Below are 226812 nucleotides of genomic sequence, written 5' to 3' on the forward strand. Positions count from 1 at the left end.
CGACGTGACCGTCGTGGTCCCCACCCGGGACCGGCCCGAACTTCTGCGCCGCACCCTGCGCGCGATCCACGGGCAGGAGTACGCCGGACGGATCACCACGATCGTGGTGTACGACAACGACCAGCCCGACGCCTCCCTGGCCGACGACGACGGTGACCGCCCGGTGCGCGTGGTCACCAACACCCTGACCCCCGGGCTGGCCGGAGCCCGCAACACCGGCGTGCTGGCCGCCGACACCGACCTGGTGGCCTTCTGCGACGATGACGACACGTGGCTGCCCGACAAGCTCCGCGCCCAGGTGCTGGTCATGCTGGCCGAGCCGGACACCGAGTTGGTGTGCTGCGGCATCCGTGTGGTCTACGACCGGGTCGAGGCCGAACGGGTCCTGGACCGGGCCACCGTCACCTTCGGCGACCTGCTCGGCTCACGGCTGACCGAGCTGCACCCGTCGACCTTCCTCATCCGCCGCCGGGCGATGCTCGACGGCTGCGGGACGGTGAGCGAGGAGATCCCGGGCAGTTACGCCGAGGACTACGAACTCCTGCTGCGGCTGGCGCGCCGGCGGCCCATCCGCAACCTGCCCGAGCCGGGCGTACGCGTCCTGTGGCACCGCAAGTCGCACTTCGCCGGGCGGTGGCGGACCATCTCCACGGCGCTGCGCTGGCTGCTGGAGCGCTATCCCGAGTTCGTCCTCGTGCCGCGTGGCTACGCGCGGGTGGCGGGTCAGATCGCCTTCGCGGAGGCGGCGGCCGGACGGCGCGGTGAGGCGCTGCGCTGGATCCGGACCACCCTGAGGCACCGGCTCACCGAGGGCCGCGCCCTGGTCGCCCTGCTCGTCGTGTGCGGGGTCCCCGCCGGGTGGGTGCTGCGCGCGCTCCACCTGCGGGGCAAGGGGGTCTAGGACGAGGGGGTCCGAGGTCCGGGCGCGCGAGCGGTCCCGGCGGTTCACTCCCCGGGGTCGGGCCGGGGCCACGCGTCGCGTTCCACGAGGAACAGCACCAGCGCGGCGATGTTCCAGGCGTCGTCCTCGCCCCGGTGGTGGCGCCCCTCCAGAGGCAGGTCGGCCATGCTCAGGGCACGGGCCATCCCCGGAGCCTTCTTCCGGATGCCGTGGAACGCGCCGAACTCCCGCTTGGCATTCGTGTGGCGGCTCCCGAACGGGTACTCCGTTCCGGTGACCCGGCACTGGTGGACGAACTGGTTCCGGTCGTAGTCGCCCCAACTGGCCCACGGGCGTTCCTTGGCCCCGTGTTCCTCCACCAGCCACCGGCACGCCTCGGCGAAGTCCACGCCGGTGTCCACCTCGGCCTGGGTGAGCGTGGTCAGCTCGGTGCAGAACGCGCTGACCTCGGACCTTCGGGGGCGTACGAGCAGGCCGTGCCTGGCCACACGCCGACGCGCGTCCAGGTCGACGACGGTCAGTCCGATCTCGATGATCTCGTTGGCCTGGCCCGGTGGCGGCGCGCCCCTCCAACAGGTCGCCTCGACGTCGACCACGTTCAGCAGGTTCTGTTCCATGCCGCGACCCTAGGGACCGGCTCCGCCCGTGTCACCCGGTTTTCGTCCCCGTCGGCGCTCAGTCCCTGCTCTGGGCGTAGGCGGCCATCCGGCGGACCCGGTCCGGGAGGTTCACGTAGGGGTCCCGCCCGGCCAGTTCGAAGCCGCGCCGCGCGTACTCGTTGGCGTTGATCCGGAAGTCGCACCCGGAGACCCGGTTGTCCCAGACCTTGACCGCGCGCACCCGCTCGTACCTGCGCAGGACGTCGGGGATGTCGGCGTACCAGCGCAGGGTCTCGCGGGGGCCGATGTCGGTGGTGCCCATCTCGCCGATCATGATCGGTTTGCCGGGGTCGATGCCGTGTTCGGGCCCCTGCTCCTGGATCCACTCGTAGGCGGGTCGCAGGGCGTCCTCGAAGGAGTGCACGCCGTCCCAGTGCGGCATGAGGTCGCAGCCGGTCATGTTGTAGGCCTCGAAGCTGATCCAGTCGACGTAGTCGTTGCCCGGCCACAGGCCGGGGAGACGGTCGAGGTTGTCGCGCCAGCCGGTCACGTTCCACACCCAGATGACGTTGTCGGCGCCCTCCTCGCGGTAGAGGTCGACCACGTGCCGCCAGGAGCGCACGAACTCGTCCGGGGTACCGCGCTTCCGGTAGCGCTTGTTGGCGTCGGCCTCGTGGTCGAAGGTGACGAAGTAGGGCACGTCGAACTCCGCGATCGTGCGCGCCTGGGAGCGCAGCGAGGAGTCGAACCCACCGTCGAGGATGTCCTCGTAGGCGATGTCGGGGTGCCCGGAGCGCTCGAAACGGCGCGCCTCGATGTTGGTGTGCACGAACCGGCCCTCGGCGATCATCCGCCTCTCGCGCTCCCCCGGCACGTCCGCCTGGTCGATGCCGCGCCAGGTGTAGACGAGGTCCATGTCGCGGTCGACGGCGGACTCCAGGGAGTCGATCCGGTCGCCGTAGGGGCTGGCGCCCCACCACACCCCGCAGGAGGGTTCGAGGATCTCGGAGACCCCGCACTCGAACTCGGCCGGCGCGGGCAGGCCGAGCAGGGCGGCGGTGTGCGCCCCGGTCCGATCGACGGGCAGTGGGTGGTCGGTGGGTGGAGAGTGGTCGTCGAGCGGTTCCACGCGCCCCTCGGCGGTGGAGCCCGGCCCCGCCAGTGTCAGTGCGGTGAGCATCGCGCCCACCGCGGCCAGTCCTCGTGTCGGTCCCCTGTTCACGTCAGCGCCCCCAGAGCCAGAACTACACAGAGTTCATAGCTAATGACTTTACGTTATAATTTGGGCACGAAGCAACCCCGCCAGCGCCCTCCGCCCCGACGAACCCCACGTCAGTAGCCATAACGCCCCCGCGCGGGCGCGGTCATCGCCGAGACCAGCCCCCGGCGCCACGGCGCCAGGGAGTCCCGCCAGCCATGGTCGGGGCGCACCCCGACCGGCCCCTGCGAGAAGCGCATCGGATTGCCCGAGAGCGCGTGCGTCCGCGCCAGCGGGACGGCCTCCCCCACCACCGGCGGCACGCCCGTGTACCCGGCGAACTCGGCGATGCGGGCGAACTCGGCGACCGGATCCGCGACGAAGTCCTCGTAGCGCACCCGCAGGGTCGGGGTGCCGCGGCGGGCGAGGGCGTCGAGGGTCGTGTTCTGGGTCACCCACTGCACGGCCGCCCGGCCGGCCGAGTAGCGCGCCATCTCCGGCTCGCTACTGTCCGGGGAGGCGTCCGGGCGCGGCACGCGCTTGCCCCAGGAGTGCGCGACCGCCCGGGGGTCGCGGACCACGTGGAGCAGCCGCATCCGGGCTCCGAACCGCCAGCGCAGGCACGCGGCGAGCGAGGCGTGCTTGCTGGCGTCCACGACCACGTGCGCACCGCTGACCAGCGACACCGCCGTGTACAGGCGGTGGTAGAGATCGGTGTAGCGCTCGTTGCGCGCACCGAGGACGCCCCCGCCGGACCCGTTGAGCAGCATGGGCAGGAAGCGCGTGCGGTCGACGCCGTCCTTGAGCCGCAGCACGCCGCGCGCGTCCAGGCGGTCCCAGCCGCCGAAGGCCTCCTTGCCGACGTCCGACCAGAATCCGCAGTCGGAGAACGGGCGACCGCACCCGCAGCGCTCGTTCTCCAGGAGCCCGCGCCGCCACAGGTGCACGGCCTCCCCGACCGAGCAGAACCCGGGTAGCTCACCGAGGAGCCGCTCGATCAGGGTCGACCCGGAGCGCCCCATCCCACCGACGAACACCAGACGATAGCCATCCACCCGTCCAGGGTATGACCTGGAGTCACGGCGCGTGGCTGAAAAGTGACATTCGGGGGTCGCGCGCGGAGGGCGGGGGTCACCCCGTGGCGACGATCTCCGCCCAGGCGTGGGTGCCGTGGACGCGGTGCGGGGTCAGGCCCCAGCGGGCGGCCAGGTGGTCGACGACGAGGAGTCCGCGCCCGCACTCGGCCTCCTCGTCGCTGTGGCGGTCCACGGCGTGGAGGGCGATGCGCCCGTGGTCGTGGACGTCGAGGCGCAGGGCGGGACGGACGCCGGTCGACCAGGCCAGGTCCAGGTGCACGGGGGGACGGCCGTGCGTGACGGCGTTCGTCACGAGTTCGCTGGCGACGAGGGTCGCCGACTCGACGAGCTCGGTGCGGCCGAGACGGAACAGGAACTGCTCCACCACACGACGGGCGCTGCACGCGCTGGCCAGGACACCCGGGAGGCGGTGGGTCTCACCGGCCACGGCGGGCGTGTCCAGAGCACGCGTGTCGGGCTCCCCCGCCGCGGGGAGGGGGGACGGGTCGACCTTTGCGGTGGAGGGCATCACGCCGTTCCTTCGAACCGGACTCGGTGCCGATCCCCGGTCGGGCGTGTCACACGCCATCCGAGCCGGTGGCACCGGTCTCACCTGCACTGATGCCCCAAGGATGACCCATACGTTGGCAAATGTAAACCTTGTGGTCATTGTGACCGCTGTGAGTACGCGAAGCGCGCTGTGTCCGGTCCGCGTCCACGAGCGGAAACGGGAGCGTCACGGGGTCGCCCCCGTGACGCTCCCGTTTCCGAGAGCGGCGCCCTAGTTGTACTGACCACGGAGGTTGGTAACACCCACCCCGGTCGACGCACAACAAGAGGGCCTTCGGTATCGGTGTGGATTACCACATCTACACCAGCTCACCAGAAGGCCCTCGATGCCCCACACTACCCACGCCAACGCCCGCCTGACCCCCGCAGGACGCCTGCTCCTGGCCCAGTGCGTCGTCGAGGACGGCTGGCCGCTGCGGCGGGCCGCCGAACGCTTCCAGGTCAGTCCCACCACCGCCAAACGGTGGGCCACCCGCTACAGGGCCCTGGGCTCGGCCGGGATGACCGACGCCTCCAGCCGCCCGGCCCGCTCGCCCCGGCGCACCCCCACCCGACGCGAACGCCGCGTCATCAAGCTCCGCGTCACCCACCGGTGGGGTCCGGCCCGTATCGGCGGCCACCTGCGCATGCACGCCTCCACCGTGCACCGGATCCTGACCCGGCACCGCATGTCCCGCCTGGCGCATCTGGACCGGGCCACCGGACGGACGGTACGCCGCTACGAACGGACCCGGCCCGGCGAGTTGGTGCACGTGGACATCAAGAAACTCGGCAACATCCCCAACGGCGGCGGCCACAAAGTCCTGGGACGCCCCCAGGGCCGCAAACACCGTGCCAAGGCCGGGTACGCCTATGTGCACAACGCCGTGGACGACCACTCCCGGTTGGCCTACTCAGAGATCCTGGCCGACGAGAAGAAGGACACCGCGACCGGCTTCTGGGAACGCGCCCACGCCTACTTCGCGTCGGTGGGCATCGTGGTGGAGCGGGTGCTGACCGACAACGGGTCCTGCTACCGGTCCCACACCTGGCGGGACCTGCTCGCCGACCAGGGCGTCAAGCACAAGCGCACCCGCCCCTACCGGCCCCAGACCAACGGCAAGGTGGAACGGTTCAACCGGACCCTGACCGACGAATGGGCCTACGCCCGCCCCTACCGGTCCGAGACCGAGAAGCGGGAGGCGTTCACCGGGTGGCTGCACGGCTACAATCACCACCGGTTCCACACCGCGATCAGCGGCCCTCCCGCTTCTCGTGTACCTAACCTCTCAGGTCAATACACCTGATATGTAGAGGTTGTTTGTCAAGAGCACAGCGCTGACCAGCGGCGATAGGTGGTGATCTGTCACCGCTGATACCCGCCGTGGCGCTTCCCGGCCTTGTTCGATAGCCGCCATCCCGTCACGCTGAGCTGGAAGTCAAGGTGGAGCGCCCCGAGCTTCAGCGAGGGACGAACGACCTTGACTACCAGCGGGGGGCGTGACGACCCTGGGCGTAGCGAGAAGGCCCCGCGGGCCCGGTATGGGGGTCGGCGGGAGAGCGCAACCCGGTTCGCGTGTCATGCACGACGCGTGGTCAGACTGATATGCGCGGGTTGGATACCGCAGGACGGACTGTTCGGCGGGAACGAAACCACGGTCTAGTAGACGAGCGTGGCCGGAACCGAACCGGCTGCTCATAGGTGTTTCGTGGATTGTTCCTCACGCGGTGTCCCCGGCTGAGCGCTCCCACCGACCGGCTTGGGCGGGGCTCACTCTCGTGCCGTGGCCAGGCTCCAGCACCACCCGGCCAGCTCCCGGGCGATCGCGACCGCCGCGACCACGGGTTTCTTACCGCGCTCGTCCAAACGCCGCCAGCGCTGGTGCAGGCGGTGGTTGCCCGCGTGGGCGCGTGCGCGCACCTGCACGGGTGCCTGCTCCCAGCGGGCGCGCATGTCCCGGGTGGGTCGGCGGTAGGGGCGGCGGTGGTGCCAGGCGGCCTCGACCAGCAACCGGCGCACGTGGGTGTTGCCGGTCTTGGTGATGGGCCCCAGCCTGCGGGAGGAGCCCGAGGAGTGCTCGCTGGGGACCAGACCCACGTAGGAGGCGATGGTGGCCCCGGTGAAGCGTTCCCAGTCGCCGATCTCCACCGCGAGGCCGAACGCGGTCAGTGTCGAGATTCCGCGCAGGCAGCGCAGCCGGGCCACCATCGCCGCCCACTCCGGTTCGGTGGCCGCGGTGATGATGGCCGTGTCCAGCCGGTCACGGCGGGCCTGGGTGAGCAGGACCTGCTCGTGGGCGGCTTCGAAGGCCGCCTGCAGGGCCGGTTCGGTGAAGCGCTGGCGGCTGATCCAGTCGTGGTGGGCCCAGGTCCAGGTGTTCTTGCCTTCCCAGAGCAGGCCCTGGCGCAGCAGGAGCTTGGACAGGCGGTGGCGGGCGCGCATCAGGTCGGCGCGGGCGTCCTCGCGGGCCCGGGACAGGTCCCGGGCCGCTTCACGGGTTGGGGTGGGCACCCGGACCGGGGTGATCTCGCCGAGGCGGAGCAGGCGGGCCAGGTGCAGTGCGTCGCGGGCGTCGGTCTTGATCCGGTCGCCGCTGGGTCGTTGGAGTTTGGACGGGGCGGCCACCACGCAGTCGATTCCGGCCCCGGTCAGGGTACGGGCCAGGGCGAAGCCGGTGGGGCCGGCCTCATAGGTGACACGGACCGGGGTCGTGAGGCCGGTGATCCAGCCGAGGATCTGGGTGTGGTCGCTGGTCAGGCGGGTGGTGATGATTTCGCCGGTGGGGCCGCAGATCGCGCACGCGGTGGTGGTGCGGGCGTGCACGTCCAGGCCGACGGTCGTAGGCTCGAAAGACACCGGGACCTCCCACACATGTAGGCACTACCGTCCAGGTTCTGCCTGGTCGGCAACCCACGGCAACGTGTGAGCGGGGTCCCGGCCCTTTTCGCGAACCCTCACTACATACCGTCTAGTCCGCCTTGACGACCATCCCGGCGCCGACCGTGGCGTTGGTGGCCTCGTCGACGAGGATGAACCCGCCCGTCTGGCGGTTCTTGGCGTACTCGTCCACGAACAGGGGCTGGGTGGAGCGCAGCCGCACCCGGCCGATCTCGTTCAGCGCCAGGTGGTCGGCGTCCTCGTCCCGGTGCAGCGTGTTCACGTCCAGCCGGTAGCGCAGATCCTTGACCAGGACCTTCGCGGTGCGCGTCGTGTGCTTGACGATGAGCTTGGAGCGCGGTGTGAGCTTGCGCGCGTCCGTCATCCAGCACACCATCGCCTCGATGTCCTGCGACACGCTGGGCGTGTTGTTGGGCCGGCAGATCATGTCGCCGCGGGAGATGTCGATCTCGTCCTCCAGCAGGAGGGTCACCGACATCGGCGAGTAGGCCTCGGCCACCTCGCCGTCGGCGGTCATGATCCTCGACACACGGGTGCTCAGCCCGGAGGGCAGGTGGGTGACCTCGTCACCCGGCTTGAGCACACCGCCCGCGAGCTGGCCCGCGTAGCCCCGGTAGTCGTGCAGGTCGGGGTCGTCGGACTTGTGCGGCCGGATGACGTACTGCACCGGGAAGCGCGCGTCGATCAGGTTGCGGTCCGAGGCGATGTGCACGTTCTCCAGGTGGTGCAGCAGGGAGGGCCCGCTGTACCACGGCATGTTCTCCGAACGGCTCACCACGTTGTCGCCGTGCAGCGCCGACAGCGGCACGAAGGTGAGGTCGCACACGTCGAGCTTGCTGGCGAAGTCGGCGAACTCCGCCTTGATCTGCTCGAAGCGCTCCTGGGAGTAGTCCACCAGGTCCATCTTGTTCACCGCCAGCACCAGGTGCGGGACCTGGAGCAGGGAGGTGAGGAAGGCGTGGCGGCGGCTCTGCTCCTGGAGGCCCTTGCGGGCGTCCACGAGGATGATCGCCAGGTCCGCGGTGGAGGCGCCCGTGACCATGTTCCGGGTGTACTGGATGTGGCCCGGGGTGTCCGCGATGATGAAGGTGCGCTTGGGTGTGGCGAAGTAGCGGTAGGCCACGTCGATGGTGATGCCCTGTTCCCGCTCCGCGCGCAGACCGTCGGTGAGCAGCGCCAGGTTGGTCTGCTCCTCGCCGCGGGCGGCGCTGGTGCGCTCGACCGCGTCGAGCTGGTCCTCGAAGATCGACTTGGAGTCGTACAGCAGTCGGCCGATCAGGGTGCTCTTACCGTCGTCGACGGAGCCCGCCGTGGCGAACCGCAGGATGTCATTGCTCATGCTTGCCTGGTCCAGGGTCGAAGTGGTGGGAGCTTGAGGCCGGGGCCGGGGCGTGTGCGGTGGACGCCGCCCGTCGCGCGGCGGGGTGTGTGTCCGCCGTGGACGCCTAGAAGTAGCCCTCGCGCTTGCGGTCCTCCATGGCGGCCTCGCTGGCGCGGTCGTCGGCCCGGGTCTGTCCGCGCTCGGTGATCCGGGTCGCGGCGATCTCGGTGATGATGTCGTCCAGCTCCACAGCCGTGGACTTGACCGCGCCCGTGCAGGTCAGGTCGCCGACGGTGCGGTAGCGCACGGTCTCGGTGAAGACCGTCTCGGTCTCGTCGCGCTGGATGATGGGCGAGTCGGCCAACAGGATGCCGTCGCGCTCGAAGACCCGGCGCTCGTGCGCGAAGTAGATGGAGGGCAGCTCCAGCTTCTCGCGCTTGATGTAGCTCCACACGTCCAACTCGGTCCAGTTGGAGATCGGGAACACGCGGATGTGCTCACCGCGCTCGATGCGGGTGTTGAACACGCTCCACAGCTCGGGGCGCTGGTTCTTGGGGTCCCACTGCCCGAACTCGTCGCGGAAGGAGAAGACCCGCTCCTTGGCCCGGGCCTTCTCCTCGTCGCGACGGGCGCCGCCGAAGGCCGCGTCGAAGCCGTTGTCCTCGATGGCCTCCAGCAGCGCGGAGGTCTGGAGTCGGTTGCGGCTGGCCCAGCGGCCGGTCGGCTCGCTGACCTTGCCCGCGTCGATCTGTTCCTGGACGGAGGCCACGACCAGCCGGACGCCCGCCTCGGCGACGCGGCGGTCGCGGAACTCGATCACCTCGTCGAAGTTGTGGCCGGTGTCCACGTGCATCACGGGGAAGGGGATGGCGCCGGGCCAGAAGGCCTTCTCAGCGAGCCGGAGCATGACGATGGAGTCCTTGCCGCCGGAGAAGAGCAGCACCGGCCGCTCGAACTCCGCGGCCACCTCGCGCATGATGAAGATCGCCTCGGCCTCCAGCACGTCGAGCTGGGAGAGCTGGTAGCGCCCGGGCGCCTGCTGACTGGACTGACCCATGAATCCGCCTTTGTGATACCGACACGGCCGACGGCGGAGGGCCTCTTCGGTCAGCCCCCCGCGTGCGGCCCCGCGCTGTCCAGGTCCGCACCGTCGCGGATGCTTGCCAACAACATACCCGACAATTCCGATCGACATACAAGGACATCGGGGAGTAGCGGATCGGACACGTTGTAGCGCAAGGGCGCGCCGTCGATCCGTGAGGTGTGCAGACCGGCGGCGCGCGCGACCGCGACGGGCGCGGCGCTGTCCCACTCGTACTGGCCGCCCGCGTGCACGTAGATGTCGGCGATGCCGAGCATGACCGCGCAGATCTTCGCCCCGGCCGAGCCCATGGGGATCACCTCGGCGCCGAGCTGGTTGGCCATGCGCTGCACGAACGCGGGCGGGCGCGACCGGCTCGCGGTGATGCGCAGGCGCTGGTCCCCGGGGCGCTCGTCCGGCAGCCACGGCGGGTCGACCGTGGATACGGTGCTGCCCTGGGCCGGGAGGGCGACGGCGCCCGCGACGAGGTCACCGTTCTCCCACAGCGCCACGTGCACGGCCCAGTCGGTACGGCCCGCCTCGGCGAACTCCCGGGTTCCGTCGAGCGGGTCGATGATCCACACACGCCGCGCGCGTAGCCGCGACAGATCGTCCGCGCCCTCCTCGGAGAGCACCGCGTCGCTGGGACGCAGCCGCCCGAGGGCGGAGAAGAGGAACTCGTGGGAGGTCCTGTCCCCCAGGGTTCGCAGCACGTCGGGCTCGGCGAACCCGTGCCGGGCCCGCAGGCGCAGCAGGAGCTGGCCCGCCTCGGTCGCCAGGTCCCGGGCCACCTCATGATCGTTTCTGATGCTCTTCACCGGCTAGTAAGCTCCCGCCCCACGGATCACCGCTGACCACGTCTTCCACAGGATCTGGATGTCCAACGTCAGCGACCAGTTTTCCACGTACCTCAGGTCCAGGCGGACCGATTCCTCCCAGGAGAGATCGGAACGGCCGCTGACCTGCCACAGGCCCGTCATACCCGGCTTGACCACGAGTCGGCGTCGGACGTCGTGCCCGTACTGGGCGACCTCCTCCGGCAACGGCGGCCTGGGGCCGACAAGCGACATCTCCCCCCGGACCACGTTGACGAGCTGGGGAAGCTCGTCGAGCGAGTACCGGCGCAGCCATGCCCCCACGGACGTCACCCTGGGGTCGCGACGCATCTTGAACAGCACCCCGTCGTGCTCGTTGCGGGGCCTGAGCATCTCCTTCAGCGCGTCGGCCCCGACCACCATGGTACGGAACTTGTACACGGTGAACTCGTCGCCACCCCTGCCGACACGCGTCTGGGCGAACAGGGCGGGGCCACCGCCCTCGGACCGGATGAGCACGGTCAGCACCAGGAACAGCGGCGAGAGGAGGGCCAGCGCGAGGGCCGCGGCGCAACGGTCGAAGGCGCCCTTGAGCAGACGCCGTCCTCCCTCGAGTTCGGGGTGCTCCACGTGCAGGAGGGGGAGCCCGGCGACCGGGCGGATGGAGGTGCGCGGTCCGGCGACTTCCATGAGCGCGGAGGCGACGATGAGGTCGGTCCCGGTCTTCTCCAGCGCCCACGCCAGCCGCCGCAGTTCGACGCCGTCCATCTCGGGGCAGGCCAGCACGGCCACGGTGTCGGCGCCGACGAGGCTGGCGGCGTCCGCGGCCTCCTCGAAGGAACCCAGGACGGGACACCCCTCCACGGTGTCGGGGCCGCGCCCGTGGGAGGCGACCTCCCCGGAGGGCAGGCACACACCCACGACCCGCATGCCGTGGTAGATCTCCCCGCGGAAGCGGCGGATGAGGTCGCGGGCGGCGCACCGGTAGCCGACGACCACCACCCCGCTCATGCACCGGCCGGACCGGCGGCGCCGGTGCAGGGCCTTGCGGCGGGCGTAGTGCAGGGCCAGGCTCGCCGTGACGATGAGCGGAGGGACGGCGAGGGCGTACCAGCGCGAGAGGTCGAAGGCGACGGCGTAGGCGCTGATCGCGAGCGAGGCCGCCAGGAACACCCCGGCGACGGCGACCCGGCGGTACTCCTCGGTTCCGACCCCGAGGAAGCGCCGCTCGTAGGCGCCACCCAGCCAGACGAAGACGACCCACACCACCGGAAGCAGCAGGGAGAGTTGGAGGTAGGGGACGGCCTCCGGCACCCACACGGAGTCCTGGAACCGGACGACGGTTCCGCCGAAGGCCGGCACGGCGGCGGCGATCAGGTCGAGCGCCACCAGTCCCGCCACGTACGGACGGGTCCACGACCGGCCTCGCGCCTCGGTGTCGAGCCCCTCCGCGCCGATCGGTCGAGCGCTCCGGTTCTGAGCGGTCTCCACCCCGCTGGTTGTGGCCACACTTCCCCCCAAGGACACTACGTGTTCCGAAAACCTCACCATGAGTAACCACACCTGGCGCTTCAGGGCCCATGCGGAAGGGTGGGAGCGGGGCGTGGAGTCGGGTAGCGAACAAGGACTGACGACCCGAACAGTAACCAAAAGTAGTGGAGAAGTCGCGTCTCGTGTCGGCTTGTTGGTGAAGCTAGTCCTGGTCGTCCCAAAAACGTGTCTTCGCCGAGACCGAAACCAGAAGCGTTGGGTGACGACCCACCGATGGGAGGCACCCCGCCGCAGGCGTCCGTACGTGGGAGGCGCCGCGGCCGAAAGCCGTCCGCTGGGGTGGGGTGGTGGGTGACGGGTGGGGTGGGGTGGGGTCAGACCGCCGTGTGGAAGATGTTCTGCGCCCGCTCCAGGCCGTCCTTGATGACCGTGCGGACGGCGTCGGCGGCGCGCTCGACGTTGAGGTCGAGTTCCCCGCGCTCGGTGGAGGAGAAGTCGCGCAGGACGTAGGCCGCGGCGTCCATCCGGCCGGGCGGGCGGCCCACTCCGAAACGGACCCGGACGTAGTCGGGGCTGGACAGGGAGGCCGTGATCGACTTCAGGCCGTTGTGCCCGCCCGATCCGCCGCCCCGCTTGAGCTTGAGCGCGCAGAAGTCGATGTCCAGCTCATCGTGCACGACGATGACGCGCTCGAGCGGCACCTTGTAGAACTTCGCCAACCCGGCGACGGGCCCGCCGGAGACGTTCATGAAGGACCGCGGCTTGGCCAGCACCACCGAGGCGCCCTCGAGCCGGGTCTCCACGACCTCGGCATGCGCCTTGTGCGCCTTCCAGCGCTCGTTGTTCGCGGACGCCAGCGCGTCCACCACCATGAACCCGGCGTTGTGCCGGTTCGCGGCGTACTTGGGGCCGGGGTTGCCCAGCCCGACGACCAGCCAGCGCTCAGCCTCAGCCATGTCCTCGTTCTTCCTGATTCCCAGCATGCGCCACAGGTCCACCATGGTGCACGACCCTATCCGCACGCCGAACGCGCGGCCCCCGAATGGGAACCGCGCGTTCGCTGCGATGACTGTGGGGGACCGCCCTACTCGGCGGCGGCCTCCTCGGCGCCTTCCCCGGCCTCGGCGGTCTCCGCCTCCTCCTCGACCCGCGGGGCGGAGACGGTGAGCAGGACGGACTCGGGGTCCGTGACCAGAGTGGTGCCCGCGGGCAGCTTGAGGTCGGCGGCGGTCGGCGTGGCGCCGATCTCCAGGCCCTCGACGTCGAAGGTGACGCCCTCGGGGATGTGGGTGGCCTCGGCCTCGACCGTCACCTCGACGAGCTCCTGGTTGAGCACGCCCGGGGCCTTGACCTCACCGGTCAGCTCGACGTGGATGTCGACCTGGACCTTCTCGCCCTTGGCGACGACCAGCAGGTCGACGTGCTCCAGGAAGCCCTTGATGGCGTCGCGCTGGACGCTCTTGGGGAGGGCGAGGTTGTCCTTGTCGAGACCGTCGAGACGGATCAGGACGTTGGGGGTCTTCAGGGCGAGCATGAGCTCGTGGCCCGGCAGGTTGAGGTGGCGGGGGTCGGTGCCGTGGCCGTAGAGGACGGCCGGCACCTTACCCGCGCGGCGGGCGCGCCGAGCGGCGCCCTTGCCGAATTCCGTGCGGGGCTCGGCAGCGATTCGTACCTCGGACACGACAAAACTCCTCGGGTTCAACCCCGCAGTACGGGGAACACGACTCCAGTAGTACGACGATTCCCGCACTGGGCGGGGAAAGCGGCGGGGTCACCCACGTGGGGACACGGCCGCCGTGGTTCCAGGCGTGCCCGGCGAGCTGCCACCGGACCCGCCCGGCCCGGGAACACTCGTCGCGCACCCCTGCCCGCGCGATCCTGCGCAGCCGAAGGGGCTCCGCTGGGCACGGGGACACTCGGTCAAGTCTACTGGCTTCACCGACGACTCCGTACACGGCCCGCTGGCGGACACCCCGCATTCACGGGCGCCCGCCAGCATGGGAGCCGAAGAAGACCAGCAGAGGGAAGACCACCGGAGCCGGAGGCTCTCCGTCGAGGGTGGTGGCACCCGCGGCGAAGCTCCCCCCGGCGACGGGTGGGCTATTCGAACAGGCTCGTCACCGAGCCGTCGGTGAACACCTCGCTGATGGCGCGGGCGATCAGCGGCGCGATGGACAGCTGGGTGAGCTTGTCGAACGAGCGCTCCTGCGGGACCGGCAGGGAGTTGGTGATGATCACCTCGGAGATCCGCGAGTTCTGGAGGCGCTCGGCCGCCGGGCCGGACAGCACACCGTGCGTGGCGGCCACGATGACCTTCTCAGCGCCGTTCTCGAACAGGGCCTCGGAGGCCTTCACGATGGTGCCGCCGGTGTCGATCATGTCGTCGACCAGCACGCACGTGCGACCTTCGACCTGGCCGACGACCTCGTGGACCTTCACCTGGTTGGCGACGTCCGGGTCGCGGCGCTTGTGGATGATCGCCAGCGGCGCGCCGAGGCGGTCGGCCCAGCGGTCGGCGGTACGGACGCGGCCCGCGTCCGGCGAGACCACGGTGATGTCGTTGGACCCGATCTTGCCGCCCACGTAGTCGGCCAGGATCGGCAGGGCGAACAGGTGGTCCACCGGGCCGTCGAAGAAGCCCTGGATCTGGTCGGTGTGCAGGTCGACCGCCATCATGCGGTTGGCGCCCGCCGTGCGGAACAGGTCCGTCATCAGACGGGCCGAGATGGGCTCGCGGCCCCGGTGCTTCTTGTCCTGGCGGGCGTACCCGAGGAACGGCGTGACCACGGTGATCCGCTTGGCGGACGCGCGCTTGAGCGCGTCCACCATGATCAGCTGTTCCATGATCGACTCGTTGACCGGAGCCGAGTGGCACTGGAGGACGAACGCGTCACAGCCACGGACGGACTCGAGGTAGCGGACGAAGATCTCACTGTTGGCGAAGGTGTCGAACCGGGTGGGGACCACGTCGATCCCCAGCTCCTTCGCGACCTCCTGGGCCAGTTCGGGGTGGGTCCGCCCCGAGAAGAGCATCAACTGTTTCTGCCCGGTGGCCTTCATGCCGCTCACGTACTTCTCCCCCACAGTCACTGCTTGTTGGAATTGTCTGCTCTGCGCCGCTCGGCCCGCTCCGCGGCCTCCGCGGAGGCGGTGCCCGGACGCTTGCGCTGGGTCCACCCCTCGACGTTGCGCTGGCGGTGCCCCTCGGAGACCGCCAGCGCACCCGGCGGAACGTCGTCCCGAACCACGGCCCCGGCCCCGGAGTAGGCGCCGTCGCCCACGTTCACGGGCGCGACGATGGTGTTGTCGCTGCCGATGCGCACGTGGTCGCCGATGGTGCTCCGGGACTTGTTGACCCCGTCGTAGTTGACGAACACGGTGGAGCAGCCGATGTTGCTGCCCTCGCCGATGTCGGCGTCCCCGACGTAGGTCAGGTGCGGGACCTTGGAGCCGGTGCCGACGGTCGAGTTCTTGACCTCGACGAAGGCGCCGACCTTGGTCCGCTCGGCCAGGCGGGTGCCCGGCCGGAGGTAGGTGTAGGGGCCGACGTTGGCCCCGGAGCCGATCTCGGCCTGGTCGGCGGTGGTCTCACGCACCGCCGCGCCCTCGCCGACGACCGTGTCCGTCAGCGTCGCGCCGGGGCCGACCACGGCGTCCTCACCGACGACGGTCGCGCCGCGCAGCCGCGTGTTCGGTTCCAGGACGGCGTCGCGGCCGATCCGGACCTGGACGTCGAGCCAGGTGGTGGCGGGGTCGACGACGGTCACGCCGGAGCGCATGTGCTCTTCGACCAGACGCCGGTTGAGGATCCGGCGCGCCTCGGACAGTTGGACCCGGTCGTTGACGCCCTGGACCTCGTGCCAGTCCCCCGCGGTCCAGGCGCCGACCCGGTGGCCGTCCCCGCGCAGCAGGGCGACGGCGTCGGTGATGTACTCCTCACCCTTGGCGTTGTCCGTGGACAGGCGCTGGACGACGGTGGACAGCAGGGCGCCGTCGAAGGCGTACATGCCGGAGTTGATCTCGTCGATCCCGCGCTGCTCGGGGGTGGCGTCGGCGTGCTCGACGATCCCGGTGAAGGCGCCGGCGGCGTCACGGACGATGCGCCCGTACCCGTGGGGGTCGGGGACGCGCGCGGAGAGCGCGGTGACGGCGTTGCCCTCCTTCTCGTGCGCGGCGACCAGCTCGGCGAGGGTCGATCCGCGCAGCAGGGGCGTGTCCCCGCAGGTGAGGACGACCGTTCCGGAGAGCGTGACGTCCCGTCCCGCGAGGTCCTCGACCGCCATGCGCACGGCGTGTCCGGTGCCGTTCTGCTCCTCCTGGACCGCGGTGGTGGCCTCGGGGGCGACCTGCTCAAGGTGCTCGGCGACCCGCTCTCGCGCGTGGCCGACGACGACCACGGTGTGCTCGGGGGTGAGATCGCGGGCGGCGGCGAGCACGTGTCCGAGCATGCTGCGGCCACTGATCTCGTGGAGGACCTTGGGAAGTTTGGACTTCATTCGGGTGCCCTCGCCCGCCGCGAGGACGATGACGGCAGCCGGGCGGCTCACGCTCACTGAAGGAGACCCCTCGTGAATAGCTGGCGGTTGAACTGTCGGCTCACCCCTCGGCGACCCGACCCGCGTGCCGCACGGGCGGCCGTCGGATGATCCAGCGGCCGACATGGGAAGGATACATGCGCGTCACAGCCGCCTCACGGGGGTGTGGCGCTGCGAGCTGCGTGATCCGCGCGCGGGCGCCGCCGCCCAGGGGTTCCGGGCCGCCGTTCACGCCACCGCCCGGGGCCTCCCGGGCTCCTCGGCGGGCTTCGGATGGACTGCTCCCGGACCAGGGCTCGAACCTGGACGATGGGGACCAAAACCCCACATGCTGCCGATTACATCATCCGGGAACGCACTGGGCGTGGCCTCGCACCCCCAGACGCTCGGCACCAACATAGCGCCTCCGCCGGGGGGCTTGCCAAACCTACGGGTTCGTAGGTTACGGTTACGTAGGAATAGGTTGGGCCGTCGGCCCGGGTGCCCCGTGCCCTGCGAACGCCGCCCTGACCTCGACACGACGCTCCCTTGACGAGGTGTGGAGACATGACCGCAGCGCCCGAGGCCCCGATCGGCACGCCCCCCAAACGCGAGGCGATCCCCGAGTACGAACCGGAGCCGCGCGGCAAGGCCGAGCGCTACACCGTCTTCGCCTTCGTGTTCATCCCGCTGATCGCCCTGCTGGCCTCCGTGCCGTTCTTCTGGGGCTGGGGGCTGTCCCTCGTCGACGTCGCCATCGCCGCGGTCTTCTACGTGATCAGCGGTCTGGGGATCACGGTCGGCTACCACCGCCACTTCACCCACGGGTCGTTCCGGGCCAACCGCCCCCTGCGCATCGCGTTGGCGGTCGCGGGCAGCCTGGCCATCGAGGGCAGCGTCATCAAGTGGGTGGCCGACCACCGGCGCCACCACAAGTACGCGGACGCCGAGGGCGACCCGCACTCCCCCTGGCGCTTCGGCGACGACTGGAAGTCCGTGGCCAAGGGGCTGTACTACGCGCACATGGCGTGGATGTACCTGGACGAGAAGAAGACCTCGCCCCGCCGCTTCACCCCCGACCTGCTCAAGGACAAGGACGTCGTCCTCGTCGACAAGCTCTTCGTCCCGATCGTCCTCTTCTCGCTGGCCGCCCCGGCCGTCATCGGCGGTCTGGTCACCATGTCCTGGTGGGGCGCGGTCACCGCCTTCTTCTGGGCGAGCCTGGTGCGCGTCGCCCTGCTGCACCACGTCACCTGGTCGATCAACTCCATCTGCCACACCATCGGCGAGGAGAACTTCGAGGTCCGCGACCGCTCCCGCAACGTGTGGTGGCTGGCCATCCCGTCCTTCGGCGAGTCGTGGCACAACCTGCACCACGCCGACCCCACGTGCGCCCGCCACGGCGTGCTCAAGGGGCAGATCGACATCTCCGCCCGGATCATCTGGATCTTCGAGCGGTTCGGTTGGGCGACCAAGGTCCGCTGGCCGAACCCGGAACGACTCGCCGCCAAGCGGGTCAGCCTCTAGGATCAGTAGCCATCATGGGAGCAGCCGACAGCCAGCAGGGGACCCGCGTGCGCCGCAAGCGCATGACGGGCAAGGAGCGTCGGCAACAGCTTGTGGAGATCGGCCGGGAGCTGTTCGCCGAGCGTGGGTTCGACGCGACCTCCGTCGAGGAGATCGCCGCACGGGCCGGTGTGTCCAAGCCCGTGGTCTACGAGCACTTCGGCGGTAAGGAGGGCATCTACGCGGTCGTCGTCGACCGGGAGATGCGCACCCTCCTGGACATGATGGGCGAGGCCCTCACCGCCGACCACGCGCGCGACAAGATCGAGCGGGCGGCGCTGGCGCTACTGCGCTACGTCGAGGAGAACACCGTGGGTTTCCGGGTTCTGACCCGGGACTCGCACGTGGCCTCCGGCACGGGCAGCTTCGCCAGCCTGATCAACGACATCGCCAGCCAGGTCGAGCACATCATGGTCGACGAGTTCGCCGAACGCGGTTACGACCCGGTGCTCGCCCCCATGTACGCGCAGGCGCTGGTGGGCATGTGGGCCCTGACCGGGCAGTGGTGGCTGGAGGTGCGCAAGCCCAAACGCGAGGTGGTCGCCGCGCACCTGGTCAACCTGGCCTGGAACGGACTCGCGCGTCTGGAGCCCAAACCGGGCCTGAACACGCGCGGACGCCGCTCGGGCTGACCCGCGGACGCGGACGTCGCCTGTGGGGCCGGTACCTCTTACCGGCCCCACTATCTTGATGTCAAGAGATATGCTGTTCCCATGCGCGATGAGGTGGATGGGCTGATCGAGGCGTGGCGTGCCGAACGCCCGGACGTGGACGTGACGCCGCTGGAGGTGTTCAGCCGGGTCTCCCGGCTCGCACGCCACCTGGACCGCGCCCGGCGCACCGTCTTCACCGAGCACTCCCTGGAGCCGTGGGAGTTCGACGTCCTCGCCGAACTGCGCCGCTCCGGTCCGCCCTACGAACTCAGCCCCGGGCGCCTGCTCCGCGCCACCCTGGTGACCTCCGGGACCATGACCAACCGGGTCGACCGCCTGGCCGCCGCGGGCCTGGTCCGCCGTCGGCCCGACCCCGCCGACAAGCGCGGTGTGCTGGTCCGCCTCACGGAGCAGGGCACCGAACGTATCGACGCCGCCCTGGCCTCGCTCGTCCGATACGAGGAATCGCTCCTGGAACCCATGCCCGACGAGGACCGGGCGCGGCTCGCATCGTTACTGAGAAGCCTGCTCGCGCCCCTCGACAGGGAACCCTCTGGTCCGCAAAGCTAGTTACCGGGCGGTATCCGTCTCTCACCGGGAGACCGCTGTCTGGGCGCGAACCACATTCCAGGCATGGGTTGGAGAGAGCACAGTGAGATTCCGCTGGATCGCGGCCACGGCCGCCGCGGCCGTGGTCGCCACGGGCTGCGGCGGTGGCGGGGACGAGGACACGGGTGTCGAGCAGCGTTACTACCTGTCCTTGGGCGACTCCCTGACCGTGGGTGTGCAGCCCGACGAGAGCGGTATCCCCGGGGAGACCGCCGACGGGTACACCGACGTGCTGTACCGGGACCTGTACGACGCGGACTCGACGCTGAGCCACGAGCGGATGGGCTGCGGCGGCGAGGACACCACCACGTTCATCGCGGGCGGCCTGCCCCGCTGCGACGAGAGGTACGGGGGCCGGTCCCAGCTGGAGGCGGCGGAGGAGTTCCTCACCGGGCACCGAGGGGACGTCGAGCTGGTCACCCTCACCATCGGGGGCAACAACTTCACCGGGTGCGTGAGCGACCTGGAGGACCCGGAGGGCCCGGCGGTCGACACGGCCTGCGTGGACGACGGCCTGGAGCGGATCGGGACCGAGGTCCCCGAGATCGCCGACCGTCTGCGCGCGGCGGCGGGGCCGGAGACCCAGATCATCGCGATGACCTACTACAACCCGTTCCTGGCCGCCCTGCTGCTGGAGGGCGGTGACGAAGGGGCGGAAGCGTCCGCGGCCCCCGTCAGCGCCGAGGCCCCACCCGCGGAGGACGGCGCGCAGGCCCCCGAGGACGACCTGGTCGCCTACGCCGCCGACGTCCTGGAGCGGATGAACGAGTCCCTGCGCGCCACCTACGAGGACGCCGGGGTCGATGTCGCCGACGTGGAGCGGGCCTTCGAGTCCTCGGACTTCGCGGTGCCCGCGGACAGTGCGACCGGCATGCCCACGAACGTGCAGCGGATCTGCGACCTGACCTGGATGTGCGACGTCGACCGGGGCCCGGACATCCACACCAACCGGGCGGGCGCCCAGGAGATCGCCACCGCCTTCGGCGAACTGGTCGATTGACGCGTCGGGGCGGGGCCGCGCGCCCCGCCCCCGTACGGGCGACGCGGGTCAGGCGCGAAAGTCCGCCAGGTCGAGCCGGGCGATCCGCGCCGGGTCGGCGAGGATGTCGATCCTGGTGATCCGGTCGTCGACGACCGTGAAGCCCAGCACCGACACCGGCTGTCCGCCGACCGTGGCGACCACCCCGGCGGCCCCGTTGACCAGGGCGGGCCACGGCGTGAGGTCGGTGGCGCGGCTCCGGTAGAGGAAGGCCCGTCCCGCCACCGCCCGGGCGCCCCGGACCGTGAGCGCGCCGCCGTCCGCACCGGTGTCCGCGCACAGGACCACGTCCGGGTCGAGGACGGCCAGCAGCCCGTCGAAGTCGCCGTCGCGCGAGGCGCTCAGGAAGGCGTCGACGAGCTGGCGCTGGCGCACCGGTTCGGGTCCGGGGACCGGCGCCGCTCCCCGGACCCGCCGCCGGGCACGGCTCGCGAGCTTCCTGGCCGCCTCGGGGGTTCGGTCCACGATCGGCGCGATCTCGTCGAAGGGCACTCCGAACATGTCGTGCAGGACGAACGCGAGCCGCTCCGCGGGGGTGAGGGACTCCAGCACCACGAGGAGGGCGGTCCCGACGGCGTCGGCGGTCAGCGCCCGATGTTCGGGGTCCTCGCCGTCCACGCGGGCCACCACCGGGTCGGGCGGGTGTTCCTCCCACGCGGACTCACGCCGCGCGGCCCGGGAGCGGAGCAGGTCCAGGCAGACGCGGCTGACCACGGTCGTCAGCCATCCGCCCAGGTTGTCGATGTCCTCGTCCGCCGAACGGGCGAGCCGTAGCCAGGACTCCTGGACGGCGTCCTCGGCCTCGCTCATCGAGCCGAGCATCCGGTGGGCCACCGCCCTCAGGTGCCCTCGGTGCTCCTCGAAGCGGCGGGCCAGGAGTTCGTGTTCGGTCACGGTCGTGTCCTTCCTCGGGGGCGTCACCACTGTGACGCGCGCGAGGCGGTGAACGTGACCGCGCGGGCCCGTTCGGAAGAAGTCCTCCGGCGGCGGTCACATCCGTCCGGCGCGATCCGTCAGGGGGGTGTCGGAGCGAACGAGCCGGGGCCGCGAACGGCGGCGCCGCGGACCACGCGAGGGAGAACCCCCATGACCGCACGTATGAAGAACCCCGCCGCCGTCCTGCCCAGCGCGATGAAGGGCATCGGCGGCCTGGTCCAGGCGATCGGCGAGGGCGGCCTCGAGCACGCCGTCCAGGAGCTGGTGGCGCTGCGGGCGAGCCAGGTCAACGGGTGCGCCGCCTGCGTCCACGGACACGTGGTGAACCTGCGCGGGGCCGGTGAGTCCGAGGAGCGGATCGCCTCGGTGGTGGCCTGGCGCGAGGCGCCCTTCTACACCGACGCCGAACGGGCCGCGCTGGCACTGGCGGAGTACGCCACCCGGATCGCCGACCAGAGCCGCGACCGGGTGCCGGACGAGGTCTGGGACGAGGCCGCCGACCACTTCGACGAGCGGGAGCTGTCCGCCCTCATCCTCACGATCGGCCTGACCAACATGTTCAACAGGATCAACGTCACCATCCAGGAGCCCGCGGGCACCACCTGGGGCTGAGCGGGGACCGGACGCGGCGGGGCCCGGCGGACGTCCACCGGGCCCGTGCCCCAGGGGTCACCGTTCGGGCGCCCTGACACGGTCAGTCGCCGACCAGCTCGGCCTGGGCCAGCCAGACCTCCTCCAACTCGTCCCGCTCGGCCGCCAGGGCCTTGGCCTCGGCGTCCAGCTCGGCCAGCCGGGTGTAGTCCTCGGCCGCGGCGGCCATCAGCTCGTGCAGCTCGGCCTCGCGTTTGGCGATCCGGTCCATCCGCCGCTCGACCCGCTGCATCTCCTTCTGGGCGGCGCGCCGCTCGGCCGGTGAGACCGCGGGCTCCTCCTTCGGGGCCGCGGCCCCCTCCGAGGCGCCGGCCGGGACGGAGGGCCGCTCCGCGCTGGCGGCGCGGCGCTCCAGGTACTCGTCGACGCCGCCGGGCAGGAAGGCCAGGGTGCCGTCGCCCATGAGGGCCAGCACGCGGTCGGTGATCCGCTCCAGGAAGTACCGGTCGTGACTGACCAGCACCAGGGAGCCGGGCCAGCCGTCGAGGAGGTCCTCCAACTCGGTGAGGGTCTCGATGTCCAGGTCGTTGGTGGGCTCGTCCAGCAGGAGCACGTTGGGCTCGTCCATGAGCAGGCGCAGCAGCTGGAGGCGGCGCCGTTCACCGCCGGACAGGTCGCCGATCGGGGTCCACTGGCGCTCGCCCCGGAAGCCGAAGCGCTCCAGCATCTGGCTGGCGGTGTAGTCGCGCTTGCCGATGGTGACGTGTTCGCGCACGTCCATGACGGCCTGGAGCGGACGCGCCTCGGGGTCGAGCTCGGCGATGTTCTGGGACAGGTGGGCCAGCCGGACGGTCTTTCCGGTGCGCACCGAACCGGAGTCGGGTTCGCGCTCGCCGCCGAGGATCCGGAGCAGGGTCGACTTGCCCGCGCCGTTGACGCCGACCAGGCCGACCCGGTCGCCGGGGCCGAGCTGCCAGGTGAGAGCGTCCAGCAGGAGGCGGTCGGGCACGGAGGCCGACACGTTCTTGAGGTCGACGACGGTCTTGCCGAGCCGGGAGCTGGCGAACCGGACGAGTTCGACGGTGTCGCGGACCGGCGGTTCGTCGGCGATGAGCTGGTTGGCCGCCTCGATGCGGAACTTGGGCTTGGACGTACGCGCGGGGGCTCCCCGGCGCAGCCAGGCCAGCTCCTTGCGCATGAGGTTCTGGCGGCGCTCCTCGGCGGCCGCGGCCAGGCGTTCGCGCTCGGCCTTGGCGAGGACGTAGGCGGCGTAGCCCCCCTCGTAGCGTTCGACCGCGCCGCGCCCGACCTCCCACGTGCGGGTGGTGACGGCGTCCAGGAACCAGCGGTCGTGGGTGACGACCACGAGCGACTCCGGACGGCCGGTGAGGTGCTGGGCGAGCCAGGCGATGCCCTCGATGTCCAGGTGGTTGGTGGGCTCGTCGAGGACGATGAGGTCATGGTCGTCCACGAGCAGGCGCGCCAGCGCGGACCGGCGGCGCTCGCCGCCGGACAGGCCGGACATGTCGGTGTCCAGGTCCCAGCCACCGAGCAGACCGCGCAGGATGTCGCGGATGCGGGCGTCACCGGCCCACTCGTGCTCGGCGCGGTCGCCCAGCACGAAGGCGCCGACCGTGGTGTCGGGGAAGTCGTCCCGCTGGTGGAGGAACCCGGTCCGCAGGCCGCGGTTGTGCACGACCCGGCCGGAGTCGGGTTCGGTGCGTCCGGAGAGCACCGAGATCAGGGTGGACTTGCCGCCGCCGTTGCGGCCGACGACGCCGATGCGTTCACCCTCGTCCACGCCGAGGGACACCTTGTCGAGGAGTACGAGCGGCCCGTAGGCCAGGGACACGTCCTGGAGATTGACCAGATTCGTCAACGGCCCGCCGTCCCTAGGACGTGTACCGCGGACACATACCCTGCTGCGCGACGCCCCGGCACAACTCTCGCGGCGTTCTCATCAGTCGACAGCCAACCCCGGGCTGGCTCCTTCTTCGGCCTTGCGAGAGCCGCACCGGAGACGCCGCTCGCGACGGGCAGCATCCACGGCACACGCCCTAGCACATTGATGCTCACCTGGTCTGACTTCCTCTCCGTACTGCGAGAACACTGCTGCGGGGGGCACGGCGGAACCTCGCCGCCCGTGATCGGTCGCGGGCGCGCGCCGACGTCGTGCCGGTCCCGGCACGGTGCGCGCGACTCACCGGGACACCCCGACGGCCCACACTAGGCCCTGTGGCGGACCCGTGGGACAGGGCCGGTGTCCGGCCCGCCACCAACAACCCGCGCCGCCCCCGGCCTGTTCCCGGCCCAACCGACCTCGGCCTCAGGACCGTGGGGACGCAGGGCGCCGTGCCTCACACGAGGAAGAACTCCCTGGCCGCCTTCGCGATGCCCTCGGTGTCGAGTCCGTGGGCGCGCGCGTGCTGTGCCGGGGTCCCGTAGGCGCGCAGTTCCGCGTCACGTGCCACCCCCAGGCCCAGCTGGCGGTGGCGGCGGTCCGCGAGGGCGGCGGAGACCTCGTGGGCGGAGGTGCCGCTCAGATAGGGCTCGACCACCAGCACGTCCGCGTTGCCCGCCGCGCCGACCAGTGCGCTCAACCCCTCGCGGTCGAAGGGCCGCACGGTCGCGGTGTAGGCGACGGTGACGTCCAGCCCGGCGGTGGCCTCCAGGACCGGATCGAGCATCGGACCGACCGCCAGAACCACCCCCGCCGAGCGGGGCGACCCCGTGCGCACGACGGTCAGCCCGCCCGACACGGGCAGTGGCGACCGGTTGGCGGTTCCGGACAGCCGCACGTACACCCGGTCGTTCCCGGGGATCGCCGCCCTGAGCGCGTCGCGGACCTCGTCGGGGTGTCCGGGCACGTACACGGTCCACCCCGGGAGGGTGTCCAGGAGCGCCACGTCGCCGGGCGCCTGGTGGGTGCGTCCCTCGACCGAGGCGTCGTAGGAGCCGCCGATGCTCACCAGTACCGCACCGGTCCCCTGGTGTCCGAAGTCCAGCTTGATCTGCTCGAACGGCCGCTCGACGAGGAAGGGCGCGTAGGTGTGCGCGATCGGGCGCATGCCGGCCAGGGCGAGGCCGCCCGCCACGCCGATCATGGCCTGTTCACGGATGCCGACGTTGATCACGCGGCCCGGGTGCCGGACGGCGGCCCGCCGGAACCCGTCGACGGAGATCTCGGCGAGGACGACGGCGGTGCGGGGGTCCTCGGTGAGGGCGGCGTTGACGGTCTCGACGAAGGTCTCACGCATGGCGGTGTTCCTAACGCTTGGAGCGGACGCGGGCGATGACGGCCAGTGGGTGGCCCGGGTGGGGCGCGGTGAGGGCGGTGTGCAGGGCGTCGTGGTCATGCCCGTCGACCTCGCGGGAGATCCAGCCCTCGGTCTCGAACCTGGTGCCGATCCCCTCCGGCCAGCCGTGGGCGCTGGAGCGGTTGTCCACCACCACCGTGGTGAGCTCCTCGACCCGCAGCCGCCCGGCCACGGTGATCGCCTCGTGGTTGCTGCCCTCGTCGAGTTCACCGTCGCCGACGAGCACGACCGTGCGGGGCGGTGCGCCGTCGGGGCGGCGCACGTCCCGGGCGCGCAGTCCGAGGGCGGTGCCCAGTGCGAGCGGCAGCCCGTGGCCGAGCGAACCGCTACCGATTTCGGCTCCGGGCACGAGCACGCGGTCGGGGTGGTGGCCGAGCGGTGAGTCGAACGCCCTCCATCCACGCAGGGTGGGCACGTCGAGGAAGCCCTTGGCGGCGAGAACGGCGTAGAAGGCGACCGGCCCGTGCCCCTTGGACAGCAGGAAACGGTCTCGTGCGGGGTGCTCGGCGGTCTCCGGGGTGACGGCCAGGACACGGTCGTAGAGCACCCACAGGACGTCGAGGGTGGAGTTGGCGGCGCCCTTGTGCTTCTCGTCGCCCTCCATGAGGCCGATGAGCACGGGCAGGTCGGCGTAGCGCGAGAGAGTGGCTGCGGTCGTCATGCACCCCAGTCTTCGACCTCAACAAGGGTTGAGGTCAATGGCGAGGCGCGGGCCCGGACCGCGATTCATCAAGTGATGTGCGTCACACCACAGTCGCGCCGAGGACGTCCCCCGAGCCGGCCGGAACGCACGAGTCCGCCCCGGCGGCCTTCAGCGCGCGCACCACCTCGGCCTCGATCCCGCCCGCCTTCGGGGAGTCCTCGTCACCCACCAGGAACGCGCACGTCGGCCCGGAGCCGGACACCAGGGCCCCCAGCGCGCCCGCCTCCCGGCCCGCCGCCAGAACGCGCGCCAGATCCGGCCGCAGCGACAGCGCGGCCCGCTCCAGGTCGTTGGTGAGCGCGGCGCCCAGCGACGCGGCGTCCCCGGACGCGAGCGCCTCCTCCATCGCGGGCGAGGGGCGCGGCGCGGGCGCGTCGGGCCGCAACCGGTCGTACTCCCCGAACACCCTGGCCGTGGACAGGCCCCGCGACGAGAGCGCGAACACCCACCGGTACCGGCCGGGCGCGACCAGGGGCTCCAGGATCTCTCCCCGCCCCGTCCCCACGGCGGTACCGCCCATCAGCGGGAAGGGCACGTCGCTGCCCAGGCGTGCGGCCAGGTCCATGAGGTCCGTCTGGGGCAGACCGCAGCCCCACAGCCGGTCGCAGGCCACCAGGGCCGCCGCCGCGTCGGCGCTGCCGCCCGCCATGCCCCCGGCCACCGGGATCCGCTTGTCGAGGTGGATTTCGACGGGAGACCCCTTGCCGGTCTCCTCGGCCAGGAGGGCCGCCGCGCGCGCGGCGAGATTCGTGGCGTCGAGCGGAACCCCGGCCAGGTCCACGCGCGTCCCACCGGATGCCGTGAGCGTCGCGAGTCCGAAGTCCTGACGCGGAGGGGCCTCCTTGACGGTAACCTCGTCGAACAACGAGACGGCGTGGAACACGTTGACGAGGGCGTGGAACCCGTCCTCACGTCTGGGTCCCACCGCCAACTGGAGGTTCACCTTCGCGGGGACCCGCACGGTTACGGTGGTACTAACGGTCACGAGTCCCCAATCGTAAAGGAACCCCCTACCTTGCGTGAACACATGCCCCGGCCGGGGAAGCAGTGTGTCTCGCGCCCGTCGCCGACGGGATCACACCCGTCGGCGCGAACCAGGGGCTCCGATCGGGGATCAGTCATCACTGTCATGTCAGATACCGCCCTTCCCCCGAACGATCCGAAACGTCGCACGGGTGGGAATCAGGGCACAAACACCGCTACCTTGGGGCGAGGCGGAGTTTGGACACCGTCGGGGAGGGTCGCTTGCCGTCGGATGGGCTCCCGAAGAACCTGGAACCGCTGGCAGCCGGAGATCCGGCCACCATCGGTCCCTACGTGCTGTCCGGGAAGCTGGGTAGCGGCGGCATGGGCACCGTCTACCTGGGCAGTACCGCGGAGAGGAACAACCAGGTAGCGATCAAGGTCATCCGCCCGGAACTCGCCTTCGACGAGGCGACACGGGCACGTTTTCGCGACGAGATGGAGAACGCCCGCAAGGTCGCCTCCTTCTGCACGGCCAAGGTCCTCGACCACGGGACGTTCGAGAACCGTCCCTACATGGTCACCGAGTACATCGCCGGAACCGCTCTGGCCGAGCACATCGCCGAGAACGGGCCGCTGGACTCCTCGACCCTGCACGGGTTCGCCCTGGGCGTGGCCGCGGCGCTGGCGGCCATCCACCGCACCGGGCTCGTCCACCGCGACCTCAAGCCCGCGAACGTGCTGCTGTCGCTCTCCGGGCCCCGCGTGATCGACTTCGGCATCGCCCGGGCGATGAACACCGCGACCAACCACACCCAGACCGGCATCGTCATGGGCAGTCCCGGCTGGATGGCGCCCGAACAGCTGCTGGAGGAACAGGTCACCACCTCGGCGGACATCTTCGCCTGGGGCTGCCTGGTGGCCTTCGCGGGCAACGGGACCCACCCGTTCGGCAACGGCGACGCCATGACCCTGGGCAAGCGCGTGCTCTTCGCCGAACCGCAGATCGGGAACCTGGACAGCCCGCTGGACCGGCTCGTCCTGCGCGCCCTGGCCAAGGAGCCGGGGCGCCGGCCGACCGCCCAGGATCTGCTCCTGGAGCTCGCCGGCGGCGAGGACAACTCCAACCCGAACGACATGGTCTCCCACGCCCTGCACCAGTCGTGGCGGCCGAACCTGCCTCCCATGCCGCCCGGCGGCCCGCAGCCGGGGATGCACCCCGCCCAGCAGACCATGACGGGCATGCGGCCCCCGCCGCCCCCGCCCGGCCGCTACCAGGCCGGCCCGGTGCCGCCCCCGGCCCACCAGACCGGCACCTTCCCCCGGCCGCAGGCGCCGCCCCCGGCCGCGCGCCCCGCCGGGGCGCGCCCGTCCGGTCCGCCCCCGGGCAACCAGAACGCGCCGCGCCGCCCCGCGCCCGCGCAGCCGCACCCGGCCTCGACCGGTCCGATCCCGATGGCGCCGTCCGCCGAGCAGCAGGGGGCGCGCCCCGGACCGCAGCCCTACGTCCCACCGGTCCCGCCGCCCCCGCACCGACCCGCCGCGCCCAACCGGCGCAAGGGGATCGTCCTGGGTCTGGCGGCGGCCGTGGCGGCCGTCCTCATCGCCGTCGCGGTCCTGCTGGCCGTGCTGTCCACGGTGAACGGCAGCGCGCCCTGGGCGGACGCCGACGCGGACGGTGACTCCGGCCAGGAGCAGTCCGGCGCCCAGCGGCCCGCACCCGAGGACGAGGACAAGTCGGAGGACGCCGAGGACAGGGAGGAGACCTCCGAGGACGCCGTACCCGGAGACGCTCCGGTCCGGTCAGCCGACGGCATGGTCGAGTACGAGATCGAGGACGTCGACTGCAACCGCACACGCGACGAGTACTTCCCCCGTTCGGAAATCGAGGGCGGCCAGTACTGCTTCGTGGGGTTGAGGATGACCAACCTCGGCGACGAGCAGCTGCGCTTCCTCTCCGACCAGCAGTACCTTCTGGTCGAGGGTGGGGTCAGCCCCTATCCGGCGGAGAGCCCGACGCCCCTGGAGGGCGACACGGACGGGCTGTGGGCCCAGGGCGGAATCCCTCCCCGCGCCACCGTCGGCGGTGAACTGGCCTTCATCATCGAGGAGGGCGAACGGCCGACCACCGTGCAGCTGACGCACCGGTCCGGTCTGGACCGAACGCAGATCTCGATCGAGCACCTGGTGGACTGACTCCCCGGGGCGCGTTCAGCGACCGGACCCTTTCACCCCTACACGACTATTCCATAGTCAAAGGTTGAATAATCATCGATCTAAAACACGAATAAACCTTTGATCAATTCACGTATGGCCAGGTATGGCCAAATTTAGCCCTTGACGAAAGTCGGAGAGAACGAAAGACTCACCGACGCATAACGAAAGGGTTAACCATCGTGAAGATTCGCAACAAACTGGCCCGTGGCATTGCCGCCGTGGCGGCCGCCTGTATGGCGGCGACCGTGTTCCAGATCTCCGCCGCGAGTTCCGCCAGCGCGGAGAGCGCCCCGTCCGCGCAGCAGCCCCAGCAGGCCGTCGAGGTCCAGCTGTCGGAAGAGCAGATGGAGGCCCTCGTGGCAGCCGCCTGTTCAGGACCGCGCAAACCCTACAAGTCCGGCAGCAACATCAAGGCCTCCTACTCCGGATGCAACTACGGAGGCCAGTGGAGATTCGTCCTCCAGCGCCACCGGTGGTGGGGGTGGACCGACATGACGAGCGCTTCCATGAGCCCCTCCAGCCAAACGCTCTCGGCCAGTTGCTCCGGGTCCGGTAACCACAACTACCGTTCCGTCTTCCGGTACAGCAACAAGATCACCGCGACCAGCTCCAGCTACCGCGTGACCTGCTGACAACAGATTCCGACCGAGGAATTCCCATGACCGCTCCAGCCTGAGCGGTCATGGGAATTCCGCCACGGCCCCCTCTTATCGGAGTTTCACCGCGGCCTGACGCGAACGGGCCCGGTACTCGCTGGACCAGCGCGTACCGGGCCCGCCGTGCCGTTCCCGGTCCTCCGCTCCGCTTCGGACCGTGTTCGGGCACCGCCTGGGGAACCGTTCCAGGAAAAGGACCCGGCCCCTACTCCCACTCGATGGTGCCCGGGGGCTTGCTGGTCACGTCCAGCGTCACCCGGTTGATCTCGCGCACCTCGTTGGTGATCCGGTTGGAGATACGGGCGAGCACGTCGTAGGGCACGCGCGACCAGTCGGCGGTCATCGCGTCCTCGCTGCTGACCGGGCGCAGTACCACGGGGTGGCCGTAGGTTCGGCCGTCGCCCTGGACACCGACCGAGCGGACGTCGGCCAGGAGCACGACCGGGCACTGCCAGATGTCACGGTCCAGTCCGGCGCGGGTGAGCTCCTCGCGGGCGATGGCGTCGGCCTCGCGCAGGACCTCCAGGCGCTCGCGGGTCACCTCGCCGATGATCCGGATGCCGAGGCCCGGCCCCGGGAACGGCTGGCGCCACACCATCTCGGAGGGCAGGCCCAGCTCTTCGCCGACCTTGCGCACCTCGTCCTTGAACAGCTCGCGCAGCGGCTCGACCAGGGTGAACTGGAGGTCGTCGGGCAGTCCGCCGACGTTGTGGTGCGACTTGATGTTCGCGGTGCCGGTGCCGCCGCCGGACTCCACGACGTCCGGGTAGAGCGTGCCCTGGACGAGGAACTCGACCTCGGCTCCGTGCTCGCCGCTCTCGACGACGATCTCGCGGGCCGCCTGCTCGAACACGCGGATGAACTCGCGGCCGATGATCTTGCGCTTCTCCTCCGGGTCGGTGACCCCGGACAGCGCCGTCAGGAACCGGTCCTCGGCGTCGACGACCTTCAGGCTCACGCCGGTGACCGCGACGAAGTCCTTCTCGACCTGCTCGGCCTCGCCCTTGCGCAGCAGACCGTGGTCGACGAACACACAGGTGAGCTGGTCACCGACGGCCCGCTGCACCAGGGCGCCGGCCACGGCGGAGTCCACGCCGCCGCTCAGCCCGCAGATGACGCGCTTGTCGCCGATCTCCTCGCGGATGCGCTCCAGCTGCTCCTCGACGATGTTGACCATCGTCCACGTGGGGCGGCAGCCCGCGCCCTCGTACAGGAAGCGGCGCAGGACGTCCTGGCCGTGCTCGGTGTGCATGACCTCGGGGTGGAACTGCACGCCGAAGAGGCGGCGTTCGGTGTCCTCGAAGGCGGCGACCGGGGCTCCGGCGGTGCTGGCGGTGGTCCGGAAGCCCTCGGGCGCGCGGACGACGGAGTCGCCGTGCGACATCCACACCAGGAGGTCCTCGGGCACGCCCTCGAAGAGGAGGGAGTCCGTCACGGCGGACAGCTCGGTGCGGCCGAACTCGCTCAGGTCGGTCCGGTCGACCGTGCCGCCCAGGGCACGGGTCATGGCCTGGAAGCCGTAGCAGATGCCGAAGGTGGGCACCCCGGTCTCGAAGAGTTCGGCGCCCACGTTGGGGGCGCCCTCCGCGTAGACCGATGAGGGGCCACCGGACAGGATGATGGCCTTGGGGTTCTTCGCGAGCATCTCCTCGACCGGCATGGTCGAGGGCACGATCTCGCTGTGCACGTGGCATTCCCGCACACGCCGTGCGATCAGCTGCGCGTACTGCGCGCCGAAGTCCACGACGAGGACGGTGTCGAACGTGCTGTCAGCACCAACGGACACGACGGAGGACCTTCCGCAGAAGTACAGGGATATACGCCCAGTCTAGGGCGTGTTCCGCGCGTTCGGCTTGGTGGGAAGCTCCGACCGGGTGTGCTCCCCCACATCTGGGCGCGGCGAGGGGCGTACAGGGTCCTGCAAGACGAGGCAAGCCGCCAGCGAGGAACGAGCGACAGGCGCCGCCGAGGATGAAGGACCCCCGTTCTCCACGCCCCGAGCCCCGGCCGAGCCCGCGAGGCCGCATCAACACAGAGGGGCGTACGGGGTCCTGCAAGACGAGGCAAGCCGCGAGCGAGGAACGAGCGACAGGCGCCGCCGAGGATGAAGGATCCCCGTTCCCCACGCCCCGAGCCCGCGAAGAGCACGCCTCAGCCCGCGAAGCCCCTCGGGTTGGCGCTCTGCCAGCGCCAGGCGTCGGCGCACGCGTCGTCGACCGTGCGCACGGCCTTCCAGTCCAGGTCGCGCGCGGCGGCCGACGGGTCGGCGTAGCAGACGGCGATGTCGCCGGGGCGGCGGCCGACCACCTCGTACGGGATGGTGGCCCCGGTCGCCCGTTCGAAGGCGCTGATGCTCTCCAGGACCGACGTCCCGTGTCCGGTGCCCAGGTTGTACGTGCGCCACCCCGGGGCGTCGGCCAGGTGGGCGAGCGCGGCGAGGTGGCCGCGCGCCAGGTCCACGACGTGCAGGTAGTCACGCACGCCGGTGCCGTCGGGGGTGTCGTAGTCGTCGCCGAAGACCTGGAGGCGCTCGCGCCGCCCGGCGGCGACCTGCGCGATGTACGGGAACAGGTTGTTGGGCACGCCCTGGGGGTCCTCCCCGATCAGGCCGCTGGGGTGCGCGCCGACGGGGTTGAAGTACCGCAGCGCGACGACCCGCCAGCGGGGGTCGGCGGCGGTCAGGTCGCGCAGGACCCGCTCGGCGAAGAGCTTGGTGGCGCCGTAGGGGTTGGTGACGCTGAGCGCGCCGTCCTCGGTGATCGGGGTCCGCTCGGGATCGCCGTAGACCGTGGCGGAGGAGCTGAAGACCAGGTCGCGGACACCGTGTTCGTCCATCGCCTCGGCCAGGGTGAGCAGGGCGTCCAGGTTGTTGCGGTAGTAGCGCAGCGGCTGTTCGACGGACTCGCCGACGGCCTTGAGCCCGGCGAGGTGGATGACGGCGTCGACGTCGTGTTCGCCCAGGACGCGGCGCAGAGCGGCCGGGTCGGTGCAGTCGGCGCGGTGGAACGTGACGGCGCGGCCGGTGATCCGCTCGACCCGCCGCAGCGCCTCCCCGTGGCTGTTGACCAGGGAGTCGAGGACCACGACGTCGTGCCCGGCGTCGAGGAGTTCGACGGCGGTGTGCGTGCCGATGTACCCGGCGCCGCCGGTGAGGAGTACGTGCATCTCTCGCTTCCCCAGGGTCGAGGTCCGTCCGCCGCTTCGCGGACGCCCCCAGGATAGGCGCCGTTCGGACGCGCTCCGGGCTCCCCGGGGCACGGCTCGGGGGAGGGACCGCGCCGGTTCCCTCCCCCGGTGACCGGGTGGCGCGCCCGCGTCGGCGCGCCGTGCCGCCGCTACCCGCGGCCCCCGCGGATGTCGAGGTAGAGCACCTGCGGGTCGTGGTCGCTGACCTGGTCGTGGAACTCGGAGTTGATCCGTACGACCTCGTAGTCCATCCGGCCCGCCAGCGCGGCGTTGAACAGGATGTGGTCGAGTGCCTGTGAGTTGCCGTCGAAGACGTAGTTGTACCGCTCGTTCTCGGGCAGGTCCGACATCGGGTTGGTGAGCGGCCCGTCCCCGGTGAGGATGTCCAGGGTCGGTGAGAACGGGAAGTCGTTCAGGTCGCCCATGACCACGACGTTGGCGTCCGGGTCCACCGCGAACAGTTCGTCGGTGAACTCCCTGACCAGGCGCGCCTGCGCGTTGCGCTGGACCTCGCTCGACCGCTCGGGCGGCTGGACGACCCCGTGCAGGGACTGGTCCCCGCCCTTGGAGTTGAAGTGGTTGGTCACCACGAACAGGTCCCGCCCGCGCACGCGGAAGTGGCCCACGAGCGGCTTGCGGCTGGAGTCCCACGCCTCGTCCTCGGGGGAGATGCGGCCCGGGGAGACGCTGAGCTCGGGTCCGCGCGGCCCCTCCAGGACCTCGACGCCGGTGGTGGCGTCGGGCTCCCCGGCGTCGATGAAGCGGACGTGCTGGGGGTCGAAGAGGAAGACGTTGCGGATGTTGCCGCCCGGCTGGCCGCCGTCCTGACCGTCCTCGGGGCTGATCTGGCGCCAGGCGTAGCGCGGTCCGCCCTGCGCGTGGATGGCGCGGGTCAGGCGGCGGAGTGTGAGGTCGGCGTCCACGGTGCCGTCGTTGACGGGGCCGTTGTCGTCCTGGATCTCCTCCAGGCCGATGATGTCCGGGGAGCCCAGGTAGTCGACGATGCCCCGGGCGAGTTCGTCGAACTTGGCCTGGTCGTCCGCGCCGTCGAGGTTCTCGACGTTGTACGTGGCGATGGTGTTCTCGTAGGGGGCGGCCGCCCGGGCGGGCACGCGCTCCAGGTCGCCCCCGACGATCTCGCCCAGCGTGGTGGCGCGGATGAGGAAGCCGCCGAACCGGCTGTAGTAGAGCGGCCCCTCGGTGACGCCGGTGAGCGTGTCGCCCACGTTGGCCCGCGGGAAGGGGTGGGTGTCGCGGTCGAGCAGGGACTCGATCTTGATCCGGCCCGGGTTGGGCTCGTCGTAGGAGCCGTAGAGCGTTCCCCCGTTGACCGTGGCGTCGCGGCCGTCGGGGTCGGTGGTCACCCACAGCGCCGAGTAGGGGTCGGTCTCACCGATGACGGGCGCGTCCTCCACCCGGACGAGCATGTGCTCGTGGGCGGCCCAGAAGTCGAGGGCGTAGGTGCCGGGGCGCAGGTCGAGGTCGGAGATGTCGCCGCCGTGGTCGGGGGCGTACTCGTCGGGGACCGCGTCGGCGTCGAGCAGCACCGACCCGGGCAGGTCGGCGCCGGACGAGACGGTGGTCCAGCTCGCCCCGGAGAGCTGGGTGATGGTGTGCGCGTCGGTCTGGGGCCGGTACTCGCTGACGCGGCCCCCGACCAGGACCTCGTCGCCGACGGCCACGTCGGGGGTGGTGGAGCCGGTGAAGACGAAGAGCGCCTCGCTGGTGCGCGGGTCGTCGTCGCCCTCGGGGTCCTGGAACCAGAAGCCCTGCGCGGAACCGAAGCGGTTGACCGCGGTGACGACGCCCGGGACGCCGCTGACCCGCCGACCCTCGTGGGGGGAGGTGCGGGTGGTGCCCTGGACGTCGTGGACGCGCAGGTCGCCGGGCTCGCCCGGGTCGGGGTCCCCTCCGCCGTCGCCGGGGGTCTCCCCGGCCGCGTTGGTGGGGGTGGGGGGACCGGACGTGAGGTCGGCGGCGTTGTTTCCGGTGTCGGTGAAGGCGTCGTCGCGGGCGGCGGAGGCGGTGTTGCTCAGCCGCGCGGCCGGGGCGCCCTCGAAGACGACGGCGTCGCCGTAGCCGACGACGTCGACGACCCCCTCCTCCTCGGCGCACTCGACGGCGGTGCGGCAGGTGACGGGGTCGGTGCCCCGGACCAGGAGGACCGCGCCCGAGCGGGCGGACATGGCGGTGCCGCCGGTGGCGTCGGGGGCGGGCAGGTCGACGCTGCCGCCCGACCCCTGGCCCTGGCGGACCAGGTAGTGGCCCCCGGCGTCGACGGATCCGGACAGCTCGGTGACCTGGGCGCGGGTGCCGGAGCTCGGGCTGGCGGGGAGGTACTGCACGCTCCAGCCGTCGAGCGTGACGGCGGCGTCGGTGGGGTTGCCCAGTTCGACGAAGTCGTGGCGCAGCTCGGCTCCGCTGTTGCCGCCACCGCCGTAGACCTCGCTGATGACGGGTGTGGTGGGCTCGGCGGCGGCGGGGGCGGCCGCCGCGAGGGTGGCGGTCAGGATCAGGGCCGCCGTGGCGGAGGTCGACGCGAGCACGCGTCTCGCCGGCGTTCTGGAAGGGGTTGGGGACACGCCTTCTCCGTATGTGTGGGGGTTTGAGGGGGTATTCGGGGTTTGTCGGCCTTGTGGGCGTGCACATCATCACCCCCGCGCATGACCGTCCGGAAGAGCGAACGTGAAAAGGAGACGACGCACAGCCCGGTTTGGTGGGATGTGACGACAAGTCAGCCTGCCATTTATCGTGCGATCCTCCGAATCCGGGGCGCGCCCCAGCGCCCCGGACACGCGAAGGCCCCGCCCGGATCGGGCGGGGCCGTGCTGTGTCTCGGGCCTTCCGCTTCGCTTCGGCCCGTGTTCGGGCGCCCAGGACTCCCTCAGCGGTGTCCTGGCCTCACAACCGCGGGTCGACCGGCTCCGACTCCAGGGCCAGGACCGCGAACACCGCCTCGTGCACCCGCCACAGCGGTTCGCCCCGGGCGTGCCGCGCCAGCGCCTCCAGCCCCAGCTTGTGCTCGCGCATCGCCAGCCCCGTCTTGCGGCCCAGCGAACGGCGCTCCTTGAGCGCCTCCAGCCGCTCCGGTTCGGTGTAGTCGGGGCCGTAGATGATCCGCAGGTAGTCCGGGCCGCGCACCTTCAGTCCCGGCTGGGCCAGGCCCTTGCGCGCCCGCGCCCGGGCGCCGAGCACCGGCTTGACCACCATGCCCTCACCGCCCGCCGACACGAGCTCCCACCACCAGCCGGCGGCCGCGGCGCACGCGTCCGGGTCGGTGGTGTCCACGACCAGGTAGCGGGTGGAGCGCACCAGACCGCTCACCTCCGCGAGCCGTTCGGCGACCCCCATGTGCCACAGGTGGTCGGCGTCGGTGTACTCCCGTCCCTCGGAGGCCAGCACCATGAACGGCGCGTACTGGAGCCCCGCGGCGCCGTCGGTGTCCCAGGAGTAGCGCCGGTACACCCGGCTGAACTCCTCCATCTGCCCGGTCCGGCGCTCCACGGTCGCGGCCAGGTGGGCCACGTCCACGCCGCGCCCGGCCGCCGCGGCCAGCGCCGCCCCGGCCGCGGGCAGGGCGGCGCGCGCGGCGGCGCCCACCGACGCGTACTGCTCGCGGATCAGCGACCGGGCCTTGGCCGACCACGGCAGCATCTCCCCGTCCAGGGCCACCCAGTCCGTGCCGAGCCGGTCCCACAGTCCGGCCGCGCCGACCGCCTCGCGCAGCTGGTCGACCACCTCCGCCTGAAGCGCGGGGTCGGCGAAGAAGGGGCGCCCGGTCCGGGTGTACACGGTTCCCAGCTCCCCCGGGACGAACCGCCGTTCGGCCGCCGTCTCGTCCCGGCACAGCACCGCGACCGCGCGCGAGCCCATGTGCTTCTCCTCGCACACGACCTGGCCGATCCCCGAGCCCCGGTAGGCGGCGAACGCCTCCGCCGGGTGCTCCAGCAGGCCGGGCTCGGTCGCCGTGGGCGCCGGGGCCATGGTCGGCGGCAGGTACAGCAGCCAGCGCGGGTCGACCGCGAACCGGCTCATCACCTCCAGCGCCGCGAGGGTGCTGCCGCCGTCGGCGCGTACCGCGCCGTGTTCGGTGTCCACGTGCGTTCCGGAGCGAAAGTCGCCGACGCCCACGTCGGTGATGTCCAGGGTGTGCTTCGACCGGGCCTCGTCGGCCGCCCCGCCGCCGGGCGTCTCCGGCACGAGCGGCCTGGTCGGCTCGTACCACACGCGGTGCGCCGCCACGTCGACCAGCTCGCGCTCGGGGTAGCGCAGGGCGGTGAGCCGCCCGCCGAACACGCAGCCGGTGTCCAGGCAGATCGTGTTGTTGAGCCACTCCGCCTTGTGCGTGGGCACGTGCCCGTACACCACGGCGGCCCGGCCCCGGTAGTCGCGCGCCCACGGCAGGCGGACCGGGAGCCCGTACTCGTCGGTCTCGCCGGTCGTGTCGCCGTACAGGGCGAAGGAGCGCACCCGGCCGGAGGCGCGCCCGTGGTACTCCTCCTTCAGTCCGGCGTGCGCGACGACCAGCCTCCCCTCGTCCAGGACCAGGTGGCTCACCAGCCCGTCGCAGAACTCCAGCACGCGCGCGCGGAACTCCTCGCTCTCGCGGCCGAGCTGCTCCATGGTCTCGGCCAGACCGTGTGTGAGCTGTGCCTTGGCGCCCTTGAGCACGCGTACGAGCTTGTTCTCGTGGTTGCCCGGCACGCACAGGGCGTCGCCGTCGGCGACCATGCCCATGGCCAGCCGCAGCACGCCCGGGCTGTCGGGGCCCCGGTCGACCAGGTCGCCCACGAACACGGCGGTGCGGCCCTGCGGATGGCGGGCGCCGACCGGTCGGCCCTCGTCGTCGCGGGTGAGCGCGTAGCCGAGATCGCCGAGCAGTTCCTCCAGCTCGGCGCGGCAGCCGTGCACGTCGCCGATGATGTCGAACGGGCCGGTCAGCTCCGTGCGGTCCGGCCAGGCGCGTTCCAGTTCGATGGTGGCCGCGTCGATCTCCTCCGGGCCGCGCAGCACGTGCACCTTGCGAAAGCCCTCGCGGGTCAGCCTCTTGAGGCTCGACTTCAGGTCGCGGCGCTGTCGCCGGATGACGTGGTCGCCAAAGGACCGGTCGGGGCGCTCCCGATTGCGGCGGACCGCCACCGACTCGGTCACGTCGAGCACGATCGCCGTGGACAGCACGTTGTTGTCCTTGGCGATGCGCACGAGCTGTTCGCGCGCGCCGCGCTGCACGTTGGTCGCGTCCACGACGGTCAGCAGGCCCCGGCGCAGCCGGATGTCCACGATGGTGTGCAGCAGCTTGAACGCGTCGGCGCTGGCGGCCTGGTCGTTCGGGTCGTCGCTGACCACGCCGCGGCAGTGGTCGGAGCTGACCACCTGCGTCGGCAGGAAGTGGCGCGCCGCGAAGGTCGACTTGCCCGCGCCGGACACCCCGACGAGCACGACCAGCCCCATCCTGGGCACGCTGAGCACCCGCGGCTCGGCGGGCTCGGTGGTCTCGATCTCGCTCATCGGGTGAAGACTCCCATCTGGGTCGGGGCGCCGGTCTCCGGGTGTTCCGGGCCCACCGGCAGGAAGCGGACCGCGTAGCCGTTCCGTTCCGCCACGCCCTCGGCCCAGGCGGTGAACTCGGCGCGGGTCCACTCGAAGCGGTGGTCGTCGTGGCGGAAGGCGCCCTCGGGCAGGCCCTCGTAGTGCCTGTTGTACTCGGCATTGGGCGTGGTGACCACCACGACCCTGGGCTGGGCGGCGCCGAAGACGCTCTCCTCCATCGCGGACAGGCGCGAGGGGTCGAGGTGCTCGACGACCTCCATCAGGACGGCGGCGTCGTGGCCGGAGAACCGCGCGTCCCGGTACACGACCGAGCCCACCAGCAGCTCGGGCCGGGAGAGCCGGTCGCCGCTCCCCTCCCGGGCCCCGTCCGCACCGGCGAACAGGGGGCGGTGGCGGCCGCGTCCGTCCGGGTGACAGCCCCGGCACAGTGCGCGGTGGGCCCGCTCCAGGCTGACGGTGCTCACGTCCACCCCGGTGATCCGCTCCAGGGCGCGGTCCTCGACCAGCCGTTCGAGCAGCTTGCCGGACCCGCAGCCCAGGTCGATGACGCTGGTGGCGCGCTCGGCGGACAGCACCGCCAGGACGGCGCCCGCACGCTGCTCGGCCAGGGACGGGCCGCGCTCCTCGCGTGCCGGGGCGGCCGCGGTGTCCTCGGTCGCCGGGTCGTCGGCCTCCTCGTCCCCGGTGCGGTCGTCGGCCTCGGCCAGCCGCGCCAGGGCGGTGCGCACGTACCGGTCGCGCCGGTTGAGGTAACGGCGGGTGATCCAGCCGCGCTCGGGGTGCGAGGCCAGCCATCCCGGGCCGTCGTCGCCGTCCCCGCCGGTGGCGCCGCCCGCCCGCAGGAGCTTGTCGACCTCGGACTCGTCCACCCAGTAGTGCTTGGCGCCGTCCATCGCGGGCAGCAGCACGTACAGGTGGCTGAGCGCCTCGGACAGCGGCATCGTGCCGGTCAGGGTGAGCGACAGGTAGTGCGAGTCGCCCCACCCGGGCAGGCCGGGGTCGAGCGGTACGGGTTCGGCCGCCACTCGCCAGCCCAGCGGTTCGAAGAGGGACCGGGCACGGTCGGCCCCGCCCCGGCAGGGCACGGCGGGCAGGGCGAGCGTGAGGGGGATGGGCGTGCGCGCCAGCTCCGGCCGGGTGTTGCACCGCCCCTTGAGCGCGCTGCCGAAGACCCGGCCGAGTGCCACCGTGAACAGCGACGACGTCGCGAACGGACGGTCGTTGACGTACTGCGCGAGCGCGAAGTCGGGGCTGTTCACCGACGTGCGCGAGCGCAGCAGCGACCGCGGGTCCACCTCCAGCATGAGCGCCGCGGTGCACCGCTCGTCGGTCGCCTCGGGGTAGAAGACGTGCGCCGTTCCGAAGGACTGCTCGAAGCTCTGCGCCTTGTCCGGATGTTTGTGCAGCAGGTATCCGAGGTCCGTCGCGGGCGTGGCCGTGGTCGTGATCGTCAGTAGCACCCATGCATTGTGGACGAGGCACCACCGCCCGGACCACCGTTTTTCCCGGGTGTCAGGTCGGCCCGCCCTCCGGACGGACCCGCGGGTCCACCCCGACCCGCGCCATCGCGTGCGCGACTCCGGCCCGCGCGTCGCCGAAGAAGGACCACGGCAGCTCGCAGTAGTAGTGGCCGACCGCGCCGAGGTGCCACCGCGCGGCCTCGGCGACGTCGGCCCGGTGGAAGGCCCACCCGAACAGGTGGTGTGCCTGGACGTCGCGTTCGTGCGGCGCCGCGACCGACACCCAGGCCCGGGCCGCCTCGAACAGCTCGCGGACGGCCTCGCCGTGCAGGCGGCCCAGGATCATGTCCGCGATGTAGTCGTAGGAACCTTCGGCGATCAGCCTCTTGCGCTCGGCCCGCAGGTGCTCGGCGTGGGCGAGGGCCAGGACGGCGGGCAGGGGGTCGCCCTCGGGTGCGCCGTCCGCCGCCGCACCCGCGACCGCGAACATCTCCTCGGTCGTTCCGCCCCGGTTCGGGGACAGGGAGCGGACCCGGGTCATGTGCGCGGGGAACAGGTGCGGTGCCCGTTCGGTCACCTCGCCCCAGATCCGGTCCTTCTCCTCCCGGTCCGCGCCCAGACCCATGGCGACCGTCTGGAGGGCGGCCCAGGGCACGGCGTCGTCGGGACGCAGGTGGGCGGCGGCCTCCAGGGGAGCGCGGGCCTCGATGAGTCCCGCCTCCAGCGCCTTGCGATCGGCCCGGACCGTGGCCGCGCCCCCGGTGGGCCGGGTGGCGGCACGTGCGAGCAGGACGTGCCCGAGCCAGAGCATGACGTCGGCCTCGTCGGCGTCTCCCTCGGCCAGGGAGGCGACCTCGGCGACCCGGTCGACGGCGGCGCGGCCGAGCGCCTCGGCCCGGTGGGCGCGGACCTCGGCGTCGTCGCGTTCCTCACCGAGCAGGGCCAGCCCGGCCGCGACGCCGCCCTCGCGCACCACCTCGCACCCGGACCGCAGAACGGGGTCGGTGCCGTACGCGGCCGACACCAGCGCCGCCTCGATGCCCGTGCCGGTCGGCACCCGCCCAGAAGTCCGTCGAAATCGCCACATATGGGGTAATCCTACTGCTCCGTGCGTGGAGCTGGGGCGGCGACCGAGACGCGGCCCCGCCACAATCACGAAACACACCGACATTACATCATAATACTTACATAAATTCCCCTGGGTCGAATTCTTCGCCTATACACCAACGGGCGTCCGGATTCACCGAAAAAGCCATGGGGCGACAGCACGTTGAGTACTCTCACGAACGGCGAGGACGGGGATTCTCGAACGGCGGGACGAGAGGAAGGGGCGTCGCTTCTTGAGTATGACGGACATGATGGAGGTCGCCGGGATCAGCGACCCCACGCTCCGGCGGTCGTTCGAGGTCTGCCGAAGGGTACACGCGCGCAGGCACGGGAGTTCGTACGCGACCTTCGCGCTGCTACCCGCGCAGAAACGGCCGTACCTGCACGCGCTGGCGGCTTTCGCCGGTTCGGTCGACGACCTGGCGGACGAGGGGCCGGAGGCGAACCGCCCCGGAGCCGTGGCACGATGGCGCGACACGACCTTCCGGGAACTGGACACGGCGCACAGCACCCATTCCCTGCGACGTGCGTTCGTCCACACGGTCAGGATGTGGGGGCTCGACACCGGACTGCTGGCCGATCACTTCTCCGCACTGGAGAAGGACTGCGGGGAGCGCCCCGACTTCGCCACCTTCGGGGAGCTGCGAGAATTCCTGCTGGGGATCTCCGGAACATGGGCCGAGATGGCCGCACCTCTGCTGGAACCGGTCGACGGGCAGGCACCGCGGCTGATGTCGCTGGTGGGTGAGGTGTTCCAGATGGCCGACGTGCTCAGCGACCTGGCGATCGACCTCGACCGCGGCCGCTGTTACCTGCCGCGCCGCGACCTCGAACGGTTCGGGCTGACGGCGGAGAGCCTGTGGCGGCGGAGCCCGGGACGTCCCCACACGGAGCTGATCGGGTTCGAGGTCGGCCGTGCCCGCGATCTCCTGGCCGAGGGAGCCCGGGCGGGTGAGAGCGTCCACCCGTCGAGCAGGCCGTTCGTATCGGCGATGACGAACGGCCTGGGTCTGTGGCTGGACGAGATCGAGCGCCGCGGGGGCGCGCTGCTGCGCACCCCGCTGGAACCGCCCTCGCTCCCGGCCCCGCGTCAGGGCGGCCCGTCGTCCTCCCTCCTCTCCTCCCTGTTCGGACTCAGCGACCCACCGGGCCCCGCCGTGCGAAGCCGCCCGCGCCCCTCCCCGCTCGGCGGGCCGCGCCGTGGGCGGGTCCCGGGAGCCCCCGTCACCCCGAAGGCGCCGCCCCGACACGTCGCCGTGATCATGGACGGGAACCGGCGCTGGGCCGCCGAACGCGGCCGCCCGGCCGTCGACGGCCACGGTGCGGGCGAGCCCGCGCTCCTCCGGTCGGTGGACGCGGCGATCGAGTGCGGCGTCGGGTACCTGACGGTGTTCATGTTCTCCACGGAGAACTGGTCCCGCTCCCGGGAGGAGGTGACGGCACTGTTCGACCTGCTCAGCGGCCGGATCGGCGCATTCACCGAGCATCTGCACGGTAGGGGGGTCCGCGTCCGCTGGTACGGCCGCCGTGATCAGGTCCGGCCACGGCTGCGAGACGAGACCGAGCGCTCCGAGACGCTCACCGCGGACAACACCCGTCTCACCCTCACCATCTGCCTTGACTACGGAGGACGGCAGGAGCTCGCCGACGCCGCGGCCCGGGCGGCCGCGGACGCCGTCGCCGGGCGGATCGACCCCGCGGACCTCACCCAGGACGGGTTCGCGCGCTATCTGTACGACCCCGAACTCCCCGACGTGGACCTGTTGCTGCGCACCTCCGGGGAGCAGCGGACGAGCAACTTCCTTCCCTGGCACACCGCCTACGCCGAGATCGTCTTCGACGACGTTCTCTGGCCCGACTTCGAGGGCGCCCACCTGCGCCGCGCCATCGACGCCTACACCGGCCGGCGGCGCCGTTTCGGGGCGGACACCGTGGAGGAGGCACGCCGCCACGCCCCGGGGAGCTGACCTGACGGGTCAGGACAGCTGGTCGGTCACCGTCACCGTGTCCTCCGCGCCCCGGGAGCGGCGGTGGCCGATCGCCTGGAGGGCGATGAGCGCCACCCCCAGGGCCGAGCCCGCCAGCACGAACCAGTGCGGGGCCACCGCCGTCGACAGCACCCGCTCGGCGAGCGCGGCCCACTCGGGGCCGACCATGACCAGGGCCGCGGCCAGGATCAGCCCGAGCCGCTCCCCCAGCGTCGTGCGCCGCAGGAAGTGCCCCTCGATCGCGATCGCCGCCGCCGCGAGCGCCACGCACCCGCTCAGCACCGCGGCCGCCAGCTCCAGCACGGGACCGTCCACCGCCAGCAGCGCGGAGTAGGCCATCATGACCGGGATCAGGTAGAGGCCCTTGGCGAACTTCCACGCCGCCGCCCCGGCCCGCATCGGCTTGGCGCCCGCGATCCCCGCCGCGGCGAACGCCGCCAGCGCCACGGGAGGCGTCACGTTGGAGTCCTGGCTGTACCAGTACACGATCATGTGCGCCACGAGCACGGTCAGCCCGAGCTCGCCCAGGGCGGGCACGGCGAGGACCGAGATGACCACGTAGGAGGCGGTCACCGGCAGCCCGAAACCCATGATGAGCGACGCCACGGCCACCATCACCAGGGTGAGCAGCAGGTTGCCGGCGAACACCGTGACCAGGACGTTCGACAGCGTCAGACCGAGCCCGGTCAGCCCGACCATCCCGACGATGATCCCCGCCACCGCGCACGCCGCCGACACCGGGAGCGTGTTGCGGGCGGCCATGACGAACACGTCGAGGAGGTCGCTCGGCGACAGGCGGCTCCCCGCCCGCAGCATCGCCACGGCCAGCAGCGCACCGCACGCGTACAGGCCCGCCTGCGTGGGCGGCACGTACTGGAGCAGCAGGACGATGAGCAGCAGCAGGGGCAGGAGGAAGTGCCAGCCCGCGGCCATCACCAGGCGCAGGCGCGGCAGGTCCTCGTTCCTGGCGACGCCGATGCCGTGCTTGCGCGCGAGGATGTCCACGAACAGGAACATCACACCGAAGTACATGAGCGCCGGGATGAGGGCGACCTTGACGATGTCGGCGTAGGGGATCCCGGTGCGCTCGGCCATGATGAACGCGCCCGCGCCCATGATGGGCGGCAGGATCTGGCCGCCGGTCGACGCGGCGGCCTCGACCCCGGCCGCGTCCGCCCTGCGGTAGCCGACCTTGCGCATCAGGGGGATGGTGAAGGGGCCGGAGGTGACGACGTTGGCGATGGCGCTCCCGGACACCGAGCCCATCATGGCGCTGCCGAGCACCGCGCCCTTGGCGGGGCCGCCGACCATGCGCCCGGTCACCACGTACGCCAGCCCGACGAAGAAGTTGCCGCCGCCCGTCTTGTTCAACAGGGCGCCGAAGAGGATGAAGACGAACACGAACGTCACGACCACGCCCAGGGTCAGGCCGTAGATGCCGTCGCCCAGGTAGGTGTGCGTGGAGATGCGCTGGATGGTCGCGCCGGTGTGGCCGAACTGCCCGGGGATGAACGGGCCGATCCACGCGTAGTACACGAAGGCGACCACGAGCAGGACCATGATCATCCCGACCGCCCGGCGTGTGGCCTCCAGCAGCACGATCATGAGGATCAGGCCCAGGACCCAGTCCAGCCCGGTGTAGGCCCCGGCGCGCGCGGCCAGTTCGTCCTGGTACCGGATCGGGTAGACGCTCACGACGACGGCCGCGGTGACCAGCACCAGGTCCAGGACCCAGCCGACACCGGTCAGGACGCGCCGGGCGGCGGCGTCGCGCGCGTCCCCGACGTCCTCCCCCTTCACCGTCCCCTTCCTCCGCCGGGGGATCAGCGCGCGGACGACGGTGAGCGCCGACAGCCCCGACGCCTTGCCCAGGTCGAAGGGGCGCATCAGGAGGAAGACCAGGACCATCACGAACAGCAGGTGGATGATCCGCTGCTGCCGCGCGTCCAACCCCGCGAAGAGCGCGACGTAGAGCTGGAAGGCGGTCAGGGCGACGGCGAGCACGGCCACCACCGCGCCGACCGCGGTGGCCGCTCGGCCCTCGCCCCACCGCTCCTCGGCGACCCGCCTCCACAGCGGGCCGTCGCCCCCGTCCCGGCCGTCCACGTCCGGGAGCACGTCCGCCGAGGTCCCGGTTCTGCCCGTCCGGGTTCCGAATCCGGTCCCGTCCCCGGCGGTGTCGGGGGCGGCGCCCTCCGGCGGCGCCTGCGGTGGAGTGTCAGCCATGGTCTTTCCTCGGGTTCTCGTACGGAGAGGGGGATGTCAGCACTCGGGCCGTGGAACGCGGCCGAGCAGCAGTCGAAGCGTGGAGACCCGCACGGGGGCGATGACCACCCGGTGCGAGGTCAGGCACGGGGAGAGCCGTACCTCGGTGTCGGACGTACGCAGGCGGTGGTCGACCTCGGCCGATCCGGGGCGCAGCACCAGTTCGGCGCCGACGTCGCGGTCCATGTCCTCGACCACCCACCACTCGCCGTCGGCGTGGGCCTCACCCACTCCGGTGACCCGGCCCATGCCCGCGCCGTACTGGACGAAGCGGGTCGCCTCGGCGACGATGCGGCCGTCGCGTACGGTCAGGTCCTCCTCGATCGGCAACCCGTCGATGGAGTGGACGTAGGCGACGGTGAAGGTCTCCCCCTCCGTGAGCGGGACGCTGCCGAGGGGGGCTCCGTCGTCGGTCAGGCGGAGCGCCGGCCACACGGGGGCCAGCAGTGCGGCGGCCACCGCGGTGAGGGTGAGGACCGCGGCCCACAGCGCCGGGGCCCGCGGGCGCCGACGGCGGTCGGCGCCCGCGGACGGCCGGTCGGTCGGTTCGGATCGAGCGGCCACGGGAACGGCCTAACCCTCCGTCTGGACCACGAGCTCCTCGGGCAGCTCGACGCCCTGTTCCTCGTAGAACCGGGCGGCGCCGGGGTGCACCGGGACGGGGCTGTTCAGGATGGTCTCGGGGACCAGGTACTCCTCGGCCGGGGCGTGGGCGGCGAGGAGGGTGTCGATGTTGTCGAACATGGCGGCCGTGATCTGGTAGGCCTGCTCCTCGTTGAACTCACCGGCGACCACCAGCGAGTTCCACACCGCGATGGTCTCGGTGTCCTCGTCGACGCCCGGGTAGGTGCCGCCCGGGATGGTGTGCTCGGTGTAGCTGCTGGAGGCGGCGGTGATGGCCTCGCGCTCGTCGTCGCACATGTTGATGAGGTGCACGTCCTCGGTGGTGGCGAGCTCGGTCAGCCCGCCGTGCCCCTCACCGACCACCCACGAACCGGCGTCGAGCTGGCCGCCGCGCAGCGCGCTGTCGGTCTCGGCGTACCCGAGGTTCTCGATCTCGATGTCGCCCATGGACATCTCCAGGGCCTCGAAGACCGCGGAGGTGGTGGCGTGGTTTCCGCTGCCGGGGGCGCCCACCGAGTAGTGGGTGCCGAGCACGTCGCGGAAGCACTCCAGGCCCTCGTCCTCGGCGATGGAGTCCAGGGTCACCGTGTGGAAGACGTTGGGGTAGAACACGGCGAGCGCGTAGGACTCGATCGGGCTGCCCTCGAACTCCGCGGTGCCCTCGAAGGCCTGGCCCGCGGCGTCGCCCTGGACGATGGCGATGTCGGCGTCGCCGTTGCCGATGAGTCGGAGGTTCTCCACCGAGGCCCCGGTGGTCTCCGCGGAGCCGGTCTGCCCCTCGACGTTGTCCTCGATGACGGTGCCGAGGGCGCCGCCGAGGGGGAAGTACACACCGGTGGAACCGCCGGTGGCGATGCTGAGTTGTTCCCGGACGGCTCCTTGGCCGATGCCGGCCGCGTCCTCGGCGGCTTGTTCGGCGGGCTGGGCACAGCTCGCCAGCATGAGAACGCTGACGGGCAGGACGGCCAGGGACGGCACGGCGCGGCGCATGGTCGAGTCCTCTCGGAATGACGTTGGGGGGTAGCTGGGGGACGGAGCGGACGGCGCCGGGGAGGGGTCCTTCGGGGATCGCCCGAGGGTTCGGGGGGCCGTTCCTGTGGGAAGCGCTCCGGTGAGAAACGTAACGGGAACCGATCGGTCTCGGACAGCGTCCGCTCCGGGTTTTGAGGCTCCGCTGAGGTTCCGGCCGTGTTGCTATGGTCTGACCATGGTGTGGGCGCGAAGTCACGGTTCGTGGTCGATCGTGCGGTCATCGGTGACGGTGGTCCTCACCGCGGCCCTCCTCACGAGTTCACTTCCGCCGCACGAAGACCTCCTCCGGCTGTCCGTCGGCACGGGCGGCGAGGGCGGCGTCTACTTCGAGTACGGTTCCGGGCTGGCGGGCGTGGTCGACGCCGAACCCGACGGCACCGAGATCGTCGCGGTCCCCACCGCCGCCAGCGTGGAGAACAACAGGCTGGTCGCCGCCGGGGCCGTGGACGCCGCCTTCACCCTCGCCGACGTGGCGGCCCTGGCCGTGGCCGGGGAACCCCCGTTCGACGAGCCGCTGCCCGTCGCCGCGATCGCGCGGCTGTACGACAACCACACCCATCTGGTGGTCCGCGCGGAGTCCGAGCACACGGAGATCGGCGACCTCGCGGGCGGCACCGTGTCCCTGGGCGCCAGCGGCTCCGGCACGGAGATGATGGCCGAGCGGCTCCTGTCCTTGGCGGGGCTGGCGGAGATCACCGAGGAGGAGCGCGACGGCGGGGCCGACGGCGTGGTCCCGGTGCGTCTGCCCATCGGCGAGTCCGCGCGCGCTCTGGAGGAGGGGCGGGTGGACGCGTTCTTCTGGTCGGGCGGCCTGCCCACGCGCGCGGTGGCCGATCTCGCCGCGAGGACGCCGATCCGGCTGATCGACCTGGCGGAGCACGTGTCCCCGCTGGTGGAGGAGTACGGCGAGCACTTCACGGAGATGCCCGTCCCCGCCGGCACCTACCCGGGGGTCCCGGCCGTGCGCACGATCGGCGTGCCCAGTCTGCTCGTGGTCAACGACCGCATGCCGGACGAGGTGGCCGGAGAGCTGACCCGACTGCTCTTCGAGTCGCGTCCCGACCTGGTCGGGGTCCACCCGGTCGCGCTGAGTCTGAATCCGCGCTCGGCGATCGCCACGCTGCCGGTGCCCCTGCACCCGGGGGCCGCCGCGTACTACCGCTCGGTCAAGTACGCCTACGAGGCGTCGGGGACCTGAGCCCCGGGTGGTGGAGGGCGACGAAGTGGGGGGTACCGGAGCCGGAGGCTCTCCGTTGAGGTGGTGGAGGGCGACGAAGTGGGGGGTACCGGAGCCGGAGGCTCTCCGTTGAGGGTGGTGGAGGGCGACGAAGTGGGGGGTACCGGAGCCGAAGGCTCTCCGTTGAGGGTGGTGGAGGGCGACGGGCGGGCGGGAACCCCCTCCTCGGGGGCGGCCGAACACGGGCGGAGGCGAAGCGGCGGTCCCAGAACTAGTACGGCAGACGTACGCGAGCGTCGATCCCGTGGGGACTGCGCGACCGAAGGGTGAGCCGGGCCCCCTGGAGCTCCAGCAGGGTGACGACCACCGACAGGCCCAGCCCGCTGCCGCCGACGCCGTCGTGCCCGTCCCGCCAGAACGGCCGGGTCGCGTCGGCCAACCGCTCCTCGGACAGCCCCGGACCGTCGTCCTCCACGTGCAGGTCGACGTACCCCCCATCCGCGTCGTCCCCATCGGTTCCACCACCCGTCCCGGGAAACGGCCCCCGCACGCGCACGACGATCCGCACCCCCTCACCGCCGAACTTCAGCGCGTTGTCGATCAACGCGTCCAGGGCCTGGTCCAGCGTCCCCTCCACGCACGTGACCCGCACCCCGGACGCGCCCTCCACGACCAGCCGCGCCCCCACGCGCTCGGCGATGGGCGACCAGGCCGCGACCCGGTCCTCCGCGACCTCGCGCACGTCCTCCCACACCGTGGAGTGGTCGGCGTCCTCCGTCCGGGCCAGCGTGAGCAGACCGTCGCAGACCCGCGTCAGGCGGTCGACCTCGTCCAGGGCGAGCCGGTGACCCTGGCGGCCCTCCGGCGGCAGGTGCCGCACCAGGGAGTCCACCCGCAGCCGCAGCGCCGCCAGCGGGTTGCGGACCTGGTGCCCGGCGAAGGCCACGAACATGCGCTGGCGCTCCATCATCGTCGTGATGGTGTCGGCCATCTGGTTGAAGGACTCCCCCAGTCGCCGCAGCTCGACCGGCCCGGCCGCCGTACGCACCCGCGCGCCCAGGCTCCCCTCGCTCACCGCGCGCGTCGCCTCGGCCAGGTCGTCGATCGGGCGCAGGACCCAGCGGGTGAGCGGACCGGCGGCGGCGATGCCCGCGACCATGAGCACGGTGACCCCGGCCAGCGCCACACCCCACTGGACGAGCGTCGCCCGGCGCAGCGCCCCGGTCGGGGAAGCGGTGACCGCCGCGCCGACCACCTCCCCCGCCCCGCCGATCGGTTCGGCGACGATCAGCGGCCCGTCCTGCCACGGCCAGACCACGGTGTCGGCGCCCATCCGGTTGCCCGCCAGGGCCGTGCGCACCTCGGGCGGCATCGTCCCGCCCTCCCCGGCGGCGGGGTCGAGGTCGGCCAGCGTGACTCCCTCGCGCGAGCTCGCGACCACCGCGCCGTCCCGGTCGACGACGATCGCGGTGATCCCGTACAGGCGGTCGTAGGAGACCAGCTCCCTGGTCAGGCTTCCCGCCGAACCGGTGACGACGCTGGGTTCGGCGAGCCCGGCGAAGCGGGCGGTGTCGTTGATCCGGTCGAGGAGCATTCCGGCGGTCCCGCGCGCGGCGATGCTCCCGCACAGCGGCAGTGCCAGCCCCAGGCACCCGGCCACCAGCAGGGTCACGTAGACGGTCACGACGCGGTGGCGCAACGCTCACTCTCTCCGGGGACGAGGCGGTAGCCGACACCGCGCACGGTCTCGATGACCCCCGGGACGCCCAGCTTGGAGCGCAGCGTCCCCACGTGCACCTCCAGGGTGCGCCGAGCGCCCGACCAGTCGGTCTGCCACACCCGTAACAACAGCTGCTCGCGCGAGACCACCGCGCCCGCCTCCCGGACGAGGACGGTGAGCAGGTCGAACTCCTTACGGGTGAGGTCGACCGGCGCGCCCGCGCAGGTGGCGGTGCGCGTGGCGGGGTCGACGGTCACCGCGCCGGCGGTCAGGGCGGCCCCGCCCCGGCGGCCGGTCCGCCGCAGGACCGCCTCCATCCGGGCGCACAGCTCCTCCAGCGCCAGGGGTTTGACCACGTAGTCGTCGGCTCCCGAGCGTAGGCCGCGCACGCGTTCACGGCGGTCGCCCCGGGCGGTGACCATGATGATGGCGGTGTCGCCGCCGTCCCGGCGTTCGCGCAGGCGGCGGCAGAGTTCGACGCCGTCCATGTCGGGCAGGCCGAGATCGAGCAGGACGATGTCGACGGGCGGCGCGGCGAGCGCGGCCTCGGCGGTGCGGGCCTGCTCGACCAGGTACCCGTGGCCCTCCAGGGCGCCCGCGAGAGCGTCGGCGAGCCGGACGTCGTCCTCGACGAGGAGCACCGTGATCATGGCTGGGGGTCCTTCGCGGTGGTGTCGGGGCTTCGTTACCGCACCCTAGCGGGGCAAGTGTGCCCCGGACCACACTGGAGGCGGCGGCGGCCCCGGGAGCCACCGCCGCCGCACACGTCCGGAAGGCGGGGTCAGGATCCGGCGGACCGCCCGGTGTCGGCCTCCGGGACGATCTCCGGCGCCCCGTGCTGGATGGCGTCGGCCTCCTGGTCGGTGTCCTGCTCCTGGGCCGCGCGCTCGGCCTCGATGCCCTTGCGGTAGTACTCGACCTCGCGCTTGACCTGCTCCTCGTTCCACTCAAGCGGCACGGCGAGCAGTTCGGCGGCCTCCTCCGCGGCGGCGATCCCCCGGTCCCAGGTCTCGAAGGAGATCCGGGTGCGGCGGGACAGGACGTCCTCCAGGTGGCGGGCGCCCTCCGCGAGGGCCGCGTAGACGATCTCGGCGCGCAGGTAGTCCTCGGCCCCGGCGAGCGGTTGTCCCAGGTCGGGGCGTTCCCGGATCAGCGTCAGCAGGTCGTGGACGGTGGATCCGTAGCGGCGCAGCAGGTGGGTGACGCGGGAGACGTGCAGCCCGGAGTTCCGGGCGAGCGTGTGGCGCTGGTTGTACAGGGCGGCGTACCCGTCGGCGCCGACCAGCGGCAGACGGTCGGTCACCGATGCCGGGACTCCGCCGCCGAGACCGTGCGCGACCGCGTCCACCGCGTCCTTGGCCATGACGCGGTAGGTGGTGTATTTGCCGCCCGCGATGAGGACCAGGCCGGGAACGGGGTGGGCGACCGTGTGCTCACGGGACAGCTTCGAGGTCTGCTCGTCCTCACCGGACAGCAGCGGACGCAACCCCGCGTAGACCCCCTCGACGTCGTCCCTGCCCAGCGGAGTGCGCAGCACCTGGTTGACGTGGTCGAGGACGTAGTCGATGTCGGTGCGGCTCGCCGCCGGGTTCTCCTTGTCGAGGTCCCAGGCGGTGTCGGTCGTGCCGATGATCCAGTGCCGTCCCCACGGGATGACGAACAGGACGCTCTTCTCGGTCTTGAGGATCATGCCGGAGGAGGCCTGGACGCGGTCACGCGGCACGACCAGGTGCACGCCCTTGGAGGCGCGCACGTGGATCTGCCCGCGCCCGCCGACCATCTCCTGGATGTCGTCGGTCCACACCCCGGCGGCGTTGACCACCTGGCGGGCGCGGACACGTATCTCGTCGCCGGTCTCCAGGTCGGTGGCGCGTGCCCCGACCACGTGCTCCCCCTCGCGCAGGAAGCCGACCGCCTGGACGCGCGAGGCGATCCGCGCGCCGAGCCCGGCGGCGGTGCGCAGTACGGTGGTGACGAAGCGGGCGTCGTCCACCTGGGCGTCCCAGTACTGGACGGCCCCGGCCAGGGCGTCCCGCTTGAGCGCGGGGAAGACGCGCAGGGCACCGGACCTGCTGAGGTGTCGGTGCGCGGGCAGACCGCGGTTGTTGCGTGAGGTGAGGGCGAGGGTGTCGTAGAGGGTGACGCCCGCGCCGATGTAGAAGCGTTCCCAGTGGTGGGAGAACGGGAAGAGGAACGGGACCGGCCGGACCAGGTGCGGGGCGATGGTGGTGAGCAGGAGCCCGCGTTCGGTCAGCGCCTCACGGACGAGTTCGAAGTCGAGCTGTTCGAGGTAGCGCAGCCCTCCGTGGATGAGCTTGCTGGATCTGCTGGAGGTGCCCGAGGCGAAGTCGCGCGCCTCGATCAACCCGGTGGACAGTCCGCGCGACACCGCGTCCAGCGCGATGCCCGCCCCGACGATTCCCCCTCCGACGACGAGGACGTCGAGTTCCTCGTCGGCCATCGACGCGAGCGCCTCGGTGCGCGCGTCCGGTCCCAACCACGTGGTCGCCATCCGTCGTCCTCCGTCTCGATGGTGCTCCTCCCAGGCGGATACCCGTCGGGAGCCCCTGTCCATCGGACCGGCCAGAGGCTCCCAGGCTAACCGGGGGGCGGTGTCGGCGCTGGTCGTCGCCGCCCCGGCGGGCGTGTCACGCGCGCTGGACGAAAGGAGCCGGGGCCGTCCCCTCCGCCGCCTCCGTCCCGAGCGACTCCAGGCGGCGGATCATCCGGTGGACGATGAGCAGCGGAATGATCCCGAACACCCCGAAGGACATGTCGATCAGCTGCCAGAAGAACGGGATCCCCCGGATCGGTCCGCAGATCAGGGCCAGCGGCACCACCATGACGCAGGCGATCATGCCGAACTGGACCACCCACACGTTGCGCACCGGGTCGCGGAGCGGACCGTAGAAGGCCACCGCGATCACCAGGTGGGCGAAGGCGAGCCAGTCGGTTCCGTAGAGCACGAACGGGTACTCGCTCTCGACGGCGTCCAGCCCCGTCCGGATCCGGTCCACCCAGTCGGCCAGCCCCGGGAGGGCCTCCGCGACCGGGGCGAGGGGTCCCCGCAGGAGCGATTCGAGCAGACGCACCTCGGCGGGCAGGGGGAAGGCGGTCACCCCGCTGACCACCAGGCCCACGATGAAGAGAACGATCCAGATCCGGATGCGGCGCAGCAGGGCCGTACGTGTGTCCACGCTCCGGACTCTAGACCCGTTTCCCGGGGCCACTGCGGCGCCCCCGGGAAACGGGCCCCGGACCTCGGAACCCGGGGACGGTCAGGTCGCGTCGGCGTAGGCGTGCGCGTAGGCCAACACGTCGTTCACGTACTCCGTGGAGCTGTTGTACTCGAGGATCGCGCTCTCCCAGTCCGCCGCCACCGTCAGGTCCCGGCCCTGCGCGCACAGGTAGCGCGCGGCGGACAACGCGGCGTCGTCGATGTCGTGCGGGTCGGGCGTACCGCCCTCCAGCGCCGCACCCCACCGGTCCCACGTGCGTGGGATGAACTGCATCGGGCCGACCGCGCGGTCCCACCGCTCGTCGCCGTCCAGCTCGCCGCCGTCGGTGTCAGCGATCGCCCGGGTGTTGTTGTCACCGTTCAGCGGAATGCCGATGATGTCCACGGTCGTGGTGCCGTCCGGGCCGATCTCGCCTCCCGCGTACGTGCCGTGGCGCGACTCCACGTACCCGATGCCCGCCAGAGTCGGCCACGACAGCTGGCACGACGGCTGCCGCTCGGCCATCGCGAGCTGCGCGCTGGCATACCCCTCCAACGCGCGGCGCGGGATCCGCGTGGCCTCCGACACCTCGTCGAGCCACGCCGCCGTGGGGCGGAGCACACCCGCCCCCGGGCTCTGCCGTTCGTCCGCGCCCGATCCTGCGTCCCCCGCACCGCCTCCTCCGGCCTTCGGCTCCTCCCGCGGACCGTCCTCGGTGTTCACCTCCGCCCGCGCGGGCGGTCCGGTCAGGTCCGCGGCGGGCGGCGTCGCGATACCGCCGTCGGCGAGCCCCGACGGGCCCTCCCACCCGTCCATCGCCGTCGAGATCCGGCCGACCGTGTAGACGATCCCGCCCGTCAGCAGCAGGCAGACGGCGAGGGCCACGCAGACGGCGGCGAGGGGGCCGTTCCACCGGGCACCACGGCGCTCGCTGTGAGCCATTCGGTCCTCCAGGGTCCGGGTCAACGTCGGGTCATACGACGCAAAAATCCGGACCATGGTCGCATACGGCCGTCATTCAGTCACGGGGGGCGTCAGGCGACGGGAGGAGGAAACCGCGCCGGAGACGACCTCGGGGGCGGCCCGCCCACTGGCGGACCGCCCCCGAAAGAAGCCCTCGTCACCGGTCAGCGGTGCGGGTTCACCACGACCTCGACCCGCTGGAACTCCTTCAGGTCCGTGTACCCGGCGGTGGCCATCGTGCGGCGCAGCGCCCCCATGAGGTTCATGGAACCGTCGCTCGTGGAGGCCGGACCGTGCAGGATCGACCTCAGGTCGCCGATCGTGCCGACCTTGAGCCGCTCGCCACGCGGCAGCTCACCGTGGTGCGCCTCGCTGCCCCAGTGGTAGCCGCCGCCGGGCGCCTCGGTCGCGCGCGCCAGCGGGGAGCCGACCATGACGGCGTCCGCGCCGCAGGCCAGGGCCTTGGCGATGTCGCCGCTGCCGGTCATGCCGCCGTCCGCGATGACGTGCACGTACCGGCCGCCGGACTCGTCGAGGTAGTCGCGGCGGGCTGCGGCCACGTCGCCGACGGCGCTGGCCATCGGGACCGCCACGCCCAGCACGGAGCGGGTGGTGTGCCCGGACCCGCCGCCGAAGCCGACCAGCACACCGGCCGCGCCGGTCCGCATCAGGTGCAGGGCGGCGGTGTAGGTGGCGCAGCCGCCGACCACGACCGGCACGTCGAGGTCGTAGATGAACTGCTTGAGGTTGAGCGGCTCGGCCCGGCCGGACACGTGCTCGGCGGAGACCGTGGTGCCGCGGATGACGAAGAGGTCGACTCCGGCGTCGACGACCGCCTTGTGGTACTGGGCGGTGCGCTGCGGCGACAGGCGGGCGGCGGTGACGACGCCCGCGTCCCGGATCTCCTCGATCCGGCGGCCGATCAGCTCCTCCTGGATCGGCGCGGCGTAGATCTCCTGGAGGCGCTGGGTCGCGGCGACGTCGTCGAGCTCGCGGATCTCCTCGAGGAGCGGCTCGGGGTCCTCGTACCGGGTCCACAGACCCTCCAGGTCCAGCACGCCGAGGCCGCCCATCTGGCCGACGGCCACGACGGTCTTCGGGGACGCGACGCTGTCCATGGGGCTGACCATCAGCGGCGTCTCGAAGCGGTAGGCGTCGATCTGCCACGCGATGGACACCTCCTCGGGGTCACGCGTGCGCCGGGCGGGCACGATCCCGATCTCGTCGAGCTCGTAGGCTCGGCGTCCGTTCTTACCCAGCCCGATCTCCACCTGAGCCAACGCTTGATCCCCCTCGAGGTGTGCTGCGCCGGATGCTGGACCGGCGCGTTTACTGCCGCGGAGAGTCTATCCGCACGTGGAGCGCCCTCCCGCGCCTCCTTCCCCGCGAGCACGTGCCCGAAGTGGCCACACGAACCCACTGAGCACGCTAAGTTTCCAGGTGATTACCCATCGTTTCGAGATGGGTCAACGAAGGGAAACTCATGCGAGGTGGACGAACCCTCGGCCGCGCGGCGGCGGTCATCGGCGCGGCGGCCATGCTCCAGGCGGGGCTCGGCGGAGCGGCCGTGCACGCGGAGGAGTACGGCGGCGGGACCGCGGACCGCGTCGCCACGAGCTCTCAGAAGAACGTGTACCGGCTCGTGAACGCCAACAGCGGCCTGTGCGCCGGGGTGGCCGGATCGCGTACGGACGAGGGGGCCTGGGTCATCCAGTGGGACTGCCTGGGGATCGCCGACCAGGAGTGGGAGTTCGTGCACGGCGGCGCGGGCTACTACAACCTGAGGAACGGGCATAGCGGGATGTGCCTCGCCGTCTCCGAGCCCGATCAGAACGGCGCCTACATCGTCCAGCGGAACTGCGCCATCCACCCCGCCCAGGGGTGGCGCCTGGACAAGGACCCGGAGACCGGGACGACCGAACTGGTGAACTACGGAAGCCAACTGAACCTCGCGGTCGCCGAGTCGTCGGCCGACCCGGGGTACCGGCTGGTCCAGCGCACGCCGGAGACCGGCCCCGACGAGGAATGGATCCTCCGGTCCGTCCAGTAGGGCCTGGTCCCCGCGCGCCGAGGCGGGGGGCTCCGGGACCTCGCGGCGCCGGTCCACCCGCGGCGGGCGGGCCGGTCCGTCAGGCGTCGACGCCGACGCTGACCCCGGCGGAGCCGCATCCCCGGCCGCCCCAGCCGAGCAGCGCGTCGTCGACGACGGGGACGAGGGGGCCGCAGTAGTCGGAGAGCGCCCCGGTCCGCGCCCGGTGGGAGCGTTCGCCTTCGGGGTCCCACAGGCTGAACTCCCCGGGACCGGTCGCGAGCAGCCCCAGCCCGTCCAGGACGTGCATGTCCCCGCGTATGAGGCCGCCGGTCGCGTGCGAGACCGGCGGCCGGAAGTCGGTGAAGTCGCGCCGGTCCACCAGCTCGGCCCGTCCGGGGCCGTCGATCTCGTACACGCTCGCGCTCTCATCACCGCGCAGCGCGAGCAGGACCGGGCCCCCTGGTGCGGTCGCCACGCCGGCGGACACGTCCGCGCCCCCGGTCTCCGCGGCCTCGGGGACCTCCCGGACCGTCGCGGCCTCGTCCCCCGGGCGGAAACCGATGGTGACGATCCCCTCGGGGGAACCGCCGACCGCCACCACGGCGTCGCCGCGCGCCGCCAGGTCGTACACGGCGAAGCCCGGTTCGGGCTCGAAGGGGAGAGCGACGGTGCTCCAGTCGTCGTCCTCCAGTGAGTACACGAGGAAGTCGGCCGCGGACCCGTGCGGGGCGCTCCCGCCGCCGAACACCACGTGTTCCCCGACCACCACGCCGCGCGCCAGGTCCCTGGCCTCGGGCGCGTCCGCGACCGGCTCCCAGGAGTCCGCCTCCGGGTCGTAGAGGGCGCCGTCCCTGGCCAGGTGGGCGTCCTCGTCGCCCGCGCGGGTCGGCGTGAACCCGCCCCAGACCAGCATCCTGTCCCCGACCACGACCGTGCTGTGGCGGGTCCGGGGCTCCAGGTCGACGTCCGCCAGGACACGCCAGGCGCCGGTCTCCGGGGAGTAGGAGGCGCCGTCGGAGAAGGAGTCGTGCTGCCCCTCCCCGTGCCCGCCCCAGACCAGGAGCCGCGAACCCGTCCAGGCCAGGCCGTGGTCCTCACGGGGACCGAAGGGCGCCAGCGGCAGCTCGTCCACGGTCACCTCCACGTCCCACGTCTGCGCCCCGACAGTGGCGCAGGAGGCCACCGTCGGCGAAAGGACCAGCATCGGGACGACCGCCCCGAGCACGCGTCTCATCGAACACCGCTTCCGTACGCGTCGGGCGCCATCGCGCGCCCACCGGGGGCGGAGTGTAGCGAAGGCCTCCCCGGCGGGGCCGGCCGTGTACCGCACGGCCCGCCGGTCCCGCGCGCGGGGGTCACTCCAGGGCACGCTCCAGGTCGGCCCACAGGTCCTCGACGTCCTCGATCCCCGCGCTGAGCCGGATCAGCCCCTCCGAGACGCCAGCCCGGGCCAGGCCCTCGGCGTCGAGCATCCGGTGCGACGTGCTCGCGGGGTGCATGACCAGCGTGCGCACGTCGCCCAGCGACGGCGCGAGCACCGCGAGCCGCACCCGTTCGGCGAAGGACCGTCCCGCCTCCAATCCGCCCGCCAGCTCGAAGGCGAGCACCCCGCCGAAGCCCCCGTCGAGGAGCTCGCGGGCGGTCGCGTGGCCGGGGTGGTCGGGCAGGCCCGCGTAGTGGACCCGGGTGACCGCGGGGTGCCGGTCCAGGCGCCGCGCCAGCTCCTCCGCGTTCGCGCAGTGCCGCCGCATCCGCACGCCGAGCGTGCTCAGTCCCCGGTTGATCAGCCACGCCGCGAACGGCTCCATGACGGCGCCGAACTCGTTGGTGCGCTCGCGGACCCGCGTCAGCGTCCCGGCGTCGGCGAACACCGCGACACCGCCGATCGTGTCGGAGTGGCCGCCCATGTACTTGGTGGCCGAGTGCACGACGATGTCGGCGCCGTGCTCGATCGGGCGGCACAGCAGCGGGGTCGCGAAGGTGTTGTCCACGATCACCGTCGCCCCGTGCCGACGGGCGAGCGCGGTCAGCGCGGGCAGGTCGGCCACCTGGCCGGTCGGGTTGGCGATCGTCTCCAACACGAGCACCCGCGTGTCCGGACGCAGCGCCGCGTCCACCGCGGCGGGATCGCCCGCGTCCACCTGTGTGACCTCGACCCCCCAGCGCTCCCGCAGCGTGGTCAGCAGGGCCTGCGTTCCGCCGTACAACCGTTCCTGGGCGACCACGTGGCCGCCCGTGCCGAGCAGCGCCCACAGGGTGGCGGTGATCGCGCCCATCCCCGAACCGGAGGCGATGGCGCCCGCCCCGCCCTCCAGGTCGGCGACGGCGTCCTCCAGCGCGGCCACCGTCGGGTTCCCGTAGCGGGCGTAGACGAAGGGGGAGCCCGCGCCCTGGAACGACGCGGCCATGGTCTCGGTGTCGGGGAAGGCGAAGGTGTGCGCCTGGTAGATGGGCACGCCCAGCGGCGTGCTGCCCTCGACGACGGGCGCGGGCTGGTGGACGGTCCTGGTCTCGGCGTGGTGTGTCATGCTCCCCAGCCTCGCGGGGGTACCTCGCCCGGGGCAGAGCCAATCCGGGACAATTGGCCGCATGAGCGAGCCAATCCGCGCCGACGACCTCACGATCCTGCTCGGCCGGTGGGCGGCCGGGCGCGGCCCCCTCTACCGGTCGCTGGCGGACCGGCTGCGCGTCCTGGTCGAGGAGGGCGCCCTTCCGCACGAGGCGTGGCTGCCCGCCGAACGCCGTCTGGCGGTACGGCTCAACGTGGGGCGGGGCACCGTGGTCGCCGCCTACGACCTGTTGCGGGACGAAGGACTCCTGACCCGGCGCAGGGGCAGCGGGACCCGGGTGGCGCACGGCCCCGGGCCCGACCCGGCCGCCGTGGGCGGCGGCCCGAGCGAGGGGTCGGCGTTCCTCAGCCTGTTCGAGCCGCCCACCGCCTCCCTCGTCATGACCTGCGCGGCCCCCGACTCCCCGCCTCCGGAACTGCTCTCCACCTACCGGAAGGCGGTCGACCGGCTGGCCGGGTTCGCCGACGACATCGGCTACCACCCGACCGGCCACCCGGAACTGCGCGCCGCCGTCGCCGACCGCTTCACCCTCCGCGGCCTGCCCACCGGCCCCGACGACGTCCTGGTCACCAACGGCGCACAGCAGGCACTGGACCTGCTGGTGCGCTGCCTCGTCGCGCCCGGGGACACCGTCCTGGCGGAGCGGCCGACCTACCCGGGGGCACTGGCCCTCTTCGGCGAGGCCGGGGCACGGCTGCGGCCGGTCGACGTGGGGACCGGGGGCGTGGACACCGGGGCCCTGCTGGAGGGGATGGCCGCCCGCCCCGCGCTCACCTACCTCGTCCCGTCCTTCCACAATCCGACGGGGACGCTGATGGACGCGATGGACCGGCGCCGGGTCGCCGCCGCGGCCGGTGCGCACGGGCTGCTCGTCGTCGACGACGAGACGATGGCGGACCTGGGCTTCGCCGCCGACCCGCCACCGCCCCTGGCGGCCTTCCCCGGCGGGGAGCGGGTCGTCACGGTCGGGTCCCTGAGCAAACTGGCCTGGGGCGGGCTGCGGGTGGGCTGGATCCGCGCCCGGCCCCCGGTGATGGATCGGCTCCGCCGCGCCAAGACCCTGGCCGACGTGGGCGGCGACGTCGCCTCACAGCTGGCCGCGGCGGCGCTGCTGCGCGACCCCGGCTCCCTGGTCGCGCGCCGGACGGCCGAGCTCCGTGACCGCCACGCGCGGCTGACCGGTGAGATCGACCGGCTCCTGCCGGGCTGGCGGTACCTGCCGGCGGTCGGCGGGCAGACCCTGTGGACCCGGATGCCGCACGGCGACTCGGCCTCGTTCGCGCAGGTGGCGCTCCGGCACGGGGTCGCGTTGCTGCCGGGCGCCACGCTGTCGCCCGGGGGCGGGGCCTCGCCCTGGCTTCGGCTGCCGTTCCTGGCCCCCGAGCCGACGCTCTCCGTCGCGGTCCGCAGGATCGCCGCCGCGTGGGAGCGCTACGACGCGTCCGGAGGGCCGCGGGTCGCGGCGCGCGGGGTGATGGCGGTGTGAGTCCGGTGGCCGTCCGGCGCCGGGGGTGGAGGCCGGGAGCCGCCCCGGACACGACGACGCCCGGTGGCGGGTGGCGCCACCGGGCGTGGGAGGTCGGACCGCCTCGGGTCAGCGCGTGTTGTAGTTGGGCGCCTCGACGGTCATCTTGATGTCGTGCGGGTGGCTCTCCCGCAGACCGGCGCTGGTGATGCGCATCAGCTGACCGCGCTCGCGCAGTTCGGCGACGGTGCGCGAGCCCGCGTACCACATGGACTGGTGCAGGCCGCCGACGAGCTGGTGCGCGACCGCCTGGAGCGGGCCGCGGAAGGGCACCTGGCCCTCGATGCCCTCGGGGATGAGCTTGTCCTCGGCGGCGACCTCGGCCTGCGCGTAGCGGTCCTTGGAGAAGGAGCGGCCGCGCATGGCCCCCAGGGAGCCCATGCCCCGGTAGGCCTTGAACTGCTTGCCGTTGATGAAGATCAGCTCGCCCGGGCTCTCCTCGACGCCGGCGAGGAGGCTGCCGAGCATGACCGTGCTGGCCCCGGCCACGATCGCCTTGGCGATCTCACCGGAGTACTGGAGCCCGCCGTCGGCGATGAGCGGGACGTTCGCGGGGCCGCACGCCTTGGCGGCCTCCAGGATGGCGGTGAGCTGGGGCGCGCCCACACCGGCGACCACGCGTGTGGTGCAGATGGAGCCGGGCCCGACACCGACCTTGACGGCGTCGGCGCCCGCGTCCACGAGCAGCTGGGCCCCGGCTCGGGTGGCGACGTTGCCCGCCACGACGTCGGCGCGGGAGTTGGCCTTGAGCTTGGCGACCATGTCGGCCAGGCCCGAGGAGTGGCCGTGCGCGGTGTCCACGACGACGAAGTCGACCCCGGCCTCGACCAGCAGCTTCGCGCGCTCCTCGGCCTCGGCGCCGACACCGACGGCGCCGCCGACGACGAGGCGGCCGTCGGCGTCCTTGGTGGCGTCGGGGAACTGCTCGCTCTTGATGAAGTCCTTGACGGTGATCAGGCCGCGCAGGCGGTTCTTGCCGTCGACGAGCGGCAGCTTCTCGACCTTGTGCCTGCGCAGGAGGTCGAAGGCCTGCTCACGGGAGACACCGACGGGAGCGGTGACCAGCTCGCCCGTGGTCATCACGTCGCGGACCAGGCGGGAGCGGTCGCTCTCGAAACGCATGTCCCGGTTGGTGACGATGCCGACGAGGGACCCGTCGGGGTCCGTGACCGGGACACCGGAGATGCGGTAGTGGGCGCACAGGCGCTCGACCTCGGCGAGGGTGTCGTCGGGGTGACACGTGACCGGGTCGGTGACCATGCCCGCCTCGGAGCGCTTGACCAGGTCGACCTGGCTGGCCTGGTCCTCCGCCGACAGGTTGCGGTGCAAAACGCCCGCGCCGCCCTGGCGGGCCATGGCCACGGCCATGCGCGCCTCGGTGACGGTGTCCATCGCGGCCGACAGCAGCGGGATGCTCAGTTCGATGTTGCGGGAGAGCTGGGTGGTGGTGTCCACCTCCCCGGGCTGCAGGTCGGAGTAGGCCGGGACGAGGAGCACGTCGTCGTAGGTCAGTCCGGGGGGCAGGAGTTTGTCCCCGTAGTCGCTGTACTCGTCGCTCATGACACAACCTCCGCAATCCCGGCACACCTGCGCGGATTCGCCCCCGCGTGTCACCTCATCCTAGAGCGTGGCCGCGTGCGCCTCACGAGGAAAGGAGCGTTCGCCCCGCAACCACGGCCGGAAAGTGACCAGTCTCACCGTTTGAGATCGGGGCGGGCGTCACCCTCGGTCACACCCGCACGGGTGCTCCCGAAGCGGTGTCGACCGGCGTCAGCGCAGGCGGCCGCGCCGGGTCGCCGGATGGGCGCAGTAACCGTGCGGTGCGGTGGGGCGGCGGGGACAGACGGGACGGGAGCGTCGTTTGCGGCCGTGCTCACGGGAGGAGTCTGTTCGCCAGGGCCACCTGCCGAAGCCGAGCAATAGCTCGGTGCTGGGCAACCCGTACCGCTCCCGCCGACATTCCAAGTACATGTCCCGTCTCATCCGCCGTCAGACCGCCGATCACCCGCATGACCAGCAATCTCCGTTGTCTCTCCGGGAGCTCGTCGAGGAGCTCCCTCGCCCGCTGGGCCTCGATCACCCGGACCGCCGCCTCCTCGGGGCCCGGCCCGTCGTCGGGCGGCTCCGGGACGGTGTCCGCGGGCACCAGTTCCACGCGCCCCGCGACCCGCAGGGTGTCGGCCACCTTGTGCGCCGCGATGCCGAACACCAGGGCCGCGAAGGGCCGCCCCCGGTCCTGGTAGCGGGGAATGGCCGTGAGCAGGGCGATGCACACCTCCTGCGCCACGTCGTCGGAGTAGTGGGCCAGACCGGAGACCCGTGCCAGGCGGGCACGACAGTACCGGACCACCATGGGTCGGACCTCACGCAGCAGCGAGTCCATGGCCCCGTCGTCCCCCTGGACCGCGAGTGACCCCAGATGGTTCAAACCCGTGTCGCGCGTCTCCGGGTCCGCATCCTGGTGCGTTCCGTCCCGGTGCGTTCCCGGCCGCGCGGTAACGCCCCCCCGGGCGCCTGCATCCGTCACGTAACGAATGATGCCCCCAACCCGGGACCCAACCGCTCCAATGGACAACTACGGAATGGTCACGTTTTGGAAAAAACGCCCGAAAGCACCACATTTTTTATGGGGCAAAACGGGAATACCGTGGTAGTGAACGGGGGTGGGGCGGCGACGCGCCCCACCCCCGGACGAGGTGCCCCGGAACCGGTGCTCCGGTGGCCGACTCCTAGTGGCCGTGCCCGTGGCCGTGGCCGCCCTCGTCCTCCTCCTCGGGCTTGTCCACGACCAGCGCCTCGGTGGTCAGGAGCATGCCCGCGATGGACGCGGCGTTCTGGACGGCGGAACGGGAGACCTTGACCGGGTCGAGGATGCCCTCGGCGGTCAGGTCGCCGTAGGTGTCGGTGGCGGCGTTGTAGCCGTGGCCGACCTCCAGCTCGGAGACGCGGTGCGTGACCACGTAGCCCTCGGCGCCCGCGTTCTCCGCGATCCACCGGGCGGGCTCGACCAGGGCGCGGCGGACGATCGCCACACCGGTGGCCTCGTCACCGGTCAGGCCCAGGTCGTCCAGGGCCTTGGCCGCGTGCACCAGGGAGGCGCCGCCACCGGCGACGATGCCCTCCTCGATGGCCGCGCGGGTCGCCGAGATGGCGTCCTCGAGGCGGTGCTTCTTCTCCTTGAGCTCCACCTCGGTGGCCGCGCCGACGCGCAGGACCGACACGCCGCCCGCGAGCTTGGCCAGGCGCTCCTGGAGCTTCTCGCGGTCCCAGTCGGAGTCGCTGGCCTCGATCTCCTTGCGGATCTGGCGGACGCGGTCCTCGACCTCGCCCTGCGACCCGGCGCCGTCCACGATCGTGGTGGCGTCCTTGGTGATGGTGACGCGGCGGGCGGTGCCCAGGGCGTCCAGGTCGGCGTTCTCCAGGGTCAGGCCGACCTCCTCGGCGATGACCTGGCCGCCGGTCAGCACCGCGATGTCCTGGAGCATGGCCTTGCGGCGCTCACCGAAGCCGGGCGCCTTGACCGCGGCGACGTTGAGCATGCCGCGCATCTTGTTCAGCACCAGGGCGCCCAGGGCGTCGCCCTCGATGTCCTCGGCGATGATGAGCAGCGGCTTCTTCTCCTGGACGACCTTCTCCAGCAGGGGCAGCAGATCGTTGAGGTTGCTGATCTTGCCCTGGTTGATGAGGATCCGGACGTCCTCCAGCACCGCCTCCTGGCGGTCGCCGTCGGTGACGAAGTAGGGCGAGACGTAGCCCTTGTCGAACTGCAGGCCCTCGGTGAAGTCGAGGTCCAGACCGAAGGTCGGGGCCTCCTCCACCGTGATGACGCCGTCCTTGCCGACCTTGTCGAACGCCTCGGCGATGAGGTCGCCGATCTGCGCGTCCTGGGCGGAGTTGGTGGCGACGTAGGCGATGTCGGCGCGCTCCTCGACCGGGCGGGCCCGCTCGACGAGGATCTGCGACACCTTCTCCGCGGCGGCGTCGATGCCCTTCTTCAGGGACATCGGGGAGGCGCCGGCGGCGACGCTGCGCAGACCCTCGCGGACGAGCGCCTGGGCGAGCACGGTGGCGGTGGTGGTGCCGTCACCGGCGGCGTCGTTGGTCTTGGTGGCGACCTCCTTGACGAGCTGGGCGCCCAGGTTCTCGTAGGGGTCGTCCAGCTCGACCTCACGGGCGACGGTGACACCGTCGTTGGTGATGGTCGGAGCGCCGAACTTCTTGTCGATGACGACGTTGCGGCCGCGCGGGCCGAGCGTCACCTTGACGGCGTTGGCGAGGCTGTCGACGCCCCGCTCGAGGGCGCGGCGGGCGTCGTCCTCGAACTCCAGGATCTTCGGCATGGTGAGTACTTCCTCTTGTGGTCGCAAAGGAACATCCCGCCCGCCCGGCGTGATGCCGACCGGTGCGGGATGCGGAGAACTGGCTGGCCGGGGGCTCGGAGCGAGCCCCCGGTCGAGACCTACTTCTCGACGACCGCGAGGATGTCGCGGGCGGACAGGACCAGGTACTCCTCACCGTCGTACTTGACCTCGGTGCCGCCGTACTTGCTGTACAGGACGACGTCGCCGACGTTGACGTCCATGGCGACGCGGTTGCCCTTGTCGTCGAGGCGGCCGGGGCCCACGGCCAGGATCTCGCCCTCCTGCGGCTTCTCCTTGGCGGTGTCCGGGATGACCAGACCGGAGGCGGTGGTCTGCTCGGCCTCCAGGGTCTTGACCACGACGCGGTCCTCAAGCGGCTTCAGCACGGTCTTGGTGGCGGTCGACACGGTGTGACCTCCCCCTTCAAGGTTTCGGTGTCCTGACATCGGCCCGCGCGCGAGCACGGACCGGCTACGAAAAAAGGGGCGACCGCGGCGGCCTGTCGTCGCGGGTGCCAGACCGGCCTCGTCGCGGTTAGCACTCTACCCCTGCGAGTGCCAGAATGGAAATGTGGCGAGGGCCGCTGGTCAGCAGACCCACCGCCGGGAACACACGGGGCGAGGCAACGCCGGGGACACGGTGGAACAGCGCCGGGAGCACGGCGGACCGGAACCGGGGCGCCCCGGAAGTGTGCCCGGATCCACGCCGCCCACACCGTCGAACGAGGGAGGATCCATGCGCGAGTCGGCCTTCTCGGCCCTGCTCACCGACGCGGGCCGGGAGGTGCTCGCGGGCGTGGACCCGAAGGAGGCCGCCGCCGACCGGCTCGCGGTCGCCTCCCACCTGCGCGGCGATCCCCGCGTGGGCGCCCTCGACCCCGATCTTCCCGTCTCCGACCTGGTCAACGCGGTCCTCACCCAGGTGGGGCTGCGTGAGCGCGGCAGGGCCAAGTTCGGCGACCGGGCCCAGGAGATGTACTTCACGCCCGACGGCCTGGAGCAGTCCACCAGGCGGGTGGTGGCCGACTACCGCGCGGACCGGACCGCCGCCGCGGCCGACGCCGCTCTGGGCGGGGGGCGCGCGGGTGACCTGTGCTGCGGGATCGGGGCGGACCTGCTCGCCCTGGCCGCACGGGGCGTCCCGGTCGAGGGGGTGGACGCCGACCCGCTGACCGTCGCCGTGGCCCGCGCCAACATCGCCGCCCTCGGGTTGGCGGACCGCGCCCGGGTGCGCGAGGGGGATGTGACCGAGACGGCGCCCGGCGCCTACCCGCTGCTCTTCTGCGACCCCGCGCGGCGCGGCGGCCGGGGCCGGGTGTTCGACCCGGCGGCCTACTCGCCGCCGTGGGACGTGGCGACCGACCTGGCCCGGGGCTCCTCCGCCGCGTGCCTCAAGGCGGCGCCCGGCATCCCGCACGAGGTGCTCCCGCCCGACGCCGCCGCCGAGTGGATCTCCGTGGACGGCGAACTGAAGGAGGCGGCGCTGTGGTTCGGCGACCTCGCCGACGGCCCCCGGCGCCGCGCGACGGTCCTGCACGAGCGGCCCGGGTTGCGTGCCGCCGAGGGGGCGGTGGCACACCTGGACGAGGTCCCCGGGCTCGGCCCCGCGCCCGTGGCTCCCGCGCGCCGCTACCTCTACGACCCCGACCCCGCCGTCGTGCGCTCGCACCTGGTGGCCGAGGCGGCCGCCCGCGTGGACGGCGCGCTGCTGGACGAGCGGATCGCCTACCTCACCTCCGACCGGGCGGTGGTCTCCCCCCTCTGGCGGGTCCTGGAGGTCACCGACGTCCTGCCGTTCTCACTGAAGAGGCTGCGCTCGGCGCTGCGCGCACGCGACGCGGGGACGGTCACGATCAAGAAACGCGGTTCCGCCGTCGACACCGAGAAGCTGCGCAGGGATCTGCGCGCCTCCGGGTCCGAGGCGGTCACGGTGGTGCTGACCAGGATCGGAGAGCGCCCCTACAGCCTGCTGTGCAGGGAGGTCGCCGGCCCCGGGCGCGCCTGAACCGCCCCGGGAGGGCGGCCCGGTGACGGAGCGGGGACCATATCGTTACCTTCCGCGCGCGGTTCTTCGCCGGACCCCTGGGGTGACGGGGGCGCCGGTCGTTAGACTGTCGACCGCTGATTGCTTTCCCTTCTCATGGACTCCCCCGGAAGGCCGTGGTTGATTGACCCGCGCGCGGTTCAGGCGACGGAACCCCCATGCCTCGCGCGTATACGCTCAGTCACACTTGCGTCACGTTAAGGCGTTATCACCGCGCGGCGCCACGCGCCCGGGGACCATCGAGAACCCGACCGCCCGGAACCACCGTCCCTTCCTCCGGGCCCGGACGGGAGCGCCAGAACCAAAAGGAGCACCTCGGTGGAACAGACCAATCACAACTTCCTCACTGGGGGGAGCAGCCAGGCCGGGATCTCCGACCGGATGCGCGACCTGCTCTCCCAGGCCGCCCAGGAGCACGTCTCCGAGCAGAAGAGCCAGGGGGCGGTGAGCGAGGAGATGCGCCAGCGGCTGGAGGGCATGGAGTGGCTCCTGCGCGAACTGCGCGAGCAGGAGCTCACCGGCCTCTCCGAGGCGGTCACCGCGGTCAACGGTCGGATCGACGGCTTCCTGGAGCGCCCGCCGGAGTGGGCCGAGACCCTCGCCGAGCACATCGAGCTGGTCGGTCAGCAGGTCAAGCCCCTGGCCGACATGCCGTCGCTGCGCGCCGACACGCACCGCCTCGCCGGGCACATGGACACCGCGCTCACCCGCCTCCAGCGGATGGCCGAGACCGGCAACCGCACCGCGGAGAAGGTCGACGACCTCGGTGAGAAGCTCGCCGGCCTCAGCGAGAAGGTCGAGGCCCGCCTGGACGCCCTGGACACCGCGCTGGCCTCGCTCACGGAGCGGACCGAGGCCGTGGAGGCCTCGCTCACCGCGCTGGACTCGACCCTGGCCGAGCGGCACGAGGCCAGCGAGTCGACCCTCACCGAGCGGCACGAGGCGCTGGCCACGGCCCTGGCCGAGGGTCGCACGGAGATCACCGAGGCCCTCACGTCCGGCCGGGCCGAGATCAACGAGGCCATCACCGCCGGCCGCACCGACCTGTCCGAGGCGGTCGCCTCCGGCCGCGAGGCGATCGTCACCGCCGTCGCCGAGGCCCGCGAGGCCCAGGCCAAGGCGGGGGCCGAGCTCGGTGAGAAGCTCACCGCCAAGGTGACGGAGTCCGCCGAGGAGGTCCGGTCGGCGTTCTCCGAGAAGAACGAGGAGCTGCTCACCAAGCTCCAGGAGAACACCGGCGAACTCGGCGAGCGCACCACCTCCCTCGCCGAGGAGCTGACCGCCCTCGCGACCTCCGCCAAGGAGCGGCACGAGGCGCTGACCACGAAGGTCACCGACAGCATCGGCTACCTGAGCACCCAGGCCGAGGAGAACCACGCCGAGGCCAACGCCGCCATCGCGGACGTGACCGGGGCCGTGGCCAAGCTGCGGGAGAACCACGAGTCCTCCCTCACCGACCTGCGGTCCCACCTGCGCCAGCGCCTCACCGAGCTCAACGAGCAGCTGGAGCTGGGCCGCACCGAGGACCGCGAGCGGGACGAGGCGGCCGCCGAGGCGCTGCGCGAGTCCGTCAACGAGCGCACCGACGCCCTCAAGGCGCAGGTCGCCGAGGACGCCGAGAGGGTCGCCGCCGACCTGGCCGAGCTGCGGACGTTCGTCGAGGAGACGACGGCCAAGGCCGCCACCGACAGCACCGAGCGGCACCAGACCCTCTCCGACACGCTCACCGAGCAGACCGAGGCGCACCGCACGGCGCTCGACGAGAAGCTGGAGCGCCAGCGCGAGGCCCTCACCGGCAAGGTGGACAACCACCTGTCACAGATCACCGGCAAGGTCGACCACGAGCTCGGCCGCCTCACCGACCGCTTCGACACCTTCGAGGGACACTTCGAGGGGAGCTTCGAGGGCATCGAGGGCAAGATCGACGGCGTCGACGGGCGCATCGACGGCCTGAACGGCCGCCTGGACGGCCTGGACGGCCGGGTGAACGGCGTCGAGGGCCAGTTCGAGGGGGTCAGCGGGCACTTCGAGGGGGTCGACGGCCGGATGGAGGCCATCGACGACCGCCTGGAGGCGCTCAACCAGCGGCTCAACCAGCTGCCGCAGTCCATGGAGGTCAGCGAGCTGCACCGCCGCCTGACCGAGCTGGTCGACCGGCCGCAGGTGGACCACACGGACAAGCTGGAGGAGATCGACTCGCACGTCACCTCCGCCGTCGAGCCGGTGCTGCGCGAGCTCAAGCAGCGCCCGGACCGGCACGAGTTCGAGGAGACCGTCACCGAGGCGGTGGAGAACTCGCACGACGACATGACCAAGCGCCTCGCCTCCCTGGAGGAGACGATGCTCGCCCTGGCCGAGGCGCTGCTGCGCCCGGGCCGCGACGGCAAGAAGAAGCGCCGCCGCGACGACGACGAGGACGACGAGTAGCGAGCCGGGGGCGCACGCCCCCGAGCGCCGACCCACGGGAGGGCGCCGGACCGCGCGCGGTCCGGCGCCCTCCGGCGTCCGTCGGGGTGACTAGCCCAGGACGTCACCGGAGCGCAGCAGCGGCGGGTACAGCTCCGTGGCGCCGCCGAAGCGGTAGAGCGCGGCGGGTCTGCCCGCCTCGGCCGTGCGGCGCTCCCCCGTGGGCTCGACGAACCCCGCCGTCCGCAGGACCTTGCGCCGGAAGTTGCTGGGGTCCAGAGCGGTACCCCAGATCACCTCGTACACCCGGCGCAGGTCGCTGATGGTGAAGGGTTCGCGGCAAAAGTCCGCGGCCACGGTGGTGTACTCCAACCGGGAGCGCGCCTCCTCGACGGCGTCGGACAGGATCCGGCCGTGGTCGAAGGACAGGCCGAACCCCGGCGCCAGCGCCTCCTCCGTCGGCACCCACACCGCGTCGGCCGCGTCGGTGCCCGCGACCGGGTCGGGCAGGTCCGGACCCAGCGCCAGGTAGGCCACCGTGATGACCCGGCCCCGCGGGTCCCGGTCGGGGTCGCCGTAGGCCCGCAGCTGGGCCAGACGCAGCTCACGCCCGTCGACCCCGGTCTCCTCGGACAGCTCGCGCAGCGCCGCCGCGTCCAGGTCCTCGTCGGGGCGCACGTACCCGCCCGGCAGCGCGCTGTCCCCCATGAACGGCTCCTTGCCCCGCTTCACGAGCAGCACGTGGAGAGCGTCGTCACGCACGGTGAAGATGACGAGGTCGACGGTCACGGAGACCGGCGTCCGGGGAGTATCGGGCACGACTGCGGAGTTCATCCCCTCAACCTACTAAAGGTCCACTTGACCAAAAACATCCGCGGCCTTAGAGTCAAGGTGACCAAAAAATCCCCTGTGACGCCGCCACGGGTCGCGCGAAGGGAGCACGCGTTGACGGAGTTCGTCCTCGGAGTCACCAGCTCGCTCGCCGCGACCGCGGCCACCGTGGCACTCGGCTCGCTCCTGTCCCAGCGGGCCCGGTGGTGGCTGCTGGCGGCGGTCTCCCGGCTCAGCGGGCTCGGGGTGCTGAGGGTGCACAGGCACCAGGACGACGCGAAGGCGGCGCTCGCCGAGGAGATCGGCCGGGCGCGCTGGCTTCGCGTCATGGTCGGGCGGGGCAACGAACTCACCCGGGACGGTTTCACGCCGCTGTGGACCGGCGGAGGACGGCCGCCGGAACACGTCCGGGTGCTCCTGCCCGACCCCGGCTCCCCCGCGCCCAGCGGTTCCCCCGAGTCCCGGGGGAACTGGCTGGCGCGGCGGGAGCGGGAGCTCCGGGAGGTCGATCCGGGCTTCGGCCCCGGGCTGCTCGCCGAGCAGGTCTGGGCCAACTTCCACTACCTGGCCGAGGCCACACGGGAGAGCGACACCCAGATCCGGTTCTACGACCTTCCGAACCTCTACCGGATCGTCGCCACCGACAGAATCGCCTTCATCACGCTCTACCAGAACGCCGAACACGGACGTCACTCGCCGTGTATCGTCGCGCACCGATCGGGCCGACTGTACGACTTCGCCCTACGCATCCTCGACACCGCCTGGGACTCCGCACGGGTTCCCGACGGCACTCCTTCCCTGGACTCCTGACGGCCCCGGGGCCGCAGCCCGCGACCGGGAGGGACACGCGGCGCGGACGCCTCGTCCGCCCTCTCCCCTCGTTCCCAGCCACGCGGCACCGGCCGCCGACGGACTCGGCCGGCCGGTGTTCGAAGGAGCTTCACCGTGAGCCAACCAGAACCCCGACAGAACGGACGCGGCAGCGTCCAAGCGGTGCCCCCGTCGTTCGTGGAGGCGGCGGCGGGCAACCCCGAGTACGACTCCACCGCCCGGCTGTGCGCCGCGGCCTGGACCGACCGCTACTTCCGGGACGCCGTGCTGAGGGAGTGCGCCGACCGGCCGCACCGGACCCCGGCCCGCGAACCCGGGCTGGACGCCGGGCGGGTCGTCCGCGAGTGCCTGCGGGCCCGCAACGTCCGCGCGGCCGCGGGCGCCTGCTTCTTGGGCTTCGCCCTCGTACTCTGCCTGTTCAACGTCGCCGCCGTGCTGGTCGTCCTGACCCTGGCGGTGGCCCTGGAGGCCTGGGCGCGGTACCGGCGCAACCGCGACCTCAGGCACATGCTGATGACCCTGGGCGGCCGGGGACTCCCCGGCCTCAGCCGCCCGAACTACCTGCCCTGGGTCATCGGCGTGATCGCCCTCCTGTTCCTCCCGATGCTGTTCGGTGGCCTGCTCGTCGGCTTGGGCACGGACTACTCCGGCTCCTTCGACGGTTCCCCCCAACCGGCGGCCGGGCCCGGCGTGGGCTCCCTGATCCCCTTCTGGTTCGGTCTGCTCATCCTGTTCACCGCCGCCGTCCTGAGCGGTTACGCGGTGCGCAACGCCACCAACACCGCGCTCCGGTCGATCAGGAAGGACGCGGGCGCCCCCTGGCGGGGCAGCGGGGTGGGTACGGTTCCGGTGGCCTTCTACACCGGCGCCATGCCCTTCGTGGGCGCCGGTCTGCGCTTCGACTCCTGGCCGGTCCTGCTCAAGCTCCTCCCCGGCCAGGAGGACCGACCGACCCGACGGGGCAACGGTCAGCGGCCGGGCCCCGGCGCCGACCAGCCCGCGGGAGGGCTCGTCGCCGCGGGAAGCGGAACCGACGGCGAGCCCGCACGGAAGGAGCCCACGCTCACCGGAGGAGCCCTCGTGGAGCGCCTCTACGCCGAGCTGCGCGAGCAGCTGCCCAAGCTCAGCGGCACCGAGGGGGAGCACAGCAGCACCCGGCGCGAGGTCGAGCTGGCCGACTGCGTGTTCCTCCCCGGCGTGCGTCAGGACAGGGTGGAGGACCTGGTCCCCAACATGATCGCCGCCGACGGGGAGCGGGGGACCCTGCGGCGGGAGTGGGTCAGCGGCTTCGTCAACGTCTTCCACGAGCGCGCCCGGCACTTCCTGGAGATCGGGATCAGCACCTGGGAGAGCCAGGTCGTGGTGACGGCCTTCGTGCGGCTGTCCACCCAGGGCGGCCTGCTGCACGTCGAGGGCGAGACGATGGTCATGCCGCCGGTCGACGACGAACACCGGATGCCCGCCGGAGCGCTTCCCACCGGGACCGACCCCGGGGACACGGTCGCCCTGGTCGTCGAATCGGCCCGGAACGTCCTGCCGCAGTTGAGGAGCAACCTCACCGAGAGCCGGTCCTGGCTCAGGTCCTGGAGCGCGGTGCGCAGGAACAACCGGGAGCACACCTGGGCCAGGAAGAACGACGAGTTCTTCGACTACGCGCCGAGTTTCGGCATCCGGCAGCTGGGGGCCGCGCCGCAGATCGAGCAGCTGTTCCAGGAACACGACCTGCACCGCATCACGCGGGCGATCCCGGAGAAGGTGCTGATCTGCGTCCGGGACGTGCTCCAGGAGGCGGGATACGACACCGAGCAGGTCGCCAAGATCATCCAGAACATCAGCAACGACTACGGCAACCACTTCCACGGGGACACGAACTTCTCGGGCAACCCGGTGTTCCAGTCGGGCAAGAACAACCAGAACACCTCGTCGGATTCCGGCACGGAGAAGGCCGGATAGCCCGGTCAGCGGCCCACGGCACTTCCAGGACTCAAGAGGAACACCATGACCGGCGACAACTACGGCAACCACTTCCTGGGGAACACGACGTTCTCCGGCAACCCCGTCTTCCAGACCGGCGAGAACAACCACAACCACCAGACTCCGGCACGGACCGAGCACGCGACACGGACCTCGGCCCCCGCGGAGGACCACCGGGCGGACGCGGTGGTGATCACCGCGATCAGCAGCGAGTACACGGCCGTGGCCCGGCACCTCTCCGGCCCCGTCGGCGAGGTCAACGCACGCGGAACCCTGTTCCGCACCGGCACGCTGCGGGGGGCGCGCCGGACCCTGCGGATCGCCCTGGCCGAGATCGGCCCGGGCGCCGTCGGCACGGGCGTGCACGTGGAGCGGGCGCTGACCACCTTCGACCCCGCCGTCCTGCTGTTCGTCGGCGTCGCGGGCGGGCTCAAGGAGGACGTGCGCCTCGGCGACGTCGTGGTGGCCGACGCCATCTACGACTACGAGACCGGCAAGGACGGGGAGGACGACTTCCGGCCCCGGGCCAAGACGGCCGCGCCCTCCCACGACGCCGTGCAGCGGGCCCGGGACGTGGCCGCGCGCGGGGAATGGCAGCGGCGGGCGCTGTCCAGCCCCCTGCCGGACCCGCCCCGGGCGTTCGTCAAGCCCGTCGCCGCGGGCAGCACGGTGGTCGCGCACGAGCGCTCGCGCACCGCCGAACGGCTGCGGCGCTACTGCGGCGACGCCCTGGCGGTGGAGATGGAGGGGTACGGGTTCCTGCACGGCGCGTACCTGACCTTCGGCACCCACGCGCTGGTGATCCGCGGGATCTCGGACATGCTCAGCGGCAAGACCCCCGGATCCGACGACCTGTGGCAGCCCATCGCGGCCGCCCATGCGGCGGCCTTCGCCTGCGCGTTCCTGGACCTGTTCGACCCGGGGAGGTAGGGGCCGGGGCGGCGGCGCGGAGCCGCCGCCGCCCCGGACACACCCCCCGGCCCGACGAGAACCGGCATTCGACTCTGGTAGCACTCCACGGGAGGAAGTCATGGCGGCGGGCTGCGGCAGTACCTGCGACGAGAACACGGGCTACCACGGCCCGGGGTGCCCCAACCACCCGAATCCCCCGCCCCCGTCGAGCTTCACGGGAGGAAGCGGCGGCGGAGGTGGAGGTGGCGGTGGGGCGGGGTGCCTGCTCATCCTCTGCGTGGTGGGCTCCCTGGTCGTGTACCTCGGCTGGTGACCCCGACAGCACGACCCGTGGTCGAAGAAGCCGGGCTGACCAGCGAGGCAAGTCCCCGTCAACACTGACAGGGGCGAGAAGAAGCGCCGCCGCGACGATGAGTAGGAGTCACAGGGACAACTACGAACCTGACCCACGGGGGGCGCCGGACCGAGCGGTCCGGCCCCCTCCGGCGTTGCGGGGTGGTGGCTATCTCAGTCCGATGACTCCGATCGGAGCTTTCTCAACGGAGAGCCACCAGTTCTGTGAACAGGAAGCTTTCGAAAGCAGAAACCATCACGCCCCCCGGAACCACCTGGATCCGAGCGCTTTCATCCTCCGAAAGATCCCGACCGAAGACATCTTCGATACTGCTCGGCTCCGAACCATCCCACGGATAAACCGTCACCGTCGCAGGACCAGAACCATCGGATGCCCAGTCTACGACGTAGAGAGCTTCGCTCGTGGCACTGACATCGTGCCCGGATCCCTCTGAGAGTGTAATCGTGTCAGGGGACAGAGCGCCCTCTTCAGCCAGAGTGTAGGTGCTCCCATTTCGAACAAGGAACATCGCTCCCGACCCCCCGGGAACGCTTCCCACGATTCTGAAGTCCTCCCGCTCACCTGACGATATCATCTCTCCGGTAGCAGAATCGGCAACCGCGAATGTCTGCGATTCCTCGTGATCAAAGTAGACCCGTGTCCCGTCATGCGAAACAGAGATATTGGGAGGAAGCCCACCTGAAGAGATGGGATCCTCGTACACCCATTCAAGCTCACCGGTGGCAGCATTTACTGTATGAACGACTACTCTGCTGGCACCAGAAGTCCCACCATCATCAGCGAGACAATAGACGGGAACAAAGACATGCACATAACCTGCGAAGAACCGAGTACTCCCACTGTCGCTCATGGATGTGTCCGGCTGACATGAAGGGGAACCATCGAAATCCCAGACATGCTCACCGGATGTTGCACTGAACCCGCTGACCATGGATCCTGCATCGGCGCGAACAACAGTGTCGCCAGCAATATCAAGAGAGATTGATCTTTGGGGAAGCGTCAGGCGCCTCTCCGGGTGAGGATACTCGAAAGGGTAGGATTCCGCATGGTTCACACGGCCGCTAGCCGAATCCAAACCAACCAATTCAGAAGTTTCTTCAACACCGTCCGGCTGCTCGTACGTCGTGAAGTAGGAAACGACATTTTCTCCCCACGGAGCGGCACCAAGTCTCGCGTTAGCCCCTGGCCATCTGTATCGCCACGACTCCGTTCCTGCATCAGGATTAATTACCAGGGCGCCGCTCGTCAACCCAATAAGGGCACCTGATGAAATCGGCCAAACTCGATAGGCGCTCTCCCCCTCAGGAAGTTCAAGCCTCCACGAGACTTCACTAACACCTGAAGGGATATCCGGGTTCTCCTCTGACCCGCTGCTCAGCGTACTCTGAACAGAGCTTCCACGCGAGATGTCGACAGCCATGCCGAGGGACGCCATCACACCAACAGCCAGTACCGCAGAGGTGATGCGACGCGGGCGAGGCCACTTCATGTCATTCGTTGCCAACCAAATACTGATCAGCACCTGCACGAGACAGACCGAAGCAGTGACAAGCAAAACGAGTGTTAGCTCATAGACCTCCCCTAAACGGAGTTGAGCAGACCATTGGCCAATGACATTGGCGAGACTGGTTCCGCCCAAAAGGATCGCGAGCACAGAGACGAACCAGAGCAGCAGGATGAACCATTTTTCGCGGAACCTACTCCACCAAGAAAGAGCCCAACCGAAGAGGAGGATGCCCGATATCGCGGCGACACCCATCGTTATATAGATCGGAGTCGGGGCGCGAAGCGCACCGGCATCTGCCACCGCGAAGTGAACAATAGAGGGGACCAACCCAAGAACCACAGCGACAAGTACAAGTTTGTTTCGCATTAGATTTTGCATCCTAATTTTTGTACTCACGCAGCATCAAAATCAGCTTCTTCGACCAGGATTGATGATCTCATCATACTGCTCCCGAGTGGTGGCTCGAATATTGGCCTCAGAGAAAGCCTCGTAACCTTCTTGATTAGCCTCGACGTGATCTTCGATCATCGCATTTTCAGATTCGCTAAAGTTGTCCTCTTTGATGGTTTCCGTGAGCCCTCCAGGTTCTTCGTGACTAGACATGTCAGTGGACACTGGAAGTTCCCCATTCTCCAGGATGGAATCAGAGATGTCACCCAAAGAAATGTCTCCATTATCGATCATTCCGTGGAGGATCTGCAATTGAACATCAAAACGGTAGGTGTTCTCATCACGTGGACGAAAACCTTCATGTTGCCCTGACACCTCTTCATGAGACGGATAGATCTCGACACCATTTTGGACCGCCGCTGCAGCAAGCGCCTTCCCGCTGTCTCCAATAAAACCTCCGGCTCCCCACGGAATCGGGCCCGACGCTGAACCGATGGCGATATTCCAAGCGTTGGTCTTGACATCAATTTCCCGCTGATACGCATCAGCGCCGCTTGCATAATCCCCCATGATGTGGTTGTCGAAGGCAGACTCAAAAAGATATGTAAGTCTGCCGTTATTTCTGGCTACCTCTTCGTCGACAGTCCCCGTTTCCCACATCTCATCAACCGAATCTGTCCTCGTTCCGATTACAGATTCGTACATCTCAGCTGCGGATGCTTCATCACCCATAATGAGCTCCATAAATCTGACTCGACTCATGGGAGTCAATGTGAGATGATGACCATCCTCAGCAAGCGGATACTTCTCCGTGTCTGCATCCGTGTCAAACGTGTTGGAACTTGAAGAGCCTGACCCGAAATCGTTGATATATGCCTCGAACACTTCGAGGAGACCACGTGTCGCCAACGGGTTGACCTCACCCATTGGCTGACTCTCATCGAATGGCTCACCCCCGATTGTAGTTAGGGATTCAAAAAGCTCCTCCTGGGTTATGTAGTCAACCAGTCCTGCTGCCGCATGGCCAGCAAGTTCCTTTTCTTCAGGTGACCCGTTGCGACGATCATCAGCAATCCAGTCCACAAATTCTCGAGCAACCGCACCATCATCATCCCAATCGTAGGCAAACAGTGTCTCGACCATTCTCTGGCGGATATTGTCCTTGCTGTCATCCGTCCAAGGATATCCGTAGTCCGCACCGTCAGGATATTCGCCAGTCATGATGGCGTAACTTGCATCTTCATTCCTGAGCCCGACGGACAAAAGATCTCTGTAGACATCTTCGGGCGTGTGAACAGTAGGCTGATCAATCAACTCAACATTCCCGGAGACCGTGTCGATGATGTTGAGCGAGAGTTCGGCCCCTCCACGAAGTGGTTCTCCGTCTCTACTGGAGGATGTTCCACCGAGGAGATCTCGTACAAGTTCGAAATCTTCCTCCCATTCACCGTAAACGTTGCCCCATCCGTCACCCCTCCGGAGGCCACTGAAATCCGGACCTTCAACAGTGGTTCTCACGGGCTCAGGAACGTTCTCATAGCTTCCTCCGAGCGATTCATCAGATGATACGAGAACTGCACCGCCCAGAGCATCGATAATCTCGGCTTCCTGCTCATCCGAGAAGTGTTCACTCTCACGGATAGCTCGAAGGACCTCTAGATAATCACCCTCAGAGACTGCGATTTCTCCAGTTTCCGGGTCTCGCTCGTGTCCGGCATATTCGTTATCTAGTGCAGCGTTCAGTTCGGCCAGGAACTCCATGTGCTCCTCGTCTAGCCGGCCGCCTTCCTGCTGCCTGTGCTGCGCAAGAGCCAAAATTGCCTGCAGGACAGGAAGATCCCTTGCGAGCATGTCCGCACCGGCCTCGTTCCCGTCGATGGCCAGCTTGATATCGTTTCCAAGAGTTCCCCCTGACAGGTCTTCCTCTCGGAAAGCGATGTATTCGGGGTCTCCTGTGATCACGTAACCAAGGCCACCGGGAGCAGGACCAATAAATCCGCCTTCGGTCAGAGCTCGGATACCCTCAGGCGTGGGCCCTGCTAGAAGATCACTGGAACACTCGTCAGCTTCAGTTTCGAATTCTGTCCAGGCTGTCGTAGCTTTAGCATCATAATCTTCCTTTAGAGATATCTTTTCTTCGTGCGTACTTGCTGCTTCTACTTCTTCCGCCAGATTCGTCCTGTAGGTCTCGATCTTACCCTCGTATTCTTCGAGAGCGACGCTGTAACGCTCGAGAAGCCCAGCAGCATGGACGCATGCGAGTAGAGAGTTTTCCCAAGCACTCCTGTTCTCTGTTGCAACATCACGAATACTGGGCTCAATAAGTTCACTGAACTCAGTGGCAGTTACGTTAGCAATGGAATCGTATCTCTCCGACCTTCCGCGAATGTTGTCAATAAGCCCTTCAAACATCGATTTTGCCTCAATGAGAATGCCAGTAGTGGTGTAGCATTTCTCGGCTTTCAGCGTGTATTCTGCTTCAGGCATAAGAAGGACTCCTGGAGTGAATGGGAATTTCTTTTCAGAAAAGGTTGACTTCGCGTGAGACTGGCGATACCCGACTGTTGTTGAAGTCTTCCCCAGCCTCCGTGTCAGTCCGCGCGCCCTCGACAGCTCCAGCCTGGATATTCTCTCCTAGAGTTTCTGCGTGCCTCTGTACATCAGACATGAATTGTGCCTGGTCCTCACCGAACGTATCCCAGTGTGCAGGTGTGAATCCAGGTTCAGGTTTAGTCGCTCCCCTCGCCGCGACGACAGCCTCCGCAAAGTCCCTGGGAAGGTGGAAGAGACGTGCTGCGGCCTCAAGAGCGGCATCGCCTCCGGAATGAGCCTCGTTGGGGTTCATCGCTACAGCCATGGTGCTCCGTTCTCACCTAGCATCTGACCTGGGGAAACTCCGCAAGTTACCCGTAAGCAGATGATTACGGGCGATCCTCGCGTAGGTGGTCAAGATAGCGGATGTACGTGACATCCGGATATCAAGGGGCGGCCTGACCTCCTCTAACACTGTCCATGACCACATCTGGTCATGTAGTTGAATCCGGTGGGCAGACCGGCCGGGCCGGGGCGCCCCTCTCCCGCCCCGGCCCGGTCTTCCCCTCCTGCTCAGACAGCCCTCCTCGGCCGCGGCACCCGCCCACGCGTCCCCTGCCCACTCGGGTCCACCACCGCCCACACCGTGAGCGGGTTCCCCGACCGCCCGAACCACCCCCACGCCCGCGACAGCTCCTCCACCAGGCGCAGCCCGAGCCCGTCTCCCCCGAACCCACCGCCGCCCACGCCACCCGCCCCGCCCACGCACGGCACCGACGGCTCCCCGGCCCCGCCGCCCACCACCCCGTCGTCGGTCACCGCGATCCGGAACAGGCCCCCGTGCCGCTCCATCTCGACCCGCACCCGCCCGAACGGCCGCCCCGACGCCGTGTGCCGCAGCGCGTTCGTGTGCAGCTCCGACAGCACCACCAGCAGCGCATACGCCCGGTCGTAGCTCAGCCCCGACCCGTGCCAGCACCACTGCCGCGCGGTCCCCACCTGCCCCGGCAGCGGCCCGAAGCTCGCCATCCGCACGCCCGGCCGCCCCGGCGGGATCCGCCTCGGCAACCCGTCGATCCCCCGCGCCTCACCCGGCTCCCCCATCGCCTGCTCCCCTTCGGCCCGTTCCTCACCGTCCGGGATCAGGCTCCCAACGGGCCGCGGACTTGGCCCCCTCGCATGGAGTTTTCGCGAAAGTCCACCCGCCCCGATGGAGTTTTTGCGAAACTCCATCGGGTGAGGAATGAGAATGGTAGGCCCCCTTTGTCCTTTTCCGATATGCAAGCATCGAGCATGGCCAAGGTGAGCACGGACATCCGGGAACGGTGGGGCGGCGTCCTCCAGCAGCGGCGCGAGGCCCTGGGCATGACCCAGGAGAGGCTGGGCAGAGCGCTCGGTGTCAAGGGAACGGCCGTGTCCAACCTCGAACGCGGACGCACCTCGCCGACGGCGGAGGTCCTGGCGACGCTGGACGAGGTGCTCGGGACCGGCGACGAGCTGACCATCCTGTGGGACGACCTCGTCAAGGAGGGCAAGATCCCCTGGCTGGGTCAGATGGAGGAGTTGGAGCAGAAGGCCGCCTCCATCCTGGACTGCCACCCCTTCCTGGTGCCCTCGCTGCTCCAGACCCGCGCCTACGCGACCGCGGTCATGCGGGCGGTCACTCCCTGGGAGCCGCGCGCCACGACCGACTCCCGTGTGCGCGACCGCATCGCTCGCGGCGAGCGCTTCCAGAACGCGCAGACCCCGGTGATGATGGTGGTGATCGGCCGCGCGGTCCTGCTGGACCCGATCGACGAGGGGCCGATCATGCGCGAGCAGCTGGAGCGCGTCCACTCTCTCGCATCGAGTGAGCGGATAACCTTGCAGATCACGAACGAGCCCCTGAACCCGGGGCTGGTGGGGCCCTTCTCGGTGCTTGATCCGGCGCCGGAGCGGGAGATCGTCTACGTGGAGTCGGCCTACAAGGGCCAGTTCATCGACGATCCCTCCGCCGTGGCAGAGTTCAAGATGCGGTTCCACCGGCTGCAAGCGGCAGCGATGCCACCGAGCCAGTCGCTGCGGCTGATCGAGAAGACGATTGAGGGATTCCGTCATGAGTGACGCCCAGTGGCACAAGAGCACCTACAGCGGGGGCTCGCACCAGAACTGCGTAGAGGTCGCCGAGGGCGCGTCCGAAACCCTGGTTCGGGACACCCGGCACCGCGAGCACGGGCACCTCGGCTTCAGCAACCCCGCCTGGACCGGCTTCCTCTCCTCCATCAAGAGCGGCCGCTGACCCCAGACCGACGACCCTCGTTCCGCACCGGGAACGGGGGTCTTTCTGTGCCTCATGACTGATTCAACCCACATATCCCACATACGGTTTTTGCCCCTCACACCCCACCCGATCTGGGAAAACACCACCTCCCCGAATTTTTTCTTCATTACTTCCCCGTAGCCCGCCCACAACCCCACCCCATCCCCTAATCTCGATCCCGACAACCGCATACGAAGACCCCGCGACGTTTACTCAACGCCCGGGGTCGTGGCCAGCAACTCATACCTTTTAGACCAAGGATTGCCAGCGTGCTCCATCTTATCGCTGCCCTCCTGGCCCCCGTCGTGGGCTCAGTGCAGGGCCTCCTCGCCTCCCCGCGCGGCCGCCACGCGGCGCGCCGCCACCGCTCCACCCGGGTCCGCCGCTACGCACCGCCCCCGGCGCCCGCCCCCACCCCGGAACCCGTTCCGACCAGCGCGTCCGTCGCGCAGCGCCCGCGACGCACCACCGCCCCGGCGCCCCGCCTCGCTCCCCCGTCGGAGCACATCCCCGCCGACGACGTCGCCCTCGTGCGCCCCTACTACGCCGCCCACGAGCGGGACCGCGCACGGACCAGCGCCAGCACCGCGAAGAACCCCGCGCCTCGAATCCCCCAGCCGCGCGTCCCCGAGGGCGACCTCCTCGCCCCGCCGCTGTCCCCCTCCCCCGGTGAGTTCGCGGAACTCGCCGCCCTCGTCCGCACCTGGCAGCAACGGCAGGACCGGCGAGAGAACCGCGAGGGGGTGACGGTGGCATGACCGCACCGCACGTCTTCTGGGAGCACCGCGTCTACACCGGCGAGTTCCGCGAACTCTCCCGGGTCCGCTCCGACCTCGCCCGCGACCTGGACGGCTTCGACCCCGACCTGGTCGACACCCTCCGGCTCTGCCTGTCCGAGCTGTTCGCCAACACCCTCAGGTACACCGACTCCGGCACCGCCTACGGCGAGGTCATCCGCACCCTGTCCATGCCGGACCCGGCCACCCTCCGGCTGTCGGTCAGCGACTCCGGGGGCGGCGGGGGCGTCCCGCGCGTCCCCGCCGAGCGCACCCGCGACGAGTGGGACTGGTCGGAGGGCCAACGCGGGCTCCTCCTGGTCGAGAACCTGTCCACGAACTGGGGGCACCTCCCGCTCGGCCCCTGGGGCGACCTGGGCACCAACGTGTGGGCGGAGTTCGGTCTCGACCCGGCCACCGTGCCCGCCGGTCTGCGCCCCTTCGTCTTCACCGCCGACTGACACCCTGACGTTCTGCACAGCGAAGCCGCCCCGCTTTTCGGGAGCAGGTCCGAAAAGCGGGGCGGTCGTCAGAGGCGATCACTCGGATCGCCCGGCACCCTGAGCGCTACGCGCAGAGCTTGTCGTCGAGATCCCTCTGCCGCTTCGCGATGATCAGGTCCGGCGTGGTGTCGTGCAGCAGGCGGTCGGCCGTGCCGTCGATGTGGAAGCCGGGGGAGAAGAAGAACCGAGGGCCTGCCGGGTTCGCCAGACGCCAGTTGTCCGCGCTCATCCGCTGTTGCATCCGCTCGAACCGGTGGTCGAAGAGCTCGAACACCGGCTGGACCCTTACCGTCCGCCGGATGGGGGTGGCGTCCAGCCACACCTCGGTGCAGGGCTCGATGAGCATGGCCCGGAGCCGGCTGACGTCATGGGCGGCCCCCCAGGACCACGAGTGGTCCCGGCTCTTGGTCTTCGTGGTGCTGAAGATGTCGTCGGCCACCGTCTTGGAGATGGAGAACCCGGTGCTGGTGGACACGTCGAAGGCCGTCGCGTAGGCGACGGTCAGCTCGTAGTAGTCGTCGCCCGTTCCCCGGTTCTGGTGCACGGCGGTGATCCGCCGTGTGAACCCGGGGTGGTCCCACGCGCCGAGCACGGGGAAGTGGCACTGGCCCCGCACGGTCTCCCAGGGACCGCGCGGAGCGAATTCCCCGTTCCGACGGACGTAGTCGCGCTTGGGCAGGAACTCGCCGGTCTCGTTGTTGAACGCCCCCTGGACCCGTTTGCCCGGACCGAACGCGCAGAGGTCGCCCAGCAGGCCGTCGACCTCGAACGACTCCTGGTCCTTGAGGTTGATCGCCCCGGGGATCGGGGCGTCCTCCGTCTCCGGGGCCTCCTCCGAGAGGTCCACCAGCGCCGGTTGTTCGGGCATCCCCGCCATCGGCGGCATCTGCATCTGCGAGCCCCCGCCCCCGCCACCCGGATGCTGCGGCGTGGCGGGGCTCTGCGGCCTCGGCGGCTGTCCGCCGTGCCCGGGGGTCCAGTCGACGGGGTCCTGCGCGTACGCCGCCGGGCTGACGATGGCCTGTCCGCCCAGAACCACGACCGCGGACAGGGTGACCGCCGCCGCTCTGGTGAGGAACGCTCCCCGCTTGCGTTTTTCCCGTCTCATGGACTCCTCCGCATCATCGACCCGATAACGCCTCAGCTCCACAGGGCGCGATGTCCGGAAAATGACGTGAATCGATCATCCGAAAAGAGAACATGCGCGGAACCCTGGGACCTTAGAGGCGGTCAACGGCAGATTAACTCCTTACCTGCCGGAAGCGTCCACGACGCGCCCAGCGAACCGAAGAGTCGGATTCTTCCCAAGCACCCCGTTCACGGTCGGCTCGGGAACGGGAAGAGGGCGCCCTGAATTACCCATATATCCCTTTTGCCGCAATAACCAAAAAAGCAACAAAAGGAGCGGAACATCAGATCCACGGCATCGCTCCCGACCCGAACCACCGGGCCGGAACGCGACTTCGCGCGGGCACGGCGACGCCCCCGTCGGAACGGTCGTCCGGCGGGGGCGTCGGCAGCGGTCGGCGGGCGGCTCACACGGCCAGCGGGGACTCCACCGGCAGGGAGGTGTCCGTGGCCAGCTCCAGCGTCGAGGCGGGCAGCCCGGCCGCCACCACCTCGGCACCGAGCGCCGCGATCATCGCGCCGTTGTCGGTGCACAGGCGCGGGCGCGGCACCCGCAGTTCGATCCCGGCCTCCCGGCAGCGCTCCTCGGCCAGGGCGCGCAGCGCCGAGTTGGCCGCCACGCCCCCGCTGATCACGAGGGTGCTCACACCGTGCTCCACGCACGCGTCCACGGCCTTGCGGGTGAGCACGTCCACCACCGACTCCTGGAAGGCGGCGGCGATGTCGGCGACCACCAGCGGCTGACCGGCGCGCTCGGCGTCCTCCACGTGCCGGGCCACGGCCGTCTTCAGCCCGGAGAAGGAGAAGTCGTAGGTCCCGTCGCCCCACTTGCCGCGCGGGAAGCGGATGCCCCGCGGGTTGCCCGTCCGGGCGGCCCTGTCGATCGGCGGCCCGCCCGGGTAGGGCAGCTCCAGCAGGCGCGCCACCTTGTCGTAGGCCTCACCGGCGGCGTCGTCCACGGTGTCGCCCAGCGAGACCACGTCGGTGGCCAGGTCGTTGACCAGCAGCAGCGACGTGTGGCCGCCCGACACCAGCAACGCGACGGCGGGCTTGGGCAGCGGCCCGTGCTCCAGCTGGTCCACCGCCACGTGGCCGACCAGGTGGTTGACCCCGTACAGCGGCTTGTCCAGGGCCATCGCGTAGGCCTTGGCTGCGGACACCCCGACGAGCAGGGCTCCGGCCAGGCCGGGACCGGCGGTGACCGCGATCGCGTCCACGTCCGACAGCTTCACGCCCGCGGAGTCCAGGGCGCGCTGGACGGTCGGGGTCATCGCCTCCAGGTGCGCGCGGCTGGCCACCTCGGGGACCACGCCGCCGAACCGCGCGTGCTGGTCGACGCTGGAGGCCACCTCGTCGCCGAGCAGTTCACAGCCGCGCACGAGACCGACGCCGGTCTCGTCGCACGACGTCTCGATCCCGAGGATCAACGGATGGTCGCTCACGGGTTCCCCTCCCCACCGGACCCCTGTCCGGGTCGGGCCGTGCGGCGCATGACGATCGCGTCGGCCCCGTTGTAGTAGCCGCGCCGGACACCGATCTGCGTGAAGCCGAAGTCGGCGTACAGCTTCTGCGCGCGCGGATTGTCCTCGCGCACCTCCAGGAAGACGTGGACGACGCCCTCGTGTTCGGCCCGGTCGAGCAGCGCGGTGAGCAGCGCCCGGCCGATCCCGTGCCCCCACACCGGCTGGGCCACGGCCATGGTCTGGACGTCACCCTCCGGCGGCACCGAGCGCAGGCCCGCGTAGCCCACGACCCGGTCGCCCGACTCGGCCACGACGTAGTGGCGCGAGGGCTGGGTGAGCTCGTCGCGGAACATGCCCTCGGTCCACGCGTCCTCGGGGAACAGTGCCCGTTCCAGGTCCATGGCCGCCGGGAGGTCCTCGACGGTCATCGGGCGCAGGCGCACCCCGTTCGCCCCGGCCTCCCCGCTCACTTCACCCACTGCCGGACCTTCTTCGGCGCGCCGGGGGCCACGGCGTCGGGACGCCGCAGGTAGAGGGGGGTGGGGTCGGGCAGATTCTCGCCCCGGTGCAGGCGCAGCAGCGCCAGTTCGACCATGGCGGCGGCGTCGGGGTGCAGCGGTTCCGGGGCCGCGGCCGCGTCGCCGAGGACGTCGGCGTACATGGCGGCGCCGTGGCCGACCAGGGGCAGACCCCCGGTGTCGACCTCGGCGGGCCGGTCGACGCGCACCTCGCCCACGCGTGTGAGGTGGTCGTCGTAGCGGGCCCAGAACACCTCCTTGCGGCGGGCGTCCGTCATCGCGACGAAGGGTTCCGTGCGCCCCGTGGCGAACGCGAGCGCGTCCAGCGTGGTGACACCGTGACAGGGCACGCCGAGGGCGTCGGACAGGGCGTGGGCGGTGGACAGGCCGACCCGCAGCCCGGTGTAGGGGCCGGGGCCGATCCCGACGGCGACGCCGTCGAGGTCGCCGAGTGCGACCCCCGCCTCCTCGGTGAGGCGGCGGATGGTCGGGCTGAGCAGTTCACCGTGGCGGCGGGCGTCCACGGACGAGGCGCTCGCGCGCAGGGTGAAGGCGCCGTCCGCGGAGCGCTCGCCGATGGCGGCGGTGACCGCCGGGGTGGCGGTGTCGAAGGCCAGGAGCAGCACGGGCGACCGCCTCATCCGCGCCCGGCGGCGATGCCGGGCAGGTCGACGTCGGACCACCGGTCCCCGACGGGGATCAGGTGGACGGTTCTGGTGTCGTCGGGGTGGCGCTCGATCCGGATCTCCAGCCGGTCGTCGCTGAGCCCCTCGGCGACGCCCTCGCCCCACTCGACGACGGTGACGGAGTCGGGGAGGGTCATGTCGAGGTCGATGTCGTCGATCTCGTCCGGCCCGCCGAGCCGGTAGGCGTCCACGTGCACGAGGCTGGGACCGCCGGCCAGGGACGGGTGGATGCGGGAGATGACGAAGGTCGGTGAGGTGACCGACCCGCGTACGCGCAGGCCCTCGCCCAGGCCCTGGGTGAACGTGGTCTTGCCCGCGCCGAGGGGCCCGGACAGGATCAGGAGGTCACCGGGGCGGGTGAGGGCGGCCAGGTCCCGTCCGAGGGCGCGCATGGCGCCGTCGGTGGCGGCCGTGACCTCGTGGACGGCGGGCGCGCCCGTGGCGGTGGCTGTTACGTCTGTCATCTGACTCGCAGCTTGTGTCGGTAGTGGGTCGGGTGGTGACCGGGCACGCCGCGCCTGGCGCGCCGGAGGAGACCTCCCCACCCAGGCTAGACGGGGTGCGGAGGCGGCTGGGACGCTCGGCGGCGTCCGGCTCAGGCGCCGCCGGTGTACTCCCGAGGAACCCGCGCGCCCACCCGCGTGACGATCTCGTACGGGATGGTGTCCAGGACCTCGGCCCAGTCCCCGGCGGTCGGGGTCGCGGCGTGGTCGGTCGGATCGCCGAACAGTACCGCGTACTCCCCCGCCTCCACCGGCTCATCGCCTACATCCACAACGAACTGGTCCATGCAGACTGTTCCCGAGATGATGTGAGCGCGCTCTCCGAGCAGCACGGGACCCTTGTTGGTGGCGTGGCGCGGAACGCCGTCCGCGTACCCGAGGGGCACCAGTGCCAGGGTGGTGTCGCGGTCGGTGACGTAGCGGTGTCCGTAGGAGACCCCGCTGCCGGGGCCCACGCGCTTGGTGAGGGCGACGCGGGACCGGAGGGTCATCGCGGGCCGCAATCCGGGCACGTCGAAACCCGGGATCGGAACGAGTCCGTAACTGGCGATACCGCCGCGCACGAGGTCGAAGCGGGCCTCGGGGAGCGTGAGCAGGGCCGCCGAGTTGGCGATGTGCCGGACCTCGGGGGTGAGGCCGATCTTGTCGGCCGTCTCCAGGGCCTCGTGGAAGTTCGAGAGCTGGAGCGCGATCGACGGGTGGCCGGGCTCGTCCGCGCACGCGAAGTGCGACCACACTCCGCTGACGCGCAGATCACCGGCGTCCTCGGCGCGGGCGGCCGCCTCCGCCAGGGCGGGCCACTCGGCGGCGTTGACGCCGCCGCGGTTGAGCCCGGTGTCGATCTTCAGTTGGACGCGCGCGGGCCGCCCGAGTTCGCGCGCCGCGGCGACGACGGTGTCGAGGACGGCGCGGTCGCTGACCCCGAGGTCGATCCCGGCCGCGACGGCCTCCGCCACGGGTTCCCCCGGCGGGATGATCCAGGCGAGCACGGGCGCGGTGATCCCGGCCGCGCGCAGGCCGAGGGCCTCGTGGATGAAGGCGGTGCCGAGCCACGTCGCGCCGCCGGCGAGGAGCGCGCGAGCCGCCGGAAGCATGCCGTGGCCGTAGCCGTCGGCCTTCACCACACCCATGAGAGGGGTGCCGCCGGCGTGCTCACGGAGCAGCCGGGCGTTGTCGGCGATCGCGTCCAGGTCGACGCGGGCGTGCGCGAAGTGAGCCATGCCTCCAGTGTTCCACGTGTGGGTTACCGCTCGGGAGCTGCGGGTATGTGGGCTACGACCGAGTTCGAGGCCGTTTCTGGGGGGATCGGCATGGGCGAGTTCGGAAGTGAGCGTCCGGTCGACGCGGTACGGCTGTGGTCCGGGGGACTGGCCACGGCCGTGGTGGCGGCACTGGTCGTCCTGGTCGGCACTCTGATCATCCGGGGGGTTCTGGGGATTCCCGTGCTCGCTCCGGAGGAGGCCGGTGACCTGGGTGACTCCGGGACCGTCGCCTACGCGTTGATGGCGGCCGCGGCGGCACTGCTGGCCACGGGCCTGCTGCACGTGCTGCTGCTCGCGGCGCCGCGACCGCGCGCGTTCTTCGGCTGGATGATGGGTCTGATCACGGCGGTCGCCGCGGTCACGCCGTTCCTCCAGGGCGCCGAGCTGGCCAGCCAGATCGCCACGGCGGTCATCAACCTCGTCGCCGGGGTGGCGATCGCGACGCTGCTGAGCGGCGTCGCGGGGACCGCCGTCATCCGGTCCGGGAGGAGGTCGCGCCCGGTGTTACGGCACGAGGGCATCCTGCCGGACGTGGACCGGTCCGACTACCGCGGGGATTCGCGGAGGTTGTGACCGGGACCGGCACCGGAACCGCGGGGCCGGGGCCGGGGCCGGGGCGGCGGGCGGAGAACGGCCGACGGGTACGACGGGCCGACACAGGCAGCCATGGGGGGCGGGGCCGGGAGTCCCGCCCCTTCCGTCGTGCGCGGCGAGGGTCCGGCGTCGGCGTCGCACGCAACGACCCGCGCGCGCCGCTCCACGCGGCTCCCACGCCGTGCGGCCGCCGCGCCGCCGCGCGGACCTCACTCCACGGTGACCTCCACCGGCAGGGGGTCCATGCTGATGAGGGTGGCCAGCGCGCTCGCCTCCTCCTCGGGGAAAGCCCCGCTGATCGCCGTGCTCCCGCCCGACAGTCCGACCTCGCAGGCGACGTCGGGGGAGAGCTCCGGCGCGGTGACCACCTCCCCGTCCACCACGATCGCGAGGCGGCGCTCCGGGCTCCCCGCCGGGTGGCACGCCGCCTCGCCGGTCATCCGGGCCCACGTGTCGGCTCCCCTCTCGGTGAACGCGACGTTCACCAGCCACGCGGAGGCGATCGGGCTGTGCTCGGTCTCGGCGGACGCGACCCCGCCGTTGTCGAGCGCCGCCGGACCGAGCAGCAGATCGCCGCTCCCGTCCGGTGACGGCAGGACCAGCTCGGCGTCGGAGCGGTCCTCGGCGCCGGGCTCACCGACCGGCCCCGCCAGCCCCACGACCGGATGGACCGTCAGGCTCCCCCTCCGTTCCATGAGGGCGACGGCCTCCTCGACGTCCGCGTCGCGCGGCAGCTCGACGGTGACCGTCCTCCCCCCGGCGGTGACCACGGGCTCACCCGCCTCCATGCTCCGCACCCGCCGCACCAGGAGCTCGGCGACGCGGTCCACGGTCTCGGGGGAGACGGTGGCGGTGGGGTCCCCCACCCGGAAGGCGACCGTCTCACCGCCTCCGGGGCGCGCGGACCACCACACCCAGGCCATCGCGCCGGCCAGAACGATCATGGTGAGGGCGGCGGCCGCGAAGACCGCGATCAGCCACCCGCGGCCGCGGCTGCGGGGTGTCGGGGGGTGGGGGTACACGGGGTTCCTTCCTGGAGAACCGTGGGAAAGCCGACCCGCGCGCGAGGATCGGGGAGGCACTGTCCCAGCGTGTCATCGTGGCGGATGGAAGCCGACCCGCGCGCGAGGGTCGGGGAGGCCGGCTCCCCGGCCGGCTCACATCATCGGGGCGATGACGACCCGGTAGCGGTCACCGTCCTCGGTGGACACATCCCGGCGGAAGTCGTTGACCCGGTTGACGGACCGCTGGACCACGTCGCCGTCGATCTCGCTGGTATCGACCTTGGGAAGGTACTTCTCCACCGCGCGCAGCGCCTCGTCGACGGTCATGGCGGTCTCCCGCCGCTCCGGGACGATGCGCCACCCGGCGTCGGCGAGGCGGCTGATGGCGATCCGGAACATACCGGTCTCCCTGCGGTCTCGGGGGGCTCTGAGCGCATTCTCCCCCATCACCTCGGACGCTGTGAAGTGCCTGTTGTGCTGTTGACGCACGTTCGATCGATGTGCGCCCGATGTCCGTTCCGCCCGTCCCGGGCGCCCGTGCGTCACAGCCAGGTGACCCGCGAGTCCTCCAGGTCGTAGCGTGCGGCGACGATGTCCAGGAGCCCGGAGTCGACCCTGTCCCGCAGGTCGGGGTCCTCCCGCAGCGTCTCGGCGACGTACCGCGCGTTGGCGCGGACGCAGTCGTCGACGAAGTCGTCGCCGTCGTCGGGCGTGGACTCGACCACGGGAAGGATCCGCTCGACCAGGTAACCGATGTGGCCGTGCGGGATCTCGCCGCTCCGGTGTGCCTCGACCGCCGCCGTGACCGCGCCGCACGAGGAGTGCCCCAGGACGACGACGAGCGGTACCTCCAGGTGCTCGGCGGCGTAGCTGAGGCTGCCGAGGACGGACTGGTCGAGCACCTCGCCGGCGGAGCGGATCGTGAACAGGTCCCCGAGCCCCTGGTCGAAGACCAGCTCCGGGGGGACGCGCGAGTCCGCGCAGCCGAGGACCGTGGCGAAGGGGTACTGCCCGTCGACGAGCTCGGCTCTGCGGGCTCTGCCCTCGTGCGGGTGTCGGGAGTGGTGGCGGCGCCAGCGCCGGTTGCCCCACCGGAGCAGCCGGAGGGCGCCGTGGGCGTCCACGGAACCGGGGGAGACGGTGGGGACGGATTCGGCGAGGGCGGCGGCTGGAACCGCGGTCGCGGCGGCGGCGCCGGCGCCGCCGAGGAGGGAGGCGCGCAGGGCGCCGCGGCGTGAGATGGCCATGGGGGGTACGAATTCCTCACATAAGTAGTAAAACTACCGTGGGTATCACGGACGCCACAGAAACTACTCTTCCGGACCAGAGGGAAACCATGGGATTGACGGGTCCCTAACGCCGTTGATGGGACCCTGACGCCGCCAGGCGCACGATCGTGCGGCAGGACCCGCACCCGGCCCGAGCCCGCCGTTCCCGCCACCCCCGGAGACGGACCGCCCGGTGGTCGACGAGCGCCCTCTACGATGGGTTACCTACCGACCGTTCGTTAGGCGATCGGTCGCGTGTGGACCCGCCGACGTGGGTCGAGAACCCGTCCGCCCAGCGCACGCGCGCTCAGCAGGAGGTAGATTCGACAGTCGTGTCCCGAACTTCCCCAGCCGAACCAGCGCCCGCACGCGGCCAGGTCGCGCGGCGCCGCTCCGGCCGCCCCGGCCACGACGCCGATTCCGTCCTGCGCGTCGCCGCGCGCGTGTTCAACGAGCGCGGGTACGACGGCACGAGCATGGAGGACCTGGCCCGCGCGCTCGGCGTGACCAAGTCGGCCATCTACCACCACGTGAGCGGCAAGACCGAACTGCTGCGCCGCTCCCTCGACCTCGCCCTCGACGCGCTCTTCGCGGTCACACGGGAGGAGGCTTCGACCACCGGCCCGGCGATCGACCGTCTGGAGAACGTCCTCCACGGCAGCGTCCGCGTCCTGGTGGAGCAGCTCCCGCACGTGACCCTCCTGCTTCGGGTCCGGGGCAACACCGAGGTGGAAAAGCACGCGCTGACCCGGCGCCGCGAGTTCGACCACCTGGTCGCCGACCTCGTACGCGAGGGCATCGCCGCCGGTGAGATCCGCGACGACGTGGACCCGGCGGTCGCCTCCCGGCTGCTGTTCGGCATGGTCAACTCGATCGTGGAGTGGTACAAGCCCGACCGCGGGCTGGACGCCGACGAGCTCGCCGACTCCCTGTCCCGCATCGCCTTCAGGGGGCTGCGCGCCGACGGCTCCGCATAGGGGTCACAGCGGCGGCGTCCCGCCGCAACCAGGCCGGCGGCGTTCGGAGGAGGCCGCGCCGAAGACGTCGTTTGAGGGGTGGCCCCTCCGCGAAACGGCCCCGGCGATGACGGGCGACGGGTGGGCGGGGCCGTGTGGACGGTGGCTGTGTGGCCGGAACCGGACACATGATGTGGCCTCAACCCCTCGTGTCACAAATCACTGGATTTATAGCATGGGGTGTCCCCCACCCCAGCAGGTCCGGAGCGTCGCACCAGTGGTCCAGTACCTCGCGCAGAACGCCCTCACCCCCACGATCGCCTACACCGTCTCCGTCATCGGCTCTCTGCTCGGCCTCTCCTTCGCCGCGCGCGCCCGCCTCACCGTCAGCGGCGCCCGCTGGGTGTGGCTGGCCCTGGCCGCCCTCTCCCTCGGCGGCACCGCCGTATGGTCCATGCACTTCATCGCGATGATGGGCTACTCCGTGCCGGACGTCATCATCCGCTACGACCCCCTGCTCACCGTGGGCAGCGGCGCGCTCGCCGTGGCGGTCATGGCCGTCGCCCTGGCCCTGACGGTCACCCGGCCGACCAACGCCCGCCTGGTCGTGGGCGGCCTCATCTCCGGGATCGGGATCGTCTCCATGCACTACATGGGCATGGCCTCGATGAACTTCGTCGGGACCATGCGCCACGACCACGGCCACGTGATCGCGGCCACCGCCATCGCCCTGGTGGCGGCCACCGCCGCCCTGTGGTTCGCCTCCCGGCTGAGGGGCTCCCCCGTGATCGTCGGCGCCTCCCTGGTCATGGCCGCCGCCGTGACCGCCATGCACTACACGGCGATGGCCGGGGTCGACATCGCGCCTCCCGCCTCCGAGGGACGGCGTGCCGCCCCGTCGGGGTCCAGCGCCCACGACCTACTGCTACCGCTCATCGTGGGCCTGTTCGTGTTCCTGCTCATCTGCAGCCTCGTCCTCATGCTCGCGGCGGAGGACCGCGGCAGGACCGCCCCGGGCGCGCCGACCACGCGCGGGGAGGAGCGGCGCGACGGAGACGGACGGCTCGGGAGCGGCCGCGCCGACGCCGACGCCGCCTCCTACACACCCCGGCACTCGGCGCGCGGCGGCACACGGCCGCCCTCGCCCGACGACGACGTGTGGACGCCCCGCCGGCGCTGAGCCCCGCGCCAAGCCGACCCGCGCCCGAAAAACCGCTGGCCCCACCGAATCCGACCGGCCTACAATCGGCGGACCCGTACGCTCCGCGTACCACGGGGCCGACCGACGACGGAGAGGACGACGCCATGGCTGAGTTCACGTTCCACCCCCAGCCCATCCTGAAGATCGTCCGCGAGCCCTGAGGAACACCCTCCTCAACAGGGCTCGCCGTCACAGAGAGCCCGACGTGAGCACTCACGACCACTCCGCCGACGCCTCCGCGTCGCACCCCCTGGCCCCGTTCGGCTGGACCCCCCGTGTCGAGGCCGCCTTCGACTCCGTCGCCCTGACCAGCCAGCACGTCCTGCTGCCCGCCCGGGTCTGCGCGGCACGCAGGGGCGGCGCACAGGTCCTCCTCCCGAGGCCCGAGACCGCCGAACACTCCCCCGCCGTGCGCCGGGCCGCCCGCACCGACCCCGCCAGCGCCCCGACCAGCGGCGACTGGGTGGCGGTACGCCGCTCCGGCGGCACCTGGCTGATCGAGGCCGTCCTGGAACGCGCCTCGGCCCTCGTCCGCCAGGGCGTGGCCACCGACTCCCACGACCAGGTCCTGGCCGCCAACGTCGACGCCGTCCTCATCTGCGAGGCCGCCGACCAGGGGCCCAACGTGGGCCGTCTGGAACGCTTCCTGAGTCTGGCCTGGGCCAGCGGGGCCACCCCCGTCGTCGCGGTCACCAAGGCCGAACTCGCCGGCGACCGCCTCCCCGAGGTGGTCGAACTCGTCGAATCCGTCGCGGGCGGCGCCGACGTGTACACCGTCAGCGCCCACACCGGAACCGGTCTGGAGGATCTGGCCGCGCGCCTGCTGCCCGGCAGCACGTGGGTCCTTCTCGGTACCTCCGGCGCCGGGAAGTCCAGCCTGGTCAACGCGGTCTCCGGACGCGCCCTGATGGACACCGGCGAGATCCGCCACGACAAGCGCGGACGGCACACGACCACTCACCGCCAGCTCCTCACCCTGCCCGGCGGAGCCCTGGTGCTGGACATCCCCGGCGTGCGCCGGATCGACGTCCCGGGCGACGCGACCGGTGTCGACCGCACCTTCGACGACATCCAGGAGTTCGCCGCGCGGTGCCGGTTCGCGGACTGCTCACACGGCCCCGAGCCCGGTTGCGCGGTCGTCGCCGCCATCGACGAGGGCGAGCTGGACACCCGCCGCCTGGAGCGGTGGAACAAACTCCGGCGCGAGGCCGAGCGGAACCGGTCCAGGGCCGACCGGCGGCTGCGCGAGGAGGAGAAGCGGCGCTGGAAGGCGAACGACAAGGTCGCCAGGGACGCTCGGCGGCGTAAGCGCGGCCACTCCTTCTGACCGTTCACCCGCGCGGACGCCCGGCCTCCCCGTCAGGGGGCCGGGCGTCCGTCGGTTCGGGCGCCGAAGCGGCCGACTCAGATACCGAAGGCGCGCCGCGCGTTGTCGGCGACGGCCGCGGCCAGCTCGTCCTCGTCCATCCCCTTGGTCTGTGCCAGGGAACGCAACGTGTGCGGGATGAGGTAGGGGGCGTTGGGCCGTCCCCGGTAGGGCTTGGGCGTCAGGAACGGCGCGTCGGTCTCCACGAGCATCAGCTCCGGCGGCGCCACCCGGGCCGCCTCGCGCAGGGGTTCGGCGCTGGCGAAGGTCACATTGCCCGCGAAGCTCATGAAGTAGCCCCGCTCCGCGCAGACCTTCGCCATGTCGGCGTCACCGGAGAAGCAGTGGAAGACGACGCGCTCGGGCGCGCCCTCCTCCGACAGGATCCGCAGGACGTCCTCGTGCGCCTCGCGGTCGTGGATCATCACCGCCTTGCCGTGGCGCTTGGCGATGTCGATGTGGCGTCGGAAGGACTCCTCCTGCGCACGCGCCCCCTCCGGGCCGGTGCGGAAGGTGTCCATGCCGGTCTCCCCGACCGCGACCACGTGCGGCAGGGCGGCCAGCGCGTCGATCCCCGCCAGCTCCTCCGCCAGGCCCTCGTAGCCGCCGCCCGGACGGGCCTTGCCCGCCCAGTCGGTGTCGTCGACCTCCACACCCGTGGCTCCGTCGCCGTGCACGATGCGCGGCGCCTCGTTGGGGTGCAGCGCGACGGCCGCCCACACCCTGCCCGGGTGCGCCTGGGCGGTCTGGGCGGCCCAGCGCGACGACGGCAGGTCCACGCCCACCTGGATGAGCGGGGTCACGCCGACGCCCTCGGCCACCCGGATGATCTCCTCGACCCCGGGCGTCTGCATGTCCATGTGCGTGTGGCTGTCGGCCACCGGGACGCGCAGGGGCTCGGGCACGGGCGGCGGGGTCTGGCTGTTGCGCTCCTTGACCGCCTTGCCGCTACGCCTGGCCATCGGCGCCCTCCAGGCCCAGGCGTGCCAGCTCCTCGTCCACCACGGACGGGTCGAGCTTGGCGAACAGCGGCTGCGGACGGCTCAGCGGGGTTCCGGGGACGATCGGCCGGGACTCCCAGCGCGCCTCGTCGCCCGCGTAGTCCCCGGTGATCACCGGGTAGTCCACGGACTCCTCGGAGCCGCCGATGGTGTCGTGGCCGGTCTCCAGACGGGGCATGCCCGACCAGGTGCCGGTGCCGCCGAGCATCGCGTACACCTTGTTGGCCGATGCGGGCAGGAACGGCGTGAGCAGCGTGTTGGCGTCGCTGACCAGCTGGAGCGCCACGTGCAGGACGGTGGCCATCCGCTCCGGGTCGGTCTTCTTCAGCGCCCACGGAGCCTGGTCGGAGATGTACTTGTTCGCCTCGGCGACCGTGCGCATCGCCTCCTGGAGCGCCGCCTTGAACTGGGACCGCCCCAGCCTCTCCCCGACCGCCGCGAACGCCGCCCGCGACTCGGCCAGCACCCGCTGGTCCTCGTCGGTGAGCTCGCCCGCCGCAGGGATCTCGCCGAGGTTCTTGGCGGCCATGGAGATCGACCGGTTGACCAGGTTGCCCCAGGCCGCGACCAGTTCGTCGTTGTTGCGGCGCACGAACTCCGACCAGGTGAAGTCGGTGTCCTGCGTCTCGGGCCCGGCGGCCATGATGTAGTAGCGCAGGGCGTCGGCGGAGTAGCGCTCCAGGAAGTCGCGCACGTAGATCACCACGCGGCGCGAGGAGGAGAACTTGCGCCCCTCCATGGTGAGGAACTCGCTGGAGACCACCTCGGTGGGCAGGTTGAAGGAGCCCAGACCGCCCGCGTCGCCGCCGCGGTCGCCCTCGCCGCTGGCGCCGAGCAGGATGGCGGGCCAGATCACCGAGTGGAAGACGATGTTGTCCTTGCCCATGAAGTAGTACGAGCGGGCGTCCTCGCTCTGCCACCAGGCGCGCCACGCGTCCGGTTCCCCGATGCGCCGGGCCCACTCGATGGACGCGGACAGGTAGCCGATCACCGCGTCGAACCACACGTACAGGCGCTTGTTGGCGTTGTCGGACCAGCCCTCCAGGGGGATGGGCACACCCCAGTTGAGGTCACGGGTGACCGCGCGGGGCTGGAGGTCCTCCACGAGGTTCAGGGAGAACTTGAGGACGTTGGGACGCCAGTCGCCCTCCTTGCCCTTGAGCCACGTGGTGAGGATGTCCGCGAACGCGGGCAGGTCGAGCATGAAGTGCTCGGTGTCCACGAATTCGGGGGTCTCGCCGTTGATCCTGGACCGGGGGCCGATGAGGTCGATCGGGTCGAGCTGGTTGCCGCAGTTGTCGCACTGGTCCCCGCGCGCGCCGTCGTAACCGCAGATCGGACAGGTGCCCTCGATGTAGCGGTCGGGCAGCGTACGGCCGGTGGACGGTGAGATCGCGCCCTTGGTGGTGTGCGTGAAGACGTAGCCGTTCTCGTACAGCGTGGTGAACAGCTGCTGGGCGACGGAGTAGTGGTTGCCGGTGGAGGTACGGGTGAACAGGTCGTAGGAGAGGCCGAGGGCGACCAGGTCCTCGGCGATGATCCGGTTGTAGCGGTCCGCCAGCTCCCGGGCGCTCACACCCTCCTGGTCGGCCAGCACCTGGATCGGGGTGCCGTGCTCGTCGGTGCCGCTGACCATCAGCACGTTGTTGCCCGACATTCGCTGGAAGCGGGAGAAGACGTCGGAGGGGACTCCGAAGCCGGACACGTGACCGATGTGGCGCGGTCCGTTGGCGTAGGGCCAAGCGACCGCGGTCAGGATGTGGCGATTCGACGACATGTCTCAAGACTAAAGCCGCCGGGGCACGACCGCGCCCTCCGGCACGGGCGTCGCCCGCCCCGGACGACGCCCGGTCGGGGCCGCGGCCGGAAGCGGCCACACCCGGTGGTCCTCACGGTGGGCGCGGGAGCCGTACACGGTGGCCGTCGCGGCGGTGGAACGGTGGCGGGGGCGATGGTAGGAACGAGGGTAGGGGCGATGGTCGTCCACAGGGGGGCGGAGGACGATTCCCCCGGGCGTGACCGTGCCCGTATGCTCTGCTGAACGCCGCCGATCGCGACCGGGGCGCACGGCGGCTCCACAGTCAACCCGGTCCTTCGTTCGAGGCGGTGGTCACCACGGTTATCCGTGCTCTACCCCGCCCTGCCCACACCACCGTGCTCATCACCGGCATGGTGCTGATGGTCGTGCTCTCCCTGCCCACCGCCTCCGGCGCCGCCGCCGGGGCCGGAGCCTCCGCGCACACGTCGCACGGCGCCCCCGGTGTCGAGCGGACGGCCGGCTCCGACGAGACGGCCGGCTCCGACGAGACGGCCGGGAGAGCTGGGGGAGACACCGACGAGGGCCCCGGCGAACACGCCGGTCCGGGCGAGCGTCCGGTCCTGACGACCGCGGCGACCCCGGCCACCTGCGACCAGCGCGCCACCCCGCGCGACCTTCCCGACGCGGTGCCCGGTTGCGCGCTCCGGCTCGCGGCCTGGGAGCAGCCGTGGTGGCCGCTCCCCCGTCCGCACACCGACCCCCTGCCCGAACAGGTCACCTCCGGGGAGCTACCGCCCACGCGCGCGCCCCCTCTCACCGCGCCCGTCCTCGTCTGACCCCCGTCGGACCGCGCCCGGCCCCGGACGCGCCCGGCGATCCACCATCCGCAGTGAGAGGTTCCACCCCTTGTCCAGTCAAACGGGAGCCGGAGGGCGCTGGATTCGCGCGCTCATCTCCCTTCTCGTCATCCTCGTCGCGTTCGGCGCGGCGTGGTTCATCCCGCCCCGCCTGGGCCTCGACCTCAGCGGCGGCACGCAGATCGTCCTGGAGACCCAGGACGGCCCGGACGGCACCCCGGCCAACGCCGAGAACACCGACATGGTCATCGAGGTGCTGCGCCAGCGCATCGACAGCATGGGCGTCGCCGAGGCGAACATGTCGCGTTCCGGATCGAACCGGATCATCGTCGAGCTGCCCGGCGTCCAGGACCCGGCGGAGGCCGCCCAGGTCATCGGCCAGACCGCGCAGCTGACCATCCACCCCGTCCTGGGCACCGGCCAGGGCGGCCAGGGGGTCCAGGCCCCCGGCGACTTCGCCAACGCCCCCCAGGACACGGCCGACGAGGCCCGTCCCCCGGCCGACGCCGAGGAGGGCGCGGAGGAGTCCTCCGGCGACGGTGAGGCCACCGAGGGCGGAGAGGGCGGCCTGTCCGACGAGGAGATGGCCGAGCTCTTCGGCAACATGGGCGGCGACCCCACCGCCGGTCAGGGCCAGCCCGCGGAGAACCCCGAGGACGTCGCCCTGACGCTCCCGGACTCCACCGGGACCTACCTCCAGCTCGGCGAGGCCGCCATTCAGGGCGACCACATCTCCGGCGCCAACGCCCGGCTCGACAACGCCACCGGCGCCTCCTGGGTCGTGGACGTCAACTTCCGGGGCGAGGGCCGCGACGAGTGGGCCGCGCTCACCGGCGAGGCCGCCTGTGCGGACTTCGGCGACCCGCGCCGCCGCGTCGCGATCGTCCTGGACAACGAGATCATCTCCGCGCCGGAGCTCAACAACAGCTACGTGTGCGGCGCGGGGAGCCGTGAGGGCGTCACGACCATCACCAACACCGAGTTCGACAGCGAGAGCGCGAACGAGCTGGCGGTGCTGATCGAGGGCGGTTCGCTGCCGCTGCCGGTCACCGAGGTCCAGCGCCAGACCGTCGGCCCGACCCTGGGCGCCGCCGCCATCCAGGCCAGCGCGATCGCCGCCGTCCTGGGTATCGCGTTCACCGCCCTGTACATCACGCTCGTCTACCGGCTCGTCGGCCTGCTGGCGTCGGTGGCGCTGGCGTTCTACACGCTCATCGCCTACGGCGCCCTGGTCGCGATCGGGGCGACGCTGACGCTGCCGGGTCTGGCGGGTTTCGTCCTGGCCATCGGTATGGCCATCGACGCCAACGTGCTGATCTTCGAGCGGGCGCGTGAGGAGTACCAGCGCCAACAGCAGGTCTACGACGCCAACCGGGCGTCCGGCATGCGGGACTCCGACGACGAGGAGGCCAAGGGCGCGGCCGCCCGGCGCCGTCGCCGCCGGGCCATCCCGCCGAGCCTGGAGAAGGCCTTCGTCGAGGGCGGCCGGAAGGCGTGGAGCGCGGTGCTCGACACCAACATCACCACGCTCATCGCCGCGGCGCTGCTGTTCTTCTTCGCCTCCGGCACCGTCCAGGGCTTCGGTGTGACCCTGAGCATCGGCACCATCGCCTCCATGGTCTCCGCCCTGGTCATCGCGCGTGTCCTGGTCGAGTGGGCGGTCCGCCGCGCGGTCGTGCGCAGGCACCCGGCGATCACCGGCCTCAACAAGATCGGCTCGGTGCGCACCTGGCTGACCACCAAGAACCCGGACCTGATGAAGTCCCGCCGGATCGCCCTGGGCGTGGCCGCGCTCATCGTCGTGACCGCCGTCGCCGCACCGTTCGTGCGGGAGGCCAACCTGGGCGTGGAGTTCACCGGCGGCCGGGTCCTGGAGTACGAGATCACCGGTGACCAGGACCTGAGCGTGAACGACGCTCGCGAGGTCGTCGCCGGGCTCGACTTCCCCGGCTCGGACACCGCGGTCGTGCAGGAGGCCGGTGACGGCGACCTCGCCGTGCGCACCGGGGACATCTCCGACGACGACGCCGCGTCCGTCCAGGAGGCCCTGGACGAGGCGACCGGCGGCGTGGAACTGCTCAGCGACGAGCTGATCGGCCCGAGCATGGGTGACGAGCTGCGCAACCGGGCACTGATCGCCCTGGGCGCGGCGCTCACCCTCCAGCTGCTCTACCTCGCCTGGCGGTTCCGCTGGTCCTTCGGCCTGTCCACGATGCTGTCGCTGGCGTTCAACATCATCCTGGTGATCGGCCTGTTCATCTGGCTGGGCAAGTCGATCGACGGCGTGTTCCTCGCCGCGATCCTCAGTGTGATCGGCTTCAGCGTCAACGACACGGTCGTGGTGTTCGACCGCGTACGTGACGAGTGGGCGCGAGACGACAAGTCCCCGTTCCCGGAGATCGCCAACCGGGCGGTGCTCAACACACTGCCGCGTACGGTCAACACGACCGTCGGCGCGCTCATCATCCTGAGCTTCCTCACCTTCTTCGGTGGATCCTCGCTTCAGGACTTCTCGATCGCGATGCTGGTCGGTCTGAGCACCGGTGTGGTCTCCACGGTGTTCGTGGCGATCCCGCTGGCCATCTTCTTCCAGAGGTGGGACAAGACGCCCGCGCCGCACGTGCTCAAGGAGCGCAAGGCCAAGGAGCGCAGCGCCGCCAAGGCGGCCCGCGAGCTGGACGACGGCGCCGTCGTGTAGGGCCCGTCCGGGCTCTGGCCCTCCTGACGCGAGGGGCCCGGGTACCGTGCCGCGGCACGGTACCCGGGCCCCTCCCGCATGTGCGGGTACGCGCGGGGCGGGCCCCGGGGTCAGCCCGTGGGCGCGGGCGCCGGAGCTCCCTCGGAGGCCTGGACGAGCACGAAGCCCTGCCCCTCGAAGGACAGCTGGACGGCCTCACCGCTGCCCCGGCCGATCAGCGCGCCCGCCTTCATGGTCCTGCGCACCCCGGACCGCAGGGAGCTGGACCAGGCGACCACCGCGTCGGTGTCGACGAAGGTCGGCTGGTCGACGTTGAGCAGCACCGGAGCGCCGTGGCAGGCGATGGCCACGCGGCCGTACCCGTGGAACACCGTGTTGAACAGGCCGCCGGACATGATCCCCGCGCCCTCGACGCGTCGGATGTCCCAGTTCAGGGTGGGGTCGAAGGCGAGGACGTTGTCACCGCTGACGGTGATCGCGTCACCCTCCAGGTCGATGAGGTGGACGTCCCAGGCGTCGCGGGCCAGGAAGACGTCACCCTGACCGGTGATCCGCATCAGGGGCATCCCCTCACCGGTGAGGGCCTTCTTGAAGAACCTGCCGACGCTGCCGGCGCCCTCGTAGGAGAAGTCGACGTTGCCCTGGTAGGCGACCATCGAGCCCTGGCGGGCGAGGACCTCACCGTTGAGGCCGATCCGCAGCATCTTGTGGTTCTGGAGGGACATGCCCGGAACGCTGTTCTCCTGGGCTCGCTGGAAGAGTTCGCTACGCATGCCCCTGATCCTGCCCCACACCGTGGACGAGGTCGTACACCTCGCGCTTGGGCACGCCCGCCTCCTTGGCCACCCTGGAGATCGCCTCCTTGCGACGCACGCCCTCCTCCTCCAGGGCGGACACGGCCGCGATGAGGTCGGCGGGGCTGGCGGACCCGCCGCCGGGGCGCGCCCCCTCCACGACCACGGAGATCTCCCCGCGAACGCCCTCGGCCGCCCAGGCGGCGAGCTCGCCGAGCCCGCCCCGGCGCACCTCCTCGTAGGTCTTGGTCAACTCGCGGCACACGGCGGCGCGGCGGTCGGGGCCGAAGGCGTCGGCCATCGCCGTCAGGGTCGCGGCGATCCGGTGGGGGCTCTCGAAGAAGACCATGGTGCGGCGCTCGCCCACCAGGTCGGCCAGGTATCCGGCCAGCCCCTTGCGCGGCGGAAAGCCCTCGAAGCAGAATCGGTCGGTGGGCAGGCCGGAAACCACGAGCGCGGTCGTCACGGCCGACGGACCCGGGATGGAGGTGACCGGGATGTCCTCCTCCGCGCAGGCCGCGGTCAGGCGGTAGCCGGGGTCCGACACGCCGGGCATCCCGGCGTCGGTGACCACCAGCACGTCGACCCCGTCCTTGAGGTCGGTGAGGAGCTCGTCGGTCCGGCGGCTCTCGTTGGCGTCGTAGTAGGACACGACCCGGGCCCCCTCGGCGCCGCCCAGACGCACCCCCGCCCGCGCGGCGAACTGGCGCAGCCTGCGCGTGTCCTCGGCCGCGATGACGCGTGCGCCCTCCAACGCGCTGATGAGTCGGGGCGGCGCGTCCTCCAGGTTCCCGATGGGCAACCCGGCGAGCGTCAACGTCCCGACTCGCGGTGCACCTGCCACACCCTCAACCACTGTGATCCCCGTCCTGTCACGCTACGGTTGGCCTGTCATGCCGACCGAAAACCCGGTTTCGCGGCCCGTCCGCACACGGACCGCCCGAACCCCAACCTACGAGCCGAGATGACCACCACCGCACCTTCCTCCGAGGCCCCGCCTCCCACGGCGCCCCACCCGCACCATCCGACCCGTCAACGCCTGGGCCTGCCGCGCCCCTCCTCCACCGGCGCGGGCCCGCGCTGGCTGGGTTGGGCGGCCGCCGTCCTCGTCGCGCTGTTCGCCGGAGCCCTGAGGTTCTTCAACCTCGGCGAGCCACCGCGGATCTACTTCGACGAGACCTACTACGCCAAGGACGCCTACGGCCTGTGGGAGTTCGGCTACGAGCACGAGACGGTCGAACGCGCCGACGACCTGCTGGCTCAGGGGCAGCAGGGCATCTTCACCGGGGCGGGCGACTTCATCGTGCACCCGCCGGTCGGCAAGTGGATGATCGCGCTCGGCGACTGGCTGTGGTCGCTCCTGCCCTTCGGTTCGTCCATGACGCCCGAGGGCTGGCGGGCGGCCTCCGCGCTGGCCGGGGTGTTCACGGTGCTCATCCTGGTGCGCGTGGCGACGCGGATGACCCGTTCGCTGCTGCTCGGCTGTACCGCGGGTGTGATCCTGGCGCTGGACGGGCTGCACTTCACGCTGAGCCGCATCGCCATGGTGGACATGTTCCTGACGCTGTGGCTGCTGGCGGGGTTCGCGTGCCTGGTGATCGACCGTGACGCGGCCCGGGAACGGCTGGCGCGGGTCGCGGAGTCCGGGGCGGACGTGACCCGGGTGGGGTGGTTGGGCGCGCGTTGGTGGCGCCTGGCCGCCGGACTGTGCTTCGGTCTGGCGATCGGCACGAAGTGGTCGGCACTGTTCTTCGTGGCGGCGTTCGGTCTGCTCACTGTGGCGTGGGACTACGGGGCGCGGCGCAACGTGGGGCAGCAGCGCCCGTTCTGGCGGTGGCTGGGGATCGACGCCGTCCCCGCGTTCCTGCAGACGGTCGTCGTGGCCGCGGTGGTGTACCTCGCCTCCTGGTCGGGATGGCTGTTCACCAGTGGCGGTTACAACCGCGACCACGCCGACGGCCTGCTGCCCGCGTGGGTGCCCGGGCCGCTGAGCGCGCCCCTGGAGGGGCTGGTGAGCCTGTGGGACTACCACGCCCGGATGATGAACTTCCACAACAACCTCACCAGCGACCACTCCTACATCTCCGCGCCGTGGGAGTGGCTCATCATGCGCACCCCGGTGATGTTCCACTACAACGGCCAGGCCGTGGGCTGCGGCACCGGTGACTGCGTGACCTCGATCGTGTCCATCGGCACGCCCGTCATCTGGTGGACCGCCATCATCGCCCTCCTGGTGATGATCGGCTGGTGGGTGACCTTCCGCGACTGGCGTGCCGGAGCGGTGGTGCTGGCGGTGGCCGCGGGCTGGCTGCCGTGGTTCGCCTACCCGGACCGTCCGATGTTCCTGTTCTACGCGCTGCCGATCCTGCCGTTCCTGGTCCTGGCCATCGTGCTCATGCTCGGGCTGGCCATGGGCCCCGGGGAGGAGAGCCCGCGTTTCGCCCCCTATGCGCGTGCCGTGGGCGGAATCGTCTTCGGTGTCGTGATGCTGCTGATCATCGCGCACTTCGCGTATCTGTACCCGGTCCTCTCGGCCTATCCGATCGACGAGGCGAGCTGGCGGGAACGGCTGTGGTTCGACGTGTGGATCTACGGCAACGGGGGCTCCTGACCAGTGGGGAAGCGTCGCCCGAGCGTGGCGGCCCGCACCGGGTGAAGGCGGTGTTTCCGACCGCGGAGTTCGTCTCCTTTAGTACCACCGGCGTGGGAAATCAACAGTTTGGAGTAGCCGAAAGAGGACACCCGAGAACATGGATTCCTGCGGGAAAGGACTCGGCAGCGGGCACGCGTCCTGGTAATGTCAACGACTGGTTGCTGTTGTTGTTTCCATGGATGCCCGAGGCGCCTCGCGGAACTGCACGTGGGCGCTCGTCGGGGATGGTCTCGCCGATACGGCGCCCGGCGACCCGGGGCCAGCAGGGTGCGGCCCCGAAGTAGTCCCCAAGGGAGAGCACATGGCTCAGGGCACCGTGAAGTGGTTCAACTCTGAGAAGGGTTTCGGGTTCATCGCCGTCGGTGGCGGACAGCCCGACGTGTTCGTCCACTACTCGGCGATCGCGGGTACCGGCTTCCGGAACCTGGAGGAGGACCAGAAGGTCGAGTTCGACATCATCCAGGGCCCCAAGGGCCCGCAGGCGTCTGACGTTCGCGCGATCTGATCGCCATCCGTCTTCACCGGCCCTCCGCTCGCCCGCGAGTGGGGGGCCGGTCGGTCTTCGGACACCTCGTCGTCATCGGGGCATGGTTACCCATGAGCATGGATACCGGTTAACCTGCTTGGAGCCGGTCGCATCACGAAGGGCGAGGATCGCGCATGTTCAACATCAGCGGAGGAGAGTTCATCGTCCTCCTCCTGCTCGCGGTGCTGATCTTCGGTCCCGACCAGCTGCCCAAGATGGCTCAGCAGGCGGGTCGACTGCTCCGCCAGCTCCGGATGATGGCCAACTCCGCCTCCGCCGACATCAAGGAGGGGCTCGGCCCCGAGTTCAAGGACTTCGACGTCCAGGACCTCAACCCGAAGCGCTTCGTCCAGAAGCACTTCTGGGAGGACGGCGAGGACGAGGTCGAGAGCCGTCCCGCGGCCCGGCTCAACGGCAAGCGCCCGCCCTTCGACGACGAGGCCACCTGACCGTGTTCGTCTCGGGCCCGCCGCTTCGCTTCGGCCCGCCCGTCGCCCGCCACCGACCCTCAACGGAGGCCTCCGGCGCGGACCTGTCCATGAGCACCCTGCCGGCGCCCGAACGGTCAGCCGAAGAGCAGCAGGACGAACAGGGCCAGCCCCAGTAGGATCAGCGACCCGACGATGACGGCGGGCGAACCGACCGCGACGACCAGGATCTCCACGGCGACCGCTCCGCCCAGCGCTCCGGCCGGCCAGGGCCAGCGCGGCGCGGGTTCCCATCCGTGTCGGCGCTCACGGCTGACGCTGACGAACATGGCCAGTCCGATGAGCGCCCAGAAGGCCAGGTGCCCCAGGGCGCGCGTCTGCGGATCGACGTAGTCGGCCATGCCGCCGACCACCATCACATAGGCGACCGTCCCGAAGGCCAACCGCCAGTACCCACCGCTCCTGCGGGCGGGGATCGGCTTTCGTCGGGCCGGGGTGGTCCGGCGAAAACGCTCGGCGGCGACCGGACCGTCGGCGGGCTCCCCGGTCTCCTCCAACGGTTCCACCGTCGTGCGGGGCGGGTCGTCGGGCGGCTCCGGGGGCGAGGGCTCGTACCCTCCGACGTGCTCGGGGTCGTCCTGCTGGTAGCCGCCACTGTGGTGTGGGGAGTCGGACACGGGGGTTGCGGCCCTTCGGCTCGGTTCGGCCCCGTCCGGGGCCGGGTCGTCGCCATGTCCCTACCCGAAGGCGCCGGGGGCCAAAGCCGCCACACCGGCTCCACGCACTCCCGGGCTCCGCCACCGGCGGTGGAGGGACCCGTCCGGGCCCCTCCACCGGGGTTCATCGGAACCCTGGCACCGGGCTGATCACTGCCAGCTCCACCCAGTGTTCTGGGAGGTCTGTGCGTGCGTGGTCATGGCAACAACCTTTCGTGTGGTTCTTCAGCCCATCCCACCGACCAAGATGGCGTATCAAACCATCCGGACACAAGCCCCATGAAGGATCATTAGGATTCCCATGGAAGAGAGACCACCAAAGGTTGCAGCACCTAAGGAGAAATGGCCGATACTCTCCGTGTCATCGCAGATCAGAGCGTTTTCCATTGCGCGGACGAGGACAGAGGATACCCATTGACCAGGCAAGACAGAGCCCCGATTCAGCAAAATTGAAACGGGATCTGCGCAGGATACGAGTCGTCCACTCTTAAACCGATTCACCGCCCCCCGGGACGTCCTGGGGGAAGCAGATCGCGAATACCTGCGGCAGCGTGTCCGACCGAGCCGTGGGAGCGCTCACCCGATCACCTCCTCCCCTTGACTCCCTTCCGCCCCGCCAGTCTCTGGAACCACGTTCCGTCACTACCAACCCCGCCCTCGGAGACTGCGGGACGACCCCGACAACCATCCCGAGACCCCCTGTTTCGGACACACAAAAAATCAAATAAAAGGATGTTTTTCCGGTCCGGAACACCACGGTGCGACCACGTGACAGGAGCGCGACGGAGCTCTTGGGCCCGTTCTCCGGTGACATGACCGGGGCACCGCGAGGTGGCTTCACTCGATTCCGCCGCAGAGAGGGCGGGGCCGCACCCGACGGAACCGGGGGCGACCGGCGCGGCCTACTCCCCGGCGGGAGGCCGACCGAAGAGCAGGCCGGCGCTCCTGCGGGTGACGGCGAGCAGGTCGGGGTCGTCGAACAGGGCCCGCACACCGGAGGCGTCGAGGTTCCCGGTCAACGCCAGGGTCGCGATGCCGTGCACGATCGACCACCCGGCGACCACGGCCGAGGGTTTGTCCCCGCCCGCCGGGCCACCGGCGACGGAGTCCGCCCCGGTCGTGAGTTCGGCGAACGCCGCCGACCTCGCCGCCCGCAGTTCCGCGTCGTCCTCGTCCAGCAGGGTGGGCGCGAACATCACCTGGAAGTGCGCGGGGTGCTCGACGGCGAAGCGCACGTACTCCACCCCCGCCTCCAGGAAGTCGCCCCCGGCCCGTCGGTTGGCGCGCAGGCGTTCCGCCAGTTCCTGGAACCCCTCGACCGCGATCGCGTTGAGGACGCCCTCACGCGAGCCGAAGTGGTGGCGCGGCGCGGTGTGGCTGACCCCGAGGTCGGCGGCGAGTGAACGCAGGCTGAAGGAGTAGGGCCCCTCCCTCGCGATGACCTCCGCGGCCCTCTCCAGGACGGCGGCGCGCAGGTTTCCGTGGTGGTATCCGTCTGCCATGCGGTGAACTATACGCTGGAAAGTTGCCACTGCGAAGATCCTTCCGCGCCGTCGCGGGAAACCCCTCCGGACGCGGGATCGGGCGCGGAGTAGTCTGGGACCGTGCCCGGTCGCCCCGCCACAGGGGATAGCAACTTCGCCGGTGACACTCGGGGCTCCGGTCCGGAGACCGCCCGCGTCGAGGGAACAGCACCCGGACCAGGAGGCATCGCGGGGCCCGCCCCACCGGGGAACGGGCCCCGCTCCATGTCGGCCGCGTCGCGCACGGCATGACGAAGGCCCCGCCTCCCGTGGGAGGCGGGGCCTTCTGTCTGCGGTGGAGCTATGGGGATTTGAACCCCAGACCCCCTCGATGCGAACGAGGTGCGCTACCGGACTGCGCCATAGCCCCGAAGACGAGATAAAGACTAGCAGGAGTTCGGCGGTGGTCCGAACACGATCGGACCACCGCCCCCGGATCAGTCCCCGGCCGCCCGGAGATGGGCGTCCGCGTACTGGTCGTAGACCTGGCTGCGGCGCTCGCGCAGGGCGATCACCTTGGCCTCCCGCTCCGCCTCGCGCCGCTGCTCCTCCTCGGCCTCCCGGCGCGCCCTGAGCGCGACACGGCGCCGCACCCTCAGCTGGGCCTCCAGGCGCTCGCTGTCGGCCTTGGCCGCCTCCCTGAGCAGGGCCAGATGACCGGACAGGAGCAGGATCGGCGGGAGCACGACCCACCACGGACCGAGACCGAACAGGACCGCCACGATCGTGGCCGCGTTCACCAGCGTCAGACCGGTGGTGCGGCGACGCCTCCGGGCGATGACCCGCGCCCGCGACTCACGGGCCGCGCGGTGCCGCCCCTCGTGGCCCCGGAGCCCGGAGCGCGGGCCCCCGGGGGGCCGCCGGCTTCCCTCCGTTCCGACGACGGGGCGCCGGAGGACCTGGGTCTCCTCAGCGTCGGGATCCCCACCGTCCTCCGGGGACACGTCCTCCTCGACGGGGGACTGGTCGCCTCCGCCCGGCTCGGACGCCTCCGGAACCTCGGCCGGCTCCCACTCGTCCCCCCGACGCTGGTCCTCGTGGACGGTGTCCACTGAGTCCTTGCGCAACAGCATCGGCACGAGGACGATGAGCCAGACCACCACGATGGCCAGGTACAGAGGAGAGCTGCTCATCACCCCTCCTCACGATGACGGCCACTGAACGTTGTTCGACACCTCGTCGACACCGCGCCGCGTGGCGCCCCCGACGACCCCGGTCCCCCCGGAGCCGATTCCCGTGAGCCATATCCACGCGTTGGCCGCATCGTCAATGCGTCTACGTTCCGCACGGTACGACCCCGTGTCCATAAATGCGCCACATTCTGACCGGAGTGTCGCAAGATTGTGGACCTTCAGTTTCGGTCGACGTGCCTTCGGTCGGGGAAGTGCAGGTCAGCGAGCCACTGCGGAGAGCAGTGTCAATTCAACGCAAAGTAATGAGTAGATCTGGTTAAAGGAGGGTTTGGACTCCGAACGCATCCTCGGCCCCGCCCCGTTCAGTTCGGTCCCGGGTGCGGGCTGGCCGGATCGCGCGGATCCCGGGTTCCGTTCGGGCCTTCCGGCCCCAAAGCGGAACCGGGGTCCGAACCGGACTCGGGGAACGGATCGGACGGATCTCGCTCGCGCCAGCGCCGGAGCAAACCGTGCGGGACCTCCTCGGCCGTGATCGCGTAGCAGATGTGGTCGCGCCAGGCCCCGTCGATGTGCAGCTGGCGTCTGCGCACCCCCTCGTCGCGGAAGCCGAGTTTGGCGACGACCCGCCTGCTCGCCCTGTTCTCCGGACGGATGTTGGCCTCGATCCGGTGGAGCCCGACACGGAAGAAGGAGTGGTCGACCGCGAGCGCGACCGCCGTCGGCGTGATCCCGCGACCGGCGTAGGCGCTGTCAATCCAGTACCCCACCTGCGCTGACCTGGCCGAACCCCAAACGATGGCGCCGACGGTCAGCTGCCCGACGAACTCGCCCCCGAAGGTGATCGCCCACGGCATGGACAGCCCTTGGCGGGCCTCCCGGCGGATGGCCTGGAGCATCGCGACGTAGGGGGTCAGTCCGGTGGTGCGCAGCGGCATCTCGGGATAGGTCGGTTCCCAGGGACGCAGCCACTCGGCGTTGCGCGACCGGGCGTCGCGCAACGCGGCGGCGTCCCGCAGTCGCAGCGGGCGGAGCGCGACCGCCCCCTCGTACAGGGTGACGGGCCACCCTTGTCTGCGATACACGACCGTCCCTCCGAGCCTCTCGGCGTCACCGACCACGGACGCGCCTTCTCCGGGCTGCGCGGCGCGCCCACCGCCGGTGGCCTCTCCCAGTATTCCACCCCAAGGGTCCGACGTGTCGGGCGTCACTCCTACGATCCGAGTTCCGGTTTCCACCTAACCCTGATAGTCGCGCACCGAAAACCGGACCAAGGTCAAGGAATTCTCCATGGACGGAATGCCCGTGATGTGATTCCGGTCATTCTTCCGTCTCATTCGGGGCGTGCGTGATCACCGCCGCGCAGCTGGTCGACAGCGTGCAACAGAACCGGTTCCAGCACGTCCATGCCGTCCTTCACCCCGCCCCGTGACCCGGGCAGGTTGACCACGAGCATGCGGTGGCCGTCACGTTCGGCCACCCCGGCCAGCCCGCGCGACAGGAGCGCGGTGGGCACGCCCTTGGCCCGCCCCTGCGCGCGTAGGGCCTCCGAGATCCCGGGAATCTCGAAGGCGAGCATCGGGCGTGTCGCCTCAGGCGTCCGGTCCTGCGGGGTGAGTCCGGTGCCGCCGGTCGTGAGGACGGCGTCCGCGCGTTCCGCCAGCGCCCGGTCGATGGCCTCCGCCACGGGAGCCCCGTCCGGGACCACCCAGGGTCCGACCACCCCGCACCCCAGGGCACGCAGCCGCTCGGCGATCACCGGTCCGGACCGGTCCGGGTACACCCCGGCCGCCGCCCGGTTGGAGGCCGTGACGACGACGACCCGCGGGCCACCGTCGGCGCGCTCACTCACCGCGCCTCCAGTGCCCCTTCTTCCCACCGGTCTTCTCCTCGACCCGCACCCGGGTCACCTCGGCCTCGGGGTCGAGTGCCTTGACCATGTCGACCAGCCCGAGCGCGGCGGTCATGACGCAGGTGAGCGCCTCCATCTCCACGCCGGTGCGGTCCGCGGTGCGCACCGTGGCGGTGATGTCCACACCGTCGTCGGCCACGGTCAGGTCGACGTCGGCGCCGTGCACGGCGATGGGGTGGCACAGCGGGACGAGGTCGGGGGTGCGCTTGGCCCCCTGGATCCCGGCGATCCGGGCGACCGCCAACGCGTCCCCCTTGGGCACCTCGCCCCCGCGCAGCGCGGCGACGGTCTCCGGGCTGAGCAGGACCCGCCCGCTCGCGGTGGCGGTACGCGTACTCACCCGCTTCTCGGAGACGTCGACCATGCGCGCCGCGCCGGACGCGTCCAGGTGGGTGAAGCCGGAGGGGTGGTCGGCCCGCTCCGTTCGTGGGGTGTCGCTCATCGGTCGCCTCGTCAGCACTCGAACGTCGAGCGCGGCCCGGCCAGGCCGCGGGGACACGCGTCGGCGCGTCCACCATGACCGTACGGCACGGCGGCGGCCCCCGGTGACGCCGCCCGATCGGGACCGGGCGACGGGCTCCGGGCCGGGGCGCGTCACCCCTCAGGAAGGCGCATGACCTCCACGACCGCTCCGGCGGGCAGCTCGGTGACGTCCTCGGGCACCACCACGAGCGAATCAGCGTCGGCCAGAGCCGACAGCTGATGGGAGCCCTGCCGCACGGCGGGCGCCACCGTCGGCCGCGCGTCCGGCCCGTGCGAGGACTCGGCCAGTACGCCGCGCAGGAAGGAACGGCGTCCGGGCGGGGAGGTCACGGGAGAGGTCAGGATCGCGCGCGTGGTCGGCAGCGGGTCCGGGTCCAGCCCGCGCAGCTTGCGCAGGACGGGCCGGACGAAGACCTGGAAGGAGACGAAGGCGCTCACGGGGTTGCCTGGCAGGGCCAGGATCGGTGTCCTGTCCGGGCCGACCGTCCCGAACCCCTGGGGCTTACCCGGCTGCATCGCGACCTGGGTGAACTCGACGGTGCCCTGGCGGGTGAGCGCCTCCTTGACCACGTCGTAGGCGCCCATGCTCACGCCGCCGCTGGTGACGAGGACGTCAGCGCGGGTCAGCAGGCCCTCCAGGGTGTCGAGCACCGTCGCCACGTCGTCGCCGACGAAGCCGTGCCGGTGCACGTCGCATCCGGCGTCGTGGGCGGCCGCCGCGAGCATGTAGCTGTTCGACTCCCAGATCTGGCCGGGGCCCAACGGGCGGCCGGGCTCGACCAGCTCCTCCCCGGTGGACAGCACGACCACGCGGGGCCGGGGGAACACCGGGACGGTACGGCGGCCGACCGCCGCCAGGACGCCCGTCTCCCCGGCGCCGATCCGGACACCCGCGCGGACCACCTCGGCGCCCTCCCGGACGTCGTCCCCCGCGCGCCGGATGGCATTGCCCGCCCGGACCGGACGGTCGACGCGCACGGTGGTCGTGCCGCCGTCGGTCCACTCGACCGGTACGACCGCGTCCGCGCCCGACGGCAGGGGCGCCCCGGTCATGATGCGGGCGCACATGCCTGGGCGGATCGCGACCGGACCGCCGTCACCCGCGGCGATGTCGGCGATCACCGGAAGGCTCACCGGGGCGTCCGCGGTGGCGGAGGCCAGGTCGGCGGCGTGCACCGCGTATCCGTCCATCGACGAGTTGTCGAACCCCGGCAGCGACACCGGTGACGTGACGGCCTCGGCCAGAACGGTCCCGTGCGCCCGGAGCAGGTCGAGCTCGGTCGGTTCGGGTGGCGCGATCAGTCCGAGGACGTCGTTGACGTGCTGTTCGACGGTCTTCAAGGGGGCCCCTCCGGCTCGTGGTCCATGTGGGCGACCCAGCCGTCTCGGAAGGAAGCCCACGTCCCATTGTCACCACGATGGATCCGGGTGCCAGCCAGCAAGGCGCCGGAGTCGCCGGGCAGGGTGGCGAAGGGCGCCCCGCCCTACCGCGAAGCGGTCCCAGGGGCGGTGGCGGGTGACGGGCGGGCGGGCTCCTGCCTCTCGACGAACTCCCGTAGCCAGGGCAGCAGCTCGGCGGCCAGGTCCGGGCGGCGGCAGGCGAAGTCGACCACCGTGCGGATGTAGTCGGCCTTGTTGCCGGTGTCGTAGCGGCGGCCACGGAACAGGACGCCGCGCACGGTCCCGCCGTCCTCGGGCTTGCGACGGGCGAGTTCACGCAGGGCGTCGGTCAACTGGATCTCACCGCCGCGTCCCGGCGGGGTCTCGTGCAGGATCGGGAAGACCGCCGGGTCGCAGACGTAGCGGCCGATGATCGCCCATCGGCTCGGCGCCTGCTCCGGGGCTGGTTTCTCGACGAGGTCGGTGACGGTGACGACGTCCTCCTCGTCGGTGGGCTCGATGCCCGCGCAGCCGTAGAGGGAGACCTGCTCGGGCTCGACCTCCATGAGCGCGACGACGCTGCCACCGTGCCGCTCACGCACCTCGATCATGCGACTGAGCAGACCCGAGTTGTCGATCAGATCGTCGCCGAGCAGCACGGCGAACGGGTTGTCGCCGACGTGCGCCTCCGCGCACAGCACCGCGTGGCCCAGGCCGCGGGGCTCCCCCTGGCGGACGTAGTGCACCTGGGCCAGGTCGCTGGACTCGCGCACCGACCGGAGTCGTTCCTCGTCGCCCTTGGCCGCCAGCGCCTTCTCCAGCTCGTGGGCCCGGTCGAAGTGGTCCTCGATCGAGCGCTTGTTGCGCCCGGTGATCATCAGGACGTCGCGGAGCTGGGCGGCGACCGCCTCCTCCAGGACGTACTGGATCGCGGGCTTGTCCACGATCGGCAGCATCTCCTTGGGAGTGGCCTTGGTCGCGGGCAGGAAACGGGTGCCCAGGCCCGCCGCGGGCACGACCGCCTTCGTGACGGAGGCGGCGGCGGATCGGGGCCGTGTCTGGTCGGTGTCGGCACTCATGATCGGCACTCTAGGACAGACCCACGGCCACCTGTGGCCTCCTCGCGCATTCGCCGTGCGAGAAGTCCCGACGGTTTCGGACCAATGACCAGAAACCGCCACCCGGTGTTCATCGTGGGCGGCAGCACGCCGCGGGCCCGGGGAACGGGCGGTGCCAGACTGGGGGCATGAACGGCGAGGACGAACAGAGGGACCGGCCGGACAAGCGGACGCTGCGGCGGCGGATCCTGGCCGGTCGGCGGGAGCGCGGGGGGGAGGAGCGCGACCGGGTGGGTTCGGCGGTCCGCGACACCCTCATGGAGCTCCCGTGGCTGACCATGGGCGGGACCGTCGCCTGCTACTACTCGGTCGGCGGCGAACCCGACACCCGCAAGCTCGTGACTGCGCTGTGGAAACGCGGCGCCTACGTGCTGCTGCCGGTCTTCCTGCCCGGGGGCGAGTTGGACTGGGCGGCCTTCGACGGGCCCGGGAGCCTGGCCCCGGCCGGGCACGGGTTGGTCGAACCCACCGGCCGCCGCTACGGCCCCGGGGCCCTGGCCGGGGCGGACGCGGTGATCTGCCCGGCGCTGGCCGTGGATCGCGAGGGGATGCGGCTGGGGCGCGGAGCGGGCTGCTACGACCGGGCGCTCGCGCACAAGGGGCCGCACACGCCCTCGATCGCGGTGGTGCACGACGAGGAATTCGTGGCGTCGGTCCCCCGCGAACCGCACGACCGGCCGGTGGACGCCGTGGTCACGCCGGGTGGAGGACTGCGCGCCTTCGACCCCGGCGCCCCGGTCTGGCCTGACGCCCGGGGGCGGGCGAAGCGGACGACCAGGGATTAACCCACCCCGCCGGAGCGTTGTGGCTGACGGTCGCGCCCGGTGACGCCGCCGTCCCGGCTCCACACTCCCCGACACGTGTTCGGCACGAGGTGCTGTCGCGGCCCAGGTCGGCGACCGACTACTATTTAGCAGTCAACGGGCGAGAGTGCCAGTTTAGGAGGACACGAACAGTGCCTACGTACCAGTACGCATGCACCGAGTGCGGCGCCCAGATGGAGGTCGTGCAGAGCTTCAGTGACGACTCCCTGACCGTGTGCCCCGAGTGCGAGGGGCGCCTGCGCAAGGTGTACTCCGCCGTGGGCATCGTGTTCAAGGGCTCGGGTTTCTACCGCACCGACAGCGGCACGTCCTCCAACAGCTCCGCCATCACCAGCTCGACGTCCGGCGAGGGCAAGGACAGCGGTTCGGACACCTCCTCGTCCGCGTCCTCCGAGGCCAAGAGCTCGACGAGCTCCTCCGGCGACTCCGGTTCGTCCGGCAAGAGCAGCTCGGACAGCGCGTCCAGCGCCCCCGCCGCGGCCAGCTGAGCCGCCGCGGCCGTTGACGGTCGACGCGCCGCCGACCTCCGGCGGCGCACCGTCCGTCCCGGTGGAAATCCGGCCTGTGGACAACCGCCACGGTGCGCCTCTGCGTCCTAACGTGGAGTCATGGCCACCGCTCCCTCCCGGACCCACCGCCACCGCCACACCCTCATCCGCCTGATCGACCGGCACCGACGCGTCATCGCGACACTGTTCGCCGCCGTCGCCCTGCTCAGCGCGGCCCTCGTGCTCCGGCCACCGCCGGGAGCCACCACCGAGGTGCTCGTCGCCTCCCGCGACCTCGACCCCTCCCGGCCCCTCGGCGAGCACGACCTCACCCGTCGCGCCCTGCCCGCTCCCCTGGTCCCGAGCGGGGCCCTCACCTCCGGAACCACCACCGCCGGGCTCCTCCTCAACGCCCCCGTACGCCAGGGCGAGGTCATCACCGACGCCCGGCTCTCCGATCCCCCGGCGCGCGCCTACGGGCCCGACCTGGTCGCGGTCCCGGTCCGGGTCGCCGACGCCGGGGCGGTGGACCTCCTGTCCCCGGGCAGCCGGGTGGACGTCCTCGCCGCCACCGGGTACGGCGATCCGCACCGCCCGCGCGCGAGACCGGCGAGGGAGGTGGCCGGGGATCGGCCCGTACTCGCGGTACCGGACGAGGACCGCCGGGGCGGGGAGAGCGGAGCGCTGCTGGTCATCGCCGCCACTCCGGGCGAAGCCAGAGCACTGGCCGGGCACGCGGCCACTTCACGACTGTCGATCACCATTCGCGGTTGACCGATCACCAATAGTGGTGAATGCTGACCAAGCGCCATATCGGGCGCTAGGGCGTGTGTGGTGGACGCTGCCCGTCGCCAAGGAAGTCACCGCGCCTCAGGCATCGGTTGAGGGTGGTGGAGGGCGGCGGGTGGGCGCGTCCGGTACGGCTCTCGCACGACCGAGAAGGGGGTTCCCCGCTGTGCGCGGTTTCGCGGGCACAGCGGGCCCGCCCGGGGGTGGCCGCCGACTGACGAGAACGCCGCGGGAGTTGTGCCGGGGCGTCGCTCAGCAGGGCGTGTATCCGCCACACACGTCCTGTACCTGACCATCACGAGTGACGTAGGGCAGTTCCATGGAAGGCTTCAAGAAGTTCCTGCTTCAGGGGAACCTGGTGCAGCTGGCGGTCGCGGTTGTGATCGGCGCGGTCTTCGCCAACCTCATCACCGCGTTCACCGAAGGGTTCATCACCCCGCTGATCGGGATCTTCGGCGGGATCCCCACGTTCGGCGACCTCTACTTCGAGATCAACGGCAGCCGGTTCATGTACGGCGCGTTCGTCGACGCCCTGATCTCGTTCCTCATCACGGCCGCCATCCTGTACTTCTTCGTGGTGATGCCGGTCGGCAAGCTCCTGGAGCGGTTCGAGAAGGCGGAGGAGGCCACCACCCGGGCATGCCCCCGCTGCCTCGGCGACGTCCCCAAGAAGGCCAGCCGCTGCGGCCAGTGCACCAGTGAGCTCACCCCGGAGACCGTCTGACCGCATCACCGTAGGGGGCGGCTCGCCGCCCCCTACCGGCTCGCCCGGTCGAGCGAGTGGGTCCGAGGCGGACGGAACCCTGCACGGCCAGGCCGTGCGGGCCGCGTCGGGGGACGGGACCGAACCGGTCGGGACCGGCGGCGGGCCGGTCAGCCCCCGTACTCCCAGTGCCAGGGTTCGAAGGGGCTCGACTTGGCCCACGCGGGGTGCGTCCAACCGAAGTCGGGGCCGTTGGCGTTCATCCAGTTCCACCGTTCGGAACGGTAGTTCTGGATGCCGCAACCGAGGTCGAGCGCCTGCCCCAACCCGTGGTTACTGGTACCCGGGACGGCGGCGTAGCCCGGCGGCACCTCGCGGTACACGCGGTACTGGTTCGGCAGGTCGCGGTAGGCGCTGGTCAGACACATGTTCTCGCCGTACGTCTCCACGTACCGCATGTTGAGCTCGAAGAAGTCCGCCGCGGCGTCGGCGCGCAGGAACTTGTCGTCGTAGAGCGCGCACAGGGCGGCCTGGGGCAGCTGCCCGTTGGGGTAGCCATCGGCCTTGGAGGCCGCGGACGCATCGCACTCGGCCTGGTTCATGTAGGTGCCGGGGTCGAGACCGAGCCTCTCCAGCTCCGCCATGAGCTCGTCGGTGCTCTCCTCGGCCTGGTCGCGCAGCGCGTCGACCTCCGCCGCCAGCTCCACCTGCTCCAACTGCGTGGTGGTCTGGAGTTCCTGCGCCTGGCTCGCCAGCTGGACCTGCTCCTCACGCAGGTCGGTGGCGTCCTGGATGAGCGCCTGGTTGTCCTCGGCGATCTTGGCCGCGTAGGACTGCGTCTGGAGGTCCTCCTCCAGCGACCCCGAGGCCAGGGTCGCGAGGACCCCTCCACCGGGCTGCTGGTACAGGGTGCTGGCCAGCCGGGCGAGCGGTTCGCGCATCTCCCGGAGTTCGATCTCGGTCTGCTGGAGATCGTGGAGGACCTCGACCAACTCCTCCTGGGCGTCCTCCACCGCCTCCTGGCGCTCGACGTACTCGTCGGTGGCCGCCTCCAAGGCCTCCGCCGCCGCCTCGTTCTGCTCACGCAGCTGTTCCAGGTCGTTGTCCTGCGCGGCCACGGGCGCCAGCCCACCGGTAACCCCGGACACCGCCAGGAACGCCATCACCACCAGCAGCGTGAGAGACCTCAGGGGCCAGCTCAGACCACGGTGCGACTCCGCGAGGCCGGTCGGCATCCCGTTCTCCGGTGCGCGGGAGCCCCGCCGCGCCGAATCAGAAGTGAACGGCACGAATGATCCTCCGCCTGCATGTCGTCGAACACCTAACGTGGCCGCATCGCAACGTACTACATGTCCACATGCGGACACGCGAGACCGAAACACCGAGCGGTGCCGATCAGGGCCGGTATCCCGGACTCCCCCTGGTCGTCCACTCTGACGTTCGGCGTCACCCCTGGTCAGAACGGTGCATGATGACGCCTCTTCCGAACCGCCGAAGCGGAAAGGGGGCATGTGAGCTCAAAACGCGACACGCGTCGTGAACAACATCACACCGCCACCAGGACAACCAATCGTAGAGCAGCGTACTGTGCCCTGCGCCAAGAGTCCCCGAGTGAGGGCCCCGAAAGACCGACCGACACCCCACACACTCCCATCCTGGGTTAGGCTTGGCCCAGCGGCGGGGGAAGCGATACCTCCGGGCCGCGCCCATGGCTCCATAGCTCAGGGGATAGAGCACCGCTCTCCTAAAGCGGGTGTCGCAGGTTCGAATCCTGCTGGGGCCGCCATTTCGACCTGCGGATATTCCGCGGAGTCGACGGAAGAGGAGCCCCTCCGGTCGCGTCTGGCGGGGGCCTCACCCGCCTTCGGCGCGTCCGCCCCGCGAAGGACTTCGCCCGCCGCCACCGTGTCGCCATGACACCGTGCCCCTCCTCCCTGATCATGGCCACCAGGACGTTCACGGCGCCGGTCCGCCAACCGGCCGACGAACCTGTGGGGGGCACTCGAACCATGCCGAACGCGGACCGGTCACACGACGACGGACGGACCAGGACCCGACAGCGCGGCGGATCGGAGTCCGCGATCGCCCGAGCCCTCCACCGTGACCCGCACCCCGGCCCACAGCACTGGGGCGGCCCCCGTCCCCGCCGCGCCGAACGCGACCCCTTCTTCAACCTGCCCCGCCCTGACACGCCCCGCCCGACCACCTGACCATCCCGGCAGGACCCCGGCCGCGCCGACACGGCCGGCGGGGCTCACAGGAACGGACGCCACGGGGCCAGGACCAGCTCGCCGAACTTCGCGGCGACCGGGCGGCCCCGCCATTCCTCCACCGTCAGCTCCCGCGCGTTGGTGAGGTCGTTGGCGAAGACCTCCTCCAGGTGCTTGGCCACGCCCTCGTCGAAGATCTCGACGTTGACCTCGTAGTTGCCGGTCATGCTCAGACGGTCCACGTTGGCCGTGCCGATCGTGCTCCACCGGCCGTCCACGGTCGCCGTCTTGGCGTGCACCATGGCGTGCTGGTACAGCCACAGCCGCACCCCACCGCGCAGCAGCGCCGTGTACTGTCCACGGGCCATCCAGTCGGCCATCACGTGGTTGGAGTCCTCCGGCACGAGCACGTTGACGTCCACACCCCGCGCCGCCGCGTCCACCAGGGCCCTGAGGAGCTCACGGTCGGGGATGAAGTAGGCCTGGGTGAACAGCACCCGGTCCTTGGACCGGTCGATGGCCTCCAGGAGCATCCCCCGGATCGGGTAGATGAGCTGCTCCGGCACGTTCCGGTGGACCCGCAGGCGTGCCTCCCACCCGGTGTCGCCGATGTGCTCCAGCCTCGGGTGTCGCTCGCCCCGGTTCATGTTCCAGAAGTCGACGAAGGCGTTCTCCAGCTCCCACGTCGCGGGTCCGGACACCCTCAGGTGCGTGTCCCGCCACTCCGTCGCGTACAGCGAGCCCACGTTGTACCCGCCGACGAAGCCGGTCTCCCCGTCCACGGTGAGGATCTTGCGGTGGTCGCGGCCGGACTTGCGCACGTTCAGCAGCAGGACCTCCGGGCGGAACGCCGGGTAGCGCAGCACCCGCACCGCCGGCGGGAAGTCGAAGAAGGCGCGCGGCACGACGAGGTTGGCGAACCCGTCGTAGATGACGAACACCTCGACGCCCCGGTCGGCCGCCTCGATGAGCGCCCGTTTGAACTCCCGCCCCACCTGGTCGTCCTTGAAGATGAACGACTCGAACAGGATCCGCCGGCGCGCGCCCCGGATGGCGGCGAGCATGTCCTCGTAGACGTCCTCGCCGTAGGTGTACACCGTCGCGGTGGTGTCCCCGACCGGCAGTTCCACGGGCGCGGTCCTCGGAAAGCGCGCCCGGTGCTGGCGCACGCGCCTGCGCCACTGGTTGACTCCGATGACCGTCGCGGCCACCGCTACCTGGGTCGCCAGCATCCCCCCGAGGCCCCACTTGAGCGCGGAAACGAGCGTCGAGCGTCGCACTGTCGCCTCCCGAACGAGTCACGCGCCGACCCGGAGGCGTCATCCCCCGAGATCGCCGCCTCCGACGCAAGGTGGACGTCAACCGTATCCCGGTCCACGTCACGACAGTTCGTACCCCGGGCCGTGTCTTCCGTCAGCCGCGTTCCCGGAGGCGGCACACCAACAGCTCCGTGGTTGGGCTCTCACGCCGCCGACGGACCATCCGGCGTTCCAGCGGGTACAGGGCGGCGCCCGCCAGCCAGCCCGTGGGCGCGGTGACGGTCGCCGCGCGCAGGGTGCCGCCCCACAGCTTGCGCCACGGCAGTGCGGCGTCCACCTGGGCGTTCATGAACATGAGCATGGGCACACGGCGGACCACGTCGAACCCGGCCTTGTCGGCGGTTCCGGCGATCCATTCCAGCGTCCGGTTGACCTGGTGCTCCCCGCGCTGTTCGGGGCGCTGCAGGCAGTTCTCGGAGATCACCAGGCACCCACCCGGGCGCAGGACCCGGGCGAACTCCATCATGGCGCTCGCGTAGCGGTCGTCGTCGGTGATGTGGAAGAGGACGTCCATGCAGGAGACGGCGTCGAAGGCGTCCGCGTCGAAGGCGTCCAGGTCGGACACGTCCTGGCGGACGAACCGGTGGTCGGGGAAGCGGCCGCGCAGGCGCGCCACGGCGGCGTCGGTCATGTCGCACCCGGTGACGTCACCCGCACCGAGACGCTCCCAGAGACGCACGTAGAAGCCGGTGCCGCTGCCCGCGTCGAGAACGCTGCGGCCGTGCGGGGCGAGGCGGCCGACCTCGCGGAGGAAGACCTCCTCCCGCACCCGGTACATCCACCGGTTGAAGGGGCGCCCGAGCGCCCGGTACCCGACCCCGCTCTCGGTCCAGTCGCCCTCGAGTCGGCGTTCCCAGAAGTCTCGGAGTTCGCTGTGCCTAGCCATGCACACACTGTCACACCGAGTGGCGTGTCCTGTCCCGACGCAGCGCCGACCAGGTCGGAACCACCCGCCGGTGGACGGTGTGTCACCGCCGCCTGCTATCCATGGGCGACACACCTCCACGGAAGGCGCACACCCATGCCCAACGGCCACCACGTCACCGAGTTCGCGGGCCTGCCCGCCGTCGAGTTCACCCACTGGGACACCATCCACGACGAGTTCACGACCGCCATGCGGTGGGCCCGCAACAGGAACGAGCCGCACCCCACCCTGCCGAGGTCCTACCGTCCGCTCTTCGAGGCGATCGCCGCCCCGGACTCGGTGGCGTGGCGCCTGCGGATGGAGGTCGATCTCTGCATCGGAGAGAGTATCCGGGAGGATCTGGACACCTACCTGGGCCGGTTCACCGACCTGGTGCCGCCGGAGTCCGTCCGGGCGCTGATCGTCGGCAACATCGCCGACGAGGACTTCCAGTTCCTGTCGGAGGAGGTCCGCGACCGGCTCGTCGCCCTCGCCCCGAAGCTGACCCGCCTGCGCTCCCTGTTCTTCGGGGAGGTCCTCCAGGAGGAACAGGAGATCTCCTGGATCGAGCACTGCGACCTCGCCCCGCTCCTCGCGGCCTTCCCGGACCTCACCGAGTTCACCGTGCGCGGAGGCACCGAGTCACTCGGGCTGCGCGTCGACGGGCACCCGTCCCTGCGAAGGCTCACCGTGCAGAGCGGCGGACTCCGACCCGAGGTCGTCCGGGACGTGGCCGCCTCCTCCCTCCCCAAGCTGGAGCACCTCGAACTGTGGCTGGGGCACAAGAACTACGGGGGTGACGCCACGGCCGACGATCTGGCACCGGTCCTGTCCGCGGAGGCCTTCCCCGAACTCCGCCACCTGGGCCTGCGCAACTCCGACGCGACCGGGCGATGGGTGCGCGCCCTGGCCGACGCGCCCGTCACCCGCACGCTCGACACCCTCGACCTCTCCCTGGGCACCCTGCGCGACGAGGACGTCGACGCACTCCTGAACGCCCCCGTGTTCCACAACCTGAAGCGACTCGACCTGCACCACCACTTCCTGTCGGAGGAGAACGCCGAACGCCTACGCGCCGCGTTCACCGAGGCGGGTGTCGAGATCGACCTGTCCGACCCGCAGGAACCGGACACCTACGGCGACGAGGTCTACTACTTCACGGCGGTCGCCGAGTGAGCCTCCACGACCGCCCGCTGGTCGTGGTCGGGGTCCCCGGCAACCGCCGCCTCGACCTGTTCCGGGCCGCCGCCCGCGCCGCCGGCCTTTCCGAGCCCGTGGTCGTCCCCTGGCGCGACCTCGCCTCGGGGCCGGTCGCCCTGCCCGAGAACGCCCTGGTCCGGGTGGACTCCCCCGGCGGCGACGTCGAGACCGAGCGGCTCCTGCGCGGCTGGACCCGCGACCCCGACCCCTACCGCGCCGAGGGCACCGCCGAACACCACGCCGGATTCCGCGCCGCGCTCGCCCGCCTCGCCCGGGCCGTGGCCGACACCCCGGGCGCCCGCCTGGTGCAGGAGCCCGAGGACCTCGTCGTCATGTGCGACAAGCGGCGCTGTCACACTCGCCTCGACCGGACCGGGGTTCCGGTGGCCCCGGCGCTCCCGGGAACGGTCACCGGCTACGCGTCACTGCGGGCGGCCATGGCCGAGGCGGGCTGGCACCGCGTGTTCGTCAAGCCCCGGCACGGTTCGTCCGCCTCCGGCGTGATCGCCCTGGCCACCGCGCCCGGCGGCCGGATCCGCGCGGTGACCTCGGCCCACCTGGAGCGGGGCGAGGACGGTTCGGTCGCGCTGTTCAACAGCCTCAGGATGCGCACCTACACCGCCGAGGCGGACGTGGCCGCGGTCGTGGACGCCCTCGCGCCCGACGGTCTGCACGTGGAGCGCTGGGTGCCCAAAGCCGGTTTCGCGGGACGGGTCATCGACCTGCGCGTGGTGGTGGTCGCGGGACGGGCCACCCACGTCGTGGTGCGCTCGTCCACCTCGCCGATGACCAACCTCCACCTCGGCAACGCCCGGGCGGACCTGGACGCCCTCCGGGCGGAGGTCGGCGCGGGCGCGTGGGGCGCGGCCATGGCCACCGCCGAACGAGCCGCCGCGGCGTTCCCGCGTACCCTGCACACCGGGGTGGACCTGCTCGTCTCCCCGGGGTGGCGCGCGTTCACGGTCTGCGAGGTCAACGCCTTCGGCGACCTCATCCCCGGGGTCCTGCACGAGGGCCGCGACACCTACGGCGAGCAGCTGCGCGCCCTGGCCACCGGCCGGTTCCCCGTCCCTGCTCCCGCGTCCGCCGCCCACTGAGACGAGACTTCCCCGAAAACCCCATGAACACCACCAGCGACACAGCGTCCGGCACACCGGACATGAACGCCGTCGTGGGCACGCACGACATCCTCCTGCTCACCCTCGACACCCTGCGCTACGACGTGGCCGCCGAACTGGCGGAGTCGGGCCGCACACCCCACCTGGCGCGTCTGCTGCCCGGTGGGCGGTGGGAGCGCCGCCACGCCCCCGCGAGCTTCACCTACGCCTCCCACCTGGCGATGCTCGCCGGGTTCCTGCCCACCCCGGCCGCACCGGGACCGCACCCGCGCCTGTTCGCCGCGGCCTTCCCCGGCAGCGCCACCACCGCACCGCGCACCTGGACCTTCGACACCCCCGACCTGGCGAGCGGCCTGGCCGAGGCGGGGTACCACACGGCCTGTGTCGGGGGCACGGGCTTCTTCAACCGCCGCTCGGCACTGGGGTCGGTCCTGCCCGACCTGTTCGCGGAGAGCCACTGGGAGGAGTCGTTCGGCGTCACCGACCCCCGCTCCTTCGAGAACCAGGTGGCCCGAGCGGTCCGGATCGCCGCCGAACGCCCCGCCGACCAACCGCTGTTCCTCCTGCTCAACGTGGCCGCTCTGCACCAGCCCAACTGGTTCCACCTGCCCGGAGCCACCCGGGAGGACGGCGACACGCGCGAGAGCCACGCGGCGGCTCTGGAGTACGTCGACCGCCACCTGCCCCCTCTCGTGGCCGCGATGACGAAACGCCGCCCCTGCTTCGCCATCGTGTGCTCCGACCACGGCACGGCCTACGGCGAGGACGGCTACACCGGCCACCGGCTCGGCCACGAGACCGTGTGGACCGTCCCCTACGCCCACGCCGTCCTGCCCCAGGGCACCACCATCGACACCGAGGAGGCGCACCCGTGACCCTCTCCCTCACCCCGCGCCCCGAACCGGTGCGCGCGGACTCCCCGTACCAGTCGTACGTGTACGCCTACCCGCACAAGAGCGCGTACCGCCCCTTCGCCCACCCGTCGCCCTCCACCACCCTCAACGGAGAGCCTCCGGCTCCAGCCTCCGATTCCAGACCGCTCCTGGCCGACCTGTGGCGCGGCGAGGACGTACGGGCTCTGTCCCTGTACGCGCACATCCCCTTCTGCGAGATGCGGTGCGGGTTCTGCAACCTGTTCACACGCTCGACTCCCCCGGCCGAACAGGTCACCGCCTATCTGGACGCCCTGGAGCGGCAGGCCGACGCGGTCGCCGAAGCACTGCCCGAGGGCGCGGCCTTCGCCCGGGCGGCTCTGGGCGGGGGCACCCCCACCTACCTGACCGCGCAGGAGCTCACCCGCGTCTACGACCTGACCGAGCGCGCGTTCGGGGTGGACCTGTCGGCCCTCCCGGTGTCCGTGGAGACGTCCCCCGCCACCGCCACCCCCGACCGGTTGGCGGTCCTCGCCGAGCGCGGCGCGACCCGGATCAGCATGGGCGTGCAGAGCTTCGTCGACTCCGAGGCGCACGCGGCGGGCCGTCCGCAAAGGCGCGCCGAGGTGGACCGGGCGCTCGCGGCGATCCGTGCGGCCACCACGGCCGACCTGAACGTGGACCTCATCTACGGCATCGACCGCCAGACCTCCCGGACATGGGAGTACTCGCTGGACACCGCCCTGGAGTGGGAGCCGGAGGAGGTCTACCTCTACCCGCTCTACGTCCGGCCGCTGACCGGCCTGGGCCGCCGCGCCCGCGCGTGGGACGACCACCGTCTGGCGCTGTACCGGCAGGGCCGCGACCACCTGCTCGGTCGGGGCTACGAGCAGGTGTCCATGCGGATGTTCCGCCGCGCGGACGCCGCCGAGGCCACGGGGCCGGACTACTGCTGCCAGACCGACGGCATGGTGGGGTTGGGCTGCGGCGCCCGCTCCTACACCTCCTCGGCCCACTACTCATTCGACTACGCGGTGGGGATCGGGCAGGTGCGGTCGATCATCGCCGACTTCACCGAGCGCGGCACCGCCGGGTTCGCGCACGCCGAGGTGGGCTTCCACCTGGACGGGGACGAACGGCGCCGCCGCCACCTGCTCCAGTCCCTCCTGCGGGTGGAGGGAATGGACGCCGCCGACTACGCCGCGAGGTTCGGTTCCCACCCCGAGGGGGACTTCCCCGCCGAGTTCGGCGTACTCTCCGCCCGGGGCTGGCTGGCCTCCGCTCCCGGGGCGGACCGCGTGCTGCTGTCCGAGGAGGGGATCGCCCACTCCGACGCGGTCGGCCCCCTGTTCTTCTCCGCCGCCGTCGCGGCCCTGATGGCCGACTACGAGGCCCGATGACCCCGATGAGCGCACCCGGAACCGCGCCCCGCCGGGCGGGCGCCCCCGGAACCACACTGCCCCCGCACCTGACCCTCCTCTACCGAGGACCCCTGGCCAGCTGCGACTACGACTGCCCCTACTGCCCCTTCGCCAAACGGCGCGACACCCCGGAGACGCTGCGCGCGGACCGGGCCGCCCTCGAACGGTTCGCCGACTGGGTGGCGGACGACGCGGCGCACCCGGGGACCGGGATCTCCGTCCTGTTCACCCCGTGGGGCGAGGGGCTGGTGCGGTCCTGGTACCGCGCGACCATCCGGCGGCTGAGCCACCTGCCGCACGTGGAACGGGTGGCGATCCAGACCAACGCGAGCGGCCGGGTCGAGTGGCTGGCCGACTGCGACCTGGACACCGCCGCCCTGTGGACGACCTACCACCCGGGCCAGGTGACGCACGAGCGGTTCGCGGCCAAGGCGCACCGCCTGGTCGAACTCGGCGTGCGGTTCAGCGTGGGCGTGGTCGGCGAGCCCGAGCACCTGTCGGCGGCCCGGCGGATGCGCGCCGAGCTTCCCGACCACGTGTACCTGTGGGTGAACGCGGCCGAGGGGCGAAGCTACACCGACGACGAGGCCGCCGTGTGGCAGGAGATCGATCCGCACTTCCACTACAGCCGCACGCCCCACGCCAGTCTCGGGCTCCCGTGCCGTACCGGCGACAGCGTGCTGTCCGTGGACGGGGAGGGGAACGTGCGCCGCTGCCACTTCGTGGACGTACCGATGGGCAATCTCTACGACGGATCGTTCGCGCCCCGGCTCGGTCCGGTCCCCTGCCCGAAGGCCGCGTGCGACTGCCACATCGGTTACGTGCACCTGGAGACCCTCGACCTGTACGACGTGTTCCGGGGCGGAGTGATCGAACGCGTTCCCGCGACCATACGTGCGCCGCTCCCCCTCACCCCGATAGAAACCGCTCGAAACGGTCACAGGAGGCAGGGATAATCCACGGCATGGTCTCTCCCCGGGTCATCGCGACCGATCTCGACGGCACCCTCCTCCGATTCGACGGCTCCCTCTCCCCCCGCACCATCGACACCCTGTCCGCCGCCGACGCCGCGGGGCTGCGGGTGGTCGTCGTGACCGCCCGCCCTCCGGCTGCCACCTGGATGATCGCCGACCGGCTGCCGTGTGCCGCCGTGGTGTGCGCCAACGGCGCCTTCACCCACCTGCCCGACCGGGCCGAGCCCCTGGTGCGCGCCCTGGGCCAGGACACCTCCGGGACCGTGGTCGAGAAACTGCTGGCCGCCGTTCCCGATCTCGGCTTCGCCGTGGAGACCGGGGACGGGCTCGTCTACGAACCCGCCTTCGAGCTGTCGGAGTGGGCGGCCCAGGCCCCGTGGAGTACCGAGGTCGACGGCGTCGGGGAGCTGTTGGAGCGGGCGGCACCGATCGCCAAACTGCTGGCACGGGCGGCTGAGACGCCCCTCCACGACATGCGCGTCGAGGCCCAGTCCACGGTCGGAGCGCTCGCGGAGGTCACCTACTCGGGCGGCAGCCGGTTGCTGGAGATGAGCGCCCCGGGCGTGACCAAGGGCAACGCCCTCGCCGAGCTGTGCGGATCGTGGGGGGTGACGGCGGACGAGGTCGCCTACTTCGGCGACATGCCCAACGACCTGTCCGCGCTCACCTGGGCGGGGCACGGCTACGCGATGGCCAACGGGCACCCCGACCTGTTCGACCCCGTGCTGGGCCTGGGTGTGGCCCCCTCCCACCAGGAGGACGGGGTGGCGCGGGTCGTGGAAGGCATCCTCACCGCGTTGTGAACCGGCAAAACCCTGGCCAGGTGACCGGGACACCTCCTAGGCTTCGGTGGCGGAACACCCACCGATCCCAGGAGGGCCCCGTGCCGCACCCCACCCAGCTCGCCTCCTCCCTCGCTGACGCCGACCGGCTCGCCCTGTACGCCCGAGTGGTGTGCGCGGGGCCCGACGGAATCCCCTCCGAGGAGATCCGGTCCGGCGGGGCGAGAGCGGTCAAGCGCCTGACGCGCCTGCTGCGCGACGAGCTCGTGCGCGAGGCGGACCAGCGGATCACGGCCGTCCCGGACGTGTTCCGGGAGGCCGTGGAGGGCCAGCGGCCCGTGGTGTCCGATCCGGTCGACGCCCTGTTCCGGCACGGCCGCCTGACCCGGCTCCCCGTCCGGTCGGACCTGCGCCAGGCGGCTCTGCGCCAGGTGACCGACCGCCTCTTCGCCCCCGAACTGGAGTACACGGAGAAGCAGGTGAACACCGCCATCCTCACCTGCTTCGACGACCCGTCCGCGATGCGCCGCTACCTGGTCGAGGAGGGGTACCTCGAACGGGAGGACGACGGCAGCCGGTACCGCGTCGCCCGGGCCTGACCGGCCCCCGAGGAGCACGGAACACCGGGCGAGCGGGTCAGGACGTGAAGACGTGGGGACGCAGGTCCCTCGGGGTCCTCTCCGGCGCGATGCCGAAGGTCGCCCACACGTGGGTGCCGAGGTCCGCCCAGGGGGCGAGGCGGAAGTGCCCCCAGTCGGTGGACAGGTTCTCCACGAGCAGCAGACCGCGCTGTCCCTCCGCCCGGGACCACTCGCTCTCGGTGCGCTCGGCGGGGACGCGGGGGACGCCGCCCCCGCCGCCCGCGTCGCTGAGGAAGACACGCAGGGTCCTGTCGTCGGGCATGGACAGCCCCCGGATGACCTCGCCGCCCTCCCGGCCGGAGTCGGTGTACTTGCAGCAGTTCGCGAACACCTCGCTGGCCACGAGTCGGACGGTGTCGACCAGGTCCTCGTCGAATCCGGTCAGGTCGGCGGCCAGGTCCGCGCGCACCCGGGTGAGCAGGGCCAGGCGGCCGGGGTAGACGCGGTGTTCCCAGAACACGACCGGCCGGGGCTCCTTCGTCGGTGTGGTGTTCATACCGCCGCCACCTCGTTCCTCCGGTGCCGACCGATCCAGATACGGGTGAGGTCGCGGAGTTCGTCGAACTCCCCGGACCGTGGCCGCAGGGGGGCGAGCAGGTCGCCCTCGGGCACCGGCCGGGGCTCGGGCACGCGCGGGGCCGCGGGTGTGGGCGCGGTGTCGGTCGGCGCGGCCGTCCGGGCGCGCGGGCGTCGGGCGGCCGCTTCCCTGACGCGGGCGAGTTCGCGTTCGTGGGCCGCGTAGTAGGGCCGGACGAGGGCGACGTCGTCGGCCGGGATCTCCTCACGGGGCGGTGCCGGGCGCGGCGCGGGGCCGGGCTCGGGAGGCGCGGGAACCGTGCCGACCCGCTCGGCGGCGGGCGCGGGAACCGGCGGGGCGGGGGCGGGCGTCGGCGCGTAGCGGCGGACCCGGGTGGAGCGGCGTCGGCGGGCGCTGTGGCGTCCGCGCGCGGGGCTGAGGAGGGTCTTCAGGTTCTCCAGGGCAGACCTGAGGACCGCACGGCTAAGATGAGCCATGTCGGCAATCCTTTGCTTAAAGACTTGAGTTGCTGACCACGGCCCCGGACGATCGACTAATCGTCGCGGGGTCTTCCGTGTATGGAGTTGTTTCCGGGAAGAAGAGTAGAGGACCCGGGAGGAGAAGGCGAAGCTTTCCGCGAAAGAACCCTGAGAGGACAACCAGGTTTCTCGTTCTTCAAGGTCAGACAGGTTGACAGAAAGAACCAGGAGCCATTCCTCAGCTCACCCGAAAAACGCACTTCGCCCGAATTTGCGTCATTGATCAGGAAATGCGCGGACGCCGGACACGGAGGGACCCCGGGCAGTGGCCCTGCCCGGGGTCCCTCACCGTGTGCGGCCCTACCTCCGCGTCACGGACGCCAGGAGCGCGGCCCACTCACCGGCGGGGAAGGGCAGGTGCCCGGCCTCCCGGTGCTCGGTGTCGCGCACGTCCGCGCCGCTCTGGTGCTCACGCACCTCCACACACGTCGATGTACTCGGGCTGTAACTGGACTTGTGCCATTCATTCACGGGCCATCTCCTTCACCATCTCGACCGACTGCCCCTCAGACAGGGCGACCTGAGTCGCCCGCTGGATCCGAGCCAGCAGGGTCTCTACCTGCTTCGGCTGGTCATGTACCACGACATCCCAATTGTGCTCACTGGCCAGAACCCGAGTCCCGTCCGTGAGCTGGAAGCCCATCAGCGGTGCGACCATGTCGATGACCGCATCGTCGCCGAGCAGGTTCACCGTCACCCGACCCGCGTCGATGAGGTCCGCCAGGCGCCGTGCCTGAGCTTGCCGCGCCGACGGGGGAAGCCGGGACAGGCACGAGGCGGGGAACACGGCCGTTACCCACGGCGCCCCTTTCGCAGCGAGCGCGTCGTAGCGGCCCGCACGGTTCTTCGCCTCCGCCCTGATCTGCTCGTCCGACCCCGGGCAGAGCCCTTCCCGCAACATCAGTTCGACGTATTCCGTGGCCTGGATCAGGCCGGGAATGCCGTAGGGGTAGACGAGGTGGATCGCCACGGAGTTCTGTTCGAGGTAGGGAACGCGCTGCTTCCAGTGGGGAACCACGGAACCGGTCGCGACCACCTGCCACTCCCTGAGCAGGTCGCCGCCGCATTGCAGCACGCGGTCCAGGAGTTCGGCGTCATCGCGGTCCGGGAGGTACTCGCCCCGTTCCCACCGGGTCACCGTGGAGGGGGAACGACTGACGCGAGCGGCCAGCTGGGACTTGGAAAGCCCCATGTTGTTGCGCGCCCGTGTCAGGGATTCGCAGAAGCCGTTGCTCTCCATGCGTGGAACGTAGCGCCGGTTGCGAGGACCGGTCACCTCGTAGCGACCGACCGTGTCCGAGGTGTGACCTGGAACTCAGGCCGCCCCTGAGGAGGATCCCGTGAACGACCGCGTATCCCTGCCCGCCGCCGCGCTCCGCCCCAACGACATCGTGGTGATGCCCGACGGCAGCATCCGGGCGGTCACCGCCGTCCACCCCCACGACTCCGGGGCCGTGTCCGTGCGCCTGGGCGTCACCTGGTACCGGTACGAACGCGGCGAGGACCTGAACGTGGCCGACCGGGGACCCGCGGCGCCTAGGCCGCGTCGGTGACCGGGAGATGCTGTTCGGCCCAGATGATCTTGCCGTCCCCGGTGTACCGCGTGCCCCACCGGTGGGTGAGCTGGGCGACCAGGAAGAGGCCGCGCCCGCCCTCGTCCGTGGTGCGGGCGTGCCGCATCCGGGGGGCGGTGTTACTGGTGTCGGAGACCTCGCAGACCAACCCTGCCTGCCGCAACAGGCGCAGCCGGATCGGCCCCGACGCGTAGAGGATGGCGTTGGTGACCAACTCGCTGACGATCAGCTCGGTCGTCATCACCAGCTCGTCCAGCCCCCACTCACTCAGTTGGCGGGACGCCCGGGCCCGGATGTCCGCCACGGCGGCCGGGTCGGACGGCACGTCCCACGAGGCGATCCGGTCCGCGCTCAGGGTGTGCGTCCGGACCAGCAGCAGCGCGGCGTCGTCGGTGTGGGACCCCGGGAGAAGCAGTCGGACCGTGCTCTCACACAGCTCGTCGAGCGCTACGCCCGGCCGGGCCAGGGCCCGGCCGAGGCGGAACATGCCGGATTCGGCGTCCCGGCCGTCGGACCGGAGGAGGCCGTCGGTGTAGAGGCCGATCAGACTGCCCTCCGGCAGCTCCAGCTCGGCCGTCTCGAAGGGCAGTCCGCCCAGCCCGAGGGGCGGCCCCGCGGGCAGGTCCGGGAAGTAGACGTCTCCCCCGGGCGGGACCACGACGGGTGGCGGGTGCCCGGCGCGTGCCATGACACAGCGCTGGGTCACCGGGTCGAACACGGCGTACAGACAGGTGGCGCCCGTCAGGGCGGTGGTCGTCGCCTCGTCCCGCGGGTTCTCGTCGAGCAGGCTGATCACCAGGTCATCGAGGTGGGCCAGCAGTTCGTCGGGGGGCAGGTCCATGTCCGCGAGCGTGTGCACGGCGGTGCGCAGGCGCCCCATCGTCGCGGCGGCGGTGAGTCCGTGTCCGACCACGTCGCCCACGACCAGGCCCACCCGTGCGCCGGACAGCGGTATGGCGTCGAACCAGTCGCCGCCCACCCCGTTCGCGGCGTCCGACGGCAGGTAGAGGGAGGCCGTCTCCAGAACGGTCCCGCTGGCCAGCACATGCGGAAGCAGGGTGCGTTGGAGCGCCAGCGCCGTGGTGTGCTCGCGTGAGAAGCGGCGGGCGTTGTCCACGCACAGCGCCGCCCGACCCACCAGGTCCTGGGCCAACCGCAGGTCGTCGGGCTCGAAGGACGTCGGGTTCCGCGACCTGACGAAGGTGGCCAGGCCCAGCACCGTGTCCCGTGCCCGCATGGGGACGGAGATGAGCGAGTGCAGACCGAACTTCCGTATCGTCGCCACCCGGGCCGGTTGCTCCACCGCCCAGACGTCGTCGTCGGGGTTCAGGACCGGAATCAGGACGGCGTCGCCCTCGACCAGGTAGCGGGCGTCGTGCGGGGGCGGAACGAAGTCCACCCGTTCCCCCCTCCTGACGACCGCCTCCGGGCAGCCCTCGCGCACCGAACCCAGGCCCGCCCTGCGCATCGCGGGCTTGGTTCCGGGTGGCCAGGGCGGCGGTTCCTCCGCGTCCAGGACCGACTCCAGGAGGTCGACGACGACGAAGTCGGCGAAGCGCGGTACCGCGAAGTCAGCGAGTTCCTGTGCCGTACGGGACACGTCCAGGGTGCTGCCGATCCGCGTGCCCGCCTCGTTGATCAGCCTCAGGCGGTGCTGGGCGTTCCACCGCTCGGTGACGTCCATGACCATGTAGCAGACGCCGGTGATGGCGTCGTTGGCGTCGATCAGGGGGAAGAACGAGGTGGAGTAGGCGTGCGGGCGGTACGGGTCCGCCCAGCTCCACCCCTGGTACTCGTGGTCGAGCACGGGTGTGCCGGTCTCCAGGACACTCCTCATGACGGCCTCGATCGGCTCCGCGCGCAGACCGGGGAGCAGGTCCCTCAGACGTCGGCCCAGACGCTGCTCCCGCGACACCCCGCCGAACCGTTCCAGGGTGTCGTTCACCCAGACGAAGCGCAGTTGCGGGTCGACCACGGCCATGCCGATCGGCGAGCGGGTGAGGAAACCGTCCAGCACCGACCCGCCGACCGTCCACCCCGGCGTGCGCTCCCGGCCGGAGACCAGGAAGCACCGCTGGCCGTCCAGGGCGAAGGCGGCGCAGACCCGCAGGTCCACCTCGACCAGTCGACCGTCCCGGTGCCGGAGGTCGGCCGTGCCGTGCCAACCGCTGCCCGACCGGCACCGGTCGGCGATCCGCGCCGTCCGGGCCGGGTCCGGGTCCTCCCCCTCCGCGAGCAGGCGGGCCGCCGACCGGCCGACCACCGTGTCGGGCGGGTACCCGAGGAGCTCCTGCGCTCCGCTGGTCCAGCCGAGGACCGTACCGGACTCACCGATCACCGCCGCCGCGTCGCTCGTGGTGCCGACGTGACCGGAGGCGCCGGAGGGTCCCGGGGGATCCGGCAGCGCCCCGGCCCCTGGTCTCGACATCTCGCTCACCGCCAACCCCTCTGTCTGCATCATTCCCGTCCGCCCCACAACCAAGCCACCTCCCCGCGCGGTGTCCGGGCCCTTCGTGCGAACCTGGGACAGCGGGTTCGGCTGACGGAGGCGGTGCTGCGGATGGGACGGGTCACGGTCCGGGACAAGGTCCTGCGGATCAGGGACGGGGCCGCCGGCGAGCGGGTGGACAGCCTCGTCGTGGAGGAGCCCCTGGAGATCAGGGTGGACGGCGTCGCGCTGGCCGTCACCATGCGCACCCCGGGCGCGGACTTCGACCTGGCCGCGGGGTTCCTGGTCAGCGAGGGCGTCGTCACCACGGCCGAGGAGGTGGCCGCGATCCGCTACTGCGCCGGGGCCACCGAGGACGGGGCGAACACCTACAACGTGCTCGACGTGTCCCTGGCCCCCGGCGTCCCGCGCCCCGACACGTCCCTGGAACGCAACTTCTACACCACCTCGTCGTGCGGGCTGTGCGGGAAGGCGAGCCTGGACGCCGTGCGCACACGGGCGCGGTGGCCGGTCGAGGGGGACGGCCTCCGCGTGGACGCGCGAACCCTGGCTCTGCTGCCCGACCGCCTGCGCTCGGCCCAGCGGGTGTTCGACCGCACGGGCGGACTGCACGCCGCCGGGCTGTTCACCGCCGACGGCGAGCCGCTCGCGGTACGCGAGGACGTGGGTCGTCACAACGCGGTGGACAAGCTGGTCGGCTGGGCGCTGCACGGCGACCGCCTGCCGCTGCGGGAGACCGTCCTCATGGTCTCGGGGCGGGCCTCGTTCGAGCTGACGCAGAAGGCGTGGATGGCGGGGATCCCGGCGCTGGCGGCGGTGTCCGCGCCCTCGTCCCTGGCCGTCGACCTGGCCGCCGAGGCGGGGATGACGCTGGTGGGGTTCCTGCGGGGGTCCTCGATGAACGTCTACGCGGGGCGTCACCGGGTACGCGTGGATGTCTAGGATCCACTGGTATGCACCGACTGTCTGAGCGGCGACAGCCGCTGTTCGTCTACGGCACCCTCCTCTTCCCGGAGATCCTGAACGCGCTGCTCGGCCGCGTTCCCGACTCCGTGCCCGCCGCCGCGCCCGGCTGGCGGGCGGCCGCGCTGCCCGGCCGCCCCTACCCCGTGCTGGTCCCCGGCGCCGGAACCGCCTCGGGGAGGTTGCTGTCCGGGCTGTCGGAGACGGAGCGGCGGATCATCGACGTCTACGAGGACGAGTGGTACGAGGTCCGCCGTCTGGAGCTGGCCGACGGCGGCGCGGGGTGGGCCTACGTTGCCGACGCGGCCACCGAGGCGTCCCCGCGGGACTGGGACGCGGACGCCTTCGCCGCCGAGCACCTGACCGCCTACGTCACGGAGTGTTCCGCGTTGCGGACCGAGCTCACCGGGGCCACCGGATGAGCCGGGCGCGCTGAGCACGCGCGCGGGCACCGGCCGGTCAGGTGAGCCGGTGCCCGCGGTTCGGCCCCCGGGGGTCCGGGGCCGGCCGGTGGGTCAGCCCGTGAGCAGGGTCAGGTTCCACCGCTCCAGGATCGGGTTGAGCGGCTGGAAGTAGGTGGTGCCGCCGGAGGTGCAGTCACCGGAGCCGCCGGAGGTCACGCCCTGGGCCTCGGTGCCCGCGAGCCAGGAGCCGCCGGAGTCGCCGCCCTCGGCGCACGCGGTCGTGCGGGTCAGCCCGTGGACGTGCTGGCCGCGCGGGTAGCGGACGGTCTGGTCCTTGGCCTCGATGACGCCGCACTGCCAGCCGGTGGTGCGGCCCGAGCGGCACACCGACGCGCCGACGGGGGCCTCGGCGGAGCCGGTGACGGTCACGGTGCCGCCGTCGTAGTCGTTGACCTGGGCGGTCGGCGTGAAGTCAGGGTTGGTGACGTCGACCCAGGCCATGTCGCTACGGGGGAAGACCGACCCGGCGACCGTGCCGATCTGCTGGGTTCCGGGCACGTCGTGCCAGGTGTCGCTGCCCTCGTCGCCGCAGTGGCCCGCCGTCACGTAGCCGCCGACGACGCCGAACCCGATCGAGCAGACGTACCAGCTGCCGCCGTCCTGGAAGTAGTACGGGTTGCCGCCGACGATGTCGGCGTAGGTCCGCGGTGTTCCGGGGCTCTCCTCGACGACGACGGCGTCGGCGTCGACACCGGCGCTGGCGGCCAACTCCTCGGCCGCGGACTCGTGGCCCGGTGCGGCCTCGATGACCACGGTGTCCCTGGCCGGGTCGGCGTACCAGCCGTGGACGGTGGCGTGGGCTCCGTCGGCGGCCGCGTCGAGCGCCTCCATGACGGAGTCGAGTGCGCTCTCGCCGTGGTCGACCAGCTCGGGAACGGCCCCGGCGGCCCGTACGGCGCCGAAGTCGGAGCGGTCGGTGACCTGGACGGTGAGGTCGAGGGTGTCGACATCGAAGACCGCTCCGCCGAAGTCCGGGCCGAGCTCCTCGCGGAGTTCTCTCTCGGTCTCGGCGGCCGCCTCCTGGGCCGCGATGAGCTCGGTGACGCCGGACTCGGTGAGCCCGAAGGCGCTGCGCATGGCGGCCATCTGGTCCGGCGAGGGGCCGCCCGTCGGGGAGTCGGCCGCGACCGGTCCGGTGGCGGCGAGGACGAGTCCGAGGGAGAGCGCCGTCATGCCGACGGCGCGGGGGAGGGGGGATCCGTGCAAGGTTCTGCCCTTTCGCGGGGGTACTAGGCAGTGCGGGCGCCGTGCGCCCACGGGGGTGGACGGTTCGCCAGGTTTGCCGCCCGACGTCCGTCAAAGTGTTCACCTGGTGATGAACAGGGGAAAACGTAAGCCACGCACCGGAAAAGGACAACCACCCGAATACTCCATGAATTCGGAAAGTTTCCTAACGAAACACCATAGAAATGGAGAAACCAACAGGGGTGGTGTGCATGAAGAGGTCAAAACCGGGAATCCGCGCGCGCGACACGGCCGCCGGACGGTCCGCTACCACACGCCGGGGGAACGCGCGAGAGGGGCACGCGTGGCCGGATCCGGTCACGCGCATGTCACTTTTCGTGACGGCTCATGACGGGAAAGCCACCCCGCACCTGGTGACATGGGGTTCCAGGGGGAACACGGTACACAGAAACGCCCGGGAGGCCGCGGCCTCCCGGGCGTCCGGGGCGGCGGCCGGAGAACCGGCGCCGGATCGTCCCCTTCGATTCTTCGGGTGATGGACGGCTAGCGGGCGAAGCTGAAGACGTCGAACGACGCCGCGCCACCGGGTCCGGCGAAGTTGCCGCTCTGCGAGAAGAGCGCACCGCCGAAGTTGCCGCCGCCGAAGTGACCACCGTGGCCGCCGAAACCGGCCTTGCTCACGATGCTCAGGTTGCTCGCGCCCCCGAAGCCCGCCATGGACTCGTTGTAGGACCAGAAAGCTCCGCTGCCGAAGCCGTCGGTGTGGCTGGCGGACGCTACTGCCGGGGCCGCCAGGGCAAGCATGGGCGCCGCGAGAACCGCGGCCGCCACACGGCGAACAGTGCGCCTGGGCATGGTCTGCTCCTTTGCATCCGGGGCGAAGGCGCCCCACCGCCACGCCACGGTGACCGCGACGCGGTGGCCTGCCATTGCTCTGAGGTGAACCGCGGGGCCCCGGCCGAGGCGCACGGCCGGCGATGTCTGCGGGAGCGGCGGACGCTCTCGTACGCGCCTGTCCCCGCGCGTTCGTGTACCGCATGAAGTCGCAATCGCAACTGTTAACCAATCAACCACTTGCGCCACCGCCGTGCAGTCGAATTGTCGCCTCGGTGACCCAATCGGCCCCCGGATGTCCAGACACACGAACGGACCCGCCCCCACGGGGAGCGGGTCCGCGCCGCGGCGACCGGCGCACCGGTGCCGCGTCGTCCCTCCTTCGGGTGGTGCCGCCTAGTAGGCGAAGCTGAACACGTTGTACGACGCCGCCCCACCGGGCCCGGCGAAGCTGCCGCTCGTACCGTAGAACGAGCCGCCGTACCAGCCGTAGCCGCCGTACCAGCCGCTGTCGTACCAGCCGTAGTACGGACCGCCGTACCAGTAGTCGTAGCTGTAGGCGGACGCGGCCGCCGGAACGGCCAGCGCGAGCATGGGCGCCGCGAGAACCGCGGCCACCACACGGCGAACAGTGCGCCTGGACATGGTCTGCTCCTCTGCAACCGGGGCGAAACGCCCCACCACCCCACCGCGAAGAGTCGCGACACGGTGGCCTGCCATTGCTCTGAGGCGAACCGCGGGGCCCCGACCGAGGCGCACGGCCGGCGATGTCTGCGGGAGCGGCGGACGCTCTCGTACGCGCCTGTCCCCGCGCGTTCGTGTACCGCATGAAGTCGCGATCACAACCATCAACCAATCAACCACTCGCACTATCACCGTGCGGTCAAATTGTCGCCTCGGTGACCGAATCGGCCCGAATTCCCTTCCGCCCTCCGGGCACGCGAACGGACCCGCCCCCGGGAGCGGGTCCGCGTCGTCCCTCCTACGCGTGGTGCCCGGCTAGCGGGCGAAGCTGAAGACGTCGAACGACGCCGCGCCACCGGGTCCGGCGAAGCTGCCGCTCTGCGAGAAGAACGCGCCGCCGAAGCCGTGGCCGAAACCACCGTGGAAACCGTGGCCGAAGCCGCCGAAGCCGTGACCGAACCCGCCGTGGAAACCGTGGCCGAAACCACCGTGGCTCACGACGCTCACGCCACTGGGCGCCATGGGCTCAGCCGACGCGACGGCCGGGACCGCCAGCGCGAGCATGGGCGCCGCGAGAACCGCGGCCGCCACCCGACGTGCAGTGCGCCTGGGCATGATCTGCTCCTTTGCGTTCGGGGCTCAGTGCCCCGCCATATCCACCGCGACGCCTGGCCACGGTGTCATGGCCCGCCTCATCTGCTCTGGTGCATACGGGAAGCGGCCGAGGCGTACGGCCGATGGTCCAGAAGCTGACAGCGCGTCCCGGTGTGCCCGCCCCCGCGCACAGGTGTGCGACATGATGTCGTTACTCTCAACCAACCACTCGCGTGACGGCCCCACAGCCGAACTGTCGCCTCGCTGACCCTGTCAGCCCGCGTGACTTCCGTGAGCCTTCCTGGACAGCCCGTCGGGGTCGAGGATCTCGATCGCCGCGTACCGCATCTCGATCAGCTCCTCCCGCTCCAGCCGCTTCAACACCCGGTTCAGTGACGGCCGGCGGACGCCGAGCATCGCGGCGAGCGTGCGCTGCGGCAGGGGGACCACCGAGCTGGACGCCTCGTCGAGCAGCAGCCGGGCGGTCTGTTCGGTCAGGGACTTGCCCAGCAGCTCCATGATCCGTCCCTGGCTGGCGTCCAGGCGGCCGGCGATGCTGGCCAGCCAGCGTCGGGCGAGCGCGCGGTGCTCGGACATGAGTCGCTCGAAGTCCTCGGCGCGCATGTACAGGAGCTCGACGTCGTCGGTCGCGCGCGCGGTGTACGGCAGGGGTTTGCCCAGGAGGAACTGGATGTCGCCGTCCACGTCACCCGCGTGCCTGATCTCGACCACCGTGCGCTCCTCGCCCGAGCCGACCGACAGCTCCACGTGTCCGGACCGAACGATCCACACCCGGGAGGGGGAGTCGCCCTCACGGAAGGCGACCGCGCCCCGGGACAGCGACTGCCGGTGCAGGAACGTGGCGAGCGCGTTCAGGTCCCGGGGGGTGAGCGGCGCGGCCGAGCCCCGACCGACGCAGCGCGCCACCCACGCCGCCTGCTGGACCCGCGGATCCGCGGTCTCGGTCCCGTTCAGTCGGCGCTCGGGTACCGCCGATGTGGCCCTCGGGTTCATGTACGTCCTCCGTCCACCCCGTGGCGCGTTCGCGGGCGCCCGGCCCCGAACCGCACCGCGTGCACGTGGCGGCCGGGGTTCCCCGGCAGCACACGCAAGGGCGGAGGTCCCGCCACGGGGACGAGACCTCCTTGCGGTCAGGTGGGCGGTCCCGTGGGGGGCGCCCGCCTTACTTCCTGCTAGTTGGCGAAACTGAAGAGGTTCTGGGAACCGGCGCCATGCGGACCCGCGAAGGAGGCGCTCGCCTTGTAGAGCGCGAAGCCCCCACCATGGCCACCGAAGCCTCCGCCGAAGTGGCCGTTGCCGGCCGCGGCCGTGATGCTCTGGGACATGGATCCGTTCGGCCCGGCGAACTGGGAGTCCCCGTGCCAGAAGCTGTTGGCCAGGGCGGCCGACGGGAGACCGAACGCCAACATCGGGGCGGCCACACCGGCCACCAGAACACGTGTGATCGTCTTCGCCTTCATGGAAGTTCCCTCCTGTGCGACGGACGGGCCGTGAGCCCGCCCGAGCCACCGGCGAGTCCCCGCCGGAAACCCCTGAGAGGCGCCTCCAGCGGCAACGCGCACCACACAACCACATGAATTCCCCATAATCAGGCTCATCTGTTACCGAAGCGACAGTATTTCTGGCATTTTGCCTGGAACTGGAGAACTGCCAGCGATCACCACGCGAACCCATGCGCGAGTTAACGGAACGCCAGAAAACACGCAGTGGATGTTATTTCCATGCTTTCCGAGAGGAGTGGGACCAGAAGGAGTGTCAGAAATGCGACACAGTTACTCCCGTGACTCGGCGTGCCGGTCCCCTAATGACCCATGAATCTACGAAAAGCTGCGACTACCTGCATCCGATCCATAGGAGTGCAAATGTCTGAACTCGTTCGACGCGCCGTTCTGGACAAGAGATTCTGGCCCGGGGTCGCGATGGCCGCGCTCATCGGCGGTTCGCTGTCCGTCGCCGGCGTCGCCACGGCCGACACCGTCGACGAAGCCGACCCGGCGGCCCAGGAGGAGGCGGCACAGCCCGCCGACACCGAGGCCGCCGAGCAGGAGGAGGGGCGTGACGGCGGTCCGTTCAGTGGCGGCCCGCACCACCACGACGACAACGGCAGCGGGGTGCACTCCGAGACCGAGGACAGTGAGTTCCACGAGGTCTGTGACACGGCAGGCCCCGGCGGATCCTTCATCGGTCCCTGCCCCCGCCCCGCGGGAGGCGGCGGTGGCGGCGGTGCGGTCGGCGGGGCTCCCGAGGAGCTCGCCGTCACCGGCCCGTCCGAGGACCTCGCCCTGGTCGGCGGCGCGATCGCCCTGACCGGTGGTGTGGTCATGTACATCACCCGGCGCCGCTCGGAGCGTGCCGAGGACGCCGAGGCCTCCGCGTAACACCTCCGGGACGCCGGAGTCACGGGGTGGGGACCGCACCGGTTCCCACCCTTTCTCCTGTGCTGGATCCCTGGGCCGTCTCCGGCGACCGGATCCCGTCAGCGCTTCTGCGGAGGCGACGGGGCGACCCCGTCAGTCCGCCCGCTGGGCGAGACCGTAGGGGTCGAGGATGTCCACCGCGCCGTAGCGCAGCCTGATGAGTCCCTGCCCCTCCAGCTCCTTGAGCACCTTGTTCAGGGAGGGACGGCACACACCCAACATCTCCGACAGCTTCTGCTGGGGCACGTCGACCACCCCGCCGCTGGCCTCGTCCAGAAGCAGCCGGGCGCTCTGCTGGGTGAGCGTGCGGCCGAGCATCCCGACGATCCGGTCGTGCGACTCCGACAGCCGCTCGGCCATGGTCGCCATCCACAGTCGGGACATCTCCGGGTGCTCACCCAGCAACTCCTCGAAGTCGAGCGGCGTCATGGTCAGGCACTCCGACTCCTCCAGCGCGCGCGCCCGGTACGGGAACGGCATACCCAGCAGTTTCTGGATGTCGCCGTCGATCCCGCCCGGGCGCAGGATCTGCACGATCAGCGGCCGGGACCGCCCCTTGACCGCGAGTTCGAGACGGCCGGACCGGACGATCCACACCCCCGCGTCCCGATCCCCCTCCCGGAAGGCGAGCTCGCCCCGGCGGAGCAGGCGCTGCCTGAGCCTGCCCGCCAGCGCGGCCACCGCCGCGCGTCCCGGACGGGCCGCGCCCCGGCTCTCCAGACACGACACGACCCATTCCGCGAGGTGGAACCGCTCGGGGTCCACCGTCTCGTCGCTCACCCTGGGGGCCACGACCCGGATCTCGTCGGTACGTCCCATACCTGCCGCCTGCATGTTCCTCAACGGTTCCTCACCCGAACTCGTGCTCGCCCGCGTCCGTCAGGAGCGGGACGAGGCGGACGGTGGATTCGTGTGACCGGACGGCCACGCGCAGAAGATGGACGGACGTTCGCCGTGGGAACGGCGTGAGCCGGGGAGACGTCTCCCCGGCCTCGGTCGCCGGAATCCACGGAGAGCACTGTCACCGATCTCGTGGGGGACGGTCGCGATGGTCGTGGACCCTCGCCGTCGTCGGGAACCCCTGGGGTCGTACGGACGGCTCTTGGGCCGTGTCTTGGGCCGTGGACCCTTCGCCGGAGTTCCCACCGCTCCCCCATCGCGATTAGAGCACGGTGCCCTCCTCACATCGGGGAGGACTCCGCGATCACCGCCACTGAAATAACCAAAAGCTTCCTTTACCGGGAAACGGCGAAGGGGCATCCGGCCCGGCCGGATGCCCCTCCACGCGAACGCGGGTGCCGCTACAGCTTGCCCTCGATCTGGTGCGCGTGGACGTGGACCGACTGCTGGTCCTCGTCGTCGGTGATCGTGAACTGCGCGCCCTTGCCCTTGCCCTGGACCGAGTGCACCTTGCCGGTGCGGATCTGGTCGTCGTGGCGGCTGCTGCGGAACTGCACGCGGTCACCCTGCTTGAACGTCATGCGACTCTCCAAGTGATGAGACTTCCTCACGGCCGGGACTTCTCCGTCACCGTGCACCGGCGCCGGGAGACCGACCACTTCGCAACCTAGACCGGCCCGGCGTCGTTCCAGGTGCGACGCCAAGCCAAATGTCAGATTTATGACAGTTCTCGTCAGACGGGCGCCATTCTGGGTAGGGGACGAGCAAGGTGTTGAAATCCCAACAAAAGAGTCATCTACACCACAGTTCGCTCACATCGCGTCACCGATTGTGCTTTCGTGTGGATGTCGACCGACGGCAGCGTCCGGGCGGCGCCCAGGACCTCGGCGGGGGTCATGGGTGCAAGGGGCGCCCGTCGACTGGATGGTCACGCTGCCAGGGATGTCAACGCCGCACGCCACCAGGCGTACTGAAGGGGGGTTTCCATGGGCAAGGGGAAGATCGCGAGCGCCCTGGTCGCGGGAATCGCCACCCCGGCTCTGGTGTTCGGCGTGCCGTCGGTCGCGATGGCCCAGAGTTACGACTCCGCGGGTCAGTCCGTCAGCCAGCAGAGCGGCTACGACTCGTCCCGCCACGGCGGAGGCGACAGGGACGGCGGGCACCGGGACGGTGGCCGGTACGGCGACCGGCACGGTGACCGGCACGACCGCGACAAGTTCAGGCACGGGAAGGTCAAGTACCGCCACTACGGCTACGGCCACGGCTACTACGGATACCACTGCCACGGCCACTGGCACTGGTACGGCTACCACAACCACTGCCACCGGTACGGCCACCACCGTTAGCGACACCCGGGCGATGGCACAATCACAGAGTGTCATCAAAGGGCGTGTCCTCCACGTTGGTTCCGACGTGAATGAGACAGGCTCATGGAAGCGGCTCCGGCCCCCGGGCCACGGACCGCACCCATGAGACCGACCGTGCGCCGACGCGTCGGCGCACACGTGGCCGGGGAGGCTCCGCCTGGCGGGGCCTCCCCTTCACGTGCCACCAGCGACGGAAGGACGACCGTTGACCGAGCACCGCACCCACCGTCCCCCGCGACCAACAGACGGGGACGGACCCTTCCCCGCCCTCCTGCGGACGTCTCGCCGAGCCCTCCTCACCCTGGCCGTCGCCGCGGGCACGGTCGCGGCGGGAGCCACCGGGGCCGCGGCCGACACCGAGACCAGCGGCTCCGAGATCGGCTACGAGCACCGCACGGTCCACCTCGGCCGGTTCGAGGCCCGGTTGACCGTGGTTCGGACCACGGTCAACGAGGACGGTTCCGTGGTCCACACCGAGAGCGAGTACTACGCCGGCCCCGAGGGCGGGGGCGCGGACACCATCCGCACCTGGGTCGACTGACCGCGAACGCGCTCCGCCCCTCCGGGACACGTCAGTGCAGGAACTTCAGCCCGACGACCCCGGCCACGATGAGCACCAGGCACAGCACCTTGGCCACGCTCATGCCCTCATCGAACAGGACCGCGCCGACCAGGGCGGTTCCGATGACGCCGACGGCGACCCAGACGGCGTAGCCGGTGCCGAGTGGGATGGTGCGCAGCGCGAACGCCAGCCCGCCCATGCTCAGGACGAGTGTCGCCCCGAAGACGACCGAGGGCCACAGGCGTGTGAACCCCTGGGACGCGGTGAGCGCGGTGGCCCACGCCGCCTCCAGCAGACCGGAAACCACGAGAACGATCCAAGCCATGACCCGAGATGCCTCCACGACGCGGCGAACATGTCCGCGCCGTCTTGTCGCTGCCGGGTACGGCGCACCTCGTCCGGGGTGCCGGGGGCCGGTCCGCGGTGGCGGGGGCGAAACACGCCCGCCGACGGAAGGCCACAGCCCAGCCGTACGGTACAACGCCGCCCTCCGCACGGGGCTTCCGCCCCGGGCGGAGGCACGGATCACCGCCGTGGAGCCGACGGGCCGGGCCGTCGGCGGGCAGGGAGGGGACGGAGCCGTCGCGCGCGGCCCCGGTGCCGCGGCGCCCCGGAACCGCCCACCCGCCGCTCACCGCACCACACGACCGCTCGCCGCACGGCCGGCGACCACTCGACGCGCGGCCCCAGCGTTCGGCGCTCGCGAACGCGCACCTCCTCCCCCCGCCGGCGTGTCCCTCCTTACAGTTCCGAGTAACGCAGGTCACACCAGCGCAACGCGGGTGTAACCGGTAGGCCCCGCACATCCCCCAGAGGAGTCCACCATGGCAACAGACAAGCAGGCCGGGAGTCCGTCCCCGCCGGGCGGGACGGAAGCCACACGAGACGCGGCCTTCGTCGAGATGCACCGCGACCCGCGCTTCACCGAGCTCAAGCGTCGCCTCTACGTCTTCGTCTTCCCCATGAGCCTCGCGTTCCTGGCCTGGTACCTGCTCTACGTGCTCATGTCCGCCTTCGCCCGCGACCTGATGGGCACCGTGCTCTTCGGCACGGTCAACGTCGCCCTCGTGTTCGGCGTGCTCCAGTTCGTCACCACCTTCGGCATCGCCGTGCTGTACACGACGTACGCGCGCAGGAGGCTGGACGGCCTGGCGACGCAACTGCGCGAGGAACTGCCCGCCGTCACCGAGGAGGTCGGCCGATGATGCTCGCACAGGAGGCGGCGAGCGAGGGCGGCCGCGTCGTCACCCTCGTCCTCTTCGGCCTCATGGTCGCGGCCACGCTCGGCATCACGGTGTGGGCGAGCCGCAGCACCCGCAGCGCGGTCGACTTCCACTCCGGCGGGCGCTCCTTCTCCCCGCTCCAGAACGGCCTGGCGATCGGCAGCGACTACATGTCCGCCGCGTCCTTCCTGGGCATCGCCGGGATCATCGCCCTGTTCGGCTACGACGGCTTCCTCTACTCGATCGGGTTCCTCGTGGCGTGGCTGGTCGCGCTTCTGCTCGTCGCCGAGCTGCTGCGCAACTCCGGCCGCTACACCATGGGCGACGTGCTGTCCTACCGGATGCGACAGCGCCCGGTCCGGACCGCCGCGGCGGTCTCCACGGTCGTGGTGTCGATCTTCTACCTCCTCGCCCAGATGGTCGGGGCGGGCGCGCTCATCGCCCTGCTGCTGGGCATCCAGCCCGGTGAGACCTTCCTGGGGATGAGCGCCGAGGTCGCCAAGGTCGTCGGCATCGTGGTGGTCGGGCTGCTGATGACCACCTACGTCACCCTCGGCGGGATGAAGGGCACCACCTGGGTCCAGATCGTCAAGGCGGTCATCCTCATGTCGGGCGCCGCGCTGCTGACCCTGCTCACCCTGTCGCTGTACGGGTTCAACCTGGGCGCCCTGATGAGCGACGCCGCCGAGGCCAGTGAGGCGGGCGCCGCGTTCCTGGAGCCGGGTCTGCGCTTCGGTGTCGAGGTGGCCGGTGACCCCGTCCAGACGATGTGGAACAAGCTGGACCTGATCAGCCTCGGCCTGGCGCTGGTGCTGGGCACGGCCGGCCTGCCGCACATCCTCATCCGCTTCTACACGGTCCCGGACTCCCAGAGCGCCCGCAAGTCCGTCAACTGGGGTATCGGGATCATCGGCACCTTCTACCTCATGACGCTGGTGCTGGGCTTCGGCGCGGCGGCGCTGGTCGGGCACGAGGCCATCACCGCGCAGAACCCGGCGGGCAACACCGCCGCACCGCAGTTGGCCCAGACCGTCGGTGAGAGCGTCGGCGGCCCGATCGCGGGCTCGGTCCTGCTCGCGCTCATCGCGTCGGCGGCCTTCGCGGCCATCCTGTCCACGGTGGCCGGGCTGGTCATCGCGTCGTCGTCCTCGCTGGCACACGACTTCTACAACTCGGTGCTGCGCGGCGGGAAGGCGAGCGGTCTGGAGGAGGTCCGGGTCGCCCGGATCACCGCCATGGCCATCGGCGTCGTCGCGGTCGTCCTGGCCGTGTTCGCGCAGGGGCTCAACGTGGCCTTCCTGGTCGCGCTGGCCTTCGCCGTCGCCGCCTCGGCCAACCTGCCGACGCTGCTGCTCAGCCTGTTCTGGAAGCGGTTCAACACGGCGGGCGCCCTGGCCGGGATCTACGGCGGCCTGATCAGCGCGGTCGGCCTGGTGTTCTTCTCGCCGGTGGTGTCGGGGTCGGAGAACGCGCTCATCCCGGGCGCCGACTTCGCCTGGTTCCCGATTCCGAACCCGGCGCTGGTGTCGGTGCCGCTGGGCCTGCTCTGCGCGGTGGTCGGGACCCTCACGTCCAAGGAGCGCGACTTCGACAAGTTCGCGCGCCTCCAGGTCCGCGCCCTGACCGGTGCGGGCGCGGAGAAGGCGGCGCAGCACTGACGCGGACGAGGAAGCACTGACCGAAACCAACGGAACCGAGGCGGCCAACGGTGGCCGATCACCCCCCACGGGATCGGCCACCGCCCCGGTTTCCCCCACGGTCGAGCCCGCCCCACCCCTCCGGGGCGGGCTCGACCCCTGCGCGGGTTCCGACGGAGGAGGCGACCCGAACGTGAGCACCGACACATTCCGCTGGGATAGGCTCGTTTCGTGTCATATAGGTGGCTGTCGCGGTTGTCCTCCTCACGACGGCGCCCGACGTCCCCGGAACGCCCGTCGAGTGCCGAGTTGATGCGCCAGGTCCACGCCCTGGGACTCGACCTCCGGGACGGACTGCACGGCCGGGGCGTGCCCGCCGCCGCCCGGCGGCTGCGCCGACTGCTCGCGGTGGACGGCGTGGTCCTCGCCGACCTCGACGGCCCCGTCGCCGCCCACGGCCGCCGCGTCGGCTCGTCCGACGTGGACGGGCTGCTCGCCCAGGTCTTCGAGTACGGGGGCGGCACGCGCGGCCGACTTCCCGACGGAACCCCGGTGTACGCGGTCCCGCTCATGGTGGCCGACGAACTGTCCGGGGCGCTGGTGGCCGCGGGCGAGGCCGTCGAGGCCGACGTCGAGGCCGCCGCCGCCCTGGTGGCCGACCACCTCGACCACGCGGCGCTGCGCCGGGCCCGCGCCCGTATCGCCGCCGCCGACCTGCGGTCGCTCCGGGCGCAGATCTCCCCGCACTTCGTACACAACGCGCTCGCCGTGATCGCGGCTCTCGTGCGCACCGACCCCGACCGCGCCCGCCATCTGCTGTCGGACTTCGCCGACTACCTGCGCTACGGCTTCTCCGACAAGGGCGACTACGCGACGGTCGCCGACGAGCTGGAGGCCACCCAGACCTACCTCGAGCTTCAGCGGGCCCGGTTCCACGACCGGCTCGACATCACCGTGCGGATGGCACCGGAGGTGCTGCCGGTGGCCGTCCCGTTCCTGGTGGTGCAGCCGATCGTGGAGAACGCCATCCGGCACGGCCTGGAGCGGAAGGAGGGGCGCGGGCACATCAGCGTGTCCGGCTACGGCGAGGGGCCGCTGTGCGTGATCGAGATCGAGGACGACGGGGTCGGCATGCACCCGGACCTGGCCCGGTCGTTGCTGGCGGGGACCGGTCCCGAGTCGCGGGGGGTGGGGTTGGCCAACGTGGACCAGCGGCTGCGCGCCGTCTACGGACCCGAGTACGGTCTGGTGATCGAGACCGCACTCGGAGAGGGGACGAAGGTGACCGTGCGCGTACCGAGGTTCACCCGGGGGGTGGTGGCACCGTGAGGACGCGGCTCAGGGTCCTGGTCGTCGAGGACGAGGCGTCGACCCGGCAGGAGATGGCCGCGCTGCTCGGGGACATGCCCGAGGTCGCGGAGGTCCTGGTCGCCTCGAACGGCGCGACGGCGGTACGGCTCCTGGGCACGACGACGATCGACGCGGCCTTCCTCGACATCCTCATGCCGGGTCTGGACGGGATGGACGTGGCACGGGTGCTGAGCGTGCTGTCGGAGCCGCCGTCGATCGTGTTCGTGACGGCCTCGGAGGCGCACGCCGTGGAGGCGTTCGGGATCGGCGCCGTCGACTACCTGCTCAAGCCGATCCGTCCCGAGCGGCTGGCGGAGGCGGTCGGCCGGATCGCGCAGCTGCGGCGGCCCGCCGACGCGTCCCCGCCCGCCGAGGACCTGCACGTGGTCCAGATCGACTCCGGGCGGCGGACGGTGTTCGTCAAGCGCGACGACGTGCAGTTCGTCGAGGCCCAGGGCGACTACGTGCGCCTGCACACCGCCGACGACACGCACCTGATCCGGCTGTCCCTGTCCTACCTGGAGGAGGTGTGGGCGGCGGCGGGGTTCGTGCGCGTGCACCGCGGCTACCTCGTCGCCATCCCGTGGGTGCGGGACCTGCGGGTGACCTCCTCGTCGGGCCTGGTGGCGGGAACCCCGGCCGGTGACGTGCCGGTCAGCCGCAGGCACGGCCGCCACCTGCGCGAACAGCTGATGGAAGCGGCCCGGCGGGACCAGTTGGGCCGGGCGGCGAACCCGCGTACCGGGCCGGCGGGGCGGCCCGGGGGCAGGGACGGTGACGGCCACCCGAACCGGCCGACGCCATGAGCGCGCGCCGTGAGAAGCTGACGAGCCCCCAGACCCGGGTCGCGCTGGCCAGGGGCAACCGGCCGGTGCAGCACCTGTTGCCGCTCCCGGAGCCGGTGGACACCGAACGGGCGCGCCGCCTGTTCGGCGCCCAGCGACGGATCGCGGCGCGTACGGTCGCGCTGCTGTCGGTACTGCTCTTCGGGATGAGCGGGGTGTTCGCCCTGTTCCCGGCCCTGGGGCGGGTCCGGTGGGCGGAGCTCCCGGTGTCGTGGCTGCTGTTGACGGTGGTGGTGTACCCGCTGCTGTTCGGGCTGGCGCTGTGGCACGTGCGCTCGGCCGAGCGCGCCGAGGAGCGGGACGCGGACGGGCGGGAGGCGGGCGGTCCCACGGCCCGGACGCCTGGACCGAACGGGAACGACGGGTGATCTCCGTTCTGGCGATCGGCCTGGTACTGGTCACCAGCCTGGTGATCGGTGTCTACGGCGTGCGGGCGGCGCGGTCGGCCTCGGACTTCCTGGTGGCCTCGCGCCGTGTCACCCCCCACTGGAACGCGATGGCGATCGCCGGAGAGTACCTGTCGGCCGCCTCCATGCTGGGGCTGGCGGGCCTGGTGCTCAAGAACGGGGTCGGCGCGATGTGGTACGCGGTCGGGTTCACCGCGGGCTACGTCGCGGTGGTGGCGCTGGTGGCGGGGCCGATGCGCCGCTCAGGGGCCTACACCGTCCCCGACTTCGCCGAGTACCGGCTGGGCGCGCCACGGCTGCGCAAGCTCTGCGGCCTCGTGGTGCTGGTGATCATGCTGTTGTACCTGGTGCCCCAGTTCAAAGGCGCCGGAGTGGTTCTGACCTTGGTGAGCGGGACCCCGTACTGGGTGGGCGTGGTGCTCGCGGGGGTCGTGGTGAGCGGCTCCATCGCCGCCGGGGGGATGCGGTCGGCGACCTACGTGCAGGCCTTCCACTACGTGGTCAAACTGGCCTTCATCGCCGTTCCCGCCGTGTACCTCGTGGCGGTGGCGGGCGCGGACACCCGGGCCGAGGCCCTGCACCCGGAGTGGGGGACGCGCTTCCCCGAGGCGACACCCGTGGAGTTCACCGTGGGCACGCGCTTCCACCTGGAGGAGCCGGTCACGGTGACCGACCCGTCGGGCGCGGTGGTGGAACTGACGGCGGGCGAGCACACGGTGGCGGCGGGAACCGAGTACGTGTTCCCGGCCGGGGCGGGCGTCCCGCACCCGGCGGGTCTGCCGGACCTGGGTGGCGCGCAGTGGAGCACACCGTTGTTGGGCACGGGCGGTTTCCCCCTGTTCGAGACATGGTCGACGCTGCTGGCGATCACGCTCGGGTGCATGGGCCTGCCACACGTCATCATGCGCTTCCACACCAGTCCGACCGCGCACGTGGCCCGCAGAGTGGGTGTCGGCGTGATCGCGCTGCTCGGGCTGTTCTACCTGTTCCCGACGGTGTACGGGCTCCTGGGGAGGGTGCTGACCCCGCAACTCGTCCTGCTGCGCGGCACCGACACGGTCGCGGTGGTGCTCCCCGCCGAGGCGGCTCCGGGCACGGCGGGCACCCTGCTGACCGCGCTGGTGGCGGCGGGGGCGTTCGGCGCGTTCCTGTCGACGTCGTCCGGACTGCTGCTGGCGCTGGCGGGCGGACTGTCGCACGACCTGTTCCAGGGGAGCGTGCCCCGGCTGCGACTGGCGGTCGTGGTGGGGGCGTGCGTGGCGGTGCTGATGGCGCTGCCGGTCCAGGGCATCGACATCAACGTGCTCGTGGTGTGGGCGTTCACCGTGGCGGCGTCGACCTTCTGCCCGCTCCTCGTCCTGGGCATCTGGTGGCGGAGGCTGACCCTGCCGGGGGCGGCGGCCGGTCTGGGCGTCGGCGCGGTGACGGCGACGGGCGCGGTCGGATGGTCGATCCTCGTGGACACACCGCCCGGATGGCCGACGGTCCTGCTGGCGCAGCCCGCGGCGTGGACGATCCCGCTGGCCTTCGCGACGATGGCGGTCGTCTCCCGGTTCACCCGGTCGCCGGACTGGGCCGAACACGCGGTCCTGCGTCTCCACTCGCCCTGAAGCGGCGGTTTCGGGGGCGCGGAGGACTCCGACGCCGTACGATCACACCACGAACCCACCGTGCCACGAGGAGTGACGTGCCCCCCTCTCGACGTACCCTGCCCGCCCTGATCACGGCCAGCGGGCTCGTACTCGCCTGTTCCGCGGCGGCCGCAGTCCAGGAGACCGACGGAGCCGACGGACCCGTGACGGTCGGCCCGTCGGGGGTGCGTGTGGAGAGTGGCGGAACGAGTGTGGACGTGGGCCCCGAGGGGGTCGACGTCACGGCGCCGGACACCCGGATCCAGGTGCGCGCCGGGTCCTACGTCCTGGTGTGCGCCAACGGGGTGCGCGTGGTGGTGCGGACGGGCGAGGTCCCGCCGTGCGAGCCCGCCGGACCGGGGGCGCCGGAACCGGAGCCGCCCGTTCCCTCCGCCCCCGCAAGGCCGACCGAACCCGAGCGCACGGCCGACCCTGGTGCTCCCGAGCCGCCGCCCGAAGCCGGTCGCGAGGCCGCCGAGCCCGGCGCCACCGCCCCGGCGCCCGCTCCCGCGGAGCCCGAGGGGGCGGCACCGACGGAGGAGCCCGTCGACGAGGAGCCCTCCCCGTCCCCGGAGCCGCTGCCCGAGGTGGCCGAGGACGTGCGCGAGCAGGTGCTGGCGGACGTCTCCGGCTCCGGCGGACAGACGGCCGCCGGGGCGTTCACCCCCATGCGCACCATGGTCGTCGTCGCGGTCGTCGCCGCGCTGGCCGCCGCCGGCTCGGGCCGGGCGGCGGCCGCACGCGGGGCGGGGTGACCGGAGCCCCGGAGCGGCGGGCCCGGGCCGAAGCGCAGCGGAGGCCCGGGACGAACACGGTTCGGGCGCCGGCGGGGTGGTGCAAGACGAGGCAAGCCGCGTAGCGAGGAACGAGCGACAGGCGCCGCCGAGGATGAAGCACCCCTGCCCCAGGGGCGCCCGAACCCGGGCCGAAGCGCAGCGGAGGCCCAGGACGAACACCGCTAACGCGCGTCGAGGGCCTGGTCGGCGCGTTCGAAGGCGGCCAGGGTGTCCTCCATGCCTCCGGCGTCGTTGGCGAGGACGTCGTTGTAGGGCGTTCCCAGGGAGAACAGCAGGACGATCGTGCCGAAGACGAACGCCAGGTTGATCCACCCCCAGAAGTAGGCGACCGTCGCGCCCCGCTTGATCATGGCGAACGGCAGCACCGCCACGGCCACGGCGGAGACCACCGCGATGGCCAGCAGGACCGGTGGGACCGTGTCCCCGGCGGCGTCCGCCCGCTCGATCCGGGCGTCGCTCAGGTTGGTGAGCTCCTGGCGGGCGGTCAGGCGGTCCAGGCCGTCGCCGGTGTCGGAGACCGAGAGTCCCCGCACGGAGGCGGCCAGGTCGGCGAGGGCGTCGTCGCCCTCCGGGCTCAGCACGCCCTCGTGCTCCATCAGGGGCCAGTCCTCCTCCACGACCGTGGTCAGGTAGGCGCGCAGCTCGGAGCGGACGGCCTCGCCCTCGGCGTCGGGGAACGCGGTCGTGCTCCAGTACAGCGACTGGGCGGCGCCCGCCTCGGAGACCGTGCCGTCCTCAGCCGCCTTGAAGTCCTCCCAGCCGATCACGACCCCCATCGCGGCGGCCACGAGGTACAGGGCGAGCGCGCAGGGGGCGATGACGACGCCGACGGCGCCGCCGGAGAACTCGTCGCTGACCCCGAATCTCCGGGTGGCGAGCACGGCGCCGCCGACCATGGCGACCAGGACTGCGAGGACCAGCAGGAACGACATCATGAGCTATCCCGGGGGAAGTCGGTGGGTTACCGTCCATGCGTAGCACGGGCGGGGCCACCGCCTGGGGCGAAGGAGAGAACGCCCCGAAATGTTCCCCCTCCGGTCGGGGCACGGGGGCGATCGTCCCGACGGGCGGGCGACCACCCACGGGTCTACGCTGGTGGTAGCGCCACCGGACCGCAGCGTCGTAGGGAAGGCACCATGGCGACGTTCAGAATCAACGAGGGGTTCAGCGACACCGTCGACGTCGAGGCCGACCACTTCATGACCGTCGGAGCGTTCGTCGACTTCACCAAGGAGGGCATCGGCGTGGTCTTCCGCATCGCGGCCGACCGGGTGCGCACGATCAAACGCATCGAGGACTGACCGCGCGGCGCGGGGGGACGGGTTCCGGCGGCGACGCGGCCCCGGGGCTCAGGGGAGGTTGAGCCAGATGGCGACCGCGGGCACGTCCGACTGGTTGGAGATCCGGTGCGGCGTGGTCGAGGGGTAGGAGATCGTGTCGCCCGGCCCTAGGCGGTGGGTGTCGAACCCGGTGTCCACCACGAGTTCTCCGCTGACCACCAGACCGATCTCATAGCCGCTGTGCCGCACGAACTCCGCGTTCTGACTGGAGTAGGCGCCCGGCGGGTAGGTCGACTCGAAGTAGCTCATCCCGGGCACCTGCTCGGGGGTGAGCCTGCGGTACCGGACGTCGTGGCTCAGGGTCAGGGCGGCGGCCTCGTCGGCGCGCGTCACCGACACGTGGTCGGACAGCACCTCCGACGGCGGTTTGACCGCGCGCCCCTCCGCCACGGGCGGGCCCGACCAGCCCGGCGCGTCCCTCCGCGCCTCCTCGGACTCCGCGCGCTCCTCGTCCGCGCCCCCCTCCCCGAAGATCGCCGTCATGGGCTCGCCCAGCTCGGACATGATCTGGTACAGGCGCGTGACCGAGGGACGCATCTTGCCGCGCTCGATCTGGGACAGCGCGCTGGCGCTGATGTCGAGTCGATCGGCCAGGGCGCGGAGCGAGAGCCCGTGCTCCTTGCGCAGGTCGCGAATGCGCCCGCCGATCCGCTGTTCGTCGAGGTCACCGGCGTTGTTGTCTGCTGAGGGGGTCGTCATAGCGGTGTTAAGTCTATGTAGCCATCGAGTGAAGTGATTGATTAACAAGTCTTGAAGTCATAGCTTCACAAGAGTTACGGTGGCCCCGCTGAGTGGCGCACGCCACACCCGAGGCGCGGAAGGACGAGGATGCGCATCCTGCTGGTCAACGTCAACACCACCGACTCCGTGACCCACGTGCTCGCCGAGCGGGCACGGTCGGTCGCGACGCCCGGCACCGAGATCGTGCCGCTCACCCCCTTCTTCGGCCCTGAGTCCGTCGAGGGCAACTTCGAGAGCTACCTGTCCGCCGTGGCGGTCATGGACCGCGTCGCCGCCTACGACCGCCCCTACGACGCCGTCGTCCAAGCCGGTTTCGGAGAGCACGGACGTGAGGCACTCCAGGAACTGTGCGACGCGCCCGTCGTCGACATCACCGAGGCCGCGGCCCACCTGGCCTGCCTCGTCGGCCGCCGCTACTCCGTCGTGACCAGCCTCGACCGCACCGTCCCCCTGATCCAGGACCGGCTCGCGCTCGCGCGCCTCGACGGCCGTTGCGCGTCCGTCCGCGCCAGCGGGCTCGGCGTCCTGGACGTCGAACGCGACCGCGACGCCGCCGTCGAGGCCGTCGTCAGGCAGGCCCGCGCGGCCGTCGAGGAGGACGGCGCCGAGGTGATCTGCCTCGGCTGCGCCGGGATGGCCGGGTTGGACACGGCCGTGCGCTCCGCCACCGGTGTCCCCGTCGTCGACGGTGTCACCGCCGCCGTTCCGCTCGCCGAGGCCCTCGTCGGGCTCGGCCTGACCACCAGCAGGATCCGCACCTACGCCAAACCCCGCCCCAAGGACGTGACGGGCTGGCCCCCGCACCGGAGCGCCGCGCTCCCACTCCCCTGAACACCAGCGAAGGAGTCATCCCCCATGGAACCGTCCGTCCCGTCACACGCGCCCGACCGCGGAACCAACCACCTGGTGGAGGAGTCGATCCTGCCCACCTGGCTGACCCAGCGGCCCATCTCCCTGCTGGGTTTCGTCTGGATCTGGGTGGGCCTGGCCGTCGTCATCGTCACCTTCCAGTACGGGGCCAACGGCGTCGAGGGCGGCGTCACCCTCCCCGTGGTCATGCTCATCGTGCTCACCGCCACCATGACGCTCGCGGTGATCATGAGCCTCACCGCCGACATCGGGACCGAGCACGGCCTGTCCTTCGCGGTCTACCTGCGGGCGCCCTTCGGAGTCGTCGGCACCCACCTGCCCTCGGTGTCCCGGGGGCTCGTCGCGGCCGCGTGGTTCGGCATCCAGACCTACCTCGGGGCGCTGGCGATCAACGGGCTCGTGGAGTACTGGACCGGGTTCAGCTCATGGCCGCTGTGGTACGCGGTGTTCCTGGCGGTGCAGGTGGTCAACGTCGCCCTCGGGATCAAGGCCGTGGAGCGGCTGGCGTCCATCGCCGCGCCGTGCATCCTCGCCATCTCCCTCTGGATGTACTACACCCTCGACGGCATCGCCGAACTGGAAGGGCGCAACATCTGGACCTTCGCGGGCGGCGGGGACACCCCGCTCGCGGCGCTGTTCATCATCAACATGGCGGTGTGGGCGCCCGTGGCCGTCGACATCCCCAACATCACGCGCTTCGTCGCCACCGTCCCCGGGGCACGCGGGTTCCTCAGCCGCAACCGCAACGTGCTCGTCGCGCAGTTCGTCGTGCTGCCGGTGATGCAGGCGTGGATCGCGTTCATCGGCGCGGTGTCGCTCATCGTCACCGGCCATTGGAACCCGATCGACGTCATCCAGCAGGAGAGCACCGGGGTCGTGCTCGGGGTTCTGCTGGTCATGATCGTCCTGGCCCAGTGGTCGACCAACACCGCCGCCAACGTCGTCCCGGCCACGCTGAACCTCGTCAACGCCGCGGCGCCGTGGCTGTCCTACCGGATGGGCGTGGTCGTGACCGGCGTGGTCGCCACCGCGACGGCGCCATGGCTGCTGCTGGACAACCTGTTCACCTTCCTCGGCTACTACGGGGGGTTCATCGCCGCGATCGCCGGGATCATGGTCGCCGACTACCACGTGATCCGGCGCCGGAGGGTGAACGTCCCGCACCTGTTCCGGAGCGACGGTCAGTACCGGTACACGCGCGGGGTCAACCCCGCCGCCCTCATCGCCTGGGTGACCGCCTCCGTCACGGCCCTGTTCGCCCTCGACTACGCGTACGTCATCGGCTTCCCCATCGCCTTCGCCGTCTACCTGGTCCTCATGCGGGTGTGGATCCTGCCGAGGTTCCCGCAGGCGGAGCTGACGCCGCCGGACCCGGACGCGTTCCTGGCCACCAGCACCGGGCGCAGCTGGGTTCACGACCCCGAGACCGGCGGGTTCGACCTGGTGCGCTCCGAGGACCTGGCCGACCGCGCCACCGCGCGCGAGGACATCTGACCACCGCCCCGCCATCCCAGGAGAGAACCCATGAGTACCGGCGACAGCCACCACACCGTCCGTGACCCCGACCCGTCCCTGTACAACGAGGACCTCGCCCCGCTCCCGCCGGAGAAACGGTCCTGGGGCGCGTTCGCGATCTTCAACGTCTGGTCCAACGACATCCAGAGCCTGTTCGGCTACACCCTGGCCGCGACCCTGTTCATCTCCTACGGCCTGGGCGGCTGGTCGGTGTTCGCCGCGATCGTGCTGTCCGGGCTCATCGTGATGGGCCTGGTCAACCTGGTCGGCAGGCCGAGCGTGCGGTACGGGATCCCGTATCCGGTCATGGCGCGGGCCAGCCTGGGCGTGCACGGGTCCCAGTTCCCGACCCTGGTGCGCGGTGTGGTCGCCACGTTCTGGTTCGGCGCGCAGACCTACTTCGCCTCGACCGCCATCGCGCTGCTCATCACCGCCTTGTTCGGACCGGGACCGGAGGGGACGTTCCTGGGGGTGTCCGCCGTCGGGTGGCTGGCCTACGTGCTGGTGTCGGTCTTCCAGGTGGTGATGTTCGTCCGGGGCATCGAGTGGATCGGGAAGTTCCTCAATCTGGCCGGACCGGCGGTGTACGTCGTGATGATCGCGCTGATGGGCGTGATCTGGTACCGCGCGGGCAACGGCCTGTTCTCCGAGCTGGGCGACGTGCTCTCCGGCCAGGGCGAGTACGAGGGCGGGCCGGTGGCGGCGTTCTCCGCGATCGTCGGCACGATGGTGGCCTACTTCGCCGCGGTGATCATCAACTACGGGGACTTCTCGCGGTTCGTGCGCACGGAGCGGCAGATGCGGCGGGGCAACCTGTGGGGCCTGCCGGTGAGCCTGGCGTTCTTCTCCTTCCTCGCCCTGGTGATCACCGCGGGCACGTCGGTGCTGTACGGGGAGGCGCTGACCAATCCGGCCGACATCGTGGAGCGGGTGGACAACGTCGCGCTCACCGTGGTGGCGGCGCTGACCTTCTTCGTGGCCACGGTGGGGATCAACGTGGTGGCCAACTTCGTGCCGCCCGCCTACGGACTGGCCAACCTGGCGCCGAGGCACGTCAACGCGCGCACGGGCGGGCTGATCACCGCGGCCGTCGCGTTCGTGATCGGCGGACTGTGGGTCGGGGTGATCGGCCAGATGGGGATCGCGGTGTTCGTCGACACGCTGGGGGCGGTGCTGGCCCCGCTCTACGGGATCATCGTCGCCGACTACTACCTCATCCGCCGCCAGCGGATCGTGCTCGACGACCTGTACTCGACCTCGCCGGACGGCGCCTACCACTACACGCGGGGCTGGAACCTGCGCGCGCTCGCCGCGTTCGTCGCCGCGGCCGTGTTCTCCGTGGCCACGGTGTGGCTGCCCGCCCTCGCCGACCTGTCCGGCTACGCGTGGCTGCTCGGCGCGTTCGCGGGCGGCCTGGCGCACTACCTGCTGTCCCGGATCGGCGGCCGGTCGAACGCGCGGACCGGGGACCGGGTCGGCCGGGACGCGGCGCGCGGGGCCTCAGGGGAGGACGGGGTTCCGGCCGACGCGCGGGTCGACGGTTAGCTCCAGACGTGGCGACGGGGCTCACCACGCCATGTCACTACTCTTAGTAACTGAGTGATTACAATTTGACCATGCCCACGAAACACATCACGGACATCAGCGACAAGAAGACCAAGAAGAAGAGCATCCTCGAGATCAGCGACATCACTCTGACGCCCGGGTCGCCGAAGCCCGGGAACGTGATCCGCTGTGACATCGACGCCGTTCTGCGTGAACCCGTGGACCTGCGGAAGGTTCAGGTGCGCCAGGTACGCAAGGTGGGCGACCTCAAGCTCGGTGAGAGCACCAAACCGTTGACCGAGCGGTTGGCGGAGGCCGGCGCCGAGCTGTCGGGCGACATCGACGCCCTCGCCGGTCCCTGGCGGCAGAGCTGGACGGTCAAGGTCCCCTGGGAGGCCCACTCCGGCGAGCTCTGGATCTGGTGGTACGCGACCACCGACGACGGCAGGGAGTTCGCCTCGTTGGAGGGACGGTTCGACTTCAGGCGGGACTGACCGCGAAGGAGTCCCCCGTGGTCCGCGTCGGACCGCGGGGGACACGGTGAAGGGGGCGCGGGTGCCACGGTGCCCGCCCCCCTGGTGCCGGCCCCATGTGCGGAAGGCGGGGTCGGCGGGGACGTCTACTGGCCGAGTCGGTCCAGCAGTGCGTGGTACTCGTCCCAGAGCTCGCTGGGAAGGTGGTCTCCGAAGGTCTTGAAGAACTCGGGGACCAGGGCGGCCTCCTGCTTCCAGATGTCGCGGTCGACGGAGAGCAGGAACTCCAGGTCCTCGCGGGACAGCTCCAGGCCCTCGGTGTCGATCCCGTCGAGGGTCGGCACGTTGCCGATCGGGGTGCCGACCGCCTCGGCCCGGCCCTCCAGACGCTCCACGATCCACTTGATCACGCGGCTGTTCTCACCGAACCCGGGCCAGACGAAGCGGCCGCCGGCGTCCTTGCGGAACCAGTTCACGTAGAAGATCGTCGGCAGCTTGGCCTGGTCGGCGCCCGCGCCCACCCGCAGCCAGTGGGCGAAGTAGTCGCCCATGTTGTAGCCGCAGAAGGGCAGCATGGCGAAGGGGTCGCGGCGCAGCTCGCCGACGGTGCCCTCCGCCGCGGCGGTCTTCTCGGAGGAGACGTTGGCGCCCATGTAGACGCCGTGCCGCCAGCTCAGGGACTCGGTGACCAGAGGCACGGCGGTGGCGCGTCGGCCGCCGAACAGGATGGCCGAGATCGGCACGCCGGCCGGGTCCTCCCACTCGGAGGCGATGGTCGGCGCCTGCCCGGCCGGGGTGGTGAAGCGGGAGTTCGGGTGGGCGGCGGGCTCGGGGGAGTCCGGAGTCCAGTCGCGGCCCTTCCAGTCGGTCAGGTGTGCGGGCGGCTCCTCGGTGAGCCCCTCCCACCACACGTCGCCGTCGTCGGTGAGGGCGACGTTGGTGAAGATGCTGTTGCCCCACAGCGTGTCGATGGCGTTGGCGTTGGTCTCGACGCCGGTTCCGGGCGCGACGCCGAAGAAGCCCGCCTCGGGGTTGATCGCGCGGAGCTGCCCCTCGGAGTCGAAGCGCATCCAGGCGATGTCGTCGCCGACGGTCTCGACCTTCCAACCGGGGATGGTCGGCTGGAGCATGGCGAGGTTGGTCTTGCCACAGGCGCTCGGGAAGGCGGCGGCGATGTAGTGCGACTTCCCCTCGGGGGAGGTGACCTTGAGGATGAGCATGTGCTCGGCCAGCCAGCCCTCGTCACGGGCCATGACCGAGGCGATGCGCAGCGCGTAGCACTTCTTGCCGAGGAGGGCGTTGCCGCCGTAGCCGGACCCGTAGGACCAGATCTCCCGCGTCTCGGGGAAGTGCGAGATGTACTTGGTGCTGTTGCACGGCCAGGGAACGTCCTGCTGGCCGGGCTCCAGGGGGGCGCCGACGGAGTGGACGGCCTTGACGAAGTCACCGCGCTCCTCGATGAGGCGCAGGGCCGCCGATCCCATGCGGGCCATGATCCGCATGGACACCACGACGTAGGGCGAGTCGGTGATCTCGACGCCCAGCTGGGAGATGTCGCCGCCGAGCGGGCCCATGCAGAACGGCACGACGTACATGGTGCGGCCGCGCATGGCGCCCCTGAAGACCTCGCCGAAGGTGGCGCGCATCTCGTCGGGGGCGATCCAGTTGTTCGTGGGGCCCGCGTCCTCCTCGCGCTCGGAGCAGATGAAGGTGCGGTCCTCCACCCGGGCGACGTCGGTGGGGTCGGACGTGCAGTAGAAGCTGTTCGGCCGTTTCTCCGGGTTGAGGCGGGTGAACGTGCCCTGCTCGACGAGCAGGTCGGTGAGACGGGTCCACTCCTCGTCGGATCCGTCGCACCACACGACCGCGTCCGGCTGCGTGAGCTCAGCCACCTCGCGCACCCATGAGACCAGCTCCTCATGGTCGGTCGGGGCAACACCCACATCGATACCCACGTCAGTCACAGCCGCTCCTCTTCGAAGGTCGAGATCTCTCGCATCATGAACGACGACGCGGGGTAGTGACCAATTGGTATAGGCCAATGGTCTAAATATGTAGACGAGTGGCCCCGGATTCCGCTGCACAGCAAGGGATTCGTGTCGTGTACCAGCGTGCCGGACGCCACCCTCCGAGGTCACGTTCCGACACAGGTGGGGGCGGCTTTTCCCAGAACACGGGGCGATTGCCCCACCAGCCACAACCAGCGGCGGCGGCCGGTGCTCTTCGTCACATGACGGGCACCGGCCGCCGCCGGAAGCCACTAGACCTTTCTCTCCAGGAGCCGCGTCACCACCGCTCGTTCTCCCATGTGGGGGCGTACGGACGGGGAACGGCACCCGGTGAGGAGGACGGGGAGCAGTCCAGGCCGCCGTTCAGGCAGTCGACCACATCCGCCATGAGCTCGCGCGGCATCACGTTGATGTGGTCGGAGTGGTCGGTGATCGGGTCGTGCCGCTCCTCGGGGAAACCGTCCACGGCGAAGTTCGGGCCGTCGGGCACCTCGTACACCAACGTCTGACGCAGGCGCGGCACGGCCGTGAACCCGTCCGGGCAGCCGCCGTCCTCCTCCGGGAAGACGATGTGCGAACGGTTGTCCGCGCTCTCGACGCCCTCCCCGTCCCAGCAGCTCGGGAAGTCGAAGACGCGCACGACGTCGCTGCCCTCGGGGCAGAGCGGGTAGCGGTCGGTGAACGCGCGGTCCCCGAACCCCGTGCAGGTCCACCGCGCGTTGGCGTTCTCCCCCTCCTGCGTGGCGGCGCGGGCGTTGCCGGTGATGATCTGGAGGAACTCCGGCATCGCGACCACCGGCCCCCGCGCGTTGCCGAGGAACTCGATGGTGACCGAGGAGGGCGTGAGGATCCGCCCCACGTTGCCGTCCAGGCCGCCGCCGGGCCGGTCGGCGTCATCGCCCGGCACGGTGGTGTCGCGCAGCACCGGCCAGTAGTGCATGGACCGGTCACCGCCCGCACAGGTCGTCTCCCCCCGGGCGAGGATCGCGTTGTTCACGCCGACGTCGTCGGTGAACCGGTCGACGTCCTGGTTTCCGACGTAGTCGTGTGTGTGCTGGGCGCCGTTGGGCACGCCCGGGGCCACGATGACGTTCTCGGAGTTGCGCAGACCGTTCTCGTTGACGCCGCAGTCGACGGTGAACCTGCCGGTGGAGGCGTCCGGGCCGGGCTCGGGGTCGCCCTCGCGCGGCGGCGCCTGGCCGATGGGGGCGAAGTCCTCCGCGAAGGGGCCGCCGGGGCGGCGGCCCTCGGGGGGCCAGGAGGAGCGGTCGGCCTCGGACGACGCCAACCGCCCCTCCGTCGAGGGGCCGGCGTCGGCGAGGACCGCCGCCAGACCTCCGGAGACCAGGAGCAGGGCCGCCGCCCCGCCGAGGACGCGGCGGCGCCCGCGTCGGCGGAGCCGCCTCGGTGATCGTGGTCGTGGCCGTTCGTCCGTCATTCTCGTACTCCTCGTGGTCGGACACGCGGCTCCCACCGCGTGACAGCGGGGTGGACACGAAAGGGGCGGGGCCCGAAGGGGTCGGCGCGGTGGGTGTGGACGGGGGCGCCGGAGCCCCTTCGGGCCCCTGTGGGGGTGGCGGTTGACGAGCGGCGGCGGGCGACGGGTGGGCGCCCGCCCTCCAGCGCGGAGGCTCCGGCCGGTGGCGGGCCTCAGGGCAGGGGGCGCCGCTCCGGGGGACGGGGCGCGGGCAACTCCTCGTACTCCACGAGACCGGTGCTCTCCAACAGCGTGATGTGCCGCAGCACCATGAGCATCCCGTGCTGGCAAAAGGAGCGGACGAGCTCGTTGCGGGTTCCGGCCCTGACCTCGGCCAGGACCGCGAGGACCTCGCCGTGCGCGGCGCGCAGCCGGTTGGCGAAGACCCGGTCGAACTCGGCCCCGGACAACTCCGACAGCTCGTCCATCCAGCGCTGCTGGTTCGGGTTGGGCTCGCTGGGCAACCGCACGTCGAGCCGGGCCGCGGCCTCGCGCACCTGCTCGTCCATGAGGATGTGGTCCTCGGCGAGGATCCCGCCCACCTCGCGGACGCGATCGAGCTGGGCCCGGTCCCGGGCCTGCTGGCCCACGGGGATCTCCCACAGGCCGGCCTGGCGGACCTTGACGAGGGCGTCGACGTCGGCCGGGCCGAGCGGCCCGAACTCGGTACTGACCCAGTCGTTCCAGAACACGCCCGAAACACCCGTGGTGCCGTTCGGGGCGATCATGAACACCGTCATCGAGGCCAGGACGAGGAAACCGACCACGCCGAGGAGCTCGATCGAACGCGGGGAGCGCCATCCCGGCCGCCGCCGGTCGGGGAGGGCGTCGAGATCGGCGCGTCGGGCTCCCCCCGGGTGGTACGGGGTGTCGCGTGGCTCCATCGTGATCAGGTCCCGGACCGAGCGGGGACGCCCGGGGCCGTCACTCGATGGGCGGGCGCGGGACGGTAGTCGCCGTCGTAGCCGTAGCCGTCCGTCCCACCTCCGGAGTCGGCGGAACCATCGGTGTCGGCGGAGCCGTCAGCCCCGTCCTGAGCGCCGGTGACCATCCGGCCGGAGGGATCGACGACGTACCACGCGCCGCCCACGCCCTGGCCGTTGACGTCCCCCGGGGCGGCGTCGCCGGCATAGGTGTACAGCGGCCATTCGGCGTAGGTCAGCTGTAACGACCCGTCATCGCGCTCGATCGTGTCGACGAGGTCGGCCGTGGCCGCGCCGTCGGCGCTCACGGGTGCGCCCTCGTCGGTGACGTGCAGCGGTGGCCAGTTCTCGGCGCACCCGTCGACGCAGGTGGAGCGGTTGGCCTCGTCGTCGGCGAACCGGTAGAGGACGTTGCCCTCCCCGTCCGTGAGGACGTCGCCGAACCGCTCGTCCCAGACCGTTCCGAGGGCGGCGACGCCGCCTCCTCCGTCGGTCGCTCCGGTGTCGGACCCGCCGGGGTCGGCGGCCTCCTCGGAGCTCTCGTCCCCGGGCCCGGAGCCGGCTGGGGGCGGAGCGAGATCGTCGGTGGAACATGCGGTGACCAGCAGGAACAGGGCCAGGCCGAGGGCCTTGGCACCCTTCGCCTCAGTGTTCACATGCCTCTCCCATCGGGCTAAGTTACCGGGCCCCTTTATCTGACCGTGATCGCCCGGATGTCGGCCAGTATGGCCCCTCACATCGATTCACAAAACATTGGGAAGCGCTCCCACTCCCCTATCCCACGACTGAACTGGGTCTTTGCATACCGAAAAAAATCCGCCCAGGCACTTGACAGCCACGGACCCACCGGGGAATCCGGCGAAACAACTGGCGGAGACCGCCGCGCGGTGCTACCTTCGGCCGCCACGAGCGCGACTCGCAAACCTCCCACCAATTCGCACGCGCCGCGTGGACGCACACCACCCGGCGCCGAAAGGGGTGGACAGCATGTTCGCAAGGAGCCGCACACCCAGCGGCAATCCTCTGAATATCAGACATCTGATCCGTCATCGCCCAACACGGCGACCACGACCGTGGATATGGGCGTCCATCCTGTTCGGAGCGGTTGCTGCGAACGCCTTCCTGGCACTGGTCGTGCCGGAGAACATCGTGGTGACGCGTGCCGTCCAGGATGTCCTCTGGACCTATTCCGGCGTGATATCGCTTGTCGGACTCACTGTGACAACGGCCCTTGGCATTATCGCCACTGACCGCATTATCAGCACTCCACGACTACGCATAATCCACCAATCATCCCACAAGTCAATGGCGCTGATTTCCATGGGGTTCCTCCTTCCCCATGTCGTCCTACAGATCTCGCACACCCGGCTGAACGCCTTCAACGCATTGCTTCCGTTCGGCACCGATCCGGCGGTCGCCTATGGAATCATCGCCGCCGATCTGTTGGTCGTCATCACCGTCACCGGGATCCTGCGCGGCTGGTTCACCGGGACCCGCCGCCCATGGGTCTGGCGGGTGACGCATCTGGCCGCCTACCTGTCCTGGCCCCTGGGCCTGGTGCACGGGTTGACCGTGGGACGCGCCGCCCCGACCTGGGTCGTGATCGCCTACCTGCTGTGCCTGTCGGCCGTCTGCTGCGCCCTCGTGCTGCGGCTGGTGGTGACCGTCCGCCCCGCGTCCAGCGGCCCCGGCGAGGTGCGCGCCGCCTCCGAGCAGCTGTCACCCCCCGGTTCCGCCCCCGCCCCGGAACCGGTCCGCCGACCGTCACCCCACCGGAGGAGGCGCCCATGATCACCCTCACCCTCGGCCGTCCGCGACTGACCACGGGGCTGGACGAACACGAGCGCGTCGACCACGACACACACGTGCGCCTGCACGGCGAGCTCCCGAAGATGACCGCCGACGACCTCATCACCCTCACCGAGCTCGGCGCGCTGCCCGGACGCGGAGGAGCCGGGTTCCCCTTCGCCCGCAAGCTCCGGTCGGTGCTGCGGTCCGCGCTCCGTCGGCGGGCACCCGCGCGCGTGGTGGTCAACGCGGTCGAGGGCGAGCCCGGCAGCGCCAAGGACCGGATGCTCCTCGAACGCCTGCCCCACCTCGTGCTCGACGGCGCCGAGCTGGCCGCCCACGCCCTCGGGGCGCCCGAGGTCGTGGTGGGGATCGCCGACCGCGCGCCCTCCGGAGCCGACGACGATCCGGTTCGGGAGTCACTGCGCGCGGCGGTGGCCGAACGCCGGTCCGCGCTGGGCCTGCGGCTGGTCCAGATGCCGCACCGGTTCGTGTCCGGGCAGTCCGGCGCCCTGGTCCAAGGCATCAACGGCGGTCCCCCCGTCCCACCCGGCCAGCCCCGACGCACCAGCGAGAACGGCGTCGCGGGCCTGCCCACCCTGCTGTCCAACGCCGAGACCTACGCGCACGCGGCACTGCTCGCTCTCGGCGGGGCCTACCAGTACGCGTCGGTGGGGACGGCCGACCAACCGGGCACGGTCCTGCTCACGGTCGGCGGATCCGTCGTCGTGGAGGCGCCCGCCGGAACCCCTCTGGTCCAGGTACTGCACATGTGTGACACGGCCCCGGGCCAGGCCGTGCTCGTCGGCGGCTACCACGGAGCCTGGCTCTCCCCCGACGTCGCGGACCGGGTCCGCCTCTCGCACGCGGAGGTGGCGGACGCGGGCGGCACCCTGGGCGCCGGGGTGGTCCTCCCCCTGCCTCGGACGACCTGTCCGCTGGGGGAGGTCGCGCGGGTCCTGCGGTACCTGGCCGGGGAGAGCGCGGGCCAGTGCGGCCCGTGCCTGCGCGGACTGCCCGCGCTGGCCGAATCGTTCTCCGCACTGGTCACGGGGGAGAGCGGGCCGGAGCCCGCCCTGGCCGCGGCGGCGGTGGGTGAGGGAAGAGGCGCCTGCGCGCACCCGGACGGAAGCGCCCTCTTCGCGCGCAGCGCGCTGGCGGTGTTCGGGGAGGACGTGTCCGAGCACGCGCGCGAAGGCGGCTGCGGACGTCCCGTCTCCGGCCTGTTGCCCTTGGCGGACGGTTCGACCGACCGCCGGACACGGCTGTCGTTGGACTGGTCGCGCTGCGACGGGCACGGACTGTGCGCGGAGCTGTTGCCGGACCTGATCCGGCTGGACCGCAACGGCTACCCCGAGGACCAGCGCGTCACCGTGCCGGACGCCCTGGCGGCCGACGCCGAACTGGCCGTGCGCATGTGCCCGGCCCTGGCGCTGCGCCTGAGCTCCCAGGGATGAGGGGACGGTCGGGGCGCGGGCGACCGGTCAGCGCAGTATCGCGACGGGCCCCTTCGCACCGTGGAGGACGGAGTGGCTCACCGAACCGAGCAGCAGACCCCGCACTCCGCCGCGTCCCCGGGAACCGACCACGATCAGGTCGGCGGGGGTGGCCTCCTCGAGCAGCGCGACCACCGGATGGGCGCGCACGACCCGGGGGACCACGGACACGCCGGGATGCCGCAGCCGGGCCTCGACGATCTCCTCCTCCAGGGACTGGCGCGCCGCCTCGGCGGCCGTGGCGTCGTCGAACAGCTCGGGCGGGATGGGGCCGGTGGCCGCGGCGAAGGCCACCAGGGGCTGCCAGGCGCTGACGGCGACCAGCTCGGTGTCGGCGAACTCCGCCTGGGCGAAGCCGAACTCCACGGCCCGGCGGCTGGGTTCGGAGCCGTCCACACCGACGATCACGCGCCCGCGGACGCCGTGCGCGGAGGCGTGCTCGTGCGGCATGACCACGACGGGGACGGGAGAGCGGGCGGCCAGCTCGATCCCGACCGACCCCACGAACGCGGCGAGGAAGCCGCTGAGCCCGCGCGAGCCGACCACGACCGCCGCGGCGCCGGGGTTGCCCGCCTCCGTGAGCAGTGCCTCCAGTGGGCGGTCCCGCGACAGCACGGGGGCCACCTCCAGCTCGGGGAAGAGCCGGGACACCCAGTCGGCGGCGTACGCCAGCAGGCGCTCGGCGGCGGTGGCGTCCGTCCCACCCGCCTCCACGGGTTCCTCGTCGGGGACGGGCGCGTCGAAGACGCCCACGGAGGCGGGGGAACAGGCCGCCACGACGATCCGCAGACCGAACCCGCGCAGCACGGCCTGGTGGGCCGTCCACTCCAGCGCGTGCCGGCTGGAGTCACTGCCGTCCACCCCCACGATCAGCCACCGTGTCGTGGCCGCACCGTCCATCACGTGTGCCTTCCTGTCGGACGTGTCCCGTTCCGCGCGGTTCCCGACGGTCACGCGCGCAGTGTCTGATGATCCCCCTTACTTCGATCATGACGCGCCAACACGCACCCGCGGATAACGGTGCCGCCGCGAGTTGGGTGACGTAGGTTCGAAGACGACCCGTGTTCCGCAGGGGAACGGAACGTGAACGGGCCCCGCCGCGTCTCATGGGGGAGAAGACGCCGCCGGCGGAACGGGAGGGCGCCATGCCTGACACGAGCACCGCGAGTCTGCACTGGGACTACCGGGACGGAAGGGTCGCCGCCGTGGCGGCGGCCGTGGTCTACAGCCTCTGGGTCCTGGAGGTCGTCCTGCCCGGCGGCGGAGCCGCGCAGGGGGCGCTGGCGGAGCCGGGCTCACCCTTCGGCGAGTTCCTGGACAGCACCCACCGCACCGCGTCGATCCTGGTCATCGTGGCGGCCGCACTGGGACTGTCCCTGGGGACGAGGCAGACGCGTCGCTGGTTGCTGGTCTCCTGGTGGTCGATGGCCGCGTTCGGCGCGATCTCCCTGGCCACGTCACTGATGCCGGGCGCCTGCCGGGTCTCCACCGACGTCGCGTGCGCCGCCGAGTCACTGGTGGAGGGCGGGCAGGGGGCCACCCTCGCCCAGGCCCTGCTGTCGGTGGCGGCGGTCGTGACGGCGCTGGTGAGCGTGATCGCTCTGGCGGTGAACCGGTGGAACGCCGACGACCCGGCGTGGCCGTTCGTGGCGGTGATGGCCGCCCTCCAGGCGGTGTCGGCCGTCGCCGTCCTGATCCTGGCCGGGATCCTGTACTGGTCCTCCGGCGACGGCGACCCCGGGGTCGCGCTGGGACTGGTGCAACGCGCGCACCTGGTGACGGTCGCGCTGTGGCTGCTCACCGCCGGAATCGTCCCCGGCCCCTGGAAACGGGCGCACGACGGTCAGGAGACCGCCGTCGCCCGCTGACGGGCGCACCTCACCGGAGCTCCTCGGGGAGCGGCCGGGAGTGCACCACGTGGAGCGTGCTCACCGCACGGGTGAGCACCACGTAGAGCCGGTTGGCCCCGCGCTCCTCCGCCGCCACCACGGAGGCGGGTTCGGCGACCACGACGGCGTCGAACTCCAGGCCCTTGGCCAGGCTCGCGGGTACCGCCACCAGGCGGCCCGCGTCCAGGTCGGCCTCACCGAGGAGCGGGGCGGACAGCCCCTCCGCGGCCAGGGCGTCGCGTAGGGCGGAGAGTTCGTGGTCGGCGGCGATCAGTCCCACCGAACCCTCCCCCTCGAGCGCGTCGCGGCAGGCCTCGGCGACCGCGGAGGCGAGCGGCCCGTCGGCGGCGGTGACGGTCAGCGAGCCCTCCGCCCGGCGGACGGCCGACGGCACGCCCAGACCGGGGGCGATGGTGGGCAGCAGACGGGCGGCGAAGTCGATGATCTGCGCGGGAACGCGGTAACCCCGGTCGAGGACCCGCAGGTGACCGGTGGGCTTGCCCAGGTGTTCCAGGAGCGTGGACCAGTTCCTCGCCGCCGAGGGGCTGGTGCCCTGGGCGACGTCGCCGAGCACGGTCAGCGACCCCGACACGCAGCGCCGACCGATCGCGCGGCACTGCATGGGGCTGAGGTCCTGGGCCTCGTCCACGACGATGTGCCCCAGGCCGGCGGGGCGTTCGATCAGCGCCGCCGCTTCGTCCACCAGGGCCAGGTCCTCCTCCGACCACCGCGCCGACTTGGGGCCGCGCGGCCGGCCGGGCAGGAGGACGGACCTCTGCTCGTCGGGGCTGAGCACGCCGTCGGCGGCACGGGCGAGCCGCTCGGGGTCGGTGAGCAGGCCCAGGACGAGCTTGAGGGGATCGGCCTTGGGCCACAGGGCGTTGACCGCCGACCTGACCGCGGGGTCGCGTCGCACCTGGGCGTGCGTGCGGTCGTCGCAGACCTCCCCGGCGGACTCCATGAGCGACAGCACGGTGTGGGCGATGCGGTGGGAGAGCAGTTCACGGCCCGCCCCGTAGGCCACACCGCGTTCGGCCAGCTCGTCCAGGAGGGGGCGCAGGTCCTCGGGGTACAGGCGCCAGCGGCGCGCGCCCCGGCGGACCACCACGGGTTCCTCGGGGTCGCGCAGGTGGGACCACAGGTCGCGGCGCAGGACCTCGGCCATCCGGGCCTCGCCCTTGGTCCGGGCGGCGTCGGGTTCCTCGGTCCGGCGCACCCATCCGGCGGCGGGGCGAGAGCGTTCGGGAAGGTCGGCGGTGAGCAGCTCGGTGACCGTGGCCTGGGCGACGTCGACCTCGCCGAGGGCGGGCAGGACGTCGCGGATGTAGGAGAGGAAGGAGCGGTTGGGGCCGATGATCGCCACGCCGGAGCGGGCGAGGCGTTCGCGCTCGGTGTAGAGGAGGAAGGCGACGCGGTGGAGGCCGACGGCGGTCTTCCCGGTGCCGGGGGCGCCCTGGACGCACAGGGTGGTCTCCAGCGGGGCCCGGACCAGGTCGTCCTGTTCGGGCTGGATGGTGGCGACGATGTCGCGCATCGGTCCGGTGCGGGGCCGTTCGATCTCGGCGGCGAGCAGGCCGTCGGCGGGCGCCTCACCGGCGTCGGCGGCCGTGAGGGGTTCGTCCTCGAAGGCGGTGAGGACGGCCCCGGTTCCGTCGTCGTTCGCCGTGGCGCCGAAGCCGTAGCGGCGGCGGTTGAGGACTCCCATGCGGTCGGTGGGAGAGGCCCGGTAGTAGGCGACGCACAGGGGCGCCCGCCAGTCCAGGACCATGGGGCGGCCGTCGGCGTCGTGGACGTGGCGGCGGCCGATGTGCACCCGGTCGGGGTCCTGGTCCGGTGAGGGCGCGGGGTCGTCGTCCACGAAGACCGTGCCGGGGTCGAAGTCGAGGCGGCCGAAGAACAGCGGGGCTCCGGGGACGTCGGCCAGGGCGGCGAGCCGGCGCTCGCGGCCGCGTTGGAGGGCGGCGTTGGTGACCTTGTCGTTGACGACGTCACCGAGCATGAGGGAGGTGTTCTGGACCTCCTCGCGCATCCGGGCCAGGGCCGCGTGGGCGGCGGCGAGGTGGTCGCGTTCGGCCTGGAGTTCGGGGCTCACGGGCACGGCGGAAGGATCGGTCGTGGTCATGGGCGGACCTCGGAGGGGCTCGGCGGGACATGGCGCGGCCGCGCGCGTGCGCGGGTCCCGCCCCGGTCGCCGTGGAAGGCCCGGTTCGTTCCGATCCGTCAGAGCGCACGACACCCCAGGGGGCGCGGCCGGAAAAGGAGCCTTACCCTAACCGTCGCGGGAGCCCGACGGCAAACCCCGGTGACGAAGGATCCCGGTTCTGCACGCCCCGAGCCCCGACACGAGGCAACGAGCGCGCGAAGAGCACAGCGAGGGGCGTACCGGGTTCTACAGGAGGAGCCGAGACGCCGGCGAGGAACGAGCCAGGCGAGGGCGACGACGAAGAATCCCGGTTCTGCACGCCCCGAGCCCCGACGCGAGGCAACGAGCGCGCGAAGAGCACAGTCAGGTCTTGCGCAGGCGGACCCGCTGGACGCGGTGGTCGTCGCCCTTGTACAGGACCAGGGTGGCGCGGCCTCGGGTCGGGCGGATGTTCTCCACCAGGTTGACCTCGTTGATGGTGCGCCACGTGTTGGCCGCGAACTCCACGGCCTCCTCCTCGCCGATGGTCGTGGCCATGTGGTGGAAGTAGGAGCGCGGGTCGGCGAAGGCGGTGCGGCGCAGCTCCCGGAAGCGGTCGAGGTACCAGTTGCGGATGTTCTCGACCCGGGCGTCGACGTAGAGGGAGAAGTCGAAGAAGTCGGCCACGGCCAGGTGTCCGGCGGTGGCGGACTGGAGGACGTTGATGCCTTCGACGATGAGGATGTCCGGCCGGCGGACGGTCTGGCGCTCCCCGGGGACGACGTCGTAGGCCAGGTGGGAGTAGACGGGGATGTCGATCCGCTCGGCGCCCGCCTTCATCTCCGACACGAAGCGCACCAGCGCGCGCCGGTCGTAGCTCTCGGGGAAGCCCTTGCGGCGCATCAGCCCGCGCGACTGGAGCACGTCGTTCGGGTAGAGGAAGTTGTCCGTGCTGACCAGTTCCACGTCGGGGTGGTTGGGCCACTGGGCGAGCAGGGAGCGCAGGAGACGCGCGGTCGTGGACTTGCCGACCGCGACGCTGCCCGCGACGCCGATGATGAAGGGGGAGGGCCGGTCGGCCTCCCCCAGGAAGGCGCGGACGGCGGCGTGCCGCTGCTGTGTGGCGCCCACGTAGAGGTTGAGCAGTCGCGACAGGGGCAGGTAGACGTCCCGCACGTCGTCCAGGGACGTGGGGTCGGTGGTGCCGCGCAGAGCGGCCAGGTCCGCCTCGGTCAGGGACAGCGGCGTGGACGCGCGCAGGGCCGCCCAGGCGTCCCTGTCGAGCTCCACGTACGGCGAGGAGACGCCGTTCTTCGTCGCGTAAGACACGGTTGACCACCCTAGACGAGGCTCCGGAGCGCACCTGGCAGCCGGTCCCCCCTAGCCCCTCGCCTGGGGCGGGAACGTGCTCGAAACCACACGTTCACGTGGCCGACCCGGAAAAAATTCTGCCGGGCCCGGGAGTGACGAGCGGGGATCCACTCTGCGTGAACACCCTGCCCCCGACCTGCGCGGTCTACCCCCCATACACCAAATGGTCTATACCGTTACCTGCGAAAACGACCAGTGGTATGGGGCACTGGTTGGTCGATTTACCGTCCGCTTTCACCTACGCTGGCGCTCATGTGCGGAATCGTTGGCTACGTCGGGCCGCAACCGGCGCTTGAGGTCGTCGTGAACGGCCTCGCGAGGTTGGAGTACCGCGGATATGACTCCGCGGGTGTCGCTGTGCAGGGCGAGGGCGCGCTGCACACCGAGAAGCGGGCGGGCAAGCTCGCCAACCTGCGCCAGGCCCTGGAGAACCATCCGATGCCCGGGGACGGCGCGGGCATCGGGCACACGCGTTGGGCGACCCACGGCGCACCCAACGACGTCAACGCCCACCCCCACGTGGACAACGACCACCGGGTCGCGGTGGTGCACAACGGCATCATCGAGAACTTCGCCGCCCTGCGCGTCGAGCTGGAGGACCTGGGCTGCAAGTTCACCTCCGAGACCGACACCGAGGTCACCGCCCACCTGCTCGCCACCGAGCTGAAGCGGCGCGGCGACGGTGACCTGCCCGCGGCCATGCGCGCGGTGTGCCGCCGCCTGGAGGGCGCGTTCACGCTCGTGGCGACCTCCGTCGACGACCCCGGCCTGGTGGTCGCGGCCCGCCGCAACTCGCCGCTGGTCGTCGGCCGGGGCGAGGGCGAGAACTTCCTGGCCAGCGATGTCGCGGCGTTCATCGCGCACACCCGCGAGGCCGTCGAACTGGGCCAGGACCAGGTCGTGGAGCTGCGTGCGGACTCCGTGGTCGTCACGGACTACGACGGCAACCCGGTCGAGGTGCGCGAGTACCACGTGGACTGGGACGCGTCGGCCGCCGAGAAGGGCGGCTACGACTACTTCATGCTCAAGGAGATCGTCGAGCAGCCGCAGGCGGTGGCCGACACCCTCCTGGGCCGCGTCACGATGGACGGTCAGCTGACCCTCGACGAGATGCGGCTGACGCCCGAGGAGCTGCGCACGGTCGAGAAGATCGTCATCATCGCGTGCGGCACCTCCTACCACGCGGGGCTGATCGCCAAGTACGCCATCGAGCACTGGTGCCGCATCCCGTGCGAGGTCGAGGTGGCCAGCGAGTTCCGCTACCGCGACCCGATCCTGAACCAGCAGACACTGGTCATCGCCATCTCCCAGTCCGGCGAGAGCATGGACACCCTGATGGCGGTGCGCTACGCCCGCGAGCAGCGCGCCCGGGTGCTGGCCATCTGCAACGTCAACGGGTCGACCATCCCCCGCGAGTCGGACGGCGTGCTGTACACGCACGCGGGCCCGGAGGTGGGGGTCGCCGCGACCAAGACCTTCCTGACGCAGCTGGCGGCGTGCTACCTGATCGGCCTGTACCTGGCGCAGGTGCGGGGGCTGAAGTTCGGCGACGAGATCAACGCGGTCATCGCGCAGCTGGCCACCATGCCGGAACAGGTCGAGCGGGTCCTGGACACCGTGGGCCCGGTGCGGGACCTGGCGCGGTCGCTGGCCGACGCCGACACGGTGCTGTTCCTGGGCCGCCACGTCGGGTACCCGGTGGCCATGGAGGGCGCGCTCAAGCTCAAGGAGCTCGCCTACATGCACGCGGAGGCGTTCGCGGCGGGCGAGCTGAAGCACGGCCCGATCGCTCTGATCGAGGACGGCCTGCCGGTCGTCGTGGTGGTGCCGTCGCCGAAGGGCCGCGGCGTGCTGCACGACAAGATCGTGTCCAACATCCAGGAGGTCCGCGCACGCGGCGCCCGCACGATCGTGATCGCCGAGGAGGGCGACGAGTCGGTGCGGCCGTACTCGGACGTGCTGATCGAGATCCCGGCGGTGCCGACCCTGCTCCAGCCGATCGTGTCGACGATCCCGATGCAGGTGTTCGCGTGCGAGCTGGCCCTGGCCAAGGGCAACGACGTGGACCAGCCGCGCAACCTGGCCAAGAGCGTCACCGTGGAGTAGCCCTCCACCGGACGGGGAACGGGGTGCGCCCGGGGGAGTTCCGTCCCCACCGGGCGCACCCCGTTCGCGCTCTCGGGGTGTGCCCGCCGGTCCGGGGGGTCGCTCCCGGAGGAAGCGGCCTCCGGGAGCCATCGCTCAGCGGCTCCGGGCGGCGGCGCACTCGTGCGCGGCGTGTGCGGCGGCCACGTCGGCGTGGGTGGTCAGGAGGCAGCGCAGCGACAGGACGTCGAGGATCCGCGACAGCTGACGGGGCGGGGAGGCCAGGACGAGGTGGTGCCGCGCCTTGGTCGCGGTGTGCAGGGCGGCGATGAGGGCGTTCACCCCGGAGGCGTCGATGAACTCCACCGCGGACAGGTCCGCGATCACGCACCCGTCGGCCGCCGCGCCCGCGAGACGGGCGTACACCTGGTCCGCCGTGGCCAGGTCGATCTCACCGTCCAGTTCGACGACGGTGGTCCCACCGCACGCGAACCGGTTCCGCTCCGTGTCCAGCACGGCCACGCCTCGCTCCCGGGCTCGGATGGAAGAGAACTCTCATCAAGGCGCCGCCGGTCAAATACCGACATGCGCTGACAGCCTACTCCGCCCGAACGGCAACGCCGATGTCCCATGGAGCCATCGGATGACCGTTATCCGGCCTGGACGGGGCGTATTTCAGTCTTCACCACCACAAACCGCCCAAACGATCTTTCCTTCGCCCCGGACCGGATCCCATCCCCATGTCCGACTGAACGCGGCGACGAGCCCGAGCCCGCGCCCCGATTCGGCGAAATGGTGCGCTTCCACCTTCACCGGACCGTGTTCGACCTGATCAGCGACCATGCACACCACCTGACGCCGCTCCCTGAGCAGCCGGAACTGCACGAGAACGCGCGTTCCTTCCGGGGACCGTCCCCGCGGAACGGCGTGCCGGCAGGCGTTGCCGACGAGCTCGGAGACGACGAGGCGCAGATCCTCGGCGACCTCCACGAGGCCCCATTCCCGCGCCGTGCCCGTCGCGAGCTCACGCGAGGAGCGGACCGAGTCGGGTGTCGCCTCGAAGGCCCGGGCCACGGCCTCCGGCGTGCGCGCGCACTCCCCCACGTCGAGACGGGTCAGCGTGTGATCCCACCAGCCACCCAGGCACTCGCCGTTCGCCTCGGCGAGCGAAGGGCGGCTCCAGGTTGCCTCGGAGTCGAGTTCCGAAGACACCAACTCTGCGTTCATCACGGTCCTCACGAGGTGATGTCGGTTCACGCGGCCCTGTCTGACGTGGTCAACGTCGCTTACATCTGTAAGCCACGGATGCACGTGCAGAGTAACGATTGGCAAGACTATAGGACGAAGCGGCCCAAACGGTAGGTCCCCGGAGAAGAATTCACGCGTCGGTACACACGATTACACCGGACGCGGTGGCGCAGTTCCGGCACACGAACTCAATGCCGACAACCCTGTGCACTTCCGTGACCTCTGGGTATACTGAGCGGTCGCCAGCGCCGACGCCGCTACAGGGAGGGTGACGTGGTCGCCGACCGGGCAGAGAATATGCAGGTCACTCAGGATTTCCTGGCGAATTCCAGCGGTGGGCCCACCGTGCTGCGCATTCTGCTCGGCAGCCAGCTCAGACGCCTGCGCCAGGCCAAGGGCATTTCCCGCCACGACGCCGGGTACGCCATCCGCGCATCGCACGCCAAGATCAGCCGGATGGAGCTCGGTCAGGTCAGCTTCAAGCCGCGCGACGTGGATGACCTGCTCAAACTCTACGGAGTGGATGACGCCGGGGAGCGCGAGGCGCTCCTGGGCCTGATCTCCAGCGCCAACGCCCAGGGCTGGTGGCACCAGTACGGCGACGTCCTCCCGCAGTGGTTCGGCGTCTACATCGGACTGGAGGAGGCGGCCTCCGTCATCCGTACCTTCGAGGTCCAGTTCGTGCCGGGCCTGCTCCAGAGCGAGGACTACGCCCGCGCGGTGATCCGCCTGTCGCGCACGGCCACCTCCGACGATGACGTGACCAACCGCGTCAGCATGCGCATGCACCGCCAGCGCCGTTTCGTCGAACCCCACGCGCCCCGCCTGTGGGCGGTCATCGACGAGGCGGTCCTGCACCGCCCCTACGGCGACATCGACGTCATGCGCGGCCAGATCGAGCATCTCATCGAGATGGCGCGGCGGCCCAACATCACCATCCAGGTGGCCACCTTCGCCATGGGCGGCCACGCCGCGGCGGGCGGCCCCTTCAGCATCCTGCGCTTCCCCACCCCGCAGCTGCCCGACGTGGTCTACCTGGAGCAGCTGAGCAGCGCCCTGTACTTCGACAAGTACGACGACACCCACCGCTACGCCCTGACGATGGACCACCTCGCCACCCAGGCCCCTCCGCCGAACGAGACCGAGGGCATCCTCCGCGGCTTCCTGGAGCGTTACTCCTAGGGAGCCCTCCCCGGCTCTCCGCCGACGACCGGCCGGTGATCGGCCGGTGATCGGCCGCGCACTCCTTCGCCCCCGGGACGGACTCACCCGCCGACCCGGGGTTCCGTCATGGCGGACAACACGGGGCCGACAGTGATGGTGGTCACACCGCTTTCCGGTCAGGTTGTTCCCACATGACCGATTTCGGCCACGACTCAAGAACGATCCTCCGGGAGTGAACCGTTCGGCGTTCCGACACATAAGCCATGACGTGCGACGACACCGGCGAGTGACCCCCGGTTCCCCCTTATGTACTTACCGATGTAATCACGTCTGCACGTGCATGAGCTACGCTTTGGGCCGCACCAAGGACGAGACGAACCCGCACGGATCATGGGCCACCCCTGTACTCGGGGCCCGATCCTCCCGGCGAGAGCCCTATGGTTCGGCACGGCGGGCGCGACGCGCCGGACGGTCGCGTACGGACACCCGCCCACGAGTCCCCGAAGTTCCAGGAGGTTGACATGCACTCGATCTACAACGGCGTTCCCGCCACCGACCTGCCGGACGTCACCTGGACCAAGAGTAGCTGGAGCAACCCGGAGGGCAACTGCGTGGAGATCGCCGCCCTCCCAGGCGGGGACTTCGCCGTGCGCAACTCCCGCGACCCGAAGGGCCCCGCCCTCGTCTACACCACCGCCGAGATCGAGGCCTTCGTCAAAGGCGCCAAGACCGGGGACTTCGACACGCTCATCGCCTGAACCGGCGCCTGACCCCTGGTCCCGGCGCCTCCCCGTGAAGGACCACGGGCACGGGCACGAGCCGGTCCCCGGACCGCCTCGGCACCGTTCCCGCCGCCCCCACCCGGGCCGCGCGCCCGGCCATCCCCGCTTCCGGTCCCCTCCCCCACACACAGACCTGCCCCGGAAGCGTCCAGGCCGTCGACCGCCATCCCATCCCATTCCCGGCGGTCGCCGTCCACGGCCCGGACGTGCGTGGAGCCCGGCACCGCGAACGGTGCCGGGCTCCGTGTCCTTCACCCCCGGTCGCCTACAGGCGGGTGGGGTCCACCAGCCCGTTGGACTCCACGGGCGCGTTCTCCCACGGGAAGTGGGTCGCGCCCAGCGCGGGCTTGAGGTCGAACAGCCAGGCCGCCTTCTCGTCGTACTTGGCGAAGAAGGGCTTGCCGACCAGCTCGGGGTCGCGCGCCTGGATGAAGTGCAGGACGAACACCTTCTCGCCCGCGACCTCGGTGACGCCGTCCACGCACACCTTGCCCGGGGTCGCCGACATCGACGGACCGCGGACGGTACGCGCCAGGCCGGACACCTTCTGGTACGCGCCCCGGAAGATGTCGTAGGCCTCGGCCAGCGGCACGGCGAAGTAGTCCTGCGGCCCCGTGTCACGCTCGACGAACATGTAGTAGGGGACCATGCCGTGGCGCAGGTGCGTGCGCCACATGCTCTCCCACGTGGCCGAGTCGTCGTTGATCGTGCGGATCAGCGGGGCCTGGGTGCGGATGACGGCGCCGGTCCCGCGGATCCGGCGCACGGCCTCCTGGACGAGCTCCGGCTTCATCTCGTTCGGGTGAGAGAAGTGCGCCATGAACGCGAGGTTCTTACCCGAGGCGACGACCTTCTCGAACAGGCGGAGGGTGTCGTCGGCGTCCGGGTCGGTCACGAAGCGCTGCGGCCAGTAGGCCAGCGCCTTGGTGCCGATGCGGATGGCCTCGAGGTGCTCGATCTCCAGCAGCGGCTCGATGTACTTGGAGATCACCCCCTCGCCCATGATCATCGGGTCGCCACCGGTGAAGAGGACGCTGGTGACCTCGGGGTGCGTCCGCACGTACTCGACCAGCTGGTCGACCTCGCCGGAGGCGAACTTCAGGTCGGCGTCACCGACGAACTGGGCCCAGCGGAAGCAGTACGTGCAGTACGCGTGGCACGTCTGGCCCTGCTTCGGGAAGAAGAGGACCGTCTCCTTGTACTTGTGCTGGACACCCGGAATGGGCTCCTCGTTGCCCGCCTTGGGCACGTTGAGGTCCATCTGTCCCGCGGGGTGCGGGTTCAGGTTGGCCCGGATCTGGTTGGCGGCCTCGTTCAGCTCCTTGCGCGAGGCCCCGGAACGGATCAGGTCGGCGATCCTGGCGACATCGCCAGAGGGCAGCATGTCGGCCTGCGGGAAGACGAGCCGGTAGATCGGATCGTCCGGCGCCGCGTCCCAGTCGATCAGCTCGTCGATGACATAGCTGTTGACCCGGAACGGAAGCACGTTGGCCACCGCTTGCACCGCGAGCCGCTCGTCAGCGGCGAGACCAGCTCGCGCCGTGAGCTCGTCGAGGTGTTTCGTCGTGTAGGCACGAAACCGACGTCCGGCGGACGGGGACAGTGCCGCGTCTGGCGTTACGCTCACGCCTCTCCTCTCCTGCATGTAGGCAGGGCCGCGGCGGAGCACCGCCGGGCAGCCCTGATCAGGCGGGTCCGGTGTGCGCGGACACCGGTGGACCACCTGGTACGGAAATTCAATGTGTAGTCACACGGATCCGGACCTCGGCTGAAGCCCGGACCAGCAAGCGGGTATACCCCGACATGGGGTTTTGTACCCATCAAGCGCAATATCCAGCCCTGACCTGGACATACGGGAAGTATCCTCGCATGAGGATACGAACCTGCCGAACTCAGACGTCCATCCGGCGACCCGATACCGTGTCTGCTGGCCCGCCGCGCGCGAGGCGACCACGCGCGGCACCGGCACCGCCCCGCACCAGAGGACCTGCGCGAACACCGGGCAGTCCGCGCGCCCGCCCACCGACCCCACCCGTGAAGGACGAACCAAGTTGAGTGGCACATCCGACGCGGACGTGGACGCTCACGTCGTACCGCGTACGTCTCCGCCGACCATCGCGGTGGACGCGATGGGGGGCGACCGAGCCCCCGGAGAGATCGTCCGGGGCGCGGTGCTGGCCGTCCGCGAGCTGGGGCTGCGCGTCGTGCTGGTGGGGCGGCGCACGGAGATCGCGACGCTGCTCGCCGAGGAGAACGCGCTCCGCGACGTCCCCGTGGTGCACGCCGAGGACAGTCTGGCGATGCACGAGGGCGCGCTGGCCAGCTGGCGGCGGCCCCGGTCCAGTGCCGCCGTCGCCTGCCGGCTCATCCGGCGCGGTGACGCCGACGCGCTGGTCTCGGCCGGTTCGACGGGTGGCGTCGTGGCCACCTCGACCGTCCGCCTGCGCACGCAGCCGGGGGTGCTGCGCCCCGCCCTGGCGGTGACCCTCCCCACCGGGGAGACGCCGACGGTACTCGTGGACGCGGGCGCCAACGCCGACGCCAAGCCGGAGATGCTGGTGCAGTTCGCCCACCTGGGGTGCGCGTACGCCCACACGGCGTTCGGCGTGGAGCGGCCCCGGGTGGGAGTGCTCACCATCGGCTCGGAGCCGGGCAAGGGCAACAAGCTCGTGCGCCGGGCCACGGAGCTGCTGGCGGCCACCGCCGAGGACTCCCAGACCATGGACTTCCAGGGCAACGTCGAGGGCCACGACCTGCTGGCCCGGAAAGTGGACGTGGTCGTGACCGACGGGCACACGGGGAACGTGGCTCTGAAGTCGGTGGAGGGAACGGCGGCGTTCGCGATGGAGGCCTTCCGCGACGCGCTCACCTCGTCCGTGGCCGCGAAGGCGGGCGCGTTCCTGCAGCGCCGGGCGCTCCGGGACCTGCGCGCGCGGCTGGACAGCGAGACCTACGGCGGGGCGGCGCTGCTGGGACTCAACGGCACCGTGGTGATCGCGCACGGCGACAGCCGCGCCCAGGGCGTGGCCCGCGCCTGCCAGCTCGCGCACGACCTGGCCGTGGGGCGGATCGGTGAGCGGATCCGCCGTCGCGTGCACCACCGTCCCCCGAACTGGCTGCACCGACTGGCCCAGTCCGAGGAGCGCTGACCGGGACGGACCGAGGCGAGACGTGCGTCACACCGGCCCGTGTCACAGGGTCCCGGGCTTCCTCGTCCCAAGGGGTGTCACCACCGACGAGCACGGAGGAGCACACCATGGACGCACGACTGGACATCCTCGCCGTCCCGAGCGCCGGCAGGGCGCTCAAGGACCTGCCCCTGCCGACCAGGACGCGGGAACTGGTGGAGCTGCGCGTGAGCCAGATCAACGGCTGCGCCGTCTGCGTCGACATGCACACCAAGGAGGCCGCCGCGGCCGGGGAGACCGCGCTCCGGCTGAACCTGGTCACGGCGTGGCGGGAGGCCACGGTCTTCACCGAGGCCGAGCGCGCCGCCCTGGAGTTCGCCGAGCAGGGGACCCGGGTCGCGGACGCGGGCACCGGGGTCGGCGACGAGGTGTGGGCGAACGCCGCCGGGCACTACGACGAGGAGCAGCTCGCCGCCCTCACGCTGCTGGTCTCCTTCATGAACGCGGTGAACCGGATGAACATCATCACCCAGCGGCCCGCCGGCGACTACGTGGCCGGCCAGTTCCACTAGGCAGTGTTTTTTGGGTCCTCCGCTTCGCTTCGGACCGTGTTCGGGCACCCCGAAGGCAGGGATTCTTCATCCTCGTCCTCGCCTGTCGCTCGTTCCTCGCCACGCGGCTCGACTCGTCTCGCAGAACCCTGCCGGCGCCCGAACGGCACCCCCTCGGGTGACCGTTCCAAAAAACAGGCCCTAGACGGAGCCACCGATCGGCCCGGTGTCCCCCGAGGGCGCCGGGCTCCGGGCATGGAGGGGATACGGCGTGGACGAGGTCGAGGAGTTCGAGGAGCTGCGGCCGCTGCTGTTCTCGATCGCCTATCGGATTCTGGGCAGTGTGGGGGAGGCCGAGGACGCGGTGCAGGAGACGTGGCTGCGCTACGACGGGTCGGCCACCCGGCCGACGTCGGCCAAGGCCTTCCTGGCGACCACGGTGACGCGGATCTCGATCGACGTGCTGCGTTCGGCACGGGTACGGCGTGAGGAGTACGTCGGGCCGTGGTTTCCCGAGCCGCTCCTGAGCGATCCCTACCAGGATCCGGCGCGGACGGTGGAGCTGGCCGACTCGGTGTCGATGGCGGCGCTCCTGCTGCTGGAGCGGCTCAGCCCGCTGGAGCGGGCGGTGTTCGTGCTGCGGGAGGTGTTCGCCTTCGGATTCGACGAGATCGCCGCGACGGTGGGGCGTTCGGAGGCGGCGTGCCGACAGTTGCTGGTCCGGGCGCGGCGGCACATGGAGGCCGGGAGGCCGCGGTTCGCGGCGGATCGCCGGGAGCGGCGGGAGCTGGCGACGCGGTTCTTCGACGCGCTGGAGGAGGGCGACGTCGGCGGACTGCGGGAGCTGCTGACCGCCGACGTGCGGCTGGTCGGGGACGGCGGCGGCAAGACCCCGCAGCTGGCCAGGGCGATCGTGGGCGCGGAGAAGGTGGCCCGCCTGCTGGGCACGGTCTTCCCCTGGCTGTTCCGGATCGACGTGTCATGCGAGCCGCACGAGGTCAACGGACAGCCCGGCGCGATCTTCCGCGACCGGGACGGCGGGGTCCTCTCCATCATGGCCCTCGACGTGCTCGACGGGCGGATCCAGGCCATCCGGTCCGTCGCCAACCCCGACAAGCTCGACCACCTCGGTCCCGTCGCCGACGCCTGGTCCGTCGACCGCGAGGTGAAGCGGGCCCGCAGGGAGGGGAGCTGACATCCGCCCTCCCGGAGAACCGCCGAGACCGGCCGGGAGGGCCTGGGACGGTCGGTACGCTTGTGGCATGGCCGACCCGCAGGAAGTACTCTCGCGACGGGTCCAGTCCGCCCTCGGCGCCGCCTTCGGCCCCGAGTTCGCCGACACCGACCCCGTCATCCGCCCGTCCCAGTTCGCCGACTACCAGGCGAACGCCGCCCTCGCCCTCGCCAAGCGACTGGGCCGAAAGCCGCGCGAGGTCTCCGCGGCGATCATGGAGCACCTGGACGTGGCCGACGTCTGCCGCGACGTCGAGGTCAGCGGGCCGGGCTTCATCAACCTCACCCTCCGCGAGGACTGGATCGCCGCCCGGACCCGCGACCTGCTGGACGACCCCCGTCTGGGCGTCCCCGAGCAGGAGTCGCTCAACATCCCGGTCGACTACTCCGCGCCCAACGTGGCCAAGGAGATGCACGTCGGGCACCTGCGCACCACCGTGGTCGGCGACTCCCTGGCCCGCACCCTGGAGTTCCTGGGCCACAACGTCATCCGCCAGAACCACATCGGTGACTGGGGCACCCCCTTCGGCATGCTCATCGAGCACCTGCTGGAGGTCGGCGAGGACTCCGGCGACGCCGACCTGCTCACCACCGACCCCAACGCCTTCTACCAGGCGGCCCGGGTCAAGTTCGACTCCTCCGGCCCCGACGCCGACGACTTCGCCCCCCGGGCGCGCCGCCGCGTGGTCGCCCTCCAGGGCGGCGACGAGGAGACGCTGCGGCTGTGGCGCAAGCTCGTCGGGCTGTCCCGCGTCTACTTCAACAAGGTCTACGCCAAGCTCGGCGTGACGCTCACCGACGATGACCTGGCCGGTGAGAGCACGTACAACCACATGCTCGCCGACGTGTGCGACGAGCTGGAGACCAAGGGCATCGCCGAGGTCAGCGACGGCGCCCTGTGCGTCTTCCTCGACGAGTTCACCGGCCGCGAGGACAAGCCGGTGCCGCTCATCGTCCGCAAGAGCGACGGCGGCTACGGCTACGCCACCACCGACCTGGCCACCGTGCGCCACCGCGTGGAGGACCTCAAGGCGAACCGCATCCTGTACGTGGTCGGCGCCCCGCAGGCGCTGCACTTCAAGATGGTGTGGGCCACCGCGCGCGAGGCCGGATGGCTGCCGGACGGCGTGGAGACCACCCACGTGCAGATCGGCAACGTGCTGGGCAGCGACGGCAAGATCCTGCGCACCCGCAGCGGTGCCCCGATCCGGCTCATGGCGCTGCTGGACGAGGCCGTGGAGCGCGCCGCGGCGGTCGTCGCGGAGAACCGCCCCGACCTCAGCGCCGAGGAGCGGGCCGCGATCGCGGACAAGGTCGGCATCGGCGCGGTGAAGTACGCGGACCTGTCGGTCTCGCACGACACCGAGTACACCTTCGACTTCGACCGCATGCTGGCGCTGACCGGCAACACGGGCCCCTACCTCCAGTACGCGCAGGCGCGGATCCGCTCCATCTTCCGCAAGGGCGGGTTGGACCCGGCCCAGGCGCGCGGCCAGATCGCCGTCGCCGAGGGCGCCGAGCGCGACCTCGCGCTGAAGCTGCTGGCGTTCGGCGGGGTCGTGGCCCAGGTCGGCGACCTCCTCCAGCCGCACCGCCTGTGCGCGTACCTGTTCGACCTCGGCCAGGCGCTCACGGCGTTCTACGAGCACTGCCCGGTGCTCACCGCCGAGACCGAGGAGCAGCGCGAGTCGCGGCTGGCACTGGTCGCGGTCGCGCTGCGGGTCCTGGTCCAGGGTCTGGACCTGCTGGGCGTGGAGGCTCCCGAGCACATGTAGCCGCCGCGTCCGGCGCGCCGTTCGACACGCCGCGTCAGGGACCACCGGGAGGCCGGGGCCGGAGGGCTCCGGCCTCCCGTGCGTCCGAGGGGCTCCCTGTCGTCGGTTCTCCCGGGTGTGCCGTGGCCGCTTGTGGCCGCACTTCCTCCCGAACCGCTCATGGCGTGTGTCGTCCCTCGTCAGAAGGGGTGTGTCCGTTCCCGCCCGGGTGGGAGTCGAATGTCTCGCGCCCACCGGACCGAAACCCCTCAAGCCGGGTCGGCGCCCCACCTACTGTGGGCAAAAGCCACATAAGCGACAAATGGGAGATTTCGTATGGCTGACTTCCCCGCCGAGGTGGGTCCAGGGCCTGGGACCTGGTACCTCGACCCTCTGCACTCCAGCCTGATCTTCGTCGCCCACTACCTGCGCTTCGGCCGAGTGCAGGGGACCTTCGGCCAGGCCGAGGGCTGGTTCGACATCGGCGAGGCTCCGGCCGACTCCTCGGCGGAGGTCGTCCTGCGCGCGGACAGCGTCAACACCGGTGTGGGCGCCCGTGACGCCCACCTGCGCTCCGCCGACTTCCTCGACGTGGCCCGGTACCCCGAGATCCACTTCGCCTCCACCGGGATCGAGCCCGGCCGCCGGGGGCGGCACGCCTTCCTCCTCCACGGCGACCTGACCATCCACGGCTCCACCGCCCCGGTCACCCTCGACGCCCGCTGGGTCGGCGACGCGCCGGACCACGCCTCCCCCGACGACACCCACGGCCACTTCTTCTCCGCGACCGCCCGCGTCCGGCTCTCCGACTTCGGCGTGGGCGACGGCGGAGACCTGCCCTGGGGCGGACGCCTGATCGGCGACGACGTCGACATCGTCCTGGAGGTCCGCGTCCAGAACCAGGACCCCGCTCCCTTCCTGGAGCGGATCGGCCACACCACCTCCTGAGCGGGGGATCAGACGCGCCGGATACCCTGGCGAGGCCGGGGTGAGGGCTCGGCGACACCACACGCACCGCTGGGGAGGAAGGACCCGATGCCCCACCGGATCGCCACGCTCGCCTTCGGCGACGAGATCCGCGCCTACGCGTTCACCGCCCCGCCGGCCGAGGACGGCGCGGTGGTCGAGCCCGCCGCCCGTTATCCGGCCGCGGAGACGGCACGCGAGCACGCCGCGGCCCCGGATCTCAGCCGCGCGGCCTACCACACCCGCGAGGAGCTGGTCTGCGTCGACCGTGGGGGAGCCGTCCTCTGGCAGCGCTCCCTCGAGGTGGAGGGCGCGGACGGTCCCCTGCTGACCGGCTCGGGAGCATGCGCGTTCTCCGCCGACGGGACGACCCTGTGGGTCTACCGACGAGGACCTCTCGTCCCCATGAGGCGTGGTCTCTCAGCGGAGACGGACCGCCTCCTGGACCGGAACCCGCACATGAGACAGGGCACCGACCGGCTCCTGGCACTCGGCGCCGCCGACGGCGCGGTCCTGGCTGAGGCCGACCTGAAGAGCTCGGGACACGGAGCCGAACTCCGTCCGCACCCGGACGGGAAGCACGTACTGGCCGGCGTCGCCGAAGGACAGGACGGCGGCCGCACCTTCCGTGCCCGGCTGAACGGCGACACCCTCGATCTCCACGAGTACGACGCGCTCTTCTCGTTCCTGAGGGACCTGTCCCCGAACGGCCGTGTGTTCTCCCTCTCCGATGAGGAGGGCTCCGTCGAGTTCCGCTCCTTCCCCGACGGAGAGCTGATCCGTGAACTGGACGTCGGCGCCTTCGGCTACGACGAGGAGGAGTTCGAGACGCTGTTCGTCGGGACCTACCTCGCGGACTTCGTCGACGACGACACGGCCGTCGTCTCCGTCCACGGAGAGCGCGTCGTCCGGGAAGGCGACGGCGAGCTCTCCGAGGACTTCCACGAGAACCATCTCGTGCGCGTCGGCGACGGCCGGGTACTCGGGCGCCTCCCCCCGACCTCCCGGACCGGTACCGGCCTGGCCCCGCTCGGCGACGGCACCTGGCTGGACCACACCGCACCGGGAGAGGTCCGCAGGTACCGCCGCTGACCCCCACCGCCCGCGGCGGACCCACCCGGCCGAGGCCGGGCTCACTCGGCCAGCAGCGCCTCGACCTCCTCGCGCGCGGGCATCGACGAACTCGCGCCCGGCCGCTGGACGGACAGCGCGGCGGCCGCGGCGGCGAACCGCATCGCCTCCTCCGGCGAGCGCCCCTCCGCCCGCGCCACGGCGAACGATCCGCAGTAGGTGTCCCCGGCCGCGGTCGTGTCCACGGCGGTCACCTTCCGCGCCGGGACGTGCACCGGCTCCACTCCTCGCCGCCCGAACAGGCACCCGTCCTCGCCCAGGGTCAGCAGCACCTCCGGCACGCGCTCCAACAGGGCCGCCAGGGCCTCCCGGGGCTCGGTGCGACCGGTGATCGCGGCGGCCTCGTGCTGGTTGGGGACGAGCACGTCCACGCACTCCAGCAGCTCGTCGGGCAGCTCGCGGGCGGGCGCCGGGGTCAGGTAGACCGGCACGCCCAGGGCGCCGCCCGTGCGCGCGGCGGCCACGACCGCCTCCATCGGCAGTTCGAGCTGGAGCAGCAGCGCGGCGCTGCCCTCGATGATCCCCGCGTCGCCCTCGACCGTGTCCCGCACCTCGCCGTTGGCGCCCGGGACCACGATGATCTGGTTGCCGCCCGAGCCGTCCACGACGATGTGCGCCACGCCGGACACCCCGGGCACGGTGCGCAGCCCGGACACGTCGACACCGCTGTCGAGGAGGTTGGCGCGCAGTTCGCCGCCGAAGGAGTCCTCGCCCACGGCGCCGAGGAAGGCCACCTCGGCCCCGGCCCGCGCGGCGGCGACCGCCTGGTTGGCGCCCTTGCCGCCGGGCACCTGGCGAAAGTCGGTTCCGGCGACCGTCTCACCGGAGGACGGCACCTGGTCGACGTAGGCCACCAGGTCCATGTTCACGCTGCCGAAGACGGCGATCCTCGGTGTGCTCACTCGCTCGTCTCCTTCTCACCGTCCAGCTCGACGATCACGGGGGCGTGATCGGAGGGCCCCTTGCCCTTGCGCTCCTCGCGGTCGATCACGGCGCCGCTGACCCGGCCGCCCAGCGCGGGGGAGGCCAGCACGAAATCGATCCGCATGCCCTTCCTCTTGGGGAAGGACAGCGCCTTGTAGTCCCAGTAGGTGTACACCCCCGGGCCGGGAGCGTACCTGCGGACGACGTCGTCGAACCCGGCGTCGACGAGCTTGGCGAACGCGGCGCGCTCGGGCTCGGTGACGTGCGTCTTGCCCTCGAACTCGGCCATGTCCCACACGTCGTCGTCCTGGGGCGCGATGTTGAAGTCGCCCATGAGGGCGATCTGCGCGTCCGGGTCCGCGGCCAGGTCGGCGGAGTTCGCCTCGCGCAGCGCCTCCAGCCAGCGCAGCTTGTAGGCGTAGTGCGGGTGGTCGATCTCGCGGCCGTTGGGCACGTACAGGCTCCAGACCCGCACGCCGCCGCAGACGGCGCCGATCGCCCGCGCCTCGACCTCCTCGGGCTCCCCGTACCCGGGCTGGCCGGGGAAGCCGGTCTGGACGTCCTCCAGGCCGACCCGGGAGGCGATCGCGACCCCGTTCCACTGGGAGAGGCCGAAGTGGGCCACCTCGTAGCCACGGTCGGTGAAGACGGCGGCGGGGAACTGGTCGTCCCGGGCCTTGGTCTCCTGGACGGCGAGCACGTCGACGTCGCTGCGGTCGAGCCAGGCGCCGATCCGCTCCGCCCTGGCCCGGGCACTGTTCACATTCCATGTCGCGATACGCACAGGAAAAGGCTAGGCCATACGACCGACACCCACGGCAACGGTGAAGCGGGCCGCGGGCGGTGGTGGGCCCCGGTGCGGCCGTCCTCCGCACCGGGGCTGTGCGACTCCCAGCACACGCTCGGTGGTTTGTGTCGCGTCTCCTTTGACGTACGAGCCCTCCCCGCGGTTCGCATCAGCCCGAACTTTTCTCTACGGAGGCTGTCGGCCCGTATCCACAGGAGGCCCGACCGGGCGTCAGATCGGACACCGACGGGTAGTGCTGTGATACAGGACACAACCCTTCCCTCGATGAGGTGAGCGATCCATGTCGACCGTCGAACCCGGCACCACTCCCACCGACGCGCCCGAGGTCGACGAACGGCGGGCGCGGGCCGTGGCGGAGCAGGCGCGCGAGGCCGAGTGGACCCGCCCCAGCTTCGCCAGGGAGCTGTACCTGGGGCGGCTCCGGCTGGACCTGATCCACCCCCTCCCCGAACCCGACCCCGCCTCCGTCGAGGCCGGGGAGGCCTTCCTCGACCGGCTCCGGGAGTTCTGCCGGGAGATCGACCCCCAGCGCATCGAACTCGACGAGCGCATCCCCGACGAGGTGGTGAACGGTCTGCGCGAACTCGGCGCCCTCGGGATGAAGATCCCCACCGAGTACGGCGGGCTGGGGCTCAGCCAGCTCTACTACAACCGCGCCCTCACCCTGGTCGGCTCGGTCTCCCCCGCGATCGGCGCCCTGCTCTCCGCGCACCAGTCCATCGGCGTCCCGCAGCCGGTCTCCATGTTCGGCACCGAGGAGCAGAAGCGGGCCTTCCTTCCCCGCTGCGCGCGCTCGGACATCAGCGCGTTCCTGCTCACCGAGCCCGACGTCGGCAGCGACCCCGCGCGGCTGCGGTCCACCGCCACGCCCAGCGAGGACGGCGACGAGTACGTCCTCGACGGCGTCAAGCTCTGGACCACCAACGGGGTGGTCGCCGACCTGCTCGTCGTCATGGCCCGCGTCCCGGAGGGCCCCGGGCACCGGGGCGGCATCACGGCGTTCGTGGTCGAGGGCGACTCCCCCGGCATCACCGTGGAGCACCGCAACCGCTTCATGGGCCTGCGCGGCCTGGAGAACGGCGTCACCCGGCTGCACCGGGTGCGGGTCCCGGCCGCCAACCGGATCGGGAAGGAGGGCCAGGGGCTGCGGATCGCCCTGTCCACGCTCAACACCGGGCGGCTCTCCCTGCCCGCGCTCTGCGTGGCGGCGGGCAAGTGGTCCACCCGGATCGCCCGCGAGTGGTCCCGCGAACGGGTCCAGTGGGGCCGCCCCATCGGCAGGCACGAGGAGGTGGCCAAACGGATCTCCTACATCACCGCCACCACCTACGCCATGGAGGCGATGCTCGACCTGGCCAGCCAGCTCGCCGACGACAAGGGCGCCGACATCCGCATCGAGGCGGCGATCGCCAAGCTGTGGGCGTCCGAGCACGCGTACGCGATCGCCGACGACCTCGTGCAGATCCGCGGCGGGCGCGGCTACGAGACCGCCGGATCGCTGGCCGCGCGCGGCGAGCGCGGCGTGCCCGCCGAACAGATGCTGCGCGACCTGCGCATCAACCGGATCTTCGAGGGGTCCTCGGAGGTCATGCACCTGTTCATCGCACGGGAGGCCGTGGACGCTCACCTGTCCGTCGCCGGGGACCTCATCGACCCCGGGGCCGACCGCGCGGACCGGGCGCGGGCGCTGGCCAGGGCGGGCGGGTTCTACGCCAAGTGGCTGCCCACGCTCGTGGTCGGGCAGGGACAGGTGCCGTCGGCGTTCGCCGAGTTCGGGCCGATCGCCGGGCATCTGCGGTTCGTCGAGCGGACGGCGCGCAGGCTGGCGCGGTCGACGTTCTACGGGATGTCGCGGTGGCAGGGGAGGCTGGAGGTCAAGCAGGGGTTCCTCGCCCGGATCGTGGACATCGGCGCCGAGCTGTTCGCGATGAGCGCCGTCGCGGTGCGCGCCCGGTACGACGCCGACGCCCACCCCGAGCGCGGGGACACCCCGTTCGAGTTGGCCGACGCGTTCTGCCGCCAGGCGCGACTGCGGATCGAGGCGCTCTTCACCGATCTGTGGTCCAACACCGACGACGTGGACGGCAAGCTGTCCCGCCGGATGATGGACGACTCCTACAGCTGGTTGGAGGAGGGGGTGCTCGACCCGTCCCTGCCCGGCCCGCTCATCGGTCCAGCCGAACCGGGGCCCTCGGAGCTGCCGGACCAGCACCGCAGGATGGGCTGACCGGGCGAAGGCCTCGTCGACCTGCGCCGCGAACTTGTCGTAGGCGGGGGTTAGCGTGTTCGGATGGCCGAACCGCACCCCCGCCGCGACGCGGAACTCTCCCTCGCCCAGGCGCGCCGGATCGCCCTCGCCGCCCAGGGCTTCGCCGATCCCGCTCCAACCGGGCAGCCGACGCTCACGCACCTCGCCCGGGTCGTGCGCAGGGTGGGCGTCGTGCAGATCGACAGCGTGAACGTGCTGGCGCGCAGCCAGTACCTGCCGGTGTTCGCCCGGCTCGGGAACTACGACCAGGCGATGCTGAACCGGGCCACCACGACGAAGGCGCGCACCAGCGCCGCGCGTCTGGTGGAGTGCTGGGCGCACGAGGCCAGCCTGATCCCGCCCGCCACCCGGCAGCTGATGCGGTTCCGGATGGAACAGAACCGGGCCCGCACCGACGCGGGGTGGATCAACGCCGTCCAGCGCGAGAAACCGGAGCTGGTCAAGGCGGTGCATGAGGAGGTGGCCCGGATCGGGCCCGCCACCGCCCGCGAGGTGGAGGCGGCGCTGGCCCACGACCTTCCACGCGCCAAGGACCACTGGGGGTGGAACTGGTCGGAGGTGAAGAAGTGCCTGGAGTACCTGTTCTGGGTGGGTGACGTCATGGTCGACGGGCGCAACGGCCAGTTCGAGCGCCGCTACGACCTGACCGAGCGCGTCCTGCCCCCGGACCTGCGCGGCGTCCCCCTCCCCGAGCCCGCCGACGCCCACCGCGAGCTGGTCGCGATCTCGGCCCGCGCGCACGGGGTGGCGACCGAGCCGAGCCTGCGGGACTACTTCCGGCTGCGGCCCGACGAGTCCAAGGCGGCCGTCCGGGACCTGGTGGATTCGGGCGAGCTGGTCCCGGTCACCGTCGAGGGTTGGCAGAGGCCCGCGTACCTGCACCGGGACGCCCGCGTGCCGCGCCGGGTCGAGGCCCGCGCGCTGCTCAGCCCGTTCGACTCGCTGGTCTGGCACCGCGACCGCACCGAGGAGCTGTTCGGGTTCCGGTACCGGCTGGAGATCTACGTTCCGGCGGCCAAGCGGGTGCACGGGTACTACGTGCTGCCGTTCCTGCTGGGGGACCGGCTCGTGGCCCGGGTCGACCTCAAGGCCGACCGCGCCGAGGGAGTGCTGCTGGCGCAGCGGATCACGCTGGAGGAGGACGCGCCCGCCGACACGCTCGACCAGCTCACCGACCAACTCGCCCGGATGGCCGAGTGGCTGGGTCTGGTGCGCGGGGTCGGGGGTCCGGCGCTCGCCGGCCGCTGACGCGGGTGTTCCGTGCGCCGAGCGGCGCACTCCACCCGCCGGACCAGCGCGTCATCCGCATGCCACGTCACCTCGGCCGTGGGTGAAGCGTGGAGAGCCGACCGCGGGACACCCGTTCCTCAGCTCCGACCGACGTCGAGGTCGGCGACCTCGCGTACGGCCTCGGCGACGGCTCGGTAGTCCCTGCGCAGGATCGCGCCGTGGTCGCTGGCGACCTTCGCGTGGACCTCGATGTCCGGGTTGCGGGCCGTGACCCCGTCCAGGCTGGTGCGAGTCCGCTCCTGCTCGTCACCGCGGCTTCCGAAGGAGGTCCCCGAGGCGACCACGTACCGGGTCGGAACGGTGACGGCGTCCAGCACGGGACCCAGTTCGCGCTCGCGGGAGATCCTGCCGAGCTCGATGTTGCTGTCGGCCATCTGTTCGGCGGTCATCCGCGGGAGGAGGCCCGTGGGGCGCAGCAACGGCGTCAACCAGGCGACCCGCCGGAACAGCGTCCGGATCCGCTGCTCCATGGCCCCGTCGAGCCAGTCGTACGGGAACGCGCCGTCGACCAGGACCGCGCCCACGGCGCGCTCCGGGTTCCGGCTGGCCCAGTGCGCCGCGACGAACGCCCCGTAGGACCAGCCCACCAGCAGCGCCCGGTCCACGCCCCTGGCCGTGAGAACCGCGTCGACGTCCCGGACCGCGGCCTCGAAGGAGTAGTCCGCCGAACGCCTCGACTTCCTGCCGCGCGCCCGCTCGTCGTAGGTGATGTGCCGCCAGTCCGGTCCCAGTTCGGTGATGGTCCTCCGCCAGTACCCCTGGGTGGCGAACTGGCCGTTGAGGTAGATCACCGGGGTGCCGGGGCCGCCGGTGTCGGTGACGGCCAGGGCCGTGTCGTCGACCGGCACCATGCCGGTCCACCTCGCGCTGGTCGAGGGGGTGCCGTTCTTCGTCATGAGGGGGTCCTTCCGGTGGTGTCGGGCGTCTGGCGCGGGCGCGGCGGGACCCGCGCGCGGATCGCGGCCGCGGGTCCGGGAACCTGGTGGATCGCGGTCGGGTGCGTTACAGGCCGCGGGCGGTGATGTCGCCCTGATCGGTGGTCGCGCTGATGGTCAGGACGGCGTCGGCCCCGTCGGTGTTGGCCAGGGCGTTGTGGATCCGGCCGTAGGAGGTACCGGCGTCCAGGCTGGCGGAGACCCCCGGCGCGGCGCCGATGGTCACGTCGCCCATCCGGGTGCGCAGCACGACGGCGCCGGAGACGGCCTCAGTGATCCGGATGTCGCCCTTCTGGGTGCTGATCCGCGCGGGACCGCCCAGACGGCCGACCGAGACGCCCTCGAAGGCGGTGAGGCGCACACTCGCGGCCTCGTCGACCTTGACCGCGCCGGTCGCGCCCTCGACGTCGATGTCACCGAGGCGCCCCACTCCCCGGAACTCGGCGGCCTCCGCCCTCGCCTCGACCCGGGAGTCGGCGGGCACCTGGATCGTGACCTCCACGGCCCCGGAGGGACCGAAGTACTGGTTCTTCGTCTTCGGGGCCTCGATCCGCAGGACACCGTCGGCGTAGGCGACCGCGACCCGCTCCGCCGCCTTGACGTCGCGGCCCTTGGCGGCGTCGGCGGGCCGGACCTCGACCGTGGTGTCGGACCGGTCGGCGGCGATGACCTGGATACGCCCGGCGGGGATGTTCACGACGGCGGAGACCGGGGCGGGGGTGTCGAACTTCTGCATCATGCTCTCCTTGTGCGCTCTTTGTTTCCGACAACGGAAAAGCTACGTTGCGTTTTAGAATCTGACAACTACTTCGTTGCGAAGGATCAGTATCACAGCAGGTGAAAACACATATTTCGTTGCAATAGATGTAGGTCTAACGCAACAACGAATACTCTGCCTGTTGCATTGAGCATGAGCGAACGCTACGCTGCCGGCATCGGGGAAGCGCGAAGGGAGACCACGGTGCCGGGAGGCAGACTCACCCAACGGGAACGTCAGCAGATCGCGCTGGGACTGGCCGACGGCCTGGCCTACGCGGAGATCGCCCGGCGTCTGGAGCGCCCCACCTCGACGGTCACGCGCGAGGTGATGCGCAACGGCGGTCCCACCGGCTACCGCGCCGACCTGGCGCAGCGCGCCACCGAGCGCCGCGCCCACCGGCGCAGGCAGACCCCGCCCGGGGGACAGCGGGCACCGCGCGAGCACGGGCGCGACGACGAGGCCGTACGCGAGTACGAGGAGACGTTCACGACCCTCCTGATGCACCAGGGACTGCCCAAGATGGCGGCCCGGGTGCTGGCCTGCCTCTTCGTCGCCGACGCCGGGAGCCTCACCGCGTCCGAACTCGTCGGGCGCCTCCAGGTCAGCCCGGCGTCCGTCTCCAAGTCGATCGCCCTCCTCGAACAGCAGGGCCTCATCCGCCGCCAGCGCGACGAGGGCCGCCGTGAGCGCTACCTCGTCGACGACGACGTCTGGTACCAGTCGACGATCGACGGCGCCCGCGGTATGACCCGGATCGCCGAGACCGCGCGGCAGGGCGTCAGCGTCCTCGGACACGGCACCCCGGCCGCCGTCCGTCTGGAGAACATGGCCCGCTTCAGCGACTTCATCAGCGAGAGCATCCTCCGCGCCGCGGAGCAGGCCCGCGCGGTCCTCCACACGAAGCCCCCCGAGCCGGGCCCGGAGAACTCCTGACGAGCCCCGGCCCGTCGGCCCCGGCCACCGACCCGGTCTCCGTGGTGGTTTGCAAGGGTTCACGGCCGAGGAGCGGGCCGCGATGAAGGAGCGCGCCCGGGAGCGGAAGAAGGCGGCGTGCTCGCCGCCGGACCGCCACTGAGCACGTATGATCAGGCAATTTTCGTTCAAAGTGGGCTTATTTCGCGGCGGGTCGCGGGCCTACGCTGAGAGGTAGGGAACAGCGGCACGCCCGGCCCGCGCCGCTCCGGCCGCGCCACGGCGAGGGAGACAGCCATGGCCCAGCTCAAGGCAGCGATGTCCGACACCGCGCTCGAAGCCCTCCGTTCCAGGCTGACCGGCCCGGTGCTCACCCCCGGTGGCCCCGAGTACGAGGACGCCCGCACGGTCTTCAACGGGATGATCGATCTACACCCGAGCGCCATCGCCGAGTGCGCGTCCGTCGACGACGTGCGCCGCTGCGTCGAATGCGCGCGCGAGGAGGACCTGGAGCTCTCCGTGCGCGGCGGTGGCCACAGCGTCGCGGGCATGGGGCTCACCGACGGCGGCCTGGTCATCGACCTGCGCCGCATGCACTCCGTGACGGTGGACCCGGAGGCGATGGAGGCCAGGGTCGGCGGGGGCGCCCTCATGCGCGACCTGGACGCGACCACCGCACCGTTCGGGCTGGCCACCACGGGGGGCCGCGTGTCGACCACGGGCGTCGCCGGCTTCGCGCTCGGCGGAGGCTCGGGGTGGTTGGAACGCAAGTTCGGCCTGGCCTGCGACAACCTGCTCAACGTGGACCTGGTGACCGCCGAGGGGGATCGGGTGCACGCCTCGGCCGGGGAGAACCCAGAGCTGTTCTGGGCCCTGCACGGAGGCGGCGGCAACTTCGGCGTCGCCACCCAACTGGCCTTCCGCCTCCACCCGCTGCCGAGGTTCTCGCTCGGGCTGCTCCTCTTCCACCCCGACACCGGTCCCGGTGTGGTCCGCGTGTACCGGAACCTCATGGACGAGGCCCCCGACGAGCTCGGCGGCGGCGTCATCTACCTGGTCCCCCAGCCGGAACCGTTCATCCCCGACGAACTGGTCGGCACGCTCATGTGCGCGGTCGTGCTGACCTGCGTGGGCGACGAGCGGATGCTCCGGGACCTGGCCGCGCCGCTCAGCCGGATGGGCGCCGAGGCCGAACTCCTCACCGACATGCCCTACGCGGAGGCGCAGAAGGCCCTGGACGACCCGCCCGGTTACCGCAACTACTGGTCGGTGGAGCACCTGAACTCGTTGCCGGACGAGTTCATCGAGAGGTTCTGCGCCCGTGCCCACCAGATGCTGGTCCCCTCCCCGACCCAGCACGTCCTCTTCCCGTTCGGCGGCGCGATGGACCGGTCGAAGGCCGACTACCCCGTGCCGTGGCGGCACGCCGCGTGGGCCGTACACCCGCTGGCGATGTGGGAGGACCCGGCCGACGACCACCACGCGCGTGACTGGGTGCACGATGTGCGCGAGGACACCGAGCCCTGGCGGACCGGGGACGTCTACCTGAACTTCGTCGGGGACGAGGGCTCCGAGCGCGTCGTGGCCGGGCGCGGCCTGGACAACCACCAGCGCCTGGCCGAGGTCAAGCGGGAGTTCGACCCGGACAACGTCTTCCACCGCAACCACAACATCTGGCCCGCCCACACCGGGTACCAGCCACCGAAGCCCCGGTCGGGGTGAGGCCGGAAGAGGGACAGCCCCGCGTGCGACCGCGTGAATTCCAGCCGCACGCGGGGTCAATCCCGTCCCAGGGCGTCCTCAGACCCGTTCGATGACGGTGACGTTGGCCTGCCCGCCGCCCTCGCACATGGTCTGGAGGCCGTAGCGGCCACCGGACCGGTGCAGCTCGTTGACCAGCTTGGTCATCAGGACGGCTCCGGTCGCGCCCAGCGGGTGGCCCAGGGCGATCGCGCCGCCGTTGGGGTTCACCTTCGCCGGGTCCGCGCCCAGCTCCTCGATCCAGGACATCGGAACGGGCGCGAAGGCCTCGTTGATCTCGGTGACGTCGATGTCGTCGATGGTCAGCCCGGCCTTGTCCAGCGCGATCCGGGTCGCGGGGATGGGCGCGGTGAGCATGTACACCGGGTCGTCGCCGACGAGGGACAGCTGCACGATCCGGGCGAGCGGGGTCAGGCCGTGCTCGCGCACGGCCCGCTCGGAGGCGAGCAGGACCGCGCCCGCGCCCACGGAGATCTGGCTGGCGACGGCGGCGGTGAGCTCCCAGCCCTCCCGCAGCGGCTTGAGGCCCGCCATCTTCTCCAGGGTGGTGTCGGCGCGCACGCCCTCGTCCCGGGCGACCCCGGCCAGGGGCGCGATCTGGTCGTCGAAGCGGCCGTCCTCGATCGCCCGCGCCGCGCGCTGGTGGCTCTCCAGGGCGAAGCGCTCCAGCTCCTCGCGCTTGTAGCCCCACTTCTCGCACATGAGCTGGGCGCCCCGGAACTGGGAGATCTCCTGCATCCCGTAGCGCTCGACCCAGCCCTCGCCGTACAGGCCCAGGCCGTTGTCGATGGCGAACTGGACGTTGGCGCCCATGGGGACCATGCCCATGTTCTCCACGCCGGAGGCCACGACCAGGTCCTGGGTCCCGGACATCACGCCCTGGGCGGCGAAGTGCACGGCCTGCTGGGACGAGCCGCACTGCCGGTCGATGGTGACGCCGGGGACGGACTCGGGGAACCCGGCGGACAGCCAGGCGGTGCGGGCCAGGTCGAGGGCCTGCGGCCCGGCCTGGGTCACGCAGCCCATGACGACGTCCTCGACCGCGGCCGGGTCGACCCCGGTGCGCGTGACGAGTTCCTTGAGCACGTGCGCCCCGAGGTCCGCGGGGTGCACGGCCGCGAGCGCGCCCTTCTTCGTGCCGACGGGGGTGCGTACTGCGCCGACGATGTATGCCTCGGCCACGGGGGTCCTCCAGGGACGTGGGTGACGGTTCTAAACCGAACTGTATTCGGTTTGGCTGCCGTGGCAAGCCCCCGCCCCGCTCTTTCCCCTCCGCCGCAGGTCATCGGGGTCACCCGACCGCCCGCCGGTGCGGGCCGCGCCGCGGTCAGCCACCGCCGCCACCGCCACCGCCCCCACCGGCGCCGCCACCTCCACCACCGCCTCCTCCGCCTCCTCCGCCTCCGGCACCTCCGCCGCCGATGCCTCCGCCCCGGGAGCCGCTCCCCTGCCAGGCCTCGCGCCCGAAGAGGTACTCGGCCAGGTGGTTCAGCCCGAGCACCAGCCCCACGAGGCAGCCGAGGACCATGATGCCGACGGCCGCGGAGAGGAGGTCGGTGGAGGGCGGTGCGGGCCGGGCGGAGCCCTCGTCCCGGGCCGTGTGGTCGGCGGAGTACACGGACGGGGGAAGGGACAGCCGCACGCTCATGGCCTGCCCGGGTGAGAGCCTCCCGTGCTCGGCGGTCAGCAGCGGTTCGGCGGTGCCCCGGTCCGCCCACGCGAAGTCGGCGCAGCCGCCGCGGTCGCCGACGTCACCCGCGTGGCAGGCGGCGTCGATCGCGTCGTACGCCTCCCCCGCCTCCTCCGATTCGTCCGGGTCGGACAGGTCTGCCAGGTCGGGCAGGTGGAACGTCGCTGTGGTCGACTCGACGGGAACACTCCATCCGCTCCCGACGATGTCGGCGTAGTAGTCCGCCCCGCCATCCGTGGCCAGCGTGGTGAGCCGTTCGTAGGTGTAGGCGATCTCGAAGACGTGCTCACCGGTGAGCTCCGGGTCGGCCCCGAAGTCGCCGACGCGCACGACGGTCCGACTCTCCGCGCGGGGGTCGCCCTCGCCGGGACTGATCTCCACTGCCAGGCCGTCGGCGCTCTGGGCCCGGACGTCGGTGAGGCCGAAGTCGCGCCATCCGTAGTCGTCGATCCACCCGGTCTCGGGCAGTTCCCGGGTCAGGCCGTGGGAGGGCTCGTCCCCGAAGTCGTAAGTGACGGTCTCGACCATGTCGACCGATCCCGAGGCGTGCACGGTGACCTGGGCGTCGAATCCCGTGACACGCCACTCGTCCGGCGGGGACTCCCAGTCCCCGAGGAGGTAGACGCCGAGGCCGAGCAGGAGCAGCAGCGCGACGCACCCCGCGAGGACGGCCATGGCACGGCGCCTCTCGTGTTCCCGGCGACGTCCGGTGGCGCGGGGTGCGTCGCGCTCCCCCCGGCGCCCGGCGGGACGGCGCCGGTCGAACTCCCGGCGGCGCTCGGCGGCGCGCCGCGCGGCGCGCTTGCGTCTGTGCTCGGCGGAACGGCGCTTGTCACTCCTACGCCGGCGCTTGGGGGAACGGGATGCGGGGGCCATCGGACTCACTCTCTCAGGGGGCAACGCACCCGCCATGATCCCCCGAGGAGGCCGGGCTAGGCCTGTTTTCTGGAACGGTCACCCGAGAGGGGTGCCGTCCGGGTGGTGGAGGGCGACGAAGAGGGAGGTTCCGCGGCCGAAGGCCGTCCGTTGAGGGTGGTGGAGGGCGACGAAGAGGGAGGTTCCGCGGCCGAAGGCCGTCCGTTGAGGGTGGTGGAGGGCGACGGGCGGGCCGAGGCGAAGCGGCGGGCCCCAAAAACACTGCCTACGCCCCCCGGGTGCCCGGGTCCCGGCCGAGGGCCTCGGCGTCCTCGTCGTCCCCGAGGGTGTCGGCGGTCATCCGCTCCACGGCGGCCACCACCTCCGGGTGTTCGTCCGGGCCGTAGTCGGCCAGCAGCGACCGCAGCGCCGTGCGCTGGGCGTCGAACACCGCCCTCGCCGCCTCGACCCCGCTCCGGGTGAGTTCCCAGCGCCCGCCCTCCTCGGCCAGGTACCCGGCCTCCAGCAGCTCCCGGTGGATCCGCTCCCACCACTCACTGGAGACACTGGCGACCCGTTCCTCCTCCTCCCGGCTCAACGGTCCCATCGTTCCCAGGTGGCTGAGCGCCCAGCACGCCTCCGAGGAGACCGACAACCCACTGGCCTCCCGCAGGCGGTCGTACATCCCGCGGGCGCCCTCCCTGCCGCAGTACCGGAACACCGCCTTCTCCACGTGCGCGAGGGGGCCGCGTCCGGCGGCGACGACCGGCGAGATGGCCTCGTCCAGGTCCGGGGACTCCACGGTGGTGCGCAGCGGGACCTGCCGGAGGAACACCGCGAGGACGAACCCGGCCAGCGCCACGGGCACCGCCCACAGGAACACGGTGTCGACGGCGTCGGCGTAGGCCCCCAGGAACGAGGCCTGCGTCTCGGGGGACAGCTGGTCCACGGTGCGCGGATCGCTCTCCAGCATGGAGATGTCCACTCCGGGCGGGAGTTGGATCTGCTCGGCGCGGTCGGCGAGGTTGACGGCCAACCGCCCGGCGAACACCGAGCCGAACACGGCGGTCCCGAAGGAGCCGCCGATCGACCGGAAGAACGTGACCGAGGACGTGGCCACGCCCAGGTCGCGGTACTCGGCCCCGTTCTGCACGGCCAGCATCACCACCTGCATCACCAGCCCCAGGCCGAAGCCGAGGACGAAGAAGTAGGCGCCCATGACCGCGTCGGCGGTGTCCGGCCCCATGGTCGAGAGCAGGAACAGCCCCACCGACGTCACCGCCATGCCCACCACCGGGAAGACCTTGTAGCGGCCGGTGCGGGCGACCAGGCGGCCGCTGCCGATCGAGGTCAGGAACAGGCCGCCGACCATCGGCAGCAGGTACAGGCCCGAGGCCGTGGGCGAGAGACCGTGCGCCACCTGGAGGAAAAGCGGGAGGAAGGCCATCGAGCCCATCATCGCGACCCCCACGCAGAAACTGATGGCCATGGGGACCACGATGACGGGGTCGCGGAACAGGCCGAGCGGCATCACCGGCTCCTCGGCGCGGCTGGCCGTCCACCACCAGCCCGCCCCCAGGGCCATCGCGACGACCGCCAGTCCGAGGATCACCGGCGACGTCCAGGGGTACATCGACCCTCCCCAGGCGGCCACGAGCGTCAGACACACGGCGGTGGCGGCGAGCAGCAGGATCCCCGCGTAGTCCACGTGCCCCCGGCCCTCCGGACGGTGCTGGGGTAGGACCGCGAGCACGAGGAGGAAGGCGACGATCCCCAGCGGCAGGTTGACGTAGAAGACCCAGCGCCAGCTCAGGTGGTCGACGAACAATCCGCCGATCAGTGGACCGGCGACGCTGGCGACACCGAACACGGCCCCGAACAGCCCCTGGTACTTCCCGCGTTCCCGGGCTGAGACGACGTCGCCGATGATCGCCGCGGCCAGCACCATCAGGCCGCCCCCGCCGAGCCCCTGGATCCCCCGGAAGATGATGAGCTGGAGCATGTCCTGTGCCGTCCCGCACAGGGCGGAGCCGACCACGAAGACCGAGATACAGCCGAGGAAGAGCTTCTTGCGGCCGAACTGGTCGCCGAGTTTGCCCCACAGCGGGGTGCTGGCGGTGACGGCGAGCAGGTAGGCGGTGATCACCCAGGACAGGTGGTTGAGCCCGCCCAGGTCGGACACGATCGTCGGCAGGGCGGTCGACACGATGGTCTGGTCCAGCGCCGAGAGCAGCACGCTCAGCATCAGCGCCGTCATGATGACCGCGATCCGCGCACCCCGCCGTTCCCGCCGGTCGCCCCTGCTCCGCACCATCGGTACTCCCCCCACCCGGGCCGCCTCCCGGCGACGGCGGCCCCCTCCCGCCACGGTAGGAAGCGGCCGGGCCAGGGGAGCGGGGGAATCGCCCCGTCCGCGGGAACCTTTGCCCGCGCTTGCCCGCCCCCTTCAAAACCGAATCCGATTCGGTTAACGTGTGAGCGAACGTGACCGACGACACTCTCGGGGCAGCACATGAAGCGGGAACTCTTCGACTCCGACCACGACCTCTTCCGCGAGAGCGTGAGGGAGTTCCTCAAACGCGAGGTGGTTCCCTTCCACGACCAGTGGGAGAAGGACGGGATCGTGCCCAGGGAGGTGTGGACGAAGGCGGGCGAGGTCGGCCTGCTCGGCCACGGCGTGCCCGAGGAGTACGGCGGCACCGGGATCCACGACTACCGCTACAACACGATCGTCAACGAGGAGATCTGCCGCGCGCACGCCAGCGGCCTGGGCATCACCCTCCAGAACGACGTCATGGCCCCGTACATGGTCGGGCTGACCACCGACGAGCAGAAGCGCCGGTGGCTGCCGGGGTTCGCCAGCGGCGAGCTGATCACGGCGATCGCCATGACCGAGCCCTCGACCGGGAGCGACCTCCAGGGGATCCGCACCACGGCCGTGCGGGACGGCGACGAGTACGTCGTCAACGGGCAGAAGACCTTCATCACCAACGGCGTCAACGCCGACGTCGTGATCGTGGTCTGCCAGACCGACCCCGACGCGGGCGCCCAGGGCTTCTCGCTCGTCGCCGTCGAGCGCGCGACTCCCGGCTTCGAGCGCGGGCGCAACCTGGACAAGGTCGGGATGAAGGCCCAGGACACCGCCGAGCTCTTCTTCTCGGACGTGCGCGTGCCGGTCACCAACCTCGTCGGGACGGAGAACCAGGGGTTCATCCACCTGATGCGGAACCTGCCGCAGGAGCGGCTGTCCATCGCCACCTGCGCGACCGCCTCCGCCGACGCGATGCTCCAGCACACGATCGAGTACTGCCGGGAACGCACGGCCTTCGGCCGCCCGATTGGGCGTTTCCAGAACTCGCGTTTCGCCCTGGCCGAGATGGCCACCGAGGTGGACATGGCGCGGGTGTACGTCGACCGGGGCGTCGAGCTGCTCAACCGGGGCGAACTCACCGTCGAGGACGCCGCCATGGCCAAGTGGTGGACCACCGAGATGTGCAACCGGGTGATGGACCGCTGCCTCCAGCTTCACGGCGGGTACGGGTACATGATGGAATATCCGGTGGCGAAGGCCTGGCAGGACGCCCGCGTCCAGACGATCTACGGTGGCACCACCGAGATCATGAAGGAGATCGTGGGACGCGGCCTGGGCCTGTGAGACAGCCCCCGTTCGGGAAGGGTCGGATCGGTCATGAGCGGTGCGTGGGACGGCCTCATCGTCATGGGCCTGCTGGTCGTACTGCTCGTCATCGGCGTGCGCAAGCTCCGGCCCAAGGTGCACATCCCGTGGACGACCAGCGGGATCGTGGTCTTCTTCGTGTTCGTGTGCCTGCTGCTGTGGGCGTGGTCCTGGCGCTGAGCCCGCCGGACGTCGTCAACGGGCACACGAACGCTCACGCCACCTCGCCCCGGTCGGTACGCCCGGGACGTCACACCGCGACCACGTGCACGTCATCGGCACCGATCGCCTCGACGTAGGCGGTGATGTCCGCGGGATCGCTGGTGAACACCACGGCGCTCCGATGCTTCACGGCGACCCACGCGACAAGGGCGTCCACCGCGTCCGGACGCTTCTTCACGGGCAGGTCCGCCACACCCAGCACCGTGCCGACGCGCCGCCAGTCGGTGATGTCCGGAGCGGTCGCGCACGCGATGCACTCCGCCTGCCCCGCACTCGTGGGCCGCAGGGCGGACGAGGACGATCGGGCCTGGGGCACCGTGCACTCCTTCAGGACGGCGCTCACGGCGTGCACGGTCGCCGGGTCCGGACGCCACACCTGGGCCACAACCGGGCCGGGGACCACGGGACGGTGCGGGGCCCGAACGAGCCCCCGGTGTATCTGGACCGCCTTGGCCTTACGCGCGGCCAACGCGATGAGCATCCCTGTGTCGTAAACGGGCACGCGGACGCTCACGCCACCTCGCCCCGGCCCGGAGCTTCTCCGGCACCGTAGACCAGACGCATCGCCTCGTCCACCTCACGGCGTTCATCCGCACTCAGCGACTCGGCGTCCGCGTCGTCGACGGGCCCGTAGTGCTCGGCCCGCCCTTCGGCATCGGCGATCAGCGCGTCGACAGCCGCGAACTCCGCCTCCGCCGCCTCGACTTCGGCCATCTGACGGATCGCGGCGTTGACGAGGTAGGACGACACGTCCATCCCCGCACGATCAGCGTGTGACCTGACGCGATCGGCTTCATCCGGATCAAGGCTGATACTGATTCTCACCTTCGCCATCACATCAGCGTAATACGAGTATTACGACTTGTCCAGAAGACGCCGCACGCCGAGCAGCGGGCGCGGAACACACCTCAGAGGGCCCGGCCGAGGGCTTCGGTCAGCGCGACCGGGGTGACCTCCAGGCGGTCGAAGCGCCAGCCGTCCCCGGTGCGGCGCGCACGGTAGCGGTGGACCCCGGCCGCGAGGGCCTCCGTCGTGTCGTCGATGACGAAGACGGCGACGTCGTGGGCCCGCACCGCGGCGGTCTCACCGTCGACCTCGATGACGAGATTGGCCTTGGAGTGCATGGTCCGCTGGTAGCGGTCGTGGCCGGAGCGGGCGAGTTCGACGAGCGCGGGGATGCCGCGGGCCTCCCCGCGGAGGGAACGGACGACGACGTCCTCGGTGAAGAGCCGGTCGGTCTCGTCGCAGCGGCCCTCGTCGATCCACAGGCTGTGGCGGGCGACCAGGTCGGCCAGTTCGGCGCGGTCCGCGAGTTCACGGACCAGGGTCTCGGTGTCGGCCATGGTGACCCCTCAAATAGTTAGAATCACTAACGTTAACCTCGCGAACGAAAATACATCGTTAGTGTCCCTAACACAAGCGGGGTAGGCTGCCCGCATGGAGAGCGGCGACGAACTGCGATTCGACCACGGCGACCGGACCCCCGAGCGGCTCAGGGGCCAACTCTCGCGCCTCGTCGGGATGACGGCCGTCCAGATGCGGCGCGCCGCGGGCGACGCGCTCCGCGCGGTGGGCGCCCACAAGGACGACTTCGTGGTGCTCGCCGCCCTCGCCGAGTTCGGCCCCGCGAGCCAGGCGGCCCTCTCCGACCGCACCCGGATCTACAAGAGCGACCTCGTCGCGGTGCTCAACGCTCTCGCGCGCGGCGGCTGGATCCGCCGCGCGCCCGACCCGGCCGACGGGCGCCGCAACGTCATCACCATCACCGACGACGGCGAGCGTCGCCTCGCCGAACTCGACCGCGTCCTGGACGACGTCAACGAGCACATCATGGCCCCGCTCGGCCGCGACGAGCGCGCGCAGCTGTTCGCCCTGCTCCGCCGCGTCAACGACCATCTCGCCGGGGCGCCGGAGCGCGCGTGACCGCCGCGGCCGGGCGAGGGCTCAGCCGACGGCGTGGGGGTCGAAGTCGATCCCCGGGGGCATCGCCCGCTCGAGCGCGCCGGCGAACCGGTCGTCCCTGAGGTCGAGCTGGGCGCTGCCGAAGTCCGCCGACGTGAGGACGTCGCGGATGCCCGGCGGGAAGTGGTCCCAGCCCACCAGGTCCGGGTACTGCCACACGCCGTGGTGGTTCTCCGGCGGGTCGTCGTGCCCGGCGGCGAACCGGAAGGCGTGGGTGGACCAGCCGTCCTTGTGGTAGACGATCTTGGCGTGCGTGCCCTCCCACAGGACATCCGAGGCGGGGCGGGTGTCGTACTCGCCGTGCGCCGAGGCGGACACGTACCGCGCCTCGCCGCCCTGGACCCACACCACGACGTGCTCCAGGTCGTGCCGGTGCCCGCAGCAACCGGGGAGGACCTGGTCCTTCTCGAAGTACAGGGCGTACATGTACGCGCACCAGCCGCTGGCGTCGCAGCGGGAGCGGGAGTAGGAGTTCGTGTTGTCCAGGTCGTGGGCGTCGCGGCAGTTCCCGTTGAGCGCGCCGGAGGTGTTCAGCCCTCCGTTCAGGGTGCCGTCCGGGCCGATGGCGGGGGTGGGGTAGCAGCCGTCGGTGTCGTAGTCGAAGGCGGGCCGCCACCGCCCTTCGGCCTCGGTGTGACTCGTGGGCAGGGCGGACGGCGGGGCGGCGAGCGCGAGGACGAGGAGCAGTGATGCGAGGAGGGCGCGGGCGCCGAACCGCAGGGGGCGGGTCATGGGGGTCCTTCCGGCGGGGGGAACCGGTCACGCGCGGGGGCACGCGTCAGGGCGCACGTTACTCAGCGTGCCCGAGAAGGACAAGGAGTGTGACGGGGATTTCCCCCGGCGTTCGCTGGCGGGATCGGGCCCGGGGAACCGGGGCCCTCACCGAGCCGGATCAGACGGGGCCCTCGGCCGAGGCGCCTTCCGTCCGGTCCTCGTCCGCCCGCTCCTCGGCGTCCTCACCGTGCATCGGCATCTCGAACCACACCGCCTTGCCGTCCGGGGTGGGCCGCGAACCCCAGCGCGCGGCGAGCTGCTCGACGAGGTAGAGCCCACGCCCGCCCTCGTCGTCCGCGGCGGCGCTGCGGATGCGGGGCAGCCTCAGATCGTGGTCGAAGACCTCCACCCACACGGCGGAGGCGCCACGGCGCAGGCGGAGCAGGAACTCCTTCTCCGCCGGGTCCTCGTTCGACTCGTCGGTGGAGGCGGCCTCCTCCAGCAGGTCGGTCCAGTCCTCGTCGAACTCGTCGGCGACGCCGCCGTCGAAGGGGGTCTCGGAGTCCATGACCCCGTTGCCCGTGAACTCGCGGTGCACCGGATGCGGGGTGGCGTGGATGACGACGTTGGTGACGATCTCCGAGACCAGCAGGCACGCCAGCTCCGCCTGGTCGCGGTCCATCCCCCACTCCGCGAACGTGTTGGCGGCCAGATGGCGCGCCTCGCCCACGGTGGAGGCCTCGGACTGGAACCAGCCCTCGCGCAGCGCGAGCTCGTCGGAGTGGGTGCGCACGACCAGGAGCGCGGTGTCGTCGTCCATCTCGCCCGGCACGCTGTGCACGGCCGCCTCGGCGATCTGCTCGACGTCCTTGTCCGCGACCTCGGTGACGCGTTCGGCCAGGCGGAGGAGGGCCCCCTCCGGGTCTGGGCGCCCACCCGCCGGGCGCCGGTCCACCAGGCCGTCGGTGTACAGGACCAGGGTGGCCCCGATCGGGAGCCGCAGGTCGGCCTGGTGGTAGACGATGTCCTCGCCGGCGGCGCCGCGCGCGCGAACGCCCAACATGCGGTCGGTGACCTCCAGGTCGAGGGTCTCGACCGTGTCGGAGGTGACCAGCAGGGGCGAGGCGTGCCCGGCGTTGGCGTAGGACAGCTCCCGCGACCAGGCGTCGTAGACCATGTAGAGGCAGCTCACACTGGGGATCCAGGTGCCGCCGTCGCCGTCGGGCTGGCCGAGCTGACGGACCCACTCGTCGAGCTCGCGGAGGATGTCGGCGGGTTCGCGGTCGGCCTGGGCGAACGCGCGCAGGGCGGCGCGGAGCTGGCCCATGACGGCCGCCGCGTGCGGACCACGCCCCTCCACGTCGCCGATGACCAGGCCCACGCGTCCGGCGGACAGCGGGATGGCGTCGTAGAAGTCGCCGCCGACCTGGGTCTGCACGCCGTAACCGTGGGCCTGCAGCGGCCCGGCCGGCAGGTAGCGGTGCGCGACGGTGAGGCCGTCGAGCTGCGGGAAGCTGCTCGGCAGCAGACTGTTCTGGAAGGCCAGCGCGGTGCTGCGCTCCTCCTCGAACAGCCGGGCGTTGTCGATGGCCAGGGCCACGCGCGAGGCGATCGCGCCGACCAGGTCGCGGTCGAACCCACCGTAGGTGCTCTTCTGCCGGGGCGAGAGCCCGGACAGGGCGAGGGTCAGCACGCCGAGCACCTCGCCGCGCGCCCGCAGCGGGGCGGCGATCGCGGAGGTGACGCCGACCTGGCGGGAGACGAGGTTGGACCGGTCGTTGGGCGAGTTCTCCAGGAGGTAGTCGCCGCTGACCACGGTCTCCAGGCGGCGCAGGGCCTGGGTGACGAAGTGGCGTTCGGTGTAGTGGACCTCGTCGCCGACCTCGTACCACGTGCGCGCGGGCGGGGACCAGCCCTCGGCGTGCACCGAGACCTGCCGGACCAGGCGCTCGTGGTCGTACAGGTCGATGAAGCAGTGGTCGGCGAACTGCGGGACCAGGATGCCCGCCACGCCCTTGACCGTGGAGTCGAACTCCAGCGAGCTGGCCAGGCGGCTGCCGATCCGCTCCAGCAGACCGTACTGCTCCTCCACCCGGCCGCTGCGCAGGGCCTCGCGCGCGATCAGGGTGATGCCGTCGATCTCGCCTTCGTCATTGCGCAGCGGGACGGCCTGGGCGCGCACGTGGATCCAGTTGGCGTCGCCCTTGAGCACGGCGAAGGTGCCCTCCCACGGCTCACCGCGCAGGACGCGGCGGGCCAGTTGGGAGGCGTGTTCGCGGTCGGACTCGTGGATTCCGATGTCGAGCAGGGAGAGACCGACGTAGTCGCGGCCGTCGACGAAGCCGAAGAGCTCGCGGGCGAAGGGGTTCCAGTACCTGAGCAGGCTGAATCGGTCGATGACGACGATGGCGATCTGCGCCTGGTCCACCACGGCGGCCGTGGCGAGCGCGTCACTCTCCCGGAAGGGCTCACCCCACCGTGTCATCTAGCCGCCACCTCGCCGTCATGAGCTGCGCACATGCCCGCTCCCGGTACCCCGAACGACCGCACCTTGGGCCGAGCGTAGCAACACCGTCAACGTTCCCGCAGCGCATTGAGACAATCCCGATGTGCCACCAATCCACGTATACGAACGGTTCACGGTTTGGCGACGAAGATGTGTCCGGCGACATCCGCCGGAAGCTCGGCGGACCCGGCCTCACCGCCCGTGACGCGAACCCCGTCGTCCGAGGCGCGCAGGACCACTTCCTGATCCGGTTGTACCCCGGATCGGCGAAGGGTGAGCATGATGTCGGCGTCCGACTGCAACTGTTCACTGATACGCCGGACGGTGACGGTGATGTCGTCGTTGCCGGCGACGTCGATCATGGGAACGATCGAGTCGTCGGTGAACGGCTCCGGCGCGTAGTCCTCCAGCCCCAGTTCGTCGAGTCCGGGGATGGGGTTGCCGTGCGGGCACACCGAGGGGGCGTTGAGGAGGGTGACGAGCCGCTCCTCCACCGCCTCGGAGATGACGTGCTCCCAACGGCAGGCCTCGATGTGGACGTCCTCCCAGGGGAGGCCGATGACGTCCACGAGCAGGCGCTCGGCGAGGCGGTGCTTGCGCATGACGTGGGTGGCCAGCCGGCGGCCCTCCGCCGTCATCACCAGGTGACGGTCGTTTTCGACGCGCAGCAGACCGTCGCGCTCCATGCGGGCCACGGTCTGGCTCACGGTGGGGCCGCTCTGGTGCAGACGTTCGGCGATGCGGGCCCGAAGCGGGACGATCCCCTCCTCCTCGAGCTCGAAGACCGTCCGGAGGTACATCTCCGTGGTGTCGATCAGCCCGTGTGCGGTCAAGTCTCCCCTCCCAAGGCTCTGTGCCCGTCGCGTGGTCACGGCGGGCACGGCAGGTCTCTCACAACACAGGCCGGGGGTGCGTGATTCCCAGAGGCCGAGTGGGGACCGGGACGTCCGCAGGACCGCGGGAGCGACCACCGATACCGCAAGCATATCGCGACGGCACCGACCCGATTTTCGACGAGGTCTCACGATACGGACACGCTGCGCGAACGTGGATCCGGTCGGGACCCGGCGCGCGGCGGTCCGCCCCGGCGCGGCGGACCCCGCCGATCCGGGGTACGAGTCCCCGCGCGTGGGGTCGTGGTCTCCTGGGGCTCGTGCGCGGCCCCGGCCCGGGCCACGATATACCGAACGGGCGTACGAAGCGCCCTCGGAACGCCCGGGACGGCGGGAAAGAGCGGGAAGGAGGGGTTTGAGAGGGTGCGGGGAGCCGCTCGGAGGCCCGGGCCCCTCAGGGGCGATCCGCGCGGGGGCCCCTGAGGCGCCTCCTCAGGGGGCGAGCCGCTCGATCCGCCAGCCCCCGGCCTCGTCGGGGGTGTAGACGAAACGGTCGTGCATACGGTCGGCGCCGCCCTGCCAGAACTCCACCTCCTCCGGGACGAGCCGGTAGCCGCCCCAGTAGGCGGGGCGGGGGATCGGCTCGTCCTCGGCCCACACGTGATCGAACTCGCCGTAGAGGCGGTCCAGTTCGTCGCGGTCGGCCACCGGCTGGGACTGCCGTTCGCTCGCCCACGCCCCGATCTGCGACCCGCGCGGGCGGGAGGCGAAGTAGCGGTCGTTCTCCGCGTCCGACAGGCGGGTGACCCGCCCCGCGATGAGGACCTGGCGTCGGATGGCGTGCCAGGGGAAGACGACGCCGGCGCGCGGATCGGCGTCCAGGGCCTGACCCTTGCGGGAGGTGTAGTTGGTGAAGAAGCGCAGCCCGCGGCGGTCGTAGCCCTTCATCAGGACGGTGCGGGCGCGCGGCATCCCCGTGGCCTCGACCGAGGCGAGCACCATGGCGTTGGGCTCGGCGAGGTCGGAGGCGTAGGCCTCGTCGAACCACAGGTGGAACTGCGTCATGGGATGGTCGGCCAGGTCGGCTCGGCGCAAGGGGTCGCCCATGTACGGTTTCCGCAGTTCGGCAGGGTTTCGGTGGTCCACGTGGGGCATCCTCTCGCGTCACGCGTCCCCCGCGCCACCCCTGACTCGCGGGCTCCCGTCCGGGAACGAGGACGGTCGCGTGTGATTCCCCGTACCGCAGTCACGGATGTTCACGCCGCCAATCCACGCCCTGACCGGCGGTGTCAGGGGTGCCACCACTACCCTGGAGACCGTGACCGACGACATTCAGATTCCCGCGAACCTGCTGCCCTCCGACGGCCGTTTCGGCAGCGGCCCGTCCAAAGTCCGCCCGGAGCAGCTGGAGGCGCTGGCCTCCTCCGGCACCCGCTACATGGGCACCTCCCACCGCCAGAAGCCGGTGAAGTCCCTGGTGTCCCGGGTGCGCTCGGGTGTGAGCGACCTCTTCTCCCTCCCTGAGGGGTACGAGGTCGTGCTCGGCAACGGCGGCACCACCGCCTTCTGGGACATCGCCGCCCACGGCCTGCTGCGCTCCAAGTCGCAGCACCTGGCGTTCGGTGAGTTCTCCAGCAAGTTCGCGAAGGTCGCCGCGGGCGCTCCGTGGCTGGAGGAGCCCACCGTCGTCAGCACCGATCCGGGCAGCCACGGCGAGGCCGTCGCGGAGGCCGGTGTGGACGTGTACGCGCTCACGCACAACGAGACCTCCACCGGTGTGGCCGCCCCGATCAGGCGGGTGGCGGGCGCCGACGACGACGCGCTCGTGCTCGTGGACGCCACCAGCGGCGCCGGGGGTCTGCCGGTCGACATCGCCGAGACGGACGTGTACTACTTCGCGCCGCAGAAGAGCTTCGCGGCCGACGGCGGCCTGTGGATCGCGGTCATGTCGCCCAAGGCCCTGGCGCGCGTCGAGGAGATCGCGGCGGGCGGCCGGTACATCCCGGAGTTCTTCTCGCTGACCACGGCGGTGGCCAACTCCCGCAAGGACCAGACCTACAACACCCCGGCCGTGGCCACACTGCTGCTGCTCGCCGAGCAGCTCGAGTGGATGAACACCCGGGGCGGCCTGGAGTGGACGGTCGCGCGCACGGCCGAGTCGTCGTCGATCCTGTACGACTGGGCCGAGAAGTCCCCGGTGGCCTCGCCCTTCGTCACCGACCCGGCCAAGCGGTCGCAGGTGGTCGGCACGATCGACTTCAGCGACGACGTCGACGCCGCAGCGATCGCGAAGGTCCTGCGCGCCAACGGCGTCGTGGACACCGAGCCGTACCGCAAGCTCGGCCGCAACCAGCTGCGCGTCGCCATGTTCCCGGCCGTGGAGCCGGGCGACGTCCACAAGCTCACCGAGTGCGTGGACTTCGTGCTCTCGCGCCTGTCCTGAGGGGCACCGCCCGAGCGGCGCCGTCCGTCACACGGGGCCGACCGGTCGCCGGTCGGCCCCGTGCCGTGTCCGGGGGCGCGTGTCGGGCCGTGGGTGCGCCAGAGCCGGGGAGCGCTCGTCGGTCACGGTCGGAGCGGGGTGCGGCCTCGGGGAGAATGGGTCCTTCGGCCCCTCTCACGGGGCGGCCGTGATCCCCCAGGACTCTGTCGTCTAACTCCGCTTCCCAGGACGGTTCGGCTGTGCGCAGGAACAAGAAGGAACTCCCGATCACGATCATTTCGCACCGGGGGGCGTCGGGTCACCGCCCGGAGCACACCCTGGCCTCCTACGAGTTGGGGGCCAGGTACGGGGGCGACTTCATCGAGATGGACCTCGTCGCCACCAAGGACGGGAAGCTGATCTGCCGCCACGAGCAGGAGATCGGCGCGACCACCGACGTGGCCGAGCACCCGGAGTTCGCCGACCGCCGCACCACGCGGACGATCGACGGGCACGAGGTGGAGGGGTTCTTCGCCCAGGACTTCACCCTGGCCGAGATCAAGACCCTGCGCGCGGTGGAGCGGCTCCAGGACGTGCGCAAGATGAACGCGATGATGGACGGGTCCTACGAGATCCCGACCCTGGACGAGGTCATCGAGCTCGCGTTCGCGCTCACCGAGGAGCTGGGACGCCCGATCGGGATCTACCCGGAGACCAAACACCCCGCCTACCACGTGTCCCAGGGGCTGGAGCTGGAGCCGACGCTGATCGCGACCCTGCGCGAAGCGGGGCTGACCGGCCCGGAGCCGAGAGTTCCGGTGTTCCTCCAGTCCTTCGAGGCGGAGAGCCTGCGCAAGCTCGCCGAGACCGAGCTGCCCCTCGTCTACCTCATGGGCACCGAGGAGCACTGGCTGCACTACACCACCCCGGACGGCCTGGCGGAGGTCGCCTCCTTCGCGCACGCGATCGGCCCGCACAAGAGCCTGGTGATCCCGACCACCGAGGACGGCGACCTCGGTGAGCCCACCGACCTGGTGGCGAACGCCCACGAGGCGGGGCTGGTGGTGCACCCGTACACGTTCCGGAGTGAGAACCACTTCCTGCCCGAGCAGCTGCGCTCGGACGGCGAGCCGGGCGACTACGGGGGCTTCGCGGCTGAGTACGAGGCCTTCTTCGAGGCGGGGGTGGACGGGGTGTTCACCGACTTCTCCCGCCACGCCTTCCTCGTCCGGGAGCACTTCCTCACCCCGGAGGGGTAGGGCCCTGATTCCATAGAGCGTCCACCCCGGGGAGTTGCCGTTCGGCCGCCCGAACCCGGGCCGAGGCGGAGGCCCGGGACAACACTCACTGGACGTCGAACTCGTTGCCCTCGGGGTCGAGCATCGTGACGAGCGAGACACCGGGTTCCTCGATCGCGCGCACGGCGGTCGCGCCGAGCCCCTCCAGCCGCTCGACGGTCTCGGCGCGCCGCTCGGGCCCGACCCGCAGGTCGAGGTGGAGGCGGTTCTTCGCCGCCTTGCCCTCGGGGACCCGTTGGAAGAGGAGGCGTCGGCCCAGGCCGATGCCGCTGCCCTCCTGCACGGGGTCGTCGGGGTGGCGGATCGCGGCGAGGGTGATGAACGCCCTGCGCCCGTCCACCACGGTGTAGTCGTCCTCCCCGACCATGCCCGCCGCCTCCAGGCGGCCGATGAGCGCGTCGTTGTCCTCGGGCTCGTACTCCAGGGCCGCCGCCCAGAAGCGGGAGAGCGCGAGCGGTTCGGCGCAGTCCACGACGAGCTGCCAGTCCACGGCCATCGGTGGTCTCCTTCGGTTCGTCCGGGGGCTCCCCCGTGCCAGTGATTCCAGTTATACTGGTTACATGAACGCGAGCGCAACGGGCATACCGATGCACCCTCCGAACGGGGCGAGCTACCTGTTCGACCCGGGGGCGCTGTGCCTGGAACTGCTGACCACGGGCGGCCCCGACGAACTGGCCCGCTGGGAGGTTCTGCACGCCCCCGACGACCTGCGCGCCTGGCTGGCTGCGTGCCGCCTCCGCCTGAGCCCGTCGGACGTAGGGGTGGCGGAGGGCGACGTGGGCGACGCGCGCCGCCTGCGGGACGCGATCCTGCGCGTGACCCGCGCGGCGGCCCACGACAGGGCGCTGCCGGCGGAGGACGTGGCCGAGATCAACCGCTTCGCCGCCAAGGCGCCTCTGGCGCCGGAGATGGCCCCCGGGGGGACCGCCTCCTGGGCCTCCCCCGCCGACGCCTCACAGGCGCTGTCGACCGTCGCGCGCGACGCCGTCGAACTGTTCACCGGCCGCTTCGCCGACCGCGTGCGCGAGTGCGGCGGACACAACTGCCTGCTGCTCTTCGTCGACACCTCTCGGCCCGGACGGCGGCGGTGGTGCGCGATGGAGCGCTGCGGCAACCGCGAGAAGGTGAGGGCGCTGCGCGCCCGTCGCGAGAACCAGTAGGAGGATTCCATGGGAGAGGTCGGACTGACACGGGACGCGGGTTACCAGATCGGGGTGTCCCGGACGCTCCCCCTGCCCGCCGAGCGGGTGTGGCGGTTCATGACCAGCGAGGAGGGCCTGGAGCTGTGGCTCGGCCCGTCACCATCAATCGAGCTGCGCCGGGGTGGCGGCTACCGCACGGCCGACGGCGCCGAGGGCGAGGTGCGCGGCCTCCGCGAGGGGCCGCGCTACCACGTGCGGCTCACGCACCGGTCTCCGGACGGCGCGGAGACCACCGTGCAGGTCGCGGTCACCCCCAAGGGCGAGCGCTCGGTCCTGCGCTTCCACCAGGAGCGGATGGGCGGACCGCGGGAGCGGGCGAGGCGCCGCGAGCACTGGCGCCGGATCATGGACTCGGTGGAGGGGACGCTAACCCCGGCGGGCCAGTAGCACGATCCCGCCGATGACCAGCACGGCCACGCCCACGCCGCCCAGGATGAACGGCATCGCGCCAGCCCGGCCCGAGCCGCTGTCGGACGCGGACCCGCTCTCCGTCTCCGTCGGCTCGGCGTCCGTCTCCGCCGGTTCGCCGGACAGGTAGCGGTCGGGCAGCGGCACCCGCCACACGGGGGCGCCCACCCCCTCCGTCCCGGCCATGAGCGCGGTGCCGTCGGGGGTGAAGGCGATCGACTCGCCCTGCGTCGACTCCGGGAGCTCGAACGACCCCAGGGCGGTGCCCGGAACGCCGTCGGTGGCGTCGTAGACGTTCGCCCCCCAGTAGGTACGGATCACGTACCGCTCGCCGTCCGGGGAGAAGGCCGCGTCGGTGGCGAACAGCGGGGCTGAGTCGATCCGCTCCAGGGTGTTCACCCCGGCCGGGTCCAGTTCCTCGGGCGCCGCGTACACGCCGCCGGAGAACTCCTTGGACACCACGTAGAGACGGCCGTCACGGGGGTCGACCATCATCGACTCCGCGTCGCGCCCCCCGTCGGCGTAGACGAGGGTGATCTCCTCGGGTTCGACGGTGGCGTCGACGAGCGTCTCGGGTTCGGCGAACCGGTAGACGCTGACGTTCGGCCAGCTCCCGCCGAAGTTGTCGCCGATGTCGCCGACGAGCACCTCCGGGGTGCCGTCCGCCCCCTCGGTGACGGTGATCGCCTCCCAGTCGCGCAGCCGCACGGCGAGGGTGACCGTCGCGAGGGTCTCGCCGTTCTCGTCGACCGCGTACACCTCGGGCTCGATGGGGCCGCTGTCGTTGTGCGTCCACCACACGCCCTCGTGCAGCATGGACGGGGCGATCCCGCTCGACTCCGCGATCCCCGGGTCCTGGAGGGTGAACGCGGTCTCCGATCCCGCGGGCCCCTCCCCTCCGCGCGGGTAGTCCAGTCCGCCGGTACCGCCGTCGTCCGGTTCGGTCGTCGCGGCGGCGGCCGGTGTGGCCAAGGCCGCGACGAGGAGTGCGGCCACGGCGAGTGCGAGCGGTCGATTCATGGTCGCCATCCTGCCAGGGCCGCGCGACGCGGTGCTTGCACCCGTGGGGGAACGGGCACATGTCGCATACGGAGCGCCGTAAGGAGGGCCCATGAGGATCGTCGCCTGTCTCAACGGAGACCGCCGTCCCGGCGCGCATCCGGCCCTGCCCGTGTCCGTGGACCAGCTCGTGGCGGACGCGCACGCCGTCGTCGAGGCGGGTGCGACCGGCGTCCACATCCATCCGCGTGACTCCCGGGGCGCCGAGTCGCTCGAACCGCAGGTGGTCGCTCCGCTGATGGAGCGCCTGCGCGCCGAGGGACCGGACGTGCCCGTGTCGCTGACCACCTCCCTGTCCGCCGAGTCCGACCCCTGGCGCCGGTACGACCTGGTGCAGAGGTGGGCGTCGTCCGCGCTGCCCGACTCGGTGACGGTGAACCTGCACGAGGCGGGGTCGGTCGACCTCGTGCACCTGTTGGACGACCGCAGGGTCGCGGTGGAGGCCGGGGTGTGGACGGTGGAGGCGGCGCGCATCCTGGTCGCGACGAAGATCCCGGTGGCGGCGGTCCTGGTCGAACCGACCCAGGTCGCCGTGGCGGACGCGCGCGCGAACGCGGACGCGGTGATCTCGCTCCTGGACCGGGCCCGGCTGGACCGGCCGCGCATGCTGCACGGTGCTGACGCGACCGCGTGGCCGATGCTGGAGGCCGCGGCCGCCGCCGGTTACGACGTGCGGATCGGGCTGGAGGACACCATGCGGCTGCCGGACGGCACGGAGGCGCACGACAACGCGGCGCTCGTGGCGCACGCGGTCGGGCTGGTCTCGGCGACCGCGTGAGGGTCGCGGGGCGGCCCCGCGCGGCCGGGATCAGTTGAGGAGCGCTCCGAGGACGACGATGAGCATGATCGAACCGAGCACCACGGGCAGCAGCCAGCGCTGCTTGCGGTTGTTGGTGAGCATGCTCATGGCGTGTCCAGCTCCGGTGATCGGTCGGAATCGGTTTCCCAGCCTAACGCCCACCTCCGGACGGTTCGGTAGCGGTCGGCCGATCCCGGGCGACTCTCGACGAGGTGCACGTCACGCGCCCGCCAGCCGTTCTCGCGCAGGGCGCCGAGGGCGTCGAGGGTCCCGGTGAGGTCGCTCGGGGGGCGGCTCCGCGCGACCGTGACATGCGGCACGTAGGGTCGGCGCTCAACCGGGATCCGCGCCGAACGGGCGGCCCGGCGCATCCCTCGGGCGAGGGAGTCCAGGGCGTCGGTGTCACCGGTGACGCCCGCCCACAGGACGGACGAGCGCCTGCCCTTCGGCGGGAACCGGCCCCAGCCCTCGACGGCGAGGGAGAGCGGGCGGTGCTCCCGGGCCCGCGCGCCGATCGCCTCGGTGAGGTCGGGCAGCCGGTCCTCCTCCACCTCTCCCAGGAAGACCAGGGTGATGTGCCACCCGTCGCGCGCGGTCCAGCGCAGCCGGGGCGCGTACGACCGGCCGCGCTCGACCGCCTCGCCCAGGGCGTCCAGGGTCGCCGCCGGAGGGTTGAGCGCGAGGAAGAGTCTCATACCCCCGTCCTTCCCCGGCCCGCGGTGGAAAAGCCCGGGGAGGGCGCCGTGGCGGGGCCACCCCCCGACCCCCCTGCGGGGCGCCGGGCGCAACGGCGCCGTCAGGTGTCGTTGCGGCACACCCCGTCCTCGTCGCAGAAGGACGACACCGCCTCGTCGTGGACCTCCTCGATCGCGGCCCGCTCGTCCTCTGGGCCGACGGACAGCACCATGTAGGTGGTCGGACCCCCGAGGTCGAAGGCGGTGAGCAGCACCCGCCTGGGCCCGTGCTCGTCGTGGTCGTAGCCGTACTCGAACGTGGTGTCCCCGTCGGAGGCGTCCTCCTCCCAGGCGAATTCCACGTACCCGTCGTACTCGGAAACGTAGGGTCGCAACGTCCCGTCCACCACCCGCGCCGGAGGGTCGCCAGAGTCGTCCCACATGACCTGGAGCAGGTAGCGCTCGTCGTCGGTGGAGGTGTGGGTCACCCCGACGCCCGACTCGTCCTCGGTGCGCGCCCAGGACTCAGGCACGTACAGCGCGAACCCCTCGGAGTCTTCGTACCAGTCGAAGGGGTCGTCCTCGGAGAGGTCGTACCCCGTCTCGTCCGGATAGCTCAGGTCGTCGGCCGCGCCGTCATCCCAGGGCGTCTCCTCGTCCGCAGCGTCATCATCCCCGGAGAAATCCTCCTCCCCGAAAGCGCCGTCCGTCTCCCCCGTATCCGCGGCCTCGCCGACCTCGGCGAGAATCGCCACCGAGACGACGAGGAGGAACACGGCCGCAGTAACCACGGCGCCGATGATCAGGGGGCGGTCTCCGGGTGCCCTCCCGAAGCCGCTCGCGGACGGGAGCACCCCCTCCCCGCCCCCAGGAACGTCCTCCGCGGCGGGCCGCACCCAGCGTTGTGCCTCGACGTCCCATTCGGCTCCGCGCGTGTTGGTCACCGCCGTGTTCCCCGTCGTCATGTGCGGTCCTGGAGTTCGTCGGCCACTGGCGGGGCCGCTTCCAGGGCGTTGGCCAGGATGTCCATCAGGGGTCCCGTTCCCGTAAGGCTCCGCAGAATCAGGCTTCCGCTGCCGAACAGGCGGACCAGATGTTCCAGCAGCGTGCGCCCGATCCGCCCGGTGGCGCCGAACTCCCGCTCCGCCCTCTCCAACTCGCGGTCGACCGCCTCGACCTCGAACGTGCGCTCCCGCTCGCCCAACTGGCGGCGGACGTCGGCGATCCCCGCCAACAGCGCCTCAACAGAGGGGGCAGCGCTATGGACGGACGCGTCCACAGCCCTGCTGCGCGGGCCAAGTGCGGCGGCCCCGCCCGTGAGGTGCCCTCCGATCACCACCTGCCCCGGAGGCGCCGAGTTCAGCCGGGACGACGGTGCGGGCAGGTCCGCGGCTGTGGGTACGCCCTCCCTCCTGCCCCTGTCCTCCGCCTCGGCGTCGGGCCCCGTGGCGACGGAGCCGCCGATCATCGAACCGGCGATGTAGACCCCCGCGGTCCCCTCGGTCTCGCGGTCCCGGTCGTCACTGCTTTCAACCATGTTCCACCTCGGTGTTCTCAGTCACTGTCACGTTCGCGCCCGTGTGTACCGCCGCTTCTGGCCAGCGATCCCTGACCGGTGGCGATGGCCCCACCGGAGACCGAACCTCCGACGAAGACGCCGCCGCCGCTGATGTTGACGATCCGCCGCTGGAACTCGTCGGTCTCGTAACCCGCGTCCAGCAGCGCCTTGCGCACCCCCTTGGCCATCCGTTCCTCCACGGTCTTGACGTACCGGGCCACGTCCATCTCCTGGAACAGCGAGAGCCCACCGCCCGCCGCCCGTTCCCGGATACTCGCCCGTGGCCCCTCCACCCGGTTGCCGTCGGGGCGGTTGAGCCGCGTGCGCACCAGGGACGCCCCGGTCTGGATCAGCGACACGCATGCGATGAGTGACGCCGCCGGTCCGCTGAAGAGCGCGGAGAGCAGTCGGCGCGCCCCCTGGCCGGGGCCGAGCGGGGCCGCCTCCGCGATGGCGTCCGCCGCGAGGAACCGATCGTCGAGCGGCGCCAGCACGTGCGGGACGACCTCCAGGAGCAGCATCCCCCTGTGGGCGTGGGCGCGTACGTAGATCGTGGTGACCACGTGCTCCTCCCAGCCGCCGATACGGACGCGGAGGAAGTGTCGGCGCTGCTCGGCTCCCTCGTTGACCGCCTCGTCGATGTGTTCTGACGCGTCCTCGCACCCAACCGGAAGCTGCCCGCGTGTGTAGCCGAGGGGCAGCGGGCCGGGCAGGAACACGCACTCGGTGATCTCCATTCCCTTGAGCCGGTCCAGGCCCGCGCCCGTGTCCGACGTGGTCAGCGACTCCAGTTCCCGCCGCACGAGGTCGGTGACGAACCGCCCGTCGAGCCCACCCGTGGGCTGTCTCCCGTCGGCGGCGCGCAACTCCAGGGGAAGCGACCACGCGTCGAACGCGTTCCCGGCTCCGCGGAAGGGGCGGGCGGTGTCGTAGACGACCACGCGGGAGTGCTGTTCGCGAGCGATCATGTCGAGCAGCGGGGCGTACTTCGCGTCGACCTCGGGACCCGTTCCGGTGAATCTCCGCTCGCTCAGCTCGGTGGTCAGAACGCTCTCCACCGCGGTGCGGTACCAGGCGGCCACCCACGTCACCATGAGGAAGACGACGATGACGCCGAGTACCCCGAAGAACAGCGGCGCTGGCTCGGAGGGGGACGACTGGATGAAGGGCTGGGCGACGAGTGCCACGAGAACCGCCAGGACGGTCGTGACCGCGCACAGGCGGACCGCCCACCGGAGCAGGACGCCCAACACGGCGAATATTCCCCGTGTCCTCCTTCGTTCCGCCGTGTCCTCCAAGTAGAGGGCGGTGCTGCGTCCGGTAAGAAACCGGCTGAGCCAGGTGAACACGGCGAATCCCAAGACCAGGCGGCCCCCTATGTACACCCCGAGACTCATCCCCAACGTGATGTCCTCCCACAGCCCGTTCATCGCGCCCGGCACGGACACGAGGATCACGAACAGGAGGAGGACGGTCAGCCACAGCACCACCCAACTTCCGATGACCCGGAGCGCCGCCGTCGCCTCCATACGGCGAGCGCGCAGGCAGTGGCGCAGGACCGGCACCGCGTCGAACCCCAGGGACGGCGCCACGCTCCGCTCTGGGTGCTCGACCAACTCCTTGATGACGCCGTTGCGGAACCCCCGGTCGGTGTACGCCGCGGCGCACAGCAGGCGGGTCACCTCACTGCGAGCGTGGACGCGAACACCCGCCCCTCGTGTGTCAGGCATCCGGCACCTCCTCGAACACGATCGCGGTGTCGGGGCGCCCGCGCACCGGGGAGGCTGCCCGTGCGGGCTCCCCGTCCGGACCGCCGTCCCCGCCGTTCCCCGGCCGCACCGAGGGCCGGGGGACGTAGAGGTAGGCCTCCGCGCGGTACTCCTTCGCGGGAAGGTCGACCTCGGCCGCCCGGAAGAGGCGAGGCGCTAGGCCGACGTAGCCGCCGAGCACCGCGTCCTCGTAGACACGGCGGGTGAGCCCCGCGGTAAGGAAGGTGATGTCCGGGTCGGAGTCGGCCAGCGCCACGCGCAGCTCCGCTGCGTCCAGCAGGCGGTGCGTCTCGTTCATGGCCGTGCCGATGCCGTCGCCGCGTTCGTCTCCCCCGCTGTCCGGCAGCGGCCCCAAACCGATCGCCGCGCGCAGCCGCAGGCGCAGCGCCCGGTCCTCGAAGGCCAGCCCCGGCTGTATCTCACCCAGGACCTCCTGCAACTCTCCCAGGAGCGGATGGATCAGCAGGGGAAGGTACTCGGGAGGGACTCCGACCACGTAGCCGTCACCGGTGGACTGCGGAAAGGACGCGTTCCCCCACAACCGCTCCAGGCCGCTGTTGCGGAACGCCTCCTCAAGGACGTCCCGGATCGTGTTGCTGAGGATGCGCTGGTTGAACGACGACGTACGCGAGTACTTCTCGGCGTCCACCGCCAGGGTGGCGCGGAACGGGGGCATCGTTCGACTCGTGCGCCGTGCACGGCGCGGGATCTCCGCCTTCATCAAGGCTCCTCGGTCACGGAGAGGGCACTGTTCCCTCCGAGAGTCGCCCAGGGCGGCGTCGCGGAGTGTCCAGAACTGGACACTCCGGGGTCGTCAGCGCGAAGAACTGCGGGACCGCTCGTCGGGTTCCCGGCCCTCGGCCAGTCTCCCCAGCCGTTCGACGTCGCGGATCGCGATGAACCTCCGGCCGGTGCTGATCACCCCGAGCGCGCGCAGCCTGCTGAACTCGGCCGCGATCGACGCCCGGGACAGCCCGATGGAGTCCCCGAGCTCACGTTGGGTCAGCCCGAGTTCGAGTACGGCCCCTCGGTGGACCCCCTCCCGTTCCCCTCCTCCGTCGGGCCCCATCCGCGCGCCGATGTCACTCCCCATGGCGCGGGCGAGCCTCAGCAAGGTCGCCGCCAGCCGCTGCCCCGAGGGCAGACCGGCCATCTCTGCGCGCAGGGAGTCGCTCTCCTGCTGCCGCGTCACGATGTGCTCCCACAGGACGCGCTCCAGGTCCATCCGTTTGGCCAGGAGCCGGAACTGGGGTCCGCTCAGCACCCGGGTCAGACAGGGGCCGGAGGCGAGGACCGTCACCGTCCTGGGCAGGCCGGACAGCGCCGCGAACTCGCCCAGCGCCTCGCCGACCCCGCGCAGGGCGATCAGTGACTCCGTGCCTTCGGGTCGCACCATCATGACCTTGACGGCACCCTCCGCGAGCATGAAGACGGCGTCGCCCCGTTCTCCCTGCCGGAGGATCGGCTCTCCGGCGTCGAATCTCCGGGTGGCCCCCGCCTTGAGGAAACGCACCCACTGTTCGTCCGTCAACAACGCGCCAAAGCCTTGTCTGCCCACATCTCCCCGTTTCGGCCGATGGTCAGGGCTCGGCGTTGATGATCTCTCCCCCTCGTGTGGCGGCGCAGACGCGTATACCGAATCGGTATCCGACCGCGAGCTCACACCTGGGCGCCGGTCTCCTCGGAGGAGCGCCGGTCTCCGTCGTCCCCGTCCCTGGTCTCCGCCGGTTCCCCACCTGCAGAGCGCGACGTCCCCCGGCGGCCGCGGGGCCCGGGCAGCAGGTCCCGCGGCCGGACGCCCCTGGTCCGCGCCAGGAGCGCGCCCAGCACGGTGACGACCGCGATCGTCACCACGCCGCCGACCGTCAGGCTGGCCCGCGGGCCGAACCCGTCGGCGATCAGGCCGACGACGGGCGCTCCGAGCGGGGCCACGCCCATGAACACCAGCATGAACATGCTCATCACCCGGCCGCGCATCTGCGGGTCGACACTGAGCTGAAAGGTCGCGTTGAGGGTGGTCACATAGGTCATGAAGGCGATGCCCATCGGCACGAGCACCACCACGAACGACACGTAGCCCGGCATCACGGCCGCGACCACCTGGGAGACCCCGAACCCCAGCGAGCCCAACAGCACCAGGCTCAGCCTCGGCCGTTCGCGGCGGGCGGCGAGCAGCGCGCCGATGAGCGCGCCCACCGCCAGCGCGGCGGCGGCCACGCCGAAGGCGGCGGCGCCCGTCTCGAACACGTTGTTCACCATCAGCGCGATCTGGTTCTGCCCGTTCGCGCCGAAGAACTGCACGCACGCGGCCAGGACGAGCAGCAGCACGAGGTCGCGCCTGCCGCTGACGTACCGCAGGCCCTCGCGGATCCGTCCCTTGCCGCCCGCCACCGGGTCGGTCTTTTGGAGCTCGCCGGTGCGGATCATCAACAGCGCGACGATGGTGAAGCCGAACGACACCCCGTTGATCATGAACACCGGCCCGCTACCGATCAACGCGATGAGCAGGCCCGCGATGGCCGGTCCGGTGACCCGGCCGAGTTGGAAGCTGGCGCTGTTGAGCGCGATGGCGTTGCTGAGGTGGTCCCGGCCGACCATCTCCGGGACGAACGCCTGGCGCCCCGGGTTGTCCAGGACCGTGATGAGCCCCAGCCCGAAGGCGAACAGGTACACGTGCCACACCTGGGCGACCTCGGCCGTGGCGAGGACACCCAGCGCGAGGGCCAGCACACCCATGGAACCCTGCGTGAGGACGAGCATCCTTCGTTTGTCGAGGCGGTCCACCAACGCCCCGCCCCACAGCCCGAACAGGAGCATCGGCAGGAACTGGAGCGCCGTGGTCATGCCCAGCGCGATACCGCTGCCACCGCTCAGTTGGAGGACCAACCAGTCCTGGGCGATGCGCTGCATCCACGTCCCGGGGTTGGACATGAGCTGGCCGAACGCGTAGAGGCGGTAGTTGCGGACGGCCAGGGATCGAAACATCGTCAGGCGCGACATCAGCCCCTCACCGCCCTGTCGGGCTCGTGGTGCGGGGCCGTGGTGGTCGGGGCCGGGGGTGGGCTACACAATGGTAAACGGCGTTGACTCATCACTGGGGTCAACGCCGTTCACGACCACACGCATTCCCGTCGCCGGGACGCGGAGGGGATCAGCCGATGAGGGCGTAGATCGGGGCCTCCGCGAAATGGATCAGGAAGATCACCGAGATCACCCACAGCAGCGGGTGCACCTGGTTGGCCTTGCCCTGCACCAGGCGGACGAACGCGTAGGCGAGCAGACCGAAGCCGATGCCGTTGGCGATGGAGTAGGTGAACGGCATCATGATGATCGCCAGGAACGCCCCGATGCCGAGCGCCGGGTCCCGGAAGTCGATGTTGACCACCTGGGTCATCATCATGAAGCCCACCAGTACCAGCACCGGCGTGGCCGCCTCGAACGGCACCAGGGACACGAGCGGGGTGAAGAAGGTGGCCAGCAGCATCATGCCGCCGGTGACGATCGGCGCGATACCCGTGCGGGCGCCCTCACCGACGCCCGCCGCCGACTCGGCGTAGACCGTGTTCACCGAGGCCGAGCCGAGGCCGCCGAGGACGGTGCCGAGGGAGTCGGCGACCAGAACCTCGCGCGTGTTGGGCATGTTGCCGTCCTCGTCGACCAGTCCGCCCTCGTAGGCGACGCCGACCATGGTGCCCATCGTGTCGAAGAAGTCGGCCAGCAGCAGGGTGAAGAGCAGCATCAGGACCGTGGCGAAGCCGATGTCGCCCCACCGCCCGAGGACGTCGAGACCGCCGTCGGCGAACAGGCCGATGACACTGAGGTCGGGCAGGGCGGCGATGTCGCCGACACCCGCGGGCAGGCTCGGAACCGTCAGGCTCCAGCCGAGGCCGCCCTCGGCGTCACCGCCGCCGAACACGGTCTCCACGACGATCGCGACGACGGTCGCCAGGACGATGCCGATGAGCAGCGCGCCCTTCACCTTGCGCACGTACAGCGCGACGCTCACCAACAGGCCGAGCACGAAGACCACGATCGGCCAGCCGTTCAGACCGCCGTCGCCCAGCTGGACCGGGGTGCCCTCGCCGGCCTGCACGAACCCGGCGTTGACCAGGCCGATGAAGGCCAGGAACAGGCCCACGCCGACCGCGATCGCGGTCTTGATCCCCGGCGGGATCGCCGCGAAGACCGCGGTGCGGAACCCGGTGACCACCAGGATGAGCAGTAGGACGCCCTCGACGATGATCAGCAGGAAGACGTCGGACCACGGCATCAGCGGGGCGAGGCCGTAGGCGACGACCGCGTTGAGCCCCATGCCCGCCGCGATGGCGAACGGGTAGCGGCTGACCACGCCCATGAGGAGGCAGGAGATCGCGGCGACCAGGGCGGTGACGGCCGCGACCTGCGGAATGCCCAGGGTGTCGCCGTTGACGTCCGCGGCGGTGCCGATGATCAACGGGTTGAGAACGACGATGTAGGCCATGGCGAAGAAGGTCGCCAGACCGCCGCGGATCTCGGTCGCGATGTTCGAGCCGCGCTCGGTGACGCGGAAGAAGCGGTCCACAGGTCCCGAGGGGGCCTTGGACACATTGGGGGATGTGTTCGGTGTGCTCACGTCGTCAGCCTGACCTGGTCGCGTTACGGGACAACAAGGATTCTGGGCCAGGTTAGTTGCATGTTTGTACAACACAGGTCACTAATGACACTCATGTTTCATAGGAATCGCCATATGGTCGGATGATCGGCCGACACGGTGTGACCGAACGCACCCCACGAAGCGAGAGGCCCCCAACGGATAGCCTGGGTGCGTGCGCAAACCTCGCCAGCCCGACCCCGAAGTCCACGAGAGCGACTACCGCGTCCCCGCCGCCATCGGCACCGTGGCGTGGGTGATCGCCCTCGTCGTGCTGATCTCCATGGGCGACGGCCTCCCGAACACCGAACGCTGGTGGATCGGCGTCTGTGTGACCGGGATCGTCCTGGGCGTGTTCGGGTTCCTCTACATCCCGCGCCTGTTCCGCAAACGCGCCGAGGCCGCCGGACGCGCCGCCTCCCCCACCCGCGACGACGACCCCGGGCCCTCCTGATCCGCCCGCCGACCAGCGGGGCACTCTCGCGCCTGACCGATAATGGGCGGGTGTCTGAGACAGAATTCCCTCGCGCACTCGCCGACCGACTCCGCGGCATCCTCATCGACGCCGACTACACGGTGTCCGGCGTCCGTGACCGGCTCGGCGACGCCGCCGCACGGGCGCTGGCCCGTGAGGAACTGGTGCCCGCCCTGCGCGCCACCGGCGGGGACGAACGGCTCGGACTGCTGCTGCGGCTGTGGTGGCTCCAGACGCCCATCCCCGAACGGGCCGCGCGCGCCATCCTCCCCGTCGACGAACTCGCCGAGGCCGGACTCGTCACCGTCGACCGTGACACCGCGGGCGCGGACGGCCCCGTCGTGCGCGCCCTGGTCCACCTGGGTCCGTGGGAGTTGGAGGAGGGGCGCCCCGGATTCGTGGTCTCCGACCCGAAGGTCCGCCCGGGCAGCGGGACCGTCCCGCGCCCCGACCACGTGGTGGGCGCCGGGGGCGCGTCGGCGACGCTGTCCCAGCTCATCGTGGACGGCCCGGTCGAGCGTGCGCTGGACCTGGGCACCGGGTGCGGGGTGCAGGCGCTGCACCTGGCCGCACGCGCCCGCGAGGTGGTCGCCACCGACCTCAACCCGCGTGCCGTGCGGTTGGCGGGGATCAGCCTGGCGCTGTCGGGTGTCGGCGGGGCCCGGCTGGCGCAGGGGTCGATGTTCGAGCCGGTCGCGGACGAGCGCTTCGACCTCATCGTGTCCAACCCGCCGTTCGTCATCACGCCCGAGTCGGCGCGGTACACCTACCGGGAGTCGGACCTGCCCGGCGACACCGTCTGCGCCGAACTGGTCCGCCAGGCGCCCGCGCACCTGACCGACGGAGGCTGGTGTCAGCTCCTCGCCAACTGGGTGCACTCCGACGGCGACGACTGGGAGGACCGGGTCGGCGGCTGGGTGACCGGCACCGGCTGTTCGGGCTGGGTGGTCCAGCGCGACGTCCAGGACCCCGCGGAGTACGTGGAGCTGTGGCTGCGCGACTCCTGCGAGCACGGCACCCCCGAGTACACGCGCCGGTACGACGCCTGGCTGGACTACTTCGAGCGCGAGGGCATCAAGGGGATCGGGTTCGGCTGGATCAGCCTGCGCAACGACGCCGCCCAGGACGCCACCGTCCGGGTGGAGGAGCTGCGGCACGAGATCGAGCAGCCCGTCGGCCCGTACCTGCCGGACGTCGTGGACGGCGCGATGACCGCGCTGCGGCTCACCGACGCGGCCCTGCTGTCGGCGCACGTGGCCCTCGCGCCCGGGGTGATGGAGGAGCGCGCTGGGCGTCCGGGCGCGCCGGACCCGGAGAAGATCGTCCTGCGCCAGCGGGACGGGCTGCACCGGGTCGCGCGCATCGGCACGGTCGAGGCGGCCCTGGCCGGTGTGTGCGACGGCACCATGCCGGTCGGACCGCTGCTGGACGTGATCGCCGAACTGATCGGGGAGGACCCGGAGGTCGTCCGGGAACGCACACCCGACGCGCTGCGCACGCTCATCTCGGAGGGTTTCTTCCGGGTGGCCCGGTAGGAGGGGCGTTGTGGCCCGGTAGGAGGCGTTCTTCGGGGCCCGCCGCTTGGCCTCGTCCCGCCCGCCGCCAGCCCCAACGGACGCCTGCGGCGCGACCTCGATCCGTGGGCGCCCCGGCGGCGCCCGAACGGCGGCCCCGGGATGACCGCTCCGAGGAACGGATCCTCAGTCGGTGTCGTAGACGGTGACCTGGACCCCGCGGGCGAGGAGCTCCTCCTCGATGAGGGGCTGGATCCGCCCCCACCTCCCCCCGGCGAGCCCGCAGCCGATGCGCGGCATGTGCACGGTGGCCCCGAGCTCGTCGGCGTGCGCGGCGAGCGCACGCAGGCAGGCGGCGACCGCCTCGTAGCGGATGGGCGGTCGACCGCTGTTCCCCCGCCGTGTTCCGTGCTGGGCGACCATGTTGGCCACCCACGTGTCGGGGCGGACCCGCACGAGCCGCACGGCGCCCAGCGTGAAGTCGTTGCGGGCACGCGCGCGGTGCCAGGCCCGGTAGTCGCGTTCCGGCTCCGGCCATCGGCGGGACAACGCGAGGACGAATCCCTTGCCCCAGCCGCCCCGGTCGTTGCACACATGGGCGATGATCTTGGGCCCTGGCGCGTGGGGGCTGGTGGCGTCGCCCCGGACGATGCTCAGGCCGGACGGCGGTGAGGGTTCGGATGTTCGGGACATGCCGGGCACCCTACGGCGCGGCACCGTCACGGGCCGGCGAATTCACCGCGGCAGGCCCGCGCCCCTCCCCGAGCGCACTCGGTGAATCACCGCGTGACGGAGGCGGGACGTCCCGCCTCCGTCACGCGGGGCGCATCAGCGGCCCATGGTCCAGGCCCCGTCGGCCTGGATGTGGATGAACTCGATGCCGCCGGCGTCGCCGAGGAGTACCGCGTCACCGAGCACGGTGTCGCCCTCGTAGGCGCCGATCTCGTTGACCAGGCTGCCGAAGCGGATCCCGTCCGCGTCGTAGGGGACCACGATGAAGTTGGCGCCGCCGGTGTGGGTGAACTCCAGGGCGGTGCTGGCCGAGGGCGTCCAGTCGATCCGGTAGAGCGCGTCTCCGGACCCGCTGAGCCAGAAGGTCTCCTCGTCCCAGGCCACGGCCTCGGCGGGGTCCACGGGAAGCTCCTCCCCGGCGGCGCCGGTGTTGGTTCCCTCCCCAACGCCGTCCTCGGCGGCGCCGGTCTGCCCGGACTGCTCCTCGCTGCCGGTCTCCTCCGTCTCGGCGGGGGGTGTCGCGTCCTCGCCGACGGGCTCCAGTTCGCCGATGTTGAAGGAGCAGGAGGTCAGGGCCGCCGCGAGGGCGATGGAGGCGACTCCGGCGGCCGCCCGTGGGAGGACGGCACCGCTCTGGGGGTGGGGGACGAGTCCGCGGATCATTGATGATCTCCAAGAAGGGGGAGGGATGACGCCCGACTTCCAGCCCCGGTATCAGGGGGACCGATTCCCTTCTGTGACGTGGGTCGGCCCATTCCGGTTCCACGGGCCCGTGGACGCGGGCGGGGCGGCTGGGGGAGCGGACCCGCGCCGCCCGGTCCCCACCCGGTCCCGACGGCGCCGGGTCCGTACCCGGTCCGCCGCTCGGTGGGCCGCGCGGAGTGCGAGAGTCCGATCCGGGTGCCCGCCTCCCACCGCGTTCACTCCGGTGGCCACGCGGTACCTTCGGCTCATGGCACGCATCACCGAACTCGTCCGCTACCCCGTCAAGGGCTGCGCCGGGACCAGCGTCTCCCGCGCGGAGATGACGCCCGCCGGGATCGCCCACGACCGGACGTTCATGGTCGTCGACTCACGGGGGGCCTTCCGCAGCCAGCGCGTCGACCCGCGCATGGCGCTCGTGCGCGCGGGCATCGACGCCGAGGGCACGGGTGTGAGCCTGCGTCTGGACGGACTCGACCCCTTCGACCTCAAGGTCGACCCCGAGGGGCCGCGCGTCGACGTGGTCCTGCACAAGAAGCCGTTCGTCGGCGTCGACCAGGGCGACGAGGTGGCCGCGTGGCTGTCGGAGGCGCTCGGCTCGGCCAGTCGGCTGGTGCGCGTCCCCCGCGACCACGCCCGCGAGACCGGCGGCCTGACCTCGGGGACCAGCGGTTTCGCGGACAGCACCGCCGTGCTCATGACGTCGCTGGCCTCCCTGGATCTGCTCAACGAACGGATCACCGGCGCTGGCGGCGAGGCCGTTCCCATGAACCGCTTCCGCCCCAACGTCATCGTCTCCGGCTGGTCGGAGCCACACACCGAGGACCGCGTCCGCGCCGTCCGCCTCGGTGACGCGGAGCTGGGCTACGCCAAGGTGTGCATCCGCTGCGCGGTCACCACCGTGGACCAGGACCGGGGGGAGAAGGACGGCCCCGAACCCCTGCGCTCCCTGGCGGGTTACCGCCGCGCGGACAGCGGCGGGGTGGCGTTCGGCGCCAAGTTCGCGGTCACCCGACCCGGGACGCTGTCCGTCGGCGACGAGGTCGACGTCACGGGGTGGGGCGGCCGGGAGGAGGGTCTGGGCGAGCGCCTCGCCGCGGCCCTGGCCTGAGCGCACCCCGGCGATCGCCCCTCAGTCCAGGTCGGCCTCGGCGAGCAGGGTCGCGGCGGCGGACGGGTCGCGCAGGACCGCCGCCACCAGGTGTCGGCGGTCCCACTGCCCGGCGCGCCAGCACAGCGCTCGGGCCAGGCCGCCGCTGGTGGCGGCGTGGACCAACCCGTCACCCACGTACCACTCCACCTCCACGCCGTCCACGGTGAGCGTCTGGTGGTGCAGGTAGGTCCGGTCCGGTTCGCCGCCGGGGTCGAGGAACAGCTCGGCCTCCCCGGGGACCTGGCGAATCTCGCCGCCGGCCCCCACCTCGCCGTCGACGGCCTCGCTCGCCAGGTCCAGGTCGAGCACGTCCGCCAACGCCTCCGCCGCCTCGGCGGGGGCCAGCACGAGCGGACGGTCGTCGAGCAGCGGCAGCAGGTCCGGTGAGTCCACGACCACCGCGTCCTCGGCGTCGGCCACGACGATCGCTCCGCCGCGCACCGCGCGTACCCGGCTCGGCGGCGTGACCAGGTCCGTGTCCACCCCGGCGAGCGCGGTCCACACCCGCCGCAGCGCCGTGCGGTCCACGTGCCGCGCCGCATCGGACAACCGGGACAACAGGTCGTCCGGTCCGTCCGGGTCGGCGACCAGTTCGGCGAGGGTCGTGCGCACCCCCAGGGCGTGGGCGAACTCCAGATCGACGTCGGCGGGCACCTCGTCGTACAACCCGACCAGCGCCGCGTCCGCGTCCTCCGTGCGCAGCTCGACCGGGGCGCGCCCGCCGAGAAGGGCGCGC

209 protein-coding genes, 2 tRNA genes and 1 riboswitch (2 of these 212 only partly in view) are annotated in these 226812 nt (G+C 71.1%); of the genes, 89 read left to right on the forward strand and 122 right to left on the reverse strand.

Translation table 11 applies throughout. The features are described 5' to 3' along the window. Positions 1 to 901, forward strand: partial view of a glycosyltransferase gene (locus tag KIK06_RS18215; RefSeq protein ID WP_268644321.1) — the 3' portion only. It extends 602 nt beyond the left edge of the window; only the last 901 of its 1503 coding nucleotides appear in the window; its start codon lies off the left edge, out of view; the stop codon is at positions 899 to 901. A gap of 44 nt (positions 902 to 945) precedes the next feature. Here KIK06_RS18215 and KIK06_RS18220 read toward each other — a convergent pair whose 3' ends face one another. From KIK06_RS18220 to KIK06_RS18235, 4 genes are all read right to left on the reverse strand, one after another. Then, positions 946 to 1518, reverse strand: coding sequence for a 3'-5' exonuclease (locus KIK06_RS18220; protein WP_268644322.1), 573 nt, complete (start codon positions 1516 to 1518; stop codon positions 946 to 948). Positions 1519 to 1576: 58 nt separating this feature from the next. Continuing rightward, a complete protein-coding gene (locus KIK06_RS18225) occupies positions 1577 to 2722 on the reverse strand; it encodes a glycoside hydrolase family 26 protein (protein WP_268644323.1) in 1146 nt (381 codons plus the stop codon). Positions 2723 to 2832: 110 nt separating this feature from the next. Further along, positions 2833 to 3720 carry a sulfotransferase gene (locus KIK06_RS18230; RefSeq protein ID WP_040687935.1) on the reverse strand — a complete coding sequence of 296 codons (888 nt, stop codon included), beginning with the start codon at positions 3718 to 3720 and terminating at the stop codon, positions 2833 to 2835. 109 nt (positions 3721 to 3829) lie between these two features. After that, a complete protein-coding gene (locus tag KIK06_RS18235; RefSeq protein ID WP_268644324.1) occupies positions 3830 to 4303 on the reverse strand; it encodes an ATP-binding protein in 474 nt (157 codons plus the stop codon). A gap of 367 nt (positions 4304 to 4670) precedes the next feature. Here KIK06_RS18235 and KIK06_RS18240 point away from each other — a divergent pair, with 367 nt between their 5' ends. Then, positions 4671 to 5630 carry an IS481 family transposase gene (locus KIK06_RS18240; RefSeq protein ID WP_268641594.1) on the forward strand — a complete coding sequence of 320 codons (960 nt, stop codon included), beginning with the start codon at positions 4671 to 4673 and terminating at the stop codon, positions 5628 to 5630. Between the two features lie 464 nt (positions 5631 to 6094). On the opposite strand, the gene KIK06_RS18245 is transcribed toward KIK06_RS18240, so the two are convergent. From KIK06_RS18245 to glmU, 9 genes are all read right to left on the reverse strand, one after another. Further along, a complete protein-coding gene (locus tag KIK06_RS18245) occupies positions 6095 to 7180 on the reverse strand; it encodes an IS110 family transposase (protein ID WP_268641589.1) in 1086 nt (361 codons plus the stop codon). A 112-nt stretch (positions 7181 to 7292) separates the two neighbouring features. Then, positions 7293 to 8561: a sulfate adenylyltransferase subunit CysN gene (gene cysN / locus KIK06_RS18250; RefSeq protein ID WP_017597080.1), complete on the reverse strand. Its 1269-nt coding sequence runs from the start codon at positions 8559 to 8561 to the stop codon at positions 7293 to 7295. A gap of 106 nt (positions 8562 to 8667) precedes the next feature. Then, complete coding sequence (gene cysD / locus KIK06_RS18255) at positions 8668 to 9600, reverse strand: sulfate adenylyltransferase subunit CysD (protein ID WP_017597081.1); 933 nt, start codon at positions 9598 to 9600, stop codon at positions 8668 to 8670. A gap of 50 nt (positions 9601 to 9650) precedes the next feature. Continuing rightward, on the reverse strand, positions 9651 to 10442 hold the full coding sequence (locus KIK06_RS18260) for a 3'(2'),5'-bisphosphate nucleotidase CysQ (protein ID WP_026127322.1): 792 nt from the start codon (positions 10440 to 10442) through the stop codon (positions 9651 to 9653). A gap of 3 nt (positions 10443 to 10445) precedes the next feature. Continuing rightward, positions 10446 to 11897, reverse strand: a complete 1452-nt coding sequence (locus KIK06_RS18265) for a sugar transferase (RefSeq protein WP_268646061.1) — start codon at positions 11895 to 11897, stop codon at positions 10446 to 10448. A gap of 407 nt (positions 11898 to 12304) precedes the next feature. Further along, on the reverse strand, positions 12305 to 12931 hold the full coding sequence (pth, locus tag KIK06_RS18270) for an aminoacyl-tRNA hydrolase (RefSeq protein ID WP_017597084.1): 627 nt from the start codon (positions 12929 to 12931) through the stop codon (positions 12305 to 12307). An 83-nt stretch (positions 12932 to 13014) separates the two neighbouring features. Continuing rightward, positions 13015 to 13611: a 50S ribosomal protein L25/general stress protein Ctc gene (locus tag KIK06_RS18275; protein ID WP_017597085.1), complete on the reverse strand. Its 597-nt coding sequence runs from the start codon at positions 13609 to 13611 to the stop codon at positions 13015 to 13017. Positions 13612 to 14030: 419 nt separating this feature from the next. Next, positions 14031 to 14999: a ribose-phosphate diphosphokinase gene (locus KIK06_RS18280; protein ID WP_327084652.1), complete on the reverse strand. Its 969-nt coding sequence runs from the start codon at positions 14997 to 14999 to the stop codon at positions 14031 to 14033. A gap of 17 nt (positions 15000 to 15016) precedes the next feature. After that, positions 15017 to 16483, reverse strand: coding sequence for a bifunctional UDP-N-acetylglucosamine diphosphorylase/glucosamine-1-phosphate N-acetyltransferase GlmU (glmU, locus tag KIK06_RS18285; protein ID WP_268644325.1), 1467 nt, complete (start codon positions 16481 to 16483; stop codon positions 15017 to 15019). A 528-nt stretch (positions 16484 to 17011) separates the two neighbouring features. Between glmU and KIK06_RS18290 the strand changes: the two genes are divergently transcribed. From KIK06_RS18290 to KIK06_RS18305, 4 genes are all read left to right on the forward strand, one after another. Next, the gene (locus KIK06_RS18290) at positions 17012 to 17971 is read left to right on the forward strand and encodes an acyl-CoA desaturase (protein WP_268644327.1); all 960 of its coding nucleotides are present in this window, start codon (positions 17012 to 17014) and stop codon (positions 17969 to 17971) included. 14 nt (positions 17972 to 17985) lie between these two features. Then, on the forward strand, positions 17986 to 18642 hold the full coding sequence (locus KIK06_RS18295; protein ID WP_268644329.1) for a TetR/AcrR family transcriptional regulator: 657 nt from the start codon (positions 17986 to 17988) through the stop codon (positions 18640 to 18642). Positions 18643 to 18723: 81 nt separating this feature from the next. Then, complete coding sequence (locus tag KIK06_RS18300) at positions 18724 to 19233, forward strand: MarR family winged helix-turn-helix transcriptional regulator (protein WP_017597091.1); 510 nt, start codon at positions 18724 to 18726, stop codon at positions 19231 to 19233. Positions 19234 to 19315: 82 nt separating this feature from the next. Further along, positions 19316 to 20272, forward strand: coding sequence for a GDSL-type esterase/lipase family protein (locus KIK06_RS18305; protein WP_268644331.1), 957 nt, complete (start codon positions 19316 to 19318; stop codon positions 20270 to 20272). A 48-nt stretch (positions 20273 to 20320) separates the two neighbouring features. Here the strand turns inward: KIK06_RS18305 and KIK06_RS18310 are convergent, their stop codons facing one another. Next, entirely contained in the window at positions 20321 to 21205 is an 885-nt protein-coding gene (locus KIK06_RS18310) for a sigma-70 family RNA polymerase sigma factor (RefSeq protein ID WP_268644333.1), read from the reverse strand. A 192-nt stretch (positions 21206 to 21397) separates the two neighbouring features. On the opposite strand from KIK06_RS18310, the gene KIK06_RS18315 reads away from it, so the two are divergent. After that, positions 21398 to 21859, forward strand: coding sequence for a carboxymuconolactone decarboxylase family protein (locus KIK06_RS18315; RefSeq protein ID WP_268644334.1), 462 nt, complete (start codon positions 21398 to 21400; stop codon positions 21857 to 21859). An 82-nt stretch (positions 21860 to 21941) separates the two neighbouring features. Here the strand turns inward: KIK06_RS18315 and KIK06_RS18320 are convergent, their stop codons facing one another. The 4 genes from KIK06_RS18320 to KIK06_RS18335 all read right to left on the reverse strand — a co-directional run bounded on the left by KIK06_RS18320 (position 21942) and on the right by KIK06_RS18335 (position 26843). Beyond that, positions 21942 to 23717 carry an ABC-F family ATP-binding cassette domain-containing protein gene (locus KIK06_RS18320; RefSeq protein ID WP_268644336.1) on the reverse strand — a complete coding sequence of 592 codons (1776 nt, stop codon included), beginning with the start codon at positions 23715 to 23717 and terminating at the stop codon, positions 21942 to 21944. Between the two features lie 478 nt (positions 23718 to 24195). Further along, positions 24196 to 25095 carry a transketolase family protein gene (locus KIK06_RS18325; RefSeq protein WP_017597097.1) on the reverse strand — a complete coding sequence of 300 codons (900 nt, stop codon included), beginning with the start codon at positions 25093 to 25095 and terminating at the stop codon, positions 24196 to 24198. A 10-nt stretch (positions 25096 to 25105) separates the two neighbouring features. Next, positions 25106 to 25816 (reverse strand): thiamine pyrophosphate-dependent enzyme, encoded by a 711-nt coding sequence (locus KIK06_RS18330; RefSeq protein WP_017597098.1) that lies wholly within the window; start codon positions 25814 to 25816, stop codon positions 25106 to 25108. An 82-nt stretch (positions 25817 to 25898) separates the two neighbouring features. After that, entirely contained in the window at positions 25899 to 26843 is a 945-nt protein-coding gene (locus KIK06_RS18335; RefSeq protein ID WP_268644340.1) for a 4-(cytidine 5'-diphospho)-2-C-methyl-D-erythritol kinase, read from the reverse strand. A 260-nt stretch (positions 26844 to 27103) separates the two neighbouring features. Here KIK06_RS18335 and KIK06_RS18340 point away from each other — a divergent pair, with 260 nt between their 5' ends. Beyond that, complete coding sequence (locus KIK06_RS18340) at positions 27104 to 29017, forward strand: serine/threonine-protein kinase (protein WP_268644342.1); 1914 nt, start codon at positions 27104 to 27106, stop codon at positions 29015 to 29017. A gap of 200 nt (positions 29018 to 29217) precedes the next feature. Further along, positions 29218 to 29670, forward strand: coding sequence for a hypothetical protein (locus tag KIK06_RS18345; RefSeq protein ID WP_268644344.1), 453 nt, complete (start codon positions 29218 to 29220; stop codon positions 29668 to 29670). Between the two features lie 229 nt (positions 29671 to 29899). Here the strand turns inward: KIK06_RS18345 and guaA are convergent, their stop codons facing one another. The 6 genes from guaA to KIK06_RS18375 form a co-directional block, all read right to left on the reverse strand. Next, entirely contained in the window at positions 29900 to 31480 is a 1581-nt protein-coding gene (gene guaA / locus KIK06_RS18350) for a glutamine-hydrolyzing GMP synthase (protein WP_017597102.1), read from the reverse strand. A 365-nt stretch (positions 31481 to 31845) separates the two neighbouring features. Continuing rightward, the gene (gene galE, locus KIK06_RS18355; RefSeq protein ID WP_268644346.1) at positions 31846 to 32859 is read right to left on the reverse strand and encodes a UDP-glucose 4-epimerase GalE; all 1014 of its coding nucleotides are present in this window, start codon (positions 32857 to 32859) and stop codon (positions 31846 to 31848) included. Positions 32860 to 33029: 170 nt separating this feature from the next. Beyond that, a complete protein-coding gene (locus KIK06_RS18360; RefSeq protein ID WP_442789780.1) occupies positions 33030 to 35462 on the reverse strand; it encodes an endonuclease/exonuclease/phosphatase family protein in 2433 nt (810 codons plus the stop codon). A 319-nt stretch (positions 35463 to 35781) separates the two neighbouring features. Beyond that, positions 35782 to 38388 (reverse strand): polynucleotide kinase-phosphatase, encoded by a 2607-nt coding sequence (locus KIK06_RS18365; RefSeq protein ID WP_268644351.1) that lies wholly within the window; start codon positions 38386 to 38388, stop codon positions 35782 to 35784. Next, positions 38385 to 39890 (reverse strand): 3' terminal RNA ribose 2'-O-methyltransferase Hen1, encoded by a 1506-nt coding sequence (locus KIK06_RS18370; protein ID WP_268644353.1) that lies wholly within the window; start codon positions 39888 to 39890, stop codon positions 38385 to 38387. The genes KIK06_RS18365 and KIK06_RS18370 overlap by 4 nt, the downstream gene beginning before the upstream one ends. A 52-nt stretch (positions 39891 to 39942) precedes the next feature. Then, positions 39943 to 40977, reverse strand: coding sequence for a hypothetical protein (locus KIK06_RS18375; protein ID WP_442789781.1), 1035 nt, complete (start codon positions 40975 to 40977; stop codon positions 39943 to 39945). A 259-nt stretch (positions 40978 to 41236) separates the two neighbouring features. On the opposite strand from KIK06_RS18375, the gene uppS reads away from it, so the two are divergent. Further along, positions 41237 to 42964, forward strand: coding sequence for a polyprenyl diphosphate synthase (uppS, locus tag KIK06_RS18380; protein WP_268644356.1), 1728 nt, complete (start codon positions 41237 to 41239; stop codon positions 42962 to 42964). A gap of 9 nt (positions 42965 to 42973) precedes the next feature. On the opposite strand, the gene KIK06_RS18385 is transcribed toward uppS, so the two are convergent. Genes KIK06_RS18385 through KIK06_RS18395 form a run of 3 tightly spaced genes read right to left on the reverse strand, consistent with a single transcriptional unit; the run spans position 42974 to position 46864 of the window. Beyond that, positions 42974 to 45211, reverse strand: a complete 2238-nt coding sequence (locus KIK06_RS18385) for a TRAP transporter permease (protein WP_268644358.1) — start codon at positions 45209 to 45211, stop codon at positions 42974 to 42976. A gap of 36 nt (positions 45212 to 45247) precedes the next feature. Then, a complete protein-coding gene (locus KIK06_RS18390) occupies positions 45248 to 45814 on the reverse strand; it encodes a DUF1850 domain-containing protein (protein WP_017597110.1) in 567 nt (188 codons plus the stop codon). A gap of 9 nt (positions 45815 to 45823) precedes the next feature. After that, positions 45824 to 46864: a TAXI family TRAP transporter solute-binding subunit gene (locus KIK06_RS18395; protein ID WP_268644360.1), complete on the reverse strand. Its 1041-nt coding sequence runs from the start codon at positions 46862 to 46864 to the stop codon at positions 45824 to 45826. Between the two features lie 217 nt (positions 46865 to 47081). On the opposite strand from KIK06_RS18395, the gene KIK06_RS18400 reads away from it, so the two are divergent. Further along, on the forward strand, positions 47082 to 48104 hold the full coding sequence (locus KIK06_RS18400; protein WP_026127327.1) for a TAXI family TRAP transporter solute-binding subunit: 1023 nt from the start codon (positions 47082 to 47084) through the stop codon (positions 48102 to 48104). A 250-nt stretch (positions 48105 to 48354) separates the two neighbouring features. Here the strand turns inward: KIK06_RS18400 and KIK06_RS18405 are convergent, their stop codons facing one another. From KIK06_RS18405 to KIK06_RS18430, 6 genes are all read right to left on the reverse strand, one after another. Next, on the reverse strand, positions 48355 to 49782 hold the full coding sequence (locus KIK06_RS18405; protein WP_268644363.1) for a sensor histidine kinase: 1428 nt from the start codon (positions 49780 to 49782) through the stop codon (positions 48355 to 48357). Further along, complete coding sequence (locus tag KIK06_RS18410; protein ID WP_268644365.1) at positions 49764 to 50453, reverse strand: response regulator transcription factor; 690 nt, start codon at positions 50451 to 50453, stop codon at positions 49764 to 49766. The genes KIK06_RS18405 and KIK06_RS18410 overlap by 19 nt, the downstream gene beginning before the upstream one ends. 131 nt (positions 50454 to 50584) lie before the next feature. Further along, entirely contained in the window at positions 50585 to 52315 is a 1731-nt protein-coding gene (locus KIK06_RS18415; protein WP_017597115.1) for a glycerol-3-phosphate dehydrogenase/oxidase, read from the reverse strand. A 136-nt stretch (positions 52316 to 52451) separates the two neighbouring features. Next, positions 52452 to 53000, reverse strand: a complete 549-nt coding sequence (locus tag KIK06_RS18420) for a hypothetical protein (RefSeq protein ID WP_268644367.1) — start codon at positions 52998 to 53000, stop codon at positions 52452 to 52454. Positions 53001 to 53081: 81 nt separating this feature from the next. Continuing rightward, the gene (locus tag KIK06_RS18425; RefSeq protein ID WP_268644370.1) at positions 53082 to 53963 is read right to left on the reverse strand and encodes a lytic transglycosylase domain-containing protein; all 882 of its coding nucleotides are present in this window, start codon (positions 53961 to 53963) and stop codon (positions 53082 to 53084) included. A gap of 185 nt (positions 53964 to 54148) precedes the next feature. Next, a complete protein-coding gene (locus KIK06_RS18430) occupies positions 54149 to 55255 on the reverse strand; it encodes a GuaB3 family IMP dehydrogenase-related protein (RefSeq protein ID WP_268646065.1) in 1107 nt (368 codons plus the stop codon). 212 nt (positions 55256 to 55467) lie between these two features. On the opposite strand from KIK06_RS18430, the gene KIK06_RS18435 reads away from it, so the two are divergent. Beyond that, entirely contained in the window at positions 55468 to 56034 is a 567-nt protein-coding gene (locus tag KIK06_RS18435) for an RICIN domain-containing protein (RefSeq protein ID WP_268644371.1), read from the forward strand. Positions 56035 to 56113: 79 nt separating this feature from the next. On the opposite strand, the gene KIK06_RS18440 is transcribed toward KIK06_RS18435, so the two are convergent. Both KIK06_RS18440 and KIK06_RS18445 read right to left on the reverse strand, forming a co-directional pair. After that, positions 56114 to 57250 (reverse strand): Kelch repeat-containing protein, encoded by a 1137-nt coding sequence (locus KIK06_RS18440; protein ID WP_268644373.1) that lies wholly within the window; start codon positions 57248 to 57250, stop codon positions 56114 to 56116. A 121-nt stretch (positions 57251 to 57371) separates the two neighbouring features. Continuing rightward, a complete protein-coding gene (locus KIK06_RS18445) occupies positions 57372 to 58544 on the reverse strand; it encodes a trans-sulfuration enzyme family protein (protein WP_268644375.1) in 1173 nt (390 codons plus the stop codon). Positions 58545 to 58605: 61 nt separating this feature from the next. Between KIK06_RS18445 and yczR the strand changes: the two genes are divergently transcribed. Continuing rightward, positions 58606 to 60072 (forward strand): aminotransferase-like domain-containing protein, encoded by a 1467-nt coding sequence (gene yczR / locus KIK06_RS18450; RefSeq protein WP_268644376.1) that lies wholly within the window; start codon positions 58606 to 58608, stop codon positions 60070 to 60072. A 108-nt stretch (positions 60073 to 60180) separates the two neighbouring features. On the opposite strand, the gene guaB is transcribed toward yczR, so the two are convergent. The 4 genes from guaB to groES all read right to left on the reverse strand — a co-directional run bounded on the left by guaB (position 60181) and on the right by groES (position 64879). Continuing rightward, a complete protein-coding gene (gene guaB / locus KIK06_RS18455) occupies positions 60181 to 61671 on the reverse strand; it encodes an IMP dehydrogenase (RefSeq protein WP_017597124.1) in 1491 nt (496 codons plus the stop codon). 313 nt (positions 61672 to 61984) lie between these two features. Next, the gene (shbA, locus tag KIK06_RS18460; RefSeq protein ID WP_394296839.1) at positions 61985 to 62638 is read right to left on the reverse strand and encodes an RNA polymerase sigma factor ShbA; all 654 of its coding nucleotides are present in this window, start codon (positions 62636 to 62638) and stop codon (positions 61985 to 61987) included. Between the two features lie 202 nt (positions 62639 to 62840). Beyond that, positions 62841 to 64451 (reverse strand): chaperonin GroEL, encoded by a 1611-nt coding sequence (groL, locus tag KIK06_RS18465; RefSeq protein WP_017597126.1) that lies wholly within the window; start codon positions 64449 to 64451, stop codon positions 62841 to 62843. A gap of 119 nt (positions 64452 to 64570) precedes the next feature. Further along, entirely contained in the window at positions 64571 to 64879 is a 309-nt protein-coding gene (gene groES, locus KIK06_RS18470) for a co-chaperone GroES (RefSeq protein ID WP_017597127.1), read from the reverse strand. A 328-nt stretch (positions 64880 to 65207) separates the two neighbouring features. Here groES and KIK06_RS18475 point away from each other — a divergent pair, with 328 nt between their 5' ends. After that, the gene (locus KIK06_RS18475) at positions 65208 to 66476 is read left to right on the forward strand and encodes a class I SAM-dependent methyltransferase (protein ID WP_268644380.1); all 1269 of its coding nucleotides are present in this window, start codon (positions 65208 to 65210) and stop codon (positions 66474 to 66476) included. A gap of 357 nt (positions 66477 to 66833) precedes the next feature. Continuing rightward, entirely contained in the window at positions 66834 to 68942 is a 2109-nt protein-coding gene (locus tag KIK06_RS18480; protein WP_268644382.1) for a hypothetical protein, read from the forward strand. A 90-nt stretch (positions 68943 to 69032) separates the two neighbouring features. Here the strand turns inward: KIK06_RS18480 and KIK06_RS18485 are convergent, their stop codons facing one another. Next, on the reverse strand, positions 69033 to 69755 hold the full coding sequence (locus KIK06_RS18485; RefSeq protein ID WP_268644384.1) for an NUDIX hydrolase: 723 nt from the start codon (positions 69753 to 69755) through the stop codon (positions 69033 to 69035). A gap of 111 nt (positions 69756 to 69866) precedes the next feature. On the opposite strand from KIK06_RS18485, the gene KIK06_RS18490 reads away from it, so the two are divergent. From KIK06_RS18490 to KIK06_RS18500, 3 genes are all read left to right on the forward strand, one after another. Beyond that, positions 69867 to 70562 (forward strand): hypothetical protein, encoded by a 696-nt coding sequence (locus KIK06_RS18490; protein ID WP_268644387.1) that lies wholly within the window; start codon positions 69867 to 69869, stop codon positions 70560 to 70562. A 135-nt stretch (positions 70563 to 70697) separates the two neighbouring features. Next, positions 70698 to 72536, forward strand: a complete 1839-nt coding sequence (locus KIK06_RS18495) for a hypothetical protein (RefSeq protein ID WP_268644389.1) — start codon at positions 70698 to 70700, stop codon at positions 72534 to 72536. Between the two features lie 45 nt (positions 72537 to 72581). Then, positions 72582 to 73487 carry a 5'-methylthioadenosine/S-adenosylhomocysteine nucleosidase family protein gene (locus KIK06_RS18500; RefSeq protein ID WP_268644391.1) on the forward strand — a complete coding sequence of 302 codons (906 nt, stop codon included), beginning with the start codon at positions 72582 to 72584 and terminating at the stop codon, positions 73485 to 73487. Between the two features lie 518 nt (positions 73488 to 74005). On the opposite strand, the gene KIK06_RS18505 is transcribed toward KIK06_RS18500, so the two are convergent. From KIK06_RS18505 to KIK06_RS18520, 4 genes are all read right to left on the reverse strand, one after another. Continuing rightward, positions 74006 to 75697 carry a PQQ-binding-like beta-propeller repeat protein gene (locus tag KIK06_RS18505; RefSeq protein ID WP_268644393.1) on the reverse strand — a complete coding sequence of 564 codons (1692 nt, stop codon included), beginning with the start codon at positions 75695 to 75697 and terminating at the stop codon, positions 74006 to 74008. Between the two features lie 42 nt (positions 75698 to 75739). Continuing rightward, positions 75740 to 78208: a TPR repeat region-containing protein gene (locus KIK06_RS18510; RefSeq protein ID WP_268644395.1), complete on the reverse strand. Its 2469-nt coding sequence runs from the start codon at positions 78206 to 78208 to the stop codon at positions 75740 to 75742. 34 nt (positions 78209 to 78242) lie between these two features. After that, a complete protein-coding gene (locus KIK06_RS18515) occupies positions 78243 to 78578 on the reverse strand; it encodes a hypothetical protein (protein WP_268644397.1) in 336 nt (111 codons plus the stop codon). A gap of 248 nt (positions 78579 to 78826) precedes the next feature. Beyond that, positions 78827 to 79357: an ATP-binding protein gene (locus KIK06_RS18520; protein ID WP_268644399.1), complete on the reverse strand. Its 531-nt coding sequence runs from the start codon at positions 79355 to 79357 to the stop codon at positions 78827 to 78829. 189 nt (positions 79358 to 79546) lie between these two features. Between KIK06_RS18520 and KIK06_RS18525 the strand changes: the two genes are divergently transcribed. The 4 genes from KIK06_RS18525 (at position 79547) to KIK06_RS18540 (ending at position 81789) form a co-directional block, all read left to right on the forward strand. Then, positions 79547 to 80356: a helix-turn-helix domain-containing protein gene (locus tag KIK06_RS18525; RefSeq protein WP_268644401.1), complete on the forward strand. Its 810-nt coding sequence runs from the start codon at positions 79547 to 79549 to the stop codon at positions 80354 to 80356. Continuing rightward, the gene (locus KIK06_RS18530; RefSeq protein ID WP_268644404.1) at positions 80349 to 80531 is read left to right on the forward strand and encodes a DUF397 domain-containing protein; all 183 of its coding nucleotides are present in this window, start codon (positions 80349 to 80351) and stop codon (positions 80529 to 80531) included. The genes KIK06_RS18525 and KIK06_RS18530 overlap by 8 nt, the downstream gene beginning before the upstream one ends. Before the next feature lie 290 nt (positions 80532 to 80821). Beyond that, positions 80822 to 81310, forward strand: a complete 489-nt coding sequence (locus KIK06_RS18535) for a hypothetical protein (protein ID WP_268644406.1) — start codon at positions 80822 to 80824, stop codon at positions 81308 to 81310. Then, positions 81307 to 81789 (forward strand): ATP-binding protein, encoded by a 483-nt coding sequence (locus tag KIK06_RS18540; protein WP_268644408.1) that lies wholly within the window; start codon positions 81307 to 81309, stop codon positions 81787 to 81789. The genes KIK06_RS18535 and KIK06_RS18540 overlap by 4 nt, the downstream gene beginning before the upstream one ends. A 106-nt stretch (positions 81790 to 81895) precedes the next feature. On the opposite strand, the gene KIK06_RS18545 is transcribed toward KIK06_RS18540, so the two are convergent. From KIK06_RS18545 to alr, 6 genes are all read right to left on the reverse strand, one after another. Then, on the reverse strand, positions 81896 to 82939 hold the full coding sequence (locus KIK06_RS18545; protein ID WP_017597140.1) for a hypothetical protein: 1044 nt from the start codon (positions 82937 to 82939) through the stop codon (positions 81896 to 81898). 427 nt (positions 82940 to 83366) lie between these two features. Continuing rightward, complete coding sequence (tsaD, locus tag KIK06_RS18550; RefSeq protein ID WP_017597141.1) at positions 83367 to 84401, reverse strand: tRNA (adenosine(37)-N6)-threonylcarbamoyltransferase complex transferase subunit TsaD; 1035 nt, start codon at positions 84399 to 84401, stop codon at positions 83367 to 83369. Beyond that, positions 84398 to 84850, reverse strand: a complete 453-nt coding sequence (rimI, locus tag KIK06_RS18555) for a ribosomal protein S18-alanine N-acetyltransferase (RefSeq protein ID WP_268646068.1) — start codon at positions 84848 to 84850, stop codon at positions 84398 to 84400. The genes tsaD and rimI overlap by 4 nt, the downstream gene beginning before the upstream one ends. A 38-nt stretch (positions 84851 to 84888) precedes the next feature. Next, a complete protein-coding gene (gene tsaB / locus KIK06_RS18560; protein WP_268644412.1) occupies positions 84889 to 85566 on the reverse strand; it encodes a tRNA (adenosine(37)-N6)-threonylcarbamoyltransferase complex dimerization subunit type 1 TsaB in 678 nt (225 codons plus the stop codon). Positions 85567 to 85577: 11 nt separating this feature from the next. Continuing rightward, complete coding sequence (gene tsaE, locus KIK06_RS18565; RefSeq protein WP_268644414.1) at positions 85578 to 86090, reverse strand: tRNA (adenosine(37)-N6)-threonylcarbamoyltransferase complex ATPase subunit type 1 TsaE; 513 nt, start codon at positions 86088 to 86090, stop codon at positions 85578 to 85580. Between the two features lie 131 nt (positions 86091 to 86221). Continuing rightward, positions 86222 to 87349 carry an alanine racemase gene (gene alr, locus KIK06_RS18570; RefSeq protein ID WP_268644416.1) on the reverse strand — a complete coding sequence of 376 codons (1128 nt, stop codon included), beginning with the start codon at positions 87347 to 87349 and terminating at the stop codon, positions 86222 to 86224. Positions 87350 to 87439: 90 nt separating this feature from the next. Between alr and KIK06_RS18575 the strand changes: the two genes are divergently transcribed. After that, on the forward strand, positions 87440 to 87964 hold the full coding sequence (locus tag KIK06_RS18575; protein WP_017597146.1) for a DUF6069 family protein: 525 nt from the start codon (positions 87440 to 87442) through the stop codon (positions 87962 to 87964). A 230-nt stretch (positions 87965 to 88194) separates the two neighbouring features. Here the strand turns inward: KIK06_RS18575 and KIK06_RS18580 are convergent, their stop codons facing one another. The 3 genes from KIK06_RS18580 to KIK06_RS18590 form a co-directional block, all read right to left on the reverse strand. Beyond that, positions 88195 to 89007 carry a SecDF P1 head subdomain-containing protein gene (locus KIK06_RS18580; protein WP_268644418.1) on the reverse strand — a complete coding sequence of 271 codons (813 nt, stop codon included), beginning with the start codon at positions 89005 to 89007 and terminating at the stop codon, positions 88195 to 88197. Between the two features lie 135 nt (positions 89008 to 89142). Beyond that, complete coding sequence (locus KIK06_RS18585; protein WP_017597148.1) at positions 89143 to 89388, reverse strand: hypothetical protein; 246 nt, start codon at positions 89386 to 89388, stop codon at positions 89143 to 89145. A gap of 143 nt (positions 89389 to 89531) precedes the next feature. Continuing rightward, complete coding sequence (locus KIK06_RS18590) at positions 89532 to 90236, reverse strand: carbonic anhydrase (RefSeq protein ID WP_268644420.1); 705 nt, start codon at positions 90234 to 90236, stop codon at positions 89532 to 89534. 353 nt (positions 90237 to 90589) lie between these two features. Between KIK06_RS18590 and KIK06_RS18595 the strand changes: the two genes are divergently transcribed. From KIK06_RS18595 to rsgA, 3 genes are all read left to right on the forward strand, one after another. Continuing rightward, entirely contained in the window at positions 90590 to 91234 is a 645-nt protein-coding gene (locus KIK06_RS18595; protein ID WP_268644422.1) for a TetR/AcrR family transcriptional regulator, read from the forward strand. Between the two features lie 256 nt (positions 91235 to 91490). Then, a complete protein-coding gene (locus KIK06_RS18600) occupies positions 91491 to 92393 on the forward strand; it encodes an MHYT domain-containing protein (protein ID WP_268644424.1) in 903 nt (300 codons plus the stop codon). A 226-nt stretch (positions 92394 to 92619) separates the two neighbouring features. Further along, complete coding sequence (rsgA, locus tag KIK06_RS18605; RefSeq protein ID WP_268644425.1) at positions 92620 to 93741, forward strand: ribosome small subunit-dependent GTPase A; 1122 nt, start codon at positions 92620 to 92622, stop codon at positions 93739 to 93741. Positions 93742 to 93818: 77 nt separating this feature from the next. Here the strand turns inward: rsgA and KIK06_RS18610 are convergent, their stop codons facing one another. Further along, positions 93819 to 94742 carry a TatD family hydrolase gene (locus KIK06_RS18610; protein ID WP_017597153.1) on the reverse strand — a complete coding sequence of 308 codons (924 nt, stop codon included), beginning with the start codon at positions 94740 to 94742 and terminating at the stop codon, positions 93819 to 93821. Then, positions 94729 to 96558 carry a methionine--tRNA ligase gene (gene metG / locus KIK06_RS18615; protein WP_268644428.1) on the reverse strand — a complete coding sequence of 610 codons (1830 nt, stop codon included), beginning with the start codon at positions 96556 to 96558 and terminating at the stop codon, positions 94729 to 94731. Before metG ends, KIK06_RS18610 begins: the two co-directional genes overlap by 14 nt. Positions 96559 to 96935: 377 nt before the next feature. On the opposite strand from metG, the gene KIK06_RS18620 reads away from it, so the two are divergent. Both KIK06_RS18620 and secD read left to right on the forward strand, forming a co-directional pair. Beyond that, entirely contained in the window at positions 96936 to 97376 is a 441-nt protein-coding gene (locus KIK06_RS18620) for a hypothetical protein (RefSeq protein WP_268644430.1), read from the forward strand. A 70-nt stretch (positions 97377 to 97446) separates the two neighbouring features. Next, the gene (gene secD / locus KIK06_RS18625) at positions 97447 to 100095 is read left to right on the forward strand and encodes a protein translocase subunit SecD (protein ID WP_268644432.1); all 2649 of its coding nucleotides are present in this window, start codon (positions 97447 to 97449) and stop codon (positions 100093 to 100095) included. 110 nt (positions 100096 to 100205) lie between these two features. Here secD and KIK06_RS18630 read toward each other — a convergent pair whose 3' ends face one another. Both KIK06_RS18630 and rsmI read right to left on the reverse strand, forming a co-directional pair. Beyond that, entirely contained in the window at positions 100206 to 100868 is a 663-nt protein-coding gene (locus KIK06_RS18630) for an AIM24 family protein (RefSeq protein ID WP_268644434.1), read from the reverse strand. Further along, positions 100861 to 101745: a 16S rRNA (cytidine(1402)-2'-O)-methyltransferase gene (rsmI, locus tag KIK06_RS18635; protein ID WP_268644436.1), complete on the reverse strand. Its 885-nt coding sequence runs from the start codon at positions 101743 to 101745 to the stop codon at positions 100861 to 100863. The genes KIK06_RS18630 and rsmI overlap by 8 nt, the downstream gene beginning before the upstream one ends. Before the next feature lie 108 nt (positions 101746 to 101853). On the opposite strand from rsmI, the gene KIK06_RS18640 reads away from it, so the two are divergent. The 3 genes from KIK06_RS18640 (at position 101854) to KIK06_RS18650 (ending at position 104517) form a co-directional block, all read left to right on the forward strand. Continuing rightward, a complete protein-coding gene (locus KIK06_RS18640; RefSeq protein ID WP_268644439.1) occupies positions 101854 to 103500 on the forward strand; it encodes a dolichyl-phosphate-mannose--protein mannosyltransferase in 1647 nt (548 codons plus the stop codon). Positions 103501 to 103843: 343 nt separating this feature from the next. Beyond that, positions 103844 to 104047: a cold-shock protein gene (locus tag KIK06_RS18645; protein WP_017597160.1), complete on the forward strand. Its 204-nt coding sequence runs from the start codon at positions 103844 to 103846 to the stop codon at positions 104045 to 104047. 155 nt (positions 104048 to 104202) lie between these two features. Next, entirely contained in the window at positions 104203 to 104517 is a 315-nt protein-coding gene (locus tag KIK06_RS18650; RefSeq protein WP_017597161.1) for a sec-independent translocase, read from the forward strand. Positions 104518 to 104633: 116 nt separating this feature from the next. Here KIK06_RS18650 and KIK06_RS18655 read toward each other — a convergent pair whose 3' ends face one another. The 9 genes from KIK06_RS18655 to galU form a co-directional block, all read right to left on the reverse strand. Beyond that, the gene (locus KIK06_RS18655; RefSeq protein ID WP_268644442.1) at positions 104634 to 105173 is read right to left on the reverse strand and encodes a hypothetical protein; all 540 of its coding nucleotides are present in this window, start codon (positions 105171 to 105173) and stop codon (positions 104634 to 104636) included. A 941-nt stretch (positions 105174 to 106114) separates the two neighbouring features. Then, positions 106115 to 106714 carry a TetR/AcrR family transcriptional regulator gene (locus KIK06_RS18660; protein WP_268644444.1) on the reverse strand — a complete coding sequence of 200 codons (600 nt, stop codon included), beginning with the start codon at positions 106712 to 106714 and terminating at the stop codon, positions 106115 to 106117. Positions 106715 to 107031: 317 nt separating this feature from the next. Next, positions 107032 to 107105 (reverse strand) — tRNA-Ala (locus KIK06_RS18665). A gap of 67 nt (positions 107106 to 107172) precedes the next feature. Beyond that, positions 107173 to 107868, reverse strand: coding sequence for a divisome protein SepX/GlpR (gene sepX / locus KIK06_RS18670; protein WP_268644445.1), 696 nt, complete (start codon positions 107866 to 107868; stop codon positions 107173 to 107175). Positions 107869 to 108230: 362 nt separating this feature from the next. After that, positions 108231 to 108950: a GNAT family N-acetyltransferase gene (locus tag KIK06_RS18675; protein ID WP_026127332.1), complete on the reverse strand. Its 720-nt coding sequence runs from the start codon at positions 108948 to 108950 to the stop codon at positions 108231 to 108233. Between the two features lie 248 nt (positions 108951 to 109198). Next, positions 109199 to 109717 carry a MogA/MoaB family molybdenum cofactor biosynthesis protein gene (locus KIK06_RS18680; protein ID WP_017597166.1) on the reverse strand — a complete coding sequence of 173 codons (519 nt, stop codon included), beginning with the start codon at positions 109715 to 109717 and terminating at the stop codon, positions 109199 to 109201. Beyond that, positions 109710 to 110219 carry a cyclic pyranopterin monophosphate synthase MoaC gene (gene moaC, locus KIK06_RS18685; protein WP_268644449.1) on the reverse strand — a complete coding sequence of 170 codons (510 nt, stop codon included), beginning with the start codon at positions 110217 to 110219 and terminating at the stop codon, positions 109710 to 109712. The genes KIK06_RS18680 and moaC overlap by 8 nt, the downstream gene beginning before the upstream one ends. Positions 110220 to 110371: 152 nt before the next feature. Beyond that, a complete protein-coding gene (glp, locus tag KIK06_RS18690) occupies positions 110372 to 111601 on the reverse strand; it encodes a molybdotransferase-like divisome protein Glp (protein ID WP_268644451.1) in 1230 nt (409 codons plus the stop codon). A 143-nt stretch (positions 111602 to 111744) separates the two neighbouring features. Beyond that, a complete protein-coding gene (gene galU / locus KIK06_RS18695) occupies positions 111745 to 112719 on the reverse strand; it encodes a UTP--glucose-1-phosphate uridylyltransferase GalU (RefSeq protein ID WP_051059101.1) in 975 nt (324 codons plus the stop codon). Positions 112720 to 112886: 167 nt separating this feature from the next. Here galU and KIK06_RS18700 point away from each other — a divergent pair, with 167 nt between their 5' ends. The 4 genes from KIK06_RS18700 to KIK06_RS18715 all read left to right on the forward strand — a co-directional run bounded on the left by KIK06_RS18700 (position 112887) and on the right by KIK06_RS18715 (position 115583). Next, positions 112887 to 113543 (forward strand): 5-formyltetrahydrofolate cyclo-ligase, encoded by a 657-nt coding sequence (locus KIK06_RS18700; protein WP_268644455.1) that lies wholly within the window; start codon positions 112887 to 112889, stop codon positions 113541 to 113543. 170 nt (positions 113544 to 113713) lie between these two features. Then, the gene (locus KIK06_RS18705; protein ID WP_026127333.1) at positions 113714 to 114070 is read left to right on the forward strand and encodes an FmdB family zinc ribbon protein; all 357 of its coding nucleotides are present in this window, start codon (positions 113714 to 113716) and stop codon (positions 114068 to 114070) included. 120 nt (positions 114071 to 114190) lie between these two features. Next, positions 114191 to 114844: a Flp pilus assembly protein CpaB gene (gene cpaB, locus KIK06_RS18710; RefSeq protein ID WP_268644456.1), complete on the forward strand. Its 654-nt coding sequence runs from the start codon at positions 114191 to 114193 to the stop codon at positions 114842 to 114844. A gap of 334 nt (positions 114845 to 115178) precedes the next feature. Beyond that, a complete protein-coding gene (locus KIK06_RS18715; protein WP_017597172.1) occupies positions 115179 to 115583 on the forward strand; it encodes an MscL family protein in 405 nt (134 codons plus the stop codon). Between the two features lie 149 nt (positions 115584 to 115732). Here KIK06_RS18715 and KIK06_RS18720 read toward each other — a convergent pair whose 3' ends face one another. Then, entirely contained in the window at positions 115733 to 116851 is a 1119-nt protein-coding gene (locus KIK06_RS18720) for a D-alanyl-D-alanine carboxypeptidase family protein (protein WP_026127334.1), read from the reverse strand. Between the two features lie 421 nt (positions 116852 to 117272). Here KIK06_RS18720 and KIK06_RS18725 point away from each other — a divergent pair. Then, a tRNA-Arg gene (locus KIK06_RS18725) sits at positions 117273 to 117348 on the forward strand. A 223-nt stretch (positions 117349 to 117571) separates the two neighbouring features. Continuing rightward, the gene (locus tag KIK06_RS18730; protein WP_026127335.1) at positions 117572 to 117772 is read left to right on the forward strand and encodes a hypothetical protein; all 201 of its coding nucleotides are present in this window, start codon (positions 117572 to 117574) and stop codon (positions 117770 to 117772) included. A 44-nt stretch (positions 117773 to 117816) separates the two neighbouring features. Here the strand turns inward: KIK06_RS18730 and KIK06_RS18735 are convergent, their stop codons facing one another. Both KIK06_RS18735 and KIK06_RS18740 read right to left on the reverse strand, forming a co-directional pair. After that, entirely contained in the window at positions 117817 to 119052 is a 1236-nt protein-coding gene (locus KIK06_RS18735) for a phospholipase D-like domain-containing protein (RefSeq protein ID WP_268644459.1), read from the reverse strand. 133 nt (positions 119053 to 119185) lie between these two features. After that, positions 119186 to 119977, reverse strand: coding sequence for a class I SAM-dependent methyltransferase (locus KIK06_RS18740; protein WP_268644461.1), 792 nt, complete (start codon positions 119975 to 119977; stop codon positions 119186 to 119188). A gap of 135 nt (positions 119978 to 120112) precedes the next feature. Between KIK06_RS18740 and KIK06_RS18745 the strand changes: the two genes are divergently transcribed. The 7 genes from KIK06_RS18745 to KIK06_RS18775 all read left to right on the forward strand — a co-directional run bounded on the left by KIK06_RS18745 (position 120113) and on the right by KIK06_RS18775 (position 126961). Beyond that, complete coding sequence (locus KIK06_RS18745) at positions 120113 to 121171, forward strand: STM4015 family protein (RefSeq protein ID WP_268644463.1); 1059 nt, start codon at positions 120113 to 120115, stop codon at positions 121169 to 121171. After that, positions 121168 to 122292: an STM4014 family protein gene (locus KIK06_RS18750; RefSeq protein WP_268644465.1), complete on the forward strand. Its 1125-nt coding sequence runs from the start codon at positions 121168 to 121170 to the stop codon at positions 122290 to 122292. The genes KIK06_RS18745 and KIK06_RS18750 overlap by 4 nt, the downstream gene beginning before the upstream one ends. A gap of 62 nt (positions 122293 to 122354) precedes the next feature. Then, complete coding sequence (locus KIK06_RS18755; RefSeq protein ID WP_442789828.1) at positions 122355 to 123188, forward strand: STM4013/SEN3800 family hydrolase; 834 nt, start codon at positions 122355 to 122357, stop codon at positions 123186 to 123188. Beyond that, entirely contained in the window at positions 123185 to 124585 is a 1401-nt protein-coding gene (locus KIK06_RS18760; RefSeq protein WP_268644468.1) for an STM4012 family radical SAM protein, read from the forward strand. Before KIK06_RS18755 ends, KIK06_RS18760 begins: the two co-directional genes overlap by 4 nt. Further along, positions 124582 to 125562: an STM4011 family radical SAM protein gene (locus KIK06_RS18765; RefSeq protein WP_268644470.1), complete on the forward strand. Its 981-nt coding sequence runs from the start codon at positions 124582 to 124584 to the stop codon at positions 125560 to 125562. The genes KIK06_RS18760 and KIK06_RS18765 overlap by 4 nt, the downstream gene beginning before the upstream one ends. Positions 125563 to 125570: 8 nt before the next feature. After that, positions 125571 to 126383 (forward strand): HAD family hydrolase, encoded by an 813-nt coding sequence (locus KIK06_RS18770; RefSeq protein ID WP_268644472.1) that lies wholly within the window; start codon positions 125571 to 125573, stop codon positions 126381 to 126383. A gap of 80 nt (positions 126384 to 126463) precedes the next feature. Next, complete coding sequence (locus tag KIK06_RS18775) at positions 126464 to 126961, forward strand: DUF2087 domain-containing protein (RefSeq protein WP_017602318.1); 498 nt, start codon at positions 126464 to 126466, stop codon at positions 126959 to 126961. Between the two features lie 37 nt (positions 126962 to 126998). On the opposite strand, the gene KIK06_RS18780 is transcribed toward KIK06_RS18775, so the two are convergent. The 4 genes from KIK06_RS18780 to KIK06_RS18795 form a co-directional block, all read right to left on the reverse strand. After that, positions 126999 to 127499 carry an ATP-binding protein gene (locus tag KIK06_RS18780; protein WP_268644474.1) on the reverse strand — a complete coding sequence of 167 codons (501 nt, stop codon included), beginning with the start codon at positions 127497 to 127499 and terminating at the stop codon, positions 126999 to 127001. Beyond that, positions 127496 to 128017 carry a hypothetical protein gene (locus KIK06_RS18785; protein ID WP_268644476.1) on the reverse strand — a complete coding sequence of 174 codons (522 nt, stop codon included), beginning with the start codon at positions 128015 to 128017 and terminating at the stop codon, positions 127496 to 127498. The genes KIK06_RS18780 and KIK06_RS18785 overlap by 4 nt, the downstream gene beginning before the upstream one ends. A 342-nt stretch (positions 128018 to 128359) precedes the next feature. Then, complete coding sequence (locus KIK06_RS18790) at positions 128360 to 128530, reverse strand: DUF397 domain-containing protein (RefSeq protein ID WP_083924474.1); 171 nt, start codon at positions 128528 to 128530, stop codon at positions 128360 to 128362. Beyond that, entirely contained in the window at positions 128523 to 129299 is a 777-nt protein-coding gene (locus KIK06_RS18795; RefSeq protein WP_017602321.1) for a helix-turn-helix domain-containing protein, read from the reverse strand. The genes KIK06_RS18790 and KIK06_RS18795 overlap by 8 nt, the downstream gene beginning before the upstream one ends. Positions 129300 to 129399: 100 nt before the next feature. Here KIK06_RS18795 and KIK06_RS18800 point away from each other — a divergent pair, with 100 nt between their 5' ends. Then, a complete protein-coding gene (locus tag KIK06_RS18800; RefSeq protein ID WP_268644479.1) occupies positions 129400 to 129612 on the forward strand; it encodes a hypothetical protein in 213 nt (70 codons plus the stop codon). Here the strand turns inward: KIK06_RS18800 and KIK06_RS18805 are convergent. After that, positions 129596 to 132094: a SpoIIE family protein phosphatase gene (locus tag KIK06_RS18805; RefSeq protein ID WP_268644481.1), complete on the reverse strand. Its 2499-nt coding sequence runs from the start codon at positions 132092 to 132094 to the stop codon at positions 129596 to 129598. The two genes, KIK06_RS18800 and KIK06_RS18805, sit on opposite strands and share 17 nt — an antisense overlap. Positions 132095 to 132193: 99 nt before the next feature. Between KIK06_RS18805 and fdhD the strand changes: the two genes are divergently transcribed. Both fdhD and KIK06_RS18815 read left to right on the forward strand, forming a co-directional pair. Beyond that, positions 132194 to 133024: a formate dehydrogenase accessory sulfurtransferase FdhD gene (fdhD, locus tag KIK06_RS18810; RefSeq protein ID WP_026128272.1), complete on the forward strand. Its 831-nt coding sequence runs from the start codon at positions 132194 to 132196 to the stop codon at positions 133022 to 133024. Positions 133025 to 133035: 11 nt separating this feature from the next. Then, complete coding sequence (locus tag KIK06_RS18815; protein WP_017602325.1) at positions 133036 to 133467, forward strand: gamma-glutamylcyclotransferase family protein; 432 nt, start codon at positions 133036 to 133038, stop codon at positions 133465 to 133467. 93 nt (positions 133468 to 133560) lie between these two features. Here KIK06_RS18815 and KIK06_RS18820 read toward each other — a convergent pair whose 3' ends face one another. The 6 genes from KIK06_RS18820 to KIK06_RS18845 form a co-directional block, all read right to left on the reverse strand. Beyond that, complete coding sequence (locus KIK06_RS18820) at positions 133561 to 134715, reverse strand: S1 family peptidase (protein ID WP_152486532.1); 1155 nt, start codon at positions 134713 to 134715, stop codon at positions 133561 to 133563. A gap of 522 nt (positions 134716 to 135237) precedes the next feature. Further along, positions 135238 to 135549 carry a hypothetical protein gene (locus KIK06_RS18825; protein WP_268644485.1) on the reverse strand — a complete coding sequence of 104 codons (312 nt, stop codon included), beginning with the start codon at positions 135547 to 135549 and terminating at the stop codon, positions 135238 to 135240. Positions 135550 to 135924: 375 nt separating this feature from the next. Then, entirely contained in the window at positions 135925 to 136173 is a 249-nt protein-coding gene (locus KIK06_RS18830; protein WP_268644487.1) for a hypothetical protein, read from the reverse strand. A 354-nt stretch (positions 136174 to 136527) separates the two neighbouring features. After that, complete coding sequence (locus KIK06_RS18835; protein WP_268644489.1) at positions 136528 to 136827, reverse strand: hypothetical protein; 300 nt, start codon at positions 136825 to 136827, stop codon at positions 136528 to 136530. 252 nt (positions 136828 to 137079) lie between these two features. Beyond that, entirely contained in the window at positions 137080 to 137820 is a 741-nt protein-coding gene (locus KIK06_RS18840; RefSeq protein ID WP_017601889.1) for a Crp/Fnr family transcriptional regulator, read from the reverse strand. Positions 137821 to 137999: 179 nt separating this feature from the next. Then, entirely contained in the window at positions 138000 to 138287 is a 288-nt protein-coding gene (locus KIK06_RS18845; RefSeq protein ID WP_268644492.1) for a hypothetical protein, read from the reverse strand. 402 nt (positions 138288 to 138689) lie between these two features. Between KIK06_RS18845 and KIK06_RS18850 the strand changes: the two genes are divergently transcribed. Further along, on the forward strand, positions 138690 to 139205 hold the full coding sequence (locus KIK06_RS18850) for a hypothetical protein (protein ID WP_017601891.1): 516 nt from the start codon (positions 138690 to 138692) through the stop codon (positions 139203 to 139205). A gap of 132 nt (positions 139206 to 139337) precedes the next feature. On the opposite strand, the gene KIK06_RS18855 is transcribed toward KIK06_RS18850, so the two are convergent. Together KIK06_RS18855 and KIK06_RS18860 are read right to left on the reverse strand one after the other, a co-directional pair. Beyond that, positions 139338 to 140063, reverse strand: coding sequence for a Crp/Fnr family transcriptional regulator (locus tag KIK06_RS18855; protein WP_017601892.1), 726 nt, complete (start codon positions 140061 to 140063; stop codon positions 139338 to 139340). A gap of 482 nt (positions 140064 to 140545) precedes the next feature. Next, a complete protein-coding gene (locus KIK06_RS18860) occupies positions 140546 to 140725 on the reverse strand; it encodes a hypothetical protein (RefSeq protein ID WP_017601893.1) in 180 nt (59 codons plus the stop codon). Between the two features lie 405 nt (positions 140726 to 141130). Between KIK06_RS18860 and KIK06_RS18865 the strand changes: the two genes are divergently transcribed. Both KIK06_RS18865 and KIK06_RS18870 read left to right on the forward strand, forming a co-directional pair. Then, on the forward strand, positions 141131 to 141490 hold the full coding sequence (locus KIK06_RS18865; protein WP_268644496.1) for a hypothetical protein: 360 nt from the start codon (positions 141131 to 141133) through the stop codon (positions 141488 to 141490). Positions 141491 to 141716: 226 nt separating this feature from the next. Continuing rightward, positions 141717 to 142052 (forward strand): hypothetical protein, encoded by a 336-nt coding sequence (locus KIK06_RS18870; RefSeq protein ID WP_268644498.1) that lies wholly within the window; start codon positions 141717 to 141719, stop codon positions 142050 to 142052. Between the two features lie 31 nt (positions 142053 to 142083). Here KIK06_RS18870 and KIK06_RS18875 read toward each other — a convergent pair whose 3' ends face one another. Further along, a complete protein-coding gene (locus KIK06_RS18875; protein WP_017601895.1) occupies positions 142084 to 142398 on the reverse strand; it encodes a DMT family transporter in 315 nt (104 codons plus the stop codon). 33 nt (positions 142399 to 142431) lie between these two features. Then, a riboswitch (guanidine-III (ykkC-III) riboswitch) is annotated at positions 142432 to 142492 on the reverse strand. 405 nt (positions 142493 to 142897) lie between these two features. On the opposite strand from KIK06_RS18875, the gene KIK06_RS18880 reads away from it, so the two are divergent. The 7 genes from KIK06_RS18880 (at position 142898) to KIK06_RS18910 (ending at position 149921) form a co-directional block, all read left to right on the forward strand. After that, positions 142898 to 143278 carry a DUF485 domain-containing protein gene (locus KIK06_RS18880; RefSeq protein ID WP_268644500.1) on the forward strand — a complete coding sequence of 127 codons (381 nt, stop codon included), beginning with the start codon at positions 142898 to 142900 and terminating at the stop codon, positions 143276 to 143278. Further along, positions 143275 to 144954, forward strand: a complete 1680-nt coding sequence (locus tag KIK06_RS18885) for a solute symporter family protein (protein WP_017601897.1) — start codon at positions 143275 to 143277, stop codon at positions 144952 to 144954. The genes KIK06_RS18880 and KIK06_RS18885 overlap by 4 nt, the downstream gene beginning before the upstream one ends. A 291-nt stretch (positions 144955 to 145245) precedes the next feature. Beyond that, entirely contained in the window at positions 145246 to 146262 is a 1017-nt protein-coding gene (locus tag KIK06_RS18890; protein ID WP_268644503.1) for a sensor histidine kinase, read from the forward strand. After that, complete coding sequence (locus KIK06_RS18895; RefSeq protein ID WP_268644504.1) at positions 146259 to 147089, forward strand: LytR/AlgR family response regulator transcription factor; 831 nt, start codon at positions 146259 to 146261, stop codon at positions 147087 to 147089. The genes KIK06_RS18890 and KIK06_RS18895 overlap by 4 nt, the downstream gene beginning before the upstream one ends. Next, on the forward strand, positions 147086 to 147496 hold the full coding sequence (locus KIK06_RS18900; protein WP_268644506.1) for a hypothetical protein: 411 nt from the start codon (positions 147086 to 147088) through the stop codon (positions 147494 to 147496). Before KIK06_RS18895 ends, KIK06_RS18900 begins: the two co-directional genes overlap by 4 nt. Then, positions 147493 to 149145, forward strand: a complete 1653-nt coding sequence (locus KIK06_RS18905) for a sodium/solute symporter (RefSeq protein WP_268644508.1) — start codon at positions 147493 to 147495, stop codon at positions 149143 to 149145. Before KIK06_RS18900 ends, KIK06_RS18905 begins: the two co-directional genes overlap by 4 nt. A 77-nt stretch (positions 149146 to 149222) precedes the next feature. Continuing rightward, positions 149223 to 149921, forward strand: a complete 699-nt coding sequence (locus KIK06_RS18910; RefSeq protein ID WP_268644511.1) for a hypothetical protein — start codon at positions 149223 to 149225, stop codon at positions 149919 to 149921. Positions 149922 to 150124: 203 nt separating this feature from the next. On the opposite strand, the gene KIK06_RS18915 is transcribed toward KIK06_RS18910, so the two are convergent. Then, on the reverse strand, positions 150125 to 150898 hold the full coding sequence (locus KIK06_RS18915; RefSeq protein ID WP_017601904.1) for a bestrophin-like domain: 774 nt from the start codon (positions 150896 to 150898) through the stop codon (positions 150125 to 150127). 201 nt (positions 150899 to 151099) lie between these two features. Here KIK06_RS18915 and KIK06_RS18920 point away from each other — a divergent pair, with 201 nt between their 5' ends. After that, on the forward strand, positions 151100 to 151264 hold the full coding sequence (locus tag KIK06_RS18920; protein WP_017601905.1) for a hypothetical protein: 165 nt from the start codon (positions 151100 to 151102) through the stop codon (positions 151262 to 151264). 48 nt (positions 151265 to 151312) lie between these two features. Here KIK06_RS18920 and KIK06_RS18925 read toward each other — a convergent pair whose 3' ends face one another. Beyond that, positions 151313 to 152002, reverse strand: a complete 690-nt coding sequence (locus KIK06_RS18925) for a helix-turn-helix domain-containing protein (RefSeq protein ID WP_268644514.1) — start codon at positions 152000 to 152002, stop codon at positions 151313 to 151315. Positions 152003 to 152131: 129 nt separating this feature from the next. Between KIK06_RS18925 and KIK06_RS18930 the strand changes: the two genes are divergently transcribed. The 4 genes from KIK06_RS18930 (at position 152132) to KIK06_RS18945 (ending at position 156468) form a co-directional block, all read left to right on the forward strand. Beyond that, entirely contained in the window at positions 152132 to 152875 is a 744-nt protein-coding gene (locus KIK06_RS18930; RefSeq protein WP_268644516.1) for an aspartate/glutamate racemase family protein, read from the forward strand. Positions 152876 to 152899: 24 nt separating this feature from the next. After that, the gene (locus KIK06_RS18935; RefSeq protein WP_268644518.1) at positions 152900 to 154408 is read left to right on the forward strand and encodes an NCS1 family transporter; all 1509 of its coding nucleotides are present in this window, start codon (positions 152900 to 152902) and stop codon (positions 154406 to 154408) included. 30 nt (positions 154409 to 154438) lie between these two features. Continuing rightward, on the forward strand, positions 154439 to 155974 hold the full coding sequence (locus KIK06_RS18940) for an NCS1 family nucleobase:cation symporter-1 (protein ID WP_268644519.1): 1536 nt from the start codon (positions 154439 to 154441) through the stop codon (positions 155972 to 155974). 71 nt (positions 155975 to 156045) lie between these two features. Continuing rightward, on the forward strand, positions 156046 to 156468 hold the full coding sequence (locus tag KIK06_RS18945; RefSeq protein ID WP_017601910.1) for a hypothetical protein: 423 nt from the start codon (positions 156046 to 156048) through the stop codon (positions 156466 to 156468). 125 nt (positions 156469 to 156593) lie between these two features. On the opposite strand, the gene KIK06_RS18950 is transcribed toward KIK06_RS18945, so the two are convergent. The 4 genes from KIK06_RS18950 to KIK06_RS18965 all read right to left on the reverse strand — a co-directional run bounded on the left by KIK06_RS18950 (position 156594) and on the right by KIK06_RS18965 (position 161512). Next, positions 156594 to 158402, reverse strand: coding sequence for a phosphoenolpyruvate carboxykinase (GTP) (locus KIK06_RS18950; RefSeq protein ID WP_026128198.1), 1809 nt, complete (start codon positions 158400 to 158402; stop codon positions 156594 to 156596). 331 nt (positions 158403 to 158733) lie between these two features. Beyond that, positions 158734 to 159894, reverse strand: coding sequence for a DUF1996 domain-containing protein (locus KIK06_RS18955; RefSeq protein WP_268644521.1), 1161 nt, complete (start codon positions 159892 to 159894; stop codon positions 158734 to 158736). A 212-nt stretch (positions 159895 to 160106) separates the two neighbouring features. Then, positions 160107 to 160817, reverse strand: a complete 711-nt coding sequence (locus KIK06_RS18960; RefSeq protein WP_268644523.1) for a DUF4142 domain-containing protein — start codon at positions 160815 to 160817, stop codon at positions 160107 to 160109. Positions 160818 to 160822: 5 nt separating this feature from the next. Beyond that, positions 160823 to 161512 carry a COG4315 family predicted lipoprotein gene (locus KIK06_RS18965; RefSeq protein WP_268644525.1) on the reverse strand — a complete coding sequence of 230 codons (690 nt, stop codon included), beginning with the start codon at positions 161510 to 161512 and terminating at the stop codon, positions 160823 to 160825. A 649-nt stretch (positions 161513 to 162161) separates the two neighbouring features. On the opposite strand from KIK06_RS18965, the gene KIK06_RS18970 reads away from it, so the two are divergent. Beyond that, a complete protein-coding gene (locus KIK06_RS18970; protein WP_268644527.1) occupies positions 162162 to 162647 on the forward strand; it encodes a hypothetical protein in 486 nt (161 codons plus the stop codon). Further along, entirely contained in the window at positions 162644 to 164101 is a 1458-nt protein-coding gene (locus KIK06_RS18975) for an NADH-quinone oxidoreductase subunit NuoF family protein (RefSeq protein ID WP_268644530.1), read from the forward strand. The genes KIK06_RS18970 and KIK06_RS18975 overlap by 4 nt, the downstream gene beginning before the upstream one ends. A 27-nt stretch (positions 164102 to 164128) precedes the next feature. Here the strand turns inward: KIK06_RS18975 and KIK06_RS18980 are convergent, their stop codons facing one another. After that, on the reverse strand, positions 164129 to 165040 hold the full coding sequence (locus KIK06_RS18980; RefSeq protein WP_026128199.1) for a universal stress protein: 912 nt from the start codon (positions 165038 to 165040) through the stop codon (positions 164129 to 164131). 245 nt (positions 165041 to 165285) lie between these two features. Here KIK06_RS18980 and KIK06_RS18985 point away from each other — a divergent pair, with 245 nt between their 5' ends. Then, entirely contained in the window at positions 165286 to 166008 is a 723-nt protein-coding gene (locus KIK06_RS18985) for a DUF998 domain-containing protein (protein WP_268644532.1), read from the forward strand. A gap of 10 nt (positions 166009 to 166018) precedes the next feature. On the opposite strand, the gene KIK06_RS18990 is transcribed toward KIK06_RS18985, so the two are convergent. Then, positions 166019 to 168151, reverse strand: a complete 2133-nt coding sequence (locus KIK06_RS18990; protein ID WP_268644534.1) for a HelD family protein — start codon at positions 168149 to 168151, stop codon at positions 166019 to 166021. A 384-nt stretch (positions 168152 to 168535) separates the two neighbouring features. Next, complete coding sequence (gene coaA, locus KIK06_RS18995) at positions 168536 to 169441, reverse strand: type I pantothenate kinase (RefSeq protein WP_017601920.1); 906 nt, start codon at positions 169439 to 169441, stop codon at positions 168536 to 168538. 333 nt (positions 169442 to 169774) lie between these two features. On the opposite strand from coaA, the gene glmS reads away from it, so the two are divergent. After that, entirely contained in the window at positions 169775 to 171628 is a 1854-nt protein-coding gene (gene glmS / locus KIK06_RS19000; protein WP_083924394.1) for a glutamine--fructose-6-phosphate transaminase (isomerizing), read from the forward strand. 135 nt (positions 171629 to 171763) lie between these two features. Here the strand turns inward: glmS and KIK06_RS19005 are convergent, their stop codons facing one another. Next, the gene (locus tag KIK06_RS19005) at positions 171764 to 172129 is read right to left on the reverse strand and encodes an STAS domain-containing protein (protein WP_017601922.1); all 366 of its coding nucleotides are present in this window, start codon (positions 172127 to 172129) and stop codon (positions 171764 to 171766) included. A gap of 153 nt (positions 172130 to 172282) precedes the next feature. After that, the gene (locus KIK06_RS19010) at positions 172283 to 172834 is read right to left on the reverse strand and encodes an ATP-binding protein (RefSeq protein ID WP_017601923.1); all 552 of its coding nucleotides are present in this window, start codon (positions 172832 to 172834) and stop codon (positions 172283 to 172285) included. Between the two features lie 318 nt (positions 172835 to 173152). Here KIK06_RS19010 and KIK06_RS19015 point away from each other — a divergent pair, with 318 nt between their 5' ends. Then, complete coding sequence (locus KIK06_RS19015) at positions 173153 to 174037, forward strand: helix-turn-helix domain-containing protein (RefSeq protein WP_268644538.1); 885 nt, start codon at positions 173153 to 173155, stop codon at positions 174035 to 174037. Positions 174038 to 174540: 503 nt separating this feature from the next. Further along, complete coding sequence (locus KIK06_RS19020) at positions 174541 to 174777, forward strand: DUF397 domain-containing protein (RefSeq protein ID WP_026128203.1); 237 nt, start codon at positions 174541 to 174543, stop codon at positions 174775 to 174777. Positions 174778 to 175066: 289 nt separating this feature from the next. Here the strand turns inward: KIK06_RS19020 and KIK06_RS19025 are convergent, their stop codons facing one another. Continuing rightward, positions 175067 to 176428, reverse strand: coding sequence for a KamA family radical SAM protein (locus KIK06_RS19025; RefSeq protein WP_268644541.1), 1362 nt, complete (start codon positions 176426 to 176428; stop codon positions 175067 to 175069). Between the two features lie 424 nt (positions 176429 to 176852). Between KIK06_RS19025 and plsX the strand changes: the two genes are divergently transcribed. From plsX to KIK06_RS19055, 6 genes are all read left to right on the forward strand, one after another. After that, complete coding sequence (gene plsX / locus KIK06_RS19030) at positions 176853 to 177950, forward strand: phosphate acyltransferase PlsX (RefSeq protein ID WP_026128205.1); 1098 nt, start codon at positions 176853 to 176855, stop codon at positions 177948 to 177950. Between the two features lie 107 nt (positions 177951 to 178057). Further along, positions 178058 to 178501, forward strand: coding sequence for a carboxymuconolactone decarboxylase family protein (locus tag KIK06_RS19035; protein ID WP_268644544.1), 444 nt, complete (start codon positions 178058 to 178060; stop codon positions 178499 to 178501). 250 nt (positions 178502 to 178751) lie between these two features. Then, positions 178752 to 179675 carry an RNA polymerase sigma-70 factor gene (locus KIK06_RS19040; RefSeq protein WP_268644545.1) on the forward strand — a complete coding sequence of 308 codons (924 nt, stop codon included), beginning with the start codon at positions 178752 to 178754 and terminating at the stop codon, positions 179673 to 179675. A 67-nt stretch (positions 179676 to 179742) separates the two neighbouring features. After that, positions 179743 to 181488 carry an arginine--tRNA ligase gene (gene argS, locus KIK06_RS19045; protein ID WP_268644546.1) on the forward strand — a complete coding sequence of 582 codons (1746 nt, stop codon included), beginning with the start codon at positions 179743 to 179745 and terminating at the stop codon, positions 181486 to 181488. A gap of 315 nt (positions 181489 to 181803) precedes the next feature. Next, complete coding sequence (locus KIK06_RS19050; protein WP_268644547.1) at positions 181804 to 182415, forward strand: YceI family protein; 612 nt, start codon at positions 181804 to 181806, stop codon at positions 182413 to 182415. 87 nt (positions 182416 to 182502) lie between these two features. Then, a complete protein-coding gene (locus KIK06_RS19055) occupies positions 182503 to 183525 on the forward strand; it encodes a PQQ-binding-like beta-propeller repeat protein (protein ID WP_268644548.1) in 1023 nt (340 codons plus the stop codon). A 41-nt stretch (positions 183526 to 183566) separates the two neighbouring features. On the opposite strand, the gene rbsK is transcribed toward KIK06_RS19055, so the two are convergent. Together rbsK and KIK06_RS19065 are read right to left on the reverse strand one after the other, a co-directional pair. Beyond that, the gene (gene rbsK / locus KIK06_RS19060; protein WP_268644549.1) at positions 183567 to 184466 is read right to left on the reverse strand and encodes a ribokinase; all 900 of its coding nucleotides are present in this window, start codon (positions 184464 to 184466) and stop codon (positions 183567 to 183569) included. Beyond that, on the reverse strand, positions 184463 to 185272 hold the full coding sequence (locus KIK06_RS19065) for an exodeoxyribonuclease III (protein ID WP_083924226.1): 810 nt from the start codon (positions 185270 to 185272) through the stop codon (positions 184463 to 184465). Before KIK06_RS19065 ends, rbsK begins: the two co-directional genes overlap by 4 nt. A gap of 304 nt (positions 185273 to 185576) precedes the next feature. Here KIK06_RS19065 and KIK06_RS19070 point away from each other — a divergent pair, with 304 nt between their 5' ends. Both KIK06_RS19070 and KIK06_RS19075 read left to right on the forward strand, forming a co-directional pair. Then, positions 185577 to 187523, forward strand: coding sequence for an acyl-CoA dehydrogenase family protein (locus KIK06_RS19070; RefSeq protein WP_268644550.1), 1947 nt, complete (start codon positions 185577 to 185579; stop codon positions 187521 to 187523). A gap of 63 nt (positions 187524 to 187586) precedes the next feature. Continuing rightward, the gene (locus KIK06_RS19075) at positions 187587 to 188813 is read left to right on the forward strand and encodes a winged helix-turn-helix domain-containing protein (RefSeq protein WP_268644551.1); all 1227 of its coding nucleotides are present in this window, start codon (positions 187587 to 187589) and stop codon (positions 188811 to 188813) included. A 119-nt stretch (positions 188814 to 188932) separates the two neighbouring features. On the opposite strand, the gene KIK06_RS19080 is transcribed toward KIK06_RS19075, so the two are convergent. Both KIK06_RS19080 and KIK06_RS19085 read right to left on the reverse strand, forming a co-directional pair. After that, positions 188933 to 189751: an alpha/beta fold hydrolase gene (locus KIK06_RS19080; RefSeq protein WP_268644552.1), complete on the reverse strand. Its 819-nt coding sequence runs from the start codon at positions 189749 to 189751 to the stop codon at positions 188933 to 188935. A gap of 106 nt (positions 189752 to 189857) precedes the next feature. Continuing rightward, the gene (locus KIK06_RS19085) at positions 189858 to 190526 is read right to left on the reverse strand and encodes a DUF4097 family beta strand repeat-containing protein (protein ID WP_268646072.1); all 669 of its coding nucleotides are present in this window, start codon (positions 190524 to 190526) and stop codon (positions 189858 to 189860) included. A gap of 225 nt (positions 190527 to 190751) precedes the next feature. Here KIK06_RS19085 and KIK06_RS19090 point away from each other — a divergent pair, with 225 nt between their 5' ends. Together KIK06_RS19090 and KIK06_RS19095 are read left to right on the forward strand one after the other, a co-directional pair. Then, positions 190752 to 191483, forward strand: a complete 732-nt coding sequence (locus KIK06_RS19090; RefSeq protein ID WP_268646074.1) for a GbsR/MarR family transcriptional regulator — start codon at positions 190752 to 190754, stop codon at positions 191481 to 191483. Positions 191484 to 191759: 276 nt separating this feature from the next. Then, positions 191760 to 193184: an FAD-binding oxidoreductase gene (locus KIK06_RS19095; RefSeq protein WP_268644553.1), complete on the forward strand. Its 1425-nt coding sequence runs from the start codon at positions 191760 to 191762 to the stop codon at positions 193182 to 193184. 78 nt (positions 193185 to 193262) lie between these two features. Here KIK06_RS19095 and KIK06_RS19100 read toward each other — a convergent pair whose 3' ends face one another. From KIK06_RS19100 to KIK06_RS19110, 3 genes are all read right to left on the reverse strand, one after another. Continuing rightward, a complete protein-coding gene (locus KIK06_RS19100; RefSeq protein ID WP_268644554.1) occupies positions 193263 to 194405 on the reverse strand; it encodes an acetyl-CoA C-acetyltransferase in 1143 nt (380 codons plus the stop codon). Between the two features lie 145 nt (positions 194406 to 194550). Continuing rightward, positions 194551 to 195789 (reverse strand): DUF2207 domain-containing protein, encoded by a 1239-nt coding sequence (locus KIK06_RS19105; protein ID WP_268644555.1) that lies wholly within the window; start codon positions 195787 to 195789, stop codon positions 194551 to 194553. Between the two features lie 265 nt (positions 195790 to 196054). Further along, positions 196055 to 198082 (reverse strand): MDR family MFS transporter, encoded by a 2028-nt coding sequence (locus KIK06_RS19110; RefSeq protein WP_268644556.1) that lies wholly within the window; start codon positions 198080 to 198082, stop codon positions 196055 to 196057. 198 nt (positions 198083 to 198280) lie between these two features. Here KIK06_RS19110 and KIK06_RS19115 point away from each other — a divergent pair, with 198 nt between their 5' ends. Then, on the forward strand, positions 198281 to 199423 hold the full coding sequence (locus KIK06_RS19115; protein ID WP_017599364.1) for an acyl-CoA dehydrogenase family protein: 1143 nt from the start codon (positions 198281 to 198283) through the stop codon (positions 199421 to 199423). A 33-nt stretch (positions 199424 to 199456) separates the two neighbouring features. Next, the gene (locus KIK06_RS19120; RefSeq protein WP_017599363.1) at positions 199457 to 199624 is read left to right on the forward strand and encodes a hypothetical protein; all 168 of its coding nucleotides are present in this window, start codon (positions 199457 to 199459) and stop codon (positions 199622 to 199624) included. A 70-nt stretch (positions 199625 to 199694) separates the two neighbouring features. On the opposite strand, the gene KIK06_RS19125 is transcribed toward KIK06_RS19120, so the two are convergent. The 3 genes from KIK06_RS19125 to KIK06_RS19135 all read right to left on the reverse strand — a co-directional run bounded on the left by KIK06_RS19125 (position 199695) and on the right by KIK06_RS19135 (position 201009). Next, positions 199695 to 200180 (reverse strand): hypothetical protein, encoded by a 486-nt coding sequence (locus tag KIK06_RS19125; RefSeq protein ID WP_268644557.1) that lies wholly within the window; start codon positions 200178 to 200180, stop codon positions 199695 to 199697. Continuing rightward, entirely contained in the window at positions 200177 to 200500 is a 324-nt protein-coding gene (locus tag KIK06_RS19130; protein ID WP_268644558.1) for a plasmid mobilization protein, read from the reverse strand. The genes KIK06_RS19125 and KIK06_RS19130 overlap by 4 nt, the downstream gene beginning before the upstream one ends. Before the next feature lie 74 nt (positions 200501 to 200574). After that, positions 200575 to 201009, reverse strand: a complete 435-nt coding sequence (locus tag KIK06_RS19135; RefSeq protein WP_268644559.1) for a nuclear transport factor 2 family protein — start codon at positions 201007 to 201009, stop codon at positions 200575 to 200577. 94 nt (positions 201010 to 201103) lie between these two features. On the opposite strand from KIK06_RS19135, the gene KIK06_RS19140 reads away from it, so the two are divergent. After that, positions 201104 to 201589 carry a MarR family winged helix-turn-helix transcriptional regulator gene (locus KIK06_RS19140; RefSeq protein WP_268644560.1) on the forward strand — a complete coding sequence of 162 codons (486 nt, stop codon included), beginning with the start codon at positions 201104 to 201106 and terminating at the stop codon, positions 201587 to 201589. Between the two features lie 21 nt (positions 201590 to 201610). On the opposite strand, the gene KIK06_RS19145 is transcribed toward KIK06_RS19140, so the two are convergent. The 4 genes from KIK06_RS19145 to pdxH form a co-directional block, all read right to left on the reverse strand. Next, positions 201611 to 202360 (reverse strand): NPP1 family protein, encoded by a 750-nt coding sequence (locus KIK06_RS19145; RefSeq protein WP_268644561.1) that lies wholly within the window; start codon positions 202358 to 202360, stop codon positions 201611 to 201613. A gap of 160 nt (positions 202361 to 202520) precedes the next feature. After that, positions 202521 to 204827 carry a SpoIIE family protein phosphatase gene (locus tag KIK06_RS19150; RefSeq protein WP_268644562.1) on the reverse strand — a complete coding sequence of 769 codons (2307 nt, stop codon included), beginning with the start codon at positions 204825 to 204827 and terminating at the stop codon, positions 202521 to 202523. Positions 204828 to 204979: 152 nt separating this feature from the next. Beyond that, the gene (locus KIK06_RS19155; RefSeq protein ID WP_017599356.1) at positions 204980 to 205681 is read right to left on the reverse strand and encodes a metal-dependent transcriptional regulator; all 702 of its coding nucleotides are present in this window, start codon (positions 205679 to 205681) and stop codon (positions 204980 to 204982) included. A 492-nt stretch (positions 205682 to 206173) separates the two neighbouring features. Beyond that, a complete protein-coding gene (pdxH, locus tag KIK06_RS19160; protein ID WP_268644563.1) occupies positions 206174 to 206827 on the reverse strand; it encodes a pyridoxamine 5'-phosphate oxidase in 654 nt (217 codons plus the stop codon). 172 nt (positions 206828 to 206999) lie between these two features. Between pdxH and serC the strand changes: the two genes are divergently transcribed. Both serC and KIK06_RS19170 read left to right on the forward strand, forming a co-directional pair. Next, entirely contained in the window at positions 207000 to 208124 is a 1125-nt protein-coding gene (serC, locus tag KIK06_RS19165; RefSeq protein ID WP_268644564.1) for a phosphoserine transaminase, read from the forward strand. Between the two features lie 239 nt (positions 208125 to 208363). After that, positions 208364 to 209362, forward strand: a complete 999-nt coding sequence (locus tag KIK06_RS19170; RefSeq protein ID WP_017599353.1) for a glycerophosphodiester phosphodiesterase family protein — start codon at positions 208364 to 208366, stop codon at positions 209360 to 209362. 85 nt (positions 209363 to 209447) lie between these two features. Here the strand turns inward: KIK06_RS19170 and KIK06_RS19175 are convergent, their stop codons facing one another. After that, positions 209448 to 209897, reverse strand: a complete 450-nt coding sequence (locus tag KIK06_RS19175; protein ID WP_268644565.1) for a VOC family protein — start codon at positions 209895 to 209897, stop codon at positions 209448 to 209450. Between the two features lie 64 nt (positions 209898 to 209961). Between KIK06_RS19175 and KIK06_RS19180 the strand changes: the two genes are divergently transcribed. Together KIK06_RS19180 and KIK06_RS19185 are read left to right on the forward strand one after the other, a co-directional pair. Next, a complete protein-coding gene (locus KIK06_RS19180; RefSeq protein ID WP_268644566.1) occupies positions 209962 to 210561 on the forward strand; it encodes a CGNR zinc finger domain-containing protein in 600 nt (199 codons plus the stop codon). A gap of 9 nt (positions 210562 to 210570) precedes the next feature. Next, positions 210571 to 210990: an SRPBCC family protein gene (locus tag KIK06_RS19185; RefSeq protein ID WP_268644567.1), complete on the forward strand. Its 420-nt coding sequence runs from the start codon at positions 210571 to 210573 to the stop codon at positions 210988 to 210990. On the opposite strand, the gene KIK06_RS19190 is transcribed toward KIK06_RS19185, so the two are convergent. Then, entirely contained in the window at positions 210970 to 212031 is a 1062-nt protein-coding gene (locus tag KIK06_RS19190) for a hypothetical protein (protein ID WP_268644568.1), read from the reverse strand. The two genes, KIK06_RS19185 and KIK06_RS19190, sit on opposite strands and share 21 nt — an antisense overlap. Positions 212032 to 212122: 91 nt before the next feature. Here KIK06_RS19190 and KIK06_RS19195 point away from each other — a divergent pair, with 91 nt between their 5' ends. Next, complete coding sequence (locus KIK06_RS19195) at positions 212123 to 212848, forward strand: 3-keto-5-aminohexanoate cleavage protein (RefSeq protein WP_268644569.1); 726 nt, start codon at positions 212123 to 212125, stop codon at positions 212846 to 212848. A gap of 125 nt (positions 212849 to 212973) precedes the next feature. On the opposite strand, the gene thpR is transcribed toward KIK06_RS19195, so the two are convergent. The 8 genes from thpR to KIK06_RS19235 all read right to left on the reverse strand — a co-directional run bounded on the left by thpR (position 212974) and on the right by KIK06_RS19235 (position 221482). Beyond that, positions 212974 to 213564 (reverse strand): RNA 2',3'-cyclic phosphodiesterase, encoded by a 591-nt coding sequence (gene thpR, locus KIK06_RS19200; RefSeq protein ID WP_268644570.1) that lies wholly within the window; start codon positions 213562 to 213564, stop codon positions 212974 to 212976. Positions 213565 to 213665: 101 nt separating this feature from the next. Then, a complete protein-coding gene (locus tag KIK06_RS19205) occupies positions 213666 to 214508 on the reverse strand; it encodes a hypothetical protein (protein WP_268644571.1) in 843 nt (280 codons plus the stop codon). Beyond that, complete coding sequence (locus KIK06_RS19210; RefSeq protein WP_268644572.1) at positions 214505 to 215080, reverse strand: hypothetical protein; 576 nt, start codon at positions 215078 to 215080, stop codon at positions 214505 to 214507. The genes KIK06_RS19205 and KIK06_RS19210 overlap by 4 nt, the downstream gene beginning before the upstream one ends. Positions 215081 to 215097: 17 nt before the next feature. Next, on the reverse strand, positions 215098 to 216831 hold the full coding sequence (locus KIK06_RS19215; RefSeq protein WP_268644573.1) for a hypothetical protein: 1734 nt from the start codon (positions 216829 to 216831) through the stop codon (positions 215098 to 215100). After that, entirely contained in the window at positions 216824 to 217591 is a 768-nt protein-coding gene (locus KIK06_RS19220; protein WP_268644574.1) for a hypothetical protein, read from the reverse strand. Before KIK06_RS19220 ends, KIK06_RS19215 begins: the two co-directional genes overlap by 8 nt. Positions 217592 to 217684: 93 nt before the next feature. Beyond that, a complete protein-coding gene (locus KIK06_RS19225; RefSeq protein ID WP_268644575.1) occupies positions 217685 to 218401 on the reverse strand; it encodes a Crp/Fnr family transcriptional regulator in 717 nt (238 codons plus the stop codon). A gap of 128 nt (positions 218402 to 218529) precedes the next feature. Continuing rightward, positions 218530 to 219870 carry an MFS transporter gene (locus KIK06_RS19230; RefSeq protein ID WP_268644576.1) on the reverse strand — a complete coding sequence of 447 codons (1341 nt, stop codon included), beginning with the start codon at positions 219868 to 219870 and terminating at the stop codon, positions 218530 to 218532. 151 nt (positions 219871 to 220021) lie between these two features. After that, the gene (locus KIK06_RS19235) at positions 220022 to 221482 is read right to left on the reverse strand and encodes an NCS2 family permease (RefSeq protein WP_268644577.1); all 1461 of its coding nucleotides are present in this window, start codon (positions 221480 to 221482) and stop codon (positions 220022 to 220024) included. 193 nt (positions 221483 to 221675) lie between these two features. Between KIK06_RS19235 and KIK06_RS19240 the strand changes: the two genes are divergently transcribed. Beyond that, positions 221676 to 221954, forward strand: a complete 279-nt coding sequence (locus KIK06_RS19240; protein ID WP_268644578.1) for a DUF2530 domain-containing protein — start codon at positions 221676 to 221678, stop codon at positions 221952 to 221954. Between the two features lie 50 nt (positions 221955 to 222004). After that, positions 222005 to 223510, forward strand: a complete 1506-nt coding sequence (locus KIK06_RS19245) for a class I SAM-dependent methyltransferase (protein WP_268644579.1) — start codon at positions 222005 to 222007, stop codon at positions 223508 to 223510. 165 nt (positions 223511 to 223675) lie between these two features. On the opposite strand, the gene KIK06_RS19250 is transcribed toward KIK06_RS19245, so the two are convergent. Next, the gene (locus KIK06_RS19250) at positions 223676 to 224182 is read right to left on the reverse strand and encodes a macro domain-containing protein (RefSeq protein ID WP_017599338.1); all 507 of its coding nucleotides are present in this window, start codon (positions 224180 to 224182) and stop codon (positions 223676 to 223678) included. A gap of 135 nt (positions 224183 to 224317) precedes the next feature. Further along, positions 224318 to 224884 (reverse strand): hypothetical protein, encoded by a 567-nt coding sequence (locus tag KIK06_RS19255; protein WP_017599337.1) that lies wholly within the window; start codon positions 224882 to 224884, stop codon positions 224318 to 224320. Positions 224885 to 225173: 289 nt separating this feature from the next. Here KIK06_RS19255 and KIK06_RS19260 point away from each other — a divergent pair, with 289 nt between their 5' ends. Next, on the forward strand, positions 225174 to 226034 hold the full coding sequence (locus KIK06_RS19260) for an MOSC domain-containing protein (protein ID WP_017599336.1): 861 nt from the start codon (positions 225174 to 225176) through the stop codon (positions 226032 to 226034). A 21-nt stretch (positions 226035 to 226055) separates the two neighbouring features. On the opposite strand, the gene KIK06_RS19265 is transcribed toward KIK06_RS19260, so the two are convergent. Further along, on the reverse strand, positions 226056 to 226812 hold the 3' end of the coding sequence (locus KIK06_RS19265) for a sacsin N-terminal ATP-binding-like domain-containing protein (protein WP_268644580.1). 2366 nt of this gene lie beyond the right edge of the window; the window shows 757 of its 3123 coding nt (coding positions 2367-3123); its start codon lies off the right edge, out of view; its stop codon occupies positions 226056 to 226058.

The sequence above is a fragment of the Nocardiopsis sp. EMB25 genome (assembly GCF_026797795.1).
Lineage (GTDB): Bacteria > Actinomycetota > Actinomycetes > Streptosporangiales > Streptosporangiaceae > Nocardiopsis > Nocardiopsis lucentensis.

What these genes read in the sequence shown, in the direction of transcription:
- alr (WP_268644416.1), bottom strand. Translation starts at nt 87,349, where the DNA reads ATGGCTCACTTCGCGCACGCCCGCGTCGACCTGGACGCGATCGCCGAC.
- KIK06_RS18435 (WP_268644371.1), top strand. Translation starts at nt 55,468, where the DNA reads ATGCGAGGTGGACGAACCCTCGGCCGCGCGGCGGCGGTCATCGGCGCG.
- KIK06_RS19150 (WP_268644562.1), bottom strand. Translation starts at nt 204,827, where the DNA reads ATGACACGGTGGGGTGAGCCCTTCCGGGAGAGTGACGCGCTCGCCACG.
- sepX (WP_268644445.1), bottom strand. Translation starts at nt 107,868, where the DNA reads ATGAGCAGCTCTCCTCTGTACCTGGCCATCGTGGTGGTCTGGCTCATC.
- KIK06_RS19190 (WP_268644568.1), bottom strand. Translation starts at nt 212,031, where the DNA reads ATGAATCGACCGCTCGCACTCGCCGTGGCCGCACTCCTCGTCGCGGCC.
- KIK06_RS18885 (WP_017601897.1), top strand. Translation starts at nt 143,275, where the DNA reads ATGATGCTCGCACAGGAGGCGGCGAGCGAGGGCGGCCGCGTCGTCACC.
- KIK06_RS19050 (WP_268644547.1), top strand. Translation starts at nt 181,804, where the DNA reads ATGGCTGACTTCCCCGCCGAGGTGGGTCCAGGGCCTGGGACCTGGTAC.
- KIK06_RS19130 (WP_268644558.1), bottom strand. Translation starts at nt 200,500, where the DNA reads ATGGCGAAGGTGAGAATCAGTATCAGCCTTGATCCGGATGAAGCCGAT.
- cpaB (WP_268644456.1), top strand. Translation starts at nt 114,191, where the DNA reads ATGGCCACCGCTCCCTCCCGGACCCACCGCCACCGCCACACCCTCATC.
- KIK06_RS19020 (WP_026128203.1), top strand. Translation starts at nt 174,541, where the DNA reads ATGCACTCGATCTACAACGGCGTTCCCGCCACCGACCTGCCGGACGTC.
- KIK06_RS18645 (WP_017597160.1), top strand. Translation starts at nt 103,844, where the DNA reads ATGGCTCAGGGCACCGTGAAGTGGTTCAACTCTGAGAAGGGTTTCGGG.
- groL (WP_017597126.1), bottom strand. Translation starts at nt 64,451, where the DNA reads ATGCCGAAGATCCTGGAGTTCGAGGACGACGCCCGCCGCGCCCTCGAG.
- KIK06_RS18610 (WP_017597153.1), bottom strand. Translation starts at nt 94,742, where the DNA reads ATGGCCAGGCGTAGCGGCAAGGCGGTCAAGGAGCGCAACAGCCAGACC.
- KIK06_RS18925 (WP_268644514.1), bottom strand. Translation starts at nt 152,002, where the DNA reads ATGACGACCCCCTCAGCAGACAACAACGCCGGTGACCTCGACGAACAG.
- KIK06_RS18930 (WP_268644516.1), top strand. Translation starts at nt 152,132, where the DNA reads ATGCGCATCCTGCTGGTCAACGTCAACACCACCGACTCCGTGACCCAC.
- KIK06_RS19080 (WP_268644552.1), bottom strand. Translation starts at nt 189,751, where the DNA reads ATGACGAAGAACGGCACCCCCTCGACCAGCGCGAGGTGGACCGGCATG.
- KIK06_RS18825 (WP_268644485.1), bottom strand. Translation starts at nt 135,549, where the DNA reads ATGCCCAGGCGCACTGTTCGCCGTGTGGCGGCCGCGGTTCTCGCGGCG.
- KIK06_RS19255 (WP_017599337.1), bottom strand. Translation starts at nt 224,884, where the DNA reads ATGATCCGCGGACTCGTCCCCCACCCCCAGAGCGGTGCCGTCCTCCCA.
- KIK06_RS18540 (WP_268644408.1), top strand. Translation starts at nt 81,307, where the DNA reads ATGACCGCACCGCACGTCTTCTGGGAGCACCGCGTCTACACCGGCGAG.
- KIK06_RS18660 (WP_268644444.1), bottom strand. Translation starts at nt 106,714, where the DNA reads ATGGCAGACGGATACCACCACGGAAACCTGCGCGCCGCCGTCCTGGAG.
- rimI (WP_268646068.1), bottom strand. Translation starts at nt 84,850, where the DNA reads ATGACCGTCGAGGACCTCCCGGCGGCCATGGACCTGGAACGGGCACTG.
- KIK06_RS18385 (WP_268644358.1), bottom strand. Translation starts at nt 45,211, where the DNA reads ATGGCTGACACTCCACCGCAGGCGCCGCCGGAGGGCGCCGCCCCCGAC.
- KIK06_RS19175 (WP_268644565.1), bottom strand. Translation starts at nt 209,897, where the DNA reads ATGGCCGTGGACTGGCAGCTCGTCGTGGACTGCGCCGAACCGCTCGCG.
- yczR (WP_268644376.1), top strand. Translation starts at nt 58,606, where the DNA reads ATGAGCGAGCCAATCCGCGCCGACGACCTCACGATCCTGCTCGGCCGG.
- KIK06_RS18755 (WP_442789828.1), top strand. Translation starts at nt 122,355, where the DNA reads ATGAACGCCGTCGTGGGCACGCACGACATCCTCCTGCTCACCCTCGAC.
- KIK06_RS18525 (WP_268644401.1), top strand. Translation starts at nt 79,547, where the DNA reads ATGGCCAAGGTGAGCACGGACATCCGGGAACGGTGGGGCGGCGTCCTC.
- KIK06_RS19105 (WP_268644555.1), bottom strand. Translation starts at nt 195,789, where the DNA reads ATGGCCCCCGCATCCCGTTCCCCCAAGCGCCGGCGTAGGAGTGACAAG.
- KIK06_RS19070 (WP_268644550.1), top strand. Translation starts at nt 185,577, where the DNA reads ATGTCGACCGTCGAACCCGGCACCACTCCCACCGACGCGCCCGAGGTC.
- KIK06_RS18855 (WP_017601892.1), bottom strand. Translation starts at nt 140,063, where the DNA reads ATGGGACGTACCGACGAGATCCGGGTCGTGGCCCCCAGGGTGAGCGAC.
- KIK06_RS18325 (WP_017597097.1), bottom strand. Translation starts at nt 25,095, where the DNA reads ATGCGTGAGACCTTCGTCGAGACCGTCAACGCCGCCCTCACCGAGGAC.
- KIK06_RS18860 (WP_017601893.1), bottom strand. Translation starts at nt 140,725, where the DNA reads ATGACGTTCAAGCAGGGTGACCGCGTGCAGTTCCGCAGCAGCCGCCAC.
- galU (WP_051059101.1), bottom strand. Translation starts at nt 112,719, where the DNA reads ATGAGTGCCGACACCGACCAGACACGGCCCCGATCCGCCGCCGCCTCC.
- KIK06_RS18375 (WP_442789781.1), bottom strand. Translation starts at nt 40,977, where the DNA reads ATGTGGCGATTTCGACGGACTTCTGGGCGGGTGCCGACCGGCACGGGC.
- KIK06_RS18500 (WP_268644391.1), top strand. Translation starts at nt 72,582, where the DNA reads ATGACCGGCGACAACTACGGCAACCACTTCCTGGGGAACACGACGTTC.
- uppS (WP_268644356.1), top strand. Translation starts at nt 41,237, where the DNA reads ATGACGGACATGATGGAGGTCGCCGGGATCAGCGACCCCACGCTCCGG.
- KIK06_RS18745 (WP_268644463.1), top strand. Translation starts at nt 120,113, where the DNA reads ATGCCCAACGGCCACCACGTCACCGAGTTCGCGGGCCTGCCCGCCGTC.
- KIK06_RS18765 (WP_268644470.1), top strand. Translation starts at nt 124,582, where the DNA reads ATGACCCCGATGAGCGCACCCGGAACCGCGCCCCGCCGGGCGGGCGCC.
- KIK06_RS18505 (WP_268644393.1), bottom strand. Translation starts at nt 75,697, where the DNA reads ATGCGAAACAAACTTGTACTTGTCGCTGTGGTTCTTGGGTTGGTCCCC.
- KIK06_RS18975 (WP_268644530.1), top strand. Translation starts at nt 162,644, where the DNA reads ATGATCACCCTCACCCTCGGCCGTCCGCGACTGACCACGGGGCTGGAC.
- KIK06_RS18805 (WP_268644481.1), bottom strand. Translation starts at nt 132,094, where the DNA reads ATGATGCAGACAGAGGGGTTGGCGGTGAGCGAGATGTCGAGACCAGGG.
- KIK06_RS18415 (WP_017597115.1), bottom strand. Translation starts at nt 52,315, where the DNA reads ATGGCGACCACGTGGTTGGGACCGGACGCGCGCACCGAGGCGCTCGCG.
- KIK06_RS18875 (WP_017601895.1), bottom strand. Translation starts at nt 142,398, where the DNA reads ATGGCTTGGATCGTTCTCGTGGTTTCCGGTCTGCTGGAGGCGGCGTGG.
- KIK06_RS18700 (WP_268644455.1), top strand. Translation starts at nt 112,887, where the DNA reads ATGAACGGCGAGGACGAACAGAGGGACCGGCCGGACAAGCGGACGCTG.
- KIK06_RS18770 (WP_268644472.1), top strand. Translation starts at nt 125,571, where the DNA reads ATGGTCTCTCCCCGGGTCATCGCGACCGATCTCGACGGCACCCTCCTC.
- KIK06_RS19220 (WP_268644574.1), bottom strand. Translation starts at nt 217,591, where the DNA reads ATGAAGGCGGAGATCCCGCGCCGTGCACGGCGCACGAGTCGAACGATG.
- galE (WP_268644346.1), bottom strand. Translation starts at nt 32,859, where the DNA reads ATGCACGTACTCCTCACCGGCGGCGCCGGGTACATCGGCACGCACACC.
- KIK06_RS19185 (WP_268644567.1), top strand. Translation starts at nt 210,571, where the DNA reads ATGGGAGAGGTCGGACTGACACGGGACGCGGGTTACCAGATCGGGGTG.
- KIK06_RS19015 (WP_268644538.1), top strand. Translation starts at nt 173,153, where the DNA reads ATGCAGGTCACTCAGGATTTCCTGGCGAATTCCAGCGGTGGGCCCACC.
- KIK06_RS18365 (WP_268644351.1), bottom strand. Translation starts at nt 38,388, where the DNA reads ATGAGCGAGATCGAGACCACCGAGCCCGCCGAGCCGCGGGTGCTCAGC.
- KIK06_RS18530 (WP_268644404.1), top strand. Translation starts at nt 80,349, where the DNA reads ATGAGTGACGCCCAGTGGCACAAGAGCACCTACAGCGGGGGCTCGCAC.
- KIK06_RS19035 (WP_268644544.1), top strand. Translation starts at nt 178,058, where the DNA reads ATGGACGCACGACTGGACATCCTCGCCGTCCCGAGCGCCGGCAGGGCG.
- KIK06_RS18900 (WP_268644506.1), top strand. Translation starts at nt 147,086, where the DNA reads ATGAGCGCGCGCCGTGAGAAGCTGACGAGCCCCCAGACCCGGGTCGCG.
- KIK06_RS18475 (WP_268644380.1), top strand. Translation starts at nt 65,208, where the DNA reads ATGCGCGAGTCGGCCTTCTCGGCCCTGCTCACCGACGCGGGCCGGGAG.
- KIK06_RS18515 (WP_268644397.1), bottom strand. Translation starts at nt 78,578, where the DNA reads ATGGCTGTAGCGATGAACCCCAACGAGGCTCATTCCGGAGGCGATGCC.
- KIK06_RS19205 (WP_268644571.1), bottom strand. Translation starts at nt 214,508, where the DNA reads ATGACGACGGGGAACACGGCGGTGACCAACACGCGCGGAGCCGAATGG.
- KIK06_RS18330 (WP_017597098.1), bottom strand. Translation starts at nt 25,816, where the DNA reads ATGACGACCGCAGCCACTCTCTCGCGCTACGCCGACCTGCCCGTGCTC.
- KIK06_RS18985 (WP_268644532.1), top strand. Translation starts at nt 165,286, where the DNA reads ATGCCTGACACGAGCACCGCGAGTCTGCACTGGGACTACCGGGACGGA.
- KIK06_RS18980 (WP_026128199.1), bottom strand. Translation starts at nt 165,040, where the DNA reads ATGGACGGTGCGGCCACGACACGGTGGCTGATCGTGGGGGTGGACGGC.
- KIK06_RS18970 (WP_268644527.1), top strand. Translation starts at nt 162,162, where the DNA reads ATGGCGCTGATTTCCATGGGGTTCCTCCTTCCCCATGTCGTCCTACAG.
- KIK06_RS19095 (WP_268644553.1), top strand. Translation starts at nt 191,760, where the DNA reads ATGGCCCAGCTCAAGGCAGCGATGTCCGACACCGCGCTCGAAGCCCTC.
- KIK06_RS18730 (WP_026127335.1), top strand. Translation starts at nt 117,572, where the DNA reads ATGCCGAACGCGGACCGGTCACACGACGACGGACGGACCAGGACCCGA.
- KIK06_RS18300 (WP_017597091.1), top strand. Translation starts at nt 18,724, where the DNA reads ATGCGCGATGAGGTGGATGGGCTGATCGAGGCGTGGCGTGCCGAACGC.
- argS (WP_268644546.1), top strand. Translation starts at nt 179,743, where the DNA reads ATGGCCGACCCGCAGGAAGTACTCTCGCGACGGGTCCAGTCCGCCCTC.
- fdhD (WP_026128272.1), top strand. Translation starts at nt 132,194, where the DNA reads ATGGGACGGGTCACGGTCCGGGACAAGGTCCTGCGGATCAGGGACGGG.
- KIK06_RS19250 (WP_017599338.1), bottom strand. Translation starts at nt 224,182, where the DNA reads ATGTCCCGAACATCCGAACCCTCACCGCCGTCCGGCCTGAGCATCGTC.
- KIK06_RS18485 (WP_268644384.1), bottom strand. Translation starts at nt 69,755, where the DNA reads ATGAACTCCGCAGTCGTGCCCGATACTCCCCGGACGCCGGTCTCCGTG.
- KIK06_RS19135 (WP_268644559.1), bottom strand. Translation starts at nt 201,009, where the DNA reads ATGGCCGACACCGAGACCCTGGTCCGTGAACTCGCGGACCGCGCCGAA.
- KIK06_RS18920 (WP_017601905.1), top strand. Translation starts at nt 151,100, where the DNA reads ATGGCGACGTTCAGAATCAACGAGGGGTTCAGCGACACCGTCGACGTC.
- KIK06_RS18845 (WP_268644492.1), bottom strand. Translation starts at nt 138,287, where the DNA reads ATGAAGGCGAAGACGATCACACGTGTTCTGGTGGCCGGTGTGGCCGCC.
- guaB (WP_017597124.1), bottom strand. Translation starts at nt 61,671, where the DNA reads ATGAGCGACGAGTACAGCGACTACGGGGACAAACTCCTGCCCCCCGGA.
- KIK06_RS18955 (WP_268644521.1), bottom strand. Translation starts at nt 159,894, where the DNA reads ATGACGGACGAACGGCCACGACCACGATCACCGAGGCGGCTCCGCCGA.
- tsaE (WP_268644414.1), bottom strand. Translation starts at nt 86,090, where the DNA reads ATGACAGACGTAACAGCCACCGCCACGGGCGCGCCCGCCGTCCACGAG.
- KIK06_RS18590 (WP_268644420.1), bottom strand. Translation starts at nt 90,236, where the DNA reads ATGGCCATCTCACGCCGCGGCGCCCTGCGCGCCTCCCTCCTCGGCGGC.
- KIK06_RS18890 (WP_268644503.1), top strand. Translation starts at nt 145,246, where the DNA reads ATGCGCCAGGTCCACGCCCTGGGACTCGACCTCCGGGACGGACTGCAC.
- KIK06_RS19120 (WP_017599363.1), top strand. Translation starts at nt 199,457, where the DNA reads ATGAGCGGTGCGTGGGACGGCCTCATCGTCATGGGCCTGCTGGTCGTA.
- KIK06_RS18865 (WP_268644496.1), top strand. Translation starts at nt 141,131, where the DNA reads ATGGGCAAGGGGAAGATCGCGAGCGCCCTGGTCGCGGGAATCGCCACC.
- KIK06_RS18850 (WP_017601891.1), top strand. Translation starts at nt 138,690, where the DNA reads ATGTCTGAACTCGTTCGACGCGCCGTTCTGGACAAGAGATTCTGGCCC.
- KIK06_RS18440 (WP_268644373.1), bottom strand. Translation starts at nt 57,250, where the DNA reads ATGAGACGCGTGCTCGGGGCGGTCGTCCCGATGCTGGTCCTTTCGCCG.
- KIK06_RS18840 (WP_017601889.1), bottom strand. Translation starts at nt 137,820, where the DNA reads ATGAACCCGAGGGCCACATCGGCGGTACCCGAGCGCCGACTGAACGGG.
- KIK06_RS18960 (WP_268644523.1), bottom strand. Translation starts at nt 160,817, where the DNA reads ATGGAGCCACGCGACACCCCGTACCACCCGGGGGGAGCCCGACGCGCC.
- KIK06_RS19115 (WP_017599364.1), top strand. Translation starts at nt 198,281, where the DNA reads ATGAAGCGGGAACTCTTCGACTCCGACCACGACCTCTTCCGCGAGAGC.
- KIK06_RS19055 (WP_268644548.1), top strand. Translation starts at nt 182,503, where the DNA reads ATGCCCCACCGGATCGCCACGCTCGCCTTCGGCGACGAGATCCGCGCC.
- KIK06_RS18575 (WP_017597146.1), top strand. Translation starts at nt 87,440, where the DNA reads ATGGGCGAGTTCGGAAGTGAGCGTCCGGTCGACGCGGTACGGCTGTGG.
- KIK06_RS19145 (WP_268644561.1), bottom strand. Translation starts at nt 202,360, where the DNA reads ATGACCCGCCCCCTGCGGTTCGGCGCCCGCGCCCTCCTCGCATCACTG.
- KIK06_RS18935 (WP_268644518.1), top strand. Translation starts at nt 152,900, where the DNA reads ATGGAACCGTCCGTCCCGTCACACGCGCCCGACCGCGGAACCAACCAC.
- KIK06_RS18400 (WP_026127327.1), top strand. Translation starts at nt 47,082, where the DNA reads ATGGTGTGGGCGCGAAGTCACGGTTCGTGGTCGATCGTGCGGTCATCG.
- KIK06_RS18545 (WP_017597140.1), bottom strand. Translation starts at nt 82,939, where the DNA reads ATGAGACGGGAAAAACGCAAGCGGGGAGCGTTCCTCACCAGAGCGGCG.
- KIK06_RS18395 (WP_268644360.1), bottom strand. Translation starts at nt 46,864, where the DNA reads ATGCGCCGCGCCGTGCCGTCCCTGGCCGTCCTGCCCGTCAGCGTTCTC.
- KIK06_RS19260 (WP_017599336.1), top strand. Translation starts at nt 225,174, where the DNA reads ATGGCACGCATCACCGAACTCGTCCGCTACCCCGTCAAGGGCTGCGCC.
- KIK06_RS18640 (WP_268644439.1), top strand. Translation starts at nt 101,854, where the DNA reads ATGACCACCACCGCACCTTCCTCCGAGGCCCCGCCTCCCACGGCGCCC.
- cysN (WP_017597080.1), bottom strand. Translation starts at nt 8,561, where the DNA reads ATGAGCAATGACATCCTGCGGTTCGCCACGGCGGGCTCCGTCGACGAC.
- KIK06_RS18230 (WP_040687935.1), bottom strand. Translation starts at nt 3,720, where the DNA reads ATGGGGCGCTCCGGGTCGACCCTGATCGAGCGGCTCCTCGGTGAGCTA.
- KIK06_RS18940 (WP_268644519.1), top strand. Translation starts at nt 154,439, where the DNA reads ATGAGTACCGGCGACAGCCACCACACCGTCCGTGACCCCGACCCGTCC.
- pth (WP_017597084.1), bottom strand. Translation starts at nt 12,931, where the DNA reads ATGGTGGACCTGTGGCGCATGCTGGGAATCAGGAAGAACGAGGACATG.
- KIK06_RS18315 (WP_268644334.1), top strand. Translation starts at nt 21,398, where the DNA reads ATGACCGCACGTATGAAGAACCCCGCCGCCGTCCTGCCCAGCGCGATG.
- KIK06_RS19230 (WP_268644576.1), bottom strand. Translation starts at nt 219,870, where the DNA reads ATGTCGCGCCTGACGATGTTTCGATCCCTGGCCGTCCGCAACTACCGC.
- KIK06_RS18510 (WP_268644395.1), bottom strand. Translation starts at nt 78,208, where the DNA reads ATGCCTGAAGCAGAATACACGCTGAAAGCCGAGAAATGCTACACCACT.
- KIK06_RS18815 (WP_017602325.1), top strand. Translation starts at nt 133,036, where the DNA reads ATGCACCGACTGTCTGAGCGGCGACAGCCGCTGTTCGTCTACGGCACC.
- KIK06_RS19215 (WP_268644573.1), bottom strand. Translation starts at nt 216,831, where the DNA reads ATGCCTGACACACGAGGGGCGGGTGTTCGCGTCCACGCTCGCAGTGAG.
- KIK06_RS19140 (WP_268644560.1), top strand. Translation starts at nt 201,104, where the DNA reads ATGGAGAGCGGCGACGAACTGCGATTCGACCACGGCGACCGGACCCCC.
- KIK06_RS19210 (WP_268644572.1), bottom strand. Translation starts at nt 215,080, where the DNA reads ATGGTTGAAAGCAGTGACGACCGGGACCGCGAGACCGAGGGGACCGCG.
- KIK06_RS18990 (WP_268644534.1), bottom strand. Translation starts at nt 168,151, where the DNA reads ATGACCACGACCGATCCTTCCGCCGTGCCCGTGAGCCCCGAACTCCAG.
- KIK06_RS18915 (WP_017601904.1), bottom strand. Translation starts at nt 150,898, where the DNA reads ATGATGTCGTTCCTGCTGGTCCTCGCAGTCCTGGTCGCCATGGTCGGC.
- KIK06_RS18835 (WP_268644489.1), bottom strand. Translation starts at nt 136,827, where the DNA reads ATGCCCAGGCGCACTGCACGTCGGGTGGCGGCCGCGGTTCTCGCGGCG.
- KIK06_RS18780 (WP_268644474.1), bottom strand. Translation starts at nt 127,499, where the DNA reads ATGAACACCACACCGACGAAGGAGCCCCGGCCGGTCGTGTTCTGGGAA.
- KIK06_RS18425 (WP_268644370.1), bottom strand. Translation starts at nt 53,963, where the DNA reads ATGGCTCACAGCGAGCGCCGTGGTGCCCGGTGGAACGGCCCCCTCGCC.
- KIK06_RS19085 (WP_268646072.1), bottom strand. Translation starts at nt 190,526, where the DNA reads ATGCAGAAGTTCGACACCCCCGCCCCGGTCTCCGCCGTCGTGAACATC.
- cysD (WP_017597081.1), bottom strand. Translation starts at nt 9,600, where the DNA reads ATGGGTCAGTCCAGTCAGCAGGCGCCCGGGCGCTACCAGCTCTCCCAG.
- KIK06_RS18295 (WP_268644329.1), top strand. Translation starts at nt 17,986, where the DNA reads ATGGGAGCAGCCGACAGCCAGCAGGGGACCCGCGTGCGCCGCAAGCGC.
- KIK06_RS19110 (WP_268644556.1), bottom strand. Translation starts at nt 198,082, where the DNA reads ATGGTGCGGAGCAGGGGCGACCGGCGGGAACGGCGGGGTGCGCGGATC.
- KIK06_RS18945 (WP_017601910.1), top strand. Translation starts at nt 156,046, where the DNA reads ATGCCCACGAAACACATCACGGACATCAGCGACAAGAAGACCAAGAAG.
- KIK06_RS18585 (WP_017597148.1), bottom strand. Translation starts at nt 89,388, where the DNA reads ATGTTCCGGATCGCCATCAGCCGCCTCGCCGACGCCGGGTGGCGCATC.
- KIK06_RS18630 (WP_268644434.1), bottom strand. Translation starts at nt 100,868, where the DNA reads ATGCGTAGCGAACTCTTCCAGCGAGCCCAGGAGAACAGCGTTCCGGGC.
- metG (WP_268644428.1), bottom strand. Translation starts at nt 96,558, where the DNA reads ATGTCGTCGAATCGCCACATCCTGACCGCGGTCGCTTGGCCCTACGCC.
- moaC (WP_268644449.1), bottom strand. Translation starts at nt 110,219, where the DNA reads ATGAGCGACACCCCACGAACGGAGCGGGCCGACCACCCCTCCGGCTTC.
- KIK06_RS18785 (WP_268644476.1), bottom strand. Translation starts at nt 128,017, where the DNA reads ATGGCTCATCTTAGCCGTGCGGTCCTCAGGTCTGCCCTGGAGAACCTG.
- KIK06_RS19195 (WP_268644569.1), top strand. Translation starts at nt 212,123, where the DNA reads ATGAGGATCGTCGCCTGTCTCAACGGAGACCGCCGTCCCGGCGCGCAT.
- KIK06_RS19180 (WP_268644566.1), top strand. Translation starts at nt 209,962, where the DNA reads ATGAACGCGAGCGCAACGGGCATACCGATGCACCCTCCGAACGGGGCG.
- KIK06_RS18410 (WP_268644365.1), bottom strand. Translation starts at nt 50,453, where the DNA reads ATGATCACGGTGCTCCTCGTCGAGGACGACGTCCGGCTCGCCGACGCT.
- KIK06_RS18445 (WP_268644375.1), bottom strand. Translation starts at nt 58,544, where the DNA reads ATGACACACCACGCCGAGACCAGGACCGTCCACCAGCCCGCGCCCGTC.
- KIK06_RS18235 (WP_268644324.1), bottom strand. Translation starts at nt 4,303, where the DNA reads ATGCCCTCCACCGCAAAGGTCGACCCGTCCCCCCTCCCCGCGGCGGGG.
- KIK06_RS18740 (WP_268644461.1), bottom strand. Translation starts at nt 119,977, where the DNA reads ATGGCTAGGCACAGCGAACTCCGAGACTTCTGGGAACGCCGACTCGAG.
- KIK06_RS18220 (WP_268644322.1), bottom strand. Translation starts at nt 1,518, where the DNA reads ATGGAACAGAACCTGCTGAACGTGGTCGACGTCGAGGCGACCTGTTGG.
- KIK06_RS18240 (WP_268641594.1), top strand. Translation starts at nt 4,671, where the DNA reads ATGCCCCACACTACCCACGCCAACGCCCGCCTGACCCCCGCAGGACGC.
- thpR (WP_268644570.1), bottom strand. Translation starts at nt 213,564, where the DNA reads ATGAGACTCTTCCTCGCGCTCAACCCTCCGGCGGCGACCCTGGACGCC.
- KIK06_RS18715 (WP_017597172.1), top strand. Translation starts at nt 115,179, where the DNA reads ATGGAAGGCTTCAAGAAGTTCCTGCTTCAGGGGAACCTGGTGCAGCTG.
- KIK06_RS18880 (WP_268644500.1), top strand. Translation starts at nt 142,898, where the DNA reads ATGGCAACAGACAAGCAGGCCGGGAGTCCGTCCCCGCCGGGCGGGACG.
- KIK06_RS19075 (WP_268644551.1), top strand. Translation starts at nt 187,587, where the DNA reads ATGGCCGAACCGCACCCCCGCCGCGACGCGGAACTCTCCCTCGCCCAG.
- KIK06_RS18830 (WP_268644487.1), bottom strand. Translation starts at nt 136,173, where the DNA reads ATGTCCAGGCGCACTGTTCGCCGTGTGGTGGCCGCGGTTCTCGCGGCG.
- KIK06_RS19010 (WP_017601923.1), bottom strand. Translation starts at nt 172,834, where the DNA reads ATGAACGCAGAGTTGGTGTCTTCGGAACTCGACTCCGAGGCAACCTGG.
- glmS (WP_083924394.1), top strand. Translation starts at nt 169,775, where the DNA reads ATGTGCGGAATCGTTGGCTACGTCGGGCCGCAACCGGCGCTTGAGGTC.
- KIK06_RS18795 (WP_017602321.1), bottom strand. Translation starts at nt 129,299, where the DNA reads ATGGAGAGCAACGGCTTCTGCGAATCCCTGACACGGGCGCGCAACAAC.
- KIK06_RS18520 (WP_268644399.1), bottom strand. Translation starts at nt 79,357, where the DNA reads ATGGGGGAGCCGGGTGAGGCGCGGGGGATCGACGGGTTGCCGAGGCGG.
- KIK06_RS18650 (WP_017597161.1), top strand. Translation starts at nt 104,203, where the DNA reads ATGTTCAACATCAGCGGAGGAGAGTTCATCGTCCTCCTCCTGCTCGCG.
- KIK06_RS18290 (WP_268644327.1), top strand. Translation starts at nt 17,012, where the DNA reads ATGACCGCAGCGCCCGAGGCCCCGATCGGCACGCCCCCCAAACGCGAG.